The organism is Rhizobium sp. S163, assembly GCF_030380805.1.
In the GTDB taxonomy this organism is placed as follows: Bacteria; Pseudomonadota; Alphaproteobacteria; order Rhizobiales; family Rhizobiaceae; genus Rhizobium.
This window is the reverse complement of the sequence record NZ_JAUDSA010000038.1, coordinates 57,672-283,052: the sequence shown is the minus strand read 5'-3', so window position 1 is coordinate 283,052 and position 225,381 is coordinate 57,672. Positions and strand designations below refer to the sequence as shown.

Below are 225,381 nucleotides of genomic sequence, written 5' to 3'. Positions count from 1 at the left end.
GACGCCAGAGCAGAACCGGCTTCGGCTCTTCGGCTTCGGCAGCCGGCGCTTCAGCTGCGGGTGCAGCGTCGGTAGAGGCTTCGGTCGCGGTCGTTTCAGCGATTGGTGCTTCAGCGGCGGGCGCTTCGGCGGTTTCGGCAGCCGGTGCTTCCGCAGTCGTTTCGTCAGCAGGGGCGCTGTCGGCGTCGTCGTGCTCGGCCGTTTCAGCGGCGGCGTCAGCGGTTGCTTCCGTCGTAGCTGTTGCGGCAGGCGTCGCGGCGGCGTCCTGTGCTGCCAGATAGGTGGCTGCTTCCTCGGCCTTTACGGCGTCGGCGCGGTAGCCAAGACCCTTCAGGATCTCTTCCATGTCCTCGAGCGTAGCGCCGAGAATGGAGAGCATTGCCGTGGTCGTGGTGAAGCGGCGGCCGTCATAGGCACCCTCTGGGCGGTTCGGCTGACCCGGCTTCCACTGCAGCAGCGGACGGATGATGTCGGCCAGGCGCTCGAGGATATCGACGCGAACGGCGCGCTTTCCAAGGAAACGGAAACCCGCCAGCTTGTAGAAATTGCGCTCATAGCTCGGATCGGTGACGACAGAGGTACGGCCGGCGGCCAGAACCGGAATGAGGTCGCCGTAACCCGGCTTGTCGAGACCGTCGTTCTTCAGCGCCCAGAGCAGCGTGATGAGCTCGGCCGGAGCCGGCTTCAGGAGCGCTGGAACGAAGATGTGGTAGGCGCCGAAGCGAACGCCGTAACGGCGCATCGAGGCGCGCGCGTCCTGATCCAGCGACTTGACCTCTTCGGTCACGTCGCGACGGAAGAGCACGCCGAGATTTTCCACCAGCTGGAACGCCAGACCCTTAGCGAGGCCCTGCAGGTCTTCAGCGCGCGACAGATCGTCGAGCGGCTTCAGCACGGTCGAGATGTGGTGATTGACGAAGCGTTCCAGGCGGGCGGCGACGTGGTCGCGCGCATTGCCGGTCAGCTGTTCGTCGGCAAGCAGGATCAGGCGCGGACGCATGATGTGCTCGGTGCCCGCCAGACGTGCCACGGGATCGCCGAGCCAACGGATCGAGCCGTCGGAACCGATCGCCAGATCGCCGTTGCCGGACGCGTGAATACGCGCCGCGCGGGCTTCGAATTCCAAAGCAAGCGCCTTTTGCGAAGCAGCCTGGACAGCCTTCGCGTCCGGACCATCCGCTCCCGATACAGGCGTGAACCGGAAACCCGACAACTGCCCTACATGATGTCCTTCTACGAAGACATCGCCATTTACACTGATTTCAGCTTCCAGCATCGCATTCTCTCTCAGGCGCTTCATGAGCACAGATGTCCTGCGATCAACAAAGCGTTTCGTCAACCTTTCATGTAACGCATCGGACAATCGATCTTCGATTTCCCGCGTCTTTTCCTGCCAGTGTGTCGGATCGGCAAGCCAGCTGGGCCGATTCGATACATAGGTCCACGTCCTTATCTGCGCGATTCGCGCCGAAAGCGTGTCAATTTCACCGTCAGTTCGATCTGCGCGGTGCACTTGTTCGGCAAGGAAATTCTCATTTACCGTGCCATAGCGCACGAGATCGGAAAAGAGGGTCGCGATCAGATCGGCGTGCTGGGCCGGCGTAATGCGCCGATAATCCGGCAGCGCGCAGGCCTCCCATAGCTTTTCGACCCTCGCAGGGGTATCCGCCAGATCGCGGATCTCGGGATAGCGCGACAGCTGCTCCAGCGCCTGCTGGTCGACAGCCGGCAGCGCGCGCGTCAGGCCGGGCACGCGTGGCCCGGTTTCAAGGCTGGCGCGAAGCGTCTGGATCGACTTGAAATCGAGGTCCGTGGTGCGCCACTGCAGCACCTTGACGTTGTCAAAGTGGTGGCCCTCGATGCGGCCGACCAGCTCCTCGTCGAACGGATCGACATGGCCCGTCACACCGAATGTACCGTCGCGCAGATGGCGTCCGGCGCGTCCGGCGATCTGGGCAAGCTCGGCGGGATTGAGATTGCGGAACTGGTAGCCGTCGAACTTTCGGTCCTGGGCGAAGGCGACATGGTCGACATCGAGGTTGAGCCCCATGCCGATCGCGTCCGTCGCCACCAGATATTCGACGTCGCCTGCCTGGTAGAGCGCGACCTGGGCATTGCGGGTGCGGGGGCTCAGCGCGCCGAGAACGACGGCCGCGCCGCCGCGCTGGCGGCGGATGAGCTCGGCGATCGCATAGACCTCATCGGCCGAAAAGGCGACGATGGCGGAGCGCTGCGGCAGGCGGGTAATCTTCTTCTGGCCGGCGTAAAGCAGGTGCGACAGGCGCGGACGCTCGACGACGGTGATGCCGGGAAGCAGATGCTGGAGGATCGGCCGCATGGTGCCTGCGCCGAGCAGTAGCGTTTCGTCGCGACCGCGCAGATGCAGGATGCGGTCGGTGAAGATGTGGCCGCGCTCGAGATCGCCGGCGAGCTGCACTTCGTCGATGGCGACGAAGGCGGCCTTGGTTTCGCGCGGCATCGCTTCGACGGTGCAGACGGAGTAGCGTGCATTCGGCGGCGAGATCTTCTCCTCGCCGGTCACCAGGGCTACGTTGTGGACACCAACCTTTTCGCAGACACGGGTATAGACCTCGCGCGCGAGCAGGCGCAGCGGCAGGCCGATGATGCCGGTACCGTGGGCAACCATCCGCTCGATGGCATAATGGGTCTTGCCTGTATTGGTTGGACCGAGCACCGCGGTCACGCCGCGCCCACTCAGTATCATCGGCTGCGATGTCAGTGTCTTTGTCCTGCAGACGGGGCGGGGGTGCCCCGGGGGTAAAACCAAGCTCCTGATCCGAAGCAGACAAACAAATGGACAGCCGTTGGCGCAAACGCAAGGGCTGATTTCAATTTCACCGGCGGATTTTAGCTCTCGCGAATAGCTTGTGGAATGCTCGCATAACGATTCGGAACAGCAGTAGAACGAATCGGAGACGAATCGCTGACTCCCGATGATTCAGGGTTTGTTCACTGCTAAGTATTGATTTTGAATCACTTTTTCCCACCAGATGCTGAATCGGATGATTCTCGCTTGGCGTGTACAGGCTTTTTTGTTCGGCGGATAAGGAAGGGGCGTGTAGCGGTGACTTCGGTTCCGCCCGAAATGTAAAAAATCCGTTTCGAAGCGGGCTCGATCAAATCCGGAACAAAGGGAAGACGAATCAGCGACTTTGCCGGCTTCCCGGTTTGTTCACGACAACCTATTGTGTTTTATGGAAATTTTAACCATAGGCGCAAATGCGCCTTTGGCGCCGCGCCTCGGCAGCGTCGACGCGAGGATGCCAGATGACGTCGGCTTGCCTGCTGAAAAATATTGTCCTGTTGGAAAAAATCGGCGGAACCAAAAGCCGGCTTACGTGTTTCTCGCTCATTCAAACTCGAAATGCGCTGAGGTCACGGGATATGCTTGGAACCATACTACTCATTATCCTTATTCTGCTTTTGCTCGGAGCTCTGCCGAATTGGGGCTATAGTCGCAGCTGGGGCTATGGACCTTCTGGCGGTTTGGGCCTAGTTCTCGTCATTATTATCATTCTTGTACTCATGGGCCGTATCTAAGCGCCCGAAAAACCTGGGAGAAATGTCATCATGATGAAGAAGATTGTACTCATCGGCGCCCTGGTCGGCGCGCTCGCATCCTGCACGGCCACGGAACAAGGCACCGCGATCGGCGCCGGCACCGGCGCTGTCATCGGCGGCGCGGTCAGCCACAGCTGGGGTGGCGCGGCGGTCGGCGCCGTTGCCGGTGGTCTCGCCGGCGCGCTCATCGGCCAGTCGGTCGAACGCCGCGGCTACTGCGTCTACCGCGACCGCTACGGCCGCCGCTACGAAGCACGTTGCCCGCGCTAAAGGCTTTGGCCTGAGCGATCAGGTCTACGGATAAGAAAAGGCGTCGGTTTTCCGGCGCCTTTTTTGTTGTCTTGTAGTTGGGAAAGACTGCCAAAGAAAAAGGCCGCATCGCGGGGCGATACGGCCTTTGAAGCTTCGGTCGGCGCCGGATTAGTTCTTGGCGCGCTCGACGTAGGAGTTGTCTTCGGTCGCGATGACGACGCGGGTGCCGGCGTCGATGTGCGGGGGAACCGAGGTGCGGACGCCGTTGGAGAGCATAGCCGGCTTATAGGAAGACGATGCCGTCTGGCCCTTGACGACCGGCTCGGTTTCGGTGATCTCGAGTGTCACATGGCGCGGCAGCTGCAGCGCGAGCGCTACACCTTCGTGCATGGACAATATGCAGACCATGCCTTCCTGCAGGTAGGCCTTCTGGTCGCCCATGGTTTCGACGTCTACGACGACCTGGTCATAGGATTCCGGGTTCATGAAGTGGAAGCCTTCGCCGTCCTCATAGAGGAACTGGTGGTTGACGTCTTCCACGAAGGCGCGCTCGACCTGCTCGGTCGTGCGCCAGCGCTCGGAGACCTTCACGCCGTCGACGATGCGGCGCATGTCGACCTGGGTGACCGGCGTGCCCTTGCCCGGGTGGAAGTTGTTGGCCGTCAGAACGACGTAGAGCTTGCCGTCCACATCGAGGACGTTGCCCTTGCGGACGGAAGAGGCGATGACCTTGACCATAAGAGTTCCTTGTAACTCGGCTTTTGGCGTCGTAGAGGACTGTCGAAATGGCCCCAGAGACGCAATCAGGTGTTCTTTGGGGGCGCAACTAACCTAAAATCCGGCAAATAGCCAGCCCTTGCGTTGGTTGATCCGGTCAGGACAGCATTCGATGAAACCCTCGATCGCCAAAGCGTCTCCCTGGTGGACGCCCAGTGTGCATGCCGACCGCCGACCGTTCCTGATCGGACGCAACCGGATTCAGGCGGCTCTGCGCGGCTATTTCGCCCGCGAGGACTTCATCGAGGTGGATACGGCGACACTGCAGGTGTCGCCTGGAAACGAGGCGCATCTGCATGCGTTTGCCACCGAGGCGCTGACCACGGATGGGCAGGCCGCACCTTTTTATCTGCACACCTCGCCAGAGTTCGCCTGCAAGAAGCTGCTTGCCGCCGGCGAGGAGCGCATCGCCTGCTTCGCGCATGTCTATCGCAACCGCGAGCGCGGGCCGCTGCACCATCCCGAGTTCACCATGCTCGAATGGTATCGCACCGGCGAGAGCTATGAGAGCCTGATGATGGACTGCGTGCGCATCGTAGCACTTGCGGCTGAGACGATGCAGACGACGATGCTGAGCTACCGCGAGACTAACTGCGATCCCTTCGCCGGGCCGGAGCGCCTGAGCGTCGCCGAGGCGTTCCGCCGCCATGCCGATATCGATCTTTTGGCCTCCGTCAGCGCCGATGGATCGACCGACCGCGAGCATCTGGCGGCCGAGATGCGGCGCAACGGCATGCGCGTCGCCGAGGACGACCAGTGGGCCGATCTCTTCAGTCGGGTTTTGGTCGAGAAGGTCGAGCCGCATCTTGGCATGGGGCGCGTGACGATCCTCGACGAGTATCCGGTCTGCGAAGCAGCCCTTGCGCGGCCATCGGCTGCCGATCCCCGTGTGGCCGAGCGCTTCGAGGTCTATGCCTGCGGCGTCGAGCTGGCGAATGGCTTCGGCGAGTTGACCGATCCCGTCGAGCAGCGCCGCCGCTTCGAGATCGAGATGGCGGAGAAGAAGCGGATCTATGGCGAGACCTATCCGATTGACGACGACCTGCTCGACGCGTTGGCAATCATGCCCGATGCCAGCGGTATCGCGCTCGGCTTCGACCGGCTGGTGATGCTGGCAACGGGTGCGAGGCGGATCGATCAGGTGCTGTGGGCGCCGGTTGCGGAGTACGGGCAGTGACGATCACCCGGCCGATCAAGACGGTGGACGAGCTCGCCAATGCCGGGCTCATCGCCGATCGCGATCGCGATCGCGACCGCGAGGCGCTGGACGAGGTCGCGGCGCGTTATGCGATCGCGGTAACGCCTGACATGGCGCGGCTGATCGACCATAACGATCCCGAAGATCCGATCGCGCGCCAGTTCGTGCCCGATGCCGCCGAGCTCGTGATGACGCCGGAGGAGCGGGCCGATCCGATCGGCGATCACGCCCATAGCCCCGTCGATGGCATCGTTCATCGCTATCCGGATCGCGTGCTTCTGAAGGCGGTGCATGTCTGTCCCGTCTATTGCCGCTTCTGTTTCCGGCGCGAGATGGTGGGGCCGCAGGGGTTGGGGACGCTCGATCCGGCCGCGATGACAGCCGCCTTCGATTATATCCGGGGCCATGAGGCGATCTGGGAAGTCATCCTCACCGGCGGCGATCCGCTGGTGCTGTCGCCGCGCCGGCTGCGGGATATCCTCGAACAGCTCAAAGATATCGATCACGTCAAGATCGTGCGCTTTCACAGCCGTGTGCCTGTCGTCGATCCCGAGAGGATCGACGGGGCGCTGATCGAGGCGTTGAAGGCGAGCGGCAAGACCACCTATGTCGCGCTGCATGCCAACCATCCGCGCGAGCTCACGACCGAGGCGCGCGCCGCTTGCGCCCGGCTCATCGATGCCGGCATCGTCATGGTCAGCCAGTCGGTGCTGCTCAAGGGCGTCAACGACGATCCCGATGTTCTGGCGGAGTTGATGAAGGCCTTCGTCGAGACGCGGGTGAAACCCTATTATCTGCATCACCCTGATCTCGCGCCGGGCACCAGCCATTTTCGGCTCTCGGTGGAAGAGGGGCAGGCGATCGTAGCTTCCCTGCGTGGCCGCATCTCTGGATTGTGCCAACCGACCTATATTCTGGATATTCCCGGTGGATATGGCAAAGCCGATATCGGCCAAAACGCGATCCGCAGAAACGCGGAGGGTTGCTATTCGGTTTCCGACTACAACGGACAAGAGCATATCTACCCGCCGCGCGGGAGTTAACTGTTCCGTTCTTCGTTTCATTTCAGCACTTGGGTTCATCCGTGCTTGGGCAAAGCGTTGTTTAAGCTTTTCCCGCAAAGCAATGATCCGATTTGCTTTATCTCTACTGATCAGCCGAAGACGCTAAATTCTTAGCTTTTCATCATGGCCAGATTTAACCACATGCCTTAGCGGAATATTGGGTTTTCCTCCTTAAAAGCACCTCCATGACAGGGCGATGAGCGCCCGCTCTGGTTATGACAGCTTGGAGATGTGAGGATGAATACGACGATCCGCGAACTGCTTGCGAAATTCGGCAAGCTGCCTGTGGCCATCGACACCGTGGCTGACGATGCCGATCTGTACGCGGAGGGGCTCACCTCCTTCGCATCGGTTCAGCTCATGCTCGGCATCGAGGACGCCTTCGATATCGAGTTTCCGGACAATCTCCTCAATCGCAAGTCCTTCGCCAGCATCTCGGCCATCGCCCGGACCGTTGATCTGATCAAGGATAGCCGGAAGGTCGCCTGATGAACTTCCCGGTCAAAATCACGGAAGACAGTTTTGCAGCAAGGGCTGCCCGCGTTGCCGCCATTGCGGCGAAATTCGCGGACGCCGTCGATTTTGAAGGCCGGTTTCCTCAGGAAGCCGTGGATGCGATGCAGGCGGAGCGCCTCCTCAGCATCCAGATTCCGCGCAGCCTCGGCGGCGAAAGCGCGACTACGACCGAGATCGCCGAGCTTTGCTCGATGCTTGGCCAGGCCTGCGCCGCCAGCGCCATGGTTTTCGCCATGCACCACATCAAGCTCTCAAGCCTCGTCGAGCATGGGGCGGAGAGCGCGTGGCACGCCGACTTCATGCGCCGCATCGCGGCCGAGCAGTTGCTGATCGGGTCGGCGACGACCGAAGGCGGCATCGGCGGCAATCTGCGCAACAGCATTTGCGCCATCCATGTCGAGGGCGGTGTTTGCCGTCTGGAAAAGGATGCGACCGTCATCTCCTACGGGGCGCATGCCGATGCAATCCTGATCACCTCGCGCGCTCATGCGGATGCCGCGCCTTCCGATCAGGTTCTGACGGCATTCTTGAAGGATCAGTACACGCTCGAAAAGACGCATGCCTGGAACACGCTCGGCATGCGCGGCACCTGCTCCGACGGCTTCCTGTTCAAGGGTGAAGCGCCGGCAAGCCAGATCCTGCCGAAGCCTTTCGCCGAGATTGCGGCGCAGTCGATGCTGGCCTCCTCGCACCTGCTCTGGAGCGGTGTGTGGTACGGCATCGCCATCGATGCATTCTCGCGTGCGCAGGCTTTCGTGCGCGCCGCCGCCCGCAAGTCGCCGGGTGCGCCGCCTCCGGGCGCGCTGCGTCTTGCCGAAGTGTCGAACCTGTTGCAGATGGTGAAGTCCAACGTCGTCGCCGGCCTCAAGGCCTACGAAGATGCCAAGGCCGATCCCGACAAGCTGTCGTCCATGGCGTTTGCCGTGGCGATGAACAACGTCAAGATCGCATCGTCGGAAACGATCCTCGAGATCGTCAACCACGCCATGCTGATCTGCGGCATCATGGGCTACAAGAACGGTACGCCTTTCAGCCTCGGACGGCATCTGCGCGACGCGCATTCCGCTCAATTGATGATTTCCAACGACCGCATCCTTGGCAACACGTCGAGCATGCTCCTTGTCCACAAGCAGGACACTAGCCTACTGGGGTGAACGACATGGATATGCAGACCTCGTTTCTGGACCGGCTCTTTGAATCCGGCCTTCTGATCGATATGGGCGTCGATGGCCTCTATGGCCGCAGCGGCCAGTTCGAGGACGTGATCGCCGCCTTCGAGCGCCTGATCGACCGCTTCGGCGGCGAGGACGGCGCGGAAGCCATGCGCTTTCCGCCGGGCATGAACCGCGAGATCTTCGAAAAGAGCGGTTACATGAAGAGCTTCCCGCAGCTGGCCGGCACGGTGCACAGCTTCTGCGGCAACGAGCTCGACCACATGAACCTGTTGCAGTGCATGGAAGTGGGCGACGACTGGACCAAGGGCCAGGAAGCCACCGAAATCGTGCTGACGCCGGCCGCCTGCTATCCGCTCTACCCGACGGTCGCCCGCCGAGGCAACCTGCCGAAGGACGGCGCGCTGTTCGACCTGCAGTCCTATTGCTTCCGTCATGAGCCGTCGCGCGATCCGGCCCGCCAGCAGCTGTTCCGTATGCGCGAATATGTCTGCATGGGCACCGAGCTGCACGTTACCGATTTCCGCCAGAAGTGGATGGATCGCGGCCTTGAGATGATGAAGCTCGTCGGTCTCGACGTCACCATCGATGTCGCCAACGATCCGTTCTTCGGCCGCGCCGGCAAGATGATGGTCAACAACCAGCGTGACCAGAACCTGAAGTTCGAGCTTCTGATCCCGATCACCTCGACCGCCAATCCGACGGCCTGCATGAGCTTCAACTTCCATCAGGATTCCTTCGGCCAGAAGTGGGGCCTGAACCTCGAGGACAGCAGCGTCGCGTTTACGGCCTGCGTCGGCTTCGGTCTGGAACGCATCGCGCTGGCGCTGTTCCATCACCATGGCCTCGACGTCAAGCTGTGGCCTGCCTCCGTGCGTCAGGCGCTCTGGGGCTAAGGGGAACGATGGCATCCGTCTTCCCGGGGATCAGCCCGGACAGCTACTCCCCATATGCGCTGCATTCCATGGAGCGCATGTGGCCGGAGACCAATTGCTATATCGACCTCTGGATCGAGGTGCTGAGCACGCTCGGGCTCGCGCCTGAGGCAATGCTGGGCTTCACGCTCGGACAGGATTTCGAGGGCGACCAGTTCACCTTCTTCAAGGTGCCGCTCGAGGATCTGGAAGCGCTCTACGGTATTAGGGTCACCGAGCTTGCGATCTTCGACAAGGTGGAGCGGCATGTCGCCACGCAAATTGCGCGCGGGCGTCTCTGCCTGATCGAGATGGACAGCTTCTACATGCCCGACACGCAGGGCACCGCCTACCGCCAGGAGCACGGCAAGACGACGGTTGCGATCAACCGGCTGGATGTCGCGAACAAGCGTGTCGACTATTTCCACAATGGCGGCTTCTTTTCGCTTGAGGGCGAGGATTTCGACGGGCTGTTCCAGCTTAATCTTCGCGACGAAGATCCGCAGTTCCTGCCCTATACCGAGTTCGCCAAGTTCCCTGACGTGCCTGTCGATCCGCAGGCGACGCGCGGCGTCTCGCGCGCCCTGCTCTCCTCGCATTTCGCCCGCCGCCCGCGTGAAAACCCGATCCGAGCTTTCGCTGGCGTGTTTCCAGAGCAGGTCGAGGCGGTGGCCGAGCGACCCTTCGGCTTCTTCCACAAATACGCCTTCAACACGCTGCGCCAGTTCGGCGCCAATTTCGAGCTCATGGCCGATCATCTGGTCTGGCATTCGGAGGCCGAATTCGGCGAGGCTGCCGAGCATGCGCGCAAGCTGTCGGAGGCCGCGAAATCCGTGCAGTTTCAGCTGGCGCGCGCCGTCACACGCAAGAAGTTCGAGCCGCTTGCGACCGCGCTTGATCCGGCGGCCGATGCGTGGGATTCGATGATGGCTTCGCTCACGAAACGTCTTTGAAGCCGGAGGCCTGATTATGCGGGGGAGACTGGCGAGCATCGCGGCGGAGGAGATCGCGCTTAGCGAGGGGTGGAACCTGGTTCTGACTGAACCCGGCGCCTGCGCCAATCCGCACGACTTGCCGCTTTCCGCTCAGTTCATCCCCGCCGAGGTGCCGGGCACTGTCGCTGCCGCGCTTGAGAGAGCGGGCTTGTTCGATCGCGAAAACCCCGTACCGCTCGACAGCAGGGACGCCTGGTATGTCTGCCGCCTGTTCGACGCAGCGCCCGGTGACGCCATCCTGCGCTTCGAGGGGCTGGCGACGCTTTGCCATGTATTCCTGAACGGCCAGGAAATCCTCTCGTCCGAAAGCATGTTCACCATGCACGAGGTGCCGGTGACGCTCTCAGGCGGCGACGAGCTGGCGCTTTGCTTCCGCGCGCTTGCGCCCCGCATCTCCGACAACGGCCCACGCGCCCGCTGGCGGCCGCAGATGATCACGCCGCAGGGCTTGAAGAACGTCCGCACCACGCTGCTTGGTCGCATGCCCGGCTGGTGCCCCGAGATCCACGCCGCCGGCCCGTGGCGCCCGGTTACGCTAGTGCGCCGCGATGTCGTTTCGCTGGATGATGTCAGCGTGCGGGCGGTGCTGGAGCCGGATGGTTCGGGCAAGCTCAGCGTGTCGCTACGCACCGATGCCGAGGCGCCCGAATTGTCGCTGCGCTGCGGCGGCATCGAACAGGCGTTCGAAAAGGTGGGCGAGCGGCATTACTCGGCCATTCTGAGGCTGAAGGATGTGGAGCCCTGGTGGCCGCATACGCACGGAACGCCGCGCCTCTACGATTACGCTGTCGTCATCGATGGTGTCGAACATCCGCTGGGCAAGACCGGCTTTCGGAGCGTCGTGGCCGATCGCGGACCTGATGGCAGCGACTTCGCGCTTCTCATCAATGGCGAGCGGGTGTTTTGCCGCGGTGCGGTCTGGACCACTGCCGATATTGTGAAGCTCCCGGGCGCGCGGGCGGAATACGAGCCGTTCCTGCGGCTGGCGGCCGAGGCCGGTATGAACATGATCCGCATCGGCGGCACCATGGCCTACGAGACGCCTGAATTCTTCCAGCTCTGCGACGAGCTTGGGCTGATGGTTTGGCAGGACTTGATGTTCGCCAACTTCGACTATCCGAAGAACGACAAGGCGTTTACCGCACATGTGCATGCGGAGGTCGAGGAGTTCCTGCACGGCGTGCAGGGTTCGCCGTCGCTTACGGTGCTCTGTGGCGGCAGCGAGATCTACCAGCAGGCGGCGATGCTTGGCCTGCCGTCGGAATTCTGGTCCGGCCCGATCATCGACGAGATCATTCCGGCGATCGCGGCGCGGCTCTGCCCCGAAATTCCCTATGTCGCCAATTCGCCCTCCGGCGGGGCCATGCCGTTTTCGCCGAATGCCGGCGTGACGCATTATTACGGCGTCGGCGCCTATATGCGGCCGCTTGACGATGCGCGCCGTGCGAACGTGCGCTTCGCGGCCGAGAGCCTCGCCTTCGCCAACGTGCCGCAGCAGAAGACGCTGCAACGGCATCTCGATGTACCGCCGGTACACAGCCCGCTATGGAAATCCCGCGTGCCAAGGGATCGCGGCGCCTCCTGGGATTTCGAGGATGTGCGCGATTTCTATCTCGGCCATCTCTACGACGTCGATCCGGCGCGCCTGCGCCGCGAAAACCGCGATCTCTATCTCGACCTGTCGCGCACTGTTACCGGCGAGGTGGCGGAGGAGACCTTCGCGGAATGGCGGCGCAAGGGGTCGAGCTGCAATGGCGCGCTGGTCTGGACGCTGCAGGACTTGTTGCCCGGCGCCGGCTGGGGTGTGATCGATTCAACCGGCGCACCGAAGCCGATCTGGTACGCGCTGCGCCGCGCCTTCCGGCCGGTGCAGGTCTTGATCACCGACGAGGGGACCAATGGCCTCGATGTGCATGTGATCAACGAGACCGAACACAGCCTGCAGCTCGATCTCGAGGTCATCTGCTTCAGAAACGGCCGGCAGAATGTGGCGAGCGGCGGACGCATTTTGACACTTGCGCCACGCAGCACGGAGACATTTGCGGCGACCGATCTGTTCGGCGCCTTCTTCGACACCACTTACGCGTTCCGCTTCGGGCCGCCGGCGCATGACGTCACGGTGGCGCGGCTGAGGCTCCCCGAGGGTGGCGCGGTGGTGGCCGATGCCTTCCATTTCCCGCGGGGGCGCTCGAAGGCCGTGCACGATGCCGAGATCCAGGTTTCGCTGGTCGAGGACGGCGGTGCGTGGTTTGCGGATCTCGCGACCGACAGGCTGGCCCAGTCGGTGCATTTCAGCGTCGACGGTTTCCGGCCCGATGACGATTGGTTTCATCTGGCGCCGGGGGCCGCCAAGCGCGTTCTCCTGCATCCGCTTTCCGGGCGAGGGGGCAATGATCGCCCGACCGGCGAGGTGCTGACACCGGGCGGCGCGCGCGCCTTTTCGTTCTAGAGGCGCTCGTCGCAAAAGATGAGGCGCAATCAATTTCGAAAGACTTTCTTACTAAAATAGGCCCTTCGAACGGCCTAAAGCGGATACGGTATGTCTAAGGGAATTATCGCGAATTCTGTGATGAACGGCGCGGCGGGAATGCTGCTTCTGGTAACGGGATTCCTGTCTTCCATCATCACCGCCCGGCTGCTCGGGCCGGAGGCGAACGGCATCGTCGCCTTTTCGCTTTGGCTCGTGGTGACAGGCGCGTCGATCGCCGAGCTCGGCTCCAGCATCACCATGTCGAAGACGCTGCCGCAGCTGCAGGCGGAAGGTTTTGACGCGCGGCGGCGGCTGGGCTTCGCCTCGCTGCTCGTCACCGTGATGCTGTGCTCGACGCTGTTTCTGCTCGGCCTCTACGCGGTCTTCTTCTTGACATCCGAGAAGATGCATTGGGCAAAGACCGCCCCCTCGGTCGCCTATGTGACAGGCGCGCTGTTCTTCGTGCAGGCCATCGGATCCTTCGTCAAATTCTACCTCATCGGTGAGCGGCGGCTGACCGATTTCTTCAAGCTCGCCATGGGTGTGTGCCTGCTGCAGCTGATCGGCGTCGGCGCCGGCGCCGTGCTCTATGGGGTCGAGGGTGTGCTGGTCGGCTACCTGCTGGGGCAGATGGTGTTCTTCATCGCCACCATTCCGATCCTGATGACGCCGCGCGACCGCTGCGGTGTGCCGCTCAAATATCTGGCGGCCTCGTCCATCGTGCTCTCGGCGCAGTTCCTGATCGATTCCATCTTTCTCAACAGGCTGGAGCTGCTATTCCTGCAGCAGTTCTGGTCAGTCGAGATGGTCGGTTTTTATGCCGTCGGCCTGTCGGTTGCCAATATCGCGCTGCAACTGCCGATCCAGATGACCGGCAGCCTGCTCCCCTATTATTCGGAGCGGCGCCACTCCAGCGACGACCGCACGCTGCCGGTCGAGGTGTTCGCGGCCGTTACCCGCAGCATGGCCTATATCATCCTGCCGATGAGCTTCGGGCTTGCCGCCATATCGAGCGAGTTGGTCCGCGCGGTGTTCGGCGAGGCATTCGCGCGCAGCGGAACCGTCGTGGCGCTGTTGGCGCTCGCCGCCCCGTCCTACACCTTCATGCAGACGCTCAGCCTCTACCTGCTCTCCATGGACCGCGCCCGCGACCGGCTGAAAGTCAGCCTCGTCGGCGCCGCTGTGATGACGCTCGGCTGCCTTGCGGTCGTTCCGTTCTTCGCCGCCGAGGGTGCCGCGATGGTGCGCATCGGCGTGTTCACGATTATGTGTATAATCATGGTGCGGCAGACCGGTTTCGGCTCTCAGCTCTCTGGTCTTTACGTAAATCTGCTCAAGACGCTTGCTGCGTCGGTTCTGTGCGCAATTATAGCCCTTGGAATTTTACACTATATCAATGGTTCTATTGGACTTCTTCTCGCAGTCGTTCTTGGGGGCGCCGGCTATATTGTTGCGCTCAAGCTTTTAAAGGCAATTCCGCGAGAGGATGCCGATGTTATGTTGTCGATCGTTGAAAAATTGCCCGGCTCGGTAGGAAAGTCCGCCCGCAAGGCCGTCGCCTTCATTGCGCCAGCGCGCGCCAAGGTGGCCGAAGCCGAAGAGGCGATCGAGATCACCGTCGAGACCGGTCTTGCCGAGGGCGCCGGCAACGAGGCCGCGCTGCCCTTTGCCTTCGATGGCACGATCGGCCTGTTCAAGCCGGAAGACGCTGGCGTTGCCAAGCGCTCCACGGCGGTGCTCTTCGTCAATCCCTGGGGGCTCGAGGAAATGTGCAGCCGGCGGTTCTTCCGCGTCACGGCGGAGCATTTCGCAAGCCTCGGCGTGTCCAGCCTGCGCTTCGACTATCCCGGCGCCGGTGATGCGCTCGATGTCGACGACACTGTCGGCCTCAAAGTCTGGGAAGATGCGATCCGCGACGCCGCCGAGCGGTTGAAGCAGCTGAGCGGCTGCAGCCGCATCATCATCGTCGCGCAGGGGCTCGGTGCGGCACTGGCGCAGAGAACCGCGCCGTCGATCGAAGGCGTCGATGCCATCGCGCTGCTCGGTCCCGTCGTCAACGGCCGCGCCTATCTGCGCGAGCTTCGCGCATGGGCGACGTTCATCAATCATCACCTGGGATTGGGCGAGGATGCCATTCCCGAGGGCAAGCACATGATCGCCGGGCTGCAGATGCCCGATGGGATCGCCGCGGAGCTCTCGAAGGTCCGCATCGCCGCGCCGGAAACGCTGGCAGCACAGCGCTACCTCATTCTGGAGCGCCCCGAGCGCGCCGACGATACGACGCTCGCCGACAATCTGACCGCGCTTGGCGCGACGGTCGAGCAGCAGACATTCAAGGGCTATGACAGGCTGATTTCCGACCCGGTCTTCTCGCGCACGCCGATGGAGGTCGTCGAGACGCTGACGCAATGGGTGGACGAGCATACGTCGGTCGATCCGGCCGCTGCACCTTCCGCCAATGCTGTTGATGCCCAGTCGCTCTCAGGCGATGGCTTCGAGGAAGTGCCGGTTCGTTTCGGCGCGTTCAATCATCTGGTCGGTGTCGTCACGCGTCCGGTCGGCCGGCCGCGCGGCAACAGCGTTGTGTTCCTGTCGACCGCATACGATCGCCAGTCCGGCTGGGGCCGGGCGATCACCGACATGGCCCGAGGGCTTGCCCGCGAGGGCGTCGCCTCGATCCGCTTCGATTCCGCCAATGTCGGCGACAGCCCGCCGCGTCCGGATGCACCGGATCAGATCCTCTATTCGGCCACCCAGAATGCCGATGCGCAGGCCGCACTCGATCTGCTCGAGGGCATGGTTCCCGGACCGCTGATGGTCGCCGGGCGCTGCAGCGGCGGCTATGTCGCCATCCGCTCGGCCGTGGACGATGTTCGAGTGAAGGCCGCTGTTTCGATCAATCCCTTCGTCTATTATTGGGATCCGAACCAGCCGGTCGAGCGCAAGCATGTCGTGTCGGTGCCGCGCAGTTTCGAGGATTATGGCCAGCGGCTCTCCAGCTTCGCCACGGTCAAGCGTCTCATGAAGGGCGATATCGACGTGCTGGCGGCGACGCGCAATGTCATCATCGCCTTCTCACGCCGCATGTCGGTGCGCATCGCGCCGCTGCTCGAATATCTGCCGAGCCGCAGGCATACGGCAAGCGAGGTGAAGAAATCCTTCGTCACCGTCGGCAAGCGCAAGGTGCCGCTGACGCTGATCTATAGCGAAGGCGATGTCGGGCTGGAGCACATGTATTTCCACTTCGGCCCCGGCGGCCGCAAGTTCGAGCGTCACCCGAACGTCCGGCTGGTGATGCTGCCGGATGCCGATCACAATCTGACACCACCGGAATCGCGCCGGACGGTGTTCGCCGAGATCGCGCGGCTCGCCAAGGCCTGAGCGGGCTGGCGCGGGCCGTGTCGCTTGGATAATTGCCGTCGTCGCAGTTCTACTTTTCCCTCATCCCGGCCTTGTGCCGGGATCCAGCGCGATCAAGTCCTTGATCGCAAGAGACTCCCTTCGCCGCGCAGACGCTGAATCCCTGTGACATCGCCCGGGCGAAGCCTGGGCACAGGGATGAGGTGAACTTTGAGCCGTCTTCACACGTAGACCTGTGATTAGCTAGTCGCCCAGCAACTCTTTGTAGACGCCGATGTAACGCTCCGCGACGACATCCCAGGAATAACCAGACGCATCGGAGAGAAGGGCGGCTCGCACCGCCGGGCCCTGCGCTTCCAGGCGCTCGAACGCCGTTTCCAGCGCGAGGGCTGCGGCCGCCTTATCGGCGAAGTCTGCGAGCAGTATGTCCTTGTGGCGCTCGCCGAGTGTTCTATAGGCCTCGTTGGTGTTGAGCACCGGCAGCAGGCCGGCGCTCATCGCTTCCAGCGCCACAAGGCCAAAACCTTCATAGGATGAGGCGGAGGCGAAGATCGAGGCGTCGGCGATGATCCGGCCGACGGCGTCGTTGTCGGCGCCGACATGAATGGTCACGGCGTCGTTGAGCTTCAGCCGGTCGATCTGGGCCATCAGGTCCTGTCGGGTCAGATCGGATTCGACGCCGGCGATATCGAGATGCCAATCCGGATTGAAGACCCTAAGCGCTGCCACCGCGTCGATCAGCCTGTCGAGACGCTTGTTGACCGAGAATCGGCCGATCGTGACGATCCGGCGCTTAGGCGCCCGCGATGCGCGGTCGGCGAATTTGCCGATGTCGGCGCCGTTCTCGATGACGATGCTGCGGCTCGGCGCTATCTTCGAAAATTGCGCGAGATCGGACATGCTGCAGCCGATGACCCGCTTGTAGGCCATGGCCGAGACGCGGGTGATGGTCTGGAACCAGACCTTCTTGATGGCCGCGAATTTCGTCGTGTGGAAGAAGCCGCCATGGGTGGTGACCACCATCGGCTTGCGATGCAGCAGCCGGCCCCAGGCAAGCGCGTCGAAGAAGAAGTCGATCGCATGCACATGGATCAGGTCTGCATCGCCGAGATGGCGGAAGACCTCAGGTGCGAGCGGATAGCGCGTGCTGCCCGACCAGGGGATGCGGACCACGTCGATGCCGTCGATGGTCTCGCGTGAAGGCAGTTTCTTGTCGCGGGCGGTAAACAGGCTGTCGAGCGTAACGACGCGGACGCGGTAGCCGCGCTTCAGCGTCTGGCGCGCGAGATTGGCGACCACGTCCTCCAGGCCGCCGCGATTGGGCAGGAATTGGCGGATGACGTGAACGACCAGCGGCGCGGTGGCGGCGACCGGTTCGACGTCATGGGAATAGAGTTCGGCGGCGGACATGTGTCATTCCTTCGGCCGCGATGAACAGGTCACGGCTTTCATCGATGCCACATGGCAACGGGCTGCGTTAAGGCTGCGTTAAATGTCCGCACCTTCGGGGATTTGCTTTTGGGAAGAGTTAACCGACCGTGACCCGGTCTCAGAATGCGCGGAAGGTCAGCGTCGTCAGCGAGCGGACGATGCCGGGAATGCTGGCGATCTGATCGTTAACGAATTTCCCGATGTCCTCGCCTTCCTGGATATAGACCTTGAGCAACAGGTCGTAATCGCCGCTGGTCGAATAAAGCTCCGAGACGCGTTCGGTCTTGTAGATGGCGTCGGCGACCTCATAGGTCTTGCCGGGGGCGCATTGGAGCTGGACGAAGATCGGCTTCATGGGAATTTCCTGCATCGAATTCTGTTGCGGCGCATAATGCGCGAAACGACGGGTGTGGCGCAAGCAGTTCCGTCAACCGGCGGCTTCGCGGACGATCCAGTCGCGGAAGGCTGAAAGCGGGGCGTAGTCGGCGCGTTCGGCGGGGAAGGCCAGATAATAGCGTTCCTTGCTCTCCATCTCGCGATTGACTGATGCCACGAGATCGCCGCGCTTCAGCTCGTCCTGGATGAGGAAGGTCGGCAACAATGCCACGCCGAGGCCGGCGATCGCTGCCTGGGCCGCCGTGGCGAACTGGTCGAAGAGCATGCCGTGGACAGTCTGCGGCGGCACTTCGTTGTCGGCGAACCATTGTTCCCAGGCATCCGGGCGGGTGGTGAGATGCAGCAGCGGCACGTCGACGAGATCGGATGGCTGGCTGATGCCGTACCGGTCGCGGAAATCGGGGCTGCAGGCGGGCACGGTCTTTTCCGACATCAGGAAGGTGAGCTCGGCGCCCGGCCAGAGCGGATGGCCGAAGTGGATCGCGGCGTCGATCGAATCGAGCCGGAAATCGAAGGAGGAAAGACGGGTGACGAGGTTGATGGTGACGCCGGGATTGGCGGCGAGGAAGCGGCCGAGGCGCGGCGCCAGCCAGCGGGTGCCGAAGGTCGGCAAGATCGCGAGGTTGAGCGTGCCACCATGCGGATTGGCGCGCAGGTTGAGAGACGCGCTGGAGATGCGCCGCAGCGCCTCGCGAATCTCGCGGGCATAGCCGTCGCCGGCAAGCGTCAGACGCACCGTCTGCCTTTCGCGGATGAAGAGTTCGACGCCGAGCTGCTCCTCCAGCGTCTTGATCTGGCGGCTGACGGCGCTTTGCGTCAGGTCGAGTTCCTTGGCGGCGGCCGTGACGCTGCCGGTGCGCGATACCGCCTCGAAGGCGGAAAGCAACGCGGTGGAGGGTAGAAAACGCCTTGACGTCAGCATGGGTCATTCCATTTCAGAATGAGCTATTTCCGAAATGTCGATATTTATGGCTTTCGGGCGCTTGTAAATAGCTGCACTAATCATAATCGGAATGAACGTGGGGATCTCTTTCATGGCAGGCTTCGTTTCCACAGACCGTATCCGCTCGCTGTTTACCGAAGCGATGTCGCAGATGTATCGCGCCGAGGTGCCGCAATACGGAACGCTGCTGGAACTGGTTTCCGACGTCAATGCCGAGGTGCTAGCCAAGGACAATGCGCTGCGCGAGCGCCTGACGCGGGCCGGCGAGCTGGAGCGCATCGATGTCGAGCGCCATGGCGCCATCCGTCTCGGCACGCCCGAAGAGCTTTTCACCATCCGCCGCCTCTTCGCCGTCATGGGCATGCAGTCGGTCGGCTATTACGACCTCTCGGTGGCCGGCGTGCCCGTGCATTCCACCTGCTTCCGCCCGGTCGACCAGGCGGCGCTCAGCGTCAATCCGTTCCGCGTCTTCACCTCGCTGCTCAGGCTCGAGCTGATCGAGGACGAAGCCTTGCGCGCCGAGGCCGCCGATATCCTGTCGAAGCGCCGCATCTATACCGAGCGCGCGATCCAGCTGATCGCGCGTCATGAGGAAGCCGGCGGGTTGACCGAGGCTGAAGCGCAGGAGTTCGTCGCCGAGGCGCTGGAAACCTTCCGCTGGCACGGCGAGGCGACGGTCACCGCCGAGACCTACAAGCGCCTGCACGACGCGCACCGGCTGATTGCCGACGTCGTCTCCTTCAAGGGGCCGCATATCAACCACCTGACCCCGCGCACGCTCGATATCGACGCCGTGCAGGCCCGCATGCCGGAGCGCGGCATCACGCCGAAGGCGGTCATCGAAGGGCCGCCGCGCCGCGATTGCGACATCCTGCTGCGCCAGACCAGCTTCAAGGCGCTGGAAGAGGCGATCGCCTTTGCCGGCGAGACGGGCGCTGCCAAGGGCACGCATACGGCCCGCTTCGGCGAGATCGAGCAGCGCGGCGTGGCGCTGACGGCCAAGGGCCGGGCGCTCTACGACCGGCTGCTGGCCTCGGTTCGCGGCGAGGTGCAGGTCGGTGCCGCCGGCGCCAAGGCCGGCGATTACGACAGCGAGCTTGCCGAGCGGTTCCGCGAACTGCCGGACAGCTGGGCGGCGCTTCGGGCCGAGCAACTGGCCTTCTTCCACTATTCCGCGACGCCCAAGGGCGTTGCCGCGGCCCACGACGGCGCGCTTCCCGATGATGCGGAAGCGCTGATCGAGATGGGTTATCTGACCTTCGATCCCATCGTCTACGAGGACTTCCTGCCCGTCAGCGCGGCCGGGATCTTCCAGTCGAACCTCGGTACGGACCAGCAGCAGAACTACGCCACCCGCTCCAACCGCTCGGCCTTCGAAGAGGCGCTTGGCGCCACCGTCACGGATGAGCTTGACCTTTACGCGGAACGTCAGGCACGCTCGCTGGAGGCGGCAATCGATCTGCTCGGGCTTTCCGGCCTGCGCCTGAGCGACGTTGCCTGATAGACCTCGGAACGGAGCTCTCCGATGCTGAATGATCCGCGCTCCCACGGCCTCTGGGAAAAGACCGCGCCACAGCCGCCGGCAACGGTGCCGCTTGCGGGCTCGGTGACCGCCGATATCGTCGTGGTCGGCGGCGGCTATACCGGGCTGTCGTCCAGCCTGCATCTGGCGGAGGCCGGCAAGTCGGTGGTGCTGCTTGAGGCCAACGAAGTCGGCTTCGGTGGCGCGGGGCGCAATGTCGGGCTGATCAATGCCGGCATGTGGGTGATGCCCGACGATCTTCCCGGTGTGCTCGGCCCCGTCTATGGCGAGCGCCTGCTCGACCTGCTCGGCAATGCGCCGAAGCTGGTGATGGAGCTGATCGACAAGCACAAGATTGCCTGCGAGCTCGAGCGCAACGGCACGCTGCATGTGGCCGTTGGCGCCGATGGCCTCAAGGAAATCACCGATCGCGCCAGCCAGTGGGCGGCGCGCGGTGCCGATGTCAAATTGCTCGACGCCGCCGAGACGGCGCGCCGGGTGGGCAGCAACGCCTATACCGGATCGCTGCTCGACATGCGCGCCGGCACGCTGCAGCCGCTCGCCTATGCGCGCGGCCTAGCGCACGCAGCCGTCAAGGCCGGCGTTGCGCTGCATACGTCGAGCCCCGTCATCGCCACCGAGAAAAACGGCAAGCGCTGGACGGTAAAGACCGCGAAGGGCTCCGTCACCGCCGACTGGATCATCGTCGCGACGGATGCCTACAGCACCGGCCCCTGGGAGCAGGTGCGCAACGAGCAGGTGCATCTGCCCTACTTCAACCTCGCGACCCGGCCGCTCGGCGACAATCTGCGCAAATCGATCCTGGCTGGCCGCGAGGGCGTGTGGGACACCAAGGAAATCCTGTCCTCCTACCGCATGGATCAGGCCGGCCGGCTGGTGTTCGGCAGTGTGGGGGCGCTGCGCAATACCGGGCTGTCCGTCCACAAGGGCTGGGCGCGGCGCGCGCTGAAGAGGCTCTTCCCGCAGCTTGGCGATGTCGAGTTTGAATGCGAGTGGTACGGCAAGATCGGCATGACCGACAATGCGCTGCCGCGCTTTCACAAGTTCGCCGACAATGTCGTCGGCTTTTCCGGCTATAATGGTCGGGGGATCGCGCCGGGAACGGTGTTCGGCCGCACGCTTGCCCGCCATATCCTGGGCGAGATGAGCGAGGCCGAGCTGCCGCTGCCGCTGACTGATCCCGCCGAGCTGCGCTTCCGCGCCGCCAAGGAACTATGGTACGAAGCCGGCGCCCAGGTCGCCCACTTCGCCGATGCCCGCTTCTAAGAACAATAAGGTTGGAACCACGACAATGACCATCGAAACGCTCGATCTCGCCACCGAAACCAAGACCCTGCTTGCCAAGCTCGGCGTCAGCGCCGACCGCTTCACTGGCGGCACGCTGCGGGTGACGTCGCCCGTGACAGGCAGGGAAATCGGCGCGCTGAAGGAAGTGTCCGTCGCCGACGCCAAGACCGCGATCGATAACGCCCACAAGGCGTTTCTCGAATGGCGCGCCGTTCCGGCCCCGAAGCGCGGCGAGCTCGTGCGCCTGCTTGGCGAGGAGCTGCGCGCGGCCAAGGCCGAGCTCGGCCGGCTGGTGTCGATCGAGGTCGGCAAGATCACGTCCGAAGGCCTCGGCGAAGTGCAGGAAATGATCGACATCTGCGATTTCGCCGTCGGCCTGTCGCGTCAGCTCTACGGCCTGACGATCGCCACCGAGCGTTCCGAGCACCGGATGATGGAAAGCTGGCATCCGCTCGGCGTCGTCGGCATCATCTCGGCCTTCAATTTCCCAGTCGCCGTCTGGTCGTGGAATGCGGCGCTGGCGCTGGTCTGCGGCAATTCCACCGTCTGGAAGCCGTCCGAAAAGACACCGCTGACCGCGCTTGCCACGCAGGCGCTGTTCGAAAAGGCGCTGAAGCGCTTCGTCGCCGAAGGCGGCACGGCGCCGGCCAATCTCTCGACGCTGCTGATCGGCGGCCGCGATGTCGGCGAGGCGCTGGTCGATCATCCGAAGGTGCCGCTGGTTTCGGCCACCGGCTCGACTGCCATGGGTCGCGCCGTCGGTCCGCGCCTGTCGCAGCGCTTTGCCCGCGCCATCCTCGAACTCGGCGGCAACAACGCCGCGATCATCTGCCCGACGGCCGATCTTGACCTGACGCTGCGCGGCGTCGCCTTCTCGGCCATGGGCACTGCCGGCCAGCGCTGCACCACGCTGCGCCGCCTGTTCGTGCATGAGAGCGTCTACGACGCATTGGTTCCGCGCCTGCAGAAGGCCTACGGCTCCGTCAGTATCGGCAATCCGCTGGAGACGGGCACGCTGGTCGGACCGCTGATCGACAGCCAGGCTTACAAAAACATGCAGTCGGCGCTGGAGCAGGCAAAGGCCGCGGGCGGCAAGGTCACCGGCGGCGAGCGTGTCGAGAATGGTGCCGCCGACGCCTTCTACGTGCGCCCGGCGCTGGTCGAGATGCCCGCACAGACGGGTCCGGTCGAGAACGAGACCTTCGCGCCGATCCTCTATGTCATGAAGTACAGCGATTTCGACGCAGTTCTGGAAGACCACAACGCCGTGCCGCAGGGCCTTTCGTCGTCGATCTTCACCAATGACATGCGCGAAGCCGAAACCTTCGTCTCGGCGCGCGGGTCGGATTGCGGCATCGCCAACGTCAACCTCGGCCCCTCGGGTGCCGAGATCGGCGGCGCGTTCGGCGGCGAAAAGGAAACCGGCGGCGGCCGCGAGTCCGGCTCCGACGCATGGCGCGCCTACATGCGCCGCACCACCAACACGATCAACTACGGCAAGACGCTGCCTCTGGCGCAGGGCGTCAAGTTCGACGTCGAATAAGCGTCGCGGTCAATTGCTGCATTGCAGGAAGGGCGATAACGTGACCGCGTTATCGCCTTTTTTTATTTCGCAGGTCTTTCATGCATCTGACACTCGCCGCCGCTGAAACCCTTGTTTTCGATGGGTTGACCAGAAACCGGGTGAGCGAGGCGAATGCCCGTTCGGTCGCCCGCGCGCTCGTGGCGGCGGAGGCGGCCGGGCAGGGCGGCCATGGGCTTCGGCGCGTCGAGGCCTATTCGAAGCAGGCGCGGGCCGGCAAGGTCGATGGCTTCGCGACGCCATCCCTCTCACGCCCGCTTCCCGCCGTCGTGCAGATCGACGCCAATCACGGATACGCTTACCCGGCTATCGATCTCGCGCTGTCCGTCGTTCCGGATATCGCGCGCGAGCTGGGCATCGTTGCCGTCGCCTTCCGCCGCTCGCATCATGCCGGCGTGCTGGCGCTGACGGTCGAGCGCTTCGCCGAGATGGGGCTGGTGGCGCTGATGGTCGCCAATGCGCCGGCCTCGATGGCAGCCTGGGGTGGCCGCAAGCCTGTCTTTGGGACCAATCCGATCGCCTTTGCCGCACCGGTGCCGGATGCCGATCCCGTTGTCATCGACATGGCGCTGTCGCGGGTTGCGCGTGGGAAGGTGATGGCGGCCAAGCAGAAGGGCGTGCCGATCCCCGACAACTGGGCCTTCGACCGCAACGGCCAGCCGACCACCGACGCCGTCGAGGCCTTGGCCGGCACCATGATCCCATCGGGCGAAGCCAAGGGGGCGGCGCTGGCGATGATGGTCGAGATCATGGCCGGCGCGCTCACCGGCGCCAACTTCTCCTTCGAGGCGTCGTCGCTGTTTGACGATCAGGGAGATGCTCCGGCGCTCGGCCACATGCTCATCGTCATCAATCCCGATGCCACCGGCGGCGCGGTTGCCGCCGCGCGCATGGGCCGGCTCGCCGAGGAGATCACATCCGATCCAGATGTCCGGCTACCCGGCCGTCGCGGCCAGAACGTCCGGCGCGCGGCGATCGAAAACGGTATCGAGGTCGAGGACGATTTGATCGCCCTTATCCGATCGCTCTAGAACGGTTCTAAAATATACCAATTATTTCAAGCCTTTGTGATGGCCTTCAGATCGCCTAAACTTGAAATCGAGTGCCAAGGAAAATATACCGCTGCAATATCATGGATATCGCAGATGAAATGCCATGGAGGGCATCATGACCGTCTCCCTTAATCGCCTCTCGCAGGCCGCCGCGTTCGGCGCCATGCTTCTTGCCGCGACATCGCTCGCTTCGGGCGCCAAGGCGCAGGAGGAGGAGTCCGAAGGGATCGTCGTCTACAACGCCCAGCACCAGAGCCTCGGCCAGGAATGGTTGGACGCCTTCACCAAGGAAACCGGCATCAAGGTGACGATGCGCCAGGGAAGCGATATGCAGTTCGCCAACCAGATCATCCAGGAAGACGAGGCGTCGCCCGCCGACGTGTTCCTCACCGAGAATTCGCCGGCGATGACTTTGGTCGATGCCGCCGGCCTGTTCGCACCGATCGACAAGGCAACGCTCGACCAGCTGCCGGAAGAGTTTCGCCCGAAGGACGGCATGTGGGCAGGTATCGCGGCGCGTTCCACGGTGTTTGCCTATGACAAGACCAAGCTCACCGAGGACAAGCTGCCGAAGTCGATGATGGATCTCGCCGATCCGGCCTGGAAAGGCCGCTGGGGTGCGGCCCCTGTCGGCGCCGATTTCCAGGCGATCGTCAGCGCGCTCTTGCAGCTGAAGGGCGAGGAGGCGACCGCCGCATGGCTGAAGGCGCTGAAGGAAAACGCGACCTCCTACAAGAGCAACACTGTTGCCATGAAGGCGGTCAATGCGGGCGAGGTCGAAGGCGCGATCATCTATCATTACTACTGGTTCGGCGATCAGGCGGCGACGGCTGAAAACAGCAAGAACGTCGCGTTGCACTACTTCAAGAACCAGGATCCGGGCGCCTTCGTCAGCCTCTCGGGCGGCGGTATCCTGAAGTCGAGCCAGCACCAGAAAGAGGCGCAGGCCTTCCTGAAGTTCATCACCGGCAAGGCGGGGCAGGCGATCCTGAAGAACGGCACCTCTTATGAGTACGCCGTCGGCAAGGGTGCGGCCTCCAACGAGAAGCTGGTGCCGATGGCCGACCTGCAGGCGCCCGTTGTCGATGCCTCGCAGCTCAACAGCAAGAAGGTGGTCGAGATGATCACCGCCGCCGGCCTGATCTAGGACACTGTCACCAGTGCTCCGGGCAAAACTGTTGCTTTTGCCTCAAGAAAACTTTAGGCCATGACGATACACGGCAACCGCTTGTTCAAAGGCGGTTGCCTTCCTTTTTCAGCGTGTCAAAGGCGCGGCCTTGCTGCAGGACAACAGATTGCTTGCTTCCGATATGCCGGCGGCGCGGCCGGCGGCAGGACTGGCGCGACCGCGCCGGGGCATGCCTTATGCGCCCGTCGTGCTCTTCGCCGCAATCGTCGCGCTGTTCAGCCTCGTTCCCCTCGGTTTCATCGGCTGGATCACCGTCGATGTCGGCTGGGAAACGGTGAAGCAGCTGGTGTTTCGCCCGCGCGTCGGCGAGCTGCTGGTCAACACCGTCGCTCTCGAAGTCATCACCGTGCCGCTGTCGATCGTGCTGGCGGTGACGCTTGCCTGGATCACCGAGCGCACCGATGTCCCCTTCGCGCGCCTCTGGGCCTGGCTTGCGGTGGCGCCGCTCGCCGTGCCTGCTTTCGTGCATTCCTACGCCTGGGTCAGTCTGGTGCCAGGGATGCGCGGGCTGCAGAGCGGCGTCTTCGTTTCGGTGCTCGCCTATTACCCGTTCCTTTATCTTCCCGTCGCAGCGGCCCTTCGCCGGCTCGATCCGGCGATCGAGGATGCTGCCGCCTCGCTCGGGCTCGGGCCCTGGGCGGTGTTCTTCCGCACCATCCTGCCGCAGCTGAGACTTGCTATCTGCGGCGGTTCGCTTTTGATCGCACTGCATCTGCTGTCGGAATACGGGCTCTTCGTGATGATCCGCTTCGACACGTTTGCGACCGCGATCGTCGACCAGTTCCAGTCGGCCTATAACAGCCCGGCCGCCAATATGCTTGGCGGGGTGCTGGTGGCCTGCTGCCTGCTCTTGCTCGCCATCGAGGTGCTGGTGCGCGGCAATGAGCGCTATGCCCGCGTCGGCTCCGGCTCGGCGCGCCCGGCCGATCGCCGCCGTCTCGGCTGGTTCGCTGTGCCGGCCGTGCTGCTGCCCGTCATCGTCGCGGCGCTGACGCTCGGCGTTCCCTTCGTCACGCTGGTGCGCTGGCTCTATCTCGGCGGCGTCGGCATCTGGCGGGTCGAGGTCGGCAATGCTTTCGTGCAGTCGATCGTGCTGGCGCTTGCCGGCGGCATTCTGGCGACGATCGCGGCCGCCCCCATGGCGTGGCTGTCGGTGCGTGCGCCGGGCCGCGTGCAGCGTGTGCTTGAAGCCTGCCACTATTATGTCGGCTCGCTGCCGGGCGTGGTCGTGGCGCTGGCGCTGGTGACGATCACCGTACGCCTCGTTCTGCCGCTCTACCAGACATTCGCGACGCTGCTGCTCGCCTATATCCTGCTCTTCCTGCCGCGCGCCATGGTCGGCCTTCGCGCCAGCATCGCGCAGGCGCCGGTGGAGCTCGAGCGCGCCGCGATGGCGCTGGGGCGCACTCCGGGCCAGGCGGTGCGGCAGATCACCATGCGGCTTGCAGCGCCCGGTGCCGCGGCAAGCATCGCGCTGGTGGCGCTCGGGATCACCAACGAGCTGACGGCGACGCTGATGCTCTCGCCCAACGGCGTCGAGACGCTGGCCACGAAATTCTGGTCGCTGACCAGCGAGATCGATTATGTCGCGGCCGCGCCTTACGCCTTCATGATGGTCGTGCTGTCGCTGCCGCTGACCCTTCTTCTCCATGCTCAATCGAAACGGACTGCCGGACAATGACGCTGCTTACGATCGAAGGTGCCAGCAAGCGTTACGGTCAGGTGCAGGCGCTCGATAACATTTCGCTGGAGGTGACGGCAGGCAGCCGCACCGCCGTGGTCGGCCCGTCCGGCTCCGGCAAGACGACGCTCCTGCGCATCATCGCCGGCTTCGAGCAGCCCGATCAGGGCCGCGTCACGCTCAATGGCGAATTGCTGGCCGATGGGCCGGCGGCGGTGCCCGCGCACAAGCGCGGCATCGGCATCGTCTCGCAGGAAGGCGCGCTGTTTCCGCATCTCGACGTCGCCGGCAATATCGGCTTCGGCATTGCCCGCGGCGCTGATAACCGCGACAAGCGGGTGCTCGACCTGCTCGACATGGTTGAGCTCGACCGCGGCATGCTGACCCGCCGCCCGCACCAGCTTTCCGGTGGCCAGCAGCAGCGCGTGGCGCTGGCGCGCGCGCTCGGCCGCGAACCGCGCCTGATGCTGCTCGACGAGCCCTTCTCGGCGCTCGACACGGGCCTGCGCGAGAACATGCGCAAGGCGGTGGCCCGCGTGCTGCAGGCGGCAGGCATCACCAGCATTCTCGTCACCCACGACCAGGCCGAGGCGCTGTCCTATGCCGATCAGGTGGCGGTGCTGCGCGACGGCAAGCTGATGCAGGCGGGATCGCCGCAATCGCTTTATCTCGCGCCGCGCGATCGCGAGACGGCGCTGTTCCTGGGTGACGCGGTCATGTTGCCGGCGATCATCCGCAACGGTCACGCCGATTGCGCGCTCGGCCATGTCGCGGTCGATAGCCAGCATCAGGGCAAGGTCGAGATCATGCTGAGGCCCGAACAAATCCGCGTCGTCACCGACAACAGTGAAAAGCTCTATGGCGGGCGCGTGGTCGAAGTGGATTTCGGCGGCGCGACCTGCACGGTCGCCGTGTCGCTCGACGGCGTTGCGCTGCCGCCGATCCTGATCAAGACCTCAAGCGTGGCGCTGCCTTCGCGCGGTGACCGGGTGCGGCTGGAGATCGCCGGCAAGGCGCATGTTTTCGTGCGCTGAGGGGCGCCCTCGGCGCTTGCCCATCCGCTAAACGCCGTCAGGCGATCTTGAGCTCTTCGTCTTCCGCCTCGTCTTCCAGCCAGCCGCCGGTAAAGCCTGCGCGTTCCAGGCCGGTGCGGATGATCTCGGATTTGCGCATCAGGCTCCAGATGAAATCGGAGCGATCGTTTTCGATCGACATGACGAGAAGGCCCTGGTCGATGCCCACGCAGCGGTCGTCCACCCAGCCCTCGGGTCCCGCCGTCTTGACGGATGGGTTGAAGCCGCCGGGGAAGCGGCCTTCGTAGCAGAGGTCCGGATAGGCCTGCAGCAGCGCCCGTGTGCCTGAGATCGCCGCCTCGCGGTCATAGGGCAGGGCTGCAAGCGCGCACCATGGCGCAAGCGTTCCATCATCGGGGCCGAGCGGCGCGCCGCGGGCGGCATAGCCCAGCACGCTCGGGCGACGGTCGCCATGGCGGCTGCGTGATGGCGGCGGGCCGTCGGAGGCGGAAAGGCCCCAGACATCCCTGGAATAGCCGATGAAATGGCCGGGGTTTCGCTCGGCGTAGTCGCGTTGCACTGCGATGCAGATTTGGGTGTTGCGGAAATAATCGCTGTCGCGCGCCGCCATCGGCCTGTCGCGGATGCCGCGAAAATCGATCCAGGCATGCGAGAAGAGGTGGATGAAGAAGGGTCCGGCATAGAGATAGCACTTCTCGCCGAAGAGCATCCAGGAATAGCTTGAGGTGAAGGCGTCGTAGCTCGATTGCGGGATCGGGTGCGTGGGCGAGGCGAGCGCCAGCGTGTAGAGTAGCACCGCCTCGTCATAGCCCTGCCAGCGCCAGCGCAGAAAGCCGCTTGAGGGCTTCCAGCCCATGCATATGGTCTCGCCCTTGTTCAGCGCCCAGTGCCAGTCGATGCGCTCGTAGATCAGCGTCGCCAATCGGCGGATCTCGGTCTCGGCCTCGTCGTCGCCATCGAAATAGGCGGCCGCCGTCAGCACGCCGGCGACGAGCAGCGTCGTGTCGATGGTCGAGAGCTCGCTGTTCCAGGCGCGGTGGCCGGTGTCCATGTGCAGGAAGTGGTAGAAGAAGCCCCTGTAACCGATCGCATGCCGCTCACGGCCCTGGTGACCGTTGGCGAAGAAGCAGAGCGTCGTCGTCGTGCGTGATATCGCATCCGCCCTCGTCATCCAGCCGCGCTCGACGGCGACGGTGTAGGACGACAGCGCGAAACCGACGGCCGCGATGCTGCAGGGAACGTTTGCGACCGAGGTATCGGCGACGAGCCCGTTATCGGGGTTGGAATGTTTCAGGAAGTAATTGAACGCCGCCTGCTGCAGCCTGTCGACCAGCGCGGCATCTGTTTCCTCGGTCCGTTGCAGCATCTTCTCCCGCCCAATCGGTTATCCTGCCCCTTGCTTCAACATGGGCAGGTGCGATGCGCAAATCAATGTTTTTTGAGGGGTGGGGTTGGGTCGTTGCTCAGGCGGCTTCCTGAACGGAGACCACGATCGTCTTGCCGAGCGCCTGCATCGCCTCCTGCAATGCGCCGATTTTCGAATTATGGTCGGGATCGAGGATGCGGCGCGCCTCGTTTTCCGTCTTGCCCATGCGCCGCGCCAGTTCTCGCTTGGAGATGCCGGCTTGCCTGAAGGCTTCGATCACCGCGAGCTTGATCGCGTCCTCGGGATCGACGGCGATGGCGACACCTGTTTTCGCGGAGGGGAGCGGTATCGCGCGGCCGTCCTGAACAATGCCGCGAAGCGCGAGACCGAGCGCTTCTTGCGCGCTGGCGATGGCCTCGTTGCGGTCGCCGCCATGGGTTATCGCTTCAGGAACATCGGCAAAGGTGACAAGATATCCGCCATCGGGATCGGGCTGGATTTCCGCCAAATATACGTATCTCATGCCGTTCTCCATTGCCTGTCAGGCGATGCCGAGCTGCTTCTTGATCAACCGCACGTAACCCGGCGTCAGCTCGCCCGACTTCACTGTGGTGAAGCGGCCGTCATACATGATGCGGTAGTGCGAGCCTTTGCCCTTGTTCTCGAACACCTCGAAGGTCTTGCCGGTTTCGCTGGCCAGTTTGCGCAACTCGCGGATCAACTGCTCACGCTTCATCCGCTTTCCGGTCCCAAATATTCGCACAAAAATGTGCGTGGCGCAACGATGGATGCGATGGTGGAGCAGAAGGGGAGGTGTGAACAGTCGGCAATAGGGATGACGACATGGGAGCGAGGCGTCCGTTGGAGCGCCTGATGCAACTCCTCCCCAATAAAAGTTTGTGATCCCGCAACGGCGCTTATTGCAATCTTATGCGTGCAATGATTCTTTGCTGCAATCAATATCTGATTGGGTTGGGGAATGCAGAAAGTCGCTCACTATCGTCGTGCAATCTGGGCTGTTCAAGGCCGACCTACAGTGGAGACACTCGTTAGGAACGCGCTTCGCGCGGCACCGGAGGTCGGCGACACAAAGTTCGATTACCACGGTGGGGTGACAGCTCAAGTGGCGCATCGTTCGACGGTCGGTGCCGGAACAGGAATCTATTTCACCTTGTTTGCCAAGGGCGGCAAGACCGGAACAGTGCAAGACGGTGGAGATAAGGTTGGGCGCGCCAGTCCGCCAGCCGGCACGGAATTCTTGAAGACCGGCGTTCACGTTCTTGTGGATGGCAACCACATTGCCTACGCGGCAGTCGGTCATACCAATGACGGTCAGATTAGTCAGCTTGTGGCGAAATTCATTCGCGCGAACGGTGCGACGGAAGCTGATACTCAATTTCTGTTCATGGCGCGATCCAACCGGAGAGAATTGGACCGCCTTTTGCGCGTGGGAGTTAAGTCGATTGACCTCGGTGTTACGGCTTTCATGGCCGCAGCCGAGCAGATCGCGGAGGACAACCCGCGCGACGGCATCGCCGCACGACGGGACGCTGCGCTTGAGGCTGTCAAAAGCATCTTCAAACGGAACCGCAGTCCTCAAGAAATTGAGGCCGCCAGCGAATTACAGGCGAGCTTGCACATAGGTTATGATGGCCGTGGTGCCAGCGATCTAGTTCCAAAGTTACTTGGTGATTTGGCATCGCAAATCAGCGGTGGTGCCGACGAATTCAAGATCATAACAAAGAGCGATGTGGTGATCACCCGCGACAAGTTGGTCATAAAGAGAGATATCAACGTGGTCGGCGATGACATATCTTTGGATCCCGGCAGCACCTTCAGCGCGTTGCGCGATTGCATGAAGGACTGGCGGAAAGATGGGATATTGGATGACTGATGGGCACTCGTGGCTACTATGTGTTGGCAGCGTTGATTTTCGCGCTCGGAGTTTCCTATTTCGGCGGTGATTTGCTCAAGGCAAGTCACGACGCACAAGACGCGTTGATCAATCTGTTTGCCATTCTGGCCGGCGTGTTGGTCGCGGTGGTTTCGATTGTCGGCGATCCGTCGATGCTTTTGCCGGGAAATTGGCGCGTGGGACACGAACACGCAAAGGATATGCAAAACAGGATCGCGAATTTCTCACACCTGTTTTTCGTCTACATCCTGGCGCTTCTGTTTCTCATTGTCGGCATGGTGGTAAAGGACGCGCAGATTCCCCACGCCGATTTCGTCTATCCCGTCATGACGTTCTTTGTCGTATTGGGTGTCCTGCTATCAATTCCATTGCCGTACAGCCTGATGAGCATCCAAAAGGAACGGATGCGCGAAGAGATTAAATCTCGAAGAAGCCGCAACGGTGAAGGGGCAAGCTAGAAGTCAATGCTGAGATGCGACCCCGCTCACCGCTGTCAGTGAGCGGGGATTATCACTCAGTGCTTGGTGGTAGCCTTCGCTATCTGCTCAGACCCAAGGTGAACTTTGCCCTTGAGGACTTCGTTCACGCGTCCTTGGTTCACGCCATAGCTAGCCGCGATCTGGTGTTGAAATTCGCCGTTCCAGCGGCGGAGCCACACCTGCACCGCGTCTGCAAAAGACAGTCTGTTTGCACTATGTTTCATAGTCATAGCCTTAATGGGCCTTGACCGACTTGACAGAAGAACCGCCCCGCGTATGTTCGGGGCTGTTAACGGGATCTGTAAGCCGATCAAGGTTTTTTACAGTTTCAACACGGAGCCGGGGCTGCAACCCCGGCTTTTGTGTTCATCCTCGGACGACCCGAGAACGATCAATATAAGCGTGAATTCGTTCGATCGCGTCAAGAGGGCCAGATCGTACCTCCTGTGAATCAAAAGCCGGTTTTAAGACTCTGCTAACAATGCAGAAATTCTTTTCCACAAGAATTCGCTTTGGAATCAAGTCGTTGCAAGACCGGGCTTTAACGTCTTGTTAATACTGTATTTAGTGTGGAATTTTGGGGAAAGCCTGATATTCCGGTCAGCCAAGCGGCCGATTGGCCCGACTCTGGCGTATCCCGATTCGGGTTGGTCGCCGCTACCGGTGCGAATCTAGCCTCTGGTGCTTTTATTGGCTTGCTGAGCGCAAATGCCTGCCTCGATAACGCTAATCCGTATTGGCACCTATCAGGTACCTCAGACTTCGCGCATACACACCAGCCCCAGAGGGCTTATTCTATCTTCATGTACTAGGAGATTTTTGGAGCGGGCGAAGGGGTTCGAACCCTCGACCCCAACCTTGGCAAGGTTGTGCTCTACCACTGAGCTACACCCGCTCATAATCCCGACGGCCTGTGGTAGTTAGAGAGGACCGTGGGCGCCACCTTGCGGCGACGGGCGCTATATCGCCCAAACGATTTTCAAATGCAACAGGGAAATGACGGAAAGGCGAAGAAAAATTCGGAAAGCTTTCCCGGCCCCACCTAAAATGCCGCAAATGCAGGGAAAAGCGGCGAATAGGCACGTTGCAAAAAAGGGGAGGGAGACGTAATCAGGGGGCGCCTTATCCCAATAGAGTGCTGGAACGAGCCATGACCGAGAAGACGCCGAAGACCGCAACCGAACTCTACGCCTTTCTCGACGGGCTCGGCATCAAGCACAGCACCAAAACGCATGCGCCGGTGTTCACTGTGGCCGAATCGGTGGCGCTGCGCGACGAGATTCCCGGCGGTCACACCAAGAACCTGTTCGTGAAGGACAAGAAGGACCAGTTCTTCCTGCTCACCGTCGAGGAGAATGCCTCTGTCGACCTGAAGACGGTGCACACGCTGATCGGCGCCGCCAGCAAGGTTTCGTTCGGCAAGCCGGAGAAGCTGATGGAGTATCTGGGCGTCATTCCGGGCTCGGTCACGGCGTTCGGAGCGATCAACGATTCCGACCACAAGGTCACATTCGTTCTTGATGCGGATCTCATGAAGGACGAGATTATCAATTGCCATCCGCTGTCCAACGACGCGACCACGTCGATTGCAAGTGCGGACCTCGTTCGCTTCATGGAAGCGACCGGTCACACGCCGCTTGTCTTGAAAGTGACGTCCTGACATACGATTTTAACGCTAGAAAAGCCGGCTGACCGGCGCGGCGGGAGATACTCATGAGCGGCAACGACAATCCCTACAGCAATTCCTTCGGCCAGATGTCGGCAACGGCGAGCTATGGCGGCGCGCCTGCAGCACCGGCCCAGGCAGCGGCGCCGGCGCCAATGGCGGCCAGCGGCGGCTATATCAAGGATACGACGACTGCGACCTTCAGCAAGGACGTCATCGAGGAGTCGCGCAACCAGCCTGTTCTCGTCGATTTCTGGGCGCCCTGGTGCGGCCCGTGCAAGCAGCTGACGCCCGTCATCGAAAAGGTGGTCAACGAAGCCCAGGGCCGCGTCAAGCTCGTCAAGATGAACATCGACGACCATCCGTCGATCGCCGGCCAGCTTGGTATCCAGTCGATCCCCGCCGTCATCGCCTTCGTCGGCGGTCGTCCGGCCGATGGCTTCATGGGCGCGGTGCCGGAAAGCCAGATTCGTGAGTTCATCGATCGCGTCGCCGGTCCGGCGGGTGCCGATCAGGCGGCCGAGATCGAGGCCGTGCTCGTCGAGGCTGACGGTCTGCTTGCCAGCGGCGACATCAATGGCGCAGCGCAGCTCTACGGCGCCGTCATGCAGGCCGATCCCGATAATGCCAAGGCGCTCGCCGGCATGGCGCAGTGCATGATTTCAGCCAACCAGCATGAGCGGGCGCGCGAGGCGCTGAAGGAACTCCCCGACGAGATGGCGGCCGATCCGGCGATCCAGGCGGTGGTGAAGAAGCTCGAGCAGATCGAGGAAGCCCGCAAGCTGGGCGATCCCGTGGCGCTGGAGCAGGCGCTTGCAGCAAACCCCGACGATCACGAAGCGCGCATGAAGCTCGCCAAGATCCGCAATGTCGAGGGCGCACGCGAAGAAGCGGCCGATCACCTGCTCTACATCATGCGCAAGGACCGGACCTTCGACGACGACGGCGCGCGCCGCCAGCTGTTGCAGTTCTTCGAGGTCTGGGGCTTCAAGGATCCGGCCAGCGTTTCGGGACGGCGCAAGCTTTCGGCGATGCTGTTCTCTTAAGCATCAGCGACATTTCGCCATTCGGTTTGACATCGTCCGCCCTTGCGTTTTCGATGGCGTACCCCACATTCGTTTAGATGCGGGCGTGTGGTTTAGGTCCGCCGATTATGCGGGACGAGTGCCGATGCAAGTGGGGAATGCACGATATCTGAAGAGCGGCGATGTGCCTGACACGATCGCCGTCTTCCCCTTGACCGGCGCTCTGCTGCTTCCCACCGGCCAGCTCCCGCTCAACATCTTCGAACCCCGCTATCTCGCCATGTTCGACGCGGCGATTTCAGGAAACCGGCTGATCGGCATGGTGCAGCCGGCGCTTGGCGAGAGCGATGACAAGAATAGCGAGGGCAATCTGAGCGCCGTCGGCTGCGTCGGGCGCATCACCTCGTTTGCCGAGACTGGCGATGGTCGCTACATCGTCTCGCTCACCGGTGTTTGCCGCTTCCGTCTGCTGGATGAGAAGGACACGCACCAGCCCTACCGCACCTTCCGCATCGCGCCGTTCATCTCCGATCTCTCGGCACGCAACGAAGAGGACGCTGTTGACCGCGCGGCGCTTCTCGCCGCCTTCAAGGCCTATCTCGAGGCCAACAAGCTGGAGGCGGACTGGGAAAGCGTGGAGCGCGCCAGCAACATGACGCTGGTCAATTCGCTCGCGATGATGTCGCCCTTCGGCCCGGCGGAAAAGCAGGCGCTTCTCGAGGCGCCCGACCTTAAGACGCGGGCGGAAACGCTGATCGCGATCACCGAGATCGTCCTTGCCCGGGTCTTCGGTGACTCGGACACGATTTTGCAGTAGAAGCGGCCGCATGGACGAAAAACTGAGCCGCGTCGATCCCAAGCTTCTGGAACTGATGGTCTGCCCGCTGACCAAGGGGCGGCTGACGTACGATCGCGAGCACAACGAGCTCGTCTCCGAAAAGGCGAAGCTCGCCTACCCGATCCGCGACGGCATACCGATCATGTTGGTGTCGGAAGCGCGCGAGATCGAGGAATAGATCAGCACCCCTAGATCGCCTCGCCCGCCAGCAAGCGCGGATTGCCCGCCGCTGTCGTGCCGGCGGCCTGGCCGATGAAGTAGGATTTGAGGCCGGGCAGGCGGTCGACGAGGCCGAGGCCGAAGTCGCGGGCGATGCGGATCGGCGCGAGGTCGTTGGAAAACAGGCGGTTCAGCACATCCGTGGTCACGCCCATGCGGAAAGTGTCGAAACGGCGCCAGGCCTGGTAGCGCTCGAGAATATTGATCGAGCCGATATCGAGGCCGAGGCGATCGGCTTCGACGATGGTTTCGGCGAGCGCGGCCACATCCTTGAAGCCGAGATTGAGGCCCTGGCCGGAAATCGGGTGGATGCCGTGGGCGGCGTCGCCGGCGAGCGCCAGGCGCGGGGCGACGAAGGCGCGCGCCAGCGTCAGGCCGAGCGGGAAGGCGCGCTTGTCGCCCACCACCTTCAGCGCGCCGAGCTTGTGGCCAAAGCGGCGCTCCAGCTCTTCCTCGAAAATCAGGTCGTCGGAGCGCACCAGCCGGTTGGCGTCGGTCGTGGTTTCCGTCCAGACCAGCGAGGAGCGGTTGTCCTTCAGCGGCAGAATGGCGAAGGGGCCTGAGGGCAGGAAGTGCTCTTCGGCGCAGCCATTGTGCGGGCGTTCGTGCTCGACGGTGGTGACGATGCCGGACTGGCCGTATTCCCAATGAACCGTCTTGATGCCCGCGAGATCGCGCAGGTGCGAGCGCACGCCATCGCAGGCGACCACCAGCTTGGTCTCGATCGTGCTTCCGTTGGAGAGCGTGATCTCGGCGTGGGTGTCCAGCGTCTTCAGGCCGGTGGCGCCAAGGCCATGGGTGATCTCGATACCGAGCCGTTCACAGGCGCCGCGCAGCGCGCCGACCATCGCGACATTGGGGATCATGTGGGCGAAGGGCTTGCCGTCCTCGACCTCGCCGTCGAAGGTCAGAAACACGGGGCGGACGGGATCGGAGGTCTTGGAATCGGTGACGATCATCTTGGTGATCGGCTGCGCCGTCGGCTCGATCTCGTTCCAGATGCCGAAAACGTCGAGCATCTTGGTGGCGGCGGCGATGATGGCGGATGCGCGCGGGTCCTTGCGCCAGACGTCCGCGGGGGCTGCCTCGACCACCGCGACATCGAGATGCGGCGCCGCCTGCTTGACCGCGACAGCCATGGAGAGCCCGACATAACCCCCGCCAACCACAAGCATGTCACGCATAACGCCCGTCCCGTTCTTTTAGAATATCCTATTGATCTATATAGATCATCATCGCCACACTTCCTACCTGCCGGAGCCATACAAAATGACGCGCCTCACCGAAAAGCCGACCGCGATGGAAACCCTGCTCGCAACGCTCGATCTCGAGCCGATCGAGGTCGATATCTTCCGCGGCACCAGCCCGCAGGTCGGCTGGCAGCGTGTGTTCGGCGGGCAGGTGATCGCGCAGGCGCTGATGGCGGCGCAGCGCACCGTCGACATTGAGCGGCTGGTGCATTCGCTGCATGCCTATTTCATGCGGCCGGGCGACCCCTCGGTGCCGATCGTCTACCAGGTCGAGCGCATCCGCGACGGGTCGAGCTTCAATACCCGCCGCGTCGTCGCCATCCAGCACGGCAAGGCGATCTTCGCGCTGTCGGCGTCGTTCCAGGTCGAAGAGCCCGGTTTCGAGCACCAGGTCGCCATGCCCGACGTGCCGATGCCCGAGACGCTGATCGACGAGAACGAGATCGCCAAGCGCTATCTGGCGCATGCGCCCGAGGCGATCCGCAAATATTGGGGCCGCGAGCGGCCGATCGAGATCCGGCCGGTCTCGCTCACCCACTATTTCTCCGACAAGAAGCTCGATCCGCTGCAGCATGTCTGGGTGCGCGCCAATGGTCCGGTTCCCGATGACCGGCACGCCCAGGCGGCGGTGCTTGCCTATATCTCCGACATGACGCTGCTCGACACGTCGCTCTACCCGCACGGCACCTCGATCTTCGACCAGACGATCCAGGTCGCCAGCCTCGACCATTCGATGTGGTTCCATCGCCCGGTCAAGCTCGACGACTGGCTTCTTTATACGCAGGACAGCCCGTCCGCATCCGGTGCGCGAGGTTTGACGCGCGGTAGCCTCTATACGCGAGACGGCGTGCTCATTGCGTCGGTGGCGCAGGAGGGTCTGATTCGTAAAAGGGCAAATGACTAATTTGGATGCAAATTTAATCGTTTGTGTATTTTTTGAGCGATTATTAGGCAATCACTTGCCTGTTTAATGGCGTCTGCAAATATATTCCTTATTTTTCAATACCTTAACAAATCGTTTCGAATCTGGCACGGGCCTTGAATGTAAGAGGTCGGTCGCTGGTCGCAACGGCAGTGGCAAGGAGAGTCGGCTCCGTGCCGAGGGTAACGAAGGATGGGAAACCAGATGAAAATTGTGATGGCCATTATCAAGCCGTTCAAGCTGGATGAGGTGCGTGAAGCCCTTACGGCGATCGGCATTCAGGGCCTGACCGTGACCGAAGTGAAGGGTTACGGGCGCCAGAAGGGACATACCGAAATCTATCGCGGCACCGAATACGCGGTCAGCTTCCTGCCGAAGCTGAAGATCGAGATCGCCGTCGCAAGCGAACTCGTCGACAAGGCTGTCGAAGCCATCGCGTCGTCGGCCAAGACCGGTCAGATCGGCGACGGCAAGATCTTCGTTTACTCGATCGACCATGCCGTGCGCATCCGTACCGGCGAAACCGATGCAGAAGCGCTGTAAGTAACGGTAGAGCCAAGGAGCTTTTCTCTATGTCAATTTCGAAGTTTTCTCCCACTCTGGCGCGCCTTGCAACTGCGTCCGCAGCGCTTCTCGCGCCGGTCGTCGCTTTCGCGCAGGATGCCGCCACCGCTGCCGCTCCGGCTGCTGCCGCCGCACCCGTTCCGGACAAGGGCGACACCACTTTCATGTTCGTCTCGACCATCCTGGTGCTGTTCATGCTGGTTCCGGGCCTCGCACTGTTCTACGGCGGCCTAGTCCGCGCCAAGAACATGCTCTCGGTCCTGATGCAGTGCACGATGATCGGCGCCGTCATGATGCTGATCTGGGTCATCTACGGCTATTCCTTCGCCTTCGGCGGCTCGGAAAGCGCATACTGGGGCGGTACCGCCAAGCTGTTCCTCTCCGGCGTAACCAAGGAAACGACGGCAGCCACCTTCTCGCAGGGCGTCGTCATTCCTGAGTTCATCTTCGTGATGTTCCAGATGACCTTCGCCGCCATCACGCCTGCGCTCATCGTCGGCGCATTCGCCGAGCGCATCAAGTTCTCGGCCGCGGTGCTCTTCTGCGCGCTGTGGGCAACCTTCGTCTACTTCCCGGTCGCACACATGGTCTGGGACGCAAACGGCCTGCTCTTCAAGATGGGCGCGCTCGACTTCGCAGGCGGCACGGTCGTTCACATCAACGCCGGTATCGCCGGTCTGGTCGGTGCGATCCTCGTCGGCAAGCGCATCGGCTTCGGCAAGGACATGATGGCTCCGCACTCGATGACGCTCACCATGGTCGGCGCCTCGATGCTCTGGGTCGGCTGGTTCGGCTTCAACGCCGGCTCCAACCTCGAAGCTTCCGGCGGCGCGATGCTCGCAACCGTCAACACCTTCGTCGCAACCGCCGCTGCCATCGTATCGTGGGCTGCCGTCGAAACGATGACCCGCGGCAAGGCCTCCATGCTCGGTGGCGCTTCCGGCATGGTCGCCGGTCTGGTCGCCATCACGCCTGCTGCCGGCATCGTCGGCCCGATGGGTGCGATCGTCATGGGTCTTATCGTCTCGCCGCTTTGCTACTTCTTCGTCTCCGTGGTGAAGAACAAGTTCGGCTACGACGACACGGCTGACGTCTTCGGCGTTCACGGCGTCGGCGGCATCTTCGGCGCGATCTTCACCGGCATCTTCGCCAGCGCATCGCTCGGTGGCGTCGGTTACGCCGAAGGCGTGACGATGGGTGGCCAGGTCATGACCCAGCTCACCGCCGTTGCAATCACCGTCGTATGGTGCGGCATCGGTTCGGCGATCCTCTACAAGATCGTCGATGTCATCGTCGGCCTGCGCGTCGCCGTCGAAGCCGAACGCGAAGGTCTCGACCTCGCTACGCATGGCGAAGCCGCTTACCACTCCTAAACAAGGCTTGCGGCGCTCAAAAATGGGCGCCGCTCAACAGCCCGTCGCGGCTTGATCAACAGTTGAGCCGCTCTTGGCCCGGATCTTTCAAAGGTTCGGGCCTTTTTATTTTCCGATGCACCAGCCAGACCCCGCATGGTTAACATCGCTTTAACCGTCCTTTGGTTAGGTGGAGCGGACGCATTGGGCGCGAAGCGCATTGGCGATTCGCACGCATCAGGCATTGGACGGGTACAACACATGGCAAGAAGCACATCGCCAGCAATGGATGGCCGGCCGGACCGTTTCTCCCTTTCGGGGTTCATTTTCCGGCAGGCGCAGACCCTTTTGGGGTTTGCAATCTTCATTGCGCTGGCACTGGCCGTCGCGGCTTTGGCGACCTGGAACGTCGCCGATCCGAGCTATTCCTACGCCACCGGCAACGAGCCCACCAATGTGCTCGGCTATAGCGGTGCCGCGTTCGCCGATATCCTGATGCAGTTTTTCGGCCTTGCCAGCGTGGTGGCGCTGCTGCCCGTCGTCGCCTGGGCGCTGGCGCTGATCTCCGGCCGCCGCTTCACCCGCATTCCGGCGCGCGCCGCCGCATGGGGCCTCGGCTCCGTTCTCTCCTGCGCCGTTCTCGGCTGCTTTCCGCCGCCGCTCACCTGGCCGATCCCCAATGGCATCGGCGGCGTTATCGGCGACATGATCCTGCGCTTCCCGGCGCTGTTCGTCGGCGCCTATCCGACCGGCACCTTTGCCACCGCCGTCGGCTGCATCTTCGCGGTCCCCTGCGTCTGGATGATGCTCTTTGCCGCCGGCATCGTCGGCCGCACCGAGGAGGAAGAGGCCGAAGAGGAAGAAGAAAACTACGCTGCCAGCCGCTCCAAGCTGCGCTCGGTCGGCGATGAGGACGAGGAAGACGACGAGGGCGGCTGGCTTGCCTTCGGCGCGCTGACGCATGCCTGGTACATGAGCCAGGCTCGCATGCGCCGCATGCTCGGCATGGGTCCGCGCAAGCGCAAGCTTGATGACTACGACGCGCCCTACGATTTCAACGATGACGAGTTCGGCAAGCTCAACGAGCCGGTGCGCGCCAAGGCGCCCCAACGCGGCGAGCGCATGGATCCCTCGATGGATCCGTCTATCGCTCCCCGAGCCGGCTCGCCGCGCCGCGTGGTCTCGGCGCCGTCGATCTCGCTCAACGACGACGATGACGACGACATGGGCTACGACAGTGACATGCCGCCGCGCCCGGCCGATATCCTGCCCGACGACGAAGACGACAATGGCTGGATGATGCGTGCGCCTGCCAAGCAGGCCGGCGGCCGCGCCGAGCCGCGCGTGCAGCAGGCCGCTCAGCGCCCGAAGCTCGGCGCCCGTATCGAGCGCGAGCAGCAGGGCTCTTTCATCCGCCCCGAAGGCTTCCAGCTGCCGTCGATGCACCTGCTTGCCGAGCCCAAGGCCGTCGTGCGCGATTCGACGCTGTCGGCCGACGCGCTGGAGCAGAACGCCCGCATGCTGGAAGGCGTGCTCGAGGATTTCGGCGTCAAGGGCGAGATCATCCATGTCCGTCCCGGCCCCGTCGTCACGCTCTACGAACTGGAGCCGGCCCCCGGCATCAAGTCGTCGCGCGTCATCGGCCTTGCCGACGATATTGCCCGCTCAATGAGCGCGATCGCCGCCCGCGTCGCCGTCGTGCCCGGCCGCAACGCCATCGGCATCGAACTGCCGAACAATATCCGCGAGACCGTGTATCTGCGCGAGATGATCGCCTCCAGAGATTTCGAGACCTCCAAGGCCAAGCTCGCCATGGCGCTCGGTAAGACGATCGGCGGCGAAGCCGTCATCGCCGATCTCGCCAAGATGCCGCATCTGCTCGTCGCCGGCACCACCGGCTCGGGTAAATCGGTCGCCATCAACACCATGATCCTGTCGCTGCTCTACCGCATGACGCCGGAGCAGTGCCGCCTGATCATGATCGACCCGAAGATGCTCGAACTCTCCGTCTATGACGGCATTCCGCATCTGCTCTCGCCCGTCGTCACCGATCCGAAGAAGGCCGTCGTGGCGCTGAAGTGGACGGTGCGGGAGATGGAAGAGCGCTACAAGAAGATGTCGAAGATCGGTGTGCGCAACATCGACGGCTTCAATTCGCGCGTCGAGCAGGCGCTCGCCAAGGGCGAGGCGATTTCTCGTACCGTGCAGACGGGCTTCGACCGGGAAACCGGCGAGGCGATGTACGAGACGGAAGAGTTCGACCTGAAGCCGCTGCCCTATATCGTCGTCATCATCGACGAAATGGCCGACCTGATGATGGTGGCCGGCAAGGATATCGAAGGCGCCGTGCAGCGCCTGGCACAGATGGCACGCGCCGCCGGCATCCATGTGATCATGGCGACGCAGCGCCCGTCCGTCGACGTCATCACCGGCACGATCAAGGCCAACTTCCCGACCCGCATCTCCTTCCAGGTGACGTCGAAGATCGACAGCCGCACCATTCTGGGCGAGCAGGGCGCCGAGCAGCTGCTCGGCATGGGCGACATGCTCTACATGGCCGGCGGCGGCCGCATCCAGCGCGTCCACGGCCCGTTCGTGGCCGATGGCGAGGTGGAAGACATCGTCGCCTATCTGAAGACGCAGGGCGCGCCGCAATATCTCGATGCCATCACCGCCGATGACGACGAGGATGGCGATTACGGCGGCGGACCCTCCGGCACCGGCAATCTCGCGGATTCCGACGATCCTTACGACCAGGCCGTCGCCATCGTGCTTCGCGACGGAAAGGCCTCGACCTCCTACGTCCAGCGCCGTCTCGGCATCGGCTACAACCGCGCGGCGTCGCTCATCGAGCGGATGGAGCAGGAGGGCATCATCGGCCCGGCCAACCATGCCGGCAAGCGCGAGATCCTGGTTCCCACCGAAGGCGATATTCTCGACCGGTAAGGGCGCTCGCGCCCTTGATTCCGGCATTTTCAGCGCGATTTATCTCGCATGTACTTCTTCTTCACGGAAACCTGATCGGCGCGAAAACGTTACCTTTGGCCGGTCGCGCCAGGACGCCATGAAGACGCCGCGTTTCGGCAGCATGCAGACTGCATAAAGGAGACTTTCATGAACCACTCCGACACATTCCTGGATCGCTTCACGCTGACACGGCGCCACATGCTGGGCGCGCTTGCTGTCGCGGCTGCGTCCACCGCGCTGCCGCTCAACGTTTTCGCCCAGGCGGCCGCGGCTGCGTCCACAAGCGGCACCGCGCAGGCGATCGCCGACCACTTCTCCTCGGTCGCCACGATGCAGGGCGAGTTCGTACAGTTCGGCCCCAAGGGCGAGCAGACCGGCGGCAAGTTCTTCATCCAGCGCCCCGGCAAGCTGCGCTTCAACTACGACGACCCGTCGCCGATCCGCGTGATCGCCGATGGTAAGAACGTGGCGATCGGCAACATGAAGCTGAAGACCTGGGATCTCTACCCGCTGTCGAAGACACCGCTCAGCCTGCTTCTGGCGCAGAAGATCGACCTGTCTGCCGGCTCTGTGAAGAGCGTCAAGGAAGAGTCCGACCTGACGACCATCGCACTCGGCAACAACACCGTTTTCGGCAACTCGACCATCACCATGATGTTCGACCCGAAGACCTATGACCTGCGCCAGTGGACGATCACCGACAACCAGGGCAAGGACACCTCGGTCATGGTGTTCAACGTCAAGACCGGCGTGCAGTTCGACGACAAGGTGTTCAAGGTGCCTTACGAGGTCATCCCGGGAACGGCTGCCTATCGCGATTGATGGTTGGCTGGCAGGGCGGCGACGTCTCCCTGAGCTCACTCCTGTGCCCAAGCGTCGCTCGGGCGATGTCACAGGAATCCAGCCACGGCGCGTCCGCGCCGGGAATGAACGGCCCAGTGTTATATCAGAAGAAGAGTCTCTCGCCGCGCAGACGCGCGTCGGCTGGATTCCCGCCACAAGGGCGAGAATGAGGGAGGATGGGTGGCCTCGGGCGTCCACAGTAGCCTACCACGACACCACAAAACCCCGCGCGGAGCAAAGCTCGGCGACGGTAGCGGGCGGGATCCCATGAAAGTGGGAATGGGCAGGCGGCATTGTATCAGTGGTATGTGTGTCAGGCGTTTCCACCTGCCCGATTGCTCTAAGGTTTCCGGTTCGTCCGGGCCGACAGGAGCGTCTCTCGGCCTTTCCTTGCCGGATGATCCCTTGGCCCTGACGGCCTTGGAACCACCTCTTCACAACCATCACCGAACGCCGGATACCAACCTTGGCGTTACCGGTTCGCGAACCCGGCTCCCTGTCCGATGACGTGACCAGTGTGTGGCGATTGCGAGTGGCGGGGATAACGGGGTGCGCAGAATTCGGCTATCATGCTGATAATGTCGGGATGTTTCTTGGTCGTGCCGCGAAATTTTCCCCGTCGCCACGGTGACGACAGGAGCGGATGGGCCGATCACGCCGACACTGGTAATTCCCGCGCATTTCCGCCATATACAGCCCAAACACACATGGACATGAGACAATGAGCGCAACGGTCGAATTCGCGAGGATGAACGGGCTTGGCAACAAGATCCTGGTTGTCGACATGCGCGGGCGCAAGGACAAGGTAACACCCGAAGCCGCGATCGCGCTCAATGCGGCTTCTGAGACCCAGTTCGACCAGATCATGGCGATCCATGATCCGAAGGCCGAAGGCACCGATGCCTGGATCGATATCCTGAACTGCGACGGCACCAAGGCGCAGGCCTGCGGCAACGGCACGCGTTGCGTGGTGCAGGCGCTGTCGGCCGAGACCGGCCAGAAGGTCTTCACCTTCCAGACCGTCGCCGGCATCCTGAATGCAGCCGAGCACGAGGACGGGACGATCTCGGTCGACATGGGCAGGCCGGTGTTCCAGTGGGACAAGATCCCGCTCTCGGAAGAATTCTTCGATACCAGCCGCATCGAGCTGCAGATCGGCCCGATCGACAATCCGGTGCTGCATTCGCCATCGGCCATGTCGATCGGCAATCCGCATGCGATCTTCTGGGTCGACAGGGATCCGATGAGCTTCGATCTGGAGCGCTTCGGACCGCTGCTCGAAAATCACCCGATGTTCCCCGAGAAGGCCAATATCACGCTGGCACAGGTGACGTCCGATGCAAGCCTGCGCACCCGCACCTGGGAGCGCGGCGCAGGCCTGACGCTTGCCTGCGGGTCGGCTGCCTGTGCCGCCGGCGTTTCCGCCGCGCGCACCGGCCGCACCGGGCGCAAGGTCACGATCGACGTCGCCACCGCGCCAAGCCGGCAGCCGCTCACCATCGAATGGCGTGAGGACGACCATGTCGTCATGACCGGTCCCGCCGAATGGGAATGGTCCGGCACCGTCGATCCCGTGACCGGCGCGTGGCAGCGTGACGAGGCGGTCGAGGCTCCGGGGGCGGAAGCCAAGTGAGCGGGGTCGAGGTCATCACCTTCGGCTGTCGTCTGAATACCTACGAATCCGAAGTGATGCGGGCCGAGGCCGAAAAGGCGGGCTTGAACAACGCCATTCTGGTCAATACCTGCGCCGTGACGGGCGAGGCCGTGCGCCAGGCGCGCCAGGCGATCCGCCGCGCGCGTCGCGACAATCCTGAAGCCCGCATCATCGTCACCGGCTGTGCCGCACAGACCGAGAAACACACCTTCGCCGAGATGGCCGAGGTCGACGCGGTGCTCGGCAACGAGGAGAAGCTTGCGAGCGCCAATTATCGCGCGTTGCCTGATTTCGGCGTCTCGGCCGAAGAGAAGCTGCGCGTCAACGACATCATGAGCGTCAAGGCGACCGCGCCGCAGATGGTCAAGCATATCGACGGCCACGTGCGCGCCTTCATCCAGGTGCAGAACGGCTGCGACCACCGCTGCACCTTCTGCATCATCCCCTATGGCCGCGGCAATTCGCGCTCGGTGCCGATGGGATCGGTGGTCGACCAGGCGCGCAAGCTCACCGAAAGCGGCTATCGCGAAATCGTGCTGACGGGCGTCGATGCCACCAGCTACGGCGCCGACCTGCCCGGCGAGCCGACGCTCGGGTTGCTGGCGAAGACGCTTCTGAAGCAGGTGCCGGATATCCGGCGTCTCCGTCTGTCGTCGATCGACAGCATCGAGGCGGACCGGCATCTCCTCGATCTCATCGCCGACGAAGCGCGCTTCATGCCGCATCTGCACCTGTCGCTGCAGCATGGCGACGACATGATCCTGAAGCGGATGAAGCGCCGGCATTCCAGCGCCGATGCGCTTGCTTTCGCCAACGAGGTCAGACGGCTGCGGCCGGAGATCTCGATCGGCGCCGACATGATCGCCGGTTTCCCGACCGAGACGGAAGAGATGTTCGGCAATGCTGTGAGGCTCGCCGAGGATGCGCAAATCGCGCATCTGCACGTCTTCCCCTACAGCCCGCGACCGGGAACGCCGGCGGCACGCATGCCGCAGCTCGACCGGGCGTTGGTCAAGGAGCGGGCGGCACGGCTGCGCGCCACTGGACATATGCTGCATCAGTCCCATCTCGATCGCATGGTCGGCACGCGGCAATGGCTGCTGGTGGAAAACAACGGACTGGCGCATACGGAAAACTTCACGCTTGTCGCAGCGCCGGGCTTAAACCCCCGCGCGCTGGTCGAGGTCGACATCGTCGGCCACAACGGCAAGCACCTCGACATGCAACTGACGGCCGCCTCCGCGGCCTGACCTGACGGAATTCTCATGGCGTTCAGCTTCATCAAAAAGGTCTTCACCTTCGGCCCCGACAAGACGGCGGAAGAGCAGGCGCCGGATACGGTCGAGACCAAGGCCGCCGAGGTTGCGGTCGAGCCGGTCGCCGAGGCGCCTGTTGCCGAGGTGACGGTGCCGGTTCCGGTGCCGAGTGCGCCGGTGGATGCGTTGCCTGTTGCCACCGATCCGGTGTTGCCGGAGGAGGTGGAGACGGCCGGTGGGCCTTCGGCCGATGGCGAGGGTGTTGCCGAGGACGAGGTTTCCGAGGATTTGCCGACGGCGCTTGCGACCGATGATGTCGGGCTGGTGCCGTTGTCGTTGCTGGAGGCTGAGGCGGAGTCTGATGCTGAGGCGGAAGATGTTGGCTCAGTGGGCGCGGTACCCCCCTCTGTCCTGCCGGACATCTCCCCCACAAGGGGGGAGATCGACTCGCGGGAAGCTCCCGACCAGACAATTGATGCTGATGCGAGTGGGCAAGTCCAGCCGTTATCCGACGAAACGGTCGAGGATGAAGCGAGCGATCGCGCCCAGCCAATCTCCCCACCTGTGGGGGAGATGCCCGGCAGGGCAGAGGGGGGTATCGCACCCTCCGAGCCCGCGCCTAGCGACTCCACTGAACCAACTCCGACCGACACCGACACCCCCATCCTCCCCAAGGGCTTCTCCACCGCCACCGAGACCCCCGAACCCGTCACCATCGTCCCCCCGGCCAAGCTCAACTGGTTCCAGCGCCTGCGCGCCGGCCTCGCGCGCACCTCGTCGCAGCTGACGGGCCAGATCTCGGCGCTCTTCACCAAGCGCAAGCTCGACGACGACACGTTGCAGGATCTCGAGGACCTCCTGATCCAGGCCGATCTCGGCGTCGAGACGGCACTCAGGGTCACCGATACGCTGGCGTCTGAACGCTACGGCAAGGACGTGTCGGGTGAGGATGTGAGCCGCATCATGGCGGCGGAGATCACCAAGGTGTTGAAGCCGGTGGCAAAGCCGCTGCAGCTCGATCTCAGCCACAAGCCGCATGTCATCCTCGTCGTCGGCGTCAACGGCACCGGCAAGACCACCACCATCGGCAAGCTGGCCGCCAAGCTTTCCGGCGCCGGGCTGAAGGTGATGGTGGCGGCAGGCGATACGTTCCGCGCGGCGGCGATCGAGCAGCTGAAGATCTGGGCGGACCGCACCAAGTCGGAATTCATCGGCACCAAGCTCGGCGCCGATGCGGCGGGGCTTGCCTATGACGCCTTCGAGCAGGCCAAGCAGAAGAAATGCGACGTGCTGATCATCGACACCGCCGGCCGCCTGCAGAACAAGACGGAGCTGATGGCCGAGCTCGAGAAGATCGTGCGCGTGCTCGGCAAGCTCGATCCCGACGCGCCGCACACCGTGCTGCAGACGCTCGACGCCACCACCGGCCAGAACGCGCTGAGCCAGGTCGAGATCTTCCGCAACGTCGCCGGCGTCAACGGCCTGATCATGACCAAGCTCGACGGCACGGCGCGCGGCGGCATCCTCGTCGCCATCTCCGCCAAGCACAAGCTGCCGGTCTATTTCATCGGCGTCGGCGAGGGCGTGGACGATCTGGAGCCCTTCGAGGCCGAGGATTTCGCCCATGCGATCGCGGGTCTCGGCGACGCACGGGGCTGATCAAATCGCCGCCATTGCCGCCGATCACGATTGATGCCACAGATATGCCCGCAAGGGCGCGCAAGCGTCCGGGATAGAGACCGACGATAACAACTGACGACAAAGACTGACCAGGGAACGGATTAGGGACCTCATGACGACCGAGAGCGATATCACCCCGTCGGCGACAGACAAGCATCACCCGATGCTCAAGCTGGCGCTGGAGCTCGGGCCGCTGCTGATCTTCTTCTTCGCCAATCTGCGCGGGCCCTGGCTCGTCGAGAAATTCCCGGCTCTCGCCTCCCTCGGCGGCCCGCTCTTCGTCGCGACCGCGCTGTTCATGGCGGCGACGGTGATCTCGCTCGTCATCTCGAAGGTCGTGCTGCGCCATCTGCCGATCATGCCCTTCGTCTCGGGCATCGTCGTCCTGATCTTCGGCTCGCTGTCGATCTACCTGCAGGACGAGACCTTCATCAAGATGAAGCCGACGATCATCAATTCGCTGTTCGGCTTGACGCTGCTCGGCGGCCTGCTCTTCGGCAAGTCGTTGCTCGGCTATGTCTTCAACGCCGCCTTCCAGCTCGATGCCGAAGGATGGCGCAAGCTCACCGTTCGCTGGGGCGTGTTCTTCCTGTTCCTGGCGGTGCTGAACGAGGTCGTCTGGCGCAACTTCTCCGACGACACCTGGGTCGCCTTCAAGGTCTGGGGCACGATGCCGATCACCATCCTGTTCACGCTGGCGCAAATGCCGCTGATCATGAAGCACACGATCGCGCCCGAGGGCGAGGCCGGCCAGTGACGGCGCTGCAGGCGACTGACAGAGCCAGGCACCAGACCTACTGGTTCATCGCCTGCCTCGGCGTGCTCATCGCGCAGATCGTCGCCGAATATCTGATGGGGCGCACGCCGATCTGCACCTGCGGCTACGTCAAGCTGTGGGAGGGCACCGTCAATTCCAGCGGCAACTCGCAGCACATGTCGGACTGGTACACGCCATCCCATATCATCCACGGCTTCCTGTTCTACGGCCTGGCGCATCTGGTGCTGCGCGGCAAGCCGATCGCGATGAAGCTGCTTCTGGCGCTGGTGATCGAATCCGGCTGGGAGCTCTTGGAGAACTCGCCGATCATCATCGACCGCTACCGCACGGCGACCATCTCGCTCGATTATTACGGCGACAGCATCCTGAACTCGGCGATGGACACGGTGTTCATGGTGCTCGGCTTCTTCTTCGCCTGGCGCGCGCCGGTCTGGCTGACGGTCTCGATCGCCATCTTCTTCGAGATCTTCACCGGCTACATGATCCGGGACAACCTGACGCTCAACGTGCTGATGCTCGTCAGGCCGCTGGAGGCGGTGAAGACGTGGCAGGGCGGGGCCTAGAGCCACAAGCTCCAGGCCTACACCTCTAGATCAAGTCCTTAGAACGTCGCCGTCTTCGGGTCCGGCCCCATGCGCGCCGAGCTGCTGTCGAGCTTGGCGATCTCGGCCATGTCGTCGCCATCGAGCTTGAAGTCGAAGACCTGGAAGTTCTCGACGATACGCGACGGCGTTACCGATTTCGGGATGACGACGAGGCCGCTGTCCATGTGCCAGCGGATGATCACTTGCGCCGGCGTCTTGCCGTGCTTCTCGGCGATTTTCGCCAGAACAGGATGGGCGATCAGCTTGCCCTGGCCGAGCGGGCTCCAGGACTGCGTGGCGATGTTGAGCTTCTTGTGCGCTTCCTGCGCGATTTTCTGCTGGAAGTCCGGATGCAGCTCGATCTGGTTGATGACGGGCACGACGCCGGTCTCTGCAATCAACCGCTCCAGATGCTCCGGATAGAAGTTCGAGACGCCGATCGACTTGGCGCGGCCCTCTTCGCGCAGCTTGATGAAGGCCTTCCAGGTATCGACATAGGTGTCGCGGTTCGGCGCCGGCCAGTGGATGAGGTAGAGGTCGACATAATCGGTGCCGAGGCGCTTCAGGCTCTTGTCGAAGGCCTTAAGTGTCGTGTCGTAACCCTGGTCGGCGTTCCAGAGCTTGGTGGTCAGGAAGACGTCCTTGCGGTCGACGCCCGACGAGCGGATTCCCTCGCCGACGCCCTCTTCGTTTTCATAGACCGCGGCCGTATCGACATGGCGATAGCCGGCTTCAATCGCGGCGCGCACCGCGGGTGCCGCCATGTCGTTGGGCGTCTGCCAGACGCCGAGACCGACCTGGGGAATGGAATGTCCGTCGTGAAACGTAATGATGGATTGCTGTGCCACAATAAATCTCCGCGAAAGCGATGAATGGAACGGGGCGTGTTGAACAGCGGGTGACCGCCATTTCCCTGATCGCCTTTCAGCCCGGGCGTCGGTCGGATTGCATATAGGTCAGGCGGCGCGCGATATCACCCCTGCTCTTATCCCGAGATTACAAAACCCTGACGACGGTACCCTTGCGCAAGTAAGGCAGGATGCGGTTCATGTCGCGCGGGTGAATGGCGATGCAGCCCTCCGTCGGCTTGTAGCCGGGGCGGATGAGGTGGAAGAAGATCGCCGAGCCGCGATTGCGGGCGCGTGAGCTGATGTTCCAGTCCATGACGAGGCAGACGTCATAGAGCCCGTCGTCGCGCTTCATCTTTTCGTGACTTTTGCTGAACGGCGCCTTGACTGGCCTGTTGTAGTTGGCGTCATCAGGCTGATCGCACCAGAGCATGTCCTCGCGGATAAGGCGAATCGGTAGCCGCGTTCGCAAACCGGAGGTTTTTTCGCCGCGCACGAAACCCGAAATCAGCCGCATTTCGGCGATCGGAGTGGCGCCATCACCCTCACGCTTGCGCGTGCTGCGGCCCGAACGGCCGATCGCTGCGGGCACCACGATTGTGCCGAATTGCAGCAAAGCCCGGCTTTTCTGCCCCGGCGCTGGTCTAACGGTGATGATCGTTGGTTGCAAAGACGGTGTCCGCCTTGTTTTTTCCATGTTTCTCACATGTTTGTGCAATTGCAGGGGCAATGATTGAAATCATATAGCACCATATACGATAACAGCTTGGTATGCTGATCTTTGCCAACATCCTAAAGTTGGCGTAGGAATAGTGAACCAGATGGCGAGGGACATAGCCGCATGACAGCACGCACCATTTTGTTGGTGGATGATGACGACGACCTCCGCGAGACCCTCACGGAGCAGCTCTCGCTCTATGACGAGTTCACGGTTCTCCAGGAATCCACGGCTGCCAAGGGTGTCGAACGCGCCCGCGCGACGGCCATCGATCTCCTGATCATGGATGTCGGGCTGCCTGATATGGATGGGCGCGAGGCTGTGAAGCTTCTGCGCAAGGGCGGCCTCAAGGCGCCGATCATCATGCTGACGGGCCATGACACCGATTCAGATACCATTCTCGGCCTCGAGGCCGGCGCCAACGACTACGTGACGAAGCCGTTCCGCTTCGCGGTTCTGCTTGCCCGCATTCGCGTGCAGCTGCGCCAGCACGAGCAGAGCGAGGACGCCACCTTCAGCGTCGGCCCCTATGTCTTCAAGCCGAGCCAGAAGTTGCTGACCACGGAAAACGGCCAGAAGATCCGCCTCACTGAAAAGGAAGCGGCGATCATCCGCTATCTCTACCGCGCCGAACAGAAGGTCGTGACCCGCGACGTGCTGCTCGAGGAGGTCTGGGGCTACAATTCCGGCGTCACCACCCACACGCTCGAAACCCACGTCTACCGCCTGCGCCAGAAGATCGAGCGCGATCCGTCGAACGCCGAAATCCTGGTCACGGAAAACGGCGGCTACAAGATCGTTCCGTAATCATGGCGCTGAATGACGATATCCAGCTGCTCGCGCAGCTTCCGCTTTTCAACGGAATGTCGGAGGATCAGCTGAGGCTGATCGCCTTCGGCGCGGATCGGCGTGTGATCTCGAACGGGCAGATGCTTTTTCGCGAAAGCTCTCCCGCCGACAGCGCCTACGTCATCGTCAGCGGCAGTGTTGAACTGAGCCACACCGGACGCGACAACAAGCCTGAGGTTCAGGCGGTTGTCGGGTCCGGCACGCTTTTGTCGGAGCTTGCGCTGGTCACGCTCGTCGAGCGCAAGTTCACGGCGATCGCCCGCGAGGACACGGCGATCATCCGCATCACCCGTTCGCTGTTTCACCGGCTGATCGAGGAATATCCGGATGCGGCTTTGCTGATCCAGCAGCGCATCCGCGACAATATCGCGGCGTTGGCGGCCAAGGCCGCCGCCGAGCTTCACCGCTTCGCCTGAGGCTCTTTTCTAAGCTGATCAGAGATCGAAATGCGCCGTCACCGGCACGTGGTCGGACGGCCGGTCCCAGCCGCGCGCTTCCTTGAGAATCTCGATGCGCTGCAGATGCGGCCCGAGATCGCGCGACGACCAGATATGGTCGAGACGCCGACCACGATCGGCCGCTTCCCAATCCTTGGCCCTATAGCTCCACCACGTATAGAGCTTCTGCGTGTCGGGCACGTTCTGGCGCATCAGGTCGAGCCACTGGCCGCGCTTCATCACCTCAAGCAGGCCCTCGGTCTCGACAGGCGTGTGGCTGACGATCTTCAAAAGCTGCTTGTGCGACCAGACGTCGTGCTCCATCGGCGCGATGTTGAGATCGCCCACCAGGATCGCCGAGGTATCGGCCTCGCCATCGGCCTTCAAGAGCTTCATCTCCTCGATGAAGTCGAGCTTGTGGCCGAACTTCGGATTGATCGCCCGATCCGGCTCGTCGCCGCCGGCTGGCACATAGAAATTATGGATGCGGATGCGCTTGCCGCCGCGCTCGAACACGGCCGAAATATGCCGGGCATCGCCGACCTTGCAATAGTCGGTGCTGTGATCCTCGACCAGCGGAAACCGCGATGCGATCGCCACCCCGTGATAGCCCTTCTGGCCATGGATGATCACATGCTCGTAGCCCATGGCCTTCAAGGGCGCCAAGGGGAACAGCTCGTTCGGCACCTTGGTTTCCTGCAGGCAGATGATGTCGGGGCGATGCTTAAGGAAGAGCTGCTCGACGATCGGCATGCGCAGCCGGACCGAATTGATGTTCCAGGTGGTGATCGAGAAGCCCATTGCGCTGCCTTTTCCAATTCTGTTGGAAGGGCTTTAGAGCAAAGGCTGGGTGGAGGGAACGGATGAGGGCGAAGAAAATGGGAGCACTTCACTCCAGCGGCACGTCGAACACCTCGCCGGCCCTGAGCGGCCGAAAGCGTTCCGGCGCAACGCCATGCTCGCGCAATGCGACCTCCAATGCTCTCACCGGCGCGTCCATGGCCTCGTCGGTCAGCTGGAAGGTCGCGAAGTGGTGGCCGGCGACGTGGGCGGCGTTGGCGAGTTGCATGCCGCGGACGGCTTCGTCGGGGTTCTGGTGCTGGCCCTTCATGAACCAGCGCGGCTCGTAGGCGCCGAAGGGCAGGATGGCGAGGCGGAAGGGGCCGTGTTTCTCGCCCGCGGCGCGATAGTTGATGCCGTCGTGAAAGCCGGTGTCGCCGACGTGGTAGATCTTGCCCGATGGAGTCGAGATGACGAAGGAGGCCCAGAGCGCCATGCTGCGGTCACCAGTGCCGCGCGCCGACCAATGGTGCGCCGGCTCGGCGTTTATAGTGATGCCATCAGAGATCGCGATGCGGTCGCCCCAGTCCATGACGGAAATCTTGGCATCAGGTGCGGCGCGGCGGATGATCGTGTCGTTGCCGAGCGGGGTGACGAAATGCGGGCTATGGGCGGCCTGCAGCCGCTTCAGCGTCACGACGTCGAGATGGTCGTAGTGATTGTGCGAGACGATGACGAGGTCGATCTTTGGGAGATCCTCGAAACGGATGCCGGGGGCCGTGACCCGCTTCGGGCCAACAAGTGAGAAGGGGCTGACGCGGTCCGACCAGACGGGGTCGGTCAGGATATTGAGACCCGCCACCTGCAGCAGCATCGAGGCGTGGCCGACCATCGTCACCCTGAGGCCGTCACCTTCGACGCGGGCATCGGGTTTCGCCTGCGGGAAGGGGCTCGGCACCTGCTTTTGCCAGGTCTGCCGCTCGCCGTTGAACTGCCAGCGCAGCATGGCGCGGAAGCCGAGAGGGGCGATGCCGCCGGGGTTGAAAAAGCGGGTGCCGTCGAAATGGTCGGTGACCGGGCCTTGATAGTAGGGATTTTTTGGTTTGGCGTTTGCCATGCGGTGGGAGCCTCGTCGCCGTGATATGCTGTTCGGGTTTCTGCATTTGGGTTGCCGCGCCGGCTTTTGAAAGGCCGAAAACCGCTTATTTGCCCTGATTGCCTTGACTCTCCGGCCGTTTTCCTGTTTACCGCCGCTCAATCTGCGACGAGCTTCAAGACTCGAGCCACCGACCGGGACCCGCAAAGGTATAAATCGATCCCGGAGGTCCACACCCGACAGCGCGATGCGCCCTCGGGTGCTTTTTGGCTATGCGTCTTGTTTTCGTCAAGGAAAAGCACAAGGTTTCCCTATCCGGAAATCACAAGGAAGAGCCGATGTTTGAGAACCTCCAGGACCGTCTTGGATCCATTCTGAATGGACTGACAGGCCGTGGCGCGCTTTCGGAAGCCGATGTTTCCGCAGCGCTACGCGAGGTTCGCCGTGCGCTTCTGGAGGCCGACGTCGCGCTCGACGTGGTGCGCGCCTTTACCGATCGCGTCCGTGAAAAGGCCGTCGGCGCCGAGATCCTGAAGTCGATCAAGCCCGGCCAGATGGTCGTCAAGATCGTTCATGACGAGCTGATCGAGATGCTCGGCGGCGAAGGCGTGGGCGTCGACCTGCATGCCGCTGCGCCCGTCGTCATCATGATGGTCGGTCTGCAGGGCTCGGGCAAGACGACGACGTCTGCGAAGATCGCCAAGCGGCTCACCGACCGCGAGAAGAAGAAGGTCCTGATGGCGTCGCTCGATACGCGACGCCCGGCCGCCCAGGAGCAGCTGCGCCAGCTCGGCGTACAGACCAATGTCGACACACTGCCTGTTATCGCCGGCCAGTCGCCGACCGATATCGCCGCGCGCGCCGTGCAGGCAGCGAGGCTCGGCGGCCACGACGTCGTGATCCTCGACACCGCCGGCCGTACGCATATCGACGAGCCCTTGATGGTCGAAATGGCCGACATCAAGAAGAAGTCGAACCCGCATGAAATCCTGCTGGTCGCGGATAGCTTGACCGGTCAGGACGCCGTCAACCTGGCGCGCAACTTCGACGAACGCGTCGGCATCACCGGCCTCGTGCTCACCCGTATGGACGGCGACGGCCGTGGCGGTGCGGCGCTTTCGATGCGCGCGGTGACCGGCAAGCCGATCAAGCTCATCGGTGTCGGCGAGCGCATGGGCGAACTCGAAGAGTTCCACCCGCGCCGTATCGCCGACCGCATTCTCGGCATGGGCGACATTGTTTCGCTGGTCGAGCGCGCCGCCGAAAACATCGACGCCGAAAAGGCGGCCGCCATGGCCGCCAAGATGGCCAAGGGCAAGTTCGACCTGAACGACCTCGCCGACCAGCTGCGCCAGATGCAGAAGATGGGCGGCATGGGCGGCATCATGAGCATGATGCCCGGCATGGCTGGCATGAAGGACAAGATGGCTTCTGCCGGCCTCAACGACAGCCTGTTCGGCCGCCAGCTTGCGATCATCTCCTCGATGACCAAGGCCGAGCGTGCCAACCCTGATATGCTCAAGCATTCGCGCAAGAAGCGCATCGCCGCCGGCTCGGGCACCGATGCCTCCGACATCAACAAGCTTCTGAAGATGCACCGCCAGATGGCGGACATGATGAAGATGATGGGCGGCAAGGGCAAAGGCGGCATGATGAAGCAGATGATGGGCGGCCTTGCCGGCAAGATGGGCCTCGGTGGCCTTGGCGGCGGCATGGGCGGCATGCCCGATCTCTCCAACATCGATCCGAAACAGCTCGAAGCCTTGCAGAAGCAGGCGGAAGCGGCCGGCCTCGGCAAGCCGGGCGGCGGCATGCCGGGCCTCGGTGGCGGTGGTTTGCCGGGTCTGGGCGGCGCCAAGCTGCCCGGCCTCGGCGGTGGTTTCCCGGGCCTTCCCGGCCTGCCAAAGAAGAAGTGAAGGGGTCGCCCAGACTATGACTGATCCTGAAATCAAAGCCCAGCTCTCCAGCTATCGCCAGTCGATCGACAATATCGATGCGGCGCTGGTGCATATCCTGGCCGAACGGTTCCGCTGCACCAAAGAGGTCGGCGTTCTCAAGGCCAAGTACAAGTTGCCGCCGGCAGACCCGGCGCGCGAGGAATACCAGATCGAACGCCTTCGCCACCTGGCCAAGGATGCCAATCTGGATCCGGATTTCGCCGAGAAGTTCCTGAACTTCGTCATCAAGGAAGTCATCCGGCATCATGAGCAGATCGCAGCGGATCACGCCGAAAACGGCGCTGCTGCAAAGTAACAAGGCCGCTTCGACAAGAAGCGGTTCAGACACATCCAAGGAGTAAAGAAAATGGCACTGAAAATTCGTCTCGCACGCGGTGGTTCCAAGAAGCGCCCGTACTACCACATCGTTCTCGCTGACGCCCGCAGCCCACGCGACGGCCGCTTCCTCGAGAACCTCGGTTCCTGGAACCCGATGCTCGCCAAGGACAACGATGCCCGCGTCAAGCTCGACGCCGAGCGCATCACCCACTGGATCGCACAGGGCGCACAGCCGACCGACCGCGTTCTGCGCTTCCTGAACGAAGCCGGCATTGCAAAGCGCGAAGCCAAGAATAACCCGGAAAAGGCAAAGCCAGGCAAGCGCGCTCAGGAGCGTGCAGCTGAAAAGGCTCAGAAGATCGCCGACGCTGCAGAAGCTGCTGCTTCCGCGGAATAATTCCGGGCTTCGGCCTTGATCGAACGGGCGGCATGGCGACATGCCGCCCGTTTTCGTTTCCATTCCCGTTCACTTCGGTTATGACGAACCAAACCTCCGGCTTCGACATTAGGGACGCCATGACAAAGCTAGAAAATCCGGTGCTGATGGCAACGATCGGTGGCGCGCAGGGGCTGCGCGGCGAAGTGCGCGCCAAGTCCTACAGCGCCGATCCGACCGCGCTCGGCGATTACGGCCACCTGCACAGCATGGATGGCCGCACCTTCGAGGTGCTTGAAATCCGCGAGATGAAGAATGTCGTCGTCGTCCGCTTCCGGGGGATCAACGACCGCAACGCCGCCGAGGCGCTGAACGGTCTGGAGCTCTATATCGACCGCGACAACCTGCCCGACGACGAGCTTGAGGAAGACGAGTTCTTCTATGCCGATCTCGAAGGCCTCGAGGCCGTCGACGACCAGGGCGTCAGCTACGGCACCGTCACCGGCATCTTCGATTTCGGCGCCGGCGACCTGCTGGAGCTCAAGGGTCCCGGCAAGCGGCCGGTGCTGATCCCGTTTTCGGAGGCCTCGGTGCTCGAGATCGACCTCGAAGCCGGCAAGATCACCATCGATCCGCTGGCCTCAGGCCTCGTCGATAGCGACGACGACGGTCCGTCGTTTACGCCTGACAATTCGGGCGGCGACAAGTCGAAGAAAAAGAAGTGAGCGATAAGATGGCCTTCCGGGCGACTGTCCTGACACTCTACCCGGAGATGTTTCCCGGCCATCTCGGCTATTCCCTTGCCGGCAAGGCAATGGAGCGTGGCCAGTGGGCGCTTGAGCCCGTGCAGATCCGCGATTTCGCCACCGACAAGCACCGCACCGTCGACGACACGCCGGCCGGCGGCGGCGCCGGCATGGTGCTGAAGCCCGACGTGCTCGCCCGCGCCATCGATACCGTCTCCGAAAACGACAGTCGCCCACGGCTCCTGATGAGCCCGCGCGGCAAGCCTTTGACGCAGGAACGCGTGCGCGAACTGGCCGCCGGCGAAGGCGTCATCATCGTCTGCGGCCGTTTCGAGGGCGTGGACCAGCGGGTGATCGACGCGCGCCAGCTGGAAGAAGTGTCGATCGGCGACTACGTGCTCTCAGGTGGCGAACCTGCAGCGCTCACCGTCCTCGACGCGATCGTCCGCATCCTGCCCGGCGTCATGGGCAACGACCTCTCCGGCCTGCACGAGAGCTTCGAGGGCGGAATGCTGGAGCACCCGCACTACACGCGCCCGCAGGAGTGGGAAGGCCGCGAGATCCCCGCGGTGCTGACATCTGGCAATCACGGCGCGATCGAGAAGTGGCGGCGCGAGCAGGCGGTCAACCTGACGCGCGCGCGGCGACCGGATCTGCTGGACGAGTAGATCTCGCAAAGAAATATGCCCGGCCGAAGCCGGGCATTTCGTTTATCGTGAGGCAGCACCGACGGCGGAGCCGCGGGTGGTCATGCGCAGGAGATAATAGACCCCGCCGCCGATGCCGACGCCGAAGAACCAGCCGTATGTGCCCCACCATTCCGGCAGGATAGACGTGAAGGTCGGCAGGATCGAGGAGAAGAGCGCGCCGATCGCAAACGCGATGAATGCGTTGACGTGCCAGCCGCTCTGGAAGCGGAATTCGCCGTCCTCGCGGTAGAGGGCCGCGACGTCGAGTTCGCCCTTTCTGATGAGATAGTAGTCCACCATCATCACCCCGAAGATCGGCCCCATGGTCGAGCCGATGAAGTTGACGAAGTGGGCCGCACCCGTTTCCCAGGGGGCGAAGGGATAGAGCACCAGCGCGATCAATGCCGCGATATAGCCGCCGCGCTTGAAGCTGATGTGGCGCGGGAAGACGTTGGAAAAATCGAAGGCCGGCGAGACGAAGTTGGCGACGACGTTGATGCCGAGCGTTGCCACCGCAAAGGTGAGTGCCGCCAGAAGCGCCAGGAACCAGCTGTCGAACTTGGCCGAGATGGCTTCGGGATGCAGCAGCACCTCGCCATAGACGGTAAAGGCCGCCGTGGTCGTGACACCCGCCACGAGGCAGAAGGCGAGCAGGTTGATCGGCAGGCCCCAGAGATTGCCCTTTCGCAGCGTCTTCACGTCCTTGGCGTAGCGCGAGAAGTCGCAGAAGTTCAGGTAGAGAGCGGCGAAATAGGTGATCCAGGTGGCGGCGACGGCGGCGAGCGCAGGCAGGGTGCCCGGTTCATAGGGAACGCCGGCATCCCTGGTCTTTTCGATCAGCACGTCGCGCGGAATTTCGCTGCCGAAGGAGAAGGTGCCGGCCTTGACGACGAGATAGACGGCCAAGACGAGCATCATGATCCAGACGGCCGGTCCGGCCCAATCCTGGAACTTGCGCACGGTTTCCATGCCGCGCTGGATGATCAAAAGCTGCAGCGCCCAGACGATGACGTAGCAGATCACTTCCAGCGTCGAGTGGCCGAGGAAATGGCTGTTCTGGTGGAAGGCGAGGATGCTCTCGTTGCGGATCAGCAGCGCCACGATGGCGCCCGAGGCGGCGGCCGTCTGCGCGCCGTACCAGAAGCAGGCGACGACCGCGCGCACCAGCGCCGGCGCGTTGGCGCCGAAGGTGCCGAAGGAGGCACGCGCCAGAACTGGGAACGGCACGCCCGTCTTGACGCCGGCATTGCCGACCAGGCTCATCAGCACAAAGATGACAAGCGAGCCGAGACCGATGGCGATGACGAAATTGATGAAGCTGCCGCACAGAAGAAAAAGACTGGCGGCGAGATAATAGCCCCACAGGCTGTGAACGTCCGAGGTCCAGACGTTGAAAATGCTGAAGGCGCCCCACTTCCTCTCCCGAGCGGGCGCCAGATCCTCGTTGTACAACGAGGGCGACGGATTGCCAGATGTCATGTAATCCCCTCCTAGGATTCGCGGGCCACAAAATGGCCACAATCGAACTTGCTCCCGATTTGGGCATTTGACAAATATTTAATCAAATAATGCACAGGGGTGACATAAAGGCCCCTCCGCACGCGGCATGAAGACCCCTCCCCAACCCCTCCCCACAAGGGGGAGGGGCTAACTCGTGGCGCCCCCCGCCAGCTCGTGTTCCCGATGCTTGTTGAAAGGCTTCAGTTTGGTGGGGAGGGTGCGCCCAGCAAGCCCCTCCCCCTTGTGGGGAGGGGTTGGGGAGGGGACTAAACGCGGGCCTGGGAGCGACCCAATCACTACCTCCCGCCAATGAATCTCACGCGCAAGGGGTGACAAAGGCCGCGCGATAGGGTATGCGCACGCCCGGAATGGGAAATATCCCATCAACCAAGCAAAGAAAGACAGACGCATTCGCCCCTGCCTGAAGAGGCATAAGTCCGAGGCTTGACCCAAGGATTGATCGCAGGGCGCTCTGGTTGTCGAACCAACAATGAGGTTGACACATGAACATCATTCAGCAGCTTGAGGCCGAACAGGTCGCCAAGATCGAAGCCAAGCGCACGCTCCCGGAATTTTCTCCTGGTGATACCGTCCGCGTCAACGTGAAGGTCACGGAAGGCACGCGTACCCGCGTACAGGCCTACGAAGGCGTCTGCATCGCTCGTTCGGGCGGCGGTCTGCAGGAAAACTTCACGGTCCGCAAGATCTCTTACGGCGAAGGCGTCGAGCGCGTATTCCCGGTCTACTCGCCTGCCATCGAAAGCGTGGAAGTCGTTCGCCGCGGTAAGGTCCGTCGCGCCAAGCTCTACTACCTGCGCGACCGTCGCGGCAAGTCTGCCCGTATCGTTGAAGACACCGGCGTTCGCGCCCGCAAGCTCAACGACGCCGAGCGCGCCGCTCTCGCCCAGGAAAAGGCACGTCTGGAAGCTGAAAAGGTTGCAGCTGCTCAGGCTCTGGCAGCCGAAAAGGCAGCACAGGAAGCCGCCGAAAAGGCAGCTGCCGAAGCCGCAGCCGCTGAAGCAGCCGCCGCAGCCGAGCCGGCAGCGGAATAAGCTTCATCCGCAAGGATTGACGAAAAAGGCGACCTTCGGGTCGCCTTTTTTGTTGCACATGAGGCTGGCTACGCCAATCGGCGGCCGCCGCTGCATGGCTTCAATCGTCGTCCAGTCCTGTCCACGACGATGAGGCATAGGTACCGACATTCGCGTCGTCCTTGCTATTCATCGCCGGTGCAAAGTGACGATGGTAACGCCTCATGGTCTCATATAGTTCTCGCGGCCTGCTGCCGCGGAGAAGGTGAGCATCAATTCTGGTCTCCTTTGTTTCGGCATCCCGTTTGCTGATCGCGATGATCTTGTTCTCCCGGAATCGCCCCACTTCGTAGTATTTGATGCCGGCGATCGACGCCCAGTGTATGCGTCCCGTGCCATGGGGTGTGAAGTGGATGCCTTGGTGATCCAACGCCAAGACGACCTCATCAAAATCCAACCGTGACAGAAGTGCACGGGCTCCGACGGCGTAGATGGCCAAACATGCCAAAGTGAGCAATATTCGGGGAGCCACGCCAAACTCTGGGCCAAGTACCTTCGTGGCGCCCGTGGCAACCGGATACAGAAGTATCACGCCTCCAGCCAGCAGACCGATATAGATGGGCCGCTTCGCTCTTCTGAATTCGCGGCGAGGAAAGCTGGCTTCTGGTCGGTCCCTCATTGTCATCCCGCTTATGTCAGTCCTGCTCAACGCCGCAGACGGCGAATACCAAGGGCGGATATCATACGCGCTCCTTGGTGACGTCAGGATAGCGGTTCTGTGTTAATGCAATCAAAAGACGCATTTGGTCGGTGGGTGAGGGTGTGGCGAAGACCCCTCCCCAACCCCTCCCCCTTGTGGGGAGGGGTTGGGGAGGGGACTTTATCGATTTACTCCGCAATCTCCGGCTCGATCAGCCGCGCCATGTTGCGTAGCGACTCCTGCCAGCCGAGATAGCAGGCTTCCGGCGGGATGAGGTCGGGGATGCCGGCCTGGGTGATGTTGATCTCGGTGCCGACGGAGACCTTCTTCAGGTCGACCGTCACCTCCATCTCGCCCGGCAGGTTGGGGTCGTCGAAGCGGTCGACATAGCGCACGCGTTCGCCGGGCACGAGTTCGAGATATTCGCCGCCGAAGGAATGGCTGTTGCCTGATGTGAAGTTGCGGAACGACATCTTGAAGGTCCCGCCGACGGTCGGCTCGAAATGATGGACGCTGCAGGTAAAGCCGTTCGGCGGCAGCCACTTGGCCATCGCGTCGGCCTCGATAAAGGCGCGGTAGACCTTCTCGGGCTTGGTGGCGAGAACGCGGTGCAGGCGGATGGTGCTTGGCATGGGGTGTTCCTCCGAGTTGATGCGATGGGTTGGGCCCTAAGGACGGGCGAGCGGTTAGTGATCCGACATCTGATTGGGATTTTGTTCAAGGGGGAGATGGCCAGTGATTTACCGTGTGGCCCCCTCATCGCCTCGCTGCGCTCCGGCACTTCTCCCCGCTGGGGCGAAGGGGCCGGTGGCTGGCGTTGTGCGCCCCTCACCACGCCTATAGCGTTTTGTTTTGACTGGGACGGTGCCACATCTCCCCTTCGCCCCAGCGGGGAGAAGGTGCCGGCAGGCGGATGAGGGGGCTGCGGGCGCCGACCGGCGCCGTAGCGCGTGTCATGCCCCAAACACCCCTATTTTTGAAAGACCATTCCCGATTTCCCCCATCCTCACACGCCAATCCCCTTGCCAGCGGCTTTGCAAACATGACAGTTTCCGCGAGCGCTATTTTGGGGAGATATTTCATGTTGTTTCGTCGCACCGTCCTTGCCGGACTGACCGCCCTCGCTCTTTCGCCGCTTGCGGCCTCCGCCGCCGAGCTTCCCGATCTGAAGGGCAAGACGGTCGTGGTCGTCACTGAGAACGCCTATCCGCCGCTGCAGTTCGTCGATCCGAAGACGGGCAAGCAGATCGGCTGGGAATATGATGCGATGAACGAGATCGCCAAGCGGCTGAACTTCAAGGTCGAGTACCAAAACACCAGCTGGGATGCGATGATCCAGGCGGTGTCTGATAACCAGTACAATATCGGCATGACCGGGATCACCATCAAGGACGATCGCAAGGCCAAGGTCGACTTCTCCGATCCCTACATGCGCTCGCAGCAGTTCATGCTGGTGCGCGGCGACGAGACGCGCTTTACCGACGCCAAGACGTTCGGTGCCTTCAATGACGGCCTCGTCGGCGCGCAGCCGGGCACCTCGCCCTTCTATGCCGCCGTCTACGAGATCCTCGACGGCAATGAACAGAACCCGCGCATCAAGCTGTTCGAGACCTTCGGCGCCACGGTACAGGCGCTGAAAGCCGGCGATGTCGATGTGGTCTTGACCGACAGCGTCGCAGCTCAGGGCTATGTCGATGCGTCGAATGGCGGGCTGAAGGTCATCGGCGGGCCGCTCGGCACCGAGGATTTCGGCTTCATCTTCCCCAAGGGGTCCGATCTCGTCGGTCCCGTCAATGCGGCGATCGCGAGCCTCAAGGCCGACGGCACCTTCGACAAGCTCAACAAGACATGGTTTCTCGACTACAAGATGGGTCAATGATCCCGTCTTTTTCAATCGCTTGCCGCGCACGGACTGAAGCATGATGGCTCCGCAGCCAAACCCGCGGGGCCAGGAGAAGGGCGACTATCCTTGGTGGCTGGTCGCCCTTGTCGTGATCGGCGTTACGCTCGCCGCCGTCATCATCGCCAACGACGTCTATGCGCAGGTGTTCCGCACCGTGTTCAACGGCGTCGGCATCACCATTTTCGTGACGCTCGTCGGCTTTGCGCTGGCGACGCTGCTCGGGCTCGGCATAGCCCTGCTCGGGCTGTCGGACAGCGTCGCGCTGCGCCAGATCGCCCGCTTCTATGTCGAGGTTGTCAGAGGCATCCCGATGCTGGTGCTTCTGTTCTACGTCGCCTTCGTCGGCGCGCCGGCCTTCGTCGCCGCCTATAATTTCCTGACCGCGCCGCTGGTGAATGCCGGGCTTACGGAGCCGGTGCTGGTGCGCGATTTCTCCTTGATGTGGCGAGCGATCATCGCGCTGATGATCGGCTATTCCTCCTTCATCGCCGAAGTGTTCCGCGCCGGCATCCAGTCGGTCGATCAGGGGCAGATCGAGGCCGCCAAGGCGCTTGGCCTGTCGCGCTACCATCGCTTTCGCCTCGTGATCTTTCCGCAGGCGATCAAGGTGATCTTTCCGCCGCTGTCCAACGATTTCGTGGCGATGGTGAAGGATAGCTCGCTGGTCTCTGTGCTCGGCGTTTCCGACATCACGCAGATGGGCAAGATCTATGCGTCCGGCTCCTTCCGCTTCTTTGAAACCTATTCGATCGTCACCTATATCTACCTGATCCTGACGATCGGCCTGTCGCTTGGCCTCAGGCAGATCGAGAAACGGATGCGCGGCAGAGACGGACGGCGATAAAGCGCTAATGAATCGAATTGCCGAGCATCGGAAAAATTGGTAAGTGACTGCTCATGGAATCCAAGTTCAGTTGCATTGGGGCGCATATTTTCGTGCTGCAGGATCACTACCGCCTGCCGGCACGCTTCTTTGCGACCGTTTCCGGTGCGCTCAACAGCCGACTTCGTTGATCCGTTTCTGATCGACCGACGGCCGGTGGCCTATGCGCCGCCAAGCTCCATACCCCCACTGCAAGCAAACGCCCTTTGCATAATAACGGATGTATCGCCATGAGCGCACCTCGTACCCTCTACGACAAGATCTGGGACGACCACCTGGTCGATCAACAGGACGACGGCACCTGTCTTCTCTACATCGACCGCCACCTGGTCCACGAAGTCACCTCGCCGCAGGCCTTCGAAGGCCTGCGCATGACGGGCCGCAAGGTTCGCGCGCCTGAAAAGACGCTCGCGGTCGTTGACCACAACGTGCCGACCTCTCCCGATCGCCATCTCGGCATCAAGAACGAGGAAAGCCGCATCCAGGTCGAGCAGCTGGCGATCAACGCGGCCGAGTTCGGCGTCGAATATTATTCGGCGAGCGACAAGCGCCAGGGCATCGTCCACATCATCGGACCGGAACAGGGCTTCACCCTGCCGGGCATGACGATCGTCTGCGGCGACAGCCACACCTCGACGCACGGCGCCTTCGGCTCGCTGGCGCATGGCATCGGCACGTCGGAAGTGGAACACGTTCTGGCCACCCAGACGCTGATCCAGAAGAAGGCGAAGAACATGCTGGTGCAGGTCGACGGCGTGCTGCCGGCCGGCGTCACCGCCAAGGACATCGTGCTCGCCATCATCGGCGAAATCGGCACGGCAGGTGGTACCGGCTACGTCATCGAATATGCTGGCGAAGCCATTCGCGCGCTGTCGATGGAAGGCCGCATGACGATCTGCAACATGTCGATCGAAGGCGGCGCCCGCGCCGGCCTGATCGCGCCTGATGACGTCACCTACGAGTACATCAAGGGCAAGCCGCGCGCGCCGAAGGGCGAAACGCTCGACCAGGCGATCAAATACTGGAACACGCTGAAGTCGGACGAAGGCGCCCACTACGACCGCGTCGTCACGCTCAACGCCGCCGAACTGCCGCCGATCGTCTCCTGGGGCTCCTCGCCCGAGGACGTCATCTCGGTGCAGGGCATCGTTCCGAACCCGGATGAAATCGCCGACGAGAACAAGCGTACGTCGAAGTGGCGCGCGCTTGATTACATGGGCCTGAAGCCGGGCACGAAGATCACCGACATCGCCGTCGACCGCGTCTTCATCGGCTCGTGCACCAACGGCCGCATCGAGGACCTGCGCGCCGCCGCCAAGGTCGTCGAAGGCAAGACCGTTGCCGGCACCGTCAGCGCCATGATCGTTCCGGGCTCCGGCCTCGTCAAGGAACAGGCGGAAGCCGAAGGCCTCGACAAGATCTTCAAGGCCGCCGGTTTCGACTGGCGCGAGCCTGGCTGTTCCATGTGTCTCGCCATGAACGACGACCGCCTGAAGCCGGGCGAGCGTTGCGCATCGACCTCCAACCGCAACTTCGAGGGACGCCAGGGCTTCAAGGGCCGCACCCACCTGGTGTCGCCCGCCATGGCAGCAGCAGCGGCCATCGCCGGCCACTTCGTCGATATCCGCGAGTGGAACTGAGAGCTTTCGGCCTCTCCCAGTGATGGGCGGGGCCGGATTGCATGAATTGCGATGGACGGGTTAACCCCCGTCCATTTTGTTTGAGCCGGCACTCTCGATCCCTCATCCCGGCCTTGAGCCGGGATCCAGCGGCGTCGCGTCCGCGGCGCGGAAGAGTTTTTCCACCCCAAGGACTTGGGGTGGCTGGATCCCGGCACAAGGCCGGGATGAGGGAGGGTAAGCCTCTTCCGGAGGGCATCATGACGCCAGACACCACGGCCCCAAGATACCGCCTGCTTTTGCTGCGCCATGCCAAATCCGCCTGGCCCGAGGGTGTCGACGACCATGATCGTCCGCTCGGCGGCCGTGGTTTGAAGGCTGCGCCGCTGATGGGGCGCTATATGGCCCGCGAGGGGCTGGTTCCCGATCTGGCGCTGATCTCCACGGCGCGGCGCACGCAGGAGAGCTGGGCGCTGGTTGGTGCCGAGCTGCCTGATGATATCGAGCGGCGGGATGTGGGGGAGATCTACGAGGCGGCGGCGGAGCGGATTGCGGCGGTTGTTCGTGGTGTCGATGCTGCTGTGCGGACGCTGCTGGTCGTTGGGCATAATCCGGGGTTGCAGGAGTTGGCGATCGCTCTTGCTTCGGATGGGGAGAGACTTGCCGGGGTCAGGGAGAAATTTCCGACGGGGGCTTTGGCGGTGATTGATTTCGCGGTGGCCTGGGGGGATGTGACTGTTGGGAGTGGGGTGTTGGAGAGGTTTGTGGTGCCGCGGTCTTTGGTGGGGTGATTTGGGGGTGGGGGTGTGGTTGGCGCGGTGGGGTTTTGCCGTGGCTGGCGTTGGCGCCTGGAGCCCCCTCATCCGCCTGCCGGCACCTTCTCCCCGTTGGGGAGAAGAGACTTGTGGTGGGCCGCTCGCGCCGACCTCTTCCCTTCGCCCCAACGGGGAGAAGGTGGCCCGAAGGGTCGGATGAGGGGGCTACAAGCGCAAAGGCTCACCATCTCGCAGGCGCTGCAGGCAAAACCTTACCAAAGTCGTCCTTACGACCCAGCCTTCCCCAAAGCCTTCTCCATCGCTGGATAAAGCCCCTCTTTCAAACTGATATCGTCGAACGGTCCAACCCGCTTGTAGAGGATCGTACCATCCGGCCCGACGAGGTAGCTTTCGGGGATGCCGTAGACGCCCCAGTCGATGGCGGCCTGGCCCTTGGGGTCGATGCCGATCGCCTTGTAGGGGTTGCCGAGTTCGCCGAGGAAGCCCAGCGCGTTGTCGTTCTTGTCCTTGTAGTTGATCGCGACAATATTGAGCCGGCTATCTTTTGCCAGTTCCTTCAATATCGGATGCTCCTCGCGGCAGGGAATGCACCAGGAGGCGAAGACGTTGACCAGCGTCAGCTTGCCCTGGACGGCAGCGTCGGTGAGCGCCGGCAGGTTGGCGCCCTCCAACGGCGGCAGGTCGAGCGAGGGGGCCTTGGTGTTGAGCAGCGCCGAGGGAATCTCGGAGATGTTCTTGCCGTGCACATCCTGGTCGTAGAGCATCTTGCCCGCCGTGCCGGCAATGCCGGCGAAGACGAGAAGCGGGATCAGCGCGAAGGCGTAGCGGCCTAGGCCGCGCTTTTCCTTCCGCGCTTCTGGCTGTGTCCCCTGGGGCGCGGCAGACGGCGTCGGCTCGGTGTTCGGCGCGTCGGTCATGCGTTGGCCTTCGCTTCGGGCGCATCCTTGGCGCGGGCGGAGCGGCGGCGGATGCCGGAGGCTTCGAGCGCTTTGAGTTCGCGGCGGCGGGCGCGGCCGTCGAGCCATGTCCAGAGCGTCACGGCGATGGTGACGAGGCCGGCGAAGAGGTAGGAGCCGTAGACGTAGAAGGCGTAGGACTGTGTCATCTCTTTAACCCTCGCGGCTTGCCAGGCGCGCGGCGAGCCGGCGCTGGGCGGCGATGCGGCGGCGCCAAATCTCGTTGCGGATCGCCATCACATGCAGCGTCAGGAACAGCATGGTGAAGGCAATCGCCATGACCAGCAGCGGGCGAAGGAATTCCGGGTCGATCGCCGGGCCGTCGAGGCGCAGCACGCTTGCCGACTGATGCAGCGTGTTCCACCAGTCGACGGAGAACTTGATGATCGGGATATTGACGAAGCCGACGAGGATCAGGACGGCCGAGAGGCGGGCGGCCTTGCTCGGGTCTTCCATGGCGCGGTTGAGCGCGATCAGGCCGAGATACATCAGGAAGAGAATGAAGACGGAGGTGAGCCGCGCATCCCAGACCCACCACGTCCCCCACATCGGCTTGCCCCAGAGCGAGCCGGTGACGAGCGCGATCAGCGTGAAGGCGGCGCCCAAGGGCGCTGCGGCCTTGGCCGAGACATCGGCCAGCGGGTGGCGCCAGACGAGCGTGCCGATCGCCGACAGGCTCATGATCGTATAGCCCATCATCGACAGCCAGGCTGCCGGCACGTGGATATACATGATGCGGACGGTTTCGCCCTGCTGGTAGTCGCTTTCGGTCGTGAAGCTGAGATACAGCCCCACGATGAAACAGAGGGCAGTGAACCCGGCCATCCACGGGATGAGACGATTGGCGAGCGCCAAGAACCGCGTGGGATTGGCGAGATCGCTGAATTTGGTGATGGCAAGGCTATTCTCGGTCATGCCGTCTCCTTAGCGCGATCCGCCGCCACGGGCAATCAAGCCGATGATCAATCCGATGTGTTGCGCAACGCCAGCGCCGCCGCCGCCGGGCCGATGACGGCGAAGAACAGTGTGAGCGCGATCAGGATCAGGAAGGGCGGCAGGAAGGGCGCGGGTCCCTCGACGGCCGCGTAAGTGGCGCTGACGCCGAAGATCAGCACCGGGATGGTGAGCGGGAGTACCAGGATCGACACCAGCAACCCGCCGCGCGGAAGCGCCACGGCAACCGCCGCGCCGACCGCGCCGATCAGCGTGATGGCGGGCGTGCCGACCAGGAGCGTCAGCATGGTGGCGCCGATCGCCTTCTCGCTCATGTTCATGAAGAGGCCAAGCAGCGGCGAGGCGATCACCAGCGGCAGGCTGGTGGCAAGCCAGTGGGCGAGGCACTTGACGAGAACGGTCAAGACCAGCGGCGTCTCTTGCATCAGCATCAGATCGAGCGCGCCATCGTCGCGTTCCGCCTGGAAGAGGCGATCGAGGCCGAGAAGGGCTGCGAGCAGCGCGCCGATCCAGACGATGGCAGGGCCGATGCGGGCGAGCAGGGCAAGATCCGGGCCGACGCCGAAGGGGATGACGGCGACGACGGTGAGGAAGAACAGCACGCCGACGAGAGCGCCACCGCCGGCGCGGATGGAGAGTTTCAGGTCGCGGAAGAGGAGGGCGGTCATGGGTGGGCCCTCTTTGGGGTGGGGAGGTGGTGGCCTGTGGCGAGGGTGGTGGGTGGGGTGTTCGAGAGGTTGGTGGGTGCGATACCCCCCTCTGTCCTGCCGGACATCTCCCCCACAAGGGGGGAGATCGACTCGTTGCGATGTTTACGCCAACCAATGAAGGTGGAACGACCGGTTGCGCCCAGCCAATCTCCCCCCTTGTGGGGGAGATGCCCGGCAGGGCAGAGGGGGGTAATCCTGGCGCGACGGTGGCTACGAAGGAACAACACGGCCTCGGCGGGTGCCGCTGAAGTCCCCTCCCCAACCCCTCCCCACAAGGGGGAGGGGCTAAGCTGGGGCGCCGTAGAATTCCCGCATTTCATCTTCGTACCGGTTGATAGGTTGGTGTTCTGCCGAGCGGTTGCGGCAGGAAAGCCCCTCCCCCTTGTGGGGAGGGGTTGGGGAGGGGTTTTTATTGCAACCATCGCCATCACCCCCACACCCCATCACTCACCCCCGAAAACCCCGCCATCCGCAACTCCCTGGCATCGCTCAGCCCCAACGGCTGGTGCGTCGCCGCAATCACGATGCCGCCAGCCCCACGGTGCGCCTCGATCAACCCGGCGAAGAGCTGGTCGGCGCTGGCGTCGAGGGCTGCGGTCGGTTCGTCGAGGATCCAGACGGGGCGGTGGGAGACGAGCAGCTTGGCGAAGGCGAAGCGGCGTTGTTGGCCGGCGGAGAGGTAGCCGAAGGGGAGATGGGTGATGCCTGACAGCCCCACCGCGTCGGCGGCGTCTTCGATCGACATGCCGGTTCCGCCGCCCATGTCGCCCAAATAGCGGCGCCAGAAAGCGAGGTTCTCGTCCACCGTCAGCTCGCTCTTCATGGCGTTGCGATGGCCGAGATAGTGGCTGATCTCGGGGAGCCGGATGTCGGTGTCGCCGTTCGCGTTCGTGACAGTGATCGTGCCTGTTTCCTGCCGCAGCAGGCCGGCCAGCACGCGCAGCAGGGTCGACTTTCCGGAGCCGTTTTTGCCAGTCAAAACCAGGGCTTCGCCTGAGGTCAGGCCAAAGGACACGCCTTCGAAAATCAGCTCTTCGCCCCTGAAGGTTGCGAGATCGGAGGCTTGGAGATGCATGGGGGTTCCGGGGTTCAGGTTTTCAGTCATGCGACGCAAAAAAATCAAAAATGGTGGGCGCCTCTCTGGCAGCTTTCGCCGAAACTATCTATATGTTGATTACCACGCCAGCGGTCGGCGTGAATTTCATCCTAGCGCCGAACATGAGGTCTGACTTCATGTGCGGACCGCGGAAATGGCCGTACCCGCATCCTGATGTGCCTTTAGTGCATAGGCGTCCGCACAATTGTGTTCGCGATCAGAAACGGGGTCTCTCGTGTCTAAATCACTTGATAGCTTTAACTGTCGTTCCGTCCTTACCGTCGATGGCAAGGACTATGTCTATTTCAGCCTGCCGAAGGCAGAGGCAAACGGCCTGCCCGGCGTTTCCAAGCTTCCCTATTCGATGAAGGTTCTGCTCGAGAACCTGCTGCGCTTCGAGGACGGCCAGTCGGTCACCAAGGAACACATCCTTGGCGTCGCCGAATGGCTGAACAACAAGGGCACGGTCGAAAACGAAATCGCCTATCGCCCGGCGCGCGTTCTGATGCAGGACTTCACCGGCGTTCCCGCCGTCGTCGACCTTGCCGCGATGCGCGACGCGATGGTGTCGCTCGGCGGCGATCCGGAGAAGATCAACCCGCTGGTGCCCGTCGATCTCGTCATCGACCACTCCGTCATCGTCGACGAATTCGGCACGCCGCAGGCATTCTCCAGGAATGTCGAGCTCGAATACCAGCGCAACGGCGAGCGTTATCGCTTCCTGAAGTGGGGCCAGCAGGCCTTCCAGAATTTCCGCGTTGTGCCCCCCGGCACCGGCATCTGTCACCAGGTCAATCTCGAATATCTCGGCCAGACCGTCTGGACGAAGGAAGAGGACGGCGAGACGATCGCTTACCCGGATACTTGCGTCGGCACGGACAGCCACACGACGATGATCAACGGTCTCGGCGTTCTCGGCTGGGGCGTCGGCGGTATCGAGGCGGAAGCGGCCATGCTCGGCCAGCCGGTGTCGATGCTTCTGCCTGAAGTCATCGGCTTCAAGCTGACGGGCAAGCTCAAGGAAGGCGTGACCGCGACCGACCTCGTGCTGATGGTCGTGCAGATGCTGCGCAAGAAGGGTGTCGTGTCGAAGTTCGTCGAATTCTTCGGCCCCGGCATGGACAACATGCCGCTCGCCGACCGCGCGACGATCGGCAATATGGGCCCGGAATACGGCGCCACCTGCGGCTTCTTCCCTGTCGATGGCGAGACCATCAACTACCTCACCATGTCCGGCCGTTCGCATGACCGCATCGCGCTGGTCGAAGCCTATTCGAAGGCGCAGGGCATGTGGCGCGAAGGCGATGGCTCCGATCTCGTCTTCACCGATACGCTGGAGCTCGATCTCGGCGATGTCGTACCCGCCATGGCCGGCCCTAAGCGTCCCGAGGGCCGTATCCCGCTGGAAAACATCGCGTCCGGTTTCGCCGGCTCGATGGATGCCGATTACAAGAAGCCCGGCCAGCTCTCCAACCGCTATGCGGTGGAAGGCACGGATTTCGATCTCGGCCATGGCGATGTGGCGATTGCCGCCATCACGTCCTGCACCAACACGTCGAACCCATCAGTCCTGATCGCCGCCGGCCTGCTTGCCCGCAATGCCGTTGCCAAGGGCCTGAAGACCAAGCCTTGGGTGAAGACCTCGCTGGCGCCTGGGTCGCAAGTGGTCGGCGAGTATCTGGCGAAATCCGGCCTGCAGGCCGATCTCGACAAGCTCGGCTTCAACCTCGTCGGCTTCGGCTGCACGACGTGCATCGGCAACTCCGGCCCGCTGCCGGCGCCGATCTCGAAGACGATCAACGACAAGGGCCTGATCGTCTCAGGCGTTCTCTCCGGCAACCGCAACTTCGAAGGTCGTATCTCGCCCGACGTGCAGGCGAACTATCTGGCCTCCCCGCCGCTCGTGGTCGCCTACGCGCTGGCTGGCACGGTGCAGAAGGACCTGACCAAGGAGCCGATCGGCGAGGACCAGAGCGGCAACCCCGTCTATCTGAAGGACATCTGGCCGACCTCGCACGAAGTGCAGGCCTTCATCCAGAAATACGTCACCCGCGAACTCTACGAGACGAAATATGCCGACGTCTTCAAGGGTGATGCCAACTGGCAGGCCGTGCAGGTTCCTCCGGGCCAGACCTACGCCTGGGACGACAACTCGACCTATGTGCAGAACCCGCCCTACTTCGTGGGGATGGGCAAGACCGGCTCCGGCGTTTCCGACATCAAGGGTGCGCGCGTCCTTGGTCTCTTTGGCGACAAGATCACCACCGACCACATTTCTCCGGCCGGTTCGATCAAGGCGGCCTCGCCGGCCGGCGCGTACCTCTTGGAGCACAATGTAGGCGTCGCCGACTTCAACCAGTACGGCACGCGGCGCGGCAATCATGAAGTGATGATGCGCGGCACCTTCGCCAACATCCGCATCCGCAACCACATGCTCGGCCCGAACGGCAAGGAAGGTGGCTACACTATCCACTATCCGTCGAAGGAAGAGGAATCGATCTACGACGCTGCCATGCAGTACAAGGCGGAGGGCGTTCCGCTCGTCATCTTCGCCGGTGTCGAATATGGCAACGGCTCGTCGCGCGACTGGGCGGCGAAGGGCACCAACCTGCTCGGCGTCAAGGCAGTCATCGCGCAGAGCTTCGAGCGCATCCACCGCTCGAACCTCGTCGGCATGGGCGTCATCCCCTTCGTCTTCGAGGAGGGTACGACCTGGGCGACGCTGGGGCTGAAGGGCGACGAGACGGTCACCATCGAGGGGCTGGAGAACATCAAGCCGCGCGAGAAGAAGATCGCGAAAATCACCTATGGCGACGGCACCGTGAAGGACGTTCCGCTGCTCTCGCGCGTCGATACGCTCGACGAGGTCATCTACCTCAACAATGGCGGCATCCTGCAGACGGTGTTGCGAGATCTCGCAGCCTGATCGGCGCTGATTTTTAAGACATGCCTGATAATGGCCGCCGGAAAGCGATTTCCGGCGGTTTTTTCGTGTTCGGGAGGGCTGCAAGCGGCCTGCCTCACGGCGAAGTGTTGCGGAGTTGTCCCACGCGGGCTCTGTCTCACCCGTTCGTGATTTTTCGTTTGGATCGGGAGCGATTATCTCTAGGTTGAAGAGACGGAGCCCTTGCGTGCGTGTCTGGCCAGCGATTTGAGCCGGCGTTTCGGCAAGGTGGAGAGGAAAAGAGGTAGAGGTGCAATGTCGCCGCGGTTTTTGATTTCGCTGATTGCAGGTGTGGCTCTGGCGAGCCCTTTGCTCGCCGAGGAGGCGCCCAAAGGCGTTGTCGAACTGTTCACCTCCCAGGGTTGCGCCTCGTGCCCTCCCGCCGATGCGGCCTTTCGCAAGCTCGTTGAGCGCGGCGACGTCATCGCTCTCGCCTATCACGTCGATTACTGGAACTACATGGGCTGGGCCGATACGCTGAGCTCGAAGGAAAACACCGAGCGCCAGTACGGCTATGCGAAGACCATGGGCCGCGCCAATGTCTACACGCCGCAGGTAGTGGTGAACGGCCGCGATCACGTCATGGGCTCGGACATCGGCGGCATCGAGAAGAAGGTCGACGGCTTTCTCACCGGCGGCGAAGGGCTGACCGTTCCCATCAAGGCCGAGGTCAAGGGCGATCAGCTCGAGATCAACGTCGCGCCGGGCCAGGGCAAGGCCAGTGTCGTCATGGTCTATTTCGATCGCGAAAAGACGATCGAGGTACAGAAGGGCGAAAACAGCGGCCAGAAGATCGCCTATACGCACAGCGTTTCGGATGTCGAAACGGTTGGGATGTGGGACGGCAAAGAAACAAAGCTGACGCTGCCCGCCACCGTGCTGCAAAAGCCCGATCTTGAGGGATGCGCTGTGCTGCTTCAATCGTCGACGACCGACGGAACGCCATCGGCGATCCTTGGCGCCACAGTGGTCATGGCCGGCAAGAACATCTGAGCCGTTAGGCATAAGCATGTCGCGCAAAAGTGTGCAGCGGTTTTGCGGCGACGACATGCGACAAAACAAAGACTTGAAGCGTGACAAGCAAATCCGAAGGATTGCGACACGCTTCCAAGAATTTCATCTGTCTTTTCAGGTGGAAGCGGGGCGGCCCGACTGATCGTATTCGGGGCTGGGGTTAAGGTCGATACGATCAGCCGGGCCCTTTGGCGCGCTGGCGCCAAACAGTCACATCTCCTCCAAAGTGCCGAAAGAAGATGCGCAGAATTCAGTGTCGGCGAACCCGCTGAGGATGCGCCGGTCAAGTGCGAGCGAATTTCACTTTTAATTGAGGCGCTGTTTTGACTGAAATGGGGCACGCGGCAGATTGCACAGACTATGCTTAATGCGCGCAAGGTCGCGCTTGCAATTTGTAAACGCTAAGGCAAACTGTCACCCGCGTGTCACGAACGGAGGCATTCGAGCCTGATGACAGATCAGCCGGATTTGCGGCGTGGGAATAATCGGGCCACCGACAGCGATTCCCCCGTCGTCGTGGATATCAGGGACTACAAGCAGAGCAAGGACCCGTTGCCGGTGACGTTTCACCGGCGAGAGCTGGATGCGATCCTGTGGATCTACGGGCGCATGGTCGGCGAAGGCGAGTGGCGGGATTACGCGATCGACCATCTGAAGGACCTTGCCGTCTTCTCCGTCTTCAAGCGCTCCGGCGAAATGCCGCTCTTCCGCATCGAAAAGAATCCCAAGCTCGCCGCCAAGCAGGGCGCCTATTCCGTCGTCAACACCCACGGCCAGATTTTGAAGCGCGGCCACGACCTGCAGCAGGTGCTGAAGGTGTTCAACAAGTCGCTGAAGCTCGTCGAGAAATAGGCGCTATCAACCGAGAAACAGCGTCGCCGGATAGGTGTCTGGATCGGGATCGGTCGCAGTGCCGTCGCCAAGCGCCCGCTGCATCAACATCGTGTCCAGCCAGCGCCCGTGCTTGAAGCCGGAGCCCTTGATACGGCCGATTTCCTCGAACCCATGGCTTGCATGCAGCGCGATCGAGGCCGGGTGCGCACCGCCGATCACGGCGATCATCTGGCGGAAACCGAGCGCCGTCGAGCGCGATATCAACTCCTCCAGCAACCGTTTGCCGATGCCCTTGCCCCGCGCCTCCGGCGCCAGATAGATCGAATCCTCAACCATGAACCGATAGGCCGGTCGCGTGCGGAACGCCGATGCATAGGCATAGCCGATAAGCGTGCCATGCTCGTCCACGGCGGCGATATAGGGGTAGCCCTTGTCGACAATGGCCCGGTATCGCGCCGCCATCTCGTCGCGATCCGGTGGGGCGATCTCGTAGCTCGCCACGCCATTCAGGACCGAGTCGCGGTATATGGCGGTGATGGCGTCGATGTCGGAGAGGGAAGCGTCACGGAGAAGAACGGGCATGGGGCGGGCCGGTGTCTGGAGGGGTGGTGTTGTTGCTTGAAGAGCATCCCGGGAGGCGGTTGGCAAGGGGAAAGCGGAGGGGCGGTGATGGTTGAGACAGGCACACCCAAATACAAAAAGGCCCGCACGAGGCGGGCCTTTCGAAACCAAATCGGCAGATGCCGCTTACTTGCCCAGATTGCGTTTGCCCAGCGTGCGCAGGCGCAGCGCGTTGAGCTTGATGAAGCCGGCGGCGTCCTTCTGGTCGTAGGCGCCCTGGTCGTCCTCGAAGGTGACGAGCGTGTCGGAGTAGAGCGACTTGTCGCTCTCGCGACCGATGATCATGACGTTGCCCTTGTAGAGCTTCAGCGTCACTTCGCCTTCGACATGCTCCTGGCTCTTGTCGATCAGCGCCTGCAGCATTTCGCGCTCCGGCGAGAACCAGAAGCCGTAATAGATCAGCTCGGCGTAGCGCGGCATGATCTCGTCCTTGAGGTGGGCCGCACCACGGTCGAGCGTGATGCTCTCGATCGCACGATGCGCGGACAGCAGGATCGTGCCGCCGGGGGTCTCGTAGACGCCGCGCGACTTCATGCCGACATAGCGGTTCTCGACGAGGTCGAGACGGCCGATGCCGTTGTCGCGGCCGTAGGTGTTGAGCGCTGCGAGCAGCGTCGCCGGGCTCATGCGCACGCCGTTGATCGAGACGGCATCACCCTTTTCGAAACCGACCTTGATAATGGTGGCTTTATCGGGTGCGGCTTCCGGCGAGATCGTGCGCATGTGCACGTATTCGGGGGCTTCGACTGCCGGATCTTCCAGAACCTTGCCCTCGGAAGAGGAGTGCAGCAGGTTGGCGTCGACGGAGAACGGCGCTTCGCCTTTCTTGTCCTTGGCAACCGGAATCTGGTGGGCTTCGGCAAAGGCGAGCAGGTCGGTACGCGACTTGAACGACCAGTCGCGCCAGGGAGCGATGATCTTGATGTCGGGGTTCAGCGCGTAGGCCGAAAGCTCGAAGCGAACCTGGTCGTTGCCCTTGCCGGTCGCACCGTGAGCAATGGCGTCAGCGCCGGTCTTCTTGGCGATGTCGATCAGGTGCTTGGAAATCAGCGGACGGGCGATCGAGGTGCCGAGCAGGTAGACGCCTTCATAGACGGCATTGGCGCGGAACATCGGGAAGACGAAATCGCGCACGAATTCCTCGCGCACATCCTCGATATAGATCTCCTTGATGCCGAGCATCTCGGCCTTCTTGCGCGCCGGCTCGAGCTCTTCGCCCTGTCCGAGGTCGGCCGTGAAGGTGACGACTTCGGCGTTAAGCTCGGTCTGCAGCCACTTCAGGATGATCGAGGTGTCGAGACCGCCGGAATAGGCGAGGACGACTTTCTTTACGTCTTTGTGCGATGCCATGATGATGAGATCCGTTGTGCCAGGAGGGTCGCGGCCAGCCGCAAGACCCGGTATCGCCGGGCACTTTTAGCGAGATTGACGCCGGACGCAAGGGCAAGGGCGTCGAGAAACATGGCAGCGCCAGGCGATGCGGCCAGCCCTGCGGCGAGGCAGGACATGGCGGCGGGCTTTGCGGAGCTGCAACTTTGACGCTTCGGGTTTAACTTCGGATTATCGAAAGATGCGTTAGGTGACAGGAAACAATTATTGCGGAGCCTGTCACAATGAAGCCTTCCTGCCGATCCCTGCTTTCAGCCGCCATCCTCTCCATCGCCTTCTCGGGAACAGCACTGGCCGACGTCACCGCGCGTTATGGAGAATTGCAGGCCGTCATCGACGCCATCAATGATCCGGATCCGCTGATGCGGCTTGCCCAGCTCGAGGAGATCCTGAAGAAGGGCAATGCCACCGAGGTGCAGCTGGCGATCCGCACCGCTTTTTCGCTTGAGGATCCCAACATCCGTTCCCTGGCTCTGCGGGCACATTTCGCCGGCTTCCGCACCTTCGTGATCACCGCCGAGTTGCCTGAAGAGATCAAGAAGACACTGGCGGGCGGAGATAAGAAGGCGGTGGATGAAATTAACCGCAGTGAGCTGTTTCGCTATTTCGAGGAAGCCGGATATCAGTTCAGCTTCCAGTCCGAATATCCGGGCAGCGACGCGCTGGAGTTCAAAGCGAAGCTGCTGAAAGATCGACGGACCGATCCAGACTATATGGGCTCCGGCAATATACGCGGCGGTATGATTACGATTGCCACACCCTTTACTTATGGAGTCAGTCGGCGCGCCTGCAGCTTTGAATTCACGAAGTATGAGGGTTTCACATTGAAGGGCTTCGGCAGTTGCAACATCAACGGCGGCTTCCTCTTTCCTGTTACCCTGCACCTGTTCGACGACACCAAGGTGGAAGCCAAGAACTAGTGCCGCCGATCGGCGGTTACCGGGTCATCATGGGCTCCAGGCTGTCGATCCGGTAATCAGCCGTCGCCGGGCCGGTGAGGGTGATGCGCAGTCGCGACACCCGCCTCGGCGACATCGGGCAGGCAAGGTCGTCGGAAAGCGCGCAGCGTGATCCCGGCACGAAACCTTGTCCGTCGCTGTCGGCCTCGACAATCAGGCTTCCCTGCCCGGCAAGCCCCTGCCCCTTGACGCGCAATCCCGCGATGTCCGAAAGCCTGTCCATCTCGACGACGAAGGTCACGCGGTCTCTGTCCGGCGCCACGTGCAGCGCCGACGATCCGGCAAGGAACGCGCCGATGCCGTTATCCTTCTGCGACACGCGTCCCTTCATCAGCATCATGTTGCCGAATGAGCCGTCCGGCCGCTGCTCGGCCTCGACGGGTTCGGCCGACAGCTTCTGCAGTTCCGCCGCGATCCGGTCGTAGCGCAGCGCCACTCCCACACCCTCATCGGTATCGACCTCGTAGAGCATGGCAATCGGCCGCCCGTTATAGATGATCGTTCCGCCGCTCATCCCCTTCTGGAAGGATGCCGACGCATCGACCGGCGCAAGGGCGATGATCTGCCCGCCCCCGCTATCACGCGACAAGGCGCGGAAGGCGACGGCGAGCGACTGGCGCTCCGCGGGCGTGGTTATTTCCAGCGTTGCCTGCTTGATGCTGTCGATGATCGGCTGCAGCGGCGTGGCCCGGACCCGGTCCCTGCTGCATCCCTCCTTGGCGATCGTTCCGCGAACGGTCAGGAACGCAAGATCGAGCGTTTCGTCTATCGCCGCCACCGGCGCCTCGGTCGGATGCAGCCGCCCCTGGCTGTCGAGAAGATCGGGTGCCGCCAGTTTTCCGTCGGACATCTCGACGACATGACGCGGCGTGGCGATGCGGCATCGACCGGACACGTCGAGAAACAGCCAGCCCTGTCCGAACGTGTCGTCGCCTCTGGCAAGCAGCACCGTTTCCGCCCGGGCCGGCAGGCAGGCGAATGCCAGGAACAGGGCGATGGTGGCGGTGTGTCTCTTGTGTGTCATGAGCGTGCCCCTCGCTTTGCTCCGCTGATTGCGCGCCGTCGGCCCCGCTTTCCTTTCGCGCCGGGAAAAACCAGATCGGCGGCGCCGATGACCTTCGGGACAAGGAACAGGAGAAGCGCGAGCGACAGCTGTATCTTCAGGAAACCCGGATCGTTGACGACCTGGACGAACAGGCTGAGGTCGATACGGCTGATGCCGGTCCTGGCGCCCGGCGTCGTTACGCCCAGCTGCCGGGATTCGGTGGAGACGAAGACGGAGAAGCCGGGCTTTTCCGAGAGATCGATGAAACCGAACATCGCGCCTGCCGGATCCAATCCCATCTCCTGGCGCGCGCCCTCGACCGGACGATCGCTCTCGATGAAACTGCCCGGCGGAATTTCCATGCCCTCGACGGCCGCGTAGATCGCCCCGCTGCGGCCGAAAAGCGGCACATCGATCGTGCGTCCGAACACGTCGAGAGTGGCCGAAAGCAGGATTGGCCCAGGGCCGTCGCTGCGCATCGAAAACGGCGAGCCGATCTTTCCCGGACCCCAGATAGGCAGCCGGTTGGCGAGCAGCCCGGCGGCACAGGACGGATCCCTGAACATCAGCAGTTCACCGTCGAAGGGGACGGTCTCGCCTGTCGATAGGCGCAGCTCTCCGGCTCCCTCCACCGTGACCTGAAGCGGTGCCTGCTCCACGCGCTGATAGCTGACCTCCGCGCCGATGCCCGGCAACACGGCGCCATCGCCGCATTGGCCGTCACGGCTGCCATCGGGCCAGCTGCTGATCCGAAGGCCCTGGGCATAGATGATGGCGAGTTCGGGATTGAACACATGAAAGGTCACGAGCTCGCTCTCGGCCTTGATCGATGTCATCGTCCTGGGCTGGCCATAGAACCAGAACAGTCCCCAGATGGCGCCGAATGCCAGCACCGTCGCAAGCAGGAGCGAGGCGCAGCCATGCAGCCAGGGCAGTTGTCTCAACCTATTCAACATGGACGGCGTAACGCTGCTCTGTTGCCTGGCCGGTCAGCCCCTTCACGCCGATGACGAGATTGACCGTCTTGCCTTTCACCGCGTCTGGAACCTCTATCTCGCAGACGTGGGAATAGGTCACCCGGGCACCACCGGCCGGCTTGCGGCAGGTGCCGCGTTCGGCAAGGCCACCGTCAGTCGTCTGCAGGTTTGCCAGCACCTTGCTCTGGCTGACGTTGACATAAGCGACGAGCTTGCGCTCCGCGCTCTCCGCTCCGATGATCCCCGGCACATAGACCTTGCCGGCGGCATCGTTGCAATCCTCCGCCAGGGTGGCGAGCATCAGCACGCTTGCGGCATCATAGGCATCGAGCTGCTCCGTATAGCGTGTGGAGATCGGCACCGTCGGCGGGACATCGAAGGCCTTGCTGGCGCGATACATGTTGGCGGCCCAATACCGCCCGTCATCGGTGACGACGCGCACGCAGATCATCGCCGGCGTAGCCGCTTCGTTCCTGAGAAGGCCGAGCTTGAGATCGTTGAACACACGGGACGACGCCTTGCCGGCATAGACGAGCCCGGAGAGAAACTGTCCGTTCACCTGCGTGTTGCCGGCGTAACGTTCCGTAAAGCCCGGCGCATTGGCAAGTTCGAGAACGGAGCCCTGCTCGGCCGCCTGTAGGCCGCCGCCGCCATTCATTGCCAGGAACAACGCGGAAAAAACGTGAACCGCCAAACACTTGCCTGTAAAACGCATGAAACCAACCCCGATAAACTCCGCGGGCAAGCTGGCTCAACAGGCTCTAATTTTCGCTTAAGAACACGCTTTGATTGTGACAATATCCGGGGATTGCCGCATGGCACCCGCCTTGGGGAACTGTTCGGACTCCGGCATTCACACCGCGACGTCCGCGGCGTTTGACTTGCTTTCGCGGATTGCCATATCTGCCGTCTTATCAAAAGCGAGGAGAACCCAAGCCGTGACCGATCTCACCAATATCATCAAGCCCTCCAACGTTGCCGTCATCACCGGTGGCGCCTCGGGCATCGGCCTGGCGGCCGCCAAGCACTTTGCAAGCAAGGGCATGAATGTCGTCATCGCCGACCTCGGCGCCGATAGACTGGCCGCGGCGGCAAAGGCGGTCGCGGCTGTTTCCGGTGACGACCGTGTCTTGGCCGTCGAGACCGATGTCTCCGACAAGGCCGCACTTCAGACGCTGGAGCGGCAGGTCGTCGAGCGTTTCGGCAAGGTGCATGTGCTGATGAACAATGCCGGCATCGGGCCGGAGACCTCGATCTTCAGCGACGACAGCGGCTGGGACGCGATCCTCGGCGTCAACCTGATGGGCGTGGTCAACGGTACCCGCGCCTTCGGCCTCAATATGCTCGCCCATGGCGAACCGGGCCTGATCATCAACACCGGCTCCAAGCAGGGCATCACCACCCCTCCCGGCAACCCCGCCTATAATGTCTCGAAGGCTGGCGTGAAGGTCTTCACCGAGGCGCTGGAGCATGAGCTGCGCAACACCGAGGGCGGCAAGCTTTCCGCTCACCTCCTGATCCCCGGCTTCGTCTTCACCGGGCTTTCCAAGGGTTTCGGCGGTGAGAAGCCGGCCGCTGCCTGGACCGCCGAGCAGACCGTCGACTTCATGATCGAGAGCCTCGAGAAGGGCGATTTCTACATCCTCTGCCCCGATAACGACGTCGCCCGCCCGGTCGACGAGCGCCGCATGGCCTGGGCCGTCGGCGACATCATCGAGAACCGCCCCCCGCTGTCGCGCTGGCATCCCGATTACGCCGAGCGCTTCAAGGCGTTTCTTGAGGGCAAGTAACGGCTGAAGCGATCGGGCCTATTAGAAGGTTTGATTGGTGCATTCCTTGAAAAACGGATATGAGACATTGCTTTCATAACCGGCTTTACGAGTGTGCCATGGATTTTCTGCCGAGCCTGCCGACGCTTCTCGCCTTCGCCGCCGCCACGCTTTTGCTGGCCGCCACGCCCGGCCCCGACATGACGCTATCGATCAGCCGATCGCTGGCGCAGGGAACCAAGGCCGCGCTCTTCGTGGTGCTCGGCACCAGCCTCGGCATCGTCGTTCACACGATGCTGGTCGCCTTCGGCATCTCGGCGCTGATCACAGCCTCTCCCACCGCCTTCCTGATTTTGAAGACGGGCGGTGCTGGTTATCTGTTGTGGCTCGCCATTCAGGCCGTGCGCTATGGCTCGAAGCTCTCGATCAAGAAGGTCGACGAGGCCAAGGCGACGCCGCTTGCCAACATCTCCTCCGGCTTCTGGGTCAACCTTCTGAACCCCAAGGTCATCATCTTCTTCATGACCTTCCTGCCGCAGTTCGTCAGCGCCGGTGATCCCGCGGTGACGCAAAAGCTGATCTTCTTCGGCTTCTGCTTCATCCTGATCGGCATGCCCGTCAACGCCGCCGTGGTCTTCGCCGCCGATTGGCTGGCCGGCTGGCTGCAGAACAACAGGAAGGTTCTGCGCGGGATGGACTACACCTTCGCCGGCGTCTTCTCCGTCTTCGCGGCGAAGATCCTGCTCACCCAGGCACGCTGACATCAATAAAAACCCCGGGAGCGCCCCGGGCTCATTTGCCGGTCCCGGGGTGAATGTCATCTTCGCAATCAGCCAATCAGCAGCGCGTCGTCGTCGAGCGTCTGGCCGCGCATCTTGCGGAACATGTCGATCAGGTCCTCGACGCTGAGATCCTTGCGGCTGTCGCCGGAGACGTCGAGCATGATCTCGCCGCCATGCAGCATGATGGTGCGGTGGCCGTAGTCCAGCGCCTGGCGCATGGAATGCGTCACCATCAGCGTCGTCAGCTTGCGCTCCGAGACCACCCGGTCGGTCAACCCCATGACGAACTCGGCCATCCCTGGGTCGAGTGCCGCCGTATGCTCGTCGAGCAGCAACACCTCGGAGCCGGCAAGCGTCGCCATGACCAGCGAGATCGCCTGGCGCTGACCGCCGGACAACAGATCCATGCGGTCCTTCATGCGGGTCTCAAGACCGAGATTGAGCTCGGCGATGCGTTCGCGGAAATGCTCGCGCCGGCGTGGCCCGAGCGCCGATGTCAGCCCCCGCCGCTCGCCGCGACGTGCCGCCAGCGCCAGGTTCTCCTCGATCGACAAGGCGCCGCAGCTCCCCGTCAGCGGGTCCTGGAAGACGCGGGCGACGAGGCCGGCGCGGGCGGCGGTCGGCTTGCGGGTCACGTCGGTGTGGCCGATCATCACTTGTCCTTCGCTGGCGAGCACATCGCCGGCGAGTACGCCAAGCAGCGTCGACTTGCCGGCGCCGTTGGAGCCGATGACGGTCACGAACGAGCCTTCCTCGATCGTCAGGTTGACGCCATTCAGCGCCTGCTTCTGCAGCGGCGTACCCTTGCCGAAGACGACCTTGATATCCTTGAGCGAAATCATGACGAGGCACCTCCGCGCCGCAGGCGGGGAAGGACGAGCGCCACCGTGACAAGGACAGCGGTGACGAAATTGAGGTCGGAGGCCTGCAGGCCGATCACGTCGCTGGAAAGCGCCAGCTGGATGGCGATGCGGTAGAGGATCGAGCCGATGACACAGCCGATCAGCGCGATCAACAGTCCGCGCTTCCCGAGCAGCGTCTCGCCGATGATGACGGCGGCCAGACCGACGACGATGGTGCCGACACCGGAGGTCACGTCGGCAAAACCGTTGGTCTGCGCAAACAGCGCGCCGCCGAGGGCCACCAACGCGTTGGAGATCGCCATGCCGAGATAAATCTGGCGGTTGGTGTCGACGCCCTGTGCGCGGGCCATGCGGGCATTCGCGCCGGTGGCGCGCATCGCCAGGCCGGAATCGCTTTCGAGGTAGCGCCAGACGACGATGACGGCGATGACGACAAGCACGCCGACGAAGAGCGGGCGCACGTAGAAATCGCGCAGGCCATGGCCGAAGAACGGGCTGATCATCGTATCGGCATTGATCAGCGCCACGTTCGGCTTGCCCATGACGCGCAGGTTCACGGAAAACAGCGCAATCATCGTCAAGATGGATGCGAGAAGGTTGAGGATCTTGAAGCGCACGTTGAGCATGGCGGTTACCATGCCGGCCGCAGCCCCCGCCGCCATGGCGATCAGCGCCGCCAGCCAGGCATTGACGCCTGCGATGATCAGCACCGCGGTGACGGCGGCGCCAAGCGGAAACGAGCCGTCGACGGTCAGATCCGGAAAATCGAGCACACGGAATGCGAGGTAAACGCCGAGCGCGACGAAGGCATAGACCAGCCCCAGCTCCACGGCTCCCCAGAATGCGATCTGACTCAAGGCTTTTGCCCTTTCTTGTGGTGTTTCCGTGGACAAGACCCTCTCTGGCCTGCCGGCCATCTCCCCCACAAGGGGGGAGAAGACCCGTGGCACTCGATTGCCTCAATTGGGCGCCGAGGGCTCGTCCAGGTTAAGCCCTCCCCCTTGTGGGGAGGGTTGGGGAGGGGTCTTTATTCCAAGGCGGTAAGGTCCGCTATCTTACTCGATCGTCTTCATCTCTATGCGATCAGCCGCCCCCGTGCAAACGGGAGCGGCTGCAACTGTTATCCCCCTCATCCCGGCCTTGTGCCGGGATCCAGCAGCATCGCGTCTGCGATGCGGAAGAGTCTTTTCAACCCAAGGACTTGGGTTGGCTGGATCCCTGTGACGAGCACAGGGATGAGGGCGGAGAATATGTCCTCAGTCGATCGTCTTCGTCGCGCGCTTCAGCACGCTCTCAGGCAGCGTCACGCCCATCTTGGCGGCGGCGCCCTTGTTGATGACGAGATCGCTGCCGGCGGCGACCTTGACCGGGATGTCGCCAGGGTTCTCACCCTTGAGGATGCGAACGACGATTTCGCCGGTCTGCTTGCCGACGTCGTAGTAGTTGAAGCCGAGAGCGGCGACCGAGCCGCGCGAGACGGAATCCGTGTCGGCGGTGAAGAGCGGCAGCTTGGCCTCTTCGGCAACGGCAACCGCACCCTCGAGCGCCGAGATGATCGTGTTGTCGGTCGGGATGTAGATCGCATCGGCACGGCCGACGAGCGCGCGGGCCGCACCCTGCACTTCGGCGGACTTGGTGGCGGCGGATTCGACGACCTTGAGGCCGGCCTTTTCAGCCTCGACCTTGAGGACGGCGAGCAGCGATACCGAGTTCGCTTCGCCGGAATTGTAGAGGTAGCCGATGGTCTTGGCGTTCGGCAGGATTTCCTTGATCAGCGCCACATGCTCGGCAACCGGCGACATGTCGGAAAGGCCGGTGACGTTGCCGCCGGGCTTGTCCATGTTCTTGACCAGCTGCGCGCCGAGTGGATCGGACACGGCGGTGAAGACTACCGGGATATCGCGGGTCGACGAGACCACGGCCTGCGCCGAAGGAGTGGAGATCGGAACGATGACGTTGGGGCCGTCACCGGCGAACTGGCGGGCGATCTGGGCCGCGGTCGCAGGATTACCCTGCGCCGACTGGAAAACGAACTTCAGGTTCTCGCCTTCCTTGTAGCCGGCAGCCGTGAGCACGTCGAGAACACCCTTGCGGGCAGCGTCAAGCGCCGGATGTTCGACGATCGCGGTGACCGCAACGGTCACGTCTTCGGCTTTCGCGGGAAGGGAAAGGGCAAGGGTCGCGGCCACGGCAGCGAGCAGTACAGAACGCATGAGTATCCTCCAATAATGCTTTTGGGCCGCTTTTAGAAAAAGCGGCCCATGAAATCAATCATTAGAAAATACTGTGAGGATCAAACTTGCTGATCGGTCACCAGCACTCAGTCATCCGAGCCGTGGTTGGCAATCATCATCGCTTCGAAGGCCAGGCGCTCGGTCTTGCGCATGCGTTCCGATTCCGACTTCAGCTGGCCGCAGGCGGCGAGAATGTCGCGGCCGCGCGGCGTGCGGATCGGCGAGGCATAGCCGGCCGAATTGATGAAATCGGCGAACTTCTCGATCTGCGCCCAGTCGGAGCACTGGTAGTTGGTGCCCGGCCATGGGTTAAACGGGATGAGGTTGATCTTCGCCGGCACGCCCTTGAGCAGCTGGATCAGCCCCTTGGCGTCTTCCAGGCTATCGTTGACGTCCTTCAGCATCACATATTCGAAGGTAATGCGCCGGGCGTTCGAAAGCCCCGGATACTTGCGGCAGGCGTCGATCAGTTCCTTCAGCGGATACTTCTTGTTGATCGGCACCAGGATGTCGCGCAGGTCGTCGCGCACCGCATGCAGCGAGATCGCCAGCATGACGCCGATCTCGTCGCCGGTGCGGAAGATTTCCGGCACGACGCCCGAGGTCGAGAGCGTGACGCGGCGCTTGGAGAGCGACAATCCGTCGCCGTCGGTGGCGATCAGGAGCGCCTGCTTGACGCTGTCGAAATTGTAGAGCGGCTCGCCCATGCCCATCATCACGATGTTACTGACCTTGCGGCCCTCGGCCGGCATGATCGTGCCCTGCGGCGCTTCGCGATCCGGGAAATCGCCCAGCCGGTCGCGCGCGAGCAGGAGCTGCGACAGGATTTCTTCCGCCGTCAGGTTGCGCACCAGGCGCTGCGTGCCGGTGTGACAGAAGGAACAGGTGAGCGTGCAGCCGACCTGGCTGGAGATGCAGAGCGTACCACGGCCCTCTTCGGGGATATAGACCGCCTCGATCTCGACGGGGCGACCGGCACCGCGCGCCGGAAAGCGCAGCAGCCACTTGCGGGTACCGTCGTTGGAGACCTGCTCCTCGACGATCTCGGGTCTTGCGATGGTGAAGTGCGTCTTCAGCGTCTCGCGCATGTCCTTGGAGATATTGGCCATGTGGTCGAAGTCGGAGACCCCGCGCACATAGATCCAGTTCCAGAGCTGCGCGACGCGCATCTTGATCTGCTTTTCCGGCACGCCCTTTTCGCGCAGCGCAGCGCCCATCTCCTCGCGGGTGAGGCCGATCAGCGACGGCTTCGGCAATGCTTCACCGCGCGCCGGCTGGTTGCCTGCGGGCTTGAGAACGGTCATCGCATCCATGACGGACATTTAATCTAATCCCGAATTCAACATGCGATCCTCCCGATAGTCCGAATGACTGGCGGGCGGAGCGGGCATGAAGGCAGAAAGTGAATGCGGAACTTGGCGGCCGAGCCGCGATCCATCCGCTGTTGTGCGCGCCTTTAGCATCATTTTTGCCATCCGTCACTATAGATGGAAACGACGAAGGCCGGCGCAAGGGGACGGGGTGTGGTTTGGCGACTTATGGATAAAGCCGTCGGCGCTTTACCGCGTGGCCCCCTCATCCGACCCTTCGGGCCACCTTCTCCCCGCTGGGGCGAAGGGAAGGTCGGCGCGAGCGGCCAACCACGAGTCTCTTCTCCCCAGCGGGGAGAAGGTGCCGGCAGGCGGATGAGGGGGCCACACGGCACCACCTCTCCGCCCAGAATCACAACTTACTTGCAGCTTTCAATCTGCTTCAGCGAAGCCGAAATGCCGGCCAGCGAATAGCTGTAGGAGGTCGCCGTGCCCTTGCGCGAGGTGGCGTTGACGGTCATCGAGTGGCCGCCCTTCATGGCGGCGACCAGTGCCGGCTCCTGCGCGGCGTTCTCGACCCAGCCGGCCTTGTCCTTGGTGAACATCACGAAGGTCTTGTTGTCGATGACGACGTTGATCTTCGAGGCGTCCTTGACGGTGTAGCCCATCATCGCCTGCGGCTCGTAGGAGATGTTCTGGCCGGGGCGCTGCGAGACGATGAAGAAGTTCTCGCCGTGGTCGATGCCGGCGGGCTTCTTTTCGGTCGGCACCGAGAGGACGTAGCAGACGGTGCTGTTGCCCTGCTTGTAGGAATAGGCGCCCCATGCCTGGAACTGCTGGATGCGGGTCGGCGCGGTGGAAGCGGCGGCGGCTGGCTGCTGCGCGGCGGCTGCGGGCTTCTTGGACTGTGCGGATGCGATGCCGGCGCCGGCGAGAACGAGGGAAAGGGCGAGTACGGTACTTTTTACAAACATGGATATTCCTGCCGGTTCTTGCGATTCGAGCCCGAGCGAGCGGGCGGCGCATAATCACGATCTGCTTTATTTTGACTTAATTCAGGTTACCAAAGCGTCAACGCAGGCCGCGAGAAGTCCGTGCCTGTGCCATTTCCACCCGGGTGTCAATGTTGAGCGCCGGATTAACGCTCGGGATGATGTAGTCCGGAAATGATCTGAAACCATCGCTCTTAAGGAATTTAAGACATAAAGATAACGGCAAGAGTTTGACGTTTCGAAAAACCGATGTACGTGAATAAGGAGTGGAAATCCGTCAAGGATTTCATCGAGCCAGGGGGCTTTCGAACGGAATGGACGCCGAGGACAAACAGCGCTTCGCTACCCTGGCTGGGGCTGTGGCGGAACGCCGCGACCAGCAGGCGTTCGCCATCCTGTTCGACTACTTCGCTCCACGCCTGAAATCCTGGCTTCTCAGGCAGAAAATGACCGCAAGCGAGGCCGAAGAGCTCGTCCAGGAGGTCATGATCGTGCTCTGGCACAAGGCCGATCTCTACGACGCAACGCGCTCGTCGCTCTCCACCTGGCTCTTCCGCATCGCCCGCAATCGCCGCATCGACCTGCAGCGCCGCGCCCGCGCCCGCATCCTCGACGAGGACGATCCGGCGCTGCAGCCGACCGCCGAGATCGGCGCCGACGAGCTGGTCGCCAATGGCGATCGCGATGCACAAGTTCGTGAAGCGGTGAGCCAATTGCCCGAAGAGCAACGCGAAATGCTCCGCGCCGCCTTCTTCCTCGGCCAATCCCACTCCGAAATCGCCGAATCGACCGGCCTGCCGCTCGGCACCGTCAAATCCCGCATCCGGCTCGCCTTCGGCAAGCTGAAGAAGGTGCTGGAAGCGGAAAACGCCTGAGCCGAACCGCCAACGCGCCCTTGCAACGAAGGGAAGAGTAGTATCAGATGCCTTCATCCACAGATGGAGGTAATCACATGCGCCGTCACATGTTCGAAGCCAATGGAGCCACTCCCGTAGCCATGAACATGTTGTGCGATGCGAACACTCAATCTTGGAATCCTGGCGCATGTAGACGCCGGAAAGACTAGCCTCACCGAACGCCTGTTGTTTCACGCCGGTGTCATCAAGACGCTTGGCGGCGTCGATACCGGCGACACCCAGACCGACACCTTGCAGCTGGAACGCGACCGCGGCATCACCATCCGCTCGGCGGTGGCGTCGTTCAGCGCGCGAGGCACGCGGATCAATCTTCTGGATACCCCCGGCCATCCCGATTTCATCGCCGAAGTCGAGCGCGTGCTCGGTGTGCTTGACGGCGCGGTGCTCGTCATCTCCGCCGTCGAGGGCGTGCAGGCGCAGACCCGCGTCCTGATGCGGGCCCTTGCCCGGCTGAAGGTGCCGACCGTGATCTTCGTCAACAAGGTCGATCGGCGCGGCGCAGACGGTGGGGCAGCACTTGCCAATCTCCGCGATCGTCTGACGACGGCGCTCGTGCCGATGGGATCCGTCAGCGCCCCCGGAACGCCGCTTGCAAGCTTCGACCCCGGCGCCTGGCACGATCGCGACTTCCGCGCCGCCGTGCTGCAGGCGCTCGCCGAGCGCGACGATGACCTGCTCGCCGCCTTCGCCGAGGATCGCGTCGTGGACGCCGGTACGCTGCGCGAACGGCTGGCGCGGCAGACCGCCGATGGCCTGATCTTTCCGGTCTATTTCGGCTCGGCCATAACAGGCGCCGGGATCGAGGAGCTGATTGACGGCATCACCGATCTCCTTCCGGCACCGATACCGCCGAAGGATGGCCCGGTCTCGGCAACCGTCTTCAAGGTCGAGCGCAATGCGGCGGGAGAGAAGCTTGCGCTGCTTCGTGTGGTCTCAGGCGCCCTGCGCGTTCGCGACCGGATCCCGATCGCCCACAAGGAAAACCGCGTCACCGATATCGAGATATTCACCGAAGGGCGGGTGAGACGCAGCGACGTCGCCCAAGCGGGCGATATCGCCAGAGTGAAGGGGCTTTCCGACATCAAGGTCGGCGACTGGATCGGAGACCGCGCCAATGCCCCGCAAAGGCAGTTCGCGCCGCCCATGCTGGAAGCGGCGATACTGCCGGATGATAAGGCGGATGCGCCTGCGCTGTGGAAGGCCCTCTCCCAACTCTCGGAACAGGATCCGCTGATCAATCTGCGGCAGGGCGACGGCGAGGACGGTCTGTCGATATCGCTCTATGGCGAGGTCCAGAAGGAGGTGATCGAGCACACGCTGAAGGCGGACTACGGCCTTTCCGTGCGCTTCCTCGACACATCCCCGATCTATGTCGAGCGTATCCTCGGCGTCGGAAACGCCATCGAACACGCGCCCGATCCGTTTCTGGCGACCATCGGGCTTCGCGTCGAAGCGAGCGGAAGCGAAGGCCGGCACAGGCTGATCTTCGAGGTCGAGCCGGGTGCGGCACCGCCATTCGCCTTTAAGGCAATCGACGAAGCTCTCGAAGCCGCGTTCGGCCAGGGCATCCATGGCTGGCAGGTGATCAACGCCTCGGTTTCAATCACCGAGATCACGAGGCTCCGGAAATGGACGACGAGCACCCCGTCGGACCATCGCAATCTGACGCCTCTGGTACTGGCACAGGCATTGCGGATCGCGGGAACCGAAGTCTGCGAGCCGATCGACCGCATCACGATCGACATGCCCGCCGACGCGCTGCCACGCGTGCAAAGCCTGCTGATGCGCCTCGACGCTGCGCTCGAACCGCCAGTCGCAAGGGGAGAGATGATGATGCTTTCAGGCACGATCGCCGCCATCAATGTCCACGACATCCAACGCGCGTTGCCGTCGCTGACAAGCGGTCTCGGGACGATGGAAACGGAATTTTTCGGCTATCGGCCGGTCAGGGGCGCGGCGCCGGTGCGCCGTCGATCGGGGCCGAACCCGTTTTCGCGCAGCGAATATCTGGCGCAGCTGAAAGGCGCGCGCCAAGTGTGAACGGTCAGTGTGAAATGTCAGCGTGAGGGCCGGCGAACAGCCGGCCTAAACCGTCTTCATATCCTCGGGCCGCACGCGATCGGGTGCGTCTTGCAGCGCCTTGTCGGCGGCTTCGTAGTGGTTGGGGCGGATGTGGCGGTTGACCATGGCGAAGGCGGCCGAGAGGACGGCGATGTCGTCGGTGAAGCCGATGCCGACAAGCACGTCGGGGATCATGTCGACGGGCAGCACGAAATAGGCGAGTGCCGCAAGCAGCGTGCCGCGCACCTTGAGCGGTGTCTCACGGTCGAGCGCGCAGTAATAGGCGGCCACGACATCACGCGAGAAGGGGATCTTGCGCGCCGCCTTGCGGAAGGTCGGCCAGAATTTTTGCCGAACGCTCTTCTCCCGCCGCTCCTGCGTTTCTTCATCGCCCGGCAGCAGGATTTCACCGTATTTGACGTCGTCCATGTCCACTTGGCCCTTTGTGCTCCAGTTGGCCCCTTTCAGGTCAGCCCGAATATGGGGGGTCTTCGGCCGTGATTCAATCGATCCGCAGCGCCGCCGCCTTCTCCATCAGGCCGGCCAGCTTGAAATCGAGCTCCGTCAGCCCGTCGGCCGAATGGGTGCTCAGCGTCACATCCACCTTGGAATAGACGTTGAACCATTCCGGATGATGGTCGAGCTTTTCGGCTGCCAGCGCCGCCTCCGTCATGAAGCCGAAGGCCTCGACGAAGTTCTTGAACTTGTAGCTCTTGGTGATCGACTTGCCGCCATCGCCGAGCGACCAGCCTTCGAGTTTCGCCAGTTCGTCGCTAATCGCCTGGCGTTCCAGTTTGTCCCGTTTCATGCGATTGTCCTTTGCGTTCACCATGGGTCTCTTATGAAACGCACCAGTATCCTGTTTGTTTGCATGGGCAATATCTGCCGTTCGCCGCTGGCCGAAGGCGTCTTCAGCCATCTCGCCTCCGAAGCCGGCCTTTCCGACCGCTTTCTCGTCGATTCCGCCGGCACCGGCAGCTGGCATGTGGGCGATGAGCCAGACCGACGGTCAATCGCGACCGCCCGCCATCACGGCATAGACATATCAGCTCAGCGCGCGCGGCGCATCCGCAGAGATGATTTTGCCGATTTCGATCTGATCATCGCCATGGACCGAAACAATGTCGCGGCCTTGAAGGCGCTCGATCCCGATGCGGGGAACATCCATCTGTTCGGTGATCTGGCACTCGGGAGCGGAGAGGATATCCCCGATCCCTATTATGGCGGCGCCGACGGCTTCGAGGCCGTTTATGCCAGGCTCTTGGCCGGCTGCAGGAAACTGTTGTCGACGCTCGGCGCAGACAGCGCCTCGCGCAGCGGGAACACCTCTTCCGTCAGATAAGGCCCGCCGCCGACCGAATCGCGCGACGACAGAAGCACGAAGCGCGGCACGGTGAAGGATGCGGTCTGGAAATTGCCGCGTCCGGCGAGATAGTGCACGACATCGTCGACGCGCGAGGATTTCAGCCGCGCCAGCGTCACATGCGGGGTGAACTTGCGCGGATCCGGCGGAAGGCCGATCCGCTGGCAGATCCGCTCGATTTCGGCCTGCAGGGCATACATCTCGGGATTTTGCGTGACACCGGCCCAGACCGAATGCGGCTTCTTGGAACCGAAAGCGCCGATACCGTCGAGCTTGATCTGGAATTCCGGCCTGTCGATGCGGTCGAGCCGGTCGACGATCTCGTCAGCCGTGCGATTATCGACATCGCCGATGAAGCGCAGGGTGATGTGGTAATTTTCCACATCGATCCATCGGGCGCCAGGGAGACCACCGCGCAACAATGACAGGCTCATCGCCGCATTGCGCGGAATTTCGAGGGCGGTAAACAGTCTCGGCATAACGAGCACTCCCCGAATCTTTTGCAGGTGCTCACACGGAATCACGCATTGATCACGTGCGCAAGTCCCTAATTCTTCACAGTCGGCAACGTTCCAATGAATTGTGTGATTGCCGGTTCCATCTTTTGAACCATGGTATCCACGCCTTTGGAATTGGGGTGCATGCCGTCTTCCAGCTTCAGCGACGCATCGAGAACGACGCCGTCGAGGAAGAACGGATAGAGCGTAAGCCCATGTTTCCTCGCGAGTTTCTCGTAGATCGGATTGAACCGCGCCGCGTAGTCGCCACCCATGTTCGGCGGCGCCATCATGCCGGCGAGGAAGACCGCGATGCCGCGTTCCTTGAGCCGGGTAATCATTTGGTCGAGATTCTCTTCACTTTGTTCGGGCGCGATACCGCGCAGCGCGTCGTTGGCGCCGAGCTCCAGAATGACCGCATCGGTGCCATCCGGCACCGACCAGTCGATGCGCGAAAGCCCGCCTGTCGTGGTGTCGCCGGAGACGCCGGCATTGGCGACGGCAACGTCGAGCCCCTTGGCCTTCAGCGCTGCCTGCAGCTTCTCCGGAAAGCCGTCGCCGGGCGGCAGCTGGTATCCCGCCATCAGGCTGTCGCCGAAACCGACGAGATTGATCGTGCGCGCCTGCGCTGAAACCGAAAGCATCATCGAAAAGACGATGACAGCGATGTGAAGACCCGCAACTTTAAATCTCATTCCATTGTCCCTAAATTGGCGGCAGCTGGGCTTTCATATAGGTAGGGCATTTACCGTTGGCAAAAACCATCATCGATCTGAAACGGGCCGATCTGACGCTCGGCAGTGCCGCCGCCTCCGTGCATGTGCTGAAGGGCATCGACCTTGAGATCGCCGCCGGTGAATCGGTCGGCATCGTCGGCCCTTCCGGTTCCGGCAAGTCGACGCTGCTGATGGTGCTGGCCGGTCTCGAGCGGCTGGATAGCGGCGAGATCAATATCAACGAAGCTCCCCTGCACACGATGAGCGAGGATCAGGTCGCCGATTTCCGTGGCCGCAATATCGGCATCGTCTTCCAGTCCTTCCACCTGATCGCCAACATGACGGCGCTTGAAAACGTCGCCGTGCCGCTCGAGCTCGCCAATGTCGCCAATCCCTTCGAGATCGCCCGTCGCGAGCTGAAATCCGTCGGCCTCGGCGACCGGTTGAACCATTATCCCGGCCAGCTTTCCGGCGGCGAGCAGCAGCGCGTGGCGATCGCCCGCGCGCTTGCGCCATCACCGGCGCTTCTGATCGCGGATGAACCAACCGGCAATCTCGACACCGACACCGGCCGCCAGATCGCCGACCTTTTGTTTTCCAAGCAGGCCGAGCGCGGCATGACGCTGGTGCTCGTCACCCACGACAACGCGCTCGCCAAGCGCTGCTCGCGCCAGATCCGCGTCCGCTCCGGCAAGATAGAAGGCGATAGCGCCGCGATTGAAGCCGAAGTGGCCATTGCATGACGCTGATCACCCCGCGTATCGCGCTCGCCTTCCGTCTTGCCCTTCGTGAGCTGCGCGGCGGCCTGAGAGGCTTCTACATCTTCCTCGCCTGCATCGCGCTCGGCACAGGGGCGATTGCCGCGGTCAATTCGGTCTCGCAGTCGATCACCGACACGATTGCCACGCGCGGCCAGGAGATTCTGGCCGGCGACGTCCGCTTCGAGCTCAACAACCGCGAAGCGGCCGCCAACGAGCTGGATTTCCTGCGCTCGCTCGGCAAGGTCTCGGTCTCGACGGGCCTGCGCTCCATGGCCCGCAAGCCGGATGGATCGGATCAGGCGCTGGTCGAGGTCAAGGCCGTCGATGATGCCTATCCCCTCTACGGCAGCTTCGAGGCCGAGCCCAACTACCCGCTGCATACGCTTCTTGCCGATCAGGACGGCACCTATGGCGCGCTGGCCGCGCCGCTGCTTCTGGAACGCCTCGGCCTCAAGATCGGCGACGAGTTGCTGCTCGGCAATGTCATCGTCAACATCACCGGCACCGTTAAGACCGAGCCGGACGCGGTCTCCGAAGGCTTCGGCTTTGCGCCGCGGCTGATGGTGAGCCGCCAGGCTCTGCAGGCCTCGGGCCTGATCCAGACCGGCAGCCTTGTCGAGCACAGCTACAAGGTCAAGCTGAACGACCGATCGGACATGGCTGGCATCCGCGACCGCGCCACCAAGGATTTCCCCTCGGCCGGCTGGTCGATCCGCACAAGCGACCGCGCCGCCCCTTCGCTTACCGAAAACATCGAGCGTTTCTCGCAATTCCTGACACTGGTTGGCCTGACCGCGCTGATCGTCGGCGGCGTCGGCGTGGCGAATGCCGTGCGCGCCTTCCTCGATGCCAAGCGCACGACGATCGCGACCTTCAAATGCCTGGGCGCTCCGGCATCGACGGTTGTCCTCATCTACCTCTTCCAGATCGGCCTGATCGCGCTTGGCGGCATCGCCATCGGTCTCGTCATCGGCGCGGCCGCCCCCATTCTGGCGGCCCAGTTCCTGGCGCAGTTCCTGCCGGTCTCGACCGCGCCGACGCTCTATCCGGTGGCGCTGTCGCTGGCCGTCCTCTTCGGTGTGCTGACGACGCTCGCCTTCGCCATCATGCCGCTCGGCCACGCCCGCGAAGTGCCGCCGACGGCGCTGTTTCGCGAGCAGGGCTTCGAGGCGCGCCGCCTGCCTTCCTGGCCCTACATTCTGATGGCCGCCGTCTTCCTCGCAGCACTTGCCGCTCTTGCGGTGGCGACCGCCCATGATCGCTTCATCGCCGTGGTCTTCATCGGCGCCATCGCCTTTGCCTTCGTTGTCCTCAGGCTGGTGGCAGCCGGCATCGCCTGGCTTGCCCGCCGCAGCCCGCGCGTCAATTCGCCGGCGCTGAGGCTTGCGATCGGCAACATCCACCGCCCCGGCGCGCTCACGCCTTCCGTCGTGCTCTCGCTTGGCCTCGGCCTGGCGCTGCTCGTCACCCTGACGCTGATCGACGGCAATCTGCGCCAGCAGCTCACCGGCCGCATGGCCGATGGCGCGCCCAACTTCTTCTTCGTCGATATCCAGGGCGCCGAGCTCGACGGCTTCCGCAATCTGGTGAAAACCGATGCGCCCGAGGGCAAGCTCGTCGAGGTGCCGATGTTGCGCGGCCGCATCCTTGCCTTCAACGGCGAGGACGTGACCAAGCGCAAGGTGCCGCCATCGGGCCAGTGGGTGCTGCGCGGCGACCGCGGCATCACCTACTCCGAGACGCTTCCCGAAAACGCCGCCCTGACCGAGGGCACATGGTGGGACAAGGATTACAGCGGCGAACCGCTGGTCTCGTTTTCGGCGGAAGAGGCAGGCGAACTCGGCCTCAAGGTCGGCGATACCGTCACCGTCAACGTGCTCGGCCGCAACATGACGGCGAAGATCGCCAATCTGCGCAAGGTGCAGTGGGAGAGCCTGTCGATCAATTTCGTCATGGTCTTCTCGCCCAACACCTTCAAGGGCGCTCCGCATGCCTGGCTGGCAACGCTTACCGATCCCAAGGCGACATCCTCGCAGGAAGCCGCGATCCTGAAATCGGTCACGAACACCTATCCGACGATCACCAGCGTGCGCGTCAAGGATGCGATCGACATCGTCAATTCACTGGTGGCGCAGCTGGCGACCGCGATCCGCGCTGCGGCCTCTGTTGCCCTCATCGCCTCGGTGCTGGTGCTCGCAGGCGCCCTTGCCGCCGGCAACCGCGCCCGCACCCATGACGCCGTGGTGCTGAAGACGCTCGGCGCCACAAGGCGCATGCTGATGCGCGCCTTCTGCTACGAGTATCTGATCCTCGGGCTTGCAACCGCGGTCTTCGCGCTGCTTTCGGGCGGTGTCGCCGCCTGGTTCATCGTCGCCCGCATCATGAAGATCCCCTCGGAGTTCCTCCCTGACGTCGCCGGGATGACGATCGTCACGGCCTTGGTGCTGACCGTCGGCATCGGCCTGATCGGCACATGGCGCATTCTCGGCCAGAAGGCGGCACCCGTTTTGCGCGAGCTCTGAGTGGCCGGGTTGAAATAATTCCGGCACCTTACGGCGATTTAACCCGATCGCGGGTTGCAAGGCTCTTGTTTGCAAAGGGCGAAAGGCTCATATTATCCGCAGGCATGCTGAAGCTCCGCAGCGGCGCCCGGGCAAGAAAACCCGACACCGTGTTCATTCGGGGCTGACAAGAGGAAATCATGGCTGACCTAAGAAATTACCAGGGCCGCGTTCAGAGCGGTGTCCAGACCGGCGAGATCGATCAGGGCCTTCGCAGCTATATGCTGAAGGTTTACAACCTGATGGCTATCGGCCTGGCGATCACCGGCCTGGCCGCCTATTTCGCATTCACATTCGCCGTCTCCGACGGCCAGCTGACCGCATTCGGCGCCGCGATCTACACCAGCCCGCTGAAGTGGGTGGTGATCTTCGCTCCGCTGGCGCTGGTCTTCTTCCTGAGCTTCAGGATCAATTCGATGAGCGTATCGGCCGCGCAGACGACCTTCGCGGTCTATGCAGCGCTTGTCGGCCTGTCGCTGTCGTCGATCTTCCTGATCTACACCGGCCAGAGCGTCGTGCAGACCTTCTTCGTGACGGCCGCCTCGTTCGGCGCGCTCTCGCTCTACGGCTACACGACCCGTCGTGACCTGTCGGCCATGGGCTCGTTCCTGATGATGGGTCTCTTCGGCCTGATCATCGCCTCGATCGTCAACATCTTCCTGGCCTCCTCGGCCATGCAGTTTGCGATCTCGGTGATCGGCGTGCTGATCTTCGCAGGCCTGACCGCCTACGACACGCAGCGCATCAAGGAAATGTACTACGCCGCCGACGACGCCACCATGGCCGGCCGCAAGGCGATCATGGGCGCGCTGACGCTCTACCTCGACTTCATCAACCTCTTCATGTTCCTGCTGCAGTTCATGGGCAACCGCAAGTAAGACGAAGAGCGAGAGACAGGGCGACACTGTCGCCCTTGATCCAGACGACAAGTTCGAGACGATCAGAACCGCTTGCAGCAGGGATGTTGCAGGCGGTTTTTCTTTGGTCGATCGAGGGGCCTTGGGACGTGCGCTTAGTTGCCGGCGAAATCGACCGACGAGATATCGACGGACCATTCGAAATCACTAGGTGCGGGTCGGCCCGGCAGAGTGTCCAGGCCCCTGTAGCGGTTCAGTGCCCAGCAGCTGCCGTAGTCGCTATGCGGCGCGATGATCTTGTCGCTGCTGAAATAATCCGAATAGACCTCGCCGCTGAACCCCGGACGCTTCGCGATCAGCCGGAAGCGCACGATATTGACCTGCCGGTCGGAGGCGTTCGAGAGCTCGACAAAAACCGGCTTGTCCGGATCCTGGCAACCGCTGGTTCCGCTGCTCGTGCCCGACACCAGGCTTGCCGAGTTCAGGCGGTCGGATTGCTGGAAATAGAGATAGATACCAACGGCGGCGCCGACGCAGGCCAGGGCGGCAACGACGATCAGCGTGTGGCGGGGAAACAGCAGGAAGCAGACCAAGACGATCGGGACCGCGATTACCATGAAAATCATTAGGTCTGCTCCATTTCATTCATGAGCTAAAGCAGCCAGCGGCAAGAGGCAAGGCTTTGCGGACGCCGGAGTTGCAAAGCTGCTCGGAGGGGCGGCCACTACACTTTCCGCGGTCCTTCGGCTCACGGCCTTGCCTCTCACTCCCCCAGGCTGGAATGCGACACCCTCGCGGCGCGGCGGGTGGCGTTCACGAACCAGAGGTAGCTGAGGATCGCGATCAGGGCCATCATCGGGATGATGGTGCCGAAGGCTCTGAGGGGCACACCGATCAACGAGGCGATCAGGCCGCCGGTGAAGCCGCCACCCATCTGGATGAAGCCCATCATCGCAGAGGCGGAGCCGGCGATGTGCGGGAAGGGGAAGAGGCCCGAGGTCGTCATGTGCGGGGTGAGGAAGGCGAGGCCGAAGGCCAGGAAGGCGACCGGGCCCATGATCGAGAGATAGCTTGGTGTCACGAAGGCAACCGAGAGCGCGATCATGATGCCGGAGAGGCCGAGCAGGCCGAGACCTGTTCGCACAGAGCCATCGCCGCCGAGCCTTGCCGAAGTCATGCGGAGGACGACCGAGCCTGCGAAATACGAGCCGGATTGCATCAGCATGCCGAGGCCGAAGGCCGTGGGCGAGAGGCCGACCACCTTGATCAGGATGAAGGGCAGCATCGTTGCCTGTGCGTAGAGCGCGCCGATCGAGCCGCCGAGCACCAGCGAGGCGGAGATGAAGCGTGGTTCGCGGGCGAGCTCGGCATAGGCCTGTAGCAGCGGGCCGGGCAAGGCGCGGCGGCGGTCGGGCGTGCTGGTCTCGCGCATGAAGACGAGGACCGAGAGGCAGATCATCAGGCCGAAGCCGATCAACAGGAAGAACACCGACTGCCAGCCGAAGGCTGCGAGCGCGAGGCCGCCGACGGTCGGCGCGATTGCCGGGCCGATGGCGATCATGATGCCGATCAGGTTCATGATCCTGGAGGCATCGGCGCCGGTGAACTGGTCGCGGACGATGGCGCGCGCCACTGTTATCCCGACCGAGGCGCCGATGCCCTGGATCAGGCGGCCGGCGAGCAGCCATTCGATGCCGGGCGCAAACGCCGAGAGAAGGCTTCCCACCATGTAGATGCCGACGAAGAGAAGCGTCGCGGTGCGGCGGCCGAAGGCATCCGACAGCGGGCCGGCGAGCAGCTGGGCGATCGAGAAGCCGGCGAAATAAAGCGACAGCGTCAGCTTGATCGCCGAATCCGTGGTGTGAAAGGCGCCCACCAGCTCCGGCATGGCGGGCGTGTAGATCGACATGGAGATCGGGCCGAGGGTGGCAAGCAGCGCGCCGAGCATGCTCGTTCGCCTTGCGCTCATCCGGAATGGGGGCATGCGGGTACTCGATTGGCTGGTGGCGCTCACAACGCCTGGAAAGCAGGACTTCATCTTTTCTGACGCAAGGCTCGTGATCCGGCAATGCAAAAATGCCGAGGCGCGCAAAGGCGCGCGGGAGCGCCCCGTCCGATATTTGCGTTATGCCATTTTCAGTGCCGCGAGATCACCGCTTTCAAGAGCGGCCAAGTTCGCCTCGATCTTGTCCAGAGGCCAGTCCCACCACGCGATCTCCAGCAGTTCATCGATGACCGTCGTGGGGTAGCGCATGCGGATGATCGTTGCCGGGTTGCCGCCAACGACGGCATAGGGCGGAACGTCACGGGCAACCACCGATCCGGCGGCGACAATGGCGCCGGACCCGATCTTGACACCCGGCATGATCGCCGCGTCATGGCCTATCCAGACGTCATGCCCGACAACGGTATCCTTCACCGGCAGGTCCTTGTAGCCGAAGGTTTCCGGTTTGAAGATGCGGAACGGGTAGGTGGTGAAACCATTCATCGGATGGTTGGCCGAGCTGGTGATGAAGTAGCTGCCACGGGCAATCTGCACGAATTTTCCGATGACGAGGCGCTCGCGGACGCCATGCCCGAGATAGGGTGCGAGAATGCCGGCTGTGTCTTCCGGTTTGCCCGAGTGGGTGTAGTAGCTGTAGTCGCCGATCTCCATGCGCGGATGGTCAATGACGTTCTTCAGGTAGACGGTATCGCTGTAGATGGTGCCGTCCGGCAGCGTGATCGGGTGGATGGCGGTCGCGTCGAGAATGGGCATCGGGAAACAGCTTTCCTCATGAAACCAGGGCAAGCGATGGCCAAGGCTAATCCGCGCGATCCGCGAAATCCATTGCGGCGGCGGAACGCGTTCATCAATAGTTTGAATGAGGTGGCGCGGCTGGCTTCGATGATCCCGGCGGGGTTTTCTTGCGCCCGCTTGACGTCCCCGCCACACCGCATAATCTCGGTCTTTTCACGGGGGATTCTTCATGACGCAATCGCTGCTCGCGGGCGCCTTTCTGGCTGCACTTCTTTACGTGCTCATTCCGGGACCGGCGTTTCTGGCGCTGCTTGGGATCGGGGCCGGGCAGGGGCGGAAGGCAGGGGCGCAGTTTGTTTGTGGGCATCTGGTCGGCGATACGCTTTGGGCGTCGTTGGCGTTGGTGGCGATCATCGGCGCCAAGACGATCGGTAGTTTCGTGTTCGATGCGCTGGGGCTCGCCTGCGGCTTCTATCTCGCCTGGATCGGCTGGAACGCGTTTCGCGCCAAGCCGAAGGGCGAGGGGCAGGCGTTGATGGTTGTCGAGCGGCCGTTTCGGCGCGGGCTGATCTTCGGGGTCACCAATCCGAAGGGCTATCCGGTGGCGCTGGCGACATTCACGGCGCTGGTGGCGGGCTCGGCCAGTGCCCTGCAGTTTCAGACGCTGCCGGTGCTGCTTGCCGTGTCGTTCCTCGGCTTCATCGTCGCCGACATGATCCTGATCGCGATCGTCGGCACCGGCGCGGTGCGGCGTTTCTACCGGGCGCATGAGCGGCTGATCGTGCGCTGCTCGGGCGTGCTGTTCATGGGGTTTGCCGCGCAGGCACTGCTGCATGCGACGCCGGGGCTGATGGGGTGGCGCAAGGCCTGATCGGCCTGCGCCGGGCCGGGCCGGGCGCGATCTAAACCGCGTCAGACGTCGAGGAAGCTGACCACCGATTTCAGGGTCTTCACCGTCTCGGGATCGCCGATCGACATGGCGATCTGCAGCTGGTCCTTGTAGTAGTCGCGGAAATTGAAGCTGGTGCCGTCGGTGACGTCGGAGAGATCGAGAATGTTGCCTGAGGGGTCGATGGTGCGCATCGGCAGCGGTTCGGAGATCGCCGCATAGGTGTCCTGGTCGAGCGTGCCGTTGTCGAAATTCTGGCGCGCGTGGTTGCGCAGGTCGGCAGCGGTTATGGCCGAAAAATCCGGTTGCGCGGATGTCGCCTCGTCGATCCTGAAGGTCGACGAAGCATTCGAAACCGAGCTGAAGGTTTCGGTCAAGCTGTTGTTAAATTGCGAATTATCGGAATATTTCCGGAACGACAAATTCGGCGAAAACCGCAGTGATGTGATTTCCATTGCCCGCATCCATGATTAAAAAAGATTAAGCGAAAATACCGTGTGCGCCGCACAATCGTCAATCGTTAACAAATAGTTAATTCTTATATAGCATTTTTAGGGATCAACTTCTCGTATAGGTGGCGCGGTCGCTCGCTCAAGGTGGCGATACCAATCGCCGTGCTGCCTTCCTATATTGGTTTTCGAGACAACACGCCCCGCCGAACAAGCCCGCCAAATAAGGATGTCCGTATGCCCGCCAACAACCCCGCTCTCACCGACTGGAACGGCCTCAATGGTCTGCCGCGCTTCGAGGCGCTGAATGACGGCGATTTCGCGCCGGCTTTCGATGCGGCCCTTGCCCGGCACGAAGAGGAGATCGATGCGATCGCCGACAATCCTGATGCCCCCACCTTCGACAATACGATCGTGGCGCTGGAGCTTGCGGGCGACGATCTCTCGCGGGTGTCGGCGCTGTTCTGGAACCGCGCCGGCGCGCATACCAACGATACGATCCAGGCGCTGGAGCGGGATATCTCGCCGAAGATGTCGCGGCATTATTCGAAGATTGGCATGAATGCGGCGCTCTTTGCGCGCATCGACACGCTGTGGGAGGCGCGAGAAACGCTCGGGCTGACGCTGGAGCAGACGCGGGTGCTGGAGCGGCACTGGAAGGGCTTCGTCAAGTCGGGCGCCAAGCTGCCGAAGGCCGAGCAGGAAAAGCTCGCCGGCATCAACGAGAGGTTGGCGGGGCTCGGCACGCAGTTCGGCCAGAACGTGCTTGCCGACGAGAAGGGCTGGGCGCTGATCCTTTCAGACGGCGATGATCTCGCAGGGGTTCCCGATTTTCTCAAGGACGCGATGGCGGCGGCGGCGCGCGAGCGCGGCGAAGACGGCAAGTTCGCGGTGACGCTGTCGCGCTCGATCATCGAGCCGTTCCTGACCTTCTCCGAGCGCCGCGAGCTGCGCGAACAGGCGTTCAAGGCCTGGGTGGCGCGTGGCGAGAATGATGGCCCGTCGGACAATCGCGGCATCATCCGCGACACGCTGGCTCTGCGCGGCGAGGTGGCAAAGCTGCTCGGCTACGGCAATTTCGCCGAGCTGAAGCTCGACAACACCATGGCGAAGACGCCCGAGGCCGTGAACGATCTTCTGAAGAAGGTCTGGGTGAAGGCGGTGAAGCGCGCCGGCGAGGAAGAGGCCGATATCGCCAGGCTGATCGCTGACGAGGGCAAGAACCATGATGTCATGCCCTGGGACTGGCGGTTCTACGCCGAAAAGATCCGGGCCCAAAAGTTCAATTTCTCCGAGGCGGAGCTGAAGCCCTATCTGCAGCTGGAAAAGATCATCGACGCCTGCTTCGACGTGGCGGGGCGGCTGTTCGGCATTCACGCGGTGGAGAAGAAGGGCGTTGCCGCCTATCACCCCGATGTCCGCGTCTTCGAGATCCGCGATCGCGACGAGAAGCTGGTGGCGATGTTCCTCGGCGATTATTTCGCCCGCTCGTCGAAGCGCTCGGGCGCCTGGATGAGCGCGTTCCAGTCGCAGCACAAGCTGCCGCTGAAGAATGGCGCCGAGGGCGAGCTGCCGATCATCTACAATGTCTGCAACTTCGCAAAGCCCGCCGAGGGCAAGCCGGCGCTGCTTTCTCTCGACGACGCCCGCACGCTGTTCCACGAGTTCGGCCATGCGTTGCACGGCATGCTTTCCAACGTGACCTATCCTTCCGTGTCTGGCACCGGCGTGTCGCGCGATTTCGTCGAACTGCCTTCGCAGCTTTACGAGCACTGGCTGACGGTGCCGGAGATCCTGAAGCAGTACGCCGTGCATTTCGAGACCGGCAAGCCGATGCCGCAGGATTTGCTCGACAAGGTGCTGGCGGCGCGCAGCTTCAATGCCGGGTTCAACACGGTGGAGTTCACCTCGTCCGCGCTGGTCGACATGGCGTTCCATACGCGGGACGAGGTGGCCGATCCGATGGCGGTGCAGGGTGAGGTGCTGAAAGAGCTCGGCATGCCGAAGTCGATGGTGATGCGCCATGCCTCGCCGCACTTCCAGCATATCTTCGCCGGCGGGTATTCGGCGGGCTATTACTCCTACATGTGGTCGGAAGTGCTCGACGCCGATGCGTTTTCGGCCTTTGAGGAGACGGGCGATGCGTTCAATGGCGAGATAGCCAGGAAGCTGCGCGATCACGTCTATTCGGTGGGCGGGTCGGTCGATCCGGAGGATACCTACCGGGCATTCCGCGGCAAGCTGCCGAGCCCGGATGCGATGCTGGTGAAGCGTGGGCTGGCGACGTTCGAGGAACTGGCGGGGAGTGATGCCTGAGGGGGTAGGGGGCGTCCCGTTCCTGAGTACGAAGACCCCTCCCCAACCCTCCCCACAAGGGGGAGGGCTTAACCTAGGTGTGACGTGGTGGATGGGTCGCGGCTGTTGCGATTGAGCTGATACCCCTTGGACGTTTGTGGGTGGGATACCCCCCTCTGCCCTGCCGGGCATCTCCCCCACAGGTGGGGAGATTGGCTGGGCGCAGCCGCTCGCTCCAGCCTCCACGTTTGGTTGCGGAGCAGGCCACGAGTCGATCTCCCCCCTTGTGGGGGAGATGTCCGGCAGGACAGAGGGGGGTAATGCTGGCCGCAGCGTAAGCGAGAGCCAACGCCTCGGATAGCCAAGCGAGACGCGCGTCCCAACACAAAACTGTCGCCAAACCTTCGGAAAACCGTCATGGCGGCGTCAAGTGGGTGACATGTGGGGTGGGCATAGGCGGGGTGCGGGAGATCGTCCCGATTGCCAAGCCGGATGCGCCACCCGATGACATTGACGGAACCGACCCGCCGCCGTTTTCTATCCTCGATGGGAGCGGTTGGCGGATTTGCCGTGGCGGGGCTGGCGATGCCCTATTATGCGCGCGGTTCGTCCAGCCGGCCGGTGTTTACCTCGGGCGTGCAGTCCGGGGATGTCGATCAGACCTCTGGGGTGATCTGGACGCGGGTGGATCGGCCGTCGCGGCTCTTCGTGGAATATTCGACATCAGACAAGTTCTCCAATGCCGTGAGGCTGCCGCCCATCGACGTCACGCCCGATAGCGATCTGACCGCGAAGCTGTTGCTTACCGATCTGCCTGCTGATCAGGAGGTGTTCTATCGCTTTCGCGCGGCTGATCTCCATGACATCAACAGCCGGTCAGAGCCGATCCTCGGGCAGTTTCGCACCGCGCCCGTCGCCCGCCGCGATATCCGCTTCGTCTGGTCGGGCGATACGGTGGGGCAGGGGTGGGGGATCGATGAGGAGGGGATGCGGACCTATTCGACGATCGCCTATCACCGGCCGGATTTCATGATCCATTCCGGCGACACGATCTATGCCGACAATCCGGTTCCAGACGAGATTTCGTTGCGCGGCGGCGGGATCTGGAAGAACCGCATCGTCACCGAGGCCAAGCGCGAGATCGCCCAGACGCTCGACCAGTTTCGCGGTCAGTGGACCTATAATCTGCTCGATGAGCACGTGAAGTCGCTCAACGCCGTCTGCCCGATCTTCTACCAGTGGGACGACCACGAGGTGCTGAACAATTGGTCGCCATCGACCGATCTCAGCCATGACGACCGCTACAAGGAGAAGTCGGTCGCGGTGCTTTCGGCGCGGGCGGCACAAGCCTTTCACGAGATGACGCCGACGCGCCATGTCGCGGCCGAGCCGGGGCGGATTTATCGCAAGGTTTCCTATGGGCCGCTGCTCGACGTGTTCTTCGTCGACCTGCGCTCCTACCGCGGGCCGAACAGCCATGGGCTGGATGAAAAGCTTTCGCCGCAGTCGCGGATTTTTGGCGAGCGGCAAGTCGCGTGGCTGAAGCGTGAGCTGGTGCGCTCGACGGCGACGTGGAAGGTGATCGCCTGCGATCTGCCGATCGGTCTCGTGATCTGGGACGATTACGGCAATCGGCGCGGATCGGAATCGATCTCCAATGGCGACAATGGCGCGCCGCTCGGCCGCGAGCTCGAATTCGCCGATCTCCTGCGCTTCATCCGCGATGCCGGGATATCGAACATGATATGGCTGACGGCCGACGTGCATTACGCGGCGGCGCATCACTATAGTCCCGAGCGGGCGAAATTCCGCGAGTTCCTGCCGTTCTGGGAGTTCGTGGCCGGGCCGCTGCATTCGGGCACCTACGGGCCGCAGGAGCTCGACATGACCTTCGGGCCAGAGGTCAAGTTCATGAAGGCGGCGCCCGGCGGCGCCGAGCAGAACCTGCCGCCGTCAGCAGGCATGCAATTCTTCGGTCTCGTCGATATCGATGGCGCCAGCGAGCAGCTGACGGTGCGGCTGATGGATCGCAACGACCAAGAGCTCTGGCGCGTGGTGCTCGACCCTGAGAGGACGAGCTGATGCGATCCGTGCTATACGTGCATTCCTCTCATTCCAGGCTCCCCCCTTTCGCATTCGCGAAAAACACTGTAAGAGCCGCCCCAATGCAATTGGCGCCCTCCCAGCGTGGCGCCCCAGCCTCAGAGATATAGACATATGGCACTTCGCAACATCGCGATTATCGCGCACGTTGACCATGGCAAGACGACACTGGTCGACGAGCTCCTGAAACAGTCCGGTTCGTTCCGCGAAAACCAGCGCGTTGCGGAACGCGTGATGGACTCGAACGACCTGGAAAAGGAACGCGGTATCACGATCCTTGCCAAGGCGACCTCGGTCGAGTGGAAGGGCGTTCGCATCAACATCGTCGACACCCCCGGCCACGCCGACTTCGGCGGTGAAGTCGAGCGTATCCTGTCGATGGTGGATGGCGCGATCGTTCTGGTCGACTCGTCGGAAGGCCCGATGCCGCAGACGAAGTTCGTCGTCTCCAAGGCGCTGAAGGTCGGCCTCCGTCCGATCGTCGCGATCAACAAGATCGACCGTCCCGATGGCCGCCACGAGGAAGTCATCAACGAAGTGTTCGACCTCTTCGCCAGCCTCGACGCCACCGACGAACAGCTCGACTTCCCGATCCTCTACGGTTCCGGTCGCGATGGCTGGATGAACTTCAATCCTGAAGGTCCGAAGGATGAAGGCTTGGCGCCGCTGCTCGACCTCGTGCTCAAGCACGTTCCGGAGCCGAAGGTCGCCGAAGGCCCGTTCACGATGATCGGCACCATCCTGGAAGCCAACAACTTCCTCGGTCGTATCATCACCGGCCGTATCAATTCCGGTTCGATCAAGCCGAACCAGGCCGTCAAGGTTCTCAGCCAGGATGGCAAGACGATCGAAACCGGTCGTATCTCCAAGATCCTCGCATTCCGCGGCATCGAGCGCACCTCGATCGAAGAAGCACATGTAGGCGACATCGTTGCAATCGCCGGCCTCTCCAAGGGCACGGTTGCCGACACCTTCTGCGATCCGGCTGTCAACGAAGCGCTGACCGCGCAGCCGATCGACCCGCCGACCGTTACCATGTCCTTCATCGTCAACGACAGCCCGCTCGCCGGCACCGAAGGCGACAAGGTGACCTCGCGCGTCATCCGTGACCGCCTGTTCAAGGAAGCCGAAGGCAACGTCGCGCTGAAGATCGAAGAAGCCGAAGGCAAGGATTCGTTCTACGTTTCCGGCCGCGGCGAATTGCAGCTCGCCGTTCTGATCGAAACCATGCGCCGCGAAGGCTTCGAGCTTGCCGTGTCGCGTCCGCGCGTCGTCATGCACAAGGACGAGAGCGGCCAGACCATGGAGCCGATCGAGGAAGTCGTCATCGACGTCGATGAAGAGCATTCCGGCGTCGTCGTTCAGAAGATGTCCGAGCGCAAGGCTGAAATGACCGAGCTGCGTCCTTCGGGCGGCAACCGCGTTCGCCTGGTGTTCAACGCTCCGACCCGCGGCCTGATCGGCTACCAGTCGGAACTCCTGACCGACACGCGCGGCACCGCCGTGATGAACCGCCTGTTCAAGGACTACCAGCCCTACAAGGGTGAAATCGGTGGCCGCACGAACGGCGTTCTGCTCGCGAACGCTGCCGGCGAAGCCGTCGCCTACGCCATGTTCAACCTGGAAGATCGCGGCCCGATGATGATCGAGCCCGGCGAAAAGGTCTACATGGGCATGATCATCGGCATTCACTCGCGCGACAACGACCTCGAAGTCAACGTCCTCAAGGGCAAGCAGCTGACCAACATCCGCGCCGCCGGCAAGGACGAAGCCGTCAAGCTGACGCCGCCGATCCGCATGACGCTCGACCGCGCTCTCTCCTGGATCCAGGACGACGAGCTGATGGAAGTGACGCCGAAGTCGATCCGTCTGCGCAAGATGTATCTCGACGCCAACGACCGCAAGCGCTTCGCCAAGGCGAAGACCGCCTAAGTCGAACAGGCTCACAAGAGACTTCGAAACCCCGGCCATCGCGCCGGGGTTTTTATTTTGTGCGGTTCGCCGAATCCTTCTTGTCGCAATAGTTAAAAAAGCGTTAAATTTCAGCCGTCGTCCACATGTTAACCCTGTGGGCAATCCGGCTGAATGCGTTAGCGCATATGGTTAATTGTCCGCGACCGGGCCAGAGTAAGCGTTATGAAGACGTTGTCGATCGATGTTCGGCGGGCCGAGCCGCATGATTCCCGAGCTATCTCGGAGGTGCACCGGCTTGCGTGGAAGCATACCTATGCCGGCATCATTCCACACAAGGCGCTGACGCAGATGGTGGAGCGCCGCGGCGAGAGCTGGTGGCGCAAGGCGACACGCGGCCCCGCGACGCTTCTGGTGCTCGACGTCGCCGGAACGGTTGCCGGCTATGCAACGCTCGGTCTCAACCGCGCCCGCGCGCTGCCGCAGGAAGGCGAGATCTACGAGCTTTATCTCCGCCCCGAATATCAGGGTATCGGCCTTGGCCACATGCTGTTTTCCGAAGCGCGGCGGCTTTTGAAGTCGCTCGGCTGCAAGGGTATGGTGGTCTGGTGCCTGGAAGAGAACGAGGGCGGCGCGGAGTTCTATCGCGGCCATGGCGGCATCGATTATTGCGAGGGTACCGAAACCTTCGACGAGAAGCCCTTGAAGAAGATCGGCTTCATCTGGAATTGAGCGATCTGCTCAACGACAAGGTGCGCGGAGCCAAGTTTTGGCCTCTGCCCAGTTTTCCGGCATTTTGAAGGCCAGATCATAAAACAATCATGTGCCTGCGCGGTCTTGCTATGTTGCTTCGCGGCATGAATCCGATTATCTGGCTGCGAAGATTTCACGTCGCGGGAGTAATCGCATGCGCATCGACGCCATTGCCATTGGCAAGAACCCACCTGAGGACGTCAACGTCATCGTTGAAGTTCCCGTCGGTGGCCACCCGATCAAGTACGAGATGGACAAGGACGCCGGCACGCTGGTTGTCGACCGTTTCCTCTACACGCCGATGACCTACCCGGGTAACTACGGCTTCGTACCGCACACGCTGTCGGAAGACGGCGACCCGATCGACGTCCTGATCGCCAGCACCCGTCCGCTGGTTCCGGGCTGCGTCATCAACGTGCGCCCGATCGGCGTTCTGAAGATGGAAGACAATTCCGGCAAGGACGAGAAGATCATCGCCGTTCCGTCGCCGAAGCTGACCATGCGCTACGACAAGGTCAAGGACTACACGGACATGCCGGAGATCACGCTCAAGCAGATCGAGCACTTCTTCGAGCACTACAAGGATCTGGAACCCGGCAAGTGGGTGAAGATCTATGGCTGGGGCGACGCCAAGGAAGCCGGCCAGCTGATCCTTGAGGCGATCGAACGCGCCAAGAAGGAAAAGGCCTGATTACAGGCCGAGTAAAGCTTCCAGCTTTTTGATCACATCCTCCGGCTCGGCATCGATCCGGAGGATTTTTTTACGTGAGGTGTCGCCCGAGACGAGGTTCACCAAGGACTTCGCGATGCCGAGCTGCTTCGCCACAAGCGCGACCAGCGCCTTGTTGGCCTTGCCCTTTTCGGGAACGACCGAGACACGGGCCTTCAGATGGGCCCTGCCGTCGGCATCCAGCTCAATTCCATCAATCTGATCCCGCCCGCCATTCGGCGTCAGCCTCACGGCGAGGACGAGATGATCGTCAGCGGCCTGCCAGGGCCTTATCGCAACACCATCGGCACGATGGTGTTCCACATGAACGAGCGGATGAAGAAGATGATGAGCAGCAGGATGATCGGCGAGATGTCGATGCCGCCGAGGTTCGGCAGCACGCGACGGATCGGGCGCAGGACCGGTTCGGTGACGTTGTAGAGGAACATGCCGACCGAATTGACGAACTGATTGCTGGAATTGATCACGTTGAACGCATAGAGCCAGGAGAAAATGGCGCTGGCGATCAAGATCCAGGTGTAAAGATTCAAAGCCAAATCAATGGTTTGAAAAAGCGCAAGCATCGCAATCTCCAGTTCGTTGTTGACAGACATGTAGACATTGGCGACTAAACCGGCAAGAGCCGTGTGCAATGCTGCGGCAATTCATGTTTAACGGGCGCGTCGGGAAGCGATGTTTGGTCCGTTTGTTGGAAAGACATCATGTCCATCTCGGCTCACGGCGACCGCTTCGCGGCCTTCCGGCACTCCTCCTACACCCGCTTCTTCTTCGCGCGCTTTCTCTTGTCGTTTTCGCAGCAGATCGTCAGCGTCGCGGTCGGTTGGCAGATGTACGACCAGACGGGCAGCGCCATCTATCTCGGCCTGATCGGGCTGGTGCAGTTCCTGCCTTCTCTGCTGCTCATCCTCGTCACCGGCTCGGTGGCCGACCGTTATAACCGCCGCGCCATCGCCTCGCTGTGCTCGCTGGTGGCAGCCCTTTGCACGCTGACGCTGCTAGGCATGACCATGACGGGCACCTTCTCGCCCATCCCGGTCTTCGCGGTGCTGCTGGTGTTCGGCATCGAACGCGCCTTCATGTCGCCGGCGGTGCAGTCGCTGGCGCCCAATCTGGTGCCGGCCGACGATCTCTCGAACGCGATCGCCTGGAACTCGTCGTCCTGGCAGCTCGCCTCGATCACCGGCCCCGTCATCGGCGGCCTGCTCTACGGTATCAATGCGCATACGGCCTATACGGTGGCCGTTGTGTTCGCGGGCCTCGGGGCGGGGCTGCTCTTCCTGATCCCGAAGCCGGCGCAGAAGACGACCGGCGAGGCGAAGAGCTGGGACATGATCCTCGGCGGCTTCAAGTTCATCCGCACCGAGAAGGTGGTGCTGGGCGCTATCTCGCTCGACCTCTTCGCGGTGCTGCTCGGCGGCGCCACGGCGCTGATGCCGATCTTTGCGCGCGACATCCTGACGCTCGGCCCCTGGGGTCTCGGCCTGCTGCGCTCGGCACCGGGTGTCGGGGCAATCGTCATGGCCGTGCTGCTTGCGACCTATCCGCTGAAGCATCGCGCCGGGGTCTACATGTTCGTCGGCGTGGCGCTGTTCGGGCTGGGCACCATTGCTTTCGGACTATCTGAGAATGTCGAGTTGTCGATCGCGGCACTGGCGCTGATGGGGGCTGCCGACATGGTTTCGGTGTATGTCCGCGAGAGCCTGATCGCGCTCTGGACGCCCGACCAACTCCGCGGCCGCGTCAACGCCGTCAACATGGTGTTTGTCGGGGCGTCGAACGAGCTTGGCGAGTTTCGTGCCGGAACGATGGCCTCGGTGTTCGGCGCGGTGCCGGCGGTTGTCATCGGTGGGATCGGGACGCTTGTCGTTGCGGCGTTGTGGGCGAGCGGGTTTCCGCAGTTGCGGAAGATCGATACGCTGGATGCGCCGGAGCATGTGACGCGGGGGTAGTTTTGTGGGGGCGTGGCGGCGTTGTGCCGTGGGGCTTGGGGCGTTGTGCCGTGGGGATACCCCAGAGGCGTTGTGCTGTCAGATACCCCCGGGGGCGTTTTGCCGTGTGATACCCCCCTCTGCCCTGCCGGGCATCTCCCCCACAGGTGGGGAGATTGGCTGGGCTTGGCCGCTCGCTCCACTCTCATAGTTTGGGGATGCCGTCGCAACGAGTCGATCTCCCCCCTTGTGGGGGAGATGCCCGGCAGGGCAGAGGGGGGTATGACCCGGCAGGGCAGAGGGGGGTATGACCCGGCACAACGCCCGCTCGCTAACCCTCACCCCGAAATCATCACCTCCGCCTCGATCTCAACGGGAAAATTCAGCGGCAGGCCGGCGACGCCGATGGCGGAGCGGGCGTGGCGGCCGACGTCCTGGCCGAAGACGTCGTTGATCAGCTCGGTGAAGCCGTTGATGACGGCGGGTGGGTTGGAGAAGTGGGGGGCGCAGTTGACCATGCCGAGAACGCGGCACCAGCCGGTGATGCGGTCGAGGCTGCCGAGTTCACGCTTCAGGCTGCCCAGCATGGCGAGCCCGACCTTGCGGGCCGAGGCGTGGGCCTCCTCGATCGTCACCGTGTCGCCGACGACGCCGAAGGGGCCTGATGGGGAGCCGTCGGGGTTCTGCGGGCCGTGGCCGGAGATGAAGGCCCTATTCCCCCGTACGTTGACCCAGGGAAAGGGCAGCGTCATGTGCGAGGGCAGTTTCAGCGGCTGGGGCAGGACGAGGCCCAGCGAGACAAGCTTCTGTTCGTAGTTCGACATGCTGTTCCCCTGACATGGCTGCGGTCATGGCGGCGCAAAGCGCGACCAATCGGCCGGATCGTGGATCGGAACCTGTTTCTGCTACTAAAATGCCGCCGAGATGGCGTTGCCGATCATAACACGGCGCGCGGCTCTTCGCATCAGGCCGTCAGCGTGGCCTTGGCCGAGGGGGCCGATTTCGGCTTCTTGCCCTCGAAGACGAGATCGAGGAATTCGTTGAGCCAGGCCTTGAGCGGCGTGTCGAACAGCATGCGGCCTTCGAGGTGCTCGCGGCCCTGCTGGGCGTTGGGGAGGATGAAGCGATGGGCGCCGTGGACGACCCAGCGGTGCATCATGGCGCGGGTCAGTTCGGCGTGGAACTGCAGGGCCCAGGCGTGGCCGTTGTAGCGGAAGGCCTGGTTCGGGTAGACATCACCTTCGGCGAGCAGATCGGCGCCGCGCGGCAGATCGAAGCCCTCGCGGTGGAAGTGGTAGACCATCCGCGGCCAGTGCATCAGCTGCCGGCCCTTTTCGGTCGCGCGCAGCGGGTACCAGCCGATCTCGGTGGTCTCGTCGGCATTGGCCGCGACCTTGCCGCCGAGATGGCGCACCAGCATCTGCGCGCCGAGACAGATGCCGAGCAGCGGCTTCTTCTCCTTCAGCGGCACATTCAGCCAGTTGATCTCGGCCTTGACGAAGTCGTCGGGATCGTTGGCGCTCATCGGGCCGCCGAAGACGACGGCACCGGCGTGCTCGGCAAGCGTTATCGGCAGTGTCTCCCCGAGCACCGGGCGGCGGATATCGAGCGGATAGCCCTTCTCGGTAAGCAGCTGGCCGACGCGGCCGGGGCTGGAGCTCTCCTGATGCAGCACGATCAGGACCGGGCGTTTGCCTTCGATGCTCGAGCCCGGGTCGTTGGGGCTTGCTGCGCCGGGGCCGGCAATGCCGGTGCCCGCGCCACCTATGCCCGCCGCGCCTGTACTGTCAGTCGGCATCGTCTTCAACCACATCGATGCCGGTCACGCGCTTGGCTGCTTCCTGGCGCTTCTGGATGCGCTCGCGGGCCGAGACGCCGAGAAGCTCGGCGATGCGCCAGATGGCGTCGTCCTCCATCTCGCTGCGCTCGCCATCGGCATAGACGATGTCCCAGAGAATGCCGATCAGCTCCAGCCGCTGCTCGGTGTCGAGATGGCGCTTCAGGTCGGAGGTGAAGCGGTAATAGTCGACGGCGTCGCTTTCGGCTTCCTGGCCGGCGGCGATCAGCGCGTCGAGCTGCTTGCCGTCGAGACCGTACTGGTCCTTCAGCAGCGTGCGCAGACGCTTCTTCTCGCTGTCCTTGATCTGGCCGTCGGCCTCCATGACCTGCATGCAAAGTGCGGCTACCGCGATGCGGGGATCATCGGGGGCGAAGCTGCTCTTTTGGGTGTCTGCGGTCAGGTTCTGAAAAAATGCCTGGAAGCGTTCGAACATACGGGTCCTGTTTGGCTAGAAGAGGCGAAGCCGTGTCTTGGGTTCTGGCTCGGCCGATGGATTGCGCACGCCCGGATCATCCGGCAGGCCGCCGAAGAAGGGGCGCGGTTCGGGGGCGTCGGCAGGCTTGCTCGCGGTTGCCGGCTCCTTCGGGGCCGGCTTCGGCTTGGCGGGTGCGGGCGCTGCCGGCGTCTCGGTCACCGGGCGGGCGGCCTTGGCGATGGTCGCGGCGCGTTCGAGCTCGATGATGCGATGATCGCCGGCGGCACTTTCGGGCCTGACATCGCGCACCGGCGGCAGGCTCTTCAGCGCGCTGTCGATGGAGGTGACGGAGCCTTCCTCGACCGGACCTTCGACCTGGCCGAACGGCGCCTTCCAGACGAAGGCGTCGAGCTTGCCCGTGACGGGCGAGAGCGGCAGCCATTTGTCGGAGACATAGCCGTCGGCCACCCATGCCGGATCGCGCGGCGCCTTCAGCGCCTGGGCGAGCCAGTGGCGAATGCGGCCCTGGTCGCCGGTCTCGGCTTCCTCGATATCGGCGAGCAGCAGGAAGGCTGCCTCGCGCGGCTCGATGCGGGCGGCGGCTTCGGCCTTTGCGCGGGCCTTGGCGAAATCCCGGATGTCGAGGGCTGCCTGGGCGACGATCAGAAGCGATTCGATATTGTTGGGGCGGAGCGCCTCCAGCTTTTCGGCGCGCTTCAGTCGGTCGGCAAGCGAATCGCCGCTGCGGGCGCGCACATAGGTGGCGCCGATCTCGGGATGCGGGTTGGTCTTCCAGGCCTGCTCGAGAATGGAGGCTGCCTTGCGCAGCTTGTCTTCGCGAAACAGCGCCTTGGCGGCGATGATCGCGGCCGGCTCGAAATCGGCCGAGAGTTTCAACGCGTGGGTGGCGTCGTCGCGGGCGCCTGAAGGGTCGTTTTCCAGCTTCTCGTCGGCGCGGGCGGTCAGAAGCACGGCGCGCAGGCGGTCGGCCTCGGCCTTTTCAATGACGCGGGCGGCCTTCTGCTGCTCGAGCAGGCGGATCGCATCGTCCCAGCGGCCGGACTGGCTGCGGTATTCGAGCGTCGCCTGGGCGGCCCAGGGCAGATAGGGCGCGTTGTCGGCCGCCTTTTCGGCGTATTGGCGGGCGGCCTCGTTGGCGCCAAGGCGCTTGGCCTCGAGATAGAGGCCGCGCAGGCCGAGTTCGCGGGTTTCGGGATCCTCGACCATCGCCTCGAACTTGGCGCGGGCCTCGTCATGCCGGCCCTCGATCAGGGCTGCCTGGGCTTCGAGCAGCGCGATCAGCGGCTCCTGGTCGGCGCGGATCAGGCCGCGCGAGCGGGCGGCCATCTTGCGGGCCATCAGCGCATTGCCGGCGCCGGCGGCGATCAGGCCGGTCGAGAGCGCCTGGTAGCCACGGTCGCGCTTGCGGGCGCGGAAATAGCGGGTGACGGAGTGCGGCGAGGTCCAGATGACGCGCACCAGCCACCAGGCGACCATGACGACCGCGATCAGCGCGATGATGGCGGTTGCGGCGACGATCAGCCGGGTCTGATAAAGCTGGCCCTCCCATATCAGCGAGAGATCGCCGGGGCGATCGGCAAGCCAGGAGAAGCCGTAGCCGAGAACAAGTACGAGAAGCGCGAAGACAACGAGCCTGATCATATCTTCAGCCCTCCTTACCGGTGCCTGAGACGGCCTTCGACAGCGCGCTGCCGACCAGCTCCTCGACGCGGATGCGGGCGTCCAGCGATTGCTTGAAGGCGGCGGACGCCTGCTTGGCATCTGCCGGCAGCGTGGTCCACTCGTTGGCCGCACCCGGCAGGTCGCCGTTTTTCACCTTGTCTTCCATGCGCGCGGCAATCGCCTCGACGCTGTCACCCTCGATATTGCCGACCGGGCGCACGCTGACCAGCGACTTGGCGCCGGCCATCAGCCGGTCGGACCAGCTCTCGTTCGGATCGGCCTTGTTGACGCTGCCGACGATCGCGGTCGCGACATCGGGGGCCCGGCGGATCAGCTCGGCGCGCGAGGGCACGCCTGTTTCGGCGAAATTCTTGAGGTCTGCGACGACGGGATCATCCGGCGAAACGCCGGCATAGGTGTCGAGCTCGGCCACGAAGGGGCCGCCGCGATCGATCGCGGCCTTCAGGCCGGCCGCGGCGATCGCCTTGGCGACGGCGACGTCCTGGCGTGGCTCGTTGAGCTTCTGTTCGGCGGCGGTGAGGCGCTGTTCGAGCTCGGCGCCGTTGGTGGCACGCTGCTCGGTCGCCTGGCTGACGGCACCGCGCAGCTGGTCGAGCTGGGCGGTGAGATCCGATATCTTCTGGTTCAGCGCATCGACGGTGGCGCTATCGGTGCCAGAGCCGGCTGCCTGAGGCGCCTTGGCGGCGGTCTCAAGTGCCGCGATGCGGCTTTCGAGCGCGTCATTGGCCGGCGCGGCCTGCGGTGCCGCGGCGAGGTTGGCGACGGACTGCTTGAGGCCGTCGATCTCGCCGGAGAGGCTGGCGATCTCGGGCGACGACGTCTGCGGCACCGAGGAGCCGGGAAGGAAGCCCGCGTACTGGATGGCGCCAGCGCCGATCAAAGCGATCAGCCCGCCGACGATGCCGGCGGCGATCAGCCCGGACGTGCCGCCGGGTTGGCGCTGAGGCTCGCTCTTCGGCGGCTCCACGGGTTCGGGCGCATGGTTATAGGGTGGCAGTTCGGGATCAGGTGCCTTGTCGTAGGCGAAGGGCTCCGCCGTCTCTTCAACGGGCGCGTCCGGCTTGGCCTTCGAGGCGTCGCTATCGTCGATACCCTCATCGGGAACGATTGATTCGCTGGTCTCCGGCGGCGCTTCGGCTACCTCGTCGGCTGCCTTGCCGATATCCGGGCCGGCATCATGCTGGATGTCCTTGCTGGCACTCTCTTCCGAGGCAATCTCCTGCGCATCCAAGTCGATCGTAACCGGCTCGTCGGTGCTCTTCGAATGGCGGGGCGGATTTCCTGGTGCCATGAGACCCTCATAATTCTTACAGTGGTTCGAAAGTAGTCAGTGAGGCCGGTGAAGGAAAGAGGCCAGATGAAATTTGCCAGCCACGTCGCTCACAGAAGCGACAACAGGGCTGTCTCATCCGGGCTGTCGGGCGTGGCGGATTGGCCCTGCAGGGTCGGGGGAATCGCGTCGGCGATGGCCGGGCTGAGGCAGAGGAGGCGGACGCCGATGAGGGCGTCGAGGTTGGCGGCGATTTCCTTAAGCGCGAAGAAATCCTCGGCGGTGCGGCGGGAATAGAACAGGATCGCGTCGGGTTCGTGGGCCGAGAAGAGCTCGCGGAGCAGCTGGTCGGGGATGTCGAGGCGGCGCATGCGGTAGCATTCGACCGTTTCGACGGTCAGGCCAAGGTCTGCGGCGCGGGTCTCGAAGGTTTCGGCGCGGGGGAAGCCTGCTAGGTAGAGGAGGTTGGTCTTGTCCGATCGCGCGGTGTCCAGTTGCGCGATGCGTTCGGCGAGGTCGGCGCCGTCGCCGGTGGAGGCGGTGACGTCTCTGAAGCCCGCTGCCCTTGCTTCGTCTGCGGTGGCGTCGCCGACGGCGAAGAGGGGGCGCGAGAGGTGTGGGGCGAGGTCATCGGGGCGTTCGGTGAGGACGCGGATCGCCTCGGCGCTGGTGACTGATATCGGGCCGTCGGAGTTGGCGAGCGCCGCGAAGGCGGCGTCCGGGTCGTGGGCGGGGGCGGATAGCGGCAGCATGATCGGCTCGTGTCCCATCTCCGCCAGTCGTTTTGCGGTGCGCTCGCCCGGATGCGGTGGACGGGTGACGAGCACGCGCATGCGCCGTCAGCTCCAGCTGTCGAAGAACGAGGTGCCGGCGCGGGCGCGGATATCCTGGCCGGCGCGGGTGCCGAGCGCTACCGCGTCGCGGCGGTGGCCGTCGATGGTGATGGCATGCTGGCTGCGGCCATCGGGGGTGATGATCAGTCCGTGCAGGCGGATCTGGTCGCCCTCGCAGACGGCATAGCCGCCGATCGGCGTGCGGCAGGAGCCATCGAGTGCGCCGAGGAAGGCGCGCTCGCAGGAGACGGTGTCGTAGGTCCTGATATCGTTGATCGGGGCGAGCAGCGCGTCCGTCACGGTGTCGCCGATGCGGCTTTCGATGCAGATCGCGCCCTGGGCAGGCGCCGGGGGGAAAGTGTCGGGGTCGAGAATGTCGGTGATGACCTCGACCTTGCCGAGCCGCTTCAGGCCGGCGAGCGCCAAGAGCGTCGCGTCGACCTGACCCTCGTTCAGCTTGCGCAGGCGGGTGTCGACGAGGCCGCGAAAGGTGATGACGTTGATATCCGGACGCATGCGGCGGATCAGCGCCTGGCGGCGCAGCGATGAGGAACCGACGGTTGCGCCGTGCGGCAGGTCGATCAGCTTCGGGGCGGTACGGCCTACGACAGCATCGCGAATGTCTTCGCGCGGCAGGTAGGCGGAGAGACAGAGCCCCTCGGGCAGCGTCGTCGGCATGTCTTTCGAGGAATGCACTGCGATGTCGAGGTCGCCGCTCGAGAGCTTCTCTTCCAGTTCCTCGGTGAACAGGCCCTTGCCGCCGATCTCGGAGAGCGAGCGATCGGTGATGCGGTCGCCCTTGGTCGAGAGCACCACGATCTCGAACATCTCCTCTGGAAGGCCGTGGGCGGCCATCAGCCTGTCGCGGGCTTCGTTTGCCTGGGCGAGCGCCAGCGGGCTGCCTCTGGTGCCGATCCGGAAAGGTTTTGTTTGCATCCGCATTGATCCGTTGTTACCGGAGTTTCTCGTAAACAGGTTTCAGACCCATCGCAATCAACGATCAGGCTCCATGGCTCCCTTTCTGCGTATCCTCGGTATCGAAACAAGCTGCGACGAAACCGCCGCCGCCGTTGTCGAGCGGGATGCGAAGGGCGTGCCGACCGTGCGCTCCGATGTGGTGCTGAGCCAGCTTGAAGAGCATAGCGCCTATGGCGGCGTGGTGCCAGAAATCGCCGCGCGCGCCCATGTCGAGGCACTCGATACGCTGATCGACGAGGCTTTGAAACGCGCCAATGTGTCGCTGACCGACATCGATGCCATCGCTGCGACCTCGGGTCCGGGGCTGATCGGCGGGTTGCTTGTCGGGCTGATGACCGGCAAGGCGATCGCCAAGGCATCCGGCAAGCCGCTCTATGCGGTCAACCATCTCGAGGGCCATGCGCTGACGGCGCGGCTGACGGACGGGCTTTCCTTTCCCTATCTGATGGTGCTCGTCTCAGGCGGGCATACGCAGCTGATCCTGGTGCGCGGGGTCGGCGAGTACGAGCGCTGGGGCACGACGATCGACGACGCGCTGGGTGAGGCCTTCGACAAGACGGCGAAGCTCTTGAGCCTGCCCTATCCTGGTGGGCCGGCCGTCGAGCGGGCGGCGAAAGCGGGCAACCCTCAGCGGTTCAAGTTTCCGCGACCGCTGGTCGGCGAAGCGAAGCTCAATTTCTCCTTCTCCGGCCTGAAGACGGCCGTGCGGCAGGCGGCGACGGAGATTGCGCCGCTGACCGACCAGGATGTGGCCGATATCTGCGCCTCGTTCCAGGATGCCGTGTCGCGGACGCTGAAGGACCGGATCGGACGCGGGCTGGAGCGCTTCAAGGCGCTCTATCCCGATGTCGATCAGCCGGCGCTGGTGGTGGCGGGCGGCGTTGCCGCCAATCTCGTCGTGCGCGGCACGCTGCAGGCGCTGTGCGACAAGAACCGTTTCCGCTTCGTGGCGCCGCCGCTGCATCTGTGCACCGACAACGCCGTTATGATCGCCTGGGCCGGGCTGGAGCGGATGGCGACGGGCGTCGCGCCCGATGACCTCGACGTGCAGCCGCGCTCGCGCTGGCCGCTCGATTCAAGCGCCGAGACATTGCTGGGCTTCGGCAAGCGGGGAGCAAAGGCATGAGCGGAGAAAGCGAAACGATCGCCGTCATCGGCGCCGGAGCGTTTGGAACGGCACTGGCGGCTGTGATCGCACTGACGGGGCGGCACAAGGTGACGCTCATTGGTCGCGATCCTGGTCTGATGGCCGATCTTGCCGCCGAGCATCTGCACGACGCGGCGCTTCCAGGCATTCCGTTGCCCGAGACGCTGCAGTTTTCCGCCGAGCCGGATGCGATCGGTGATGCCGGCATCGTGCTCTTCGCCATGCCCTCGCAGGCGCAGGCCGATGCGGCGCGGCAGTATGAACCTTATCTGGCTAAGGATGCCGTCGTCGTCACCTGCGCCAAGGGCATCGAGAAGTCCACGGGCAATCTCTTGACCGACATGCTGGCCAAGGCGTTGCCGGGGCATGCGATTGCCGTACTGTCAGGTCCGGGTTTTGCGGCGGATATCGCCAAGGGCTTGCCGACCGCGATGGTGGTTGCCGCCGAGAATGGCGAGATTGCCGAGCGGCTGGCGCAGGCGATCTCCGGGCGGACCTTCCGGCTCTATCCATCGTCCGACAGGATCGGCGTGCAGCTGGGCGGCGCCTTGAAGAACGTGCTGGCGATTGCCTGCGGTATCGTCGAGGGCGCCGGCATCGGCGATTCGGCGCGGGCGGCGCTGATTGCGCGCGGGCTTGCCGAGATGTCGCGCTTCGTCGTCGCCAAGGGCGGGCAGGCGGATACGGTACCGGGTCTATCCGGTCTCGGCGACCTCGTCTTGACCGCGACCAGCCATCAATCGCGCAACCTGCGTTTCGGGATCGCGCTCGGGCGCGGCGAGACGCGCGACCCCGCGCATGGCGAGCTCGTCGAGGGGGCGTTTGCCGCCGCCGTCGTGTCGCGCCTCGCCAAGTCGCTTGATATCGACATGCCTGTCACCGATGCGGTGTCCGCAATCATCCAGGGCAAGCTCGGCATTGCCGCGGCCATCGACCAGCTGATGACGCGTCCGATCACGACCGAATAGGAGAACCCACATGCTTTTCGCCTTTGTCTGCAAGGATAAGCCTGGCCACCTCAATGTCCGCATGGACACGCGCCCCACGCATGTCGAGCATCTCAATGCGCTCAACGCCGCCGGCACGCTGAAGATGGCCGGCCCGTTTCTCGATGCCGAGGGCAAGCCCTGCGGCAGCCTCGTGATCGTCGAGGCCGAGACCATCGAGGCGGCTACCGATATCGCCAATGCCGATCCCTATGCGAAGGCTGGCCTGTTCGAGAGCGTCGAGGTGAAGCCCTTCAACTGGGTCTTCAACAAGCCGGAGGCGTAAGCAAGTGGCGCACTGGCTTTACAAATCCGAGCCGTCCGCATGGTCCTGGGAGCAGCAGAAGGCTGCCGGCGAAAAGGGCACGGAGTGGACCGGCGTTCGCAACTATCTGGCGCGCAACAACATGCGGGCGATGCAGATCGGCGACAAGGGCTTCTTCTACCACTCCAATGACGGGCTGGAGATCGTCGGCATCGTCGAGGTCTGCGCGCTGTCGCATCCCGATTCGACCGCCAAGGGCGACCCCAAGTGGGACTGCGTCGATATCCGCGCCGTCCGCGACATGCCGAAGCCGGTGACGCTGAAGGATGTGAAGGCGAGCGAGAAGCTGTCGAAGATGTCGCTGGTGACGTCGATGCGGCTTTCCGTGCAGCCGGTGACCGACGAGGAATGGGCCGAGGTCTGCCGCATGGGCGGGCTCGACAACCCGCCGCGCTGATATCGTGAAGACCGACCCCGCGCTCTTCATCCGCGACAATACCAGCCCGATGACGCCGCCGCATGTGCCGGAGATCCGGCTCAATCTGGCGAGCGAAGCGCATGAGCTGTGGCTGAAGACGGAAGAGGAGCTCGCCGAGATCGGCCTGCCGCCGCCATTCTGGGCTTTCGCCTGGGCGGGCGGGCAGGGGCTGGCGCGCTATGTGCTCGATCATCCTGAAACGGTTGATGGCAAGCGCGTCGTCGATTTCGCCAGCGGTTCCGGGCTGGTGGCGATCGCGGCGAAGATGGCGGGCGCAGGCACTGTGCTCGCCGCCGATATCGATCCGTGGACGAAGACGGCGGTAGGGCTCAATGCTAGGCTGAACGGGGTCGAGATCGGCTTTACAGGCGAGAACCTGATCGGCTCGGAGATCGATGCCGATGTGCTGCTTGCCGGCGATGTGTTTTATGATCGCGACTTCGCCATGGCGCTGGTGCCGTGGTTCGAGCGGCTGGCGGCTGGTGGGGTGACTGTTCTCGTCGGCGATCCCGGGCGGGCCTATCTGCCGAAGGAGAGGCTGTCGGCCTGCGCGGTCTACGAGGTGCCGGTGACGCGAGCGCTCGAGGACAGCGAGGTCAAGAAGACCACGGTCTGGCGCTTCAACGGCTGATGGGCTCTATCAGGGGCGGATGACGCAGACGCCTTGTTCGTAGGAGCAGGCATTGCGACGATTGTTGACGTGGATGACCTTGGCCATCGGCGCCAGCCGGACCGTCGGCTGATATCCGTAGCCGGCATAGCCGTAACCGCCGACATAGGTGCCGCCATCCGTCTCATAGGCATAGGACGAGCCGGCATAGGTGCCCGACGGCGCGCGCGCTTCGCCGCGCTGGTCGATGATGACGATGTTGCTGCGGGCAAAATTGGACGAGGGCGAGGAGAAGCGCTGGATGAAGCGGCCTCGGCCCGGATGCGGGCGGTAGCCGTTATAGCCGCTGGCGATCTGCCGCGGACCGTTGTTCCAGCCGCCGTAATTGCCGATGATCGACGTGCCGCGATGGCGGATGACCGAGCCGGATGCGAAGCCGTTCGTGATGCCGCGATGGCCCATGCCTTGTCCGATGTTGCCATATCCGATGCCGCCGCCATGGCCGCGATCGTGGTGGCGCGGGAAGACGTTGCCGCCGAAATCGCCGGCTGCAGCGGGCAGCGCGATCAGCACTGCTGCGGCGAGCGAAACGAGTTTCGAGGATGTCTTGAACATCGCGTTGGTCTCCGGAAAGGAAATGCTTAACAAAGCGTTAACGCGAAAATGCGCCAAAAGCGCAGGCTTGTCCACCGAAGCTTGAAAATTCATCCGCAAGGGGTAGCGGGGCGGGTCGGCTGACCTATGTCAACTGCGACGTCAAGACGCAAATCGATTAAATTCCGTGGGTGCGTCAATTATACTTGTCGTTAGGTGTTTCCGTGATTAAACGTCGCCAATGATGCAACGCACGCACAGCTTTGTGACCATCGTGTGGATGCTTGGATGCTTTCCGGATCCCGGGAGGCGCAGAAAGACCGCCGCGAGGTTCTGATGGCGAACGTGACAAATAATCGGCCCCTGTCGCCGCATTTGCAGATTTATAAACCAATCCCCACCATGGTTATGTCGATCGTCCACCGTATCACCGGTGGGGCGCTCTATGTCGGTACGCTTCTGGTCGCCTGGTGGCTGATCGCGGCCGCGACCGGCGTCGGCGCCTATGACTGGGCCAACTGGGTGCTCGGCAGCATCATCGGCAAGCTCGTGCTGCTCGGCTATACTTGGGCGCTCATCCATCACATGCTCGGCGGCTTCCGCCACTTCATGTGGGACCTCGGTCACGGCTTCGACAAGCAGTTCTCGACCAAGCTCGCCATCGCCAACATCATCGCCTCGCTCTGTCTGACCTTGCTGGTCTGGGTGATCGGCTTCCTCATTCGCTTCTAAAGGTTGATCACATGGATATGCGTACCCCCTTGGGTAAGGTTCGCGGCCTCGGTTCGGCCAAGGACGGCACCGAACATTTCTGGCGCCAGCGCGTGACGGCCGTTGCCAACGTGCCGCTCTTTCTCTTCTTCATCATCTTCATGATCATCCATGCCGGCCAGCCCTATGCGGAGGTGGTTCACGCGCTGTCGAATCCCTTCGTCGCCGTCGTCATGGGCCTGATGGTCGTGTCGGGCGTCATCCACATGAAGCTCGGCATGCAGGTCATCATCGAAGACTACGTGCACCATGAAGTCACCAAGATCGCGCTCGTGATGCTCAACACCTTCTTTTCGATCCTGATGGCGGGGCTCTGTCTCTTCGCCATTCTGAAGATCGCCTTCGTAGGATAATTGATATCATGGCATCGAATTCATCCGCTCAGAATGGCCCCGCTCAGAACGGGAAGGCCTACAAGTACATCGATCACTCCTATGACGTGATCGTCGTCGGCGCCGGCGGCGCCGGCCTGCGCGCCACGCTCGGCATGGCCGAACAGGGCTTCAAGACCGCCTGCATCACCAAGGTGTTCCCGACCCGCTCGCACACCGTTGCGGCGCAGGGCGGCATCGCGGCTTCGCTGCGCAACATGACGCCCGACAGCTGGCAGTGGCACCTCTACGACACCGTCAAGGGTTCCGACTGGCTCGGCGACGTCGACGCCATGCAGTACCTCACCATGGAAGCGCCGAAGGCGGTCTATGAGCTCGAGCACTACGGCGTTCCCTTCTCGCGTAACGAAGAAGGCAAGATCTACCAGCGCCCGTTCGGCGGCCATATGCAGAACTACGGTGAGGGACCGCCGGTACAGCGCACCTGCGCCGTTGCCGACCGTACCGGCCACGCCATCCTGCACACGCTCTACGGCCAGTCGCTGCGCCACAACGCGGAATTCTTCATCGAGTATTTCGCGCTCGACCTGATCATGTCGGATGACGGCAGCCGCTGCACCGGCGTCGTCGCCTGGTGCCTCGATGACGGCACGATCCATCGCTTCGCCGCCAAGATGGTGGTGCTGGCGACCGGCGGCTACGGCCGCGCCTATTTCTCGGCGACCTCGGCACACACCTGCACTGGCGACGGCGGCGGCATGGTTGCCCGCGCCGGCCTGCCGCTCCAGGACATGGAGTTCGTGCAGTTCCACCCGACCGGCATCTATGGCTCCGGCTGTCTGATCACGGAAGGCGCGCGCGGCGAAGGCGGCTACCTCGTCAATTCCGAGGGCGAGCGCTTCATGGAACGCTACGCACCGTCGGCCAAGGACCTTGCCTCGCGCGACGTCGTTTCGCGCTGCATGACGCTCGAGATCCGCGAAGGTCGCGGCGTCGGCAAGAACAAGGACCACATCTTCCTGCATCTCGACCATCTCGATCCGGCCGTTCTGCACGAGCGCCTGCCGGGGATTTCCGAGAGCGCCAAGATCTTCGCCGGTGTCGACGTGACGCGCGAGCCGATCCCGGTCCTGCCGACCGTTCACTACAACATGGGCGGCATTCCGACGAACTACTGGGGCGAGGTGCTGAACGCCGACAGCTCCAACCCGGAGCGGATCATTCCGGGCCTGATGGCGGTCGGCGAAGCCGGCTGCGCCTCGGTGCACGGAGCCAACCGTCTCGGCTCCAACTCGCTGATCGACCTCGTGGTCTTCGGCCGCGCCGCCGCCATCCGCGCCGGTGAAGTCATCGACCGCGCGGCACCGGTGCCGCATCTGAACGTTGCCGCCTGCGACAAGATCATGGACCGTTTCGACGGCCTGCGTCATGCTTCCGGCTCTACGCCGACGGCCAATCTTCGCGAGAAGATGCAGCGCGCCATGCAGGAAGACGCCGCCGTGTTCCGTACGCAGGAATCGCTGGAATCGGGCTGCCAGCGCATCTCGGCCATCTGGCAGGAAATGCGCGACATCAAGGTCACCGACCGCTCGATGGTGTGGAATTCCGACCTCGTCGAGACGCTCGAGCTGCAGAACCTGATGGCCAACGCCATCACGACGATCTACGGCGCCGAAGCGCGCAAGGAGAGCCGTGGTTCGCACGCCCGCGAGGACTACACGGAAGGCGCATTCGCCGGCCGCGACGACGTCAACTGGCGCAAGCACACGCTCGCCTGGGTCAATGACGCCGGCGACGTCAAGCTCGACTACCGCCCCGTGCATACCGAGCTGATCGCGGAAGGGATCGACCCGCAGAAGATCGCGCCCAAGGCGCGTGTTTACTGATGGGGAATGTGGCAAGGTAGAACTGGCTGAGCCGCTTTAAGGAGCGAAATCATGGGTGAAATGCGCATCAGGATCGATGAAAGCCTTTTGACCAAGCTGGAGAACCTTGCCCGTGCGCACAAGCGGACGTTGGAAGAAGAGGTCAACGAACGCTTGAGCGCATCCGTCGCCGACACACCTGCGGAGTCGCTCTACGACGCTGCCGTTCGTATCGCTGCAATGACGCCGAAGGGCGTCGTGCAGACCGACAGCGTCGAAATCCTTCGCGAATTGCGGGATCGCTGATGATTGTCGTCGATGCATCGGTGGTGGTGAAATGGTTCGTCGATGAGGGAGATCATCTCGACGCCATTCAGTTGACCAAGGCTGAAGCGGCGTTGAAGGCTCCGGATATCGTTCTGGCTGAAGTGGCACATGTTCTTCGCAGGAAAATCCGCACCGGCATCATCTCAACCGCGCAGGCTTCGGAGGCTGTTGCAAGGTTGAAGACGGCCTTCAAGCACCTTGTGCCATCGATAGACCTGATCGATGTCGCATTCGATCTTTCTTCCACGATGGATCACTCCATCTATGACGCGATGTATCTCGCCTGTGCGCTCGACGATGCCGACGATATTCTCGTGACTGCCGACCGAAAATTCGCCGCCAAGGCTTCCGCGGCTGGATTTGACAACAAGATTCGTATTTTGGGAGCGGCCTTGCCCGGCTCCACGTCGCCACAGGAAAATAACCATGGTTGAACTCGCACTTCCCAAGAATTCCCAGATACGCGAAGGCAAGGTGTGGCCGAAGCCGGCCGGTGCCACCAATACCCGCGAATTCCGCGTCTATCGCTGGAGCCCTGACGATGGCCAGAACCCGTCGATCGACACGTTCTACATCGATGTCGACGACTGCGGCCCGATGGTGCTCGACGGTCTGCTCTACATCAAGAACAAGATCGACCCGACGCTGACGCTGCGCCGTTCCTGTCGCGAGGGCATCTGCGGTTCCTGCGCGATGAACATCGACGGCACGAATACGCTGGCCTGCACCAAGGGTCTCGACGACATCAAGGGCTCGGTGAAGATCTATCCGCTGCCGCACATGCCCGTCGTCAAGGACCTCGTGCCTGATCTCACCAACTTCTATGCCCAGCACCGCTCGATCGAGCCCTGGCTGAAGACGGTGTCGCCGGCGCCGGCAACCGAGTGGAAGCAGAGCCACGAAGACCGGCAGAAGCTCGACGGCCTCTACGAGTGCATCCTCTGCGCCTGCTGCTCGACCTCCTGTCCGAGCTACTGGTGGAACGGCGACCGTTATCTCGGTCCGGCCGTGCTGCTGCAGGCCTATCGCTGGTTGATCGACAGCCGCGACGAAGCCAAGGGCGAGCGCCTCGACAACCTCGAGGATCCGTTCCGCCTCTATCGCTGCCACACGATCATGAACTGCGCGCAGACCTGCCCGAAGGGTCTGAACCCGGCCAAGGCGATCGCTGAAATCAAGAAGATGATGGTCGAGCGCCGCGTCTGACGCGAGCCATCCATCCGGCGGCCCTTGTCGGGCCGCCGATGCCTGCCGGTGCGAGATGATCATCGTTCAATCGTGAAACAGGCGACAGCATTTCCAGAAGAAATGACTGGTCATCACCTTGCTGACAAATTCTATCTTCAGGAAGTTCTCAGCCGTAAAGGTTGAATTGCGCTGTCACAGGCCTAGCTCCGTCAGGCAATTCACGGCCATTACGGCTTGATTAACCAAAGTGAAACACGTTCATTCGAAAATAAGCTAATTACTATTTTCATGCGACAAAAGCGGACATTCGGGAGCATTCAGATGCAGTTGCGATATGCGATGACAGGTATGGCGGTTGTTCTGTCACTCGCCGGTTGCCAGCGTACGGCCTATAACGACGCGAGCTACAGCGCAGCGCCGGCGCCTTTGACGGCACAGCCGGTGCCTTCGGTGCAGGGCGGTCAGCTGCCTCCTCCCGGTGGTTCCTCGCAGTTCCCGGCCGCTCCGGCCTCGACGGCGCCGATGGGCGGCGTGCAGGGCGGTGGCGCAATGGCGGCCAATGGCGGCGGCCTCGATGTCACCAAGGAATCCCTGGTCGGCAGCTGGCGGGTCAACGGCTCTTGCGACATGTTCCTGACGCTTACCAACCTCGGCAGCGGTTCGCGCGGCGGTACGCGCGGCTGCGTCGGCGAGCTGACGGCGATGGGCTCTTGGGAAGTGTCGGGCAAGCAGGTCCTGCTCAAGGACCGCAACGGCACCCAGATCGGCAGCGTCTACAAGACCGCCGACAACGCCTTCAGCGGCCAGACCAGCAGCGGCCAGCCGATCGCGCTCAGCCGATAAGCGAGCCGGCGGCTCGCTCCGCCGATCTTTTCCAGGCGGATTATCTCAATGCAACCGATGCCAGACTACAGCTTGAGCGTCAGCGAACAATTGAAGTCGCTGACGGCCTCAGGCTCGCTTCAACTCGACTCCGCCCAGATGCATGTGGCGAAATGCCTGGATCGGGTGTTGTCGGAGCTCAAGCAGAAGCGTCCGGCGGCGAAATCGAGCGCACTCGGGTGGCTGTTCGCGGCCAAGAAGAAATCCTCCGAGCCGGTCAAGGGTCTCTATATTCACGGCAGCGTCGGCCGCGGCAAGACGATGCTGATGGACATGTTCTTCGACATGGCGCCCTGCTCCAAGAAGAGACGGGCGCATTTCCATGAGTTCATGGCCGATGTGCACAACCGCATCGCCGCACACCGGCTGCGGCTGAAGAACGGCGAGACCAAGCAGGCCGATCCGATCCCGGTCGTGGGTGCCGCACTCTATGACGAAGCCGAGCTTCTGTGCTTCGACGAGTTCACGGTCACCGATATCGCCGATGCAATGATCCTGTCGCGGCTGTTTTCCGACCTGTTCGGCCGTGGCTGCGTGCTGGTCGCGACGTCCAACGTCGAGCCCGTCAACCTCTATCGCGACGGCCTCAACCGTGGTCTCTTCCTGCCGTTCATCGATCTCCTCAACAAGCACGTCGAGACCGTGACGCTGGATTCTCCGACGGATTACCGGATGGAGAAGATCGACAGCCTGCCCGTCTATATCACGCCGCTCGACCGCCATGCCGACATGGCCATGGATGCCGCCTGGAACCAGGCGCTGCATGGGCGCAAGGCGCAGCCGATCGAGCTGCCGATGAAGGGGCGCTCGATCCATGTGCCGCTCGCCGTCGACCGGCTGGCGCGGTTCACATTCTCCGATCTCTGCGACAAGCCGCTGGGTGCAGCCGACTTCCTTGTCATCTCCGAACGCTTTGATGCCATATTTGTCGATCACGTTCCCATGCTCGGACCCGAGAAGCGGAACCAGACGAAGCGCTTCATCATTTTGGTCGATACGCTCTACGACCATGCGGTGAGGCTCTATATCTCGGCGGCGGCCATGCCTGAGAACTTGTTGACACAAGCGCGTGGTACCGAAGGTTTCGAGTTCGACCGGACGGCATCGCGCCTTTTCGAGATGCGGAGTGCGGAATATCTAGCTCTGCACCACGAGAAACGAGCCGCCGAATAGCAGTTTCATGACAAAAACTCTTACGTTTACGTAAGTAATTTGTCTTCTAAACGATTGAAATTGCTGGTCTCAAAATAATCAGTTGCCATTTTTGGCCTTAGGGTCTATGCGATTGCGGCAATTGGGCGCAGCCCCTCAGTGCGTCGCCCGACGAATTTTGGTCGCAAAGGAAACACCGAAATGGCGCGTAACAAAATCGCTCTCATTGGTTCTGGCATGATTGGTGGCACGCTGGCGCATCTCGCCGGCCTCAAGGAGCTGGGTGACATCGTTCTCTTCGATATCGCCGACGGCATCCCGCAGGGTAAGGGCCTCGACATCGCGCAGTCCTCGCCGGTTGAAGGCTTCGATGCCAACCTGACCGGCGCAAGCGACTACTCCGCAATCGAGGGCGCAGACGTCTGCATCGTCACCGCCGGCGTCGCCCGCAAGCCGGGCATGAGCCGCGACGACCTGCTCGGCATCAACCTCAAGGTCATGGAACAGGTCGGCGCCGGCATCAAGAAGTATGCCCCGAACGCCTTCGTGATCTGCATCACCAACCCGCTCGACGCCATGGTTTGGGCGCTGCAGAAGTTCTCCGGCCTTCCGGCCAACAAGGTCGTCGGAATGGCCGGCGTTCTGGACTCGTCGCGCTTCCGCCTGTTCCTCTCCAAGGAATTCAACGTTTCCGTACAGGACGTCACCGCTTTCGTTCTCGGCGGCCACGGCGACACGATGGTGCCGCTCGCACGTTACTCCACCGTTGGCGGCATCCCGCTCACCGACCTCGTCACCATGGGTTGGGTCACCAAGGAGCGCCTCGAAGAAATCATCCAGCGCACCCGTGATGGCGGCGCCGAAATCGTCGGTCTGCTCAAGACTGGCTCGGCCTATTACGCACCGGCCGCTTCGGCGATCGAAATGGCTGAATCCTACCTCAAGGACAAGAAGCGCGTCCTGCCTTGCGCAGCGCAGCTCTCCGGCCAGTACGGCGTCAAGGACATGTATGTCGGCGTTCCCACCATCATCGGTGCCGGCGGCGTCGAGCGCATCATCGAGATCGACCTGAACAAGGCCGAAAAGGAAGCCTTCGACAAGTCCGTCGCCGCTGTCGCCGGCCTGTGCGAAGCCTGCATCAACATCGCGCCGTCGCTGAAATAAGCCGACCGACCGCTGACGCAATCCAAACAGGAATAGATCCATGAACATTCATGAATATCAGGCCAAGGCTCTGCTCAAGGGCTATGGCGCGCCGGTCGCCAAGGGCGTGCCGATCCTCAAGGTCGAGGAAGCCGAAGCCGCCGCCAAGTCGCTGCCGGGCCCGCTCTACGTGGTCAAGAGCCAGATCCACGCCGGCGGCCGCGGCAAGGGCAAGTTCAAGGAACTCGGCCCCGACGCCAAGGGCGGCGTTCGCCTTGCCAAGTCGATCGACGAAGTCGTCGCTCACGCCAAGGAAATGCTCGGCAACACGCTGGTAACGGCGCAGACGGGCGAAGCCGGCAAGCAGGTCAACCGCCTCTACATCGAAGACGGCGCCGACATCGACCGCGAACTCTATTGCTCGCTGCTGGTCGACCGCTCGGTCGGTCAGGTTGCCTTCGTGGTTTCGACCGAAGGCGGCATGGACATCGAGGCTGTCGCCCACGACACGCCCGAGAAGATCCACACGATCGCCATCAACCCGGAAACGGGTGTAACGGCTGACGACGTTGCCAAGATCGTCAAGGCCCTCGAGCTCTCGGGTGCTGCCGCTGAAGACGCCAAGTCGCTGTTCCCGGCGCTCTACAAGGCGTTCGGCGAAAAGGACATGGCGCTTCTCGAAGTCAACCCGCTGATCGTCATGAAGGACGGTCATCTGCGCGTTCTCGACGCCAAGATGTCCTTCGACGGCAACGCGCTGTTCCGCCATGACGACGTCAAGGCGCTGCGCGACGAGACCGAAGAAGACGCCAAGGAAATCGAAGCCTCCAAGTGGGACCTCGCCTACGTTGCTCTCGACGGCAACATCGGCTGCATGGTCAACGGCGCCGGCCTCGCCATGGCGACGATGGACATCATCAAGCTCTACGGCAAGGAGCCGGCTAACTTCTGCGACGTCGGCGGTGGCGCCGGCAAGGAGAAGGTCGCGGCTGCCTTCAAGATCATCACGGCCGACCCGAAGGTCGAGGGCATCCTCGTCAACATCTTCGGCGGCATCATGAAGTGCGACGTCATCGCCGAAGGCGTTGTCGCAGCGGTTCAGGAAGTCGGTCTCAAGGTTCCGCTCGTCGTTCGCCTCGAAGGCACCAATGTCGAGCTCGGCAAGAAGATCCTCAACGAATCCGGTCTCGCGATCACGGCAGCTGACGATCTCGACGATGCCGCCAAGAAGATCGTCGCGGCGATCAACGCCTAATTTGGGGACCTGATAGATGTCTATTCTCGTAAACAAGAATACCAAGGTTCTCGTTCAGGGCCTGACCGGCAAGACCGGTACTTTCCACACCGAACAGGCGCTCGCCTATTACGGCACGCAGATGGTCGGCGGTATCCACCCGAAGAAGGGTGGCGAAACCTGGACCGGCTCGAAGGGCGAAAGCCTGCCGATCTTCGCTTCGGTCGCCGAAGCCAAGGAACGCACCGGTGCTGATGCTTCGGTCATCTACGTTCCGCCGGCTGGTGCCGCTGATGCGATCATCGAGGCGATCGACGCCGAGATCCCGTTCATCACCTGCATCACCGAGGGCATCCCGGTCATGGACATGGTTCGCGTCAAGGCTCGCCTCGACCGCTCCAAGTCGCGACTGCTTGGGCCAAACTGCCCGGGTATCCTGACGCCGGAAGAATGCAAGATCGGCATCATGCCGGGCTCGATCTTCCGCAAGGGTTCGGTCGGTATCGTTTCGCGCTCCGGCACGCTGACCTACGAAGCCGTGTTCCAGACGTCGAACGAAGGCCTCGGCCAGACGACGGCTGTCGGCATCGGCGGCGACCCGGTGAAGGGCACCGAGTTCATCGACGTGCTCGAGATGTTCCTGGCCGACGAAGCCACGACCTCGATCATCATGATCGGCGAAATCGGCGGTTCGGCTGAAGAAGACGCAGCACAGTTCCTGATCGACGAAGCCAAGAAGGGCCGCAAGAAGCCGATGGCCGGCTTCATCGCAGGTCGTACGGCTCCGAAGGGCCGCACCATGGGCCACGCCGGCGCTGTCGTTTCCGGCGGCAAGGGCGATGCGGAATCCAAGATCGCTGCCATGGAAGCAGCCGGCATCAAGGTTTCGCCTTCGCCGGCACGCCTCGGCACCACGCTGGTTGAAGTCCTCAAGGGCTAAGCCAATCTATACACCGGGCAGGATGCGCTTTGCGTGCTGCCCGGTTCGAACCAAGACTGAGCCGCGGACAGGCGGCTGAACATGAAGATGCGGCAGCCGGTCGATGGGATCGGCAAAATCACAAAGTCAGGAGGCGGGCGGAAGCGTCCGCGTAACACCATGGCACGGCAAGAAGCCAACGAGCAGTTTCAGATCACCTCGTTCCTGGATGGCGCCAACGCTGCTTACATCGAGCAGCTCTATGCGCGCTACGAGGACGACCCGGCATCGGTCAACGAAGAATGGCGCGCCTTCTTCAAGGCGCTGGAAGACAATCCTGATGATGTGAAGCGGGCCGCCAAGGGCGCATCCTGGCGCAAGAAGAACTGGCCGATGCAGGCCAGTGGCGACCTCGTCGCGGCGCTCGACGGCGACTGGGGCGTGATCGAAAAGGTCGTCGAGACCAAGGTGAAGGCCAAGGCTGAAGCAGCCGGCAAGCCGACCGAAGGTGCAGACATCCTGCAGGCGACGCGCGACAGCGTGCGCGCCATCATGATGATCCGCGCCTACCGGATGCGCGGCCACCTGCACGCCAAGCTCGACCCGCTCGGCATCGCGGCTCCCGTTGAAGACTACAAGGAACTGTCGCCGGAGAACTACGGTTTCTCCGAAGCCGACTACGACCGCAAGATCTTCATCGACAACGTGCTCGGCCTGGAATACGCCACCGTTCGCGAGATGATCGAGATCCTCGAGCGCACCTATTGCTCGACGATCGGCGTCGAGTTCATGCACATTTCGAATCCTGAGGAAAAGGCCTGGATCCAGGAACGGATCGAAGGTCCTGATAAGGGCGTTGCCTTCACCAACGAAGGCAAGAAGGCGATCCTGTCGAAGATCATCGAAGCCGAAGGCTACGAGCAGTTCCTCGACGTCAAGTTCAAGGGCACCAAGCGCTTCGGCCTCGACGGCGGTGAATCGCTGATCCCGGCGCTTGAGCAGATCCTGAAGCGTGGCGGCCATCTCGGCCTCAAGGAAGCCGTGTTCGGCATGGCCCACCGTGGCCGTCTGAACGTGCTCTCCCAGGTCATGGGCAAGCCGCACCGCGCGATCTTCCACGAGTTCAAGGGTGGCTCCTACGCGCCTGACGAAGTCGAAGGTTCCGGCGACGTGAAGTACCATCTCGGCGCTTCCTCGGACCGCGAGTTCGACGGCAACAAGGTTCACGTGTCGCTGACGGCCAACCCGTCGCACCTTGAAATCGTCGACCCGGTCGTCATGGGCAAGGCCCGCGCCAAGCAGGACATGAGCGCCACCGTCTGGGACGGCGACATCATTCCGCTGTCGGAGCGCGCCAAGGTTCTGCCGCTCCTCATCCACGGCGATGCGGCTTTCGCCGGCCAGGGCGTGATTGCCGAAATCCTCGGTCTTTCCGGTCTGCGCGGCCACCGCGTTGCCGGCACAATGCACGTCATCATCAACAACCAGATCGGCTTCACCACGAACCCGGCCTTCTCGCGTTCGTCGCCCTATCCGTCCGACGTCGCCAAGATGATCGAAGCGCCGATCCTGCACGTCAACGGTGACGATCCGGAAGCCGTCGTCTACGGCGCCAAGATCGCCATGGAATTTCGTATGAAGTTCCACAAGCCTGTCGTGCTCGACATGTTCTGCTACCGCCGCTACGGCCACAATGAAGGCGACGAACCGTCCTTCACGCAGCCGAAGATGTACAAGGTCATCCGCGCCCACAAGAGCGTTCTGCAGCTCTACAGCGAACGCCTCGTTTCCGAGGGCGTGCTGAGCGAAGGCGAAGTCGAGAAGATGAAGGCCGACTGGCGCGCGCATCTCGAGCAGGAGTTCGAGGCCGGCCAGCACTACAAGCCGAACAAGGCCGACTGGCTTGACGGCGAGTGGTCGGGCCTGCGCACGGCTGATAATGCCGATGAGCAGCGCCGCGGCAAGACCGCCGTGCCGATGAAGCAACTGAAGGAAATCGGCCGCAAGCTTTCGGAGATCCCGGAAGGCTTCCATGCGCACCGCACGATCCAGCGCTTCATGGAAAACCGCGCCAACATGATCTCGACCGGCGAAGGCATCGACTGGGCAACGGCGGAAGCGCTGGCGTTCGGCGGTCTCGTCACCGAAGGTCACAAGATCCGTCTCTCGGGTCAGGATTGCGAACGCGGCACCTTCTCGCAGCGTCACTCGGTTCTCTACGATCAGGAAACGGAAGAGCGCTATATCCCGCTCGCCAACCTGTCGGCGACCCAGGCGCGCTACGAAGTCATCAACTCGATGCTGTCGGAAGAAGCCGTTCTCGGCTTCGAATACGGCTACTCGCTGGCCCGCCCGAACGCGCTGACGCTCTGGGAAGCCCAGTTCGGCGACTTCGCCAACGGTGCGCAGGTCGTGTTCGATCAGTTCATCTCGTCCGGCGAACGCAAGTGGCTGCGCATGTCCGGCCTCGTCTGCCTGCTGCCGCACGGCTATGAAGGCCAGGGTCCGGAGCACTCGTCGGCTCGCCTTGAGCGCTTCCTGCAGCTTTGCGCGGAAGACAACATGCAGGTCGCCAACGTCACGACGCCGGCGAACTACTTCCACATCCTGCGCCGCCAGGTGAAGCGCGACTTCCGCAAGCCGCTGATCCTGATGACGCCGAAGTCGCTGCTGCGCCACAAGCGCGCCGTGTCGGGCCTAGCCGAAATGGCCGGCGAGACCTCGTTCCACCGTCTCCTCTGGGACGATGCCGAGGTCATCAAGGACGGCCCGATCAAGCTGCAGAAGGATGCCAAGATCCGCCGCGTCGTGCTCTGCACCGGCAAGGTCTATTACGACCTGCTCGAAGAGCGCGAAAAGCGCGGGATCGACGATGTCTACCTGCTGCGCGTCGAACAGCTCTACCCGTTCCCGGCCAAGGCGCTCATCAACGAGCTCTCCCGCTTCCGCAACGCGGAAATGGTCTGGTGCCAGGAAGAGCCGAAGAACATGGGTGCATGGTCGTTCATCGACCCGTATCTGGAATGGGTACTTGCCCATATCGATGCGAAGTACCAGCGCGTTCGCTACACCGGACGTCCGGCCGCGGCATCGCCCGCAACCGGCCTGATGTCCAAGCATCTGGCACAGCTCGCCGCGTTCCTCGAGGACGCGCTCGGCGGCTAACGAGAATGAGATCGGAGAGGGAGCGCGCCCGTGTTTCCTCTCCGCATTAATTCAGACCCCGGCCGGTCGCGCCGGAATGCCGTCAAACATCACAAAGATCAAAATTCAGGATTTGAACAATGGCCACAGAAATCCGCGTTCCAACTCTCGGTGAATCCGTCAGCGAGGCAACCGTCGGCACCTGGTTCAAGAAGGTCGGCGATGTCATCAAGGCCGACGAGCCGCTGGTGGAGCTTGAAACCGACAAGGTGACCATCGAAGTTCCGGCACCGGCTGCCGGCGTACTCTCCGAAATCGTCGCGCAGGCCGGCGAAACCGTCGGTCTCGACGCGTTGCTCGGCCAGATCGCTGCTAGCGCTGGCGCCGCTGCCGCCGCTCCGGCCGCAGCTGCCGCTCCCGCCAAGGCCGCCGAGCCGGCACCGGCCGCTGCCGCACCGGTTGCCGCTGCCGCTTCCTCGATGCCGCCGGCACCGGCTGCTTCGAAGATGCTCGCTGAAAACAACCTTTCGGCCGATCAGGTCGATGGCTCCGGCAAGCGCGGCCAGGTTCTGAAGGGCGACGTGATCGCCGCCGTCGCCAAGGGCATCGCGGCTCCTGCCGCTGCTGCTCCGGCAGCCCCTGCCGCCGCTCGCGGCCCGTCGACGGTCGAGGATGCCGGCCGCGAAGAGCGCGTGAAGATGACGCGCCTGCGCCAGACGATCGCCAAGCGCCTGAAGGACGCCCAGAACACCGCCGCCATGCTCACCACCTACAACGAGGTGGACATGAGCGCCGTGATGGCACTGCGCGCCAAGTACAAGGACGTGTTTGAAAAGAAGCACGGCGTGAAGCTCGGCTTCATGGGCTTCTTCACCAAGGCCGTCACCCACGCGCTGAAGGAACTGCCCGCCGTCAACGCCGAAATCGACGGCACCGACATCATCTACAAGAACTACTGCCACGTCGGCATGGCCGTCGGCACCGACAAGGGCCTGGTCGTTCCGATCATCCGCGATGCCGACCAGATGTCGATCGCCGAGATCGAAAAGGACCTCGGCCGTCTCGCCAAGTCGGCTCGTGACGGTTCGCTCTCGATGGCTGACATGCAGGGCGGCACCTTCACCATCACCAATGGTGGCGTCTACGGTTCGCTGATGTCCTCGCCGATCCTGAACGCGCCGCAGTCGGGCATTCTCGGCATGCACAAGATCCAGGATCGCCCCGTCGTCGTCGGCGGCCAGATCGTCATCCGTCCGATGATGTATCTCGCGCTCTCCTACGACCACCGCATCGTCGACGGCAAGGAAGCCGTTACCTTCCTCGTCCGCGTCAAGGAAAGCCTGGAAGATCCGGAACGCCTCGTTCTCGATCTCTAAGAGACCGACAGGGCCGCGCGAGCGGCCCTTTTCGCCTCAGCACCGGAACACCTGATGTCGCTGAAACCCGCCTTCCGCTCATCGAATACCGCGCTCGCTTCCGGCCATTCCGTGATGCGTGCGGCTGCGCTCCTGCTTGCCGCCACCCTTTGCGCCCAGCCGCTGATGGCGGCGGAGTGCAAGCAGGCCAATGCCGTCTATGCCGATCGCGACGGCGCCTACGAGCTGCGCTTCACGCCGATCGCGTCAGCCGCGGCCGCTGCCAGCAATCGCTTCACGGTCAAGGTCTTGAAGACGCCGCTTACGCTCGACGGCTATGTCATGCCGTCGGAGGACCCGGCGCGGTCGCTCGCGATGGTCATGTTCAAATGCCCTGACGGGGACGCGACGGGGGCCGATCTCGAGGCCTGCACGATCTGGCAGGGCATGGTCTACGGCATAGACGCCAAGGGCAAGCTCGACAACCTGCAGCCGGAAGCCGGGCAGGCGGCCGACAAGATCCTGTTCCCCGGCATCGGACCGGCCATTCGCGCCTCGTCGATCTGGGGCAAGGGCAAGGCTTCGGTGGCGCCCTGGGATGTGCTCGACTTCAAGGAATGTGCGTCATGAGTGACCAACCCGTTCTTCTCGTGACCGGCGGCAGCCGTGGCATCGGCGCTGCGATCAGCCTGCTGGCCGCCGCCAAGGGCTGGCGCGTCGCCGTGAATTACGCCGCCGACAAGGCTGCGGCCGATGAGGTCGTGGCCAAGATCAAGGCCGGCGGCGGTGATGCCATCGCGATCAAGGGTGATGTCGGCGAGGCCTCCGATATCACGCAGATGTTCGAAGCCATCGACCACCACTTCGGCCGGCTGGACGGGCTTTCCAACAATGCCGGCATCGTCGATGCACCCGCCCGTATCGACGAGATGTCGGTGGCGCGCATCGAGCGGATGATGCGCATCAACATCACGGGCTCGATCCTCTGCGCGGCCGAGGCCGTGCGCCGCATGTCGACCAAACATGGCGGCAAGGGCGGGGCGATCGTCAATATCTCGTCGATGGCGGCGATCATCGGCTCGCCCTCGCAATATGTCGACTACGCCGCCTCCAAGGCCGCGATCGACACCTTCACGATCGGCTTGGCTCGCGAAGTGGCGACCGAGGGCGTGCGCGTCAACGCGGTGCGGCCAGGCGTCATCGACACCGAAATCCACGCTTCCGGCGGCCTGCCGGATAGGGCGCGCGACATGGCGCCGAGCATTCCGATGCAGCGCGCCGGCACGGCGGAAGAGATCGCCGACGCGGTGCTTTATCTGCTATCCCAGGACGCATCCTATGTCACCGGCGCGATCCTCAATGTAAGCGGCGGCCGATGATCGGGTTCATCATTTCAAGGGCGGTATGAGCATGCAGTATGTTCTCGAATTTCTCGGCCTGATGGCCGTCTTCTCGATCTTCATCGTCGTGCCGGGCGCCGACTTCGCGGTGATCCTGCGCCAGAGCATCGTGCATGGCCGCCGCGCCGCGATCATGACCGGCATCGGCATGGGTTTCTCGCTGCTCTTCCACATCAGCTACACGATCCTTGGCCTCGGGCTGATCGTGTCGCAGTCGCTGATGCTGTTTGCGATGATCAAGTGGGCGGGTGTCGCCTACCTCGTCTATCTCGGCATCAAGTCGTTTCGCGCGCCGGGCTTCAACGTGGCGGAGATCAAGGTCAGCGAAGAGGATCGCAAGCCGATCTCTGCGCTGCGCTGCCTCGGCATGGGCTTCATTACCAATGCGCTGAACCCGAAGCCGGTGCTGTTCTTCCTGTCGCTGTTTTCGACGCTGGTTCATCACGACACGCCCGGCCTCATCCAGTTCAGCTACGGCATCGGCATGGCGACCGCGCTGGTCGCCTGGTTTGCCGCCGTCTCCACCTTCTTCACCGTCAAGGCCGTACGCGATCGTTTCATCGCCAGCGGCAAATGGTTCAACCGCATTACCGGCGCCGCTCTGGTCGGCTTCGGCTTCCGTCTCGCGCTCGCCCGCGCGGCGGATTAAGCAAATAACGAAAAGGAAAAGCAACAATGTCCTATGATGTGATCGTTATCGGAACCGGCCCCGGCGGCTATGTCGCTGCCATCAAGGCGGCCCAGCTCGGCCTCAAGGTCGCCGTCGTCGAAAAGCGCGCCACCTTCGGCGGCACCTGCCTGAATGTCGGCTGCATTCCCTCCAAGGCGCTGCTGCATGCCTCGGAAATGTTCCATCAGGCCGGCCACGGCATGGACGCGCTCGGCATCGAGGTCGCGGCGCCGAAGCTGAACCTCGACAAGATGATGGCCCACAAGGACGCCACCGTGAAGTCGAACGTCGACGGCGTCGCCTTCCTGTTCAAGAAGAACAAGATCGACAGCTTCATCGGCACCGGCAAGATCGTCTCGGCTGGTAAGGTCTCGGTTACGGCTGAGGACGGCAAGGCCCAGGAAATCGAAGGCAAGAACATTGTCATCGCCACCGGCTCCGACGTTGCCGGCATTCCTGGCGTGAAGGTCGACATCGACGAGAAGGTGATCGTTTCCTCCACCGGCGCGATCGCGCTCGACAAGGTGCCTGAGACGATGATCGTCGTCGGCGGCGGTGTCATCGGCCTCGAGCTCGGCTCGGTCTGGTCGCGCCTCGGCGCCAAGGTCACGGTCATCGAATATCTCGACAAGATCCTCGGCGCGATGGATGGCGACGTTTCCAAGCAGTTCCAGCGCATGCTCGCCAAGCAGGGCGTCGACATCAACCTGAGCTCCAAGGTCACGGGCGTCGAAAAGGGTGGCAAGGGCGCGAAGGTGACCTTCGAGCCGGTCGCCGGCGGCGCTGCTGTCACCGTCGAAGCCGATGTGGTGCTGATCTCTACCGGCCGCATTCCCTACACAGCCGGCCTCGGTCTCGAGGAAGCGGGCGTTGCGCTTGACAATCGCGGCCGCGTCGAGATCGACGGTCACTTCCGCACCAACGTTGCCGGCATCTACGCGATCGGCGACGTGGTGAAGGGCCCGATGCTGGCGCACAAGGCTGAAGACGAGGGCGTGGCACTCGCCGAAATCCTCGCCGGCCAGCATGGCCATGTGAATTACGACGTCATCCCGAGCGTCGTCTACACGCAGCCCGAAGTCGCCTCCGTCGGCAAGACGGAGGAAGAGCTGAAGGCTGCTGGCGTCGCCTACAAGGTCGGCAAGTTCCCGTTCACGGCCAATGGTCGCGCACGCGCCATGCTGGCGACGGATGGCTTCGTGAAGATCCTGTCGGACAAGACCACCGACCGCGTCCTCGGCGGCCACATCGTCGGCTTCGGCGCCGGCGAAATGATCCACGAGATCGCCGTCCTGATGGAATTCGGCGGCTCCGCCGAAGACCTCGGCCGCACCTGCCACGCGCATCCGACCATGTCGGAAGCGGTGAAGGAAGCGGCGCTTGCTGCGTTCTTCAAGCCGATCCATATGTAAGGCTTTGCCATATGCTTCGAAGAGGCCGCGGTTCGAGAGGACCGCGGCCTCTTTCGTTTGGCTAACCCTCGCGCGATTTGCTCGTTGTCGTAAGACCCCTCCCCAACCCCTCCCCACAAGGGGGAGGGGCTCCCGGGCGGCAATCGCTCGGCAGAACTTTGCTCTCTCAATTGATGCAGAGGTAAAAGCGATGCTCGGCGTCGCCACAAGCTAGCCCCTCCCCCTTGTGGGGAGGGGTTGGGGAGGGGACTTTTGCGGCAACCGGGGAGCTTGACTCATTGCCGATCGGCGGCGCGTATTGCCGCAGGGCGATGCAGAGGGCGGTTCGGTGTCGCGGGATGTGCTATGTGTTGCCGGAGGATATTGCCGGAGACGTGATCAATGTCGTTGATGCCAGCCAAACCTTCGAAGATCCTGCCTCGCCTGCCGCATCCGGCGTTGCCGCTGGCTGACTGGGCCGACTGCTATCAGCTTTCAGTGCCGGCTGCGTCATTCGATGCGATCGAGGCTGCCCGGCTGATGCTGGGCTACGCGCCGTTCTGGATCAGCGGGCTGATGAGGTTGCGTAACCTGATCGTTGGTCCGCTTTTCGGGTTGCGGACGGATGCGCACGATCTGCCGGAAGCAATGGAAAAGGTCGGGATATTTCCGGTGCTTGCAAAGACGGAGCGGCAGGTCGTCGTTGGTTTCGATGACAAGCATCTCGACTTTCGCATCGTCATCGACGTCGAGGATTTAGCCGATGGCGAGATGAAACGGGTGAAGGCCACGACTTTGGTCCATCGCAAGATCCTGATCGGACGGATCTATATCGCCGTGATCACGCCGTTCCACAATGTCATCGTAAAGGCGATGATCGCCCATATGGGCAGGCGGCTCGGCGCCCTCAGTTCACCGCCGTCACCGTAAAGCCCTGCTTGCGCAAGAGCTCGATCACGCCACCTTCGCCGGGAAGATGCAGCGCGCCGACGGCCATGAAGACGTTGCCGGTGGCCAGGATCGGGGCGGCGCGTTCGGCCATGATCTTGTTGCGGTCGAGGATGATGCGCTGTTCGAAGGCGGCGTAGTCGCTGCTGTCGTCGGCGCCCTCGGGCGTTACCGTCTTCAGCATCGGCATGGTCATGCCGATATCGCCGGAAAGGTAGAGATCGGTCATGGTCTCGACCACGTCGTTCATCTTCGAGCCGAGTTCCAGTGTTTCGATCAGCGACTTCATGTGGAATTCGGTGGGCAGTTCGGCCATGGCCTGCAGCTGTTCGGCGAGCGTCTCCAGGCCCTTGACCTGCTTGCCCTGGGCGACCGCGTCGGTGGCGATCTTCTGGTCGAGGAACTGGACGCCCTTGGCCTTGCGGGCCATTTCGCAGGCGGGCAGCGCCACGACGCTCGAGATCATCCACGGGCGCATGCGCGAGACGGCTGCGAGCGGAATGCCGCGCGTCTTCAGGCCGGCCTCGAGGCGGGTGTAATCCTCGGGCGAGAGCAGCTTGTCGATGGTCGTGCCGTCGGTGAACATCATCAGGTCCGGCTTCATCATCAGAGCCGCCGAGGCCTTCTTCTCGTCGAGGATCTCGTCGGATTCGATCACGATGGTATCGGCGGCGTCGTGGGCGGCCTTGGTGCGCGGGGGCAGGTCGAGCACGCGCGGATCGGTGACGTGCATGCTGCCCAAGAGCCAGGATGGCTTGATGCCCGGTTTTTCGATCTTCCAGAATATGCCCTTGCCGTTCGGCACGGCGTCGGCTTCCTTGACCGCCTGCTCGTAGCGCGAGGGGTTGCTGACCTTCAGGTCGTCGAGGATGTTGCGGCCGGTGCAGCTTGCGTCATCCGCGGCTGACGCCGGCGAGATGGAGACGAGGGTGGCGATCAGGAGTGCTGCGGCCAGCACGTGGACGGCAGCGATCAGCCAGAGCGCGATGTTGCCGAAGCGAGCCGGCAAGGCGGTGGAAAGGCTGCGGTGGCCGAGGGAGATCGTCATGATGGTGTTCCGGTCACAAAGGATTTGCCACAAGCTTTACGCGCTGGGCCTTCCATATTCCTTTAAGGGAACAGGTTAACAAAGGATTACGCCCGGGGATGGGCGCGGTCGTAAACGTCGAGAAGGCGTGAGGCGTCCACACCCGTGTAAACCTGGGTGGTCGACAGGCTGGCATGGCCGAGCAGTTCCTGGATGGTTCTGAGATCGCCGCCGCCGGCCAGAAGATGGGTGGCGAAGGAGTGGCGCAGCGCGTGTGGCGTGGCGGTCTCCGGCAGGCCGAAGGCGCTGCGCATCATGCGCATGGTGCGCTGGATGATCGCCTGTTGCAGCTTGCCGCCGCGGGCGCCGCGAAACAGCGGCTGGTCGGCGGTTAGATGATAAGGGCAAAGCTTTCGGTATTTGTCGATCGCCTCGAAGACGACAGAGAGCAGCGGCACCAGGCGGGTCTTGTTGCCCTTGCCTGTTATGCGCAGCGTCGTGGCGCCTGGCGTGATGTCGCCGGGCAGGAGATCGAGCGCTTCGGAGATGCGCAGGCCGCAGCCGTAGAGCAGGGTCATGACGGCGGCGTCGCGGGCGGCGATCCAGGGTTCGTCATGCAGCTGTGCCTCGTTGCTGACGACGGTGACGGCCTGGGTGTCGGAGAGCGGCTTGGGCAGCGATTTCGGCTGCTTCGGCGAGCGGATGGCGCCGGCGCCGGCGGCGTTCACCAGCCCCTTCTTTTCGAGATGGCGCAGCAGCGAGCGCAGGCCGGCGAGATTGCGGCCGAGCGAGCGGGCGCCGGTGCCGTCGCGGCGGCGGGCGGCGAGGAAGGCGCGGAAATCGGCGGGCCGCAGCGCCTCGATATCCTTGAGCGTCGTCGGGCCGGCGAGATGGCCGGTCATGAAGGTCAGAAACTGGCGGGTGTCGCGCTCATAGGCGTCGAGCGTGTGCTGCGAGAGACGTCGTTCGCCGGCTAGGCTTTGCAGCCAGGCGGCGCGTTCCGCCATCAGCCGCGCGTCGGCCATGATCAGGAGTTCATTCACGTTTCCGCCTCTTGAATTTGCCAGCCAGACCGCCAATTTTGCCTGAGGGACGGTTATGGAATCGCTAACATCGGCCAAGTGCCTGTCATGCTTCGATCATAATAATCGCGATAACTGGTTTCCCAACGAGGCAGGATCTTGCATGGCACGGCGCCAACCCACGACGGCATTCGGACAATTCGCAGAAACGATCGCGCTCGTTTCCCAAGGCAGACCCGGACATATCGTCGACACGCTGATCGCCGAACGCGGACAACGCATCGTCGGCCACCCGCTGTGGCCCGTCATGCGGCCGTTTCTCTATACGCTGCTGCGCTACAACAAGGCGATGACCTTCGCCAACGACATCGCCAACATGCCGGGCTTCCAGTGCTTCGAGTATATGAGCAATTTGCTCAATCTCGATATCGGCGTGACCAATGCCGAGCGGATACCCGACAAGGGCGGCTTCATTCTGGTCAGCAACCATCCGACCGGGATCGCCGATGGCGTCGCGGTGTTCGACCTGCTGAAGACGCGGCGGCCTGACATGATGGTGTTCGCCAACCGTGATGCGGTGCGCGTCAATCCGCGCTTTTCCGAGATGATCATTCCGGTCGAGTGGCGCGACGAGCATAAGAGCAAGCTGAAGGCGCGCGAGACGCTGCAGCTGACGAACCATGCGGTGCGCGAGGGCAAGGCGACGGTGCTGTTTCCGTCCGGACGCATCGCCTACTGGGCGAACGGCCGGCTCAACGAGCGGCCGTGGAAGACGTCCGCCGTCGGGCTGGCGCGCAAGTACAATCTGCCGATCCTGCCTGTTCATATGACGGCGCGCAATTCCGGGCTGTTCTACTGGTTCGCCAAGTGGTCGACGGAGCTGCGCGACATGACGGTGTTCCACGAACTCCTCAACAAGCGCGGCGACCGTTTCGATTTTATCATCGGCGACATGATCCCGGTCGAGCATCTGGATGGCGATATCAACGACGTCACAAGGGCGCTGGAGACGCACACCGTCGAGGCGCTGAAGCGCGATGGCGACGCGCGGTTCCAGCCTCTCGTCGAGCCAAGCCTGCCCGAGATGGCCGATGCCCATTCATTTCGCTGAGCGGATGGGGTAAAGCGGGGCATGCAACTCCGCTCCATGTTCGCCCAGAATTACCGGTCGCTCCGCTCGATCCGCATGGATCTGTCGGAGACCTCGCTGTTTCTCGGCGAGAACGGCGTCGGCAAATCCAATCTTTATCGTGCGCTGCAGCTGGTGCAGGCGGCCGTCACCGGGCGGCTGGTGCGCGAGCTTGCGGCCGAGGGCGGCATGTTCTCGGTGCTGTGGTCCGGCACGCGCAAGCAGAATGAAGGGCCGGCGCGGGTGCGGCTTGAGGTCGAGCTTCTGGATGAGGAGCGGGCCGTTACGTTTCGCTACAGGGTCGAGGTCGGGTTGCGTCCGCCAGAGGCGGCTGCCGGGTTTCCGCTGGAGCCGCAGGTGAAGGCCGAGGAGTTGATCGTCGATCACGGGCGGCCGGTTGTCATGATGAAGCGGGCGGGGCCTTCCATCCAGGTGCGCGATGGCTCCGGGCGGATGCAGGATTATCCGGATCAGGCGCTGACGTCGGAGACGGCGATGGCGCTGCTTGGCGATGCCGGGCACTTTCCCGAGATCGCCGCCTTTCGCCGGGTGGTGGCCAACTGGCGCTTCTTTCACGGCTTCCGTACCGACCGCGCCTCGCCGCTACGCCAGCCCTGCCTCGCCGTGACCGGGCCGATGCTGGATGAGGACGGCGCCAATCTGGCGGCTGTGTTCGCGACGCTGAGGCATACGCGGCAGGATACCGTCGATCTCGACCGCGTCGTCGCCTCGGCCTTCGGCGGCGCACGGCTCGTGGTGCCGGAGCCGGAGGAGACGGCATCGTTCGGGCTCGCCTTTCCCGATTTTCCGCATCGGGTGTTCCAGCCGCGTGAGCTTTCCGATGGCCAGATCCGCTTTCTCGGGCTGGCGGCAGCACTGCTGTCCTACCGCCTGCCGCCGCTGATCGCGCTCAACGAGCCGGAGGCGAGCCTGCATCCCGACATGCTGGAACCGCTGGCGGATATGATCGCGACGTCATCGAAGAGCAGCCAGGTGTGGATCGTCACCCATTCGGCGCAGCTGGCGGAGGCCGTGCGCGAGCGCTGCGGGGTCAGGCCGCGCAAGGTGATCCGCGAGAACGGCGCCACCTGGATCGAAGGCATGCGGCTTACCGGTACCATTGCCGGCGAGGACGACGATGACGATTGATAGCGCGATGTCGCGGGTTTCATTTTGGTCTCGTTGCGGGCATGGTCGCGCCCGATGAGCATAGATTCGTCCGACCTCTTTGGCCCGATCGAGCCGCCGCCCGCCGTGCGCACGGTGTCGGTGCTTGTACCCATGCCGGCGCCCAGGCCCTATTCCTATTCGGTGCCCGAGGGCATGGCGGTGGAGCCCGGCTCCGTCGTGCAGGTGCCGCTCGGGCCGCGCCAGGTGATGGGCGCCGTCTGGGAGGGGGGAGACGAGGGCGTCGATCCGAAGAAGCTTCGGCCGATCACCAAGGTGTTCGATTGCCCGCCGCTTTCGAAGGACATGCGCGATTTCGTGGATTGGGTGGCGAGCTATACGCTGTCGCCGCCGGGGCTGGTGGCGCGCATGGCGCTGCGCGTGCCGAACGCGTTCGATCCGGAGCCGATGGTCGAGGGACTGCGCTTCGTCGGCGGCGAGCCGGAGCGGATGACGCCGGCGCGCGCGCGCGTGCTCGATGCCGCCGGCGACGGGCTGTCGTGGACGCGGATCGGCCTGGCGCATGCGGCCGGCGTTTCGACGAGCGTCGTCGACGGGTTGATCGCGCAGGGGATCTTCGAGACGATCTTCTTGCCGCCGCCGCCGATCGTGGCGAAGCCGGATCCGGATTTCGCGCCGTCGCGGCTCGCCGGTCCGCAGAAGGAGGCGGCCGACGAGATCCTCGAAGAGGTCCGCAACGGGCAGTTCGCGGTATCGCTGATCGATGGCGTCACGGGTTCGGGCAAGACGGAAGTCTATTTCGAGGCAATTGCCGAGACGCTGAAGCGCGGCAAGCAGGTGCTGATCCTGTTGCCGGAGATCGCGCTGACGGCCAGTTTCCTCGAGCGCTTCCAGGACCGGTTTGGGGCCAAGCCCGCCGAGTGGCATTCCGATCTGGCGCCGAAGACGCGCGAAAAGGTCTGGCGGCAGGCGGTGACCGGGGAGGTCCGGGTCGTGGCGGGGGCGCGTTCGGCGCTGTTCCTGCCGTTCGAGGATCTCGGGCTGATCATCGTCGATGAAGAGCACGATCCTGCCTACAAGCAGGAAGACCGCGTCTATTACAATGCGCGCGACATGGCTGTGGTGCGCGCCCGGATCGGCGATTTCCCGCTCGTGCTGGTCTCGGCCACGCCATCGGTGGAAAGCCAGGTCAACGGCCAGAGTGGGCGCTATACGACCATCCATCTGCCGACCCGCTTCGGCGACGCGGCGCTGCCCGATCTGCATCTGGTCGATATGCGAAGACATGCGCCGGAGCGCGGGGGCTTCCTCTCGCCGGTGCTCTTGAGGGCCATCGGCAAGACGGTGGAGAAGAAGCAGCAGGCACTGCTGTTTTTGAACCGGCGCGGCTATGCGCCGCTGACGCTCTGCCGGGTCTGCGGTCATCGCTTCCAGTGCCCGCAATGCTCCAGCTGGCTGGTCGAACACCGGTTCAAGCGGCAGCTGCAGTGCCACCAGTGCGGATATCACCAGCATACGCCCGAGGCCTGCCCGGAATGCGGCACGTTCGACCATCTCGTTGCCTGCGGGCCGGGGGTGGAGCGGATCGCGGAAGAGGTGGAGCGGCATTTTCCCGAGGCGCGGACCATCGTGCTCTCCTCCGACATCATGGGCGGAGTGAAGCGGCTCAGGCTGGAGCTCGACGCCATCGCCAAGGGCGAGGCGGACATCGTCATCGGCACGCAGTTGGTGGCCAAGGGGCATAACTTCCCGCTGATGACGCTTGTCGGCATCATCGATGCGGATCTCGGCTTGGCGAACGGCGATCCGCGCGCAGCCGAGCGGACCTTCCAGCTGCTGTCGCAGGTGACGGGTCGCGCCGGGCGGACGGGTCTGAAGAGCCACGGACTGCTGCAGACCTACCAGCCGCAGCATCCCGTGATGCAGGCGATCGTCTCGGGCGACGCGGGCGCCTTCTACGAGCGCGAGATCGCCGAGCGCGAGCGGGCGATCCTGCCGCCGTTCGGCCGGCTGGCATCGATCATCGTCTCGGCGGAAACCAGGCAGGATGCGGAGGGGCATGCGCGCAGCATGCGCAACGCGGCACCTCAGGTGACGGGCATCTCCGTGCTCGGGCCGGCCGAGGCGCCGCTGGCGCTGGTGCGCGGACGCCATCGCTTCCGGCTCCTCGTGCATGGTCGCCGGAACTCCGACATGCAGGCCTACCTGCGCACCATGCTGGCGCAATCGCCCAAGGAGCGCGGCTCCATTCACGTGCAGCTCGATATCGATCCGCAGAGCTTCCTTTAGATCAGGCGATCTCGGGCGTTTGCGGCCTGCCGATATCATGGCATAAGGGCTGCAAATCACAGTGATTTGGGGTCACATCATGGAATTCTACTTTCCGACGGAGCTGGGCGAGCAGCTTGCCTTCGGCGCCGCCGCGTTTACCGCGCTTGCGGGCTTCATCATCATGTTCGCGCCGGGCTATGCGATGCGGCTCTTCGGGATGCAGGTACGCGAGGGGCGCCGCGACGGTTATGCCGAGCTGCGCTCGATGGGCGGCTTCTATCTCGGCACCGGGCTTTCGGCGATCATGCTGGCGCAGAACTTCACCTATCTGGCGCTTGGCGCGGCGTTTGCGATGGCCGCATTCGCGCGTATCATCTCGCTGCTTTCCGACCGGGGAGGCACCATCATGAACTATGTACTCCTGGTTGTGCAGATGATTTTGGCGGCGCTTCCGCTCGGCTATGTCTTCGGTTTCTTTTCCGCCTGAAACACGCCGATTTTGGAGTGACGGTCTTTGGACCGTGAACGGTTTCGGCATTTTTGCGGCAGAAATCGATGCTAAAATAGGATTACGGCGTTACGCGTGTTGCGAGTCCCGATATCCTATGTTAGACGGACCCCGAATTTCGGAAGAAGCAAGAGGCTTCTCTTGCGATTTCTGGGGGAAATCATAACGAATTCAAGAATTTAAATCAGGCGCCCGCCGGAGGCCGGATTCTTGGGTTGAAATCAGGGAAATTTGTGCCCGTGGCAGACACGTCCCAGCTTACATCTGGTGTTGCAGAGCGATATGCCTCGTCGCTGTTCGAACTGGCGCTCGAGGAGGGTGCAGTCGCGAACGTGACCGCCGATCTCGACCGTTTTCAGGCGATGTTGGACGAGAGCGACGATCTGAAGCGCTTCATCTCCAGCCCGGTTTTCTCGGCTGAAGATCAGCTGAAGACGATCATCGCGATCAGCGAAAAGGCTGGCATCAGCGGGTTCGTTGCAAACTTCCTGAAGGTCGTGGCGCGCAATCGCCGCCTGTTTGCTCTCCCGGGCATGATCAAGGCCTTCCGTGTCATCGCTGCCAAGCAGCGTGGCGAAATTACCGCCGAGGTTACCTCGGCCCATGCGCTCGACGCAGCGCAGGAAACTGAATTGAAGGCGGCGCTGAAGGGCGTCACCGGCAAAGACGTGGCGGTCAACGTCACGGTTGATCCGTCAATTCTTGGTGGTCTGATCGTGAAGGTCGGGTCCCGTCAGATTGATACGTCTCTTCGTACCAAACTCTCTACCCTTAAGCTTGCATTGAAAGAGGTTGGCTGATGGATATCCGCGCCGCGGAAATTTCCGCAATTCTCAAAGATCAGATTAAAAACTTCGGCAAAGAGGCACAGGTCTCGGAAGTCGGTCAGGTGCTCTCCGTCGGTGACGGTATCGCTCGCGTATACGGTCTGGACAACGTCCAGGCCGGCGAGATGGTCGAGTTCCCGGGCGGCATCCGCGGCATGGCGCTGAACCTTGAAGCCGACAACGTTGGTGTCGTTATTTTCGGTTCCGACCGCGCCATCAAGGAAGGCGACACCGTCAAGCGTACGGGCGCCATCGTTGACGTTCCGGTTGGTCCGGAACTGCTCGGCCGCGTTGTCGACGCTCTCGGCAACCCGATCGACGGCAAGGGCCCGATCAACGCGACCCGCCGTGCGCGCGTCGACGTCAAGGCTCCTGGCATCATTCCGCGCAAGTCGGTTCATGAGCCGATGTCGACCGGCCTCAAGGCCATCGACGCGCTCATCCCGGTTGGCCGTGGCCAGCGCGAGCTCGTCATCGGCGACCGCCAGACCGGCAAGACCGCGATCATTCTCGACGCGATCCTGAACCAGAAGGCCATCCACGATAACGGCCCGGACAGCGAAAAGCTGTACTGCGTCTACGTCGCTATCGGCCAGAAGCGTTCGACCGTTGCCCAGTTCGTCAAGGTTCTCGAAGAACGCGGCGCAATGAAGTACTCGATCGTCGTTGCCGCGACCGCTTCGGACGCTGCTCCGATGCAGTACCTGGCACCGTTCGCCGGTTGCGCCATGGGCGAATACTTCCGCGACAACGGCCAGCACGCCCTGATCGGTTACGACGACCTTTCGAAGCAGGCTGTCGCCTATCGCCAGATGTCGCTTCTGCTGCGCCGCCCGCCGGGCCGCGAAGCTTACCCGGGCGACGTTTTCTACCTGCATTCGCGTCTCCTCGAGCGCGCTGCAAAGCTCTCCGACGAAATGGGCGCTGGCTCGCTGACGGCTCTGCCTGTCATCGAAACCCAGGGTAACGACGTTTCGGCGTTCATTCCGACCAACGTGATCTCGATCACCGACGGCCAGATCTTCCTTGAAACCGACCTGTTCTACCAGGGCATTCGTCCGGCCGTTAACGTCGGTCTGTCGGTTTCGCGCGTTGGTTCCGCCGCTCAGATCAAGGCCATGAAGCAGGTTGCCGGCTCGATCAAGGGCGAACTCGCCCAGTATCGCGAAATGGCCGCCTTCGCCCAGTTCGGCTCCGACCTCGACGCATCCACGCAGCGCCTGCTGAACCGCGGCGCACGCCTGACCGAACTCCTGAAGCAGCCGCAGTTCTCGCCGCTGAAGACGGAAGAACAGGTCGCGGTGATCTTCGCCGGCGTCAACGGTTACCTCGACAAGGTCGCGGTCAACCAGGTCGGCAAGTTCGAGCAGGGCCTGCTGTCGTACCTCCGTTCCGAAGGTTCGGCGATCCTCGACACGATCCGTAGCGAAAAGGCCATCAGCGACGATACGAAGGGCAAGCTCACCGCTGCCATCGACAGCTTCGCGAAGTCTTTCTCGTAATCGGACCCAGTTAGGACGGATCACGGATGCCTTCACTTAAGGATCTGAAAAACCGGATCGCCTCCGTCAAGGCGACGCAGAAGATCACCAAGGCGATGAAAATGGTCGCCGCGGCGAAGCTTCGGCGTGCGCAGGAGGCGGCCGAGGCCGCCCGGCCCTATTCGCAGCGGATGAGTGCGGTTTTGGCGAACATCGCCAATGCCGTCACCGATGCAGATGGTGCGCCGGCTCTCATGACCGGTACAGGCAAGGATCAGGTTCACCTGCTCGTTGTCTGCACGGCTGATCGCGGCCTCTGCGGCGGTTTCAACTCGCAGATTTCCCGTTTTGCCCGCGATCATGCCCGCAAGCTGACCGCAGAAGGCAAGACGGTAAAGATCTTCACTGTCGGCAAGAAGGGCTACGACAGCCTGCGCCGCGAATTCCTGCCGCTCATCGTCGAGCGCAAGGAACTCCGCGACGTCAAGCGTGTCGCCTTCGAAAACGCCGACAGCATTGGCAAGCGCATCATCGAGATGTACGAAGCCGGTGAATTCGACGTCTGCACGCTCTTCTATTCCGAGTTCAAGTCGGTGATCTCGCAGGTTCCGACGGCACAGCAGCTCATCCCGGCTTCGGCTGGCGAGGCGGTTGCCGAGGACGCGGCACATGCGGGCGCGGTCTACGAATACGAGCCAGATCCGGCATCGATCCTCGAGGATCTGATTCCACGCAACATCTCGGTCCAGATTTTCCGCGCGCTCCTCGAGAACGTCGCCGGCGAAATGGGCGCCAAGATGAGCGCGATGGACAATGCGACGCGTAACGCTGGTGAAATGATCAACAAGCTGACGCTTTCCTACAACCGTCAGCGCCAGGCTCAGATCACCAAGGAACTCATTGAAATCATTTCGGGCGCGGAAGCGCTCTGAGGTAAGGGAAAGAGGGTAAGAAGATGGCTAAGGCAGCTACCCCCAAGAAGGCCGCGGCAGGCTCCGCCGGCAAGGTTACGCAGGTTATCGGCGCCGTCGTGGACGTTGCCTTCGAAGGCGAACTGCCGGCGATCCTGAACGCACTCGAAACCACGAACGGCGGCAACCGCCTCGTGCTCGAAGTCGCTCAGCACCTGGGTGAAAACGAAGTTCGCACGATCGCCATGGACTCGACCGAAGGTCTGGTTCGCGGTCAGCCGGTCTCCGACACGGGTGAGCCGATCACGGTTCCGGTTGGTCCGGAAACGCTCGGCCGTATCATGAACGTCATCGGCGAACCGGTTGACGAAGCCGGCCCGCTGGTCACTTCGGGCAAGCGCGCCATCCACCAGGACGCTCCTTCCTACGTCGACCAGTCGACCGAAGGCCAGATCCTCGTCACCGGCATCAAGGTCGTCGACCTTCTCGCTCCTTACGCAAAGGGCGGCAAGATCGGCCTGTTCGGCGGCGCCGGCGTCGGCAAGACCGTTCTGATCATGGAACTGATCAACAACGTCGCCAAGGCGCACGGTGGTTACTCGGTATTCGCAGGCGTGGGTGAACGTACCCGCGAAGGCAACGACCTTTACCACGAAATGATCGAATCGGGCGTCAACAAGCACGGCGGCGGCGAAGGCTCCAAGGCTGCGCTCGTTTACGGCCAGATGAACGAACCGCCGGGCGCACGTGCTCGCGTTGCTCTCACCGGTCTGACGATCGCTGAAGACTTCCGCGACAAGGGCCAGGACGTTCTGTTCTTCGTCGACAACATCTTCCGCTTCACGCAGGCAGGTTCCGAAGTGTCGGCTCTGCTCGGCCGTATTCCTTCGGCCGTTGGCTATCAGCCGACGCTCGCCACGGACATGGGCGCGATGCAGGAACGCATCACCACCACGACGAAGGGCTCGATCACCTCGGTTCAGGCGATTTACGTCCCCGCCGACGACTTGACCGACCCGGCTCCGGCAACCTCGTTCGCCCACTTGGACGCAACGACCGTTCTGTCGCGCTCGATCGCTGAAAAGGGCATCTACCCGGCCGTTGACCCGCTCGACTCCACGTCGCGCATGCTCGACCCGATGGTTGTCGGCGAAGAGCACTACGAAGTGGCTCGTAAGGTTCAGACGACGCTGCAGCGCTACAAGGCCCTGCAGGACATCATCGCCATCCTTGGCATGGACGAACTGTCTGAAGAAGACCGTCTGGCTGTTGCCCGCGCCCGCAAGATCGAGCGCTTCCTGTCGCAGCCGTTCTTCGTCGCCGAAGTCTTCACCGGTTCGCCGGGCAAGCTCGTTGCGCTCGAAGACACGATCAAGGGCTTCAAGGGCCTCGTCAACGGCGAATATGATCACCTGCCGGAAGCAGCCTTCTACATGGTCGGCTCGATGGAAGAAGCCATCGAAAAGGCCAAGAAGCTCTCCGCAGCCGCTTGATGCATTCACTTACGGCGCGCAGGGACCGTCCCCGCGCGCCGTCTCTCGTTTCAAAGACAATCAAGAAGTGAAACGTCATGGCTGACAATTTCAATTTTGAACTCGTATCTCCGGAGCGTCTGCTCTTGTCCGAGATGGTGACCGAAGTTGTCATTCCGGCAACCGAGGGCGAGATGACCGTCATGGCGAACCACGCGCCGACGATGACAACAATCAAGCCGGGCGTCGTGAGCGTTCGCTCCGCCAGCGGTGTCAAGAAGGACTTCGTGGTGTTCGGCGGCTTCGCCGACATCCTGCCGACCGGCTGCACGCTGCTCGCGGAATCCGCGATCCCCGTCGAAGACGTCTCCAAGGACGAACTCGACCGTCGCATCGACGCCGCCAAGTCTGAACTCGAGGATGCCCAGCATCACGAGCACAAGTCCAAGCTGGAACACTTCATCATGGAAATGACGCACCTCCAGGGTGTCGTCAACAAGGACTGAGCCTTTCAGCTCTGACTGTCATCGAAGCGGCCGCAAGGCCGCTTTTTTGTTGCCCGCTCGAGGCTCTTCTCTGTCATCCGAGACCGGTAGCGGTTGATCATTGGCGGATGCAGAGGCTATCTTCTCACGATGTCGGATCCGGATCGGTTCGGCCGCTGATGGGGAGGGTTTGATGTTTCATCCGAAGTTGTTCGAAAACCGCAACGTGGTGGTCACGGGTGCCGGCCGCGGGATCGGGCTTGAGGTTGCGAGACAGTTTCTCGATTGCGGCGCGCGGGTGCTGGTTCACACCGGCCGCGACGGCGAGCGGAGCTTGCCGGATTTCCTGCTGACGGCGGAAGAAGATCGCCGCGCCATCCTGATCGCCGGCGATTTCTCGACGGGCGAGGGGTGCGAGGTTTTCGCGAACAAGGTGCTCGGCCACTTCCAGACGATCCACGCGCTCGTCAACAATGCGGGAACGATGTTCGGCCGGTTTCCGGCGGGCACGCTCACCGACGAGCAGTATGGCCAGGTGGTGCAACTGAACCAGACGTCGGTCGTCGAGGTCACCAGGGCGCTGTTGCCGGCGCTGAGGGCCGCTGGCGAGGCTGCGATCGTCAACACGGTGTCGATCTCGGCGTTGACGGGCGGCAGCCCGGGCTCGGCGATCTATTCGGCTTCCAAGGCTTTCGTCTCGACCTATTCGAAGGCGCTCGCGCGCGAACTCGCGCCAGACGGCATCCGCGTCAACTGCATCTCGCCGGGTACGATCGAGACCGATTTCCACCAGCGTTATTCGTCCGCCGAAAAGCTTGAGCAGACCCGCAAGGGCATACCGCTGCAGCGGCTGGGGACGGCCGAGGATTGCGCGCCGGCCTATCTCTTCATGGCGGCGCCGTCGCTGTCTGGCTATGTGACCGGTCAGGTGCTGGAGGTTAACGGCGGCCAGCTTATCTGCTGATCATGTGACTTTTTTTGGCACTTTAGGAGATCCAAATTATCCGGCGTTGCGTACGTGTTATGAGCACTTGTCATTTTTGATATATATGCAAGCAGAGACATAACATGCACTTGCCGACACCTCGATCGGGTATGGCCGATCACGAATTGCAGGGGTTTTCGACCAAAGCTCGGGCAGCAAGTGAACTTCTGAAAGCGCTGGCTCATCATACGCGGTTGCTCATCCTGTGCATTCTCGCGGAAGAGGAAAAAACCGTCGGCCAGATCGAGGACATTCTCGGCATGCAGCAGGCCATGGTCTCGCAACAACTGGCCCGTCTGCGTCTCGAGGGCCTAGTCAATACCCGCCGCGAGGGACGCATGATCTATTACAGCGTCGGCCACTCCGGCACGGTGTCGCTGCTCAAATCGCTGTTCGTGATGCTGCCCGAGGTGGTCGAGCAGCAGGGGTAAGGCTTAGCTAGCGGCCTAGGCGTCCGGCGACCATTCGGGTGGGGCCATCTCGAAGCTCGAAAATTCGAAGCCGGGCGAAACCGTGCATCCTACCAGCGTGTAGTCGCCCAGCGTCTCGGCCGATTGCCACCAGTTGGCGGGGATGATCGCCTGCGGGCGCTGGCCGCCGAGGATATCGAGGCCAAGCATCAGCGTCTCGCTTCGCCCGCCATCCTGGGCGCGATGCAGCGCCAGCGGTGCGCCGGCGTAATAGTGCCAGACCTCAGCCGCGTCGTGGACGCGGTGCCAGTGCGAGCGCTGGCCGGATTTCAGCAAATAATAGATCGCCGTCGAATGGCCGCGCCCGTCGCCTTCGCTGTCGCGGAAGGTCTGGATGTAGAAGCCGCCCTCGGGGTGCGGCTCCAAATTCAGTTCGCGGATAATGTCGTCGGCTGAGATCGGCGCCGGCGCCATCAGAAATTATCCTTGCGCTTGCGGATTTCGGCGAAGACCTCTTCGTTGGTCTTGGTCTCCATCAACAGGTTGCGGCGGATGGCGGGGTCGCCGGCGCGCAGGAAGGGGTTGGTTTCCTTCTCCAGCGCGAGCGTCGTCGGGATGGTGAACTTGCCTTCGGCGCGCAACGCCTCGATCTCGGCGGCGCGGGCTTTCAGCCGTTCGTTGTCCGGGTCGATGGTCAGCGCGAAGCGGGCGTTGGAGAGCGTATATTCGTGGCCGAAGTAGATCGCGGTCTCATCGGGAAGCACGGCAAGCTTCTGCAGCGAGTGCCACATATCGGCCGGCGGGCGCTCGAACAGCCGGCCACAGCCGAGCGCGAACAGCGTGTCGGCGGCAAACAGCAGCTTGTCGTCGGTGAAGTGGTAGCAGATATGGCCGGCGGTGTGGCCGGGGGTCTCGATGACGCGCACGGGGTGTTCGCCGAAAAGGAAGGTATCATCGTCGGACATAGTCATGTCGAGCCCGGGGATCGCCACCGCCTCGTTGATCGGGCCGATGATCTCGCAGCCATACTTTTCCTTCAGCGCCAGATTGCCCTCGACGTGGTCGGTGTGGTGATGGGTGGTGAAGATGTGGCTGATCGTCCAGCCGCGACGGTTGGCGGCGGCGATGACGGCGTCGGCATCGGGGGCGTCGATGGAGGCGGTGAGGCCGGTCTCGGGATCATGAACAAGCACGCCGAAATTATCGGTGCGGCAGAGAAAAACGTCTAAATCCAAAGGTTTCATAATCTAAAGTGCCTCTTTATCTCGGACTGACCCCGAATGTAGAGGCTGCGGCCTTGAAGTCCAACCGCTCACTGATAACATTTATCGCAATGCACGCAGATATCGTCGACCTACGCCAGTTCTATCATTCCGACCTCGGCCGCATCGCCGAGCAGTCGATCGCCATGGCGCTCTCCTCGCTCTGGGTGCGGCTGCCGCAGGAACGGCTGGTGGGCATCGGCTATGCCGTGCCGTTTCTCGATCGCTTCCAGGCCGACACCGAACGCACCTTCGCCTTCATGCCGGCCGGACAGGGCGCAGTGAACTGGCCGATGGGCTCGCTGTCGTCGACGGCGCTGATCTTCGACGAGGAACTGCCGCTGCCGGATTCGTCGATCGACCGGGTGCTGATGGTGCATTCGCTGGAGTTCGCGGAAAACCCGCGTGAGACGCTGAAGGAGCTCTGGCGGGTGCTGGCGCCGGGCGGGCGGCTGGTGATCGTGGTGCCGAACCGGCGCGGTGTCTGGGCGCGGCTGGAGCACACGCCTTTCGGCTCCGGGCGGCCGTATTCGCGAGGTCAGCTGACACATCTGTTGCGCGAAACGAATTTCACGCCGGGCGCGTCCGCCGAAGCGCTTTTGTTTCCGCCGTCGAAGCTGCGGACGATGATGCGGCTGCGCGGTGCATTCGAATATGTCGGGCGGGCGCTTTGGCCGGCGTTTTCGGGCGTCATCATCGTCGAGGCGCAGAAGCGGCTTTATCAAGGGCTGCCGGTGGCGGTGCGCGCTTCCAGGCGTGTGTTCGTGCCGGTGCTGTCGCCGCATGGCGTGCCGACGACGCGGACGCGGTAGGCACCGCAGCGGTGCGGCATTCCCTTCTCCCCAGCGGGGAGAAGGTGGCCCGAAGGGCTCAGGTGCAACTTGTTGCACCGGGGATGAGGGGGCTCCGGGCTCGGAGGTCCACTTCTCCCTGAAAATGTCTGACGTTGTGCTGCTGGCCCCCTCATCCGCCTGCCGGCACCTTCCCCCCGCTGGGGGGAAGAGACTCGTGGTGGGCGCTCGCCCCGATTTCCCCGAGCGGAGGGTAAGCGCGCGCTCGCCCTATCTCCCCCACCACTCGACAACGCCCCATTTCCGTTCTATTGCCTCAAGGCAATTTCCAGCCGGACACCCCGGCCTTTTCCAAGGTTGATCCCATGAGCGTAGAGACGAGCAAGCCTGTTCCCCGTGCCGGTATTCTTGATATCGCGGCCTATGTGCCCGGCAAGGAACATGCGCCGGGCGTGGCGCGCGTCTATAAGCTCTCGTCGAACGAAACGCCGCTCGGCGCCAGCCCGAAGGCGATCGCCGCCTATCGCGCCGCGGCCGACAACCTCGAGCGCTATCCGGATGGACAGGCCGTCGAGCTGCGCGAGGCGATCGCGGCAGTGCATGGGCTTAACCCGGCTAACATTCTCTGCGGCAACGGCTCGGACGAGCTGCTCGGGCTGCTCTGCCATGTCTATCTGGCGCCCGGCGACGAGGCGATCATCACCGAACATGGCTTCCTGGTCTACAAGATCCAGATCATGGGCGCCGGTGCCAACGTCGTCACGGTCAAGGAGAAGGAAGCGACCGTCGATGTCGACGCGATCATCGCCGCCGTGACCGAGAAGACCAAGATGGTGTTCATCGCCAACCCCGGCAATCCGACCGGCACCTATGTTCCGGTCAGCGAAATCCGCCGCCTGCATGCCGCCCTGCCGAAGAACGTCGTGCTGGTGCTCGACGCGGCCTATGCCGAATATGTGCGCCGCAACGATTATGAATCCGGTATCGAGATCGTGTCGTCGAACCCGAACGTTGTCATGACCCGCACCTTCTCGAAGGTTTACGGCCTGGCGGCGCTGCGCGTCGGCTGGATGTATGCGCCTGCCGATATCGTCGATGCGCTGAACCGCGTGCGCGGACCGTTCAACATGAACATGGCGGCGATCTCGGCCGGTGCAGCTGCGATCCGCGACCAGTCCTTCATGCAGGAAGCCGTCGCCTTCAACCAGATGTGGATCGACAAGCTGACCGGCGCCTTCGAGGCGATCGGCCTGAAGGTTACGCCGTCGGTCACCAATTTCGTGCTGATCCATTTCCCCGATGTGGACGGCAAGCGCGCCGAGGAGGCAGACGAGTTTCTCACCAGCCGCGGCTACATCCTGCGCGCCGTGAAGGGCTACGGCTTCAAGAATTCTCTGCGCATGAGCGTCGGTCCCGAAGAGGCAAACCGCGGCGTCATCGAGGCGCTCGGCGAGTTTATGGGACGGAAGGCATGACGGTCCAGTTCGATCGCATCGCGCTCATCGGCATCGGCCTGATCGGCTCGTCGCTGGCGCATGACATCAAGCGGCTGGGGCTGACGAAAGAGGTGGTCATCGCCACCCGCAGCGCCGAGACGCTGAAGCGGGCGGAAGAGCTTGAGCTCGGCGATCGCTACACGACGTCTTCGGCCGAAGCGGTCAAGGACGCGGATCTCGTCATCGTCTCGGTACCGGTCGGCGCGTCGGAGGCGGTTGCCAAGGAGATCGCTGATAATCTGAAGCCGGGCGCCATCGTCACCGATGTCGGCTCGACCAAGGCGTCCGTCATCGCGCAGATGCAGCCGCATATGCCTGATAACGTCCACTTCATTCCCGGCCACCCGCTCGCGGGCACGGAAAAGTCCGGCCCCGACGCCGGCTTCCCCGGACTATTCGCCGGCCGCTGGTGCATCTTCACGCCGATCGAGGGGACGGATGAGACGGCTCTGAAGGCGCTCGGCCAGTTCTGGGAGACGCTTGGCTCGAAGATCGACGTGATGGACCCCGAGCACCACGACAAGGTGCTCGCCATCGTCTCGCACCTGCCGCATCTGATCGCCTTCAATATCGTCGGCACGGCCGATGATCTGGGCACGGTGACGGAATCGGAAGTGATCAAGTATTCCGCCTCCGGCTTCCGTGATTTCACGCGTCTGGCGGCCTCCGACCCCACCATGTGGCGGGATGTGTGCCTGCACAACAAGGATGCGATCCTGGAGATGCTGGCGCGGTTTTCCGAAGACCTCGCCTATCTGCAGCGGGCGATCCGCTGGGGCGAGGGCGACAAGATCTTCGACCTCTTCACCCGCACCCGCGCCATCCGCCGCTCGATCATCGAGGCCGGCCAGGATGTCGACGCACCCGACTTCGGGCGGCCGCATACGCTTGATAAGAAGGGGTGAGGTCCGAGGCGGCGCGTCCTTGGGGGCGAAAGTACCGCTCTCCGCAACGCGCTCTTTTGGGGCGGCAGGCACCACCATTTCCACCCTCATCCCGGCCTCGTGCCGGGATCCAGCGCGATCAAGTCCTTGATCGCGGTAGACTCTCTTCGACGCGCGGACGCGCGTCGGCTGGATTCCTGTGACAAGCACAGGAATGAGGGAGTGTGAGGAGCGTGCCGCGTACCTTCACGCCGCATAGCGCTGCGCGCACAGCATCGCGCCACGCACCCACCATAAACCTCAGATCGGCGGAATCTGGCCCAGCGGGATGAAGCCGCTGACGGAGGCGTTGCCGCGCTGGACGACGAGGTCGACGGAGACGTTTCCGCCGCCGCCGGCCATCGCCTTCAAAAGCTTGGCGGCGGTATCGACGGTCTTGGCGATATCGGGGAAGCCCTGCTTGATGCTGTCGCGCCAGGCGTTGACGTCTTCGATCTGCAGCTTGAACTGGGCGGTCAGATAGCCCTCCTCGTCGAAGGAGAAGGGGCCTGACAGCGTCATCACCTTGCCGTCGCCCATGTCGGCTACCGCTTTGCGGAGCTCGCCGCTGGCGCCGTAGAGGCCCTTCTCGTCGCTGCCGTCGATCATGCCGGCCTTGCCCGCCAGTGTGACATCCGCGCTGGTCGAGAGCTTGGGCAAGACCTGCGGCCAATCCTTGATCACCGTCTGCGCGTCGGTCAGCGAGATCGCGCCGTCGAGGTCGGCGCCGTTCTGGCGCAGGTGCAGCTCGGTATGGGCGGCGTCGAAGTTGATGGTCTGGCCGGTGGCGGAGGAGACGGCGGTCGCCTTCAGGCCGTCGATTATGGTCGAGGAGTGGTCGATGCCCTTCAGCTTGGTGACGAGGCTCGACTGCAGGTTCGTCCACTCGGCGTTGACGGACAGGCCGTGGGCGGTGCGGATTTCGGCGGGCGAATCAAGTTCCCAGACGATATGGCCGGGGGCGTAGACCTGGGCTGCCGAGCGCAGGGCGCCGAAGCTTGCCGATACGCCGTTGACGTTGTCGTCGACATCCACCTTCGAGCAGAAGAGGCCGATGCGGAAGGGGAAGCCGCGGAAGTCGATATCGGCGCATTCGCCTGATACGCCGGCCTTGTTGCCGGGGCCGATCGCCGCCAGAACCGTGCTCTTCAGCGTCGAGGCGGCGTAGAACCAGCCGCCGGTATAGAGTGCGACCACGAGAACGATGCCTGCCCCCAGCAACCAGAATTTCCTGCCGCTACGAGATTGGCTTGACGCTGCCATGATGTTCTCCAATGGTTGTCCGCAAATTAGAATCTCGGTCTGGCTTGGGATATGGACGAATTTTGGGTGTTTGGCTACGGATCGCTGATGTGGAATCCGGGCTTCGCGTTTGTTGAACGGTCACAAGCGCTTATTCATGGCTATCGGCGATCTCTCTGCGTTCGCTCGTGGGTGCATCGGGGCACCGAGCAAAATCCGGGGCTGGTGCTGGGGCTCGATCGCGGGGGATCGTGCCGCGGCATGGCGTTTCGCGTCGCGGGTGAGGATTGGGACGAGGTCATTAGCTATCTCAGAGAACGCGAACTGGTGACCAACGTTTATCTCGAGCGTCAGGTTCCGCTGCAACTTGCAGGCGGGCGCGGGGTCAAGGGCGTCGCCTATGTCGTCGACCGCGACCACACCCAATATGCCGGCTCGCTGGATACGATGGCGGCGGCGCGCATCGTGCATGAGGCGCAAGGAAAGTCCGGGCCGAACGACGCCTATGTCTTCAACACGCTGGCGCATCTCAAAGAGATGGGTATTCGCGACCACTGGCTGGAAGACGTGGTCGACGAGGTGGAGCGGCTGCGGGCGGCTTAGCGCGATGTGAGCCAAGGTGCTGCACGCCTTAGCCGGGCCAAGGCGCTATGCGCCTCAGAGGGCCAAGGCGCTATGCGCCTTAGCCGGCCGTTGCGGCGTTCTGCTTGCGCAGTTCCTCCAGGCGCTGCAGTGCCGTGGGCGGCAGCGGCAGGTTTGGGTTGCGCGCGGCGTCGCCCATCAAGATTTCGTCGCTGGCGCGTTCGGTCACCTCGATCAGATGGGCGAAGAAGGCGTCCGGGTCCATGCCGGGCTCGATCGGCTTCAGGATGCGGACCTTGTAGTGGCCGGGATAGCGCATGGTCGAGCGGCGTGGCCAGAAGAGGCCGGGCTGCATGGCGACAGGCACGACCGGTAGCTGCAGGTCGCGATACATGCGGGCGATGCCATATTTGTAGACCGGCTCGGCGCCGGGCGGGCGGCGGGTGCCCTCGGGATAGATGATCAGCTGGCGGCCGGTGGCGAGCTCTTCCTTGGTGCGGCGCAGCGCCTCGACCATGACCTTGCCGCGCGCGCCGCGATTGATCGGGATCATCCGCTGCTTCTTGGCGTACCAGCCGAAGAGCGGGATCCACATGAGCTCGCGCTTTAGGATATAGACCGGGTCCTTCAGCCATGGGAGCAGCGCATAGGTGTCCCAGAAGGACTGGTGCTTGGGGGCGAGGATGTAGCCGCCCTCGGGCAGGTTCTCCAGGCCCTCGATCTCGAAGGTGGTGCCGACGATCTTTTCCATCAGCCAGTGGTTGGAGAGCGCCCAGTTCTTCGGGATGCGATAGGCGCTCCGGCGCGGCGCCAGGAAGTAATAGGGCGAGAACACGATCATTCGCAGAATGAGATTGGCGTAGAAGATCGTGTTGAAGAGAACGGAACGCAGGGCGATCATGAAGTTTCCCGAGGCCTAGATCCGCCAGACGGGCGGCACAGCCGTCCTACACGATATTAAGCGGCAGAAAAAGCGCTGATCCGTTCAGGTATCGCCTTCGGCGGAGCGCAGGCCCGGGTGGCGGAAGAGGCCGGTCAGGTTGCGGGCGCCGGCAAAGAGCAGCTTGCCGTATTCGGCCAGCATGACGCGCATGGCGTTGGGATCGGTGAACCAGTTGCTGTTCTTCAGATCGGTGTTGACGACAGGATAGGGCACGAACTGGGTTTCGGGATCGACATAGGCGAGTTCGGCGAGGCTGCGGGGCATGTGGTAGTTGTTGGTGACGATCAACACGCTCTTGTAGCCCTTGGCGTGGATCCAGTTGGTCGCTTCCTCTGCATTGCCGATCGTGTCGAGCGCGTCGTAGCCGATGTCGACGCAGCAATCGAAGAGATCGGGCGCTGCCTGGGTCATCTTGCGGATCTGGTTGCGGGTGGTGGTCGGGTGGACGCCGGAGATCAGCAGGCGCTTGCCGGCGCCCTTCTGCAGGAGTTCCACGGCCTGGTCGATGCGCTGGTAGCCGCCGGTCAGTACGACGATGGCGTCCGCATGCGGATCGAGCGGCGGCTTCAGGGTGGTGACCGAATCCGCGAAGAACAGAAACCCGCCGAAAACCAAGGCGATAGCGAGCACGAAGGTGACGCCGCCCCAGCGCAGCATGCGGCGCACGGGGCCACGGCGCGCGGGCTCGCTCTCGGAGCGGGAAAGCTCCGTTTTCGGGCGAATCGGGTCGTGCGACATGCGGCTCATGCTCATGAATCGAAAAATATACGCAGATTAGGGCGGCGAACAGACGCTTTCATGGCAAAATGCAGCCCGTAATCTTAATTCGGAAGGCCGTCGGCGCGGGTGGGATCGGAGCGCAGCGTGTCGATTTCGTAGATGGTGCGCATGACCGTTAGCCGGGCAGTGAAGGTGGTCAGGAGGGCGATGACGATCATCGTCGCGAAGATGCCGGCATAGCCGAGCGCGCCGACCGAGAAGGTGCCGAAGAGTGCTGTCGCCTGGTCGGTCTGCGGGGTGGCGAGCGTGCGGCTCTGCAAAAAGCCGGCGCACACGAAGAAGAGGGCGGCGAGTGCTGAGCCGACCGCCGAGCCCTTGAGGCTGATCTTCAGGAAATGCTTCTGGAATTCGTTGGCAACGAAGGAGCTCTCTGCGCCGACGAAGTGCAGGACTTCGACGATGTGCCTGTTGCCCGACAGCGCGCCACGGGTGGCGAAGACGACTGTCAGCACCATGGCGGAGAAGACCAGCAGTAGCACGCCGGTGCCGATCATCACCGTCGTATGTGCCATCGATACCAGGCGATCGACCCAGGTGCGGTGATCGTCGAGCGAGGATTGCGGAATGCTCTCCTTCAGCATGGCGCGCATCGCATCGAAATCGGGCGGGTTGCTCTCGTCGATAGTGATGATGACGAGGCGGGGGACGGGCAGTTCCTTGATGTCGAGGCCGGTGCCGAGCCAGGGTTCGAGCAGGCGTGCGGTGGCGGCCTCGTCGACGATCTGGCCATCCTTGGTGCCGACGAAGGTGAGCGCGATGCGGCGGGCGTCATTCAGCGCCTTGTCCATGTCGAGCCCGTCGTCGGGCTTGATCTGGATGGTGATCTCGCGGGAGATCTGGCTTTCCCAGCTTGCGGCCGTCGAGCGCACCATGGAGACGCCGCCGAGCGTCAGGCAGGCGAGAAAGGCCATGATCGCGATCACGACCATCAGCGCGTTGCCCTGGATATTGGCGGACGGCAGGATCGGCGCGGTCGGGCGCACCTTCATCTCCGGGCGTTTCTGACCCTTGGAGGCTGCAGGCGCTGCGGGGCGGGCGGTTGGCTCAGTCATGGATGTCGAGGTGCCCTTCCGAGAGGATCATCCGGCGGGCGTCCACCTGGTCCATCAGCGTCAGATCGTGGGTGGCGATCACGACGGCGGTTCCCAGGCGATTGAGTTCGAGGAAAAGGTTCAGCAGGCGGCGCGCCATCGGCGGATCGACGTTGGCGGTCGGCTCGTCGGCGAGCAGGATCTCGGGGCGGTCGATGAGGGCGCGGGCAATCGCGGCGCGCTGCTTCTCGCCGCCCGAGAGTACCGGGGGCAGCACGTTGATGCGCTCGCCGAGGCCGACCCATTTCAGCAGTTCCAGCACGTCGGTCTTGTAAGACGCCTCATCCTTGCCGCGCACGCGCAACGGCAGGGCCACGTTCTCATAGGTGGTGAGATGATCGAGCAGGCGAAATTCCTGGAAGATGATGCCGACGCGGCGGCGCAGAAGCGGCAGTTCGGTACGGGGTATATCGGTGATGTCGCGACCGAACATGCGGATCAGGCCGCGTGTCGGCTGCAGCGAGAGGAAGAGAAGCCGAAGCAGCGTGGTCTTGCCGGCGCCGGAAGGGCCGGTCAGGAACTGGAAGGATTTCTTCGGGATGTCGAAGGTCAGGTCCCGGAGGATTTCCGGTCCCATTCCATAGCGCAAACCGACATTCTCGAAGTGGATCAACGGGCCGCTCAGTTTCTTGTTGTTTCACCGCATGACTTGTTAACCAGATCCGTTAACAACGGGTAAATTTCGCCGGAAAGACGCCTGTTTGATGGCGGCATTTGCGAAGCATTAACCAATAAAATTTACGAGTAGAGAGGATTCGTTTCAATGCCCGCCTATCAGGTCGGGCGTGAAAGCAGTGGATACCGGAAAGGCGGTCGTCATGACATCCTCCTCGTTCAAGCGCCAGGCACCCGGGCGGGCCTATGATTTCCTGCCGCCTGATACCGTGAAGCGCGAGCACCGGCAAAGCCGTCCCGCCGATATCGCCGATGCCGAGTTCGTGGTCATTGGCAAGCAGCGCGGGCCCGACTTCAACGATCGCAGCTTCAAGGGCCGCAACTTCAACGACAACAGTCGCAGTGCCGGCGCTCGTCCATCGCCGCCACGTCCAGAGCGAGCAGCGCCGGTTCAGGCGCCATCCTTCGTTCAGGCCGCCGAAGCCTGGTTGCAGCAGGCCTCGCTCAAGCATTTCTCCGTGCTTGTCGTGGCGCTGTGCGTGCTCGTCTTCGGTCTCTCCGGCGGGTTCTCCGGCCTGTCTGCTTCCAATGCGGCCGTCGATACCGATCCGCTGCACTTCACCCATGTGACGGCGACGCCGCGCGATGCCAATGGCATGCGGGTGCTCCTGATCAACGGCATCATCGACAATGTCAGCGGCACGACGCAGATGGTGCGGCCGATCCGCGCCAATCTCTACGCCGACGAAAAACTGGTCGCCAGCGTGGTGATCAATGCGCCCGCCGACGTTATCTATGGTGGCCAGAGCCGCGGCTTCTCCTCCAGGATACAGTATCCCGGTGGAAAAACGCCCGAGGTTCGGCTCTCCTTTATGCCCTAAAGCGTGTCGCGATCCTACGGATTCGCTCTTCGCGCTTTAGATCTCTGTTCTAGCGCATGTCAGCAGCGCAAAACCGCGTCGCACTTTTGCGCGACATGCTTTATGGGGTGTTTCGCCGCGCGGTTTGTGCTAACGGCTTGTGCTTGTTTTCAGGGAGCAAGCCTTCATGCCTGTGGTGCGCGGTAAGAATATCGATCCTCTTTTCACGGCCGAGATGATTGCCGAGCGCAATCACGCCATCGCCCGGGAGATCGCGAAGGGACCGACCAAGGACCTGCTCGTCATCGCCGTCCTCAAGGGCTCGTTCATTTTCGCGGCCGACCTCATCCGTGCGCTGCATGACAGCGGGCTTGCGCCCGAGGTCGAGTTCATCACGCTGTCGAGCTACGGCACCGGCACGGTTTCGCAGGGTGTGCGGATCGTCAAGGATATCGACAGCGAGGTGAAGGACCGCGACGTTCTGCTGATCGACGACATTCTCGAATCCGGCCGCACGCTGAAGTTCGCCAAGGAATTGCTCTACGAGCGCGGCGCCCGCAACGTCACCATCGCGGTGCTGCTCGACAAGAGCGTCAAGCGCAAGGAAAAGCTGGAAGCGGATTATGTCGGCTTCGAATGCCCCGACTATTTCGTCGTCGGCTACGGCATGGATGTGGCCTATGCCTTCCGCGAGCTTCCCTTCGTCGGCGTCGTCACCGGCGACGCGTAGTCACCTCTTTTCCTTGTCGCATGTCGTTGCCGCAAAACCGCTGCACACTTTTGCGCGACATGCTTGGATGCCTCATTTCAAGACGGGTTGTTAACCATCCCGTCCATCGCCCGGATCATTGCCTTCGGCCGTTTACCACTCGCAAAGGAAAGTCGTGTGATTTGCGGGTAGGGCATGAAACGGAGCAATGCACACCATGGCAAGAATTCTGATTACGGAAGACGAAGATTCCCTGCGTTCTTTCGTAGCCCGCGCTTTGCGCCTCGACGGTCATGAGACCGAAGAAGCGGCTGACGGTGCGGAAGGGCTGGAGAAGCTCAACATCGGCGGTTACGACCTGCTGCTGTCGGATATTCGCATGCCCGTGATGGACGGCATCGAGCTTGCGCACCAGGCGAAGTCGGCCTTTCCGGCGCTGAAGATCCTTTTGATGACCGGCTATGCCGAACAGCGCGAACGCGCCGATGACCTCGCCGAAAAGATCGTCGATGTCGTGTCGAAGCCATTCGCGCTTCCGGATATCCGCAAGGCGGTCGCGCGCGCTCTGGCGGCCTGACGGCTGGCTGAGGCAGATCTATCGTATCAAGGCCGGCGTCCTCGCCGGCTTTTTCAGTTTTGGGGCTGAATGAACTTGCCCTCGAAGCGCACGCGAAAATTCCGGCGCTGCGGGTCTTCCTTGAAGCAGACGAAGATCAGTTCGATATCTTCGGCATGGTCGCGCTTGTCGAGCAGGCTAAGCGTGACGACGAGCACGCCGTCATAGGCGCGGGTCAGCCTGAAGGCGGCGTTGCGGATGTCGTTGGCGTCGGGATCCTTGCGATCGTCGCGGCGCTCATAGACCACCCAGAAAGGGCAGATGTCCCATGTGGCACGGAAGATCTCCGTCATTTCGGCCTGGAACTGCTCGGCATGCATGTTCGGGCCCCAGGTCAGCGTCTGCTCACCTTCGTCGGCAACGACGTTCAGATAGCCGTCATAGTCGTTGCCGTGCTCGGACAGGGCACTGCCGATCATCTCGAATGCCGTGTTTTCGTCGATTACCGTCTTGAAGAGAATTGCCATCGAATCGCTATCGTTCGTCGCCTGCCGCCGCGACATTACGAAGCTTCCGCGGTTTTGGAATAGCCCCATACGGGTGAAAAGCCGCGGTTCGGGGCAGGTTTGAAATCAAGAATATATCCTGCGTCTTATTGAATATCGAGCAGGCGTTCAAGATAGCGCCGTTCCATCTCCTGTGAAGGGTTGTTGCCCAGCTTTTCTCTGATGGCATCGAGGATTTCGCGGGCGCGCTGCACGTCGATCTCGTCGGGCACCTTCACTTGATCGCCGAAATCGGGACCGTCGGCGCGACGCGGACGGCCGAGCGGGTCGCGGCCGTTCTGGTTGCCCTGGCCGACTTGGCCCTGCGGCCCCTGGCCCTGGCCTTGCTGACCCTGCTGCGCCCGCATCATCTGGTTCATCATGTCGCGGGCGCCCTGGCGCAATGCCTCCAGCGCGCGGCCCTGGCCCTGGATGGCCGGCTCGCCGCGGCCCTGGCCGAGCTCGCGACCGGCGCCTTCCATCTCGCGCTGCGCCTGGCCGAAGCCCTGGCCGGGCTTCATGCCCATGTCGCCGAGGCTCTTCTGCATTTCGCCGAGCTGCTTGCCGAGCTGGTCCTGGCGCTCGCGCAGCTGCTTCAGCGCCTCGCGCAGCTGTTCGGCCGTCATTTCGTCGGAGGGGTTCTGGCCCTGCTGGCCTTGTTGACCCTGTTGCTGCTGGCCCTGCTGGTTCTGGCCTTGCTGGCCCTGTTGTTGCTGCTGGTCCTGCGGCATGCCGTCATTGTCCATCGGCATGTCGTTCAGAAGCGGGTCGTTCATCCCGAGGTCGGGGTTCATGTTGTTGGGGTCGCCGCGCTGCATGCGGTCCTTCAGCTGCTGGTCGAGCTTGAAGGTCTCTTCCATCAGCTTCTGCTGGTCGCGCAGGATCTGGCCGAGCTTGTCCATCTGCTGGCGCATCTGGCTGTTGTCCTGGCCCTGCTGCTGCTGGCCGCGCTGCGGGCGACCGGCCTGCATGTTGTTCATCATCCGCTGCAGTTCCGACAGCATCTGCTGGGCGGCGTCGCGGTTGCCGGAGCGGGCCAGGTTTTCGATCTGGTCCATCATCCGCTCCAGATCCTGCTGGCGAATGACGTTCTGGGCGTTCTGGTTGGGCTGCATCGGCGCATTCTGCATGCGCTGCGCCAGCTCCTTCATGTAGTCCTGCATCGCCTTGCGCAGCTCGTCCATGAGCTTCTTGACCTCGGCGTCGGGCGCATTGCGCTGCAGGGCGTCGGCGAGGTTCTGCTGGGCGTTGCGCAGGTTGCGCTCGGCCTGCGAGAGATTGCCATCCTCCATGCCGATGGCGATGTCCCAGAGATAGTCGGCGGTGTCCTTCAGCGCCTCGTCGCCCTTGGCAAGCTTCATGCGCTGGCGGGCGGATTCGATCAGCAGGTAATTGGTGAGATTGGGGATCGTCTCTTCCGGGCGCAGCGTCAGCGCCTCGTTGAGCGCGATCGCCTCAGGCATCTTGCGGGTGTCGAGCGCGAAGGTCTGGCGCTGCTCGGCGACTGCGGCTGCGAGCGGCTCGCTGAAGGGGCGGGCAGGCAGCGTCATCTCGTGCGGCGGGCTGCGGCCCGTCTGGCCGGCGGCGTCCTTGGCGATCAGCGTGATACGCACGCGCTTGCCGGCGAGCGGATGCTCGGTGAGGTTCTTGCTGGCCACGCCCTTGGCGTCGCGGGCGTTGCGGCGCGGAATGTCGAGCTTGTATTCGGGCAGCGGATAGAGGGGCGTGGCGCTCGTGTCCGTCTCGACAGGCACGATTTCAGCCGTTGCTTCCTGCACGCCGTAATCGTCCTTGATCGTGTAGCCGATCTCCAGCGCGCCGTTGACCGTTGGCTTCGGCAAGCCGTTGAAGGCGATCTCGGGAGCTTTATCCGGGATGACGTCGAAGGCCCATTTGCGGCCGTTGACTTCGAGCGTGCCGTTTTCCTCGAGCTTCATCAGATGCGTGGAGGCGGTCTGCTGCTGGGGCGTTGCCGTTGCGGGCTGCTGGCCCTCGGCGGTTGCCGGCGCTGGTGTCGCGGGTGTTTCCGAAGCGGGTGCGTTCGGCGTGGCGGCGGGGTTCTCGGCTGCGGCGATCTCGATGCGCTGGCCGTCCTCGCGGGCGAAGACCACCTTCTCGTCGGCCTTGCCGCCGGAGACGCGCACGGTGAGGTTCGACGATTGCGGGATCTTGATCGCGCCCTGCTCGCTGCCGGTCGCGGTAAGATAGACGGGGGCGCGGCCGGTATAGGCGGGCGGGGTGATCCAGGCGTCGATGCGCACCGCCGGGTCGGTTGCCTGCGCCTGCGGGCGCGGCTGCAACGCGTCGCTGATCGAGCCGCCGTTTGTGGAGAGCGAATAGCCGAAGGCGACGACGATCAGAAGGGCGGGGATGGCGCGCAGCGCCCAGCGGTCATGCGAGGCGATATCGGGCTGCGGGAAGCCGGCGTCCAGCGAGGCGATCTTCTCGGCCATGCGGGTCTGGTGCTCACGCCACAGCGCGCGGGCGAAGGGGGTGTCGAAGGCCGGCTCGTCTTCCTGCACGGCAACCGGCTGATGCGGCAGGCCGTTGCGCTCTTCCAGCAGCCGGTCGGCAGCGGCCGAGCCCGGCCAGTGCAGCTTGCGGAAGGGATAAAGCGTTGCCAGCAGCCCGAGGCCGAAACCGAATAGCAGCACGATGCGCAGCCAATCGGGAACGATGCGGAAGACGCCGAACCAGGAGGCGGCCAGATAAAGCGCTACGACCGACAGGATGGGCAGGGTGAGAGGCAGCACCTGCTCGAACAGCAACACGCATTGGGCGGTCAGGCGCTTTGCTGCCACCAGCCGTGCGAGCGACGGCTTCAGGGCAAAGGCACCTTTCTTTTCGCTCTTGGTGCTGTTCTTCAATCCGGTCTCCGCGATCTGGCGTTAGGGGCCTGGCGTTAAAGGGCAGAGAGGGCTTGCGCGGCGGCGACCGGGCAAGACGGTATGCGGAAAGGATAACACTCTTTGTGGCGAAGACGAGGGCAGGGGCCGGTCAATGCCGGTTTTTCCCGCGTCTTCGCCAAAAAGTGATTGCCGTTGATTAGTCGAGCCAGGCGGGGACGCTGTCGAGCGCGATCAGTTCTTCGTAGGTCCGGCGCGGGCGGATAACGTGGAAATCGCTGCCCTTGACCAGCACTTCTGGCACCAGAAGGCGGCTGTTGTATGTGCCGGCCTGTACCGCGCCATAGGCTCCTGCGGAGCTGACGGCGAAGAGATCGCCCGATTTCGGCATTGCCATTTCGCGGTCGAGCGCCAGGTAGTCGCCGGTCTCGCAAACAGGGCCGACGACATCGGCCTTGATGCGCGGCGCGTTGGCGGCCGAGATCACCACGGGGCGGATCTCGTGATAGGCCTCGTAGAGCGTCGGGCGGATGAGGTCGTTCATGGCGCCGTCGACGATGACGAAGGTCTTTTCGCCGCCGTCCTTCACGTAGAGCACTTCGGTCACCAGGATGCCGGCATTGCCGACGATCAGGCGGCCGGGCTCCATGACGATCTTGCAGCCGAGCTCGCGCAGCTGGTTCTTGACGATCGCGGCATAGGCGTCGGGCAGCGGCGGCGGGTTGTTGTCGTCCTTGTAGGGAATGCCGAGACCGCCGCCGATGTCGACATGGTGGATGTCGTGGCCATCGGCGCGCAGCGTGCTGACCAGCTCGCGCAGCAGCTTGAAGGCGTCGTCGAAGGGCTGCAGCTCGGTGATCTGGCTGCCGATATGCATGTCGATGCCGGTGGCTTCGATACCGGGCAAGGTGGCGGCGCGGGCGTAGACGGCGCGGGCGCGTTCCCAGGAGATGCCGAACTTGTTTTCCTTCTTGCCGGTCGAGATCTTGGCGTGCGTGCGGGCGTCGACATCGGGGTTGATGCGGAAGGAGACGGGCGCCTTCTTGCCGGCCTTGACGGCGCGCTGGTTGAGGATCTCGAGCTCGGGCTCGGATTCGACGTTGAAGCAGTAGATGCCGGCCTCGAGCGCATAGTCCATCTCATGCGCGGTCTTGCCGACGCCGGAGAACATGATGCGGTTGGCCGGGATGCCGGCTGCCAGAGCGCGGCGCAGTTCGCCTTCGGAGACGACATCGATGCCGGCGCCGAGATTGCCGAGCGTCTTCAGGACGGCCTGGTTCGAATTGGCCTTCATGGCGTAGCAGACCATCGAGTCGACATCGCTGAAGGCCTGCGAGAAGACCTTGTAGTGGCGCTCGAGCGTTGCCGTGGAATAGACGTAGAAGGGCGTGCCGACGGCCTTGGCAATCTCGGGAACGGGAACGTTCTCGGCGTAGAGGATGCCGTCGCGATACTCGAAATGGTTCACTTTAGTCGCCTGTTACAGAAGAGGATCGAGGAAGAAGTGGCGGTCCTTGACACCGGGCTGCTGCGTCGGTTTGGACGAGTCGCCCTCCTTCGTTGCCCGCACGCTCGGCGGATCGAGGTCGCCCTTGCGCCCGCATCCGGCGACGGCAAGGCCGATCACGGCAAAAACGACCGTCAGGCGGATGATCTGCGGGAAGCTGGTCTGCATGGAATTCCTCTTGGGAAGCGGCACGGATGGACACCTTCATAGCGAAGTTTATCCGCCTTGTGCACCCTGATTGTTGCGGTCTCGCGCTTTGCGAAATCGAAGGGGCGAAGCGGGTTGCGCTCCGCCCTTTTCGGGATCAGTTGCGGGCGCGCCAGTAGGCGATTTGCTTCCTGACTTCAGACGGCGCCGTGCCGCCGAAGCTCTTGCGGCTGGCGACCGATGCCTCGACCGTCAAGACGTCGTAGACCTTGTCCGTAATGGCGGCGTTGATCGCCTGCAGATCGGCGAGCGAGAGGTCGGAGAGATCGCAGCCCTTGCTTTCGGCCAGCGCCACGGCGCGGCCGGTCACATGGTGGGCGTCGCGGAAGGGCAGGCCCGCCTCGCGCACCAGCCAGTCGGCGAGGTCGGTCGCGGTGGAATAACCGGTGCCGGCGGCAGCCTTCATGCGCTCGGTGTTGATGGTGAGGTCGCGGACCATGCCGGTCATCGCGGCGATGGCGAGCTCCAGGCTTTCGGCGGCATCGAAGACCTGTTCCTTGTCTTCCTGCATGTCCTTGGAATAGGCGAGCGGCAGGCCCTTCATGATCGTGAGCAGTGCGATCAGCGAGCCGTTGATGCGGCCGGTCTTGGCGCGCACCAGTTCGGCCGCATCAGGGTTCTTCTTCTGCGGCATGATCGAGGAGCCGGTGGAGAAGGCGTCCGACAGGCGCACGAAGCCGAACTGCGGCGTCGACCAGATGACGATCTCTTCAGCCAGACGCGACAGGTGCATGGCGCAGATCGCGGCCAATGCCAGGAACTCGATGGCGAAATCGCGGTCGGAGACGGTGTCGATCGAATTGCGGGTCGGCTCGCGGAAGCCGAGCGCCTTGGCGGTCATGTGGCGGTCGATCGGATAGCCGGTGCCGGCAAGGGCCGCCGAGCCGATCGGGCTCTCGTCCAGATGCTCGATGGCGTGGCGCACGCGCGAGCGGTCGCGGCCGAACATTTCGACATAGGCCATGCAGTGATGGCCGAAGGTGACGGGCTGGGCGGTCTGCAGATGCGTGAAGCCGGGCATCACCGTATCGGCATGCTCTTCGGCGCGGTCGAGGAAGGCCGCGATCAGGCTGGTCAGCAGCTGTTCGGTCTTCTGCAGCTCTTCCTTCACCCAGAGGCGGAAATCGAGCGCCACTTGGTCGTTGCGCGAGCGGGCGGTGTGCAGGCGGCCGGCGGCGGGGCCGATCAGGGTCGCAAGGCGGGCTTCGACATTCATGTGAATGTCTTCCAGCTTGCGGGAGAATTCGAAATTGCCGCTCTCGATCTCTGACAGGATCGTGTTTAGCCCTTCGACGATCTTGTCCTTATCATCGGCCGAAATGATAGCCTGGTGGGCGAGCATGGTGGCGTGGGCGATCGATCCGCGAATATCCTGCGCAAACAGCTTCTTGTCGAAACCGATCGAGGCATTTATCTCCTCCATGATCGCATCTGGGCCGGAAGCGAAACGTCCGCCCCACATCTGGTTGGAGGATTTGGTGTCCGTGCTGTCGGCCATGAAAGATGCCTGCCTTGAAGAACGCGTGTCCGGGAGAATGAAATGACAACAAGAACGCCCTTGCGCCTGCCATCCCTGAAACTGATCGGGATCGCGGTCGTCGCAGGCATCATTGCCGGTGCGGCAGCGGTTTACATTAAGGAGACGGGGTCTGGCAATGGCGGCGCCGATATGGCGGCGGGCGAATGCAAGGCCACGAAGGACATCGCGACGCGCATCAAGCCGTTCCTGAAGGGCGAGGTGGCCGCCATGGTCGCGCCCGAACAGCCGGTCCGGATGACCTCGATCGCCTTCAAGGATGCCGAGGGCAAGCCGATGACGCTCGACCACTTCGCCGGCAAGACGGTGCTCTTCAATCTCTGGGCGACATGGTGCGTCCCCTGCCGCGAGGAAATGCCGGCGCTGAATGCTCTGGAGAAGGAACTCGGCAGCGACAAGTTCCAGGTGGTGCCCGTCAATATCGACACCGGCGATGACGAGAAGCCGAAGACGTTTCTGTCGGAGACGGGCGTCGATGCGCTGAAGCTTTACCGCGACGACACGATCGCGGTGTTCAACGGGTTGAAGAAGCAGGGGCTGGCGTTCGGTCTGCCGGTGACGCTGCTGATCGACGACAAGGGGTGCCTGATCTCGGCGATGAACGGGCCGGCGGCCTGGGATAGCGCGGATGCCAAGGCGCTGATTAAGGGGGCTGTGGGGATTTAGAGCTCGCTATCTCTTTTATAGATACGGACTGCTTGCGAGTTGAGCCCTACGTCGTAAAACAGGAATTGAACGCGGGGCAGAATCAGACATGCAATCGAAGGTCGATCTATTCATCAGCCGCTGGCAAGGCCAGGAAGGCGGCCAGGAGCGTGCAAACTATGCGCTGTTTCTGACGGAACTTTGCGATCTGCTTGATCTTCCGCACGCCGATCCGGCCTCGGCGAGCACCGAAAACAACAGCTATGTGTTTGAGCGAGCTGTCCGGGAGATCGGTCGCGACGGCTCGTCATCGACCAAACGCATTGACCTCTACAAGCAAAATTGCTTCGTACTGGAAGCCAAGCAAAGCCGGTTTTTCGGCGACAAGAAAGTGAGCGACGCGCCCCAGCTTCCCGGCATAGAGATCGCGCCCCGCGGCCGCCGCGCAAGCGCCAATCGATCCTGGGACGTGCTGATGATGAATGCCCGCGCTCAGGCGGAAAACTATGTTCGCCTGTTGCCAGTGTCGCATGAACCGCCGCCTTTCGTGCTTGTCTGCGATGTGGGACATTGTATCGAGGTCTATTCAAACTTCCGCCGCGATGGGAAGGCTTATGACCAGTTCCCTGATCGCCGTTCATTCCGTATCTATCTCGAAGATCTCCGCGATGATGATGTGCGTAGCCGGTTGCGGGCTATCTGGTCCGACCCGCTGTCACTCGATCCCTCCCGGCACGCAGCCAAGGTCTCGCGCGAAATCGCGGTGCGCATAGCCAAGGTTTCGCTGGCTTTGGAGGAGGCTGGTTACGCGGCTGAAGACGTCGCCATGTTCCTCATGCGGGTTCTTTTCACCATGTTCGCAGAGGATGTTGAGCTTCTGCCGGAGGATAGCTTCAAGAACCTGTTGCATGACTGCGTGCAGAAGCCAGGAAATTTTTCCTGGCATGATGGAAGATCTTTGGCGTGCTATGGATGAAGGTGGCTTCAGCGCGACCATCCGGGAGAAAGTCAAGAAGTTCAATGGCGCATTCTTCAAGAATCGTCGTGCGCTTAAGCTGGCCAAGGAAGAAATCGGCGAGCTTGCAGCAGCAGCAGGCTATAACTGGCGAGATGTCGAGCCGGCAATATTTGGTACCTTCCTGGAGCAGGCGCTTGATCCAACAGACCGCCGGAGACTAGGCGCGCACTACACGCCACGTGCTTACGTTGAACGTCTCGTTATTGCGACGGTCATCGATCCGCTGCGTGAAGAGTGGGATATCGCACGAAGCACGGCCGATCGACAGAAATCGGAAGGCAAGAGCGAAGCTGCCATCAAGACGGTGCAGGCTTATCACGACAAGCTCTGCAGTATTCGGGTGCTCGATCCAGCCTGTGGAACAGGCAATTTCCTCTACGTTTCGCTTGAGTTGATGAAGCGCCTGGAGGGCGAGGTACTGGAAGCCATCAACGACCTCGGTGGGCAGGAAGCATTCGCGCTCGACCGCCACACTGTCGATCCCCATCAGTTTCTTGGGATGGAGCTCAATCCACGTGCTGCCGTCATTGCCGAGTTGGTTCTCTGGATTGGCCATCTGCAGTGGCATTTCCGTAACCGGGGCATCGCGCCGTCCGAGCCGATTCTAAAAGCTTTCAAAAACATACAGTGCATGGATGCGGTGCTTTTGTGGGACGGTTATCCGATGCCGCAGGTGGTCGACCGCAAGGAGGTCTATCCAAATCCGCGACGGCCAAAATGGCCCGAAGCTGATTACATCGTTGGAAATCCGCCTTTCGTCGGCGGCAAGGACATCCGCGCTCGTATGGGCTCCGCATATGCCGAAGCGCTGTGGAAGGCGCATGGCCACATGAACGAGAGTGCCGATTTCGTCATGTACTGGTGGGATCGTGCGGCTGAAATTCTGCTGAAGTCGAAGAGCGAGCTAAAGCGCTTCGGCTTCGTCACCACCAATTCGATAAGCCAGGTGTTTCAGCGCCGGGTGATGGAGCCGTATCTTAAAGCGAAGAAGCCATTGTCGCTCGTCATGGCGGTCCCCGACCATCCATGGACAAAGGTGACACGGGATAGTGCCGCCGTGCGTATTGCCATGACTGTGGCCGAGGCGGGCAAGAGGGATGGGCTGTTGCTGGATGTGGTAGGGGAGGATGCGGTGGAGACTGATAGTCCGGTGATCCTGTTTGCGGACAAGCGCGGTCATATCAACTCGGATCTGACGATCGGGGTGGATGTAACAACGCCCCTTGCCCTTCAATCAAATACCCGCCTCAGCCTTCGGGGTATGACATACATGGGAGCAGGCTTCATCTTAGAGAAAAGCGAAGCCGAGTTTTTTAAAGATAAAGGCGAGGCATATTCGGGCGTCATCAGGCCATATCTTAGTGGTCGTGATCTAGTCAGTCGTCCGAGAGGAGTGCAAGCGATTGACTTGTTTGGTCTAGATTTGGACGATGTCAGAAGACGACTACCCATAATCTATCAGCATCTACTCGGAACCGTAAAGCCTATTAGGGATCGCGACAACAGGGCAGCATATCGGGAGAAATGGTGGATATTCGCCGAGCCACGACAGGAGTTGAGGCACTCGGTCGAACGGCTTACACGTTTCATTGCAACCAGTCAGACGGCGAAGCACAGGGTATTTCAGTTTCTTGATGGTACATGGCTTCCCGACCAGACGCTTGTGATCGTGGCCAGCGATTCAAGCTATATTCTTGGAACGCTTTCATCGTCGATCCATACTAGTTGGGCGCTTCGTGCTGGAGGCTGGCTCGGCGCGGGTAATGACCACCGATACTCCAATTCTCGCTGCTTCGACCCCTTCCCATTTCCTGCCGCAACTGACGAACAGAAGCACATAGTGGGCGCCATTGCCGAAGACATCAACGCCCATCGCAAGCGAGTGCTTGCCAATCACGCCCATCTCACTCTGACGGGCCTCTATAACGTGCTCGAACGACTGAAAGCCGGCGCGAAACCCCAGGACTTCGACGCAAAGGAGCGCCGCATCTTCGACGACGGGCTAGTGCTGATCTTGAAAGAGCTACACGAAAGGCTTGATGCTGCTGTGGTCGGGGCTTATGGCTGGCCGATCGATCTCGCGGAAGAGGAAATGCTAGCTCGCCTAGTGACCCTGAACCTTGAGCGCGCGAAAGAGGAAAAGCGGGGGCTCGTGCGCTGGCTGCGACCCGACTACCAGATCTCCCGCTTTGGCTCGGAGAAGGAAAAGGCCGAGCAGCTGGAGGCCGATCTCGGCGAGGCAGTATCTGCCAAGGCCGGAGCGCGGCCGAGCTTCCCGACCGACGAGCGCGATCAGACGCCAGCGGTGCTACACCATCTCATTGGTGCAGAAGAGCCGCTCGAGGCAGGGATCATCGCTGGACGCTTCAAACAAGGACAGAAAGTGCGCAAGTCCGTCGAGGCGGTACTGTTGTCACTTCACCGCATGGGTTTGATTTCGACAAGCGATAACCGACGGTTTACTTTCCGTCGCGCAATGTAAGAGGCAAAAACCTACCGCGTCGGAACCGGAACCTCACCGCGATAATCATAGAACCCACGGCCGGACTTCCGTCCAAGCCAGCCGGCTTCGACATACTTCACCAGCAGCGGGCACGGGCGGTACTTGCTGTCCGCCAGGCCGTCATGCAGCACCTGCATGATCGACAGGCAGGTGTCGAGGCCGATGAAGTCGGCGAGTTGCAGCGGGCCCATGGGGTGGTTGGCGCCGAGTTTCATGGCGGTGTCGATGGCATCGACGGTGCCGACGCCTTCGTAAAGCGTGTAGATCGCCTCGTTGATCATCGGCAGCAGGATACGGTTGACGATGAAGGCCGGGAAGTCTTCGGCGACCGTGACGGTCTTTTCAAGCGAGGCCACGAATTCGCGGGCCTTCTTGAAGGTGGTCTCTTCGGTGGCGATCCCGCGCACCAGTTCGACCAGCTTCATGACAGGCACCGGGTTCATGAAGTGGATGCCCATGAAGCGCTCGGGGCGGTCGGTGGCCGATGCCAGGCGGGTGATCGAAAGGGAAGAGGTGTTGGTGGCGATGATCGCTTCCGGCTTCAGGACCGGACAGACCGTGGCGTAGATCTTGCGCTTGACGCTTTCGTCCTCGGTCGCGGCCTCGATGACGAGGTCGGAGGAGGCGAGGTCGTTGATGTCGGCGGAGCCCGATATCAAGGAGAGCGTGCTCGAGCGCTCCTCGTCGGTCATCTTGCCGCTTGTGACGTGGCGGGCGAGGTTGCCGTTGATGGTGGCAAGGCCGCGCTCGATGCGATCCTGGGTGAGATCGTAGATGTGGACCTTGTAGCCTGCGCTAGCCGAAACCTGCGCGATGCCGCAACCCATCTGGCCCGCGCCGATAATTCCGATTGTCTTGAACACCGCAGTCATCTCCACACCCCTGCTCGGCCTTCGCCCCCGCGATTGCCGTACCTATTCAACAAAACTGCCGGACGAATGATCGCCCGGCAGCAGTAGTAGCCCCTAAAAAGATAATTTTCCAGTCGCTCGCATGTGCGAAAGATGACACGCGATCATGGAAGCCCGGCGCCGCATGCGAAACCGGACGTCCACCGACTTAGAGAGCCTTCTGCAGCTCGGGCAGGGCGTCGAAGAGATCGGCGACGAGGCCGAAATCGGCGACCTGGAAGATCGGTGCTTCCTCGTCCTTGTTGATCGCGACGATCACCTTCGAATCCTTCATGCCGGCCAGATGCTGAATGGCGCCGGAGATTCCGCAGGCGATGTAGAGATCGGGCGCGACCACCTTGCCGGTCTGTCCGACCTGCCAGTCGTTCGGCGCGTAGCCGGCATCGACGGCGGCGCGCGAGGCGCCGACGGCAGCACCGAGCTTGTCGGCAACCGGCAGGATGACTTCCTGGAACTTCTCCGAGGAACCGAGCGCGCGGCCGCCGGAGATGATGATCTTGGCCGATGTCAGTTCCGGGCGGTCGGAGGTCGACAGCGCGTCCTTGACGAAGGTCGACAGACCCGGATCGGACACGGCGGGGATCGCCTCGACCGAAGCCGAACCGCCTTCAGGGGCAGCGGCGAAGGACGCGGTGCGGACGGTGATGACCTTCTTGGCGTCGGTCGACTGCACCGTCTGGATGGCGTTGCCGGCATAGATCGGGCGCTTGAAGGTATCAGCGGAAACGACTTCGATGATCTCGGAGACCTGGGCGACGTCGAGCAGGGCGGCGACGCGCGGCAGCACGTTCTTGCCGACCGAGGTGGCGGCCGAGATGATGGTGTCGTAGCCGGCTGCCAGCGAAACGATCAGGTCGCCCAGCGGCTCGGCCAGATTGTTGGCGAGCTCGTCGCTTTCGGCGAGCAGAACCTTGGAGACGCCCGACAGCTTGGCGGCGGCATCGGCTGCGGGCTTGGCGCCCTTGCCGGCGACCAGCACATGCACGTCGCCACCAATCTTGGCGGCTGCCGCGAGCGTCTTGGCGGTCTGGTCGGAAAGGGTTGCGTTGTCGTGATCAGCCAGAAGAAGAATGGCCATGATGATATCTCCTTTCTCGAACCTTAGAGGACGCCAGCGGACTTGAGCTTTTCGACGAGCTCAGCGACCGATGCGACCTTGACGCCTGCCTTGCGGCCGGAGGGTTCTTCGGTCTTCAGGACCTTGAGCTTCGGCGCGGTGGAAACGCCGAAATCAGAAGGCGTCTTCTTGTCGAGCGGCTTCTTCTTCGCCTTCATGATGTTGGGCAGCGAAGCGTAGCGCGGCTCGTTGAGACGCAGGTCGGTGGTGACCACGGCGGGGAGCTTGACCTCGATGGTCTGCAGGCCGCCGTCGACTTCGCGGGTCACGGTTGCCTTGTTGTCACCGATCTCGATCTTCGAGGCGAAGGTGGCCTGTGCGGTGCCGAGCAGCGCTGCCAGCATCTGGCCGGTCTGGTTCGAGTCGTCATCGATCGCCTGCTTGCCGACGATGATAAGGCCCGGCTGTTCGGCGTCGGCGACGCCCTTCAGGATCTTGGCGACGGCGAGCGGCTCGACGGCATCGTCGGTCTCGACCAGAATGGCGCGGTCGGCACCCATGGCGAGCGCGGTGCGCAGCGTTTCTTCAGCCTTCGCGGGACCGATCGAGACCACGATCACTTCCTCGGCCTTGCCGGCTTCCTTCAGGCGAAGCGCCTCTTCCACCGAGATTTCGTCGAAGGGGTTCATCGACATCTTGATGTTGGCCAGTTCGACGCCCGTGCCATCCGGCTTCACGCGGATCTTCACGTTGTAATCAACCACCCGCTTTACTGGGACGAGAATCTTCATGTGGTCCTTCCTTCAACTCTTTCGCCAAGAAAATGCGCGTTTCCGCGCTGCTCCGATTGTCGAATGGCGACATGGATACGCGTTTTTCCTCCAAAGACAACGCTTCCATGACGCAGACAGGCAAATTCCATGGGGATTATATTGCCTTTACGTTCACGTCAATATTTTCGGCTTCATTTGTCCCAGGGCAAGCGCGGGCGTGGTGGCTGGCCGGGGACAGTGATCATGGCGGGATTGGGCGTTGGCCGGTCGCGCACGGCCTTGGGCGTCACCACCTCGCTGTCGAAGAGCGGCACCCCGCGCCGGCGCATGACGAGCACGAGAAGAGCGCCTGCGATGATGCCGCCGACATGGGCGCCCCAGGAGACGTTACCGTCAGGCTCGAGCGCCAGCATGACGAATTGCTGGCCGGTCCAGAGGATCAGCGGAACGAAGGCTGGAAGCGGCAGCGGCACGCGCATGAAGACCAGCACCCAGACCTTCACGCGAGGGTGCAGCATCAGATAGGCGGCGACGACGCCCGATATGGCGCCGGACGCGCCAATCAGCGGCGCCTGCGAGGTCATGCCGATCAAGCCGTGCACCAGCGCGCCGGAGATGGCGCAAAGGAGATAGAAGACGAGGAAGCGCAGATGGCCCATCGCATCCTCGACATTGTCGCCGAAGACCCAGAGGAACAGCATGTTGGAGGCGAGGTGCCAGAAGCCGGAATGGACGAAGGAATAGCTGACATAGGTCAGCGGCTCGGGCGTGATTGCGAGCGCCGGTTCGAGGTGGGCGTAGTGGAAGGCGACCGCCGGGATGTAGCCGAGGCCGACGAAGGCCGCTTTTGCTACCGATTCCGTGGCGATGACGCCGGTAAACAGCCAGACGACGATGTTGACCGCGATCAGCCCCATCGTCACCCATTGCAGCTTGATATGCTTCAGCGTGTTGGCATCGTGCAGCGGTATGAACATATGGGCCGGCGGTCCAGTTGCTTGATGTCGATCAGCTCAAGCCTAGCGGTTTTTTCCGGGAACCCAAAGCACATCCGCGTGGCCGCGATCGTTTGCATGGCGGGCGGCGACGAAGAGGAAATCGGAGAGGCGATTGACGTATTTGAGCGCGGCAGCGCTGACGATCTCGCCCTCGCTGCGCGACAGCGTCACCATCAGCCGTTCGGCCCTGCGGGTGATCGTGCGCGCCAGATGCAGGTGGGCTGCGGCGGAGTGGCCGCCCGGCAGCACGAAGGATTTGAGCGGCTGCAGATCGGCGTTCAGCTTGTCGATGTCGTTTTCGATGCGCGTCACCTGGCTTTCGACGATGCGCAGCGGCTCGTATTCCGGCGGCGTGCCGGTGTCGGGCGTGGCGAGATCGGCGCCGAGATCGAAGAGGTCGTTCTGGATCGACATCAGCATCGCATCGAGCTCGGGCATGCCCTGCATGTGAAGCCTCGCGATGCCGATCGCCGAATTGGCCTCGTCGATGGTGCCGAAGGCCTCGACTCGCAGATCGTCCTTCAGCCGGCGCGGGCCGGCGACCAGCCCGGTCGTGCCGTCGTCGCCCGTCTTGGTGTAGATCTTGTTGAGCTTGACCATGGCTGTCTCTCCTCCGCGTCTATTAGCTGGGGCGGCCGCCGCCGGTCAGCCAGAGCGTCAGCATGATCAGGAGCACGGCGACGGCCTGCAGCAACACGCGCAGCTGCATCAGCTTGTTGGACAGGTTGGCGTCGCCGCCCTTCATCATGTTGAACAGGCCACGGATCAGAACGATGGCGACAAGGCCCATCACGATGATGGCGAGAACGTAGACGACTGTTGACATTGGGTTTCCTCCTCCTCAATCGAACCTGCGCAGCAGCCGGTAGAAGAGGTCCGCGGGCAAGAGCTTTTTCAAGAACATGCCCTGCTTGGCCGGCCGCGTCACTGGGTAATGTGGTCGCGGGCGCGGGGCGTTCAATGCGTGCTTCAGGACATCGTAGACGGCCTCGGGGCCGAGCTTGTGGCGGTTGGCCGGGCCGGAGCCATCGAGCCTTGCCAGCTGGCGGCGGTAATCCACGGCATGGGCCGAGCCTCTGACATCGATGTGCTCGTTGATCTTCGCGAGCGAATTGGCGACGAAGCGCGAGGCGATCGGGCCGGGCTCGATCAGGCTGACATGAATGCCGCTGCCTTCGAGTTCCATGCGCATGGTGATGCTCAGCCCCTCAAGCGCGAATTTCGAGGCATTGTAGGCGCCGCGATAGCGGTAGGGAACGACGCCCAGAATCGACGAGCACTGGACGATGCGGCCGCGGCCGCGCTTGCGCATCAGCGGAATGATCTGCCGCGTCAGCTCGTGCCAGCCGAAGAAGTTGGTCTCGAACTGCTCGCGCAGCACGTCCGTCGTCAGGTCCTCGACGGCGCCCGGCTGGCCATAGGCGCCGTTGTTGAAAAGCGCGTCGATGCGGCCGCCGCTCAGCTCCGTGACCTCGCGGACGAAATCGGCGATCGAATCGGTGCTGGTGTAATCCATGCGGAAGGCTTCGATGCCGTCAGCCTGAAGCGGCGCCAGGTCGTCGAACTTTCTGACGGTCGCAAGGACCCGCCAGCCGTTGGCCTTCAACGCACGGGCACAATAAGCACCGATCCCGGACGAACATCCGGTAATGATGATAGTGCGTTGATCCGACATGGAATGATTCCTGTACAAACTAGGACTCGTTTCCCATATTCGATCGGGCGACACAATGAGGAATGCCGGGAGCCGGAATGCTGAAACTTTTTCGCATCTTGTATGATGTGCTTTACGATGCGATCTGGCATTTCCTTGAAGATGACGGCTTCGCCATGGCAAGCCATGTCGCGCTTTCCACGCTGCTTGCTGTCTTCCCATTCCTGATTTTCGGCACCGCGCTTGCCAATTTCCTCGGCGCAGACCAGTTCTCGATGACCGCCGTGCATCTCGTCTTCGACACGTGGCCGGAAGCGATCGCCAAGCCGCTCGCCGATCAGGTGCTGCTGGTCTTGACCGTGCCGCGCGGCGGGCTGTTGACGATCTCGGTGCTGGCGGCCGCCTACTTCGCCTCCAACGGGGTCGAGGCGCTGCGCATCTCGCTCAACCGCGCCTACCGCGTGCAGGAAACGCGGCCGTGGTATTTCACCCGTCTCGCCAGCCTCGGCTTCGTGATGATCGCGGTGACGATCTTCGCGGCGATCAGCATCCTGCTCGTGGCGGTGCCGCTGGCGCTCGATTATGCCCGGCAATGGTTTCCGCTGTTCGCCGACACGCTCGACATCGTCTTCAACTGGCGTATTTACGGCACACTGTTCGTGCTGACGGTCGGTCTTCTGGTCGTGCATCTGTGGCTTCCGGCTGGACGGCGGCGGGTGTTCGATGTCGTGCCGGGCGTGCTTCTGACGCTGATCCTGTGGTTCATCGGCGCGCTGATCTTCGCCTATTATCTCGCGACCTTCGCCAACTACGCCGCCACCTATGCCGGTCTGGCATCGGTGATGATCGTGCTGATCTTTCTCTACATGATCGGGGTGATTTTCATCATCGGCGCAGAGCTCAACGCCGCACTTCTGAAATTCCGAGTGCGGGCGATCTTCTCGCACAATTTCCTGAGCGGCCAGGGCCAGAAGCCGTCAAAGCCCGACGAGGTGGCGAATATCGTGCGCCGGGACGCCACGGGCTCGTAGCTCCGAGAGGCCGGTATCGCCGCTGCTTTTCGAGAGCTTGCGACCGGCCGCGTCGGTGACGAGGCGATGGTGATGATAGGTCGGTGCCGGTAGATCGAGCAGCGTCTGCAGGACGCGATGCACCGAGGTTGCGTGGAAGAGATCGAGACCGCGCACGACATGGGTGACCGCTTGCCGCGCGTCGTCGACCACCACGGAGAGATGATAGCTCGACGGTGCGTCGGAGCGCGACAGCACGACATCGCCCCAGGATGAGCGGTCGGCGGCGATGATGCCCCGGTTGCCGTCGCCGGTCTCCTGCCAGGAGAGCGGTTCGCCGATCGTCTCGAGCGCCTGTGCCATGTCCAGCCGCCAGGCGTGTTTCAGGCCGGAGGACAACATCGCCTGCCGCTCGGCGGGGGGGCGGTCGCGATCATCAGTGGGGTAGAGCGGCGAGCCATCGGGATCGCGCGGCCACGCGACGCCTTGTGCCTCCGATGCCGCGACCCTGGCCTTGACCTCGCCACGGGTGAGGAAGGCGGGGTAGGCGAGGCCGCGGTCGATCAGGTCGATCAATGCTGTCTGATAAGCGTCGAAATGCTCCGACTGCCGGCGCACCGGCTCTTCCCATTCGATGCCGAGCCATTCGAGATCGGTGTAAATGCCCGCTTCGAATTCGGGTGTGCAGCGGGTGAGATCTATGTCTTCGATGCGCAGCAGGAAGCGCCCGTCGGCTGCGTCGGCCATGTCGCGGTTCAGGAAGGCCGAGAGCGCATGGCCGAGATGCAGCGGGCCGTTGGGGCTCGGGGCAAAACGGAAGACGGGCTTTTGACGGGGAATCGCGATCATGCTTTCTTCTGCCACGGATTTTGGAAGATCGCGAGGAAGCGTGCATATCATTCGCAACGACGGGGACGTGGCCGAGGGACTGGCCGAACTCATCATCATCGACCCGCGTCTCTTCTCGATCGCCGCCGATGCCGGTCCGCTGCCCTTGCGGCTGAGGGAGCCGGGCTTCGAAGGGCTGGCGCATATCATCGTGTCACAGATGGTGTCGCGGGCGAGTGCCGAGGCGATCTGGCGGCGGATGCGGCCTGATGATGCCGTGCTGACGGCCGAGGCCTATGCCAGCCTGCATCCGGAGGCATGGCGCGAGGTCGGCCTGTCGCGCGCCAAGGCGGAGACGCTGACACGGATCGCCGAGGCTGTCGCGTCCGGCGGGCTCGACCTGCAGGCGCTGTCAGGCCTGCCGCCAGAGGAGGCGTTGGCGGCGCTGACGGCGCTGAAGGGCGTCGGGCCGTGGACGGCGGAGGTCTATCTGATGTTTTGCGGCGGCCATGCCGACGTCTTTCCATCCGGCGACGTGGCGTTGCAGAACGCGGTGGCGGCGGCCTTCGGCCTGGATGCGCGGCCAGGGGCGCGACAGCTGGCCACACTGGCGGCGGAGTGGGCACCGTGGAGATCGGTGGCGGCGCGGCTTTTCTGGGCGTATTATGCAGCGAAACTGGGCCGCGGCCTGGTTCCGGTCGGCTGAACGGCAACACATACAAATGCCATTGTGTGGCTTGAATTTATTGGACTTCACAATGCCGTCACAACCGGCCTAATATAAGAGTGCAGATGCCGAATCGATCAGGAGAGTGCCTTGACGATTGCTGTTTCACCTCAGGCCCTGCCAGCGCTCGTTCTGAACGCTGACTATCGGCCGCTGAGTTATTATCCCTTGTCGCTCTGGTCCTGGCAGGACGCGATCAAGGCGGTCTTCCTTGACCGTGTGAATATCATCGCGGAATATGAACATTCGGTCTCCTCGCCGAGCTATTCGATGCGGCTTCCGAGCGTCGTGTGCCTGAAAACCTATGTGCAGCCTTCGCGCAATCCGGCTTTCACGCGCTTCAACGTGTTCCTTCGCGACAAGTTCGAGTGCCAGTATTGCGGCGATCATAACGACCTGACCTTCGATCACGTCATTCCGCGCGCCCATGGCGGCGAAACGACGTGGCAGAATGTCGTGGCGGCCTGCTCTCCCTGCAATCTCAGAAAGGGCAGCAAGCTCCCGAAGCAGGCAGGCATGTTCCCGCACCAGAAGCCCTACCAGCCGACCGTGCAGGACCTGCACAACAATGGCCGGCTCTTCCCGCCGAACTATCTGCACGATAGCTGGCTCGACTATCTCTACTGGGATAGCGAACTGCAGCCCTGATCCCAGTCCGGCCCGTTTCCGGGCAGGACTGCTTCACGCTTCGATGGATCAGCCCGACTTGGTCAGGCCGACGTTGTTGGTCAGGCAGACTTGCGCACGCCGATAAAGGCGAAGGCGGCGAGGATGAGGCTTGCGATCACGTTCCAGCCAGCCATGGACAGGCCAGCGACGCGCAGTGCCGCTTCCGTGCAGGACGGCCCCTTGATGGTGTTGAGTTCCGTCAGGAGATCGCCGGCGTTCTGCGTCATGCTGCTGGCGCTGGTCGAGCAGGCGGTAGGGCCAGCCCAGAAGTGCCATTCGACACCGGCGTGATAGACGCCCATGCCGGCGCCAACGATCATCAGCAGGCCACCGGCGAGCAGGAAGGTGCGACCGATCCAGTTGGGCAGGCCGAGCGCCGACGTGATGGCGCCGATGATGACCAGCGGGATGCCATAATAATAGGGCTGGCGCTGCATCAGGCAGAGCTCGCAGGGAATATAGCCGCCGATATACTGGAAGCCGAGCGCGGAGCCGATGACCACGGCCATGCCGATCGCCAGCACGATAGAGTAAATGAAGGTGGGACGGCGGACAGAGAAAGTCATGCGGGGGCTCCGGGCAAATGGCGCATGGGGATTAGTGGATAATCAGTGGGCAAGCAGCTTGTAGCCGACACCTGCCACGATCAGCACGCCGGCGACGATCGCGGTGATCTGGCCGAGGCGCTTTTCGATGAAGTGGCGGATCGGTTCGCCATAGCGGCGCAGCAGCCAGGCGAGGAACAGGAAGCGCGCGCCACGGGCGATGATGGCCGAGATGATGAAGAAGCCGAGGTTCATGTGAATGACGCCGGCGAGAATGGTGACGATCTTGATCGGCGGCAGATGCGCGAGACCCGAGGTCACCAGCAACAGCAGCAGGATTTCCCATTCGTCGTGGATGTAGGTTCGCATCTGCTCGAAGGCATCGAGCTTGCCGTAGAATTCGAGCACCGGGCGGGCGATCGTGTCATAGGCATAATAGCCAAGAGCCCAACCGGCGATGCCGCCGAGCACGGAGGCGACGGTCGCCACCAGCGCGTAGCGATAGGCGCGCTCGGGCTTGGCAAGCGCCATGGGCAAATAAAGGACATCGGCCGGAACGAGAAAGACGGAGCTTTCGACGAAGGCGATAACGGCAAGCCAGACTTCGGCCGATTTGCGAGATGCCAGCGACATGGTCCAGTCGTACAATCTGCGAAGCATTCCGGTCCTTTCAGGTTGCGTGCATGAGCTTTATGGGCCTGATATCGGCCTGTAAATGGCTGCTGTGTCAGTCATGCGGCAGTGCGATAAAAAACTCTTCGTGATCGCGCGAGGGGATTATGCCGTGATCGCGCCGGATCAGGAGGCGATACCAGGGGAAGGGACGCGCTTCTGGCGCATGACGTTCATCTCGGTGCGCTCGCGCGCCATCTCGCTGACCATCTGGCGCAACGCCGGATGTTTCGCCGTGAACATGTTGAAATCACGCCGTTCCAGCACGAAGAAATGGCAGAAATCGACGGCGACCACATCGGCGTTGCGGCGTCCACCGCTGAGCAGCGCCATCTCGCCGAAGAAGGCACCGGGTTCGAGCCTTATCGCATCATCAGGCAGCTGCACCTCGACGGCGCCCGCCGACAGGAAATACATGCCGCCGCCGCGATCGCCCTTGCGCATGACGCGCTCGCCCGGGAGCGCCGATTTCGGGCGGAACAGCAGGAGCAGCTCCTCCTGCGAGTTCTCGTCGACATTGGCGAAGAGCGGGAAGGTTTCGCTGAGCTCACGCATCTCCAGCTGGTGCTGGTGTTCGCGCGCTTCGGTGATGGCGCGGATCTTGTCGAGCTCGTCGTTCAGCAGGTCGAAATTGGCGTGCCCGTGGCGGGCGCTTTGCGGCCAGCGGCGCTGGATATAGCCATGCAGCGCTTCGGCGCCGGCGCAGACGATGGGGTTGAGCGTGATCGAGATGATGGCGCTCGCCAAGATGATGTCCTGTCCGTCGGTCGGCAGCAGGCCGAGCGTGACGCCAAGGCCGGCCAGGATGAACGAGAATTCGCCGATCTGTGCCAGCCCGCCTGCCACCGTCAGGCCCATGCCGATGGGATAGCGCAGCAGCGTGACGACGACGAAGGAGATCACCCCCTTGCCGACGATGATCAGAAGCAGGGCGGAGAGAACGCCGAGCGGCTGGCGCAGAAGGATTGACGGATCGAACAGCATGCCGACGGACACGAAGAACAGCACCGAAAACGCGTTCTGCAGCGGCAGGGAATCGGCGGCCGCGCGATGGCTGAGGCTGGATTCGCTCATGACCACGCCGGCGAAGAAGGCGCCGAGCGCGAAAGACACGCCGAAGATCTGCGCCGAGCCGAAGGCGATGCCGAGCGCCAGCGCCAGTACCGTCAGCGTGAAGAGCTCGCGCGAGCCGGTGCGGGCGACGCGGATCAGCAGCCAGGGCACGACCTTGGGGCCGAGGAAGATCGCCATGGCGGCGAAGGCGCCGACCTGCAGGAGCGTCAGCGCGATGGTGAGCGGCAGCGGCATGCCCGCGCCATGCGCGCCTGATGGCGCGTGGCCGCCGAGCAGCTCGGCCAAGGCCGGCAAAAGCACCAGCGCCAGCACCATGGCCAGATCTTCAACGATCAGCCAGCCAACGGCGACGCGGCCGCTGGCGGCATTCACCAGATTTCGCTCCTCAAGCGCCTTCAGGAGCACGACGGTGCTCGCGACCGAGAGGCTGAGACCGAAGACGATGCCGGCGCCGAGGCTCCAGCCCCACCATTCCGCCAGCCCGACGCCCAGCAGCGTCGCGACCAGGATCTGCACGATCGCGCCTGGAATAGCGACGCCGCGTACGGCAAGCAGGTCACGCGCCGAGAAATGCAGCCCGACGCCGAACATCAGGAGGATCACGCCGATCTCGGCCAGCTGGCTCGCAAGCCCGGTATCGGCCACAAAACCCGGCGTGATCGGCCCCATCAAAATCCCGGCCAGCAAATAGCCCACCAGCGGCGGCAGCTGCAGGCGATCGGCAAGATAGCCAAGGATCGCCGCGAACCCGAAACTGACGGCAATGGTGGCAATGAGGGGGACGTCGTGATGCACGCTTATGTGTTCTCCTTTTGGGAGCCGGCACTTTGACCGATGTGCGGGGGAAATTAAACTGCTGATTTAAATTGAGACGGCAATATCGGCGGTGATGGCTGCCACCACCATGCCAAGGTCCAAATATCGTGAAGCGGCACTCTTGACACCAATATCGCGAGTAACGGAGATTTGGTTCTAAACGAAGGCGTGTAAATCGTTGCTGTCCGGGAGGTTTGGTGAGTTCTTCTCGTCCGCCCAAATTGGAAGCTTGGCAGGCAATCGTCGCCGAACCAAAGAACATCTTCGGTTGGCCCGCATGGTCCGATGGGGCCATGTATCGTGAAAGCCGGAAACAAGCTACTGACGCCGGGAGGCTTCCTTTGATCTCCGATATGGCGTCGCGATCCGAGATGATCATCACGGTTTCCGATCGCAACGATATTGCGCTGGAAGACATTCGCATTCGAATCGGCGTGTGGCGTAATCGACCTATGGAAGATGTCACGGCAACTTTTGAGATATATGACGCAGTTCGGTGGGTGTGCGTAAGCCGGATCGACTTTGCACCAACCGCGCCGCATGCGAACAGACACTGGCGACGATTTCATCTACCGCCGGAAATTAACGGTTCTCATATCCACACATGCGAGGATAATGCCAGGATCGGAGCCGATGCATTCCTTCCCGCAAGCAATTTGCCAAATGCTTGGGCGCTGGATAAGGAACCACAGTCTTTCCGGGAAATCTGGGCAGTGATCGGGGCGCATTTCAACATTTCCGGCCTTGATGATTTGCCTGCACCTGAATGGAATGGGAGCCTGCGATATGATCGATAGAATCTCGATAAACGCGATTGCCGAAGAGGTGTCCCGCGCGCTCTCCTATTCCCGTGGCGGAAACGAGGGGGCAATGGTGGTCACGCCGCTGCTATATCCGGGCGGCGCTCGCGTCGTGCTGCGCTTCCAGGAAAGCGAAGATGGATACTTCGTCTCGGACCTGGGGGCGGGACGGCGCGAAGCCGACCTCATGGACGGAAGCACCGTTTTCACGAGAATAGCCAAGGCGGCCGCAGAGCGCTTTGGCGTCAGATTCGACAGCGATATGGTCTTCGATATCGAGGTTCCCCGCGAAGCGCTGGTTTCCGCGGCAATCGCGGTTGCCAACGCGTCGAAGGAAGCTGTCGATCACACGGCGGCGCGGATATCCGAAAAGCGTGCGATGGACCAGCGATATGAGCTTTGGTCGCGGTTGACGGCGGCTTTTCCTCAAGCGCATGTCGAGCGCGAAGTCATGGTTCGAGGTGCAAGTTCGCCCTGGAATTTTGATGCCATGATTGAGATCGGCGGACACACGTCGTTGTTCGATCTGGTCGTGCCTCATGCGTCGTCCGTGCACGCCGCAGTGTCGAAATTCCTCGACATCAAGGATCTCGGTGAGCAATCGCCGGTACGGGTCGCTGTCATTACAGACAGCGAAAACACGCCGCATCTGCCGCTGCTTGGACGGACGGCGAAGATCATCCAGCTGGATGCCGCGATCGAAACGTTCAAGCGCGCGGCTTGAAAATACAACAGCGATGATGGCGATTCGCGCAGACGTCAGGTCTGTAGCAGTCCAGTGGTGCCCCATGCCGGAGTCGAACCAGCACTTCTTTCGAAACTCGATTTTGAGTCGAGCGCGTCTACCAATTCCGCCAATGGGGCAACGGATACCGACGAGGCGGGTGTCTAGCATGCGTTTGACTGATGGCGCAAGACGGGGATGCGGGTATCGGGCTGATTTCGTGGGGCTTCCGGCCGAATGGGCTCGGCCGGAAGGATGTCTTCAGTGGGCGACGGAGACGGCCGGGGTGGGGAGGCCGGATTTCTTGATCGTGATCGCCAGGATGGAGGCGAGCAGGCAGAAGGCGCCGGCGATGAAGAAGGCGGGCAGGTAGCTCTGCAGCTCGGTGCGCGACAGGCCCGCACCATAAGCAGCAGTGGCGGCGCCCAGCTGGTGGCCGGTGAAGACCCAGCCGAAGACGATGCCGACCTTCTCCTTGCCGAAGCGTTCGGCGGCGAGCTTTACCGTCGGCGGCACGGTGGCGATCCAGTCCAGCCCGTAGAAGACGGCGAAGATCGACAGGCCGTAGAAGGAGAAATCGCTGAACGGCAGGAAGAGCAGCGATAGTCCGCGCAGGCCGTAATACCAGAAGAGCAGCCAGCGATTGTCGAAACGGTCCGACAGCCAGCCGGAGCCGATCGTGCCGAAGAAATCGAAGATGCCCATGACGGCGAGCACGCTCGCGGCGGCCACCGGCAGGATGCCGAAATCACCGCAGAGCGTGACGAAATGTGTCTGGATCAGGCCATTCGTGCTCAGGCCGCAGATGAAGAAGGTGGCAAACAGGATCCAGAAGGTCGAGGTCTTCGAGACTTCCTTGAGGACGACGATCGGGGCTGCGAGCATGGTGAGCAGGCCGCCCGTTTGCGCAGGCGGAGGGGTGACGCGGTCCTCTCCGAAGGAGGGGAGGTTGAGATCCGACGGGCGGTCGCGCATGAAGGCGAGCACGACCAGCGCCGCGAAAAGGATCATGCCGCAGACGAAGAAGACGGTGGCGCGCCAGCCGTAGCTCTCCGTCAGCTGCGCCATCAAGGGCAGGAAGACCAGCTGGCCGGTGGCGGAGCTCGCAGACAGCATGCCGACGACGAGGCCGCGATGCTTGGTGAACCAGCGGGCCGAGACGGTGGCGGCGAGCACCATGGCGGTGAGGCCGGTGCCGAGGCCGACGACGATGCCCCAGAGCAGCAGCAACTGCCAGATCTCGGTCATGAACAGCGAGCCGACGAAGCCGCTTGAGATCAGGATCATGGCGAAGACGATGACCTTGCGGACGCCGAAATAATTCATGAAGGCGGCCGAGAAGGGTCCCATCAGGCCGAAAAGCAGCAGGCGGACGGCGAGCGCCGACGAGATCTGCGAGGTCTCCCAGCCGAACTCGTCCTGCAGCGGCTTGATCAGCACGCCCGGCGCGCCCATGGCGCCTGCGGTGACCAGCATGGTGAGAAAGGTGGTGGCGACGACGACCCATCCGTAGTGGATGTTGCGCCGCGCCAGCGTGGAGGCAAGTGCGGTGGAGACCATGGGGCTATTCCGTATGATGTTGCCGGAGGCTAATACAAATGCTTAGATGATGGTCATCATCATTGTTGATTATTGATGATGCGCGTCATATAAATTGTCAAGCGGTGTTTTTTAGGAGCCTTTTTATGCGTGTCAGCCGAGAGAAATTCGCGGAAAACCGGGAGAAGATCCTCGGTGTCGCGGGCGTGCTGTTTCGCGAGAAGGGGTTCGAATCGACGGGCGTGGCCGAGATCATGAAGGCCGCGGGGCTGACCCATGGCGGCTTCTACGGGCATTTCCAGTCGAAGGAAGATCTGGCGCTCGAGGTCAGCCGGGCGCTGATCGAGCGGGTGAAGTTCCGCTGGAACGAGATCATAGCAGGCGCCCCTGACGCGCCGCTCGATGCGCTCCTCAATCATTATCTCTCGCGTTGCAGCGTCGACGATCCCGGCGGCAGCTGCGTCTTCGCCTCGCTGGTGCAGGAGGTCAGTCGCAGCCAAGGTGCCGTGCGCTCGACCTTCAATGACGGGCTGTCGGCGCTGGTCGATATACTCTCCGAGATCGTGCCCGGTGATAGCGCGCAAGAGCGCCGCGCCAAGGGGTTCACGACGCTGTCGGCGATGATGGGTGCCGTCATTCTGGCGCGCGCGGTGGAGAGCCGGGAGCTATCTGACAATTTCCTGTTCACGACGCGCGACGCTCTTTCGCCGGCTAATAATTAGCCGCGACGGGCGATCAGGCCGCTGATCTCGACCGTCTCGGCAAAGCGGCCATCTGGCGAAAGCCTTGCCAGGGCGGCGCGGAGCTCGGTCTTGAACGCTTCCGCCTTGTCTCCCAGCGTTTCCGGCGAGGTGACCGAGGTCGAGAAGGCGCGGCCGATGATGTCGTCCGCGGTCAGCTGGCGTTCGCTGATAATGCCGATCCGCTCGAGATGGCTGAAGAGCGATTGCAGCAGGACCGTTTCATGCGCGACCCAATCCGGGCCCTTGCGGCGCTCGCGGTCGGCGTTGCGGTCCGGCGCGAAGGTTTCCGACAGCGCGTTGACGGCGGCGCGCCAATCGGGCGTGGAGGCTATGTGGCGATCGCCGAAGAGCACGACGCAACCGTCGTCGACGGTGATCGCGTCGAGTGCCGTGAGTGTCGCCGGACGGTCCATCCAGTGGAAGGAGCGGCCCATGACGGTCATCTTCAGCGGCGCAAGCGACGCGCCGAGATCGTAGGACGAGCCCTGGACGAAATCGACGGTGACACCGGCCAAATCGGCATCGGCGCGTGCCGTCTCCAGCATCTCCGGTTCGGGGTCGATGCCGGTGACCTTTGCGCCTGTCATGCGGGCGAAGGCGATGCCGAGCTGGCCGGGGCCGCAGCCGAGGTCGAGCAGGCGTTCGCCTGTCTGCAGGCCGGCGCGCTCTACGACGCGGGCAATCAGCTCGTCCGGATAGGGCACGCGGTAGCGGGTGTAATAGGCGGCCGTCGAGCGGAAGCGGCGGGCCTCGAAGGGGATGACGGTCATGGTGATATCCTCAAGGGGCGATATCTTGAAGTGGACACCCGGCTGCCTCCGGGGGCAGCCGGGTGTCCGGGGACCTTACTTGAAGCCCTCGACGCGGTGCGGCACGTAGGGCTCTTCCAGCGCAGCGATATCCTCGGCCGAGAGCTTGACCGAGAGAGCGCCGACGGCGTCGTCGATATGACCGGATTTCGAGGCGCCGATGATCGGGGCGGTAACGGCGCTTTTCTGCAGGATCCAGGCGGTGGCGATCTGGGCGCGGGAGACGCCGTGCTTCTTGGCGAGATCGCCGACCTTGCCGATGATCGCGCGGTCCGCGTCCTCGGCCTGCTGGTAGAGCGTCTTGCCGAACTCGTCGGTCTCGCTGCGGGCGGTCTTTTCGTCATAGTCGCGGGTCAGGCGGCCGCGCGCCAGCGGGCTCCAGGGGATGACGGCGATCTTCTGGTCTTGGCAGAAGGGCAGCATCTCGCGCTCTTCTTCGCGGTAGAGCAGGTTCAGGTGGTCCTGCATGCTGACGAATGGCGTCCAGCCATTGGCCCTTGAGGTGTAGATCATCTTGGCGAACTGCCAGGCATGCATGGACGAAGCGCCGATGTAGCGCGCCTTGCCTGCCTTCACGACATCATGCAGCGCCTCCAGCGTCTCCTCGATCGGCGTCGTCGGATCGAAGCGGTGGATCTGGTAGAGGTCAACATAATCGGTGCCGAGGCGCTTCAGGCTGTTGTCGATCTCGTCGAAGATCGCCTTGCGCGACAGGCCTGCGCCGTTCGGGCCTAGGCGCATGCGGTTGAAGACCTTGGTGGCGAGCACGATCTCGTCGCGCCGCGAAAAATCCCTGATCGCACGGCCGACGATTTCCTCGGACGAGCCGTCGGAATAGGTGTTGGCGGTGTCGAGGAAATTGATGCCGGCTTCGAGCGCCTGCCTGATCAGCGCCCGGCTCGGCTCCTCGGCCTGCGTCCAGCTGTGATTGCCGCGGCCGGGCTCGCCGAAGGTCATGCAGCCCAGGCAGATCTTCGAAACTTCGAGGCCGGTGCCGCCGAATTTGACGTATTCCATGAAATCGCTCCGTGATGAGAAAAGAAACCCTGGCGCTACCCCTATCTAGGGCGGTACCCGCCAGATTGGCAGCGGCTGCAGCAAACAACCACGCGTTCCCTGGGGTGGGAAGGGCGATCCGGGCTTCACGCTTGCGTGAGCCGCGCCCAGGGTGTTAGCTGCTGCAGCATAACCGGACTTTGCCCCTTTGATCTAAGATCACGACCGAGAAACTACCGATGATCCTGCGCCCATGAAGCTGCCGCCGCGCGCTCGCTATGACGATCTCTACCGCGATTTCGCCTGGACGATCCCCGAGGATTTCAACATCGGCCGGGTGTGCTCGGACGATTGGGCGGCGCACGAGCCGGGGCGGATCTGTCTTCAGCATTTCAGCCCGGATGGCGATCATCTCTCATTGACCTATGGCGCGCTTGCGGCGCGCTCGGCCTCGCTTGCCAATGGGCTCGTTACGCTCGGTTTGAGAAAAGGCGATCGGGTGGCGCTGCTTCTGCCGCAGTCCTTCGAGACGGTGATTGCCCATATGGCGATCTACAAGATGGGCGCGATCGCGGTGCCGCTGGCGCTGCTCTTCGGCGTCGAAGCGCTTGAATATCGGCTGAAGACATCGAGTGCGGCCGCCGTCGTGACCAACGGTTTCGGCCTCCAGCGTATCCATGAAATCCGCGACCGGCTGCCGGACCTCCGGACGGTGATCAGCGTCGACGCTTCTGACGACAGCAATGGCGTCATCTCCTTCGGCAGCCTTGTCGAGCGCCATGCGCCCAGCTTCGACGTGCCGCCGACCGGGCCGGACGAGCCGGCGCTGATGATCTTCACCTCGGGCACCACGGGCGCGCCGAAGGGAGCGCTGCATGGGCACAGGGTGCTGGCCGGCCATATTCCGGGCATCCAGTTCGCGCATGAGAATTTTCCGCAACCGGGCGACCGGATATGGACGCCGTCGGACTGGGCATGGGCCGGCGGGCTGCTCAACGCGCTGCTGCCGAGCCTGATGCTCGGCGTGCCCGTGGTCTCTTCGCCGGCGCAGAAATTCGATGCCGACATGGCCTACAGGATCATGGCCGAGATGAAGGTCCGCAATGGCTTCATTCCGCCGACGGCCTTGCGGCTGATGAAATCCGTGCCCGATCCGCGTCAGCGATACGATCTCAAGCTGCGCACCATCGGCGCCGCCGGGGAGGCGCTGGGGGCGGAGACGCATGATTGGGCGAGCCGCACGCTTGGCATCAATGTCAACGAATTCTACGGGCAGACGGAGTGCAATTTCGTGCTCTCCTCGAATGCCGCGCTTGGCGTGAGCAAGCCGGGGGCGATCGGCAAGGCTGTGCCGGGGCATAGGGTGGCGATCGTCGACGAGGCCGGCGCGGTGCTGCCGCCGGGCGCGGTCGGCCAGATCGCGATCGCGCGGCCCGATCCGGTGATGTTTCTCGGCTATTGGAACGACGCGGATGCGACCGCGCGCAAATTCGCCGGCGACTGGCTGCTGACCGGCGATCTCGGGCGAGAGGACGAAGACGGCTACGTCACTTTCCTCGGCCGCGACGACGACGTCATCACCTCATCCGGCTACCGCATCGGCCCGGCCGAGATCGAGGACTGTCTGAGCGGGCACCCCGCCGTGCAGATGGCGGCGGCGGTCGGCAAGCCCGACGCGCTGCGCACCGAGATCGTCAAGGCCTATGTGGTTTTGGCGCCAGGATTTGCGGCAAGCGACGCGCTGGCGGCGGAGATCCGCGACTGGGTGAAGATGCGGCTGTCGATGCACGAATATCCGCGCGAGGTGGCGTTCGTCGACGCGCTGCCGCTGACGACGTCGGGGAAGGTGATCCGGCGGATGCTGCGGGAGCGGGCGGTGGGTGAGGGGTAGAGTGGCGGCAATGCGCTGAGTGGCGCTTGCCGCGAATCACGCAACTCGCTAGCGTCTGGCCACAGGCTGGACCCAAGCCTCCTCCCTCCTTTCGGGAAAGCATCTCACATGCAGGGTGACGCCATTCATCGAACCATCTGTTCGAGCATCGCATAAGGAGGGGTTGCGGTTCGGCTCGTGATGGAGGTTTGTAATGAAGCTTTCGGCACCGATATTTCAGCTTAAACGGCGGGCCAAATTGATGGCGCGCAACGATGGCATTGCGCTTAACGAAGCATTGGACCAGATCGCCCGAGACGAGGGCTTTGCGAGGTGGAGCCTGCTGTCAGCCAGCATGTCTTCGGGACCGCTTTCCGAAACAGTATTGTCCCGATTGGAACATGGAGATCTGTTGCTGCTTGCGGGGCGCCCCGGGCACGGCAAGACCATGCTTGGCCTTAAACTTCTGATGGATGCGGCTCGCAGTGGCCGCCGGGCCATGTTGTTTACGCTTGAATTCACGGAGGAGCAGGCCCGAAGGCGCTTGAGAATGCTTGATGAGGCGAGCGGCGTTGTTGCCGATCGAATTGAGGTATCCACGTCAGATGAGATCAGCGCCGACTACATCACGACATACATGGTGGGATCAAAGCCGGGAACAATCGCGGTTATCGATTACCTTCAGCTGCTCGACCAACAGCGAAGCAAGGCTGCTCTCTCGGAGCAGTTGCAGTCCCTCGGGAATTTCGCACGGGAGACCGGTGTTGTTTTGGGGTTCATTTCGCAGATAGACAGGTCATTCGAAGCTGCGGAAAAGCGCCTTCCCGATATTGCCGACGTACGCCTTCCGAACTTCGTCGATTTCGGCCTGTTCAACAAGGCGTGCTTCCTGCACGACGGCGAGGCACAGTTGCAAGACGTCCTGTGATTTCTGAGGGGCTGGCGCCATTACTGCACGTTGGCGGCGGCGTTTTCATCGTCTGGTTTCCCTTGTGCCGTGTGGCACCCCCCTCTGCCCTGCCGGGCATCTCCCCCACAAGGGGGGAGATCGACTCGTGGAGAGGTCGTCACGAAACCTCGAGGTAGGAGCGAGCGGGGGCGTCTAGCCGATCTCCCCACCTGTGGGGGAGATGCCCGGCAGGGCAGAGGGGGGTATCTCACGGCACGACGTCAACGACGGCTTACTGCCGGCATCAGATGGGGCCTCTCACCCCCGCCCAGCCAGCGACAGGATCTTCTGTCGCAGCATCTTCGCGACATTGCGGGTGCTGCTGTAGAGGTGGAGCTGGGTGGCGACTTGGCGGACGTCGCGGTCGGCGTTTTGGTTGAGGCCGATGACGACGGTGCCCATCTCTTCGCGCTCCTGCCAGAAACGGCTCATGATCGGATGGTCGGGGACGGCGCAAGAGTCAGAGCGGACGATGTTGGCGTCGTCAAGGTGCCATTCGGTGAGTTCGCCCATCAAGAGCTTGCCCGGCGAATAGCGGGCGTATGCCTCGTCATAGGCGGTCTTCCAGGTGTAGGCCTCGCCCCCCATCATCAGGACGACGGTGGAGGCGATGGACTTGCCGTTGAAGTCGATCGAGTGGATACGCACGGCGTCGACGGCGGCCAGGTTGGAGATCGCCTCGCGGGCAAAGGCCATGTGCAGGCGGTCGGTGACGAGGGCGCTGCGCTTCTTGCCCTTCCAGCCGCCGGCTTCGAGCGCCAGGAACTCCTCGAAGCGCATATGGATGTCGCGCGGCTGGCGGGCGACGTTGTAGACGACGGTGCCCTTCTCCTCGAGCAGCCGCCATTGCCGGCGCATCTCGCGCATGTGGGAGGAGGAGACCGACTGGCGCAGATAGGCGACGGCGTCCTCGTCGCTCTGCAGCATCGGGCGCAGATAGGGGTTGGTGGTCGTGATCGGCAGGTTGCGGCCGATGGCGACGGCGCGGATCATGCGGGCGAAGATGCCGTTGAGGCGCAGATCCGGCAGCACCAGGATGCCGGGCATGCGCAGGTCGCGGGCGGTGAGACCCTCGAGGAAATTGTCGAGCGTTTCGGCGGCATCCTCGCCGTCGAGTAGCGGCGTGCCCAATGGCGCGAAGCTGTTTGCCCAGACACGGATGATCGAGGGGCCGACGGCGAAGCCGGGCTTCTCGACCGAGAACGGCATCAGCACGCGCAGGCGGCTGCGGGTCTCGTTCTGGTCGCGCAGCAGCGCGAAATTGACCTCGCGGTCGTCGAGGCGCGGCATGGCGGGCGCCAGGAAGCGGCCGGTGAAGAAGACGTTTGGTTCCAGCGCGCGGTTGGAAAGGAAATCCAGTTCGTCCTGCAGGTCGTAGCCGAGCTTGCCGGAGTAAACGCAGAGCTCGCGGCCGGGGCGGCCGATCTCGACGCGGGCTTCGGCCTGCGGTGCATCGAATTCCAGCGATGCCAGCTCGTGGACCATGCGGTTGGCGGTCGAGTCCGTGGTCTGAGTTCCGGGGGGATTACGCACCATACTGTCAGGCTTCCATATCGTTGCCGGCGCTGGCCGGTCTGGCGAAGGCGAAGAGGGCGATGCCGAGCGTGCGGCGGACTGCGAGATGCAAGAGCACGGCCTCGACGCCCATGGCGGAGGCCGTGGCGATCGCCGCGCCCTCGATGCCGAAATGGGGGATGAGGAGAATGTTGAGGGTGACGTTTGAAGTCAGCGCGCCGGCATAGAGCGCGACGCAGATATTCTGCTTTCCGGCCATCATCAGCAGCGTTTCGGCAGGGCCTACCAGCGCCTTGGCGAGAATGCCGGCAAGCAGGATCGCCATCAGCACATAGCCCGCCGTAAAGGCGCCGCCGAAGAGCGACAGCAGCACATGACCGGCAGCGAGCACCACGAGGCCGACCGCCAGCGCCGGCCAGAAGGTCCATCGGGCGGCATCGAAGGCGGCGGCGGCGAGCTCGGCGCGGCTGCCTTCGGCGATGATGCTGGAAAAGCGCGGGCCGGATGCAGCCTTGACCGAGAAATTGATGAAATGGACCAGCGCCATGGTTTTCGCGGCGGCGAAGTAGATGGCGACTTCGTGCGGCTCCAGGAAAATGCCGACGACGACGACGTCGGAATTCGTCAACAGGAAGCTGACGCCCTCGATCAGGAAGATCGGAAAGGCAACGCTTAGCCAGCTCAGGAAATCGATCTTGCTCGGACCCTGGTGATAGTGCCGGCGCAGGCGAATGAGGGTCGCCACATACTGGCCGAGTGCGGTGAGGTAGGTTGCGACCAGCGCCGCCTGCATGGCGGTGACGGCCGTGTGCGGCGCGCCGAGGCCGATCGCGACAAGCATGCAGGTGATGATCAGGATCGGGCGGATGATATAGACGGGGCTCAGCGCCATGACGGGCCAGTGGTTGGCGCGCGAGGTGCCTTCCAATATGTCGCCCAGCGCGATCATCGGCATGGCGAGCAGGCCGAGGAAGATCGGCACGACATAGTAGCTCTGGATGCGATCGCCGAAGAGGTGCAGGCCGATCATGCCGATAGCGAGCACCGCGGTGCCGGACAGCAGGCCAAAGATCCGGGCAGTGCCGGTCAGTCCGCGGATTTCCTCGAAGGCGCCCGATGCCTTGTACTGCGGCAGGAAGCGGACGATGGCGGTGTGGAAGCCGAGGCAGGAGAGATCGCCGAAGAGAACGATCAGCACCCAGACGAAGACGAAGATGCCGTATTCGTACTCGCCCATCAGGCGGGCAAGGATGATCTGCGAGAGAAAGGCGAGGGCGGCGCTGATGACGCGGATGGCGAATGCCGTCAGCGCCATGCGCTGTGCGGCGGCCTTTTCGCCGCGTCTGGTCATGATATCGCCGAGCATGCGAAGAAGGCGACCGCCCGCAGGACGCAGGCTCGCCGGTAGCATCTTCTCCGCCGTCTCGATGACCGCCATAATGGACACGCAAAACTCTCTGGCAAATCGTGCCTAGAGTAGTGGCATGACACGGTTAAGAAACGGTTGTGACGAGGCCCTCAGGCTTAACCTGTCCCCAACTCAAGGCCTCAGCCGCCGCCGCGCGTCAACGCCCTGTCTATCAGGACATCCAGCACCTCGGCGTAGCTGACGCCCGATGCGGCCATCGCCTTGGCGTACATGCTGATATTGGTGAAGCCGGGGATGGTGTTGAGCTCGTTGACCACGAAGGACATGTCTTGCATCAGGAAGAAATCGACGCGGGCCATGCCGTCGCAGCCGAGCGCCTTGAAGGCCTGGCGCGCGGTCTTGCGCAGTTCGTCCTCGGTCTCCTTCGGCAGCTGCGCGGGCACGCGGAGTGCTGCACCTGCCTCATCGATATACTTCGCTTCGTAGCTGTAAAAACCGTGACTTTCGGCGGGCGCGATTTCGCCGGGCAAAGAGACGGTGATTTCGCCATTCGCGTGCTCAAGCACGCTGAACTCGATCTCGCGGCCGGCGATGAATTCCTCGGCGAGAAGCTTGCTGTCGTGCTTGAAGCCCTCAGCAAGCGCGGCGGCGAAATCCTCTGGTGTCCTGACCTTGCTGACGCCGACCGACGAACCCTGGCGGGCGGGCTTGATGAAGAGCGGCAGGCCGAGTTGGCGCGAGGCGGTTTCGAAGGAGGGAACGCTGTCTTCTTCGATGCAGAGCGCTTTCGCCACCGGCAGGCTGGCTTCCCGGAGCAGGCGCTTGGCGATGTCCTTGTCGATCGCGGTCACCGATCCGAGCAGGCCGCAGCCGGCGAGCGGCAGGCGGGCGACGGATGCCAGGCCCTGGATCGAGCCGTCCTCGCCATGCATTCCATGCAGAACGGGAAAGAGGACGTCGATCGCGGGGACTTCGTAAGGCTGCGCGCCTTGCGGGATGGCGAGCATGCGGCCCTGGCCGCCGGGCAGAAGGCTGACCTCGACGGCTTCCTCGACCTTGGCGGCTGAAGACAGCGTGGTGCCCTTCGGCAGAAGCCGCCATTGTCCTTCCCTGGTCACGAAGATCGGCAGAACGTCGTAGCGCTCGGCGTCAAGCGCTGCCACGACATTGGTCGCCGAGAGGATCGAGACATCGTGCTCCGGCGAGCGGCCGCCGAAGAGGACGGCGATGCGCGGGCGCGACGATGTTGGGCGGGCGGGCTGTGTCGGCATGGCGGATGGGTCCCCTTGGATTGTTGTTATTGGTCGAGCCTGATGGCAACGCCGCGATTGGCGAAGAAGCGGTCGAAGATCTCGATCGGCAGCTCGACGTCGGCCTGGCTGGCTTCGTCATGGCCGGATGGGTTGTGGAAGCGGATGGTATCTGCGCTTGCCGCCGTCACCAGCACGAGGTGGCCGCCTTTTGAGGGCGGCTGGCGGTCGGGCCAGCGGATCTGGCTGTTAACAGAGGCGATGAAGAAGGCGTTGTCCTTAAGGACATCGGCGATATCTGGTGTCTGAAGGCCGGTGATCGTTTTCGCGTCGAGGCCGAAGGTTTCGCCGACATAGGTGACGAAGGGTGCGTAGATCAGCCCCTTGATCGACTGGTCTTCCTCGTTGACGACATAGCCGCCGAAGCGGGTGCAGCCGCGTGCGAGGTCGATGATGCGGTGGTCTTCGCCCCTGGCGGCGAGGATCATCTTCAGGCAGGCCATGCCGCAGATGTTGACGGACCAGCGCGCATATTCCTCGACCGTTTCGGCGCCGGATCGCTGCCAGAGCGGATCATCGAGCAAGGCGGAAGCGCCGCGCTCCAGCACGGAGAGCGTCATCGACGCCGTTTCCCACTGGCTGAAATAGGGGGCCTTGCAAGCGGTGCGGTTCATCGCGTGTCCCTGAAATCAATTCTGATATCGGCGCAAGCTCGGCGAACAAAGCGACTGTTTTGCGGCTGAATTTCGAGCGGATCATGAAATTGGAAGTTGTGGGCGCGTTCCGCTCATTTGCAGCACGCACACATGAAAAAGCCCTCGCGACGTCCCGGTCGCGAGGGCTTCGATCTCAGGTCTCGATCAGGTCTCAGGCCTGCTCGAAGGCACCGTGGCAGTGCTTGTACTTCTTGCCCGAACCGCAGGGGCAGACCTCGTTGCGGCCGACCTTGCCCCAGGTGGCGGGGTCATCGGGGTTGCGGTTTTCAGGCGCAACGATGACTTCCGATGCCTGGTAGACCGAGCCGAACTCGTCTTCGCCGGTATTGGGGTCGATGTGGTGGGCCTGCATGGCCGGCGGTTCCGGCTGCTCCTGCTGCACCAGTTCGACACGCATCAGTTGGGCGGTGACGGCCTGGCGGAGGCTGTTGAGCAGCGTGTTGAAGAGCTCGAAGGCTTCCGACTTGTATTCCTGCAGCGGGTCGCGCTGGGCGTAGCCACGGAAACCGACGACGGAACGCAGGTGGTCGAGATTGACGATGTGCTCGCGCCACAGCGCGTCCAGCGTCTGCATGACGATCGAACGCTCGACGTAATGCATGATGTCGTCGCCGAAGCGCTCGGCCTTTTCGGTGAAGACGGCGTTGGCCGCTTCCGTCAGGCGTTCGCGGATATCGTCTTCGCCGATGCCCTCTTCCTTGACCCAGTCCTCGATCGGCAGATCGAGATTGAGGAGCGCGTTGGCCTGCTCCTTGAGGCCGACGGCATCCCACTGTTCGGCATAGGCGCGCTCGGGAATGTGCTTCTGAACCAGATCCTCGATCACTTCGCGACGCATGTCGGAAACGGTCTCGGAGATGTTGGTTGCTTCCATCAGCTCGAGGCGCTGTTCGAAGACCACCTTGCGCTGGTCGTTCAGAACGTCGTCGTACTTCAAGAGGTTCTTGCGGATGTCGAAGTTGCGGGCTTCGACCTTCTTCTGCGCGCGTTCCAGAGCCTTGTTGATCCAGGGATGGACGATTGCCTCGCCTTCCTTGAGACCGAGCTTGGTCAGCATCGAATCCATGCGGTCCGAGCCGAAGATGCGCATCAGGTCGTCCTGAAGCGAAAGGTAGAACTTCGAGCGGCCGGGGTCACCCTGACGGCCGGAACGGCCGCGCAGCTGGTTGTCGATACGGCGGCTTTCGTGGCGTTCGGTGGCGATGACGTAGAGACCGCCGGCGGCCAGCGCCTTTTCCTTGAGCTGCTTGATCTCTTCGCGGATCGCCTCGATCTTGGCGTCGCGCTCCGGACCTTCCTCGACTTCGCCGAGTTCACGCTCGACACGCATGTCGAGGTTGCCGCCGAGCTGAATGTCGGTACCGCGACCCGCCATGTTGGTGGCGATGGTGACGGCGCCGGGCACGCCGGCCTGGGCGACGATATAGGCTTCCTGCTCGTGGTAGCGGGCGTTCAGAACCTGGAAGTTGTTGAAGCCCTGCTTGCGCATCAGTTCGGCGAGCAGTTCGGACTTCTCGATCGAGGTCGTACCAACGAGAACCGGCTGGCCGCGCTTCTGAGCGTCGGCAATCTCGGCGATGATCGCCTTGTACTTCTCTTCGAAGGTCCGGTAGACCTCGTCGTCCTCATCGATACGCTGGATCGGCAGGTTGGTCGGTACTTCGACGACGTCGAGACCGTAGATGTTGCCGAATTCTTCCGCTTCCGTCTGCGCCGTGCCGGTCATGCCGCCAAGCTTGTCGTACATGCGGAAGTAGTTCTGGAAGGTGATCTGCGCCAGCGTCTGGTTTTCAGGCTGGATCTTCACATGTTCCTTGGCTTCCAGCGCCTGGTGCTGGCCTTCCGAGTAACGGCGGCCCGGCATCATGCGGCCGGTGAATTCGTCGATGATGACGATCTCGTCGTTGCGGACGATGTAGTCCTTGTCGCGGGTGAAGAGCTTGTGGGCCTTCAGCGCGTTGTTGACGTGGTGGACGATCGCGACGTTCTCGATGTCGTAGAGGCTGCCGCCCTTCAAGAGGCCGGCTTCACGCAGAAGATTTTCGAGCTTCTCGGTGCCTTCTTCGGAGAAGTTGGCCGAGCGCTGCTTTTCGTCGATCTCGTAGTCGCTTTCGACGAGCAGCGGGATGAAGGTGTCGATCGTGTTGTAGAGATCGGAGCGGTCGTCGAGCGGACCGGAGATGATCAGCGGCGTGCGCGCTTCGTCGACGAGGATCGAGTCCACTTCGTCGACGATGGCGTAGTTGTGGCCGCGCTGGACCATCTGGCCCTTCTCGTACTTCATGTTATCGCGCAGATAATCGAAGCCGAGTTCGTTGTTGGTCGCGTAGGTGATGTCGCAGCCGTAGGCCGCCGCGCGTTCCTCGTCCGACAGACCGTGGACGATGACACCGGTGGTCAGGCCGAGGAAGCTGTAAAGACGCGACATGGTGGCCGCGTCGCGCTGGGCGAGGTAGTCGTTGACGGTAACGACGTGGACACCCTTGCCCGACAGCGCGTTCAGATAGACGGGAAGCGTTCCGACCAGCGTCTTGCCTTCACCCGTCTTCATTTCCGCGATGGCGTTGGAATGAAGGATCATGCCGCCGATCAGCTGGACGTCGAAGGGACGCATGCCGAGCACGCGGCGCGATGCTTCGCGCACGACGGCAAAGGCCGGGACGAGGATGTCGTCGAGCGTCTTGCCTTCGGCGAGCAGCTTGCGGAACTCCACCGTCTGGGCGGCGAGCTGTTCGTCGGACAGCGCCTTGGTCTTTTCCTCAATCGCATTGATTGCGGCGACGTTCGGCTGGAAGGACCGCACGCGGCGATCATTGGCGGAGCCAAATAGTTTGCGGGCGATGCCGCCAAAGCTGACCATACGACTGGTCCTTTCTGAATATTCATCCCGGGCTTCTCGTAAGGGCGGCCCGGCCGAATTTCGGGCGCACGTATCGAAACGCCAGGAAACTTTTCTGGACGCGAGGTTGCGTGACAGATAAGAGGGGGGTCGAATGATGTCAACGGATTTGGCTGATATAGAAAGGCCACATTCCAGTGTTGATGCCTGTTCAGGGCAGGATTCAAGAAGTTGAAGCCGGTGGGTTAACTGTGAAGGAATGTTTGATGTTGAACTACAACAGAATCGCCGTGATGGCACTCGCCACGTTCGTCGCCTTCCAGGCGCCGGCGCGGGCACAGGACGGCGCTGACGCCGTCGTTGCCAAGGTCGGCGATGTCGAGATCCACCAGTCGGAACTCGACCTGGCGATCGCCAACCTCGATCCGCAGCTGGCGCAGCTGCCAGACGACCAGAAGAAGGTCGCAGCTCTTTCCGCCGCTATCGACGTGAAGCTGCTCGCCAAGGACGCGGCTGCTGAAAAGCTCGACCAGTCGGCTGAGTTCAAGAAGCGCATGCAGTACCTCGCCGATCGCGAACTGCACAACGCCTACTTCAAGAAGCACGTTGTCGACACCGTGACCGACGCTGAAGTCAAGGCACGCTACGACAAGGAAGTCGCAGCCCTTCCGAAGCAGGAAGAAGTTCACGCCCGCCACATCCTGGTGAAGACGGAAGACGAAGCCAAGGACGTCATCAAGCAGCTCGATGCCGGCAAGAACTTCGCCGACCTCGCCAAGGAAAAGTCGACCGACCCGAACAAGGCTGACGGCGGCGATCTCGGCTATTTCACCAAGGGCCGCATGGTCAAGGAATTCGAAGACGCGGCTTTCGCGCTCGACAAGGGTGCCTACACCAAGACCCCTGTGAAGACCGATTTCGGCTACCACGTCATCCTCGTCGAGGATAAGCGCGACGCCGCTCCTCCGGCTTATGACCAGGTCAAGGATCAGGTTCGTCAGCTCGTCATGCGCGACAAGTATCTTGCGCTTCTCGCCTCCGCCAAGGAAAAGTCCAAGATCGACATCACGGACGAAGCCCTGCGCAAGGGTTATGACGACGCCAACAAGCAGCCGCAGCCGGGTGACGCGCCCGCAGCAGCGCCGGCTCAGCAGTAACAGTATCCATCGAGGGCCCGGTTTTTCCGGGCCCTTCCGTATCCCCTTTCATGCCAGGTCGATGATCATGTCCGGTTCCGTTTCCCCGCTCGCTCCCAAAACCTTCGTGTCCATGCCAGCACTACGCGGTGTCCGCATGGCGACCGCCTCGGCGGGGATCAAGTACAAGAACCGCACCGACGTCCTGATGATGGTGTTCGACAAGCCGGCGGCCGTTGCCGGTGTCTTCACCCGTTCCAAGTGCCCGTCGGCACCCGTCGATTTCTGCCGCGCCAACCTGCCCGGCGGCGTTGCGCGCGCCGTGGTCGTCAATTCCGGCAACGCCAACGCCTTTACCGGCGTCAAGGGCCGTGAAGCGACCGCGCTCACCGCGAAGTCGGCGGCGGCTGCCGTCGGCTGCAGCGAGAGCGAGATTTTCCTCGCCTCCACCGGCGTCATCGGCGAGCCGCTCGACGCCACCAAGTTTTCCGGCGTGCTCGACACGCTCTATTCCGATGCTACCGGCGATTTCTGGTTCGAAGCCGCCAAGGCGATCATGACTACCGACACCTATCCGAAGGTCGCGACCCGCACGGCCGAGATCGGCGGCGTTACGGTCTCGATCAACGGTATCGCCAAGGGCGCCGGCATGATCGCCCCTGATATGGCGACGATGCTTTCGTTCGTCGTCACCGACGCCGACATCGCGCCGGCAGCACTTCAGGCGATGCTGTCCGCCGGTGTCGATCCGACCTTCAATTCGATGACCGTCGACAGCGACACCTCGACATCGGACACGCTGATGCTGTTTGCCACCGGTGCCGCCGCCGAAGACGGCCAGGTTCGCGTCGAGACGGCTGACGATCCGCGCCTCTCATCGTTCCGCGCCGCGCTCAACGATCTCCTCAAGGATCTGGCGCTGCAGGTCGTGCGCGACGGCGAAGGCGCCACCAAGATGCTCGAGATCACCGTGACGGGCGCCGAAAGCGATGCCGCCGCCAAGACGATCGCGCTCTCCATCGCCAATTCGCCGCTGGTCAAGACCGCGGCCGCCGGCGAGGACGCCAACTGGGGCCGTATCGTCATGGCCGTCGGCAAATCAGGCGAAATGGCCGATCGCGACCGCCTTGCCATCTGGTTCGGCGACGTGCGCGTTGCCGTCAACGGCGAACGTGATGCCGGCTACTCGGAAGAGGCCGCCTCCAACGTCATGAAAAAGCAGGACATTCCGGTGAAGGTCGAAATCGGCCTCGGAAACGGTACGGCAACGGTCTGGACGTGCGACCTCACAAAGGAGTATGTCGCCATCAACGGTGACTACCGGAGCTGATTTTTCATTGACTGAAGCATTCCCCAAGAAGGCAAATCTGCCGCTCGTGCGCAGGCTGGAAGCCGTCGGTTTCCGGGCCTGGCCCGCCTCGTCGGTTGTTTACGACGGCAGCTGGCAGGTGCGGCTGACGGCGGGGCATCCGTCGAACCGGCTGAACTCGATCGTGCCGCTCGATCCGTCCGATCATCGCGACGTCGAGATCAGGCTGGCCAAGGCGAGCCGCAAGTTCGAAGCCTATGGCCGCCCGGCGGTGCTGCGGCAGACGCCGCTGGCCTCGCCTGTGCTGATCGATCTGGTGAAGGCCGAGGGCTGGGTGCCATTTGACGAAACCATCGTCATGACCTGCGATCTCGCAAATGCCGATCTGCCGGATACGCTCGATCACCTGCCGACGCATGACATCAGCCGCTTCGTGGACGCCAATCTGGCGACCGACCAGGTGTCGACGAAGCTGAAGCCGGCGCTTGCCGAAGTCATCAACGCGATCAAGCCGCCATCCGGCCTGTTCATGGTGGAAGATCCGGAAACGGGGCCGCTGGCGACCGTGCTCTGCGTGCAGGACAATGATTTGGCCGGCATCATGTCGCTTTCGGTCACGCCATCGCGCCGCCGCGAGGGGCTCGGGCTCGAGATCCTGACGTCCGCTCTGCGCTGGGCGCGGATGCGCAGCGCCCGCTCGGCCTGGCTGCAGGTCAAGACCGGCAACGTGCCTGCCATCACGCTCTACGAACGGCTCGGCTTCGTCGAGGCCTATCGCTATTCCTACTGGCGGCGGGATCTTTGCCGATGAGCGGTACTGGCCACAGCATTCTTCTCGTCGTCGCCTGCGCGTTGATCGACACGGATGGCCGCATCCTTCTGGCGCAGCGGCCTGAAGGCAAATCGCTTGCCGGTCTCTGGGAGTTTCCCGGCGGCAAGATGGAGCCGGGCGAGACGCCGGAAGAGACTCTGGTGCGCGAGCTTCACGAAGAGCTCGGGATCACCACCAAGGTGGCGTGCCTGGCGCCGCTCACCTTCGCCAGCCACACGTATGAGAAATTCCACCTGCTGATGCCGCTTTATGTCTGCCGTCGTTTCGAGGGCATTCCCGTCGGCCGCGAAGGGCAGGCGATCAAGTGGGTCAAGCCGCAGGCGCTGCGCGATTACCCCATGCCGCCGGCCGATGAGCCGCTGATCCCCATCCTGCAGGACCTACTTTAGAAATTTCTATTTTATAACTTTTTCTGTACCAATCTGGCTGTGGATATTAATCGATCGTTTAACAGATTCTGGCAAAGATCGGCCTCAATCAAGCAACTGGCGTGTGTGTAGAAGGCTTGACGCATGGACGACGATTTCTGGAAAGCAGTTCGGGAGAAAGAGCAGGCTTCGGTTTCCTCGCGCAAGACGGGGGCGCTGAACATCGCCTTGCTGTTCGGCACGGCCGTCGTGGCCCTGACGCTGATCCTGACACCGATGCTCGCCGACAAGTCGAAGTCGAGCGTTTTCGCCAGCGCGCCGTCTGAATTCGATTCCATCACGACGGGTTCGATCCCGAAGGGCGAGAACGGCGCGAAGAGCGAAAACGGCAAGCGCTACACGATCCGTCGCAGCGTGCTGCAGGATACGCCGGGCTCCGTCTGCGTGGTGCAGGGCTATGGAAGCGGTGTTGGCTGCTGAGGGCCTGAGGCCCGAGGCAACGCAAAGAAATCGACTGTGATGTCGAGCGACGAGGGACGAATGACGAGACTTCTGAAAGCATTTGTCACTGACCGCAATGGCGCCACTGCCATCGAATACGGCCTGATCGCCGCCCTGATCGCCACTGCGATCATCACTGGCGTCGGCGCGCTCAGCGGATCGCTGAACAACGTCTTCACCTACATTGCAGGCAAGATACCGTCGCTAACCTGAAGCCAAAATAGCGCCCGCAAAAAGCCCTACTGCTTGAGCTTGTGCTCCTCGACCTTCAATGCGTCGGCGAGCCTGACCTTTGCCGATCCCGGCCGCAGCGGTTTCTGCTGGCTCTCATGCGGCGCCCATCCCGAGACATAGATGATCGAGAAGGTGGCCCGGATGCGGCCATCCGGATCGGAATAGCGCTCCGCGTAGAGCTCGGCGGCGCGCATGAAGAAGGCGCGCGTCAACGGCTTGCTGCTGCGCTCGGCAAGCGGGTTGGTCATCCCCATGGCGCGCAGGTCGCGCATCAGCGGAAAGATGGAATCGTAGCGGACCGTGTAGGTCTCGGCATCGATGACCGGCAGCGCGAAACCGGCGCGCTGCATCAGGCCGCCGACATCGCGGACGTCGGCAAACGGAATGACGCGCGGGCTTGCGCCGCCGGTCATCTCGATCTCGGTGGCGAGCAGGATCTCGCGCAATTCCTGCAATGTGCCGGAGCCTGGAATGGCGGCGAGGAATAGCCCGTCGGGGCGCAGCGCACGGCGGATCTGGATGAAGACGCCGGGCGTGTCGTTGGTCAGGTGCAGGCTAAGGGGCGCGATCACCAGATTGGCCGATTGCGGCTCCAGCGGAACCATCTCCAGCGGCGCCTCGATGAAGGCATCGTCGGTGGTGGCGTAGGCCTGCTCGCTTTCGACGCGGGTGAGGCTGCCGATCTTGCCGGTGGCCTTGGCGGCGCGGGCGGCTGCGCCGGTCGCGCCATGCAGTTCGACGGCATGCTCGAAGGTGCGCTCGACGACGGCGAGGCGTTCGCCCAGTTCGTCGGCGGCGATATCGAGCAGAAAGCTTGCCTTCGGATCGTTGTTGCGAAGCGCGCGATGCCGGTTCGCCGCGATCCTTGTCGTGTCGAAGATGATGTCCATGCCGACGTCAATAATCCTGCCGGGCCGGGGCGGCAAGGCGATTTTCCTGTTGCGCGAAATGCGCTATCGTTTCGCCATGGGGTTGAGCGGGTGGCAAGGTTTGGCGGGGATCGACCGGGCGCTGATGCGTCCGCTCTCGGTTATGGTCGACCTCATCTATCCGCCCGCCTGCGCCGTCTGCGGCGTGTCGACCGGGCGGCATCGTGGCGTCTGCCCAAAATGCTGGTCGGCGCTGCGCTTCATCGAGCGGCCCTATTGCGAGGTTCTCGGCATTCCCTTCTCGCATGATCTCGGCCCGGGGATATTGAGCGCCGCCGCCATCGCCGACCCGCCGCCTTTCGACCGGCTGCGCACGGCGGCTTTTCACGACGAGGCGGTGCGCAATCTCGTGCACGGGCTGAAGTATCGCGACCGCACCGATCTGGCGCCGATGATGGCGGCGTGGATGCTGAGGGCATCCGATGGCGCCGTCGAGCGCTGCGATGCGATTCTGCCGGTGCCGCTGCATCGCACCCGCATCCTGTCGCGCCGGTTCAACCAGGCGGCGGAGCTGGCGCGCCACATGGCGAAGCAGGCAGAGCGGCCGATGCTATCCGCGACGCTGCTGCGTGTTCGCCGCACGCGCCAGCAGGTGGGGCTGGGTGCTAAAGCGCGGCAGGACAATGTCCGCGGGGCCTTCGCGATCGCCGAGGGGCGCGAGGGCGATGTGTTCGGAAAGAGGCTGGTGCTGATAGACGATGTCTATACGACCGGCGCGACGGTGGCGGCGGCGGCCAGGGTGCTGCGCCGCGCAGGTGCGGCCGATATCACGGTTTTGACCTTTGCAAGGGCGCTATCCGAAACTATATGACAGGGAGATTACTGCCTTGTCTGGAGTTACGATGGTACCGGTTACGATCTATACGCGCGATGGCTGCGGTTTTTGCGTTCGCGCCAAGTCTCTTCTTTCCGAGAAGGGTGTCGATTTCGTCGAGCACAATGCGACCTCCACCCCGGCCTTCCGCGCCGAGATGATCGCGCGCGCCAATGGCGGCTCGACTTTCCCGCAGATTTTCATAGGCGACAAGCATGTCGGCGGGTGCGATGATCTCTATGCGCTGGAGCGTGCGGGCAAGCTCGACCCGCTGCTGGCCGCTTAGGACAAGCCGATGACCTTCAAGGCCGCCGCCATTCAGATGTGTTCGGGTATCGATCCGCAGCGCAACGCGGCCGCCATGGCGCGTCTGGTGCGCGAGGCGGCCGCATCGGGCGCCACCTATGTGCAGACGCCCGAGATGACCGGGATGCTGCAGCGCGACCGCGCCGCCGGCAAGCTGCACCTGCGCGACGAGGCCAACGACATCATCGTCCGCACCGCGCGCGAGCTCGCCGGCGAACTGCAGATTTACGTGCATGTCGGCTCGACGGCGATCGCGCTCGATGACGGCAAGCTTGCCAATCGTGGCTATCTCTTCGGTCCCGACGGCAAGATCCTGAACCGCTACGACAAGATCCACATGTTCGATGTCGATCTCGACAATGGCGAGAGCTGGCGCGAGAGTGCTGCCTATCGGCCGGGGCAGGAGGCGCGTGTCGTGTCGCTGCCGTTTGCCGAGATGGGCTTTGCGATCTGCTACGACGTTCGCTTCCCGGCACTGTTTCGCGCCCAGGCGGTTGCCGGAGCGCAGGTTATGACGGTGCCTGCCGCCTTCACCCGCCAGACCGGCGAGGCGCATTGGGAAATCCTGCTGCGGGCGCGTGCCATCGAGAACGGCATGTTCGTGATCGCCGCCGCTCAGGCCGGCGTGCATGAGGATGGGCGCGAGACCTTCGGGCATTCGATGATCATCGATCCCTGGGGCAAGATCCTGGCATCCGCTGGTGGTACTGGCGAGGCGATCGTGATCGCCGAGATCGATCCAGCCGCCGTCAAGGCCGCGCGCGACAAGATCCCGAATTTGAAGAATGCCCGCGAGTTCTCGATCGAGACGGTTGGAGGCGATGTGTCCGGAGGCGTGGCCGCTTGATCCGTTATTCGCTGCGTTGTGACAATGCCCATGAGTTCGAAGGCTGGTTTTCCGAAAGCGCCGATTTCGACCGGCAGGTCGCATCCGGCTTTCTCACCTGTCCGACCTGCAATTCTGCCGCCGTCTCCAAGGTGCTGATGGCGCCGTCGGTCTCGACCGCGCGCAAGAAGGACCAGATGCAGACGGTTGCCATGGATGCGGTGCGCCGCGAGGCGTTCCAGAAGCTGAAAGAGGCGGTGACCGCGATCAAGGCCAACTCCGAAGATGTCGGCGAACGCTTCCCAGAGGAGGCGCGCAAGATCCATTACGGCGAGGCCGATGCGCGCGGGATCATCGGCCAGACGACGCCGGATGAGGCGCAGGCGCTTATCGACGAAGGCATCGAGATCGCGGCATTGCCAGTTCTGCCCGACGACGTGCATTAGAGGAAGGCTCTAGGATGAGCTCAGAAGCGCGCCTTGCGATGTATAACTTCGGTTTGCACGTGGCGCCCTTCGAGAGCGACGCCGTCGAAGGGTTTCGCCTGCGCGAACCCGCCAATTTCGAGGCGGCGCGGCGCGCTTGCGGCTTTGTCGGCCGCTCCGGCTATGCCGGCGAGCCGGGCGCGCGAAGCTGGGGGCCGCAGGTGTTTCCGCGTTTCATCGAGGGGAGCGGTTTCGATAGCGCGCCATCTTCCCTGTCGCTCTGGGCCGATATCGAATCGCTGATGGCGTTCAGCTATGACGGCGTGCATGCCGATGCGCTGAAGCACGCGCGCAACTGGAACGTCAAGCCATCATGGCCGCCGCTCGTTCTCTGGTGGGTGGGGCCGCATCATCGGCCTGATTGGGCCGAGGCGGTCGAGCGCTTAGAGCATCTGGCGGATCATGGGCCGAGCGCCCGGGCCTTCACCTTCAAGATACCCTTTGGGCCTGATGGGGCAGCGACCGAGATCGATCGCGCCCGCATCAAGGAACTGGCGGCGCGCAACGCCGAGACGCAAGCCGATCTGCTTGCGCATGTCACGACACTGAAAGTCTAGGCGAAATGCCGGCGGGTGCGCTTACGCCTCGCGCTTGGCGAGCAGCATGTAGTTCACGTCCATATCGCGCGACAGGTTCCACTGGTTGGACAGCGGATTGAAGAACACGCCGGTGCGGTCGATAATCGTCAGGCCGTCTGCTGTGACCGGCTTTTCGATCTCTTCCGGACGCACCAGCTTCTCATACTGGTGGGTGCCGCGCGGCAGCCAGCGCAGGACGTTTTCGGCGGCGAAGATCGCCAGCGCCGCTGCCTTCATCGTGCGGTTGATTGTTGCCACGAACATCAGGCCGCCGGGGCGGACCATTTTCGCGCAGGTGGTCATGAAGAAGTCGACGTCGGCGACGTGTTCCACCACTTCCATGTTGAGGACGATATCGAAGGTTTCGCCGGCCTCGGCCAGCTGTTCGGCCGTCACCGCGCGGTAATCGACCGGCACGCCCGAGGCCTTTGCATGGGTCGAGGCGATGCCGATGTTCTTTTCGGACGGGTCGGCGCCGATGACGGTCGCGCCCATGCGGGCGACCGGCTCCGACAAGAGGCCGCCGCCGCAGCCGATATCCAGCACCCGCAGGCCTTCCAGCGGGCGGGCCGAGCGCGGATCGCGGCCGAAATTCTCGGCGGCCTTGTCCCTGATATAGGCGAGGCGAACGGGGTTGAACTTGTGCAGCGGCTTGAACTTGCCGGTCGGGCTCCACCACTCGGCGGCCATGGCCGAAAAGCGGTCCACTTCGCTCTGGTCGATGGTGCTCTTCGCCGCTTCCGTCATGGTCATGCTCCTTGATTGCTCAGGAGTGAAGTCGGACGAACGGTGCGCGAAGTCAAGAGCCTGAGGCGGTGTCGCGTGGTCGCGGTAGTCACCGGCTGTCGGGCTTGGCTACTACAAGTGGATAAGTCGACGTACATCAACACATTGTGATATAGTTAATGTATTGTTGAGGGTAAGGGCGATGTTGCGTGTGCGTAATGCATTGGCCGCCATGCTCGGCCTGTCCATGTGTTTTCCATTGTGTTTCCCGTTTCCGGCGTACGCGGAGGTTGCGGTCGGCGAGGCGACTCTCATCAAGACAGAGGTGGCTGGGGAAAACGGGCCTCTGGTGGTCAAGGACCCTGTTCATCGCGACGAACGCATCCGCACCTCGATCGGCGGGCTTGGTCAATTCGTCTTCCGGGATGGTACCAAGCTTGCCGTCGGCGCCGGGTCGTCGGTGGTGATCGACAGCTACGTCTACGACGATGCCAATTCGGTCAAGAAGCTGACGATCAAGGCGGCGAAAGGCACGTTTCGCTGGATCAGCGGCAATTCCTCCTCATCGGCCTATTCGATCGTGACGCCGGCGGGAACGATCGGTGTGCGCGGCACGGCATTCGACGTTTATGTCGCGCCCAACGGCACCACGGCGATGGTGCTTCTCAACGGTTCGGCGCAGTTCTGCGGCGCCGGTGGGTGCAAGCAGCTGCGCGAGCAGTGCGACTGCGTGATCGCATCGCGCGGCGGCGGGGTGTCGGATCCGCGCAAGGTGGACGAGACGACGCTCAGGACGCTGAGGAATAACAAGGCGCTGCCGTTCCTTTCGGGAAACCAGCAACTGTCGGGCCCGCTCGGCAATATCCGCACCAGCTGCGGCCTGCGCAGCATGCGCGCCGATCGTCAGGACCGGCCGCAAGAGAGCACACCGGTGCCGACGCTGTTTCCGCCCCAGGAGCGGGCGCCGCAGCAGGCGCCGGACCGGCCACAGAAGCCTGATAAACCGTATAAGCCGGACAAACCCGAGAAGCCGCATCATCATCATCCCGACAAGCATCACCATGACAGGGATGACCATCATCCGGGCCGTCACCACCATGATCGCGACAGGGATCACGATCATTGGGGCGGACGCGGAGGAGATCGCGACGGGCATCATGGCCACAATGACGGCGGCGGCTGGGGTCAGCGCAGCGGGCATCACGACGGTCAAAATGGGCATGGTCGGCGCGACGGATGGGGCAACCGGCACGAGGGGGCGCGGGATCGTGGTGGCGACAATCACGGTGCGCGGGATCGGGGCAATCGGGATCATGCAGCGCGCGATGGAGGCCGCGATCATGCCGATCGAGATCGCGGAAGACGGGACAATGGCGGCCGGGATCATGGAAGCCGGGATCGTGGCGGCCGGTCCGATGGCGACCGCAATGGGCATGGCGGGCATCGTGACGGCCCGCAGGGCGGTGCTTCGCCGGCAAATGATGGTCAGGCTCAGGCCGGCGGGGCAGGGTCCGCTGTCGGCGATGGTGGCCAGGGCGGTGCAGGGACCGACGCCGGCAACGGCGCCGAGCGTGGCGATGGGGCCGGCTCGGGCGGGCATCGTGGCGGGTGGCATGGCCGCAACGGCGATCAGAATGGTGGCTGGCAGGGCGGAGGCGGTCGCCATATGCGCGACCGTAGCGGCGGCGATGGCGGTAGCAGCGACTAAGTCGGCTTTATCCTGATACGAGCGCCCTCACGACGCCTGCTCCGATAGCGGGGCGGGGTCTTCGGTCGGTGTTTCCCTGAAATGATCGGCGCGGCGGGCGAGGCGGCGGTAGAATTCCGGCAGTGTCGCCGGGTAGGGCTGTGCCCGCTGCCGGACACGGGCGAGCAGCTTGCGGCTGTCGGCGGAGCGGGTGGCGAAGGCTTCAACCAGGGCCTGATGCGCGGTTTCGAGAAGGGCGAAGGTTGCCGAGAGGCCGACGGTCTCGTCGCCCAGCGTGGCGTAGAGGCGGGTGCGGGTGCTCTTGCCCTTGAGGCCGAGCGAGCCGGCATCGAGCAAGGCGAAGTGCGGCAGGGCCGCGGCTGTCGTCTCGGACACCAGGATATCGAAGCCGACTTCCTTGCAGCAGCCCTCGATGCGGGCCGAGACATTCACCGCGTCGCCGACGGCGGAATAATTGAAGCGGCTTTCAGCGCCCATGTTGCCGACGCAGGCGAGCCCCGTATGGATGCCGATGCCGATGCCCACCTCGTATTCTTCGCCGAAGCCGAAGGCATCGGTCGCGTTCAGCGTCGCCAGCGTCTCGCGCATGGCAAGGGCGGCGCGGACGGCCTTGGCGGGGTGGTCGGCGACATCGACAGGCGCGTTCCAGAAGGCCATGATGGAATCGCCGATGAACTTGTCGAGCGTGCCTTCATTGGCCACCACATGGCGGCTCAGCGCATCGAGCAGCGTGTTGAGGAAGCGGACGACCTCGGCGGGCTGCAGGCGCTCGCTCAGCGTCGTGAACCCCCTGACGTCGACGAACATGACCGTCAGCTCGCGATCGTCGCCACCCAATCGCAGCGCATCCGGATTGTGCTCGATGCGGTGGAGCAGCGAGGGAGAGAGATATTGGCCGAACGCCTTGCGAACCTCGCGGCGCTCGCGGTCGATCACCAGGATGCGGAAGGAAGTGGCGGCGAAGTGGATGATCGAGGCGGCGACGATCGGGGCGAGCGGATCAAACAACAGACCCCATCGCGAAAAGGCGAACCAGGAGCTTGCGAAGGCGAGCGCGGTGACAATCAGGCCCCAGGCGAGGCCGACGGCGGGGCTGACGAAGGTGGTGACGATGACGAGGCAAGTGCCCAACACCGCGATCAGCAGGATCTCCATGCCATCGGCCCAATCCGGCCGCGAGAGGAAGTGGCCCGACAGGATCTGCTCGACGGTCTGCGCATGGATGGAGACGCCGGGCACGTTTTCGCCGAGCGCGGTGGTGCGGATATCCTGCAGGCCGGCGGACGAGGTGCCGACGAAGACGATGCTGCCCTGCACGGCTGCGGCGACATCCGGCGCGGGTCCATCGGGCGCCAGCACCTTGCCGGCGGAGATGTAGCGATCGGCGATATCGGGGCTGGTGTAGAGCCAGAGTTCGCCGGATGAGGTGACAGGCACCACGAAATCGCCGACCTTGATCGAGGTCAGCGTGTCGGGAATATCGGGTGCTGCCGCGACGATATAGGTCGAGGCGCCTTGCGCGACGCGCAGTGCTTCCAGCGCCAGGTTCGGATAGAGCTGCGCGCCATCACTGAGCAGCAGGGGCACGCGGCGGACGGTGGCGGAGTAGGTGCCGGGGTTGAGGCTGATATGGCCGAGGCCGGTGGCGTTGATCTGCAATTGCGGGCGCACCGGCGTTGCCGCCGTCATGCGCGGCGGGGCGTTGAACGGGCTCTCGCCGGTGAAGGCGAAGCCTGCTTTCACCGGCGGCTTGTAGCTGCCGTCCATGGAGAGGCCGAAGCCGAGGACCACGGGCTTGTCGGCGATGGCTTGCGCGAAGAGCTGGTCGTTATCGGGTAGTCGGCTAAGAAGCGTCGGATCGACGCCCGCGACATCGCGCATGATGGAGCGCGGCGACAGGCGGTCGGCCTCGGCGAACAGCACGTCGAAGGCGATCGCGGCCGCTCCCATGTCGGACAGGCGCTGCACCAGAAGCGCCAGCCGGTCGCGCGGCCATGGCCACTGGCCGAATTCCTTCAGCGATGCCTCGTCGATGTCGATGACACGGACGGGTGTGTTTTCGAACTTGCGCGGGGTGATGCGCTGGTATTCGTCGAAGGTGATGTCGCGGATCTGGCGCAAGAGCGGCGGGTCGGTGGCGCGCAGCAGCGTGAAGCTCGCGACGAGCGCAAGGCCGAGAACCACGCCGATTTTCTGCATGCGTGTCATGATCGGCCGGCCCCCGAGCCTGCAACCGCCTCACACTCTTGCGCGACATGCTCTAGGCTGCCCGTTTCCCGGGCGTGACGCAACTGCGTCTTTCGGGCGTTCGGCTTTGCTAGAGTTCAGTGCATGTCAGCTCGACCGCGCCTTTGTTGTTCCAGTACATCCATGGAATATCGTTGGCGCAGCAGTAGAGAACGCCGGTTTTCGGGGCGGTCCAGGACGGATAGGACGCGCCGATCAGAAACGCCGTATCCGTGTCCTGATCGATTGACCCGATCAGGGCGAACCACTGCGCCTTGGGCATGACTCTCAATCCGGCAAACGGTCGCAGCCACGTTCGGTCATAGCCGTTCGCGTCCTCATTGATCTTCCAATCCGTCCACGTACCCGATGCCGTGAAGGCGTAGGTCGCGCCCTGCTTGACATCGCAGACGCGTGTCCAGCGTTCTCTTGCCGGTATGGATTTCGTTATTATGAATGGCATGATGACATCTCCCCACGATGCGCAGCCGCAAGCGGGAAGATTAGTTGCATTTTACAGTGTTGCAACAATTAACTGTATTTCGAAGCAGCTCATCCTCTCCCTCATTCTCGCCCTTGTGGCGGGAATCCAGCCGACGCGCGTCCGCGCGGCGAGAGACTTTTCTTCGGCGAAATACATGCCTGGAGCACGTCATTCACGGCGCAGACGCGCCGTGGCTGGATGCCTGTGACAAGCACAGGCATGAGGGAGGAATAGGCCGCCATCATTGCGCGATGCTCAGCCCTGCGGCATCGCATCGTTCTTGCTTGAGGCAGCATGGGCTTCGAGTATTGCCGCCGCGATCACCTTGCGCAGTTCGTAGACCAGCGATCTGGAGCGCTTGCGATCCAGGTCCTGCGCCGCCTTCGCAAGGTTAAGTCCCTCGTTCAACACAATGTGATGGGCGCGGGCCAGTGCCCAGGTTTCGATATCAAGATTTCCCATTCGGAATCTCCGCCAAATCATTCAGCATCAAAGACATTCGCGAATCAATCTACGCCGCATACTTACGATTGAAGAAGAATCACAGTTACCTATGCTTGGAAATATACGCGACACCCGAATTTTAGTGGTGTGACAAAATAGTTGCGCCGTGGCAGCGGGTGTGCCGCGCCACGGTTGTGCCTATGCCCGATCGATATCAGTGCAGGTTGATCGCTCTCGGATCGTCAGTCGTTGGCGGCCATCATCCGGTTGCTGGGGCGTCCCGAAGACCAGCGCATCCATTGATCCGGGCTGCCGTTGAAGACGTTGAGGTCGATCCTGCCTTCGACGCCGTGCGACAGGCCCGAGCCGGAATACTGCCAGAAGAGCCACTTGCGGCCGGGATAGCGCTTGGACGGATGGGCGGCGACGGAGCGCAGCCAGAAGGGGTAGTTCTGGAAAGCGCCCTGCAGGTTGTCGGCGTAGAAGTCGGGCGCGGTGTAGATGACCGGGCGCTTGCCGTAGTAGCGCTCGAGCTTGTCCATGAAGACCTGCATTTTCTCGAGCACGTTTTCGGTCGAGGGGCGACGCTTGCAGGCGGATTCGCCGTTCCATTCGACGTCGATAACGGGCGGAAGCGCATCGGGATCGCGCGGCACGTTGCGGATGAACCAGTCGGCCTGTTCGCCGGCCGTGCGGCACCAGTAGAAGAAGTGATAGGCGCCGCGCTTCAGGCCGGCTTCCTTGGCCTTGCGCCAGTTGGTGCGGAACATCGGGTCGAGGTGGTCGCCGCCGTCTGTGGCCTTGATGTAGGCGAAGTTGGCGCCCTGAGTGCGCAGTCTCGGCCAGTCGATGTCGCCCTGCCAGCGTGAGACGTCGACGCCGTGAACGGCGAGCTTGTGTGGCGAGGAGCGGCCGAAGTTGATCGGCTTGGCGTCGCGGAACTGGCGGCTATAGAGCTTGCTGCGCGTGCGCGGCTGCGCCGTCTCCTCCATATCGGGAAGATCGGGGCGCTCCATGATCGGGGCGACAACCGGCGTGACAACGGGCGGGCGCGCCGGTGGCGTCATCATCGCGACCTCCGTCGCTGCCATCGGGCGCTCGGCGGGAAGCGGCGCGCCGACGGCGCGGTCGGCGGACTCGAAGGCCTTCGATTCCGGGATCGGGCCGGCCCAAGCCAGCACTTCCTGGTGCGGAGCGGTTTGCTGGCCAGCGGCGATATCGGCGGAGGGTACCGGCGCGGATGGGACGGCGGCGGGCGGGGCCACAGAGCTTGTCGTCTCGCGAGAGGGGGCGGCTGAAGCCAAGACGTCGGGGCCAGACGTCGACGTGCAACCCGCAAGGGTCAGACAGGCAAGGAAGATTGCTGGCACAGCCGAAAAACGCATTGGGAACCCGTTACTCATTACAGGCCGGACGCCGAACTTAGGTGGCGCCAGGAACATCAAAGGGTATTGCTAACGGGAAATTACCAAAAAAAGCTGAATCTAATCTTTACGCCGAGAAATGTGCGGGGACGGGGCAGCGCGCTTTGGTGGCCCAGCGCCTCGCGGGATTGTCATAGTCATGTCACATGTGGTTCGGCGCTGCCTCGCGCGGCCTGCAAATTACACGCGCAATTGAGGCCGTCATTCTCCTTTCCCCACCTTGCCACCCCCTCACAAACTCGTTAAGAGACGCCGCAACTTGGGCCCTTGGGCGCAGGGCTTTAGAAGGGTTCCAGAACCTCCCAATTCCGGCTCTTCGGCCCGTGGCTTCCAAGGCTTCGTCGTGCCGGGTCTGGCGTTCGTCTCTCCCGGCGGTTTGCTGTGGTAGAGGCTTATGGCACGCATCGTAATGAAGTTCGGCGGAACATCCGTCGCTGACCTGGACCGTATCAAGAACGTTGCCCGCCACGTCAAACGCGAGGTCGATGCCGGTCATGAAGTGGCCGTCGTCGTTTCCGCCATGTCGGGCAAGACAAACGAACTGGTCGGCTGGGTGCAGAACACGCCGAAGGTCGTCGGCGCAAGCTCGCCTTTCTATGATGCCCGCGAATATGACGCCATCGTCGCTTCCGGCGAGCAGGTGACTTCGGGTCTTCTGGCGATCGCGCTGCAGGCCATGGACGTCAACGCCCGCTCCTGGCAGGGCTGGCAGATCCCGATCCGCACCGACAACGCGCATGGCGCCGCCCGCATCCTCGAGATCGACGGCTCGGAAATGATCAAGCGCATGGGCGAGGGCCAGGTGGCCGTCGTCGCCGGCTTCCAGGGTCTCGGCCCCGACAACCGCATCGCGACGCTCGGCCGTGGCGGTTCGGATACGTCGGCGGTCGCAATCGCTGCAGCCGTCAAGGCTGACCGCTGCGACATCTATACCGACGTCGACGGCGTCTACACGACCGATCCGCGCATCGTGCCGCAGGCGCGCCGCCTGAAGAAGATCGCCTTCGAGGAAATGCTCGAAATGGCATCGCTCGGCGCCAAGGTGTTGCAGGTTCGCTCGGTCGAGCTTGCCATGGTGCACAAGGTGCGCACCTTCGTGCGTTCGTCTTTTGAAGATCCCGATGCTCCGGGCATGGGTGATTTCTTGAATCCGCCCGGAACGCTGATTTGTGACGAGGAAGAAATCGTGGAACAGGAAGTAGTCACCGGCATCGCCTATGCCAAGGATGAGGCGCAGATCTCGCTTCGCCGTCTCGCCGACCGTCCGGGCGTCTCCGCCGCGATCTTCGGACCGCTGGCCGAGAACCACATCAATGTCGACATGATCGTCCAGAACATCTCGGAAGATGGCTCGAAGACCGACATGACCTTCACCGTGCCTTCGGGCGACGTGGACAAGGCCATCAAGGTGCTCGGCGAGCACAAGGATACGATCGGTTACGACGTCGTGCAGAACGAATCGGGCCTGGTGAAGGTGTCGGTCATCGGCATCGGCATGCGCAGCCACGCCGGCGTCGCGGCGACCGCTTTCAAGGCACTTGCCGATAAAGGCATCAACATCAAGGCGATCACCACCTCGGAAATCAAGATTTCCATCCTGATTGATGGTCCTTATGCGGAACTCGCTGTCAGGACTTTGCATTCCTGCTACGGTCTGGATAAGAATTGATTCCCAGCAGGGCCGCCGCGCGTACAAGTTGATTAGTGGCGCGGCGATCTGCCGGGCCACTTTGCCTTCTGTTTTTGGAGCTTGAGACGCAATGAGAGACCTTTCCGGCGGTCCGCGCGTGCTGCTCAAGCGGCTGCGCGAGTTGATGGCGGAGCCGCTGGAGCCACAAGAGCGTCTTGACCGGATCGTTCGCCAGATCGCCAGCAACATGGTGGCGGAGGTTTGCTCCGTCTATGTGCTGCGTTCCGACGGCGTGCTCGAACTCTATGCAACCGAAGGTCTGAACCGCGAAGCTGTCCACTTGGCGCAGCTGAAAATGGGGCAGGGCCTCGTCGGCACGATCGCCGCATCGGCCGCCCCTCTCAATCTCTCCGACGCGCAATCGCATCCCGCCTTCCGTTACCTGCCGGAGACGGGCGAAGAGATCTATCATTCCTTCCTCGGTGTGCCGATCCTGCGCGCCGGCCGCTCACTCGGCGTTCTCGTCGTGCAGAACAAGGCAAGCCGCAACTATCGCGACGAGGAGCTGGAAGCGCTCGAAACAACCGCGATGGTGCTGGCCGAGATGATCGCCACCGGCGAGCTGAAGAAGCTCACCAAGCCGGGGCTCGAGCTCGATCTCACCCGCTCGGTCACGATCGACGGCGACACCTATAATGAAGGCATCGGCCTCGGCTATGTCGTGCTGCACGAGCCGCGCATCGTCGTCACCAACCTGCTCAACGACGATGCCGACAAGGAAATACGCCGGCTTGCCGAAGCGCTGGGTTCCCTGCGCATCTCGATCGACGATCTCCTGTCGCAGCGCGACGTCTCGATGGAGGGCGAGCATCGCGAGGTTCTCGAGACCTACCGCATGTTCGCGCACGACCAGGGATGGGTGCGCAAGCTGGAAGAAGCGATCCGCAACGGCCTGACGGCGGAAGCCGCGGTCGAGAAGGTGCAGAGCGACACCAAGGCGCGGATGATGCGCCTGACGGACCCTTATCTGCGCGAGCGGATGCATGATTTCGAGGATCTGGCGAACCGCCTGCTGCGGCAGCTGACGGGCTATACCGGCCGCACCTCGGGCGATGGCTTCCCTGCGGACGCGATCATTCTGGCGCGCGCGATGGGTGCCGCCGAGCTGCTTGACTATCCACGCGCCAATGTGCGCGGTCTGGTGCTCGAAGAGGGCGCCGTCACCAGCCATGTCGTGATCGTGGCGCGCGCCATGGGCATTCCCGTCATCGGCCAGGCGGCCGGGATCGTTGCGCTGGCCGATAATGGCGACGCTGTCATCATCGACAGCGATGGCGGCCATGTGCATCTGCGGCCGCTGCCGGAGCATCAGCGTTCCTACGAGGAGAAGGTGCGGTTCCGCGCCCGCCGGCAGGAGCAGTTCCGGGCCTTGCGCGCGGTCGAGCCGCTCTCCAAGGACGGGCAGCGCGTGTCGCTGCAGATGAATGCCGGCCTGCTGGTCGACCTGCCGCAACTGTCGGAATCGGGCGCCGAGGGCATCGGGCTCTTCCGCACCGAGCTGCAGTTCATGATCGCATCCACGCTTCCGAAGGCGGAAGAGCAGGAGCAGTTTTACCGCAACGTCCTGAAGCAGGCCGCCGGTCGGTCCGTTACCTTCCGCACGCTCGATATCGGCGGCGACAAGGTCGTGCCCTATTTCCGCGGCCATGAGGAAGAGAACCCGGCGCTTGGCTGGCGGGCGATCCGCCTGTCGCTCGATCGCCCCGGCCTGCTGCGCACGCAGCTGCGCGCCATGCTGAAGGCGGCAGCCGGCATGGAACTGAAGCTGATGGTGCCGATGGTGACCGAGGTATCGGAAATCACCGCGGTGCGCGAACTGCTGCAGAAGGAAGTGCAGCGCCTGTCTCGCTTCGGCCACGGGCTGCCGCGCAAGCTGCAGTTCGGCGCCATGCTCGAGGTGCCGGCTCTCTTGTGGCAGCTGGACGAGCTGATGGCGGCGGTCGATTTCGTGTCGGTCGGCTCCAACGATCTGTTCCAGTTCTCGATGGCGGTCGACCGTGGCAATGCGCGGGTCTCCGACCGTTTCGACACGCTGGACAAGCCGTTCCTGCGTATCCTGCGCGATATCGTGCGCGCGGGCGAGCGCAACAACACGCCGGTGACGCTCTGCGGCGAATTGGCGGGCAAGCCGATTTCGGCGATGGCGCTCTTAGGCATCGGCTTCCGCTCGGTGTCGATGTCGCCGGCTTCGATCGGTCCGGTCAAGGCGATGCTGCTCGGCCTCGACGTAGGCGCACTGTCCAAGGCGATGCACGAGGCGCTCGACGATACGACGACGCCGACATCGATGCGCGAACTGCTTGCCCATTTCGCCGAAACACACAACATCCCTCTGTAGCCAGAGACAAAC

Annotated in this window: 217 protein-coding genes, 2 tRNA genes and 2 pseudogenes (1 of these 221 cut by a window edge); 130 read left to right on the top strand and 91 right to left on the bottom strand. The window is 62.8% G+C overall.

Features of this window, described 5'->3' with window-relative positions; genetic code table 11:
• Nucleotides 1-2,725 carry the 5' portion of a helicase-related protein gene (locus QTL96_RS30320; RefSeq protein WP_289730336.1) on the bottom strand. The gene continues 395 nt to the left of window position 1, outside the view, so 2,725 of the gene's 3,120 nt are visible here — the first part of the coding sequence; its start codon is at nt 2,723-2,725; its stop codon lies off the left edge, out of view.
• A gap of 680 nt (nt 2,726-3,405) precedes the next feature.
• Between QTL96_RS30320 and QTL96_RS30315 the strand changes: the two genes are divergently transcribed.
• Both QTL96_RS30315 and QTL96_RS30310 read left to right on the top strand, forming a co-directional pair.
• Nucleotides 3,406-3,561, top strand: coding sequence for a DUF3309 family protein (locus tag QTL96_RS30315; RefSeq protein WP_081619995.1), 156 nt, complete (start codon nt 3,406-3,408; stop codon nt 3,559-3,561).
• A gap of 30 nt (nt 3,562-3,591) precedes the next feature.
• Entirely contained in the window at nt 3,592-3,852 is a 261-nt protein-coding gene (locus tag QTL96_RS30310) for a YMGG-like glycine zipper-containing protein (protein ID WP_018901871.1), read from the top strand.
• 150 nt (nt 3,853-4,002) lie between these two features.
• Here the strand turns inward: QTL96_RS30310 and efp are convergent, their stop codons facing one another.
• Nucleotides 4,003-4,572, bottom strand: a complete 570-nt coding sequence (gene efp / locus QTL96_RS30305) for an elongation factor P (RefSeq protein WP_018901872.1) — start codon at nt 4,570-4,572, stop codon at nt 4,003-4,005.
• A gap of 151 nt (nt 4,573-4,723) precedes the next feature.
• Here efp and epmA point away from each other — a divergent pair, with 151 nt between their 5' ends.
• The 8 genes from epmA (at nt 4,724) to QTL96_RS30265 (ending at nt 16,321) form a co-directional block, all read left to right on the top strand.
• Nucleotides 4,724-5,788 carry an EF-P lysine aminoacylase EpmA gene (gene epmA, locus QTL96_RS30300; protein ID WP_289730335.1) on the top strand — a complete coding sequence of 355 codons (1,065 nt, stop codon included), beginning with the start codon at nt 4,724-4,726 and terminating at the stop codon, nt 5,786-5,788.
• Nucleotides 5,785-6,852, top strand: coding sequence for a lysine-2,3-aminomutase-like protein (locus QTL96_RS30295; protein WP_289730334.1), 1,068 nt, complete (start codon nt 5,785-5,787; stop codon nt 6,850-6,852). Before epmA ends, QTL96_RS30295 begins: the two co-directional genes overlap by 4 nt.
• 258 nt (nt 6,853-7,110) lie before the next feature.
• Nucleotides 7,111-7,362, top strand: a complete 252-nt coding sequence (locus QTL96_RS30290) for an acyl carrier protein (RefSeq protein WP_289730333.1) — start codon at nt 7,111-7,113, stop codon at nt 7,360-7,362.
• Nucleotides 7,362-8,543 (top strand): acyl-CoA dehydrogenase family protein, encoded by a 1,182-nt coding sequence (locus tag QTL96_RS30285; protein ID WP_289730332.1) that lies wholly within the window; start codon nt 7,362-7,364, stop codon nt 8,541-8,543. Before QTL96_RS30290 ends, QTL96_RS30285 begins: the two co-directional genes overlap by 1 nt.
• A 5-nt stretch (nt 8,544-8,548) precedes the next feature.
• Nucleotides 8,549-9,457 carry an amino acid--[acyl-carrier-protein] ligase gene (locus QTL96_RS30280; protein WP_289730331.1) on the top strand — a complete coding sequence of 303 codons (909 nt, stop codon included), beginning with the start codon at nt 8,549-8,551 and terminating at the stop codon, nt 9,455-9,457.
• Complete coding sequence (locus QTL96_RS30275; RefSeq protein ID WP_289730452.1) at nt 9,448-10,428, top strand: DUF1839 family protein; 981 nt, start codon at nt 9,448-9,450, stop codon at nt 10,426-10,428. Before QTL96_RS30280 ends, QTL96_RS30275 begins: the two co-directional genes overlap by 10 nt.
• A 16-nt stretch (nt 10,429-10,444) precedes the next feature.
• Nucleotides 10,445-12,919: a glycoside hydrolase family 2 protein gene (locus QTL96_RS30270; RefSeq protein ID WP_289730330.1), complete on the top strand. Its 2,475-nt coding sequence runs from the start codon at nt 10,445-10,447 to the stop codon at nt 12,917-12,919.
• Between the two features lie 90 nt (nt 12,920-13,009).
• Nucleotides 13,010-16,321 carry an alpha/beta fold hydrolase gene (locus QTL96_RS30265; protein WP_289730329.1) on the top strand — a complete coding sequence of 1,104 codons (3,312 nt, stop codon included), beginning with the start codon at nt 13,010-13,012 and terminating at the stop codon, nt 16,319-16,321.
• 222 nt (nt 16,322-16,543) lie between these two features.
• On the opposite strand, the gene QTL96_RS30260 is transcribed toward QTL96_RS30265, so the two are convergent.
• From QTL96_RS30260 to QTL96_RS30250, 3 genes are all read right to left on the bottom strand, one after another.
• Nucleotides 16,544-17,710: a glycosyltransferase family 4 protein gene (locus QTL96_RS30260; protein WP_289730328.1), complete on the bottom strand. Its 1,167-nt coding sequence runs from the start codon at nt 17,708-17,710 to the stop codon at nt 16,544-16,546.
• Nucleotides 17,711-17,849: 139 nt separating this feature from the next.
• Complete coding sequence (locus tag QTL96_RS30255; RefSeq protein WP_112425684.1) at nt 17,850-18,086, bottom strand: Lrp/AsnC ligand binding domain-containing protein; 237 nt, start codon at nt 18,084-18,086, stop codon at nt 17,850-17,852.
• A gap of 72 nt (nt 18,087-18,158) precedes the next feature.
• Nucleotides 18,159-19,049 (bottom strand): LysR family transcriptional regulator, encoded by an 891-nt coding sequence (locus QTL96_RS30250; protein WP_018901883.1) that lies wholly within the window; start codon nt 19,047-19,049, stop codon nt 18,159-18,161.
• A gap of 112 nt (nt 19,050-19,161) precedes the next feature.
• Between QTL96_RS30250 and QTL96_RS30245 the strand changes: the two genes are divergently transcribed.
• The 7 genes from QTL96_RS30245 (at nt 19,162) to QTL96_RS30215 (ending at nt 28,438) form a co-directional block, all read left to right on the top strand.
• Nucleotides 19,162-20,571 (top strand): VOC family protein, encoded by a 1,410-nt coding sequence (locus tag QTL96_RS30245; protein WP_289730327.1) that lies wholly within the window; start codon nt 19,162-19,164, stop codon nt 20,569-20,571.
• A gap of 24 nt (nt 20,572-20,595) precedes the next feature.
• Nucleotides 20,596-21,879: an FAD-binding oxidoreductase gene (locus QTL96_RS30240; RefSeq protein WP_289730326.1), complete on the top strand. Its 1,284-nt coding sequence runs from the start codon at nt 20,596-20,598 to the stop codon at nt 21,877-21,879.
• Between the two features lie 25 nt (nt 21,880-21,904).
• Nucleotides 21,905-23,443, top strand: coding sequence for an aldehyde dehydrogenase family protein (locus QTL96_RS30235; protein WP_289730325.1), 1,539 nt, complete (start codon nt 21,905-21,907; stop codon nt 23,441-23,443).
• A gap of 80 nt (nt 23,444-23,523) precedes the next feature.
• Nucleotides 23,524-24,513, top strand: coding sequence for an Ldh family oxidoreductase (locus QTL96_RS30230; RefSeq protein WP_289730324.1), 990 nt, complete (start codon nt 23,524-23,526; stop codon nt 24,511-24,513).
• A gap of 136 nt (nt 24,514-24,649) precedes the next feature.
• On the top strand, nt 24,650-25,681 hold the full coding sequence (locus tag QTL96_RS30225) for an iron ABC transporter substrate-binding protein (RefSeq protein WP_289730323.1): 1,032 nt from the start codon (nt 24,650-24,652) through the stop codon (nt 25,679-25,681).
• Between the two features lie 163 nt (nt 25,682-25,844).
• Nucleotides 25,845-27,404 (top strand): iron ABC transporter permease, encoded by a 1,560-nt coding sequence (locus QTL96_RS30220; RefSeq protein ID WP_289730451.1) that lies wholly within the window; start codon nt 25,845-25,847, stop codon nt 27,402-27,404.
• Nucleotides 27,401-28,438 carry an ABC transporter ATP-binding protein gene (locus QTL96_RS30215; protein WP_289730322.1) on the top strand — a complete coding sequence of 346 codons (1,038 nt, stop codon included), beginning with the start codon at nt 27,401-27,403 and terminating at the stop codon, nt 28,436-28,438. The genes QTL96_RS30220 and QTL96_RS30215 overlap by 4 nt, the downstream gene beginning before the upstream one ends.
• 37 nt (nt 28,439-28,475) lie before the next feature.
• Here QTL96_RS30215 and QTL96_RS30210 read toward each other — a convergent pair whose 3' ends face one another.
• The 3 genes from QTL96_RS30210 to QTL96_RS30200 all read right to left on the bottom strand — a co-directional run bounded on the left by QTL96_RS30210 (nt 28,476) and on the right by QTL96_RS30200 (nt 30,540).
• Nucleotides 28,476-29,804, bottom strand: coding sequence for a glucoamylase family protein (locus tag QTL96_RS30210; RefSeq protein ID WP_289730321.1), 1,329 nt, complete (start codon nt 29,802-29,804; stop codon nt 28,476-28,478).
• 97 nt (nt 29,805-29,901) lie between these two features.
• Nucleotides 29,902-30,327 (bottom strand): type II toxin-antitoxin system HicB family antitoxin, encoded by a 426-nt coding sequence (locus QTL96_RS30205; protein WP_289730320.1) that lies wholly within the window; start codon nt 30,325-30,327, stop codon nt 29,902-29,904.
• An 18-nt stretch (nt 30,328-30,345) separates the two neighbouring features.
• Complete coding sequence (locus tag QTL96_RS30200; RefSeq protein ID WP_289730319.1) at nt 30,346-30,540, bottom strand: hypothetical protein; 195 nt, start codon at nt 30,538-30,540, stop codon at nt 30,346-30,348.
• 243 nt (nt 30,541-30,783) lie between these two features.
• Here QTL96_RS30200 and QTL96_RS30195 point away from each other — a divergent pair, with 243 nt between their 5' ends.
• Together QTL96_RS30195 and QTL96_RS30190 are read left to right on the top strand one after the other, a co-directional pair.
• Nucleotides 30,784-31,698: a hypothetical protein gene (locus QTL96_RS30195; RefSeq protein WP_289730318.1), complete on the top strand. Its 915-nt coding sequence runs from the start codon at nt 30,784-30,786 to the stop codon at nt 31,696-31,698.
• Nucleotides 31,698-32,177, top strand: coding sequence for a hypothetical protein (locus QTL96_RS30190; RefSeq protein ID WP_289730317.1), 480 nt, complete (start codon nt 31,698-31,700; stop codon nt 32,175-32,177). The genes QTL96_RS30195 and QTL96_RS30190 overlap by 1 nt, the downstream gene beginning before the upstream one ends.
• Before the next feature lie 841 nt (nt 32,178-33,018).
• Here QTL96_RS30190 and QTL96_RS30185 read toward each other — a convergent pair.
• Nucleotides 33,019-33,093, bottom strand: a tRNA-Gly gene (locus tag QTL96_RS30185).
• A gap of 255 nt (nt 33,094-33,348) precedes the next feature.
• Here QTL96_RS30185 and QTL96_RS30180 point away from each other — a divergent pair.
• From QTL96_RS30180 to QTL96_RS30165, 4 genes are all read left to right on the top strand, one after another.
• The gene (locus QTL96_RS30180) at nt 33,349-33,858 is read left to right on the top strand and encodes a prolyl-tRNA synthetase associated domain-containing protein (protein ID WP_111562633.1); all 510 of its coding nucleotides are present in this window, start codon (nt 33,349-33,351) and stop codon (nt 33,856-33,858) included.
• A gap of 53 nt (nt 33,859-33,911) precedes the next feature.
• Nucleotides 33,912-34,910, top strand: a complete 999-nt coding sequence (gene trxA, locus QTL96_RS30175; RefSeq protein ID WP_289730316.1) for a thioredoxin — start codon at nt 33,912-33,914, stop codon at nt 34,908-34,910.
• 124 nt (nt 34,911-35,034) lie between these two features.
• Nucleotides 35,035-35,706, top strand: coding sequence for an LON peptidase substrate-binding domain-containing protein (locus QTL96_RS30170; protein ID WP_018901897.1), 672 nt, complete (start codon nt 35,035-35,037; stop codon nt 35,704-35,706).
• Nucleotides 35,707-35,716: 10 nt separating this feature from the next.
• On the top strand, nt 35,717-35,905 hold the full coding sequence (locus QTL96_RS30165) for a Trm112 family protein (RefSeq protein WP_018901898.1): 189 nt from the start codon (nt 35,717-35,719) through the stop codon (nt 35,903-35,905).
• A 10-nt stretch (nt 35,906-35,915) separates the two neighbouring features.
• Here the strand turns inward: QTL96_RS30165 and QTL96_RS30160 are convergent, their stop codons facing one another.
• A complete protein-coding gene (locus tag QTL96_RS30160; protein WP_289730315.1) occupies nt 35,916-37,130 on the bottom strand; it encodes a ubiquinone biosynthesis hydroxylase in 1,215 nt (404 codons plus the stop codon).
• Between the two features lie 85 nt (nt 37,131-37,215).
• Between QTL96_RS30160 and tesB the strand changes: the two genes are divergently transcribed.
• The 10 genes from tesB (at nt 37,216) to QTL96_RS30110 (ending at nt 49,775) form a co-directional block, all read left to right on the top strand.
• The gene (gene tesB / locus QTL96_RS30155; protein ID WP_289730314.1) at nt 37,216-38,100 is read left to right on the top strand and encodes an acyl-CoA thioesterase II; all 885 of its coding nucleotides are present in this window, start codon (nt 37,216-37,218) and stop codon (nt 38,098-38,100) included.
• A 210-nt stretch (nt 38,101-38,310) separates the two neighbouring features.
• Complete coding sequence (locus QTL96_RS30150; RefSeq protein WP_056810626.1) at nt 38,311-38,661, top strand: P-II family nitrogen regulator; 351 nt, start codon at nt 38,311-38,313, stop codon at nt 38,659-38,661.
• A 29-nt stretch (nt 38,662-38,690) separates the two neighbouring features.
• Nucleotides 38,691-40,055 (top strand): ammonium transporter, encoded by a 1,365-nt coding sequence (locus QTL96_RS30145; protein ID WP_112941058.1) that lies wholly within the window; start codon nt 38,691-38,693, stop codon nt 40,053-40,055.
• A 240-nt stretch (nt 40,056-40,295) separates the two neighbouring features.
• On the top strand, nt 40,296-42,980 hold the full coding sequence (locus tag QTL96_RS30140; RefSeq protein WP_289730313.1) for a DNA translocase FtsK: 2,685 nt from the start codon (nt 40,296-40,298) through the stop codon (nt 42,978-42,980).
• Nucleotides 42,981-43,148: 168 nt separating this feature from the next.
• Nucleotides 43,149-43,823 (top strand): outer membrane lipoprotein carrier protein LolA, encoded by a 675-nt coding sequence (locus QTL96_RS30135; RefSeq protein ID WP_112941056.1) that lies wholly within the window; start codon nt 43,149-43,151, stop codon nt 43,821-43,823.
• A gap of 742 nt (nt 43,824-44,565) precedes the next feature.
• A complete protein-coding gene (gene dapF, locus QTL96_RS30130) occupies nt 44,566-45,477 on the top strand; it encodes a diaminopimelate epimerase (RefSeq protein ID WP_289730312.1) in 912 nt (303 codons plus the stop codon).
• Nucleotides 45,474-46,748 (top strand): tRNA (N(6)-L-threonylcarbamoyladenosine(37)-C(2))-methylthiotransferase MtaB, encoded by a 1,275-nt coding sequence (gene mtaB, locus QTL96_RS30125; RefSeq protein ID WP_289730311.1) that lies wholly within the window; start codon nt 45,474-45,476, stop codon nt 46,746-46,748. Before dapF ends, mtaB begins: the two co-directional genes overlap by 4 nt.
• Before the next feature lie 15 nt (nt 46,749-46,763).
• Nucleotides 46,764-48,413 (top strand): signal recognition particle-docking protein FtsY, encoded by a 1,650-nt coding sequence (gene ftsY, locus QTL96_RS30120; RefSeq protein ID WP_289730310.1) that lies wholly within the window; start codon nt 46,764-46,766, stop codon nt 48,411-48,413.
• Nucleotides 48,414-48,546: 133 nt separating this feature from the next.
• Nucleotides 48,547-49,191, top strand: coding sequence for a septation protein A (locus tag QTL96_RS30115; RefSeq protein WP_209191930.1), 645 nt, complete (start codon nt 48,547-48,549; stop codon nt 49,189-49,191).
• On the top strand, nt 49,188-49,775 hold the full coding sequence (locus QTL96_RS30110; RefSeq protein ID WP_289730309.1) for a DUF2585 domain-containing protein: 588 nt from the start codon (nt 49,188-49,190) through the stop codon (nt 49,773-49,775). Before QTL96_RS30115 ends, QTL96_RS30110 begins: the two co-directional genes overlap by 4 nt.
• A 38-nt stretch (nt 49,776-49,813) precedes the next feature.
• Here QTL96_RS30110 and QTL96_RS30105 read toward each other — a convergent pair whose 3' ends face one another.
• A complete protein-coding gene (locus QTL96_RS30105; RefSeq protein WP_289730308.1) occupies nt 49,814-50,644 on the bottom strand; it encodes an aldo/keto reductase in 831 nt (276 codons plus the stop codon).
• A gap of 148 nt (nt 50,645-50,792) precedes the next feature.
• A complete protein-coding gene (locus QTL96_RS30100) occupies nt 50,793-51,314 on the bottom strand; it encodes a L,D-transpeptidase (RefSeq protein WP_289730307.1) in 522 nt (173 codons plus the stop codon).
• Nucleotides 51,315-51,485: 171 nt separating this feature from the next.
• Here QTL96_RS30100 and QTL96_RS30095 point away from each other — a divergent pair, with 171 nt between their 5' ends.
• Both QTL96_RS30095 and QTL96_RS30090 read left to right on the top strand, forming a co-directional pair.
• Nucleotides 51,486-52,169: a response regulator transcription factor gene (locus QTL96_RS30095; RefSeq protein ID WP_018901915.1), complete on the top strand. Its 684-nt coding sequence runs from the start codon at nt 51,486-51,488 to the stop codon at nt 52,167-52,169.
• A gap of 2 nt (nt 52,170-52,171) precedes the next feature.
• Nucleotides 52,172-52,627 (top strand): cyclic nucleotide-binding domain-containing protein, encoded by a 456-nt coding sequence (locus QTL96_RS30090; protein WP_289730306.1) that lies wholly within the window; start codon nt 52,172-52,174, stop codon nt 52,625-52,627.
• Between the two features lie 18 nt (nt 52,628-52,645).
• Here the strand turns inward: QTL96_RS30090 and QTL96_RS30085 are convergent, their stop codons facing one another.
• A complete protein-coding gene (locus tag QTL96_RS30085) occupies nt 52,646-53,449 on the bottom strand; it encodes an exodeoxyribonuclease III (RefSeq protein WP_289730305.1) in 804 nt (267 codons plus the stop codon).
• Nucleotides 53,450-53,537: 88 nt separating this feature from the next.
• Nucleotides 53,538-54,545: an MBL fold metallo-hydrolase gene (locus QTL96_RS30080; RefSeq protein WP_289730304.1), complete on the bottom strand. Its 1,008-nt coding sequence runs from the start codon at nt 54,543-54,545 to the stop codon at nt 53,538-53,540.
• A 317-nt stretch (nt 54,546-54,862) separates the two neighbouring features.
• Here QTL96_RS30080 and ffh point away from each other — a divergent pair, with 317 nt between their 5' ends.
• The 5 genes from ffh to trmD all read left to right on the top strand — a co-directional run bounded on the left by ffh (nt 54,863) and on the right by trmD (nt 58,590).
• A complete protein-coding gene (gene ffh / locus QTL96_RS30075) occupies nt 54,863-56,440 on the top strand; it encodes a signal recognition particle protein (RefSeq protein WP_289730303.1) in 1,578 nt (525 codons plus the stop codon).
• A gap of 16 nt (nt 56,441-56,456) precedes the next feature.
• On the top strand, nt 56,457-56,777 hold the full coding sequence (locus QTL96_RS30070) for a chorismate mutase (protein ID WP_047508787.1): 321 nt from the start codon (nt 56,457-56,459) through the stop codon (nt 56,775-56,777).
• Between the two features lie 51 nt (nt 56,778-56,828).
• Nucleotides 56,829-57,197, top strand: a complete 369-nt coding sequence (gene rpsP / locus QTL96_RS30065; RefSeq protein WP_018901909.1) for a 30S ribosomal protein S16 — start codon at nt 56,829-56,831, stop codon at nt 57,195-57,197.
• Nucleotides 57,198-57,316: 119 nt separating this feature from the next.
• Nucleotides 57,317-57,901 carry a ribosome maturation factor RimM gene (gene rimM, locus QTL96_RS30060; RefSeq protein ID WP_289730302.1) on the top strand — a complete coding sequence of 195 codons (585 nt, stop codon included), beginning with the start codon at nt 57,317-57,319 and terminating at the stop codon, nt 57,899-57,901.
• A gap of 8 nt (nt 57,902-57,909) precedes the next feature.
• Nucleotides 57,910-58,590 (top strand): tRNA (guanosine(37)-N1)-methyltransferase TrmD, encoded by a 681-nt coding sequence (gene trmD / locus QTL96_RS30055; RefSeq protein WP_289730450.1) that lies wholly within the window; start codon nt 57,910-57,912, stop codon nt 58,588-58,590.
• 42 nt (nt 58,591-58,632) lie between these two features.
• Here trmD and QTL96_RS30050 read toward each other — a convergent pair whose 3' ends face one another.
• Complete coding sequence (locus QTL96_RS30050; RefSeq protein WP_289730301.1) at nt 58,633-60,090, bottom strand: NCS1 family nucleobase:cation symporter-1; 1,458 nt, start codon at nt 60,088-60,090, stop codon at nt 58,633-58,635.
• Between the two features lie 524 nt (nt 60,091-60,614).
• Here QTL96_RS30050 and rplS point away from each other — a divergent pair.
• A complete protein-coding gene (rplS, locus tag QTL96_RS30045; protein WP_018901924.1) occupies nt 60,615-61,163 on the top strand; it encodes a 50S ribosomal protein L19 in 549 nt (182 codons plus the stop codon).
• A 100-nt stretch (nt 61,164-61,263) separates the two neighbouring features.
• Here rplS and QTL96_RS30040 read toward each other — a convergent pair whose 3' ends face one another.
• Together QTL96_RS30040 and QTL96_RS30035 are read right to left on the bottom strand one after the other, a co-directional pair.
• Nucleotides 61,264-61,821 (bottom strand): hypothetical protein, encoded by a 558-nt coding sequence (locus QTL96_RS30040; RefSeq protein ID WP_289730300.1) that lies wholly within the window; start codon nt 61,819-61,821, stop codon nt 61,264-61,266.
• Nucleotides 61,822-62,030: 209 nt separating this feature from the next.
• Nucleotides 62,031-62,474 (bottom strand): SRPBCC family protein, encoded by a 444-nt coding sequence (locus QTL96_RS30035; RefSeq protein WP_111562601.1) that lies wholly within the window; start codon nt 62,472-62,474, stop codon nt 62,031-62,033.
• Between the two features lie 449 nt (nt 62,475-62,923).
• Here QTL96_RS30035 and QTL96_RS30030 point away from each other — a divergent pair, with 449 nt between their 5' ends.
• The 4 genes from QTL96_RS30030 to QTL96_RS30015 all read left to right on the top strand — a co-directional run bounded on the left by QTL96_RS30030 (nt 62,924) and on the right by QTL96_RS30015 (nt 67,038).
• Entirely contained in the window at nt 62,924-63,721 is a 798-nt protein-coding gene (locus QTL96_RS30030; protein WP_018902251.1) for a transporter substrate-binding domain-containing protein, read from the top strand.
• Between the two features lie 43 nt (nt 63,722-63,764).
• Nucleotides 63,765-64,589, top strand: a complete 825-nt coding sequence (locus QTL96_RS30025; protein ID WP_289730449.1) for an amino acid ABC transporter permease — start codon at nt 63,765-63,767, stop codon at nt 64,587-64,589.
• 269 nt (nt 64,590-64,858) lie between these two features.
• Nucleotides 64,859-66,268, top strand: coding sequence for a 3-isopropylmalate dehydratase large subunit (gene leuC / locus QTL96_RS30020; protein ID WP_111562604.1), 1,410 nt, complete (start codon nt 64,859-64,861; stop codon nt 66,266-66,268).
• A 239-nt stretch (nt 66,269-66,507) separates the two neighbouring features.
• Nucleotides 66,508-67,038, top strand: a complete 531-nt coding sequence (locus QTL96_RS30015) for a histidine phosphatase family protein (protein WP_289730299.1) — start codon at nt 66,508-66,510, stop codon at nt 67,036-67,038.
• Between the two features lie 251 nt (nt 67,039-67,289).
• Here the strand turns inward: QTL96_RS30015 and QTL96_RS30010 are convergent, their stop codons facing one another.
• The 5 genes from QTL96_RS30010 to ccmA form a co-directional block, all read right to left on the bottom strand.
• Nucleotides 67,290-67,940 (bottom strand): DsbE family thiol:disulfide interchange protein, encoded by a 651-nt coding sequence (locus QTL96_RS30010; RefSeq protein ID WP_289730298.1) that lies wholly within the window; start codon nt 67,938-67,940, stop codon nt 67,290-67,292.
• A complete protein-coding gene (gene ccmD / locus QTL96_RS30005) occupies nt 67,937-68,128 on the bottom strand; it encodes a heme exporter protein CcmD (RefSeq protein ID WP_289730297.1) in 192 nt (63 codons plus the stop codon). Before ccmD ends, QTL96_RS30010 begins: the two co-directional genes overlap by 4 nt.
• Before the next feature lie 4 nt (nt 68,129-68,132).
• A complete protein-coding gene (locus tag QTL96_RS30000) occupies nt 68,133-68,894 on the bottom strand; it encodes a heme ABC transporter permease (RefSeq protein WP_289730296.1) in 762 nt (253 codons plus the stop codon).
• A 47-nt stretch (nt 68,895-68,941) separates the two neighbouring features.
• Nucleotides 68,942-69,601: a heme exporter protein CcmB gene (gene ccmB / locus QTL96_RS29995; RefSeq protein ID WP_018902259.1), complete on the bottom strand. Its 660-nt coding sequence runs from the start codon at nt 69,599-69,601 to the stop codon at nt 68,942-68,944.
• A 469-nt stretch (nt 69,602-70,070) separates the two neighbouring features.
• Nucleotides 70,071-70,718 carry a heme ABC exporter ATP-binding protein CcmA gene (gene ccmA / locus QTL96_RS29990; protein WP_289730295.1) on the bottom strand — a complete coding sequence of 216 codons (648 nt, stop codon included), beginning with the start codon at nt 70,716-70,718 and terminating at the stop codon, nt 70,071-70,073.
• A 256-nt stretch (nt 70,719-70,974) separates the two neighbouring features.
• Here ccmA and acnA point away from each other — a divergent pair, with 256 nt between their 5' ends.
• From acnA to QTL96_RS29975, 3 genes are all read left to right on the top strand, one after another.
• Complete coding sequence (gene acnA, locus QTL96_RS29985) at nt 70,975-73,665, top strand: aconitate hydratase AcnA (RefSeq protein WP_289730294.1); 2,691 nt, start codon at nt 70,975-70,977, stop codon at nt 73,663-73,665.
• Nucleotides 73,666-73,938: 273 nt separating this feature from the next.
• Nucleotides 73,939-74,676 carry a thioredoxin family protein gene (locus tag QTL96_RS29980; RefSeq protein ID WP_047508816.1) on the top strand — a complete coding sequence of 246 codons (738 nt, stop codon included), beginning with the start codon at nt 73,939-73,941 and terminating at the stop codon, nt 74,674-74,676.
• Nucleotides 74,677-75,147: 471 nt separating this feature from the next.
• Nucleotides 75,148-75,549, top strand: a complete 402-nt coding sequence (locus tag QTL96_RS29975) for a DUF2794 domain-containing protein (RefSeq protein ID WP_018902263.1) — start codon at nt 75,148-75,150, stop codon at nt 75,547-75,549.
• 6 nt (nt 75,550-75,555) lie between these two features.
• Here QTL96_RS29975 and QTL96_RS29970 read toward each other — a convergent pair whose 3' ends face one another.
• Nucleotides 75,556-76,113: a GNAT family N-acetyltransferase gene (locus tag QTL96_RS29970; protein ID WP_289730293.1), complete on the bottom strand. Its 558-nt coding sequence runs from the start codon at nt 76,111-76,113 to the stop codon at nt 75,556-75,558.
• A 165-nt stretch (nt 76,114-76,278) separates the two neighbouring features.
• The gene (locus tag QTL96_RS29965) at nt 76,279-77,502 is read right to left on the bottom strand and encodes an argininosuccinate synthase (protein WP_289730292.1); all 1,224 of its coding nucleotides are present in this window, start codon (nt 77,500-77,502) and stop codon (nt 76,279-76,281) included.
• 263 nt (nt 77,503-77,765) lie between these two features.
• On the opposite strand from QTL96_RS29965, the gene QTL96_RS29960 reads away from it, so the two are divergent.
• Nucleotides 77,766-78,461, top strand: coding sequence for a hypothetical protein (locus tag QTL96_RS29960; RefSeq protein WP_289730291.1), 696 nt, complete (start codon nt 77,766-77,768; stop codon nt 78,459-78,461).
• A gap of 16 nt (nt 78,462-78,477) precedes the next feature.
• Here QTL96_RS29960 and QTL96_RS29955 read toward each other — a convergent pair whose 3' ends face one another.
• Genes QTL96_RS29955 through QTL96_RS29945 form a run of 3 tightly spaced genes read right to left on the bottom strand, consistent with a single transcriptional unit; the run spans nt 78,478 to nt 81,237 of the window.
• Nucleotides 78,478-79,524: a hypothetical protein gene (locus QTL96_RS29955; RefSeq protein WP_289730290.1), complete on the bottom strand. Its 1,047-nt coding sequence runs from the start codon at nt 79,522-79,524 to the stop codon at nt 78,478-78,480.
• On the bottom strand, nt 79,521-80,501 hold the full coding sequence (locus QTL96_RS29950; protein ID WP_289730289.1) for a hypothetical protein: 981 nt from the start codon (nt 80,499-80,501) through the stop codon (nt 79,521-79,523). Before QTL96_RS29950 ends, QTL96_RS29955 begins: the two co-directional genes overlap by 4 nt.
• The gene (locus tag QTL96_RS29945) at nt 80,491-81,237 is read right to left on the bottom strand and encodes a hypothetical protein (protein ID WP_289730288.1); all 747 of its coding nucleotides are present in this window, start codon (nt 81,235-81,237) and stop codon (nt 80,491-80,493) included. Before QTL96_RS29945 ends, QTL96_RS29950 begins: the two co-directional genes overlap by 11 nt.
• A 223-nt stretch (nt 81,238-81,460) precedes the next feature.
• Here QTL96_RS29945 and QTL96_RS29940 point away from each other — a divergent pair, with 223 nt between their 5' ends.
• Nucleotides 81,461-82,312, top strand: coding sequence for an SDR family NAD(P)-dependent oxidoreductase (locus tag QTL96_RS29940; protein ID WP_289730287.1), 852 nt, complete (start codon nt 81,461-81,463; stop codon nt 82,310-82,312).
• A 98-nt stretch (nt 82,313-82,410) separates the two neighbouring features.
• Nucleotides 82,411-83,052 (top strand): LysE family translocator, encoded by a 642-nt coding sequence (locus QTL96_RS29935; RefSeq protein WP_289730286.1) that lies wholly within the window; start codon nt 82,411-82,413, stop codon nt 83,050-83,052.
• A 68-nt stretch (nt 83,053-83,120) separates the two neighbouring features.
• Here QTL96_RS29935 and QTL96_RS29930 read toward each other — a convergent pair whose 3' ends face one another.
• The 5 genes from QTL96_RS29930 to QTL96_RS29910 all read right to left on the bottom strand — a co-directional run bounded on the left by QTL96_RS29930 (nt 83,121) and on the right by QTL96_RS29910 (nt 88,454).
• Nucleotides 83,121-83,915, bottom strand: coding sequence for an ABC transporter ATP-binding protein (locus tag QTL96_RS29930; RefSeq protein ID WP_289730285.1), 795 nt, complete (start codon nt 83,913-83,915; stop codon nt 83,121-83,123).
• On the bottom strand, nt 83,912-84,793 hold the full coding sequence (locus QTL96_RS29925) for an ABC transporter permease (RefSeq protein WP_037181912.1): 882 nt from the start codon (nt 84,791-84,793) through the stop codon (nt 83,912-83,914). Before QTL96_RS29925 ends, QTL96_RS29930 begins: the two co-directional genes overlap by 4 nt.
• A gap of 399 nt (nt 84,794-85,192) precedes the next feature.
• Nucleotides 85,193-86,149, bottom strand: a complete 957-nt coding sequence (locus QTL96_RS29920) for an ABC transporter substrate-binding protein (RefSeq protein ID WP_111562622.1) — start codon at nt 86,147-86,149, stop codon at nt 85,193-85,195.
• 107 nt (nt 86,150-86,256) lie between these two features.
• Nucleotides 86,257-87,492 carry a 23S rRNA (adenine(2503)-C(2))-methyltransferase RlmN gene (gene rlmN, locus QTL96_RS29915; RefSeq protein WP_018902275.1) on the bottom strand — a complete coding sequence of 412 codons (1,236 nt, stop codon included), beginning with the start codon at nt 87,490-87,492 and terminating at the stop codon, nt 86,257-86,259.
• A 407-nt stretch (nt 87,493-87,899) separates the two neighbouring features.
• Nucleotides 87,900-88,454, bottom strand: coding sequence for an invasion associated locus B family protein (locus tag QTL96_RS29910; RefSeq protein WP_018902274.1), 555 nt, complete (start codon nt 88,452-88,454; stop codon nt 87,900-87,902).
• A gap of 332 nt (nt 88,455-88,786) precedes the next feature.
• On the opposite strand from QTL96_RS29910, the gene QTL96_RS29905 reads away from it, so the two are divergent.
• On the top strand, nt 88,787-89,347 hold the full coding sequence (locus tag QTL96_RS29905) for a sigma-70 family RNA polymerase sigma factor (RefSeq protein WP_289730284.1): 561 nt from the start codon (nt 88,787-88,789) through the stop codon (nt 89,345-89,347).
• Between the two features lie 138 nt (nt 89,348-89,485).
• Nucleotides 89,486-91,429, top strand: a complete 1,944-nt coding sequence (locus QTL96_RS29900) for a TetM/TetW/TetO/TetS family tetracycline resistance ribosomal protection protein (RefSeq protein ID WP_289730283.1) — start codon at nt 89,486-89,488, stop codon at nt 91,427-91,429.
• Nucleotides 91,430-91,474: 45 nt separating this feature from the next.
• On the opposite strand, the gene QTL96_RS29895 is transcribed toward QTL96_RS29900, so the two are convergent.
• Entirely contained in the window at nt 91,475-91,879 is a 405-nt protein-coding gene (locus QTL96_RS29895) for a YkvA family protein (protein ID WP_018902272.1), read from the bottom strand.
• Nucleotides 91,880-91,952: 73 nt separating this feature from the next.
• Nucleotides 91,953-92,258 (bottom strand): 4a-hydroxytetrahydrobiopterin dehydratase, encoded by a 306-nt coding sequence (locus QTL96_RS29890; RefSeq protein WP_289730282.1) that lies wholly within the window; start codon nt 92,256-92,258, stop codon nt 91,953-91,955.
• Nucleotides 92,259-92,291: 33 nt separating this feature from the next.
• Here QTL96_RS29890 and QTL96_RS29885 point away from each other — a divergent pair, with 33 nt between their 5' ends.
• A complete protein-coding gene (locus QTL96_RS29885; RefSeq protein ID WP_289730281.1) occupies nt 92,292-92,792 on the top strand; it encodes a low molecular weight protein-tyrosine-phosphatase in 501 nt (166 codons plus the stop codon).
• On the opposite strand, the gene thpR is transcribed toward QTL96_RS29885, so the two are convergent.
• Both thpR and QTL96_RS29875 read right to left on the bottom strand, forming a co-directional pair.
• Nucleotides 92,699-93,292: an RNA 2',3'-cyclic phosphodiesterase gene (gene thpR / locus QTL96_RS29880; RefSeq protein ID WP_209191906.1), complete on the bottom strand. Its 594-nt coding sequence runs from the start codon at nt 93,290-93,292 to the stop codon at nt 92,699-92,701. The two genes, QTL96_RS29885 and thpR, sit on opposite strands and share 94 nt — an antisense overlap.
• Before the next feature lie 68 nt (nt 93,293-93,360).
• On the bottom strand, nt 93,361-94,005 hold the full coding sequence (locus tag QTL96_RS29875; RefSeq protein ID WP_289730280.1) for an arylesterase: 645 nt from the start codon (nt 94,003-94,005) through the stop codon (nt 93,361-93,363).
• A gap of 56 nt (nt 94,006-94,061) precedes the next feature.
• Between QTL96_RS29875 and QTL96_RS29870 the strand changes: the two genes are divergently transcribed.
• From QTL96_RS29870 to QTL96_RS29860, 3 genes are all read left to right on the top strand, one after another.
• Nucleotides 94,062-94,769, top strand: coding sequence for an ABC transporter ATP-binding protein (locus QTL96_RS29870; protein WP_047508859.1), 708 nt, complete (start codon nt 94,062-94,064; stop codon nt 94,767-94,769).
• A complete protein-coding gene (locus tag QTL96_RS29865) occupies nt 94,766-97,309 on the top strand; it encodes an ABC transporter permease (protein ID WP_289730279.1) in 2,544 nt (847 codons plus the stop codon). Before QTL96_RS29870 ends, QTL96_RS29865 begins: the two co-directional genes overlap by 4 nt.
• Nucleotides 97,310-97,488: 179 nt before the next feature.
• Complete coding sequence (locus QTL96_RS29860; RefSeq protein ID WP_112946012.1) at nt 97,489-98,226, top strand: Bax inhibitor-1/YccA family protein; 738 nt, start codon at nt 97,489-97,491, stop codon at nt 98,224-98,226.
• A 134-nt stretch (nt 98,227-98,360) separates the two neighbouring features.
• Here QTL96_RS29860 and QTL96_RS29855 read toward each other — a convergent pair whose 3' ends face one another.
• The 3 genes from QTL96_RS29855 to QTL96_RS29845 form a co-directional block, all read right to left on the bottom strand.
• Nucleotides 98,361-98,831: a hypothetical protein gene (locus QTL96_RS29855; RefSeq protein WP_289730278.1), complete on the bottom strand. Its 471-nt coding sequence runs from the start codon at nt 98,829-98,831 to the stop codon at nt 98,361-98,363.
• A gap of 137 nt (nt 98,832-98,968) precedes the next feature.
• Nucleotides 98,969-100,153 (bottom strand): multidrug effflux MFS transporter, encoded by a 1,185-nt coding sequence (locus QTL96_RS29850; protein WP_289730448.1) that lies wholly within the window; start codon nt 100,151-100,153, stop codon nt 98,969-98,971.
• Between the two features lie 177 nt (nt 100,154-100,330).
• Nucleotides 100,331-100,963, bottom strand: coding sequence for a CatB-related O-acetyltransferase (locus QTL96_RS29845; protein WP_289730277.1), 633 nt, complete (start codon nt 100,961-100,963; stop codon nt 100,331-100,333).
• A 211-nt stretch (nt 100,964-101,174) separates the two neighbouring features.
• Between QTL96_RS29845 and QTL96_RS29840 the strand changes: the two genes are divergently transcribed.
• Complete coding sequence (locus QTL96_RS29840; RefSeq protein WP_113009406.1) at nt 101,175-101,816, top strand: LysE family translocator; 642 nt, start codon at nt 101,175-101,177, stop codon at nt 101,814-101,816.
• A gap of 41 nt (nt 101,817-101,857) precedes the next feature.
• Here QTL96_RS29840 and QTL96_RS29835 read toward each other — a convergent pair whose 3' ends face one another.
• Complete coding sequence (locus QTL96_RS29835) at nt 101,858-102,289, bottom strand: hypothetical protein (RefSeq protein WP_289730276.1); 432 nt, start codon at nt 102,287-102,289, stop codon at nt 101,858-101,860.
• A 231-nt stretch (nt 102,290-102,520) separates the two neighbouring features.
• Between QTL96_RS29835 and QTL96_RS29830 the strand changes: the two genes are divergently transcribed.
• Nucleotides 102,521-104,599, top strand: coding sequence for a M3 family metallopeptidase (locus tag QTL96_RS29830; protein WP_289730275.1), 2,079 nt, complete (start codon nt 102,521-102,523; stop codon nt 104,597-104,599).
• 129 nt (nt 104,600-104,728) lie between these two features.
• Here QTL96_RS29830 and QTL96_RS29825 read toward each other — a convergent pair.
• A pseudogene (locus QTL96_RS29825) lies at nt 104,729-104,899 on the bottom strand (riboflavin biosynthesis protein RibD); the annotation flags it as partial.
• A gap of 183 nt (nt 104,900-105,082) precedes the next feature.
• Between QTL96_RS29825 and QTL96_RS29820 the strand changes: the two are divergent.
• From QTL96_RS29820 to ppa, 4 genes are all read left to right on the top strand, one after another.
• Nucleotides 105,083-106,660, top strand: a complete 1,578-nt coding sequence (locus QTL96_RS29820; RefSeq protein WP_289730274.1) for an alkaline phosphatase D family protein — start codon at nt 105,083-105,085, stop codon at nt 106,658-106,660.
• Between the two features lie 135 nt (nt 106,661-106,795).
• A complete protein-coding gene (gene typA, locus QTL96_RS29815; protein ID WP_289730273.1) occupies nt 106,796-108,613 on the top strand; it encodes a translational GTPase TypA in 1,818 nt (605 codons plus the stop codon).
• Nucleotides 108,614-108,817: 204 nt separating this feature from the next.
• On the top strand, nt 108,818-109,324 hold the full coding sequence (locus QTL96_RS29810; RefSeq protein WP_018902289.1) for a GNAT family N-acetyltransferase: 507 nt from the start codon (nt 108,818-108,820) through the stop codon (nt 109,322-109,324).
• Nucleotides 109,325-109,499: 175 nt separating this feature from the next.
• On the top strand, nt 109,500-110,036 hold the full coding sequence (gene ppa / locus QTL96_RS29805; RefSeq protein ID WP_018902290.1) for an inorganic diphosphatase: 537 nt from the start codon (nt 109,500-109,502) through the stop codon (nt 110,034-110,036).
• Here ppa and QTL96_RS29800 read toward each other — a convergent pair whose 3' ends face one another.
• Together QTL96_RS29800 and QTL96_RS29795 are read right to left on the bottom strand one after the other, a co-directional pair.
• Nucleotides 110,037-110,348 carry a DUF167 domain-containing protein gene (locus QTL96_RS29800; RefSeq protein ID WP_354669163.1) on the bottom strand — a complete coding sequence of 104 codons (312 nt, stop codon included), beginning with the start codon at nt 110,346-110,348 and terminating at the stop codon, nt 110,037-110,039.
• Nucleotides 110,345-110,668 carry a YggT family protein gene (locus tag QTL96_RS29795; RefSeq protein ID WP_026283700.1) on the bottom strand — a complete coding sequence of 108 codons (324 nt, stop codon included), beginning with the start codon at nt 110,666-110,668 and terminating at the stop codon, nt 110,345-110,347. The genes QTL96_RS29800 and QTL96_RS29795 overlap by 4 nt, the downstream gene beginning before the upstream one ends.
• Before the next feature lie 108 nt (nt 110,669-110,776).
• On the opposite strand from QTL96_RS29795, the gene QTL96_RS29790 reads away from it, so the two are divergent.
• Nucleotides 110,777-112,024, top strand: a complete 1,248-nt coding sequence (locus QTL96_RS29790; RefSeq protein ID WP_289730271.1) for an MFS transporter — start codon at nt 110,777-110,779, stop codon at nt 112,022-112,024.
• A 317-nt stretch (nt 112,025-112,341) separates the two neighbouring features.
• Here the strand turns inward: QTL96_RS29790 and QTL96_RS29785 are convergent, their stop codons facing one another.
• The 7 genes from QTL96_RS29785 to hemC all read right to left on the bottom strand — a co-directional run bounded on the left by QTL96_RS29785 (nt 112,342) and on the right by hemC (nt 119,001).
• A complete protein-coding gene (locus QTL96_RS29785) occupies nt 112,342-112,827 on the bottom strand; it encodes a RidA family protein (RefSeq protein ID WP_047508761.1) in 486 nt (161 codons plus the stop codon).
• A gap of 140 nt (nt 112,828-112,967) precedes the next feature.
• On the bottom strand, nt 112,968-113,801 hold the full coding sequence (locus QTL96_RS29780) for a glutamine amidotransferase (protein ID WP_289730270.1): 834 nt from the start codon (nt 113,799-113,801) through the stop codon (nt 112,968-112,970).
• On the bottom strand, nt 113,791-114,276 hold the full coding sequence (locus tag QTL96_RS29775) for a TerB family tellurite resistance protein (protein ID WP_289730269.1): 486 nt from the start codon (nt 114,274-114,276) through the stop codon (nt 113,791-113,793). The genes QTL96_RS29780 and QTL96_RS29775 overlap by 11 nt, the downstream gene beginning before the upstream one ends.
• 15 nt (nt 114,277-114,291) lie before the next feature.
• The gene (locus QTL96_RS29770) at nt 114,292-115,920 is read right to left on the bottom strand and encodes a heme biosynthesis protein HemY (protein ID WP_289730268.1); all 1,629 of its coding nucleotides are present in this window, start codon (nt 115,918-115,920) and stop codon (nt 114,292-114,294) included.
• 4 nt (nt 115,921-115,924) lie between these two features.
• Complete coding sequence (locus tag QTL96_RS29765) at nt 115,925-117,253, bottom strand: hypothetical protein (RefSeq protein WP_289730267.1); 1,329 nt, start codon at nt 117,251-117,253, stop codon at nt 115,925-115,927.
• A gap of 89 nt (nt 117,254-117,342) precedes the next feature.
• Nucleotides 117,343-118,065 carry a uroporphyrinogen-III synthase gene (locus tag QTL96_RS29760; RefSeq protein ID WP_289730266.1) on the bottom strand — a complete coding sequence of 241 codons (723 nt, stop codon included), beginning with the start codon at nt 118,063-118,065 and terminating at the stop codon, nt 117,343-117,345.
• A 6-nt stretch (nt 118,066-118,071) separates the two neighbouring features.
• Nucleotides 118,072-119,001 carry a hydroxymethylbilane synthase gene (hemC, locus tag QTL96_RS29755; protein ID WP_289730265.1) on the bottom strand — a complete coding sequence of 310 codons (930 nt, stop codon included), beginning with the start codon at nt 118,999-119,001 and terminating at the stop codon, nt 118,072-118,074.
• Nucleotides 119,002-119,074: 73 nt separating this feature from the next.
• Between hemC and tsaD the strand changes: the two genes are divergently transcribed.
• Genes tsaD through QTL96_RS29730 form a run of 5 tightly spaced genes read left to right on the top strand, consistent with a single transcriptional unit; the run spans nt 119,075 to nt 122,550 of the window.
• On the top strand, nt 119,075-120,169 hold the full coding sequence (gene tsaD / locus QTL96_RS29750; protein WP_289730264.1) for a tRNA (adenosine(37)-N6)-threonylcarbamoyltransferase complex transferase subunit TsaD: 1,095 nt from the start codon (nt 119,075-119,077) through the stop codon (nt 120,167-120,169).
• Entirely contained in the window at nt 120,166-121,158 is a 993-nt protein-coding gene (locus QTL96_RS29745) for an NAD(P)H-dependent glycerol-3-phosphate dehydrogenase (RefSeq protein WP_289730263.1), read from the top strand. Before tsaD ends, QTL96_RS29745 begins: the two co-directional genes overlap by 4 nt.
• A gap of 10 nt (nt 121,159-121,168) precedes the next feature.
• A complete protein-coding gene (locus QTL96_RS29740) occupies nt 121,169-121,462 on the top strand; it encodes a YciI-like protein (RefSeq protein WP_113197401.1) in 294 nt (97 codons plus the stop codon).
• A 4-nt stretch (nt 121,463-121,466) separates the two neighbouring features.
• Complete coding sequence (locus tag QTL96_RS29735; RefSeq protein WP_037181980.1) at nt 121,467-121,898, top strand: EVE domain-containing protein; 432 nt, start codon at nt 121,467-121,469, stop codon at nt 121,896-121,898.
• Between the two features lie 4 nt (nt 121,899-121,902).
• Nucleotides 121,903-122,550 (top strand): methyltransferase, encoded by a 648-nt coding sequence (locus QTL96_RS29730; RefSeq protein WP_289730262.1) that lies wholly within the window; start codon nt 121,903-121,905, stop codon nt 122,548-122,550.
• A 9-nt stretch (nt 122,551-122,559) separates the two neighbouring features.
• Here QTL96_RS29730 and QTL96_RS29725 read toward each other — a convergent pair whose 3' ends face one another.
• Nucleotides 122,560-123,144 (bottom strand): hypothetical protein, encoded by a 585-nt coding sequence (locus QTL96_RS29725; protein WP_289730261.1) that lies wholly within the window; start codon nt 123,142-123,144, stop codon nt 122,560-122,562.
• Between the two features lie 315 nt (nt 123,145-123,459).
• Between QTL96_RS29725 and sdhC the strand changes: the two genes are divergently transcribed.
• The 18 genes from sdhC to QTL96_RS29635 all read left to right on the top strand — a co-directional run bounded on the left by sdhC (nt 123,460) and on the right by QTL96_RS29635 (nt 141,826).
• Nucleotides 123,460-123,855, top strand: coding sequence for a succinate dehydrogenase, cytochrome b556 subunit (gene sdhC / locus QTL96_RS29720; protein ID WP_026283703.1), 396 nt, complete (start codon nt 123,460-123,462; stop codon nt 123,853-123,855).
• Nucleotides 123,856-123,866: 11 nt separating this feature from the next.
• The gene (sdhD, locus tag QTL96_RS29715) at nt 123,867-124,247 is read left to right on the top strand and encodes a succinate dehydrogenase, hydrophobic membrane anchor protein (RefSeq protein WP_047508738.1); all 381 of its coding nucleotides are present in this window, start codon (nt 123,867-123,869) and stop codon (nt 124,245-124,247) included.
• A gap of 8 nt (nt 124,248-124,255) precedes the next feature.
• Nucleotides 124,256-126,112: a succinate dehydrogenase flavoprotein subunit gene (sdhA, locus tag QTL96_RS29710; RefSeq protein ID WP_283196007.1), complete on the top strand. Its 1,857-nt coding sequence runs from the start codon at nt 124,256-124,258 to the stop codon at nt 126,110-126,112.
• A 51-nt stretch (nt 126,113-126,163) separates the two neighbouring features.
• Nucleotides 126,164-126,397 carry a hypothetical protein gene (locus QTL96_RS29705; protein WP_112941430.1) on the top strand — a complete coding sequence of 78 codons (234 nt, stop codon included), beginning with the start codon at nt 126,164-126,166 and terminating at the stop codon, nt 126,395-126,397.
• Nucleotides 126,397-126,852, top strand: coding sequence for a type II toxin-antitoxin system VapC family toxin (locus QTL96_RS29700; protein WP_289730260.1), 456 nt, complete (start codon nt 126,397-126,399; stop codon nt 126,850-126,852). Before QTL96_RS29705 ends, QTL96_RS29700 begins: the two co-directional genes overlap by 1 nt.
• On the top strand, nt 126,845-127,624 hold the full coding sequence (locus QTL96_RS29695; protein WP_018902314.1) for a succinate dehydrogenase iron-sulfur subunit: 780 nt from the start codon (nt 126,845-126,847) through the stop codon (nt 127,622-127,624). Before QTL96_RS29700 ends, QTL96_RS29695 begins: the two co-directional genes overlap by 8 nt.
• Before the next feature lie 303 nt (nt 127,625-127,927).
• The gene (locus QTL96_RS29690; protein ID WP_112429340.1) at nt 127,928-128,449 is read left to right on the top strand and encodes a protease inhibitor Inh/omp19 family protein; all 522 of its coding nucleotides are present in this window, start codon (nt 127,928-127,930) and stop codon (nt 128,447-128,449) included.
• A 48-nt stretch (nt 128,450-128,497) separates the two neighbouring features.
• A complete protein-coding gene (gene zapE / locus QTL96_RS29685; protein WP_018902316.1) occupies nt 128,498-129,661 on the top strand; it encodes a cell division protein ZapE in 1,164 nt (387 codons plus the stop codon).
• 180 nt (nt 129,662-129,841) lie between these two features.
• Complete coding sequence (mdh, locus tag QTL96_RS29680; RefSeq protein WP_018902317.1) at nt 129,842-130,804, top strand: malate dehydrogenase; 963 nt, start codon at nt 129,842-129,844, stop codon at nt 130,802-130,804.
• A 40-nt stretch (nt 130,805-130,844) separates the two neighbouring features.
• A complete protein-coding gene (sucC, locus tag QTL96_RS29675) occupies nt 130,845-132,038 on the top strand; it encodes an ADP-forming succinate--CoA ligase subunit beta (protein ID WP_047508728.1) in 1,194 nt (397 codons plus the stop codon).
• Between the two features lie 16 nt (nt 132,039-132,054).
• Nucleotides 132,055-132,957 carry a succinate--CoA ligase subunit alpha gene (gene sucD, locus QTL96_RS29670; protein ID WP_018902319.1) on the top strand — a complete coding sequence of 301 codons (903 nt, stop codon included), beginning with the start codon at nt 132,055-132,057 and terminating at the stop codon, nt 132,955-132,957.
• A 159-nt stretch (nt 132,958-133,116) separates the two neighbouring features.
• On the top strand, nt 133,117-136,101 hold the full coding sequence (locus tag QTL96_RS29665) for a 2-oxoglutarate dehydrogenase E1 component (RefSeq protein ID WP_289730259.1): 2,985 nt from the start codon (nt 133,117-133,119) through the stop codon (nt 136,099-136,101).
• 119 nt (nt 136,102-136,220) lie between these two features.
• Nucleotides 136,221-137,456, top strand: a complete 1,236-nt coding sequence (gene odhB, locus QTL96_RS29660; protein ID WP_018902321.1) for a 2-oxoglutarate dehydrogenase complex dihydrolipoyllysine-residue succinyltransferase — start codon at nt 136,221-136,223, stop codon at nt 137,454-137,456.
• A 114-nt stretch (nt 137,457-137,570) separates the two neighbouring features.
• A complete protein-coding gene (locus QTL96_RS29655; RefSeq protein WP_289730447.1) occupies nt 137,571-138,065 on the top strand; it encodes a hypothetical protein in 495 nt (164 codons plus the stop codon).
• Nucleotides 138,062-138,814, top strand: coding sequence for an SDR family oxidoreductase (locus QTL96_RS29650; RefSeq protein WP_289730258.1), 753 nt, complete (start codon nt 138,062-138,064; stop codon nt 138,812-138,814). Before QTL96_RS29655 ends, QTL96_RS29650 begins: the two co-directional genes overlap by 4 nt.
• Nucleotides 138,815-138,845: 31 nt before the next feature.
• The gene (locus QTL96_RS29645; protein WP_047509208.1) at nt 138,846-139,484 is read left to right on the top strand and encodes a LysE family transporter; all 639 of its coding nucleotides are present in this window, start codon (nt 138,846-138,848) and stop codon (nt 139,482-139,484) included.
• Between the two features lie 26 nt (nt 139,485-139,510).
• Nucleotides 139,511-140,917, top strand: coding sequence for a dihydrolipoyl dehydrogenase (gene lpdA, locus QTL96_RS29640; RefSeq protein ID WP_289730257.1), 1,407 nt, complete (start codon nt 139,511-139,513; stop codon nt 140,915-140,917).
• Between the two features lie 381 nt (nt 140,918-141,298).
• Nucleotides 141,299-141,826, top strand: a complete 528-nt coding sequence (locus QTL96_RS29635) for a DUF2867 domain-containing protein (RefSeq protein WP_289730256.1) — start codon at nt 141,299-141,301, stop codon at nt 141,824-141,826.
• On the opposite strand, the gene QTL96_RS29630 is transcribed toward QTL96_RS29635, so the two are convergent.
• Nucleotides 141,804-142,892 (bottom strand): TraB/GumN family protein, encoded by a 1,089-nt coding sequence (locus QTL96_RS29630; RefSeq protein ID WP_289730255.1) that lies wholly within the window; start codon nt 142,890-142,892, stop codon nt 141,804-141,806. The two genes, QTL96_RS29635 and QTL96_RS29630, sit on opposite strands and share 23 nt — an antisense overlap.
• Before the next feature lie 86 nt (nt 142,893-142,978).
• Nucleotides 142,979-143,914 carry a tyrosine recombinase XerC gene (locus tag QTL96_RS29625; RefSeq protein ID WP_289730254.1) on the bottom strand — a complete coding sequence of 312 codons (936 nt, stop codon included), beginning with the start codon at nt 143,912-143,914 and terminating at the stop codon, nt 142,979-142,981.
• A gap of 142 nt (nt 143,915-144,056) precedes the next feature.
• Here QTL96_RS29625 and QTL96_RS29620 point away from each other — a divergent pair, with 142 nt between their 5' ends.
• The 11 genes from QTL96_RS29620 (at nt 144,057) to QTL96_RS29570 (ending at nt 155,521) form a co-directional block, all read left to right on the top strand.
• Complete coding sequence (locus QTL96_RS29620; protein ID WP_289730253.1) at nt 144,057-145,004, top strand: 1-acyl-sn-glycerol-3-phosphate acyltransferase; 948 nt, start codon at nt 144,057-144,059, stop codon at nt 145,002-145,004.
• A gap of 21 nt (nt 145,005-145,025) precedes the next feature.
• Entirely contained in the window at nt 145,026-146,171 is a 1,146-nt protein-coding gene (locus QTL96_RS29615) for an AAA family ATPase (protein WP_289730252.1), read from the top strand.
• Between the two features lie 54 nt (nt 146,172-146,225).
• Nucleotides 146,226-148,439 (top strand): primosomal protein N', encoded by a 2,214-nt coding sequence (locus QTL96_RS29610; protein ID WP_113011871.1) that lies wholly within the window; start codon nt 146,226-146,228, stop codon nt 148,437-148,439.
• Between the two features lie 79 nt (nt 148,440-148,518).
• Nucleotides 148,519-148,908 (top strand): DUF4345 domain-containing protein, encoded by a 390-nt coding sequence (locus QTL96_RS29605; RefSeq protein ID WP_289730251.1) that lies wholly within the window; start codon nt 148,519-148,521, stop codon nt 148,906-148,908.
• A gap of 254 nt (nt 148,909-149,162) precedes the next feature.
• A complete protein-coding gene (locus QTL96_RS29600) occupies nt 149,163-149,729 on the top strand; it encodes a F0F1 ATP synthase subunit delta (RefSeq protein WP_026283540.1) in 567 nt (188 codons plus the stop codon).
• Nucleotides 149,729-151,258 carry a F0F1 ATP synthase subunit alpha gene (gene atpA, locus QTL96_RS29595; RefSeq protein WP_018901475.1) on the top strand — a complete coding sequence of 510 codons (1,530 nt, stop codon included), beginning with the start codon at nt 149,729-149,731 and terminating at the stop codon, nt 151,256-151,258. Before QTL96_RS29600 ends, atpA begins: the two co-directional genes overlap by 1 nt.
• Nucleotides 151,259-151,284: 26 nt before the next feature.
• The gene (locus tag QTL96_RS29590; protein WP_018901476.1) at nt 151,285-152,169 is read left to right on the top strand and encodes a F0F1 ATP synthase subunit gamma; all 885 of its coding nucleotides are present in this window, start codon (nt 151,285-151,287) and stop codon (nt 152,167-152,169) included.
• A 23-nt stretch (nt 152,170-152,192) separates the two neighbouring features.
• Nucleotides 152,193-153,641 (top strand): F0F1 ATP synthase subunit beta, encoded by a 1,449-nt coding sequence (atpD, locus tag QTL96_RS29585; RefSeq protein ID WP_018901477.1) that lies wholly within the window; start codon nt 152,193-152,195, stop codon nt 153,639-153,641.
• A gap of 77 nt (nt 153,642-153,718) precedes the next feature.
• Complete coding sequence (locus tag QTL96_RS29580) at nt 153,719-154,126, top strand: F0F1 ATP synthase subunit epsilon (protein ID WP_018901478.1); 408 nt, start codon at nt 153,719-153,721, stop codon at nt 154,124-154,126.
• Between the two features lie 172 nt (nt 154,127-154,298).
• The gene (locus tag QTL96_RS29575) at nt 154,299-155,069 is read left to right on the top strand and encodes an SDR family oxidoreductase (protein ID WP_289730250.1); all 771 of its coding nucleotides are present in this window, start codon (nt 154,299-154,301) and stop codon (nt 155,067-155,069) included.
• 104 nt (nt 155,070-155,173) lie between these two features.
• Nucleotides 155,174-155,521 (top strand): metalloregulator ArsR/SmtB family transcription factor, encoded by a 348-nt coding sequence (locus tag QTL96_RS29570; protein ID WP_026283541.1) that lies wholly within the window; start codon nt 155,174-155,176, stop codon nt 155,519-155,521.
• Between the two features lie 15 nt (nt 155,522-155,536).
• On the opposite strand, the gene QTL96_RS29565 is transcribed toward QTL96_RS29570, so the two are convergent.
• Together QTL96_RS29565 and gloB are read right to left on the bottom strand one after the other, a co-directional pair.
• Nucleotides 155,537-155,959: a cupin domain-containing protein gene (locus QTL96_RS29565; RefSeq protein ID WP_289730446.1), complete on the bottom strand. Its 423-nt coding sequence runs from the start codon at nt 155,957-155,959 to the stop codon at nt 155,537-155,539.
• Nucleotides 155,960-155,973: 14 nt separating this feature from the next.
• Nucleotides 155,974-156,744 carry a hydroxyacylglutathione hydrolase gene (gene gloB / locus QTL96_RS29560; RefSeq protein ID WP_113011868.1) on the bottom strand — a complete coding sequence of 257 codons (771 nt, stop codon included), beginning with the start codon at nt 156,742-156,744 and terminating at the stop codon, nt 155,974-155,976.
• A 53-nt stretch (nt 156,745-156,797) separates the two neighbouring features.
• Here gloB and QTL96_RS29555 point away from each other — a divergent pair, with 53 nt between their 5' ends.
• The 3 genes from QTL96_RS29555 (at nt 156,798) to QTL96_RS29545 (ending at nt 159,954) form a co-directional block, all read left to right on the top strand.
• A complete protein-coding gene (locus tag QTL96_RS29555; protein WP_026283544.1) occupies nt 156,798-157,574 on the top strand; it encodes a class I SAM-dependent methyltransferase in 777 nt (258 codons plus the stop codon).
• Between the two features lie 344 nt (nt 157,575-157,918).
• Complete coding sequence (hisC, locus tag QTL96_RS29550; protein ID WP_289730249.1) at nt 157,919-159,028, top strand: histidinol-phosphate transaminase; 1,110 nt, start codon at nt 157,919-157,921, stop codon at nt 159,026-159,028.
• On the top strand, nt 159,025-159,954 hold the full coding sequence (locus tag QTL96_RS29545; protein WP_289730248.1) for a prephenate/arogenate dehydrogenase family protein: 930 nt from the start codon (nt 159,025-159,027) through the stop codon (nt 159,952-159,954). The genes hisC and QTL96_RS29545 overlap by 4 nt, the downstream gene beginning before the upstream one ends.
• A gap of 279 nt (nt 159,955-160,233) precedes the next feature.
• On the opposite strand, the gene QTL96_RS29540 is transcribed toward QTL96_RS29545, so the two are convergent.
• The gene (locus QTL96_RS29540; RefSeq protein WP_289730247.1) at nt 160,234-161,235 is read right to left on the bottom strand and encodes a DUF2125 domain-containing protein; all 1,002 of its coding nucleotides are present in this window, start codon (nt 161,233-161,235) and stop codon (nt 160,234-160,236) included.
• Between the two features lie 51 nt (nt 161,236-161,286).
• Between QTL96_RS29540 and QTL96_RS29535 the strand changes: the two genes are divergently transcribed.
• On the top strand, nt 161,287-161,817 hold the full coding sequence (locus QTL96_RS29535; protein ID WP_289730246.1) for a gamma-glutamylcyclotransferase: 531 nt from the start codon (nt 161,287-161,289) through the stop codon (nt 161,815-161,817).
• A gap of 79 nt (nt 161,818-161,896) precedes the next feature.
• Here the strand turns inward: QTL96_RS29535 and QTL96_RS29530 are convergent, their stop codons facing one another.
• The 4 genes from QTL96_RS29530 to ftsE all read right to left on the bottom strand — a co-directional run bounded on the left by QTL96_RS29530 (nt 161,897) and on the right by ftsE (nt 165,223).
• The gene (locus tag QTL96_RS29530; protein ID WP_289730245.1) at nt 161,897-162,697 is read right to left on the bottom strand and encodes a lysophospholipid acyltransferase family protein; all 801 of its coding nucleotides are present in this window, start codon (nt 162,695-162,697) and stop codon (nt 161,897-161,899) included.
• A gap of 84 nt (nt 162,698-162,781) precedes the next feature.
• A complete protein-coding gene (locus QTL96_RS29525; RefSeq protein WP_289730244.1) occupies nt 162,782-163,477 on the bottom strand; it encodes a YdcF family protein in 696 nt (231 codons plus the stop codon).
• Nucleotides 163,478-163,560: 83 nt separating this feature from the next.
• Nucleotides 163,561-164,571 carry an ABC transporter permease gene (locus QTL96_RS29520; protein WP_111565136.1) on the bottom strand — a complete coding sequence of 337 codons (1,011 nt, stop codon included), beginning with the start codon at nt 164,569-164,571 and terminating at the stop codon, nt 163,561-163,563.
• The gene (gene ftsE / locus QTL96_RS29515; protein ID WP_047508673.1) at nt 164,564-165,223 is read right to left on the bottom strand and encodes a cell division ATP-binding protein FtsE; all 660 of its coding nucleotides are present in this window, start codon (nt 165,221-165,223) and stop codon (nt 164,564-164,566) included. Before ftsE ends, QTL96_RS29520 begins: the two co-directional genes overlap by 8 nt.
• Nucleotides 165,224-165,428: 205 nt before the next feature.
• On the opposite strand from ftsE, the gene QTL96_RS29510 reads away from it, so the two are divergent.
• The 3 genes from QTL96_RS29510 to QTL96_RS29500 all read left to right on the top strand — a co-directional run bounded on the left by QTL96_RS29510 (nt 165,429) and on the right by QTL96_RS29500 (nt 167,371).
• Entirely contained in the window at nt 165,429-166,106 is a 678-nt protein-coding gene (locus QTL96_RS29510) for a hypothetical protein (RefSeq protein WP_289730243.1), read from the top strand.
• A gap of 166 nt (nt 166,107-166,272) precedes the next feature.
• Nucleotides 166,273-166,815 carry a hypoxanthine phosphoribosyltransferase gene (gene hpt / locus QTL96_RS29505; RefSeq protein WP_018901493.1) on the top strand — a complete coding sequence of 181 codons (543 nt, stop codon included), beginning with the start codon at nt 166,273-166,275 and terminating at the stop codon, nt 166,813-166,815.
• Between the two features lie 196 nt (nt 166,816-167,011).
• A complete protein-coding gene (locus QTL96_RS29500; RefSeq protein WP_026283548.1) occupies nt 167,012-167,371 on the top strand; it encodes a response regulator in 360 nt (119 codons plus the stop codon).
• Nucleotides 167,372-167,424: 53 nt separating this feature from the next.
• On the opposite strand, the gene QTL96_RS29495 is transcribed toward QTL96_RS29500, so the two are convergent.
• From QTL96_RS29495 to argH, 5 genes are all read right to left on the bottom strand, one after another.
• Nucleotides 167,425-167,877 carry a hypothetical protein gene (locus QTL96_RS29495; protein ID WP_026283549.1) on the bottom strand — a complete coding sequence of 151 codons (453 nt, stop codon included), beginning with the start codon at nt 167,875-167,877 and terminating at the stop codon, nt 167,425-167,427.
• A 125-nt stretch (nt 167,878-168,002) separates the two neighbouring features.
• Nucleotides 168,003-170,762, bottom strand: coding sequence for a TIGR02302 family protein (locus QTL96_RS29490; protein WP_289730242.1), 2,760 nt, complete (start codon nt 170,760-170,762; stop codon nt 168,003-168,005).
• 178 nt (nt 170,763-170,940) lie between these two features.
• Nucleotides 170,941-172,209, bottom strand: coding sequence for a diaminopimelate decarboxylase (gene lysA, locus QTL96_RS29485; protein WP_018901497.1), 1,269 nt, complete (start codon nt 172,207-172,209; stop codon nt 170,941-170,943).
• Between the two features lie 12 nt (nt 172,210-172,221).
• Entirely contained in the window at nt 172,222-172,416 is a 195-nt protein-coding gene (locus QTL96_RS29480; protein WP_289730241.1) for a lipoprotein, read from the bottom strand.
• A 136-nt stretch (nt 172,417-172,552) separates the two neighbouring features.
• Nucleotides 172,553-173,953: an argininosuccinate lyase gene (gene argH, locus QTL96_RS29475; RefSeq protein WP_113011858.1), complete on the bottom strand. Its 1,401-nt coding sequence runs from the start codon at nt 173,951-173,953 to the stop codon at nt 172,553-172,555.
• A gap of 42 nt (nt 173,954-173,995) precedes the next feature.
• On the opposite strand from argH, the gene QTL96_RS29470 reads away from it, so the two are divergent.
• From QTL96_RS29470 to QTL96_RS29460, 3 genes are all read left to right on the top strand, one after another.
• Complete coding sequence (locus QTL96_RS29470; protein ID WP_112983163.1) at nt 173,996-174,658, top strand: TlpA disulfide reductase family protein; 663 nt, start codon at nt 173,996-173,998, stop codon at nt 174,656-174,658.
• An 88-nt stretch (nt 174,659-174,746) separates the two neighbouring features.
• The gene (locus tag QTL96_RS29465; protein ID WP_289730240.1) at nt 174,747-175,613 is read left to right on the top strand and encodes a type IIL restriction-modification enzyme MmeI; all 867 of its coding nucleotides are present in this window, start codon (nt 174,747-174,749) and stop codon (nt 175,611-175,613) included.
• Nucleotides 175,582-178,137 (top strand): DNA methyltransferase, encoded by a 2,556-nt coding sequence (locus QTL96_RS29460; protein ID WP_289730239.1) that lies wholly within the window; start codon nt 175,582-175,584, stop codon nt 178,135-178,137. Before QTL96_RS29465 ends, QTL96_RS29460 begins: the two co-directional genes overlap by 32 nt.
• An 11-nt stretch (nt 178,138-178,148) precedes the next feature.
• Here QTL96_RS29460 and QTL96_RS29455 read toward each other — a convergent pair whose 3' ends face one another.
• The 7 genes from QTL96_RS29455 to QTL96_RS29425 all read right to left on the bottom strand — a co-directional run bounded on the left by QTL96_RS29455 (nt 178,149) and on the right by QTL96_RS29425 (nt 183,572).
• A complete protein-coding gene (locus QTL96_RS29455) occupies nt 178,149-179,030 on the bottom strand; it encodes a 3-hydroxybutyryl-CoA dehydrogenase (RefSeq protein WP_026283550.1) in 882 nt (293 codons plus the stop codon).
• Nucleotides 179,031-179,217: 187 nt separating this feature from the next.
• Nucleotides 179,218-180,147, bottom strand: a complete 930-nt coding sequence (locus QTL96_RS29450; RefSeq protein ID WP_289730238.1) for an electron transfer flavoprotein subunit alpha/FixB family protein — start codon at nt 180,145-180,147, stop codon at nt 179,218-179,220.
• Between the two features lie 23 nt (nt 180,148-180,170).
• Complete coding sequence (locus tag QTL96_RS29445; protein WP_289730237.1) at nt 180,171-180,917, bottom strand: electron transfer flavoprotein subunit beta/FixA family protein; 747 nt, start codon at nt 180,915-180,917, stop codon at nt 180,171-180,173.
• 173 nt (nt 180,918-181,090) lie between these two features.
• Nucleotides 181,091-181,876, bottom strand: a complete 786-nt coding sequence (locus tag QTL96_RS29440; RefSeq protein ID WP_289730236.1) for a rhomboid family intramembrane serine protease — start codon at nt 181,874-181,876, stop codon at nt 181,091-181,093.
• Between the two features lie 42 nt (nt 181,877-181,918).
• Nucleotides 181,919-182,497, bottom strand: a complete 579-nt coding sequence (locus QTL96_RS29435) for a cob(I)yrinic acid a,c-diamide adenosyltransferase (RefSeq protein WP_112941401.1) — start codon at nt 182,495-182,497, stop codon at nt 181,919-181,921.
• Between the two features lie 22 nt (nt 182,498-182,519).
• Nucleotides 182,520-182,723, bottom strand: coding sequence for a twin transmembrane helix small protein (locus tag QTL96_RS29430; RefSeq protein ID WP_018901506.1), 204 nt, complete (start codon nt 182,721-182,723; stop codon nt 182,520-182,522).
• Between the two features lie 15 nt (nt 182,724-182,738).
• On the bottom strand, nt 182,739-183,572 hold the full coding sequence (locus QTL96_RS29425; protein ID WP_289730235.1) for an SDR family oxidoreductase: 834 nt from the start codon (nt 183,570-183,572) through the stop codon (nt 182,739-182,741).
• A gap of 77 nt (nt 183,573-183,649) precedes the next feature.
• Between QTL96_RS29425 and QTL96_RS29420 the strand changes: the two genes are divergently transcribed.
• Entirely contained in the window at nt 183,650-184,582 is a 933-nt protein-coding gene (locus QTL96_RS29420; protein WP_289730234.1) for a YihY/virulence factor BrkB family protein, read from the top strand.
• Here the strand turns inward: QTL96_RS29420 and gluQRS are convergent.
• The gene (gluQRS, locus tag QTL96_RS29415; RefSeq protein ID WP_289730233.1) at nt 184,529-185,410 is read right to left on the bottom strand and encodes a tRNA glutamyl-Q(34) synthetase GluQRS; all 882 of its coding nucleotides are present in this window, start codon (nt 185,408-185,410) and stop codon (nt 184,529-184,531) included. The genes QTL96_RS29420 and gluQRS overlap by 54 nt on opposite strands.
• On the opposite strand from gluQRS, the gene QTL96_RS29410 reads away from it, so the two are divergent.
• Nucleotides 185,409-186,095 carry a DNA-3-methyladenine glycosylase gene (locus QTL96_RS29410; protein ID WP_289730232.1) on the top strand — a complete coding sequence of 229 codons (687 nt, stop codon included), beginning with the start codon at nt 185,409-185,411 and terminating at the stop codon, nt 186,093-186,095. The two genes, gluQRS and QTL96_RS29410, sit on opposite strands and share 2 nt — an antisense overlap.
• Nucleotides 186,096-186,206: 111 nt before the next feature.
• Nucleotides 186,207-186,764, top strand: a complete 558-nt coding sequence (locus tag QTL96_RS29405; RefSeq protein WP_018901511.1) for an HNH endonuclease — start codon at nt 186,207-186,209, stop codon at nt 186,762-186,764.
• Nucleotides 186,765-186,844: 80 nt separating this feature from the next.
• Here the strand turns inward: QTL96_RS29405 and QTL96_RS29400 are convergent, their stop codons facing one another.
• From QTL96_RS29400 to QTL96_RS29390, 3 genes are all read right to left on the bottom strand, one after another.
• Nucleotides 186,845-187,351 carry a disulfide bond formation protein B gene (locus QTL96_RS29400; protein ID WP_018901512.1) on the bottom strand — a complete coding sequence of 169 codons (507 nt, stop codon included), beginning with the start codon at nt 187,349-187,351 and terminating at the stop codon, nt 186,845-186,847.
• Nucleotides 187,352-187,393: 42 nt separating this feature from the next.
• Nucleotides 187,394-187,990, bottom strand: coding sequence for a YqaA family protein (locus QTL96_RS29395; RefSeq protein WP_018901513.1), 597 nt, complete (start codon nt 187,988-187,990; stop codon nt 187,394-187,396).
• A 138-nt stretch (nt 187,991-188,128) separates the two neighbouring features.
• Nucleotides 188,129-189,871, bottom strand: coding sequence for a cation:proton antiporter (locus tag QTL96_RS29390; RefSeq protein WP_289730231.1), 1,743 nt, complete (start codon nt 189,869-189,871; stop codon nt 188,129-188,131).
• A 218-nt stretch (nt 189,872-190,089) separates the two neighbouring features.
• On the opposite strand from QTL96_RS29390, the gene QTL96_RS29385 reads away from it, so the two are divergent.
• Together QTL96_RS29385 and QTL96_RS29380 are read left to right on the top strand one after the other, a co-directional pair.
• Nucleotides 190,090-190,689, top strand: coding sequence for a hypothetical protein (locus QTL96_RS29385; RefSeq protein ID WP_289730230.1), 600 nt, complete (start codon nt 190,090-190,092; stop codon nt 190,687-190,689).
• A complete protein-coding gene (locus QTL96_RS29380; protein WP_113235398.1) occupies nt 190,679-191,416 on the top strand; it encodes a hypothetical protein in 738 nt (245 codons plus the stop codon). Before QTL96_RS29385 ends, QTL96_RS29380 begins: the two co-directional genes overlap by 11 nt.
• Nucleotides 191,417-191,471: 55 nt before the next feature.
• Here the strand turns inward: QTL96_RS29380 and QTL96_RS29375 are convergent.
• Both QTL96_RS29375 and QTL96_RS29370 read right to left on the bottom strand, forming a co-directional pair.
• Nucleotides 191,472-191,556, bottom strand: a tRNA-Leu gene (locus QTL96_RS29375).
• 121 nt (nt 191,557-191,677) lie between these two features.
• Nucleotides 191,678-192,976: an MFS transporter gene (locus QTL96_RS29370; protein WP_289730229.1), complete on the bottom strand. Its 1,299-nt coding sequence runs from the start codon at nt 192,974-192,976 to the stop codon at nt 191,678-191,680.
• Nucleotides 192,977-193,101: 125 nt separating this feature from the next.
• On the opposite strand from QTL96_RS29370, the gene QTL96_RS29365 reads away from it, so the two are divergent.
• A complete protein-coding gene (locus tag QTL96_RS29365; RefSeq protein WP_289730228.1) occupies nt 193,102-193,677 on the top strand; it encodes a TetR/AcrR family transcriptional regulator in 576 nt (191 codons plus the stop codon).
• On the opposite strand, the gene QTL96_RS29360 is transcribed toward QTL96_RS29365, so the two are convergent.
• Together QTL96_RS29360 and QTL96_RS29355 are read right to left on the bottom strand one after the other, a co-directional pair.
• Nucleotides 193,674-194,468, bottom strand: coding sequence for a class I SAM-dependent methyltransferase (locus QTL96_RS29360; protein WP_289730227.1), 795 nt, complete (start codon nt 194,466-194,468; stop codon nt 193,674-193,676). The genes QTL96_RS29365 and QTL96_RS29360 overlap by 4 nt on opposite strands.
• 75 nt (nt 194,469-194,543) lie before the next feature.
• Nucleotides 194,544-195,524, bottom strand: coding sequence for an aldo/keto reductase (locus QTL96_RS29355; protein ID WP_289730226.1), 981 nt, complete (start codon nt 195,522-195,524; stop codon nt 194,544-194,546).
• Nucleotides 195,525-195,756: 232 nt separating this feature from the next.
• Between QTL96_RS29355 and QTL96_RS29350 the strand changes: the two genes are divergently transcribed.
• Together QTL96_RS29350 and QTL96_RS29345 are read left to right on the top strand one after the other, a co-directional pair.
• Entirely contained in the window at nt 195,757-197,394 is a 1,638-nt protein-coding gene (locus tag QTL96_RS29350) for an AMP-binding protein (protein ID WP_289730225.1), read from the top strand.
• A 193-nt stretch (nt 197,395-197,587) separates the two neighbouring features.
• Nucleotides 197,588-198,301, top strand: a complete 714-nt coding sequence (locus QTL96_RS29345; RefSeq protein WP_289730224.1) for a DNA helicase — start codon at nt 197,588-197,590, stop codon at nt 198,299-198,301.
• A gap of 279 nt (nt 198,302-198,580) precedes the next feature.
• Here QTL96_RS29345 and QTL96_RS29340 read toward each other — a convergent pair whose 3' ends face one another.
• The 5 genes from QTL96_RS29340 to secA form a co-directional block, all read right to left on the bottom strand.
• Nucleotides 198,581-199,858 carry a GNAT family N-acetyltransferase gene (locus QTL96_RS29340; protein WP_289730223.1) on the bottom strand — a complete coding sequence of 426 codons (1,278 nt, stop codon included), beginning with the start codon at nt 199,856-199,858 and terminating at the stop codon, nt 198,581-198,583.
• Between the two features lie 4 nt (nt 199,859-199,862).
• Nucleotides 199,863-201,275: an oligosaccharide flippase family protein gene (locus tag QTL96_RS29335; RefSeq protein WP_289730445.1), complete on the bottom strand. Its 1,413-nt coding sequence runs from the start codon at nt 201,273-201,275 to the stop codon at nt 199,863-199,865.
• A 110-nt stretch (nt 201,276-201,385) separates the two neighbouring features.
• Nucleotides 201,386-202,477 (bottom strand): D-alanine--D-alanine ligase family protein, encoded by a 1,092-nt coding sequence (locus QTL96_RS29330; RefSeq protein ID WP_289730222.1) that lies wholly within the window; start codon nt 202,475-202,477, stop codon nt 201,386-201,388.
• Between the two features lie 26 nt (nt 202,478-202,503).
• Complete coding sequence (locus QTL96_RS29325) at nt 202,504-203,130, bottom strand: C39 family peptidase (protein WP_289730221.1); 627 nt, start codon at nt 203,128-203,130, stop codon at nt 202,504-202,506.
• Nucleotides 203,131-203,323: 193 nt separating this feature from the next.
• A complete protein-coding gene (secA, locus tag QTL96_RS29320; protein ID WP_289730220.1) occupies nt 203,324-206,032 on the bottom strand; it encodes a preprotein translocase subunit SecA in 2,709 nt (902 codons plus the stop codon).
• 245 nt (nt 206,033-206,277) lie between these two features.
• Here secA and QTL96_RS29315 point away from each other — a divergent pair, with 245 nt between their 5' ends.
• From QTL96_RS29315 to QTL96_RS29290, 6 genes are all read left to right on the top strand, one after another.
• On the top strand, nt 206,278-207,168 hold the full coding sequence (locus QTL96_RS29315; RefSeq protein WP_018901526.1) for a peptidylprolyl isomerase: 891 nt from the start codon (nt 206,278-206,280) through the stop codon (nt 207,166-207,168).
• A 67-nt stretch (nt 207,169-207,235) separates the two neighbouring features.
• On the top strand, nt 207,236-208,477 hold the full coding sequence (argJ, locus tag QTL96_RS29310) for a bifunctional glutamate N-acetyltransferase/amino-acid acetyltransferase ArgJ (RefSeq protein ID WP_289730219.1): 1,242 nt from the start codon (nt 207,236-207,238) through the stop codon (nt 208,475-208,477).
• 7 nt (nt 208,478-208,484) lie between these two features.
• Nucleotides 208,485-209,267, top strand: coding sequence for a GNAT family N-acetyltransferase (locus QTL96_RS29305; RefSeq protein ID WP_112943769.1), 783 nt, complete (start codon nt 208,485-208,487; stop codon nt 209,265-209,267).
• Entirely contained in the window at nt 209,264-209,677 is a 414-nt protein-coding gene (mutT, locus tag QTL96_RS29300) for an 8-oxo-dGTP diphosphatase MutT (protein WP_112982394.1), read from the top strand. The genes QTL96_RS29305 and mutT overlap by 4 nt, the downstream gene beginning before the upstream one ends.
• Before the next feature lie 123 nt (nt 209,678-209,800).
• Nucleotides 209,801-210,136, top strand: a complete 336-nt coding sequence (locus tag QTL96_RS29295; protein ID WP_289730218.1) for a hypothetical protein — start codon at nt 209,801-209,803, stop codon at nt 210,134-210,136.
• A 60-nt stretch (nt 210,137-210,196) separates the two neighbouring features.
• Nucleotides 210,197-210,370 (top strand): Flp family type IVb pilin, encoded by a 174-nt coding sequence (locus QTL96_RS29290; protein WP_289730217.1) that lies wholly within the window; start codon nt 210,197-210,199, stop codon nt 210,368-210,370.
• 26 nt (nt 210,371-210,396) lie between these two features.
• On the opposite strand, the gene QTL96_RS29285 is transcribed toward QTL96_RS29290, so the two are convergent.
• Nucleotides 210,397-211,281, bottom strand: a complete 885-nt coding sequence (locus tag QTL96_RS29285) for a methyltransferase domain-containing protein (protein WP_289730216.1) — start codon at nt 211,279-211,281, stop codon at nt 210,397-210,399.
• Between the two features lie 76 nt (nt 211,282-211,357).
• Between QTL96_RS29285 and QTL96_RS29280 the strand changes: the two genes are divergently transcribed.
• From QTL96_RS29280 to QTL96_RS29260, 5 genes are read left to right on the top strand one after another with little or no spacing between them, the layout of a single operon-like run.
• Nucleotides 211,358-212,131: a ComF family protein gene (locus tag QTL96_RS29280; RefSeq protein WP_289730444.1), complete on the top strand. Its 774-nt coding sequence runs from the start codon at nt 211,358-211,360 to the stop codon at nt 212,129-212,131.
• A 31-nt stretch (nt 212,132-212,162) separates the two neighbouring features.
• The gene (gene grxC / locus QTL96_RS29275; RefSeq protein WP_047508583.1) at nt 212,163-212,420 is read left to right on the top strand and encodes a glutaredoxin 3; all 258 of its coding nucleotides are present in this window, start codon (nt 212,163-212,165) and stop codon (nt 212,418-212,420) included.
• A 9-nt stretch (nt 212,421-212,429) separates the two neighbouring features.
• Nucleotides 212,430-213,287 (top strand): carbon-nitrogen hydrolase family protein, encoded by an 858-nt coding sequence (locus tag QTL96_RS29270; RefSeq protein WP_113009462.1) that lies wholly within the window; start codon nt 212,430-212,432, stop codon nt 213,285-213,287.
• Nucleotides 213,284-213,712: a DUF1178 family protein gene (locus tag QTL96_RS29265; protein WP_047508577.1), complete on the top strand. Its 429-nt coding sequence runs from the start codon at nt 213,284-213,286 to the stop codon at nt 213,710-213,712. The genes QTL96_RS29270 and QTL96_RS29265 overlap by 4 nt, the downstream gene beginning before the upstream one ends.
• Nucleotides 213,713-213,726: 14 nt before the next feature.
• Nucleotides 213,727-214,308 carry a DUF3291 domain-containing protein gene (locus tag QTL96_RS29260; protein ID WP_289730215.1) on the top strand — a complete coding sequence of 194 codons (582 nt, stop codon included), beginning with the start codon at nt 213,727-213,729 and terminating at the stop codon, nt 214,306-214,308.
• 21 nt (nt 214,309-214,329) lie between these two features.
• Here QTL96_RS29260 and ubiG read toward each other — a convergent pair whose 3' ends face one another.
• Nucleotides 214,330-215,076, bottom strand: a complete 747-nt coding sequence (gene ubiG, locus QTL96_RS29255) for a bifunctional 2-polyprenyl-6-hydroxyphenol methylase/3-demethylubiquinol 3-O-methyltransferase UbiG (protein WP_289730214.1) — start codon at nt 215,074-215,076, stop codon at nt 214,330-214,332.
• A gap of 226 nt (nt 215,077-215,302) precedes the next feature.
• Here ubiG and QTL96_RS29250 point away from each other — a divergent pair.
• Nucleotides 215,303-216,136, top strand: a pseudogene (locus QTL96_RS29250) (FecR domain-containing protein); the annotation flags it as partial.
• A gap of 654 nt (nt 216,137-216,790) precedes the next feature.
• Here QTL96_RS29250 and QTL96_RS29245 read toward each other — a convergent pair.
• The 4 genes from QTL96_RS29245 to QTL96_RS29230 form a co-directional block, all read right to left on the bottom strand.
• Nucleotides 216,791-218,971 (bottom strand): adenylate/guanylate cyclase domain-containing protein, encoded by a 2,181-nt coding sequence (locus tag QTL96_RS29245; RefSeq protein ID WP_289730213.1) that lies wholly within the window; start codon nt 218,969-218,971, stop codon nt 216,791-216,793.
• A gap of 109 nt (nt 218,972-219,080) precedes the next feature.
• Nucleotides 219,081-219,452, bottom strand: a complete 372-nt coding sequence (locus QTL96_RS29240; RefSeq protein ID WP_289730212.1) for a hypothetical protein — start codon at nt 219,450-219,452, stop codon at nt 219,081-219,083.
• A 276-nt stretch (nt 219,453-219,728) separates the two neighbouring features.
• Entirely contained in the window at nt 219,729-219,956 is a 228-nt protein-coding gene (locus QTL96_RS29235; protein ID WP_081619983.1) for a hypothetical protein, read from the bottom strand.
• Nucleotides 219,957-220,159: 203 nt separating this feature from the next.
• A complete protein-coding gene (locus QTL96_RS29230; RefSeq protein WP_289730211.1) occupies nt 220,160-221,302 on the bottom strand; it encodes a GH25 family lysozyme in 1,143 nt (380 codons plus the stop codon).
• 433 nt (nt 221,303-221,735) lie between these two features.
• Between QTL96_RS29230 and QTL96_RS29225 the strand changes: the two genes are divergently transcribed.
• Nucleotides 221,736-223,010 carry an aspartate kinase gene (locus tag QTL96_RS29225; RefSeq protein ID WP_026283559.1) on the top strand — a complete coding sequence of 425 codons (1,275 nt, stop codon included), beginning with the start codon at nt 221,736-221,738 and terminating at the stop codon, nt 223,008-223,010.
• Nucleotides 223,011-223,101: 91 nt separating this feature from the next.
• Nucleotides 223,102-225,369: a phosphoenolpyruvate--protein phosphotransferase gene (gene ptsP, locus QTL96_RS29220; protein WP_018901545.1), complete on the top strand. Its 2,268-nt coding sequence runs from the start codon at nt 223,102-223,104 to the stop codon at nt 225,367-225,369.
• Nucleotides 225,370-225,381: the final 12 nt, after the last annotated feature.

Bases quoted from the DNA above. Each gene is read 5' to 3' on its own strand.
- QTL96_RS30315 (WP_081619995.1), top strand. From the start codon at position 3,406: ATGCTTGGAACCATACTACTCATTATCCTTATTCTGCTTTTGCTCGGA.
- QTL96_RS30310 (WP_018901871.1), top strand. From the start codon at position 3,592: ATGATGAAGAAGATTGTACTCATCGGCGCCCTGGTCGGCGCGCTCGCA.
- efp (WP_018901872.1), bottom strand. From the start codon at position 4,572: ATGGTCAAGGTCATCGCCTCTTCCGTCCGCAAGGGCAACGTCCTCGAT.
- epmA (WP_289730335.1), top strand. From the start codon at position 4,724: ATGAAACCCTCGATCGCCAAAGCGTCTCCCTGGTGGACGCCCAGTGTG.
- QTL96_RS30290 (WP_289730333.1), top strand. From the start codon at position 7,111: ATGAATACGACGATCCGCGAACTGCTTGCGAAATTCGGCAAGCTGCCT.
- QTL96_RS30285 (WP_289730332.1), top strand. From the start codon at position 7,362: ATGAACTTCCCGGTCAAAATCACGGAAGACAGTTTTGCAGCAAGGGCT.
- QTL96_RS30280 (WP_289730331.1), top strand. From the start codon at position 8,549: ATGGATATGCAGACCTCGTTTCTGGACCGGCTCTTTGAATCCGGCCTT.
- QTL96_RS30270 (WP_289730330.1), top strand. From the start codon at position 10,445: ATGCGGGGGAGACTGGCGAGCATCGCGGCGGAGGAGATCGCGCTTAGC.
- QTL96_RS30265 (WP_289730329.1), top strand. From the start codon at position 13,010: ATGTCTAAGGGAATTATCGCGAATTCTGTGATGAACGGCGCGGCGGGA.
- QTL96_RS30260 (WP_289730328.1), bottom strand. From the start codon at position 17,710: ATGTCCGCCGCCGAACTCTATTCCCATGACGTCGAACCGGTCGCCGCC.
- QTL96_RS30255 (WP_112425684.1), bottom strand. From the start codon at position 18,086: ATGAAGCCGATCTTCGTCCAGCTCCAATGCGCCCCCGGCAAGACCTAT.
- QTL96_RS30250 (WP_018901883.1), bottom strand. From the start codon at position 19,049: ATGCTGACGTCAAGGCGTTTTCTACCCTCCACCGCGTTGCTTTCCGCC.
- QTL96_RS30245 (WP_289730327.1), top strand. From the start codon at position 19,162: ATGGCAGGCTTCGTTTCCACAGACCGTATCCGCTCGCTGTTTACCGAA.
- QTL96_RS30240 (WP_289730326.1), top strand. From the start codon at position 20,596: ATGCTGAATGATCCGCGCTCCCACGGCCTCTGGGAAAAGACCGCGCCA.
- QTL96_RS30235 (WP_289730325.1), top strand. From the start codon at position 21,905: ATGACCATCGAAACGCTCGATCTCGCCACCGAAACCAAGACCCTGCTT.
- QTL96_RS30230 (WP_289730324.1), top strand. From the start codon at position 23,524: ATGCATCTGACACTCGCCGCCGCTGAAACCCTTGTTTTCGATGGGTTG.
- QTL96_RS30225 (WP_289730323.1), top strand. From the start codon at position 24,650: ATGACCGTCTCCCTTAATCGCCTCTCGCAGGCCGCCGCGTTCGGCGCC.
- QTL96_RS30220 (WP_289730451.1), top strand. From the start codon at position 25,845: ATGCCGGCGGCGCGGCCGGCGGCAGGACTGGCGCGACCGCGCCGGGGC.
- QTL96_RS30215 (WP_289730322.1), top strand. From the start codon at position 27,401: ATGACGCTGCTTACGATCGAAGGTGCCAGCAAGCGTTACGGTCAGGTG.
- QTL96_RS30210 (WP_289730321.1), bottom strand. From the start codon at position 29,804: ATGCTGCAACGGACCGAGGAAACAGATGCCGCGCTGGTCGACAGGCTG.
- QTL96_RS30205 (WP_289730320.1), bottom strand. From the start codon at position 30,327: ATGAGATACGTATATTTGGCGGAAATCCAGCCCGATCCCGATGGCGGA.
- QTL96_RS30200 (WP_289730319.1), bottom strand. From the start codon at position 30,540: ATGAAGCGTGAGCAGTTGATCCGCGAGTTGCGCAAACTGGCCAGCGAA.
- QTL96_RS30195 (WP_289730318.1), top strand. From the start codon at position 30,784: ATGCAGAAAGTCGCTCACTATCGTCGTGCAATCTGGGCTGTTCAAGGC.
- QTL96_RS30190 (WP_289730317.1), top strand. From the start codon at position 31,698: ATGGGCACTCGTGGCTACTATGTGTTGGCAGCGTTGATTTTCGCGCTC.
- QTL96_RS30180 (WP_111562633.1), top strand. From the start codon at position 33,349: ATGACCGAGAAGACGCCGAAGACCGCAACCGAACTCTACGCCTTTCTC.
- trxA (WP_289730316.1), top strand. From the start codon at position 33,912: ATGAGCGGCAACGACAATCCCTACAGCAATTCCTTCGGCCAGATGTCG.
- QTL96_RS30170 (WP_018901897.1), top strand. From the start codon at position 35,035: ATGCAAGTGGGGAATGCACGATATCTGAAGAGCGGCGATGTGCCTGAC.
- QTL96_RS30165 (WP_018901898.1), top strand. From the start codon at position 35,717: ATGGACGAAAAACTGAGCCGCGTCGATCCCAAGCTTCTGGAACTGATG.
- QTL96_RS30160 (WP_289730315.1), bottom strand. From the start codon at position 37,130: ATGCGTGACATGCTTGTGGTTGGCGGGGGTTATGTCGGGCTCTCCATG.
- tesB (WP_289730314.1), top strand. From the start codon at position 37,216: ATGACGCGCCTCACCGAAAAGCCGACCGCGATGGAAACCCTGCTCGCA.
- QTL96_RS30150 (WP_056810626.1), top strand. From the start codon at position 38,311: ATGGGAAACCAGATGAAAATTGTGATGGCCATTATCAAGCCGTTCAAG.
- QTL96_RS30145 (WP_112941058.1), top strand. From the start codon at position 38,691: ATGTCAATTTCGAAGTTTTCTCCCACTCTGGCGCGCCTTGCAACTGCG.
- QTL96_RS30140 (WP_289730313.1), top strand. From the start codon at position 40,296: ATGGCAAGAAGCACATCGCCAGCAATGGATGGCCGGCCGGACCGTTTC.
- QTL96_RS30135 (WP_112941056.1), top strand. From the start codon at position 43,149: ATGAACCACTCCGACACATTCCTGGATCGCTTCACGCTGACACGGCGC.
- dapF (WP_289730312.1), top strand. From the start codon at position 44,566: ATGAGCGCAACGGTCGAATTCGCGAGGATGAACGGGCTTGGCAACAAG.
- ftsY (WP_289730310.1), top strand. From the start codon at position 46,764: ATGGCGTTCAGCTTCATCAAAAAGGTCTTCACCTTCGGCCCCGACAAG.
- QTL96_RS30115 (WP_209191930.1), top strand. From the start codon at position 48,547: ATGACGACCGAGAGCGATATCACCCCGTCGGCGACAGACAAGCATCAC.
- QTL96_RS30095 (WP_018901915.1), top strand. From the start codon at position 51,486: ATGACAGCACGCACCATTTTGTTGGTGGATGATGACGACGACCTCCGC.
- QTL96_RS30090 (WP_289730306.1), top strand. From the start codon at position 52,172: ATGGCGCTGAATGACGATATCCAGCTGCTCGCGCAGCTTCCGCTTTTC.
- QTL96_RS30085 (WP_289730305.1), bottom strand. From the start codon at position 53,449: ATGGGCTTCTCGATCACCACCTGGAACATCAATTCGGTCCGGCTGCGC.
- QTL96_RS30080 (WP_289730304.1), bottom strand. From the start codon at position 54,545: ATGGCAAACGCCAAACCAAAAAATCCCTACTATCAAGGCCCGGTCACC.
- ffh (WP_289730303.1), top strand. From the start codon at position 54,863: ATGTTTGAGAACCTCCAGGACCGTCTTGGATCCATTCTGAATGGACTG.
- QTL96_RS30070 (WP_047508787.1), top strand. From the start codon at position 56,457: ATGACTGATCCTGAAATCAAAGCCCAGCTCTCCAGCTATCGCCAGTCG.
- rpsP (WP_018901909.1), top strand. From the start codon at position 56,829: ATGGCACTGAAAATTCGTCTCGCACGCGGTGGTTCCAAGAAGCGCCCG.
- rimM (WP_289730302.1), top strand. From the start codon at position 57,317: ATGACAAAGCTAGAAAATCCGGTGCTGATGGCAACGATCGGTGGCGCG.
- trmD (WP_289730450.1), top strand. From the start codon at position 57,910: ATGGCCTTCCGGGCGACTGTCCTGACACTCTACCCGGAGATGTTTCCC.
- QTL96_RS30050 (WP_289730301.1), bottom strand. From the start codon at position 60,090: ATGACATCTGGCAATCCGTCGCCCTCGTTGTACAACGAGGATCTGGCG.
- rplS (WP_018901924.1), top strand. From the start codon at position 60,615: ATGAACATCATTCAGCAGCTTGAGGCCGAACAGGTCGCCAAGATCGAA.
- QTL96_RS30040 (WP_289730300.1), bottom strand. From the start codon at position 61,821: ATGAGGGACCGACCAGAAGCCAGCTTTCCTCGCCGCGAATTCAGAAGA.
- QTL96_RS30035 (WP_111562601.1), bottom strand. From the start codon at position 62,474: ATGCCAAGCACCATCCGCCTGCACCGCGTTCTCGCCACCAAGCCCGAG.
- QTL96_RS30030 (WP_018902251.1), top strand. From the start codon at position 62,924: ATGTTGTTTCGTCGCACCGTCCTTGCCGGACTGACCGCCCTCGCTCTT.
- QTL96_RS30025 (WP_289730449.1), top strand. From the start codon at position 63,765: ATGGCTCCGCAGCCAAACCCGCGGGGCCAGGAGAAGGGCGACTATCCT.
- leuC (WP_111562604.1), top strand. From the start codon at position 64,859: ATGAGCGCACCTCGTACCCTCTACGACAAGATCTGGGACGACCACCTG.
- QTL96_RS30015 (WP_289730299.1), top strand. From the start codon at position 66,508: ATGACGCCAGACACCACGGCCCCAAGATACCGCCTGCTTTTGCTGCGC.
- QTL96_RS30010 (WP_289730298.1), bottom strand. From the start codon at position 67,940: ATGACCGACGCGCCGAACACCGAGCCGACGCCGTCTGCCGCGCCCCAG.
- ccmD (WP_289730297.1), bottom strand. From the start codon at position 68,128: ATGACACAGTCCTACGCCTTCTACGTCTACGGCTCCTACCTCTTCGCC.
- QTL96_RS30000 (WP_289730296.1), bottom strand. From the start codon at position 68,894: ATGACCGAGAATAGCCTTGCCATCACCAAATTCAGCGATCTCGCCAAT.
- ccmB (WP_018902259.1), bottom strand. From the start codon at position 69,601: ATGACCGCCCTCCTCTTCCGCGACCTGAAACTCTCCATCCGCGCCGGC.
- ccmA (WP_289730295.1), bottom strand. From the start codon at position 70,718: ATGCATCTCCAAGCCTCCGATCTCGCAACCTTCAGGGGCGAAGAGCTG.
- QTL96_RS29980 (WP_047508816.1), top strand. From the start codon at position 73,939: ATGTCGCCGCGGTTTTTGATTTCGCTGATTGCAGGTGTGGCTCTGGCG.
- QTL96_RS29975 (WP_018902263.1), top strand. From the start codon at position 75,148: ATGACAGATCAGCCGGATTTGCGGCGTGGGAATAATCGGGCCACCGAC.
- QTL96_RS29970 (WP_289730293.1), bottom strand. From the start codon at position 76,113: ATGCCCGTTCTTCTCCGTGACGCTTCCCTCTCCGACATCGACGCCATC.
- QTL96_RS29965 (WP_289730292.1), bottom strand. From the start codon at position 77,502: ATGGCATCGCACAAAGACGTAAAGAAAGTCGTCCTCGCCTATTCCGGC.
- QTL96_RS29960 (WP_289730291.1), top strand. From the start codon at position 77,766: ATGAAGCCTTCCTGCCGATCCCTGCTTTCAGCCGCCATCCTCTCCATC.
- QTL96_RS29955 (WP_289730290.1), bottom strand. From the start codon at position 79,524: ATGACACACAAGAGACACACCGCCACCATCGCCCTGTTCCTGGCATTC.
- QTL96_RS29950 (WP_289730289.1), bottom strand. From the start codon at position 80,501: ATGTTGAATAGGTTGAGACAACTGCCCTGGCTGCATGGCTGCGCCTCG.
- QTL96_RS29945 (WP_289730288.1), bottom strand. From the start codon at position 81,237: ATGCGTTTTACAGGCAAGTGTTTGGCGGTTCACGTTTTTTCCGCGTTG.
- QTL96_RS29935 (WP_289730286.1), top strand. From the start codon at position 82,411: ATGGATTTTCTGCCGAGCCTGCCGACGCTTCTCGCCTTCGCCGCCGCC.
- QTL96_RS29930 (WP_289730285.1), bottom strand. From the start codon at position 83,915: ATGATTTCGCTCAAGGATATCAAGGTCGTCTTCGGCAAGGGTACGCCG.
- QTL96_RS29920 (WP_111562622.1), bottom strand. From the start codon at position 86,149: ATGCGTTCTGTACTGCTCGCTGCCGTGGCCGCGACCCTTGCCCTTTCC.
- rlmN (WP_018902275.1), bottom strand. From the start codon at position 87,492: ATGTCCGTCATGGATGCGATGACCGTTCTCAAGCCCGCAGGCAACCAG.
- QTL96_RS29910 (WP_018902274.1), bottom strand. From the start codon at position 88,454: ATGTTTGTAAAAAGTACCGTACTCGCCCTTTCCCTCGTTCTCGCCGGC.
- QTL96_RS29905 (WP_289730284.1), top strand. From the start codon at position 88,787: ATGGACGCCGAGGACAAACAGCGCTTCGCTACCCTGGCTGGGGCTGTG.
- QTL96_RS29900 (WP_289730283.1), top strand. From the start codon at position 89,486: ATGCGAACACTCAATCTTGGAATCCTGGCGCATGTAGACGCCGGAAAG.
- QTL96_RS29895 (WP_018902272.1), bottom strand. From the start codon at position 91,879: ATGGACGACGTCAAATACGGTGAAATCCTGCTGCCGGGCGATGAAGAA.
- QTL96_RS29890 (WP_289730282.1), bottom strand. From the start codon at position 92,258: ATGAAACGGGACAAACTGGAACGCCAGGCGATTAGCGACGAACTGGCG.
- QTL96_RS29885 (WP_289730281.1), top strand. From the start codon at position 92,292: ATGAAACGCACCAGTATCCTGTTTGTTTGCATGGGCAATATCTGCCGT.
- thpR (WP_209191906.1), bottom strand. From the start codon at position 93,292: ATGCCGAGACTGTTTACCGCCCTCGAAATTCCGCGCAATGCGGCGATG.
- QTL96_RS29875 (WP_289730280.1), bottom strand. From the start codon at position 94,005: ATGAGATTTAAAGTTGCGGGTCTTCACATCGCTGTCATCGTCTTTTCG.
- QTL96_RS29865 (WP_289730279.1), top strand. From the start codon at position 94,766: ATGACGCTGATCACCCCGCGTATCGCGCTCGCCTTCCGTCTTGCCCTT.
- QTL96_RS29860 (WP_112946012.1), top strand. From the start codon at position 97,489: ATGGCTGACCTAAGAAATTACCAGGGCCGCGTTCAGAGCGGTGTCCAG.
- QTL96_RS29855 (WP_289730278.1), bottom strand. From the start codon at position 98,831: ATGATTTTCATGGTAATCGCGGTCCCGATCGTCTTGGTCTGCTTCCTG.
- QTL96_RS29850 (WP_289730448.1), bottom strand. From the start codon at position 100,153: ATGCTCGGCGCGCTGCTTGCCACCCTCGGCCCGATCTCCATGTCGATC.
- QTL96_RS29845 (WP_289730277.1), bottom strand. From the start codon at position 100,963: ATGCCCATTCTCGACGCGACCGCCATCCACCCGATCACGCTGCCGGAC.
- QTL96_RS29840 (WP_113009406.1), top strand. From the start codon at position 101,175: ATGACGCAATCGCTGCTCGCGGGCGCCTTTCTGGCTGCACTTCTTTAC.
- QTL96_RS29835 (WP_289730276.1), bottom strand. From the start codon at position 102,289: ATGGAAATCACATCACTGCGGTTTTCGCCGAATTTGTCGTTCCGGAAA.
- QTL96_RS29830 (WP_289730275.1), top strand. From the start codon at position 102,521: ATGCCCGCCAACAACCCCGCTCTCACCGACTGGAACGGCCTCAATGGT.
- QTL96_RS29820 (WP_289730274.1), top strand. From the start codon at position 105,083: ATGACATTGACGGAACCGACCCGCCGCCGTTTTCTATCCTCGATGGGA.
- typA (WP_289730273.1), top strand. From the start codon at position 106,796: ATGGCACTTCGCAACATCGCGATTATCGCGCACGTTGACCATGGCAAG.
- QTL96_RS29810 (WP_018902289.1), top strand. From the start codon at position 108,818: ATGAAGACGTTGTCGATCGATGTTCGGCGGGCCGAGCCGCATGATTCC.
- ppa (WP_018902290.1), top strand. From the start codon at position 109,500: ATGCGCATCGACGCCATTGCCATTGGCAAGAACCCACCTGAGGACGTC.
- QTL96_RS29795 (WP_026283700.1), bottom strand. From the start codon at position 110,668: ATGTCTGTCAACAACGAACTGGAGATTGCGATGCTTGCGCTTTTTCAA.
- QTL96_RS29790 (WP_289730271.1), top strand. From the start codon at position 110,777: ATGTCCATCTCGGCTCACGGCGACCGCTTCGCGGCCTTCCGGCACTCC.
- QTL96_RS29785 (WP_047508761.1), bottom strand. From the start codon at position 112,827: ATGTCGAACTACGAACAGAAGCTTGTCTCGCTGGGCCTCGTCCTGCCC.
- QTL96_RS29780 (WP_289730270.1), bottom strand. From the start codon at position 113,801: ATGCCGACTGACAGTACAGGCGCGGCGGGCATAGGTGGCGCGGGCACC.
- QTL96_RS29775 (WP_289730269.1), bottom strand. From the start codon at position 114,276: ATGTTCGAACGCTTCCAGGCATTTTTTCAGAACCTGACCGCAGACACC.
- QTL96_RS29770 (WP_289730268.1), bottom strand. From the start codon at position 115,920: ATGATCAGGCTCGTTGTCTTCGCGCTTCTCGTACTTGTTCTCGGCTAC.
- QTL96_RS29765 (WP_289730267.1), bottom strand. From the start codon at position 117,253: ATGGCACCAGGAAATCCGCCCCGCCATTCGAAGAGCACCGACGAGCCG.
- QTL96_RS29760 (WP_289730266.1), bottom strand. From the start codon at position 118,065: ATGCGCGTGCTCGTCACCCGTCCACCGCATCCGGGCGAGCGCACCGCA.
- hemC (WP_289730265.1), bottom strand. From the start codon at position 119,001: ATGCAAACAAAACCTTTCCGGATCGGCACCAGAGGCAGCCCGCTGGCG.
- tsaD (WP_289730264.1), top strand. From the start codon at position 119,075: ATGGCTCCCTTTCTGCGTATCCTCGGTATCGAAACAAGCTGCGACGAA.
- QTL96_RS29745 (WP_289730263.1), top strand. From the start codon at position 120,166: ATGAGCGGAGAAAGCGAAACGATCGCCGTCATCGGCGCCGGAGCGTTT.
- QTL96_RS29740 (WP_113197401.1), top strand. From the start codon at position 121,169: ATGCTTTTCGCCTTTGTCTGCAAGGATAAGCCTGGCCACCTCAATGTC.
- QTL96_RS29725 (WP_289730261.1), bottom strand. From the start codon at position 123,144: ATGTTCAAGACATCCTCGAAACTCGTTTCGCTCGCCGCAGCAGTGCTG.
- sdhC (WP_026283703.1), top strand. From the start codon at position 123,460: ATGGCGAACGTGACAAATAATCGGCCCCTGTCGCCGCATTTGCAGATT.
- sdhD (WP_047508738.1), top strand. From the start codon at position 123,867: ATGGATATGCGTACCCCCTTGGGTAAGGTTCGCGGCCTCGGTTCGGCC.
- sdhA (WP_283196007.1), top strand. From the start codon at position 124,256: ATGGCATCGAATTCATCCGCTCAGAATGGCCCCGCTCAGAACGGGAAG.
- QTL96_RS29705 (WP_112941430.1), top strand. From the start codon at position 126,164: ATGGGTGAAATGCGCATCAGGATCGATGAAAGCCTTTTGACCAAGCTG.
- QTL96_RS29700 (WP_289730260.1), top strand. From the start codon at position 126,397: ATGATTGTCGTCGATGCATCGGTGGTGGTGAAATGGTTCGTCGATGAG.
- QTL96_RS29695 (WP_018902314.1), top strand. From the start codon at position 126,845: ATGGTTGAACTCGCACTTCCCAAGAATTCCCAGATACGCGAAGGCAAG.
- QTL96_RS29690 (WP_112429340.1), top strand. From the start codon at position 127,928: ATGCAGTTGCGATATGCGATGACAGGTATGGCGGTTGTTCTGTCACTC.
- zapE (WP_018902316.1), top strand. From the start codon at position 128,498: ATGCAACCGATGCCAGACTACAGCTTGAGCGTCAGCGAACAATTGAAG.
- mdh (WP_018902317.1), top strand. From the start codon at position 129,842: ATGGCGCGTAACAAAATCGCTCTCATTGGTTCTGGCATGATTGGTGGC.
- sucC (WP_047508728.1), top strand. From the start codon at position 130,845: ATGAACATTCATGAATATCAGGCCAAGGCTCTGCTCAAGGGCTATGGC.
- sucD (WP_018902319.1), top strand. From the start codon at position 132,055: ATGTCTATTCTCGTAAACAAGAATACCAAGGTTCTCGTTCAGGGCCTG.
- QTL96_RS29665 (WP_289730259.1), top strand. From the start codon at position 133,117: ATGGCACGGCAAGAAGCCAACGAGCAGTTTCAGATCACCTCGTTCCTG.
- odhB (WP_018902321.1), top strand. From the start codon at position 136,221: ATGGCCACAGAAATCCGCGTTCCAACTCTCGGTGAATCCGTCAGCGAG.
- QTL96_RS29655 (WP_289730447.1), top strand. From the start codon at position 137,571: ATGCGTGCGGCTGCGCTCCTGCTTGCCGCCACCCTTTGCGCCCAGCCG.
- QTL96_RS29650 (WP_289730258.1), top strand. From the start codon at position 138,062: ATGAGTGACCAACCCGTTCTTCTCGTGACCGGCGGCAGCCGTGGCATC.
- QTL96_RS29645 (WP_047509208.1), top strand. From the start codon at position 138,846: ATGCAGTATGTTCTCGAATTTCTCGGCCTGATGGCCGTCTTCTCGATC.
- lpdA (WP_289730257.1), top strand. From the start codon at position 139,511: ATGTCCTATGATGTGATCGTTATCGGAACCGGCCCCGGCGGCTATGTC.
- QTL96_RS29635 (WP_289730256.1), top strand. From the start codon at position 141,299: ATGTCGTTGATGCCAGCCAAACCTTCGAAGATCCTGCCTCGCCTGCCG.
- QTL96_RS29630 (WP_289730255.1), bottom strand. From the start codon at position 142,892: ATGACGATCTCCCTCGGCCACCGCAGCCTTTCCACCGCCTTGCCGGCT.
- QTL96_RS29620 (WP_289730253.1), top strand. From the start codon at position 144,057: ATGGCACGGCGCCAACCCACGACGGCATTCGGACAATTCGCAGAAACG.
- QTL96_RS29615 (WP_289730252.1), top strand. From the start codon at position 145,026: ATGCAACTCCGCTCCATGTTCGCCCAGAATTACCGGTCGCTCCGCTCG.
- QTL96_RS29610 (WP_113011871.1), top strand. From the start codon at position 146,226: ATGAGCATAGATTCGTCCGACCTCTTTGGCCCGATCGAGCCGCCGCCC.
- QTL96_RS29605 (WP_289730251.1), top strand. From the start codon at position 148,519: ATGGAATTCTACTTTCCGACGGAGCTGGGCGAGCAGCTTGCCTTCGGC.
- atpA (WP_018901475.1), top strand. From the start codon at position 149,729: ATGGATATCCGCGCCGCGGAAATTTCCGCAATTCTCAAAGATCAGATT.
- QTL96_RS29590 (WP_018901476.1), top strand. From the start codon at position 151,285: ATGCCTTCACTTAAGGATCTGAAAAACCGGATCGCCTCCGTCAAGGCG.
- atpD (WP_018901477.1), top strand. From the start codon at position 152,193: ATGGCTAAGGCAGCTACCCCCAAGAAGGCCGCGGCAGGCTCCGCCGGC.
- QTL96_RS29580 (WP_018901478.1), top strand. From the start codon at position 153,719: ATGGCTGACAATTTCAATTTTGAACTCGTATCTCCGGAGCGTCTGCTC.
- QTL96_RS29575 (WP_289730250.1), top strand. From the start codon at position 154,299: ATGTTTCATCCGAAGTTGTTCGAAAACCGCAACGTGGTGGTCACGGGT.
- QTL96_RS29570 (WP_026283541.1), top strand. From the start codon at position 155,174: ATGCACTTGCCGACACCTCGATCGGGTATGGCCGATCACGAATTGCAG.
- gloB (WP_113011868.1), bottom strand. From the start codon at position 156,744: ATGAAACCTTTGGATTTAGACGTTTTTCTCTGCCGCACCGATAATTTC.
- hisC (WP_289730249.1), top strand. From the start codon at position 157,919: ATGAGCGTAGAGACGAGCAAGCCTGTTCCCCGTGCCGGTATTCTTGAT.
- QTL96_RS29545 (WP_289730248.1), top strand. From the start codon at position 159,025: ATGACGGTCCAGTTCGATCGCATCGCGCTCATCGGCATCGGCCTGATC.
- QTL96_RS29540 (WP_289730247.1), bottom strand. From the start codon at position 161,235: ATGGCAGCGTCAAGCCAATCTCGTAGCGGCAGGAAATTCTGGTTGCTG.
- QTL96_RS29535 (WP_289730246.1), top strand. From the start codon at position 161,287: ATGGACGAATTTTGGGTGTTTGGCTACGGATCGCTGATGTGGAATCCG.
- QTL96_RS29530 (WP_289730245.1), bottom strand. From the start codon at position 162,697: ATGATCGCCCTGCGTTCCGTTCTCTTCAACACGATCTTCTACGCCAAT.
- QTL96_RS29525 (WP_289730244.1), bottom strand. From the start codon at position 163,477: ATGTCGCACGACCCGATTCGCCCGAAAACGGAGCTTTCCCGCTCCGAG.
- QTL96_RS29520 (WP_111565136.1), bottom strand. From the start codon at position 164,571: ATGACTGAGCCAACCGCCCGCCCCGCAGCGCCTGCAGCCTCCAAGGGT.
- QTL96_RS29510 (WP_289730243.1), top strand. From the start codon at position 165,429: ATGACATCCTCCTCGTTCAAGCGCCAGGCACCCGGGCGGGCCTATGAT.
- hpt (WP_018901493.1), top strand. From the start codon at position 166,273: ATGCCTGTGGTGCGCGGTAAGAATATCGATCCTCTTTTCACGGCCGAG.
- QTL96_RS29500 (WP_026283548.1), top strand. From the start codon at position 167,012: ATGGCAAGAATTCTGATTACGGAAGACGAAGATTCCCTGCGTTCTTTC.
- QTL96_RS29495 (WP_026283549.1), bottom strand. From the start codon at position 167,877: ATGGCAATTCTCTTCAAGACGGTAATCGACGAAAACACGGCATTCGAG.
- QTL96_RS29480 (WP_289730241.1), bottom strand. From the start codon at position 172,416: ATGCAGACCAGCTTCCCGCAGATCATCCGCCTGACGGTCGTTTTTGCC.
- argH (WP_113011858.1), bottom strand. From the start codon at position 173,953: ATGGCCGACAGCACGGACACCAAATCCTCCAACCAGATGTGGGGCGGA.
- QTL96_RS29470 (WP_112983163.1), top strand. From the start codon at position 173,996: ATGACAACAAGAACGCCCTTGCGCCTGCCATCCCTGAAACTGATCGGG.
- QTL96_RS29465 (WP_289730240.1), top strand. From the start codon at position 174,747: ATGCAATCGAAGGTCGATCTATTCATCAGCCGCTGGCAAGGCCAGGAA.
- QTL96_RS29460 (WP_289730239.1), top strand. From the start codon at position 175,582: ATGATGGAAGATCTTTGGCGTGCTATGGATGAAGGTGGCTTCAGCGCG.
- QTL96_RS29455 (WP_026283550.1), bottom strand. From the start codon at position 179,030: ATGACTGCGGTGTTCAAGACAATCGGAATTATCGGCGCGGGCCAGATG.
- QTL96_RS29450 (WP_289730238.1), bottom strand. From the start codon at position 180,147: ATGGCCATTCTTCTTCTGGCTGATCACGACAACGCAACCCTTTCCGAC.
- QTL96_RS29445 (WP_289730237.1), bottom strand. From the start codon at position 180,917: ATGAAGATTCTCGTCCCAGTAAAGCGGGTGGTTGATTACAACGTGAAG.
- QTL96_RS29440 (WP_289730236.1), bottom strand. From the start codon at position 181,876: ATGTTCATACCGCTGCACGATGCCAACACGCTGAAGCATATCAAGCTG.
- QTL96_RS29435 (WP_112941401.1), bottom strand. From the start codon at position 182,497: ATGGTCAAGCTCAACAAGATCTACACCAAGACGGGCGACGACGGCACG.
- QTL96_RS29430 (WP_018901506.1), bottom strand. From the start codon at position 182,723: ATGTCAACAGTCGTCTACGTTCTCGCCATCATCGTGATGGGCCTTGTC.
- QTL96_RS29425 (WP_289730235.1), bottom strand. From the start codon at position 183,572: ATGTCGGATCAACGCACTATCATCATTACCGGATGTTCGTCCGGGATC.
- QTL96_RS29420 (WP_289730234.1), top strand. From the start codon at position 183,650: ATGCTGAAACTTTTTCGCATCTTGTATGATGTGCTTTACGATGCGATC.
- QTL96_RS29410 (WP_289730232.1), top strand. From the start codon at position 185,409: ATGCTTTCTTCTGCCACGGATTTTGGAAGATCGCGAGGAAGCGTGCAT.
- gluQRS (WP_289730233.1), bottom strand. From the start codon at position 185,410: ATGATCGCGATTCCCCGTCAAAAGCCCGTCTTCCGTTTTGCCCCGAGC.
- QTL96_RS29400 (WP_018901512.1), bottom strand. From the start codon at position 187,351: ATGACTTTCTCTGTCCGCCGTCCCACCTTCATTTACTCTATCGTGCTG.
- QTL96_RS29395 (WP_018901513.1), bottom strand. From the start codon at position 187,990: ATGCTTCGCAGATTGTACGACTGGACCATGTCGCTGGCATCTCGCAAA.
- QTL96_RS29380 (WP_113235398.1), top strand. From the start codon at position 190,679: ATGATCGATAGAATCTCGATAAACGCGATTGCCGAAGAGGTGTCCCGC.
- QTL96_RS29370 (WP_289730229.1), bottom strand. From the start codon at position 192,976: ATGGTCTCCACCGCACTTGCCTCCACGCTGGCGCGGCGCAACATCCAC.
- QTL96_RS29365 (WP_289730228.1), top strand. From the start codon at position 193,102: ATGCGTGTCAGCCGAGAGAAATTCGCGGAAAACCGGGAGAAGATCCTC.
- QTL96_RS29360 (WP_289730227.1), bottom strand. From the start codon at position 194,468: ATGACCGTCATCCCCTTCGAGGCCCGCCGCTTCCGCTCGACGGCCGCC.
- QTL96_RS29355 (WP_289730226.1), bottom strand. From the start codon at position 195,524: ATGGAATACGTCAAATTCGGCGGCACCGGCCTCGAAGTTTCGAAGATC.
- QTL96_RS29350 (WP_289730225.1), top strand. From the start codon at position 195,757: ATGAAGCTGCCGCCGCGCGCTCGCTATGACGATCTCTACCGCGATTTC.
- QTL96_RS29345 (WP_289730224.1), top strand. From the start codon at position 197,588: ATGAAGCTTTCGGCACCGATATTTCAGCTTAAACGGCGGGCCAAATTG.
- QTL96_RS29340 (WP_289730223.1), bottom strand. From the start codon at position 199,858: ATGGTGCGTAATCCCCCCGGAACTCAGACCACGGACTCGACCGCCAAC.
- QTL96_RS29335 (WP_289730445.1), bottom strand. From the start codon at position 201,275: ATGGCGGTCATCGAGACGGCGGAGAAGATGCTACCGGCGAGCCTGCGT.
- QTL96_RS29330 (WP_289730222.1), bottom strand. From the start codon at position 202,477: ATGCCGACACAGCCCGCCCGCCCAACATCGTCGCGCCCGCGCATCGCC.
- QTL96_RS29325 (WP_289730221.1), bottom strand. From the start codon at position 203,130: ATGAACCGCACCGCTTGCAAGGCCCCCTATTTCAGCCAGTGGGAAACG.
- secA (WP_289730220.1), bottom strand. From the start codon at position 206,032: ATGGTCAGCTTTGGCGGCATCGCCCGCAAACTATTTGGCTCCGCCAAT.
- QTL96_RS29315 (WP_018901526.1), top strand. From the start codon at position 206,278: ATGTTGAACTACAACAGAATCGCCGTGATGGCACTCGCCACGTTCGTC.
- argJ (WP_289730219.1), top strand. From the start codon at position 207,236: ATGTCCGGTTCCGTTTCCCCGCTCGCTCCCAAAACCTTCGTGTCCATG.
- mutT (WP_112982394.1), top strand. From the start codon at position 209,264: ATGAGCGGTACTGGCCACAGCATTCTTCTCGTCGTCGCCTGCGCGTTG.
- QTL96_RS29295 (WP_289730218.1), top strand. From the start codon at position 209,801: ATGGACGACGATTTCTGGAAAGCAGTTCGGGAGAAAGAGCAGGCTTCG.
- QTL96_RS29290 (WP_289730217.1), top strand. From the start codon at position 210,197: ATGACGAGACTTCTGAAAGCATTTGTCACTGACCGCAATGGCGCCACT.
- QTL96_RS29285 (WP_289730216.1), bottom strand. From the start codon at position 211,281: ATGGACATCATCTTCGACACGACAAGGATCGCGGCGAACCGGCATCGC.
- QTL96_RS29280 (WP_289730444.1), top strand. From the start codon at position 211,358: ATGGGGTTGAGCGGGTGGCAAGGTTTGGCGGGGATCGACCGGGCGCTG.
- grxC (WP_047508583.1), top strand. From the start codon at position 212,163: ATGGTACCGGTTACGATCTATACGCGCGATGGCTGCGGTTTTTGCGTT.
- QTL96_RS29270 (WP_113009462.1), top strand. From the start codon at position 212,430: ATGACCTTCAAGGCCGCCGCCATTCAGATGTGTTCGGGTATCGATCCG.
- QTL96_RS29260 (WP_289730215.1), top strand. From the start codon at position 213,727: ATGAGCTCAGAAGCGCGCCTTGCGATGTATAACTTCGGTTTGCACGTG.
- ubiG (WP_289730214.1), bottom strand. From the start codon at position 215,076: ATGACGGAAGCGGCGAAGAGCACCATCGACCAGAGCGAAGTGGACCGC.
- QTL96_RS29245 (WP_289730213.1), bottom strand. From the start codon at position 218,971: ATGACACGCATGCAGAAAATCGGCGTGGTTCTCGGCCTTGCGCTCGTC.
- QTL96_RS29240 (WP_289730212.1), bottom strand. From the start codon at position 219,452: ATGCCATTCATAATAACGAAATCCATACCGGCAAGAGAACGCTGGACA.
- QTL96_RS29235 (WP_081619983.1), bottom strand. From the start codon at position 219,956: ATGATTTGGCGGAGATTCCGAATGGGAAATCTTGATATCGAAACCTGG.
- QTL96_RS29230 (WP_289730211.1), bottom strand. From the start codon at position 221,302: ATGCGTTTTTCGGCTGTGCCAGCAATCTTCCTTGCCTGTCTGACCCTT.
- QTL96_RS29225 (WP_026283559.1), top strand. From the start codon at position 221,736: ATGGCACGCATCGTAATGAAGTTCGGCGGAACATCCGTCGCTGACCTG.
- ptsP (WP_018901545.1), top strand. From the start codon at position 223,102: ATGAGAGACCTTTCCGGCGGTCCGCGCGTGCTGCTCAAGCGGCTGCGC.